At 39.8% G+C, this 230,686-nt stretch carries 221 protein-coding genes, 2 tRNA genes, 1 pseudogene and 1 riboswitch (2 of these 225 cut by a window edge); of the genes and pseudogenes, 188 read left to right on the forward strand and 36 right to left on the reverse strand.

What is annotated here, in order from left to right:
* The 8 genes from nifJ to PYW30_RS01795 all read left to right on the forward strand — a co-directional run.
* Window positions 1-2,603, forward strand: partial view of a pyruvate:ferredoxin (flavodoxin) oxidoreductase gene (gene nifJ, locus PYW30_RS01760; RefSeq protein ID WP_096822668.1) — the 3' portion only. 1,045 nt of this gene lie to the left of the window's left edge; 2,603 of the gene's 3,648 nt are visible here — the last part of the coding sequence; its start codon lies off the left edge, out of view; the stop codon is at window positions 2,601-2,603.
* 117 nt (window positions 2,604-2,720) lie between these two features.
* Window positions 2,721-3,548 carry a diadenylate cyclase CdaA gene (gene cdaA, locus PYW30_RS01765; RefSeq protein ID WP_003133945.1) on the forward strand — a complete coding sequence of 276 codons (828 nt, stop codon included), beginning with the start codon at window positions 2,721-2,723 and terminating at the stop codon, window positions 3,546-3,548.
* Window positions 3,548-4,501: a CdaR family protein gene (locus PYW30_RS01770; RefSeq protein WP_042217444.1), complete on the forward strand. Its 954-nt coding sequence runs from the start codon at window positions 3,548-3,550 to the stop codon at window positions 4,499-4,501. The genes cdaA and PYW30_RS01770 overlap by 1 nt, the downstream gene beginning before the upstream one ends.
* A gap of 35 nt (window positions 4,502-4,536) precedes the next feature.
* On the forward strand, window positions 4,537-5,898 hold the full coding sequence (gene glmM / locus PYW30_RS01775) for a phosphoglucosamine mutase (protein ID WP_042217442.1): 1,362 nt from the start codon (window positions 4,537-4,539) through the stop codon (window positions 5,896-5,898).
* Window positions 5,899-6,092: 194 nt separating this feature from the next.
* The gene (gene tsaE / locus PYW30_RS01780) at window positions 6,093-6,548 is read left to right on the forward strand and encodes a tRNA (adenosine(37)-N6)-threonylcarbamoyltransferase complex ATPase subunit type 1 TsaE (protein WP_042217439.1); all 456 of its coding nucleotides are present in this window, start codon (window positions 6,093-6,095) and stop codon (window positions 6,546-6,548) included.
* On the forward strand, window positions 6,545-7,060 hold the full coding sequence (locus PYW30_RS01785; protein WP_042217437.1) for a GNAT family N-acetyltransferase: 516 nt from the start codon (window positions 6,545-6,547) through the stop codon (window positions 7,058-7,060). Before tsaE ends, PYW30_RS01785 begins: the two co-directional genes overlap by 4 nt.
* A gap of 95 nt (window positions 7,061-7,155) precedes the next feature.
* Entirely contained in the window at window positions 7,156-8,532 is a 1,377-nt protein-coding gene (locus tag PYW30_RS01790; protein WP_042217434.1) for an LCP family protein, read from the forward strand.
* Between the two features lie 63 nt (window positions 8,533-8,595).
* A tRNA-Arg gene (locus PYW30_RS01795) sits at window positions 8,596-8,669 on the forward strand.
* 128 nt (window positions 8,670-8,797) lie between these two features.
* Here the strand turns inward: PYW30_RS01795 and PYW30_RS01800 are convergent.
* Both PYW30_RS01800 and PYW30_RS01805 read right to left on the reverse strand, forming a co-directional pair.
* The gene (locus PYW30_RS01800; protein WP_042217433.1) at window positions 8,798-9,388 is read right to left on the reverse strand and encodes a hypothetical protein; all 591 of its coding nucleotides are present in this window, start codon (window positions 9,386-9,388) and stop codon (window positions 8,798-8,800) included.
* Between the two features lie 11 nt (window positions 9,389-9,399).
* On the reverse strand, window positions 9,400-9,744 hold the full coding sequence (locus PYW30_RS01805) for a helix-turn-helix domain-containing protein (RefSeq protein WP_042217431.1): 345 nt from the start codon (window positions 9,742-9,744) through the stop codon (window positions 9,400-9,402).
* Between the two features lie 283 nt (window positions 9,745-10,027).
* Here PYW30_RS01805 and PYW30_RS01810 point away from each other — a divergent pair, with 283 nt between their 5' ends.
* From PYW30_RS01810 to PYW30_RS01845, 8 genes are all read left to right on the forward strand, one after another.
* On the forward strand, window positions 10,028-10,228 hold the full coding sequence (locus PYW30_RS01810; protein ID WP_042217429.1) for a hypothetical protein: 201 nt from the start codon (window positions 10,028-10,030) through the stop codon (window positions 10,226-10,228).
* Between the two features lie 11 nt (window positions 10,229-10,239).
* Window positions 10,240-10,455 (forward strand): hypothetical protein, encoded by a 216-nt coding sequence (locus PYW30_RS01815; RefSeq protein ID WP_042217428.1) that lies wholly within the window; start codon window positions 10,240-10,242, stop codon window positions 10,453-10,455.
* 213 nt (window positions 10,456-10,668) lie between these two features.
* Window positions 10,669-11,415 carry a tRNA pseudouridine(38-40) synthase TruA gene (truA, locus tag PYW30_RS01820; RefSeq protein WP_042217426.1) on the forward strand — a complete coding sequence of 249 codons (747 nt, stop codon included), beginning with the start codon at window positions 10,669-10,671 and terminating at the stop codon, window positions 11,413-11,415.
* Window positions 11,408-12,241, forward strand: a complete 834-nt coding sequence (locus PYW30_RS01825; RefSeq protein WP_003133959.1) for a pyridoxamine kinase — start codon at window positions 11,408-11,410, stop codon at window positions 12,239-12,241. Before truA ends, PYW30_RS01825 begins: the two co-directional genes overlap by 8 nt.
* A complete protein-coding gene (locus PYW30_RS01830; protein ID WP_023889482.1) occupies window positions 12,238-12,720 on the forward strand; it encodes an ECF transporter S component in 483 nt (160 codons plus the stop codon). The genes PYW30_RS01825 and PYW30_RS01830 overlap by 4 nt, the downstream gene beginning before the upstream one ends.
* Window positions 12,701-13,243, forward strand: coding sequence for a TIGR01440 family protein (locus PYW30_RS01835; RefSeq protein ID WP_042217423.1), 543 nt, complete (start codon window positions 12,701-12,703; stop codon window positions 13,241-13,243). Before PYW30_RS01830 ends, PYW30_RS01835 begins: the two co-directional genes overlap by 20 nt.
* A 480-nt stretch (window positions 13,244-13,723) precedes the next feature.
* Window positions 13,724-15,328, forward strand: coding sequence for a CTP synthase (locus PYW30_RS01840; protein ID WP_042217421.1), 1,605 nt, complete (start codon window positions 13,724-13,726; stop codon window positions 15,326-15,328).
* Between the two features lie 105 nt (window positions 15,329-15,433).
* Entirely contained in the window at window positions 15,434-16,051 is a 618-nt protein-coding gene (locus PYW30_RS01845) for a sugar O-acetyltransferase (RefSeq protein ID WP_042217420.1), read from the forward strand.
* A gap of 36 nt (window positions 16,052-16,087) precedes the next feature.
* On the opposite strand, the gene PYW30_RS01850 is transcribed toward PYW30_RS01845, so the two are convergent.
* On the reverse strand, window positions 16,088-16,264 hold the full coding sequence (locus PYW30_RS01850) for a DUF2929 family protein (protein WP_014024285.1): 177 nt from the start codon (window positions 16,262-16,264) through the stop codon (window positions 16,088-16,090).
* Window positions 16,265-16,370: 106 nt separating this feature from the next.
* Here PYW30_RS01850 and PYW30_RS01855 point away from each other — a divergent pair, with 106 nt between their 5' ends.
* Window positions 16,371-19,487, forward strand: a complete 3,117-nt coding sequence (locus PYW30_RS01855) for a DNA polymerase III subunit alpha (RefSeq protein WP_042217418.1) — start codon at window positions 16,371-16,373, stop codon at window positions 19,485-19,487.
* Between the two features lie 9 nt (window positions 19,488-19,496).
* On the opposite strand, the gene trhA is transcribed toward PYW30_RS01855, so the two are convergent.
* Window positions 19,497-20,150, reverse strand: coding sequence for a PAQR family membrane homeostasis protein TrhA (gene trhA, locus PYW30_RS01860; RefSeq protein ID WP_042217415.1), 654 nt, complete (start codon window positions 20,148-20,150; stop codon window positions 19,497-19,499).
* Between the two features lie 167 nt (window positions 20,151-20,317).
* Between trhA and PYW30_RS01865 the strand changes: the two genes are divergently transcribed.
* The 5 genes from PYW30_RS01865 to PYW30_RS01885 all read left to right on the forward strand — a co-directional run bounded on the left by PYW30_RS01865 (window position 20,318) and on the right by PYW30_RS01885 (window position 24,329).
* The gene (locus PYW30_RS01865; protein WP_003133969.1) at window positions 20,318-21,154 is read left to right on the forward strand and encodes a DegV family protein; all 837 of its coding nucleotides are present in this window, start codon (window positions 20,318-20,320) and stop codon (window positions 21,152-21,154) included.
* The gene (locus PYW30_RS01870) at window positions 21,141-21,971 is read left to right on the forward strand and encodes an SGNH/GDSL hydrolase family protein (RefSeq protein WP_052370165.1); all 831 of its coding nucleotides are present in this window, start codon (window positions 21,141-21,143) and stop codon (window positions 21,969-21,971) included. Before PYW30_RS01865 ends, PYW30_RS01870 begins: the two co-directional genes overlap by 14 nt.
* Window positions 21,961-22,545 carry a YpmS family protein gene (locus tag PYW30_RS01875; RefSeq protein WP_042217411.1) on the forward strand — a complete coding sequence of 195 codons (585 nt, stop codon included), beginning with the start codon at window positions 21,961-21,963 and terminating at the stop codon, window positions 22,543-22,545. Before PYW30_RS01870 ends, PYW30_RS01875 begins: the two co-directional genes overlap by 11 nt.
* Window positions 22,546-22,662: 117 nt before the next feature.
* Window positions 22,663-22,938 carry an HU family DNA-binding protein gene (locus PYW30_RS01880; protein ID WP_003133973.1) on the forward strand — a complete coding sequence of 92 codons (276 nt, stop codon included), beginning with the start codon at window positions 22,663-22,665 and terminating at the stop codon, window positions 22,936-22,938.
* Between the two features lie 245 nt (window positions 22,939-23,183).
* Window positions 23,184-24,329, forward strand: a complete 1,146-nt coding sequence (locus PYW30_RS01885; RefSeq protein WP_042217485.1) for a cysteine desulfurase family protein — start codon at window positions 23,184-23,186, stop codon at window positions 24,327-24,329.
* A gap of 69 nt (window positions 24,330-24,398) precedes the next feature.
* On the opposite strand, the gene cysK is transcribed toward PYW30_RS01885, so the two are convergent.
* Window positions 24,399-25,319, reverse strand: a complete 921-nt coding sequence (gene cysK / locus PYW30_RS01890) for a cysteine synthase A (protein ID WP_014024290.1) — start codon at window positions 25,317-25,319, stop codon at window positions 24,399-24,401.
* A 183-nt stretch (window positions 25,320-25,502) separates the two neighbouring features.
* Here cysK and PYW30_RS01895 point away from each other — a divergent pair, with 183 nt between their 5' ends.
* Window positions 25,503-26,435 (forward strand): glucosaminidase domain-containing protein, encoded by a 933-nt coding sequence (locus PYW30_RS01895; protein WP_042217409.1) that lies wholly within the window; start codon window positions 25,503-25,505, stop codon window positions 26,433-26,435.
* Between the two features lie 102 nt (window positions 26,436-26,537).
* On the opposite strand, the gene PYW30_RS01900 is transcribed toward PYW30_RS01895, so the two are convergent.
* Genes PYW30_RS01900 through recU form a run of 3 tightly spaced genes read right to left on the reverse strand, consistent with a single transcriptional unit; the run spans window position 26,538 to window position 29,934 of the window.
* Complete coding sequence (locus PYW30_RS01900; RefSeq protein WP_042217407.1) at window positions 26,538-27,164, reverse strand: MBL fold metallo-hydrolase; 627 nt, start codon at window positions 27,162-27,164, stop codon at window positions 26,538-26,540.
* 3 nt (window positions 27,165-27,167) lie between these two features.
* Window positions 27,168-29,252 carry a transglycosylase domain-containing protein gene (locus PYW30_RS01905; protein WP_026063909.1) on the reverse strand — a complete coding sequence of 695 codons (2,085 nt, stop codon included), beginning with the start codon at window positions 29,250-29,252 and terminating at the stop codon, window positions 27,168-27,170.
* Between the two features lie 31 nt (window positions 29,253-29,283).
* A complete protein-coding gene (recU, locus tag PYW30_RS01910; protein WP_003133979.1) occupies window positions 29,284-29,934 on the reverse strand; it encodes a Holliday junction resolvase RecU in 651 nt (216 codons plus the stop codon).
* A 244-nt stretch (window positions 29,935-30,178) separates the two neighbouring features.
* On the opposite strand from recU, the gene PYW30_RS01915 reads away from it, so the two are divergent.
* The 28 genes from PYW30_RS01915 to PYW30_RS02050 all read left to right on the forward strand — a co-directional run bounded on the left by PYW30_RS01915 (window position 30,179) and on the right by PYW30_RS02050 (window position 59,187).
* A complete protein-coding gene (locus PYW30_RS01915; protein ID WP_174412115.1) occupies window positions 30,179-30,706 on the forward strand; it encodes an SLOG family protein in 528 nt (175 codons plus the stop codon).
* Window positions 30,707-30,842: 136 nt separating this feature from the next.
* Window positions 30,843-31,235, forward strand: a complete 393-nt coding sequence (spx, locus tag PYW30_RS01920) for a transcriptional regulator Spx (protein WP_003133982.1) — start codon at window positions 30,843-30,845, stop codon at window positions 31,233-31,235.
* Between the two features lie 23 nt (window positions 31,236-31,258).
* Window positions 31,259-31,540: a UPF0223 family protein gene (locus PYW30_RS01925; RefSeq protein ID WP_003133984.1), complete on the forward strand. Its 282-nt coding sequence runs from the start codon at window positions 31,259-31,261 to the stop codon at window positions 31,538-31,540.
* The gene (locus tag PYW30_RS01930) at window positions 31,506-32,294 is read left to right on the forward strand and encodes an inositol monophosphatase family protein (RefSeq protein ID WP_042217400.1); all 789 of its coding nucleotides are present in this window, start codon (window positions 31,506-31,508) and stop codon (window positions 32,292-32,294) included. Before PYW30_RS01925 ends, PYW30_RS01930 begins: the two co-directional genes overlap by 35 nt.
* A 72-nt stretch (window positions 32,295-32,366) precedes the next feature.
* Entirely contained in the window at window positions 32,367-33,650 is a 1,284-nt protein-coding gene (gene murA / locus PYW30_RS01935) for a UDP-N-acetylglucosamine 1-carboxyvinyltransferase (RefSeq protein WP_003133989.1), read from the forward strand.
* Window positions 33,643-33,828 (forward strand): DNA-directed RNA polymerase subunit beta, encoded by a 186-nt coding sequence (locus PYW30_RS01940; protein ID WP_017370713.1) that lies wholly within the window; start codon window positions 33,643-33,645, stop codon window positions 33,826-33,828. Before murA ends, PYW30_RS01940 begins: the two co-directional genes overlap by 8 nt.
* 153 nt (window positions 33,829-33,981) lie before the next feature.
* Entirely contained in the window at window positions 33,982-35,265 is a 1,284-nt protein-coding gene (tig, locus tag PYW30_RS01945) for a trigger factor (protein WP_042217395.1), read from the forward strand.
* Window positions 35,266-35,410: 145 nt separating this feature from the next.
* Window positions 35,411-35,743 carry an ArsR/SmtB family transcription factor gene (locus tag PYW30_RS01950; protein ID WP_042217393.1) on the forward strand — a complete coding sequence of 111 codons (333 nt, stop codon included), beginning with the start codon at window positions 35,411-35,413 and terminating at the stop codon, window positions 35,741-35,743.
* Window positions 35,740-36,417 (forward strand): type 1 glutamine amidotransferase domain-containing protein, encoded by a 678-nt coding sequence (locus PYW30_RS01955; RefSeq protein ID WP_042217391.1) that lies wholly within the window; start codon window positions 35,740-35,742, stop codon window positions 36,415-36,417. The genes PYW30_RS01950 and PYW30_RS01955 overlap by 4 nt, the downstream gene beginning before the upstream one ends.
* Window positions 36,417-37,337 (forward strand): NAD-dependent epimerase/dehydratase family protein, encoded by a 921-nt coding sequence (locus PYW30_RS01960; protein WP_042217388.1) that lies wholly within the window; start codon window positions 36,417-36,419, stop codon window positions 37,335-37,337. The genes PYW30_RS01955 and PYW30_RS01960 overlap by 1 nt, the downstream gene beginning before the upstream one ends.
* A 96-nt stretch (window positions 37,338-37,433) precedes the next feature.
* Window positions 37,434-38,123 carry an HAD family hydrolase gene (locus PYW30_RS01965; protein ID WP_042217386.1) on the forward strand — a complete coding sequence of 230 codons (690 nt, stop codon included), beginning with the start codon at window positions 37,434-37,436 and terminating at the stop codon, window positions 38,121-38,123.
* 51 nt (window positions 38,124-38,174) lie between these two features.
* Window positions 38,175-38,246: transfer RNA gene (locus tag PYW30_RS01970), tRNA-Arg, on the forward strand.
* A 185-nt stretch (window positions 38,247-38,431) separates the two neighbouring features.
* Window positions 38,432-39,364, forward strand: a complete 933-nt coding sequence (gene rnz / locus PYW30_RS01975) for a ribonuclease Z (RefSeq protein WP_042217383.1) — start codon at window positions 38,432-38,434, stop codon at window positions 39,362-39,364.
* Complete coding sequence (locus PYW30_RS01980; protein ID WP_042217381.1) at window positions 39,345-39,992, forward strand: SDR family NAD(P)-dependent oxidoreductase; 648 nt, start codon at window positions 39,345-39,347, stop codon at window positions 39,990-39,992. The genes rnz and PYW30_RS01980 overlap by 20 nt, the downstream gene beginning before the upstream one ends.
* A 32-nt stretch (window positions 39,993-40,024) precedes the next feature.
* Window positions 40,025-42,259 carry a single-stranded-DNA-specific exonuclease RecJ gene (recJ, locus tag PYW30_RS01985; RefSeq protein WP_042217379.1) on the forward strand — a complete coding sequence of 745 codons (2,235 nt, stop codon included), beginning with the start codon at window positions 40,025-40,027 and terminating at the stop codon, window positions 42,257-42,259.
* Window positions 42,249-42,761 (forward strand): adenine phosphoribosyltransferase, encoded by a 513-nt coding sequence (locus tag PYW30_RS01990; RefSeq protein WP_003134000.1) that lies wholly within the window; start codon window positions 42,249-42,251, stop codon window positions 42,759-42,761. The genes recJ and PYW30_RS01990 overlap by 11 nt, the downstream gene beginning before the upstream one ends.
* A 137-nt stretch (window positions 42,762-42,898) precedes the next feature.
* On the forward strand, window positions 42,899-43,459 hold the full coding sequence (rpoE, locus tag PYW30_RS01995) for a DNA-directed RNA polymerase subunit delta (protein ID WP_003134001.1): 561 nt from the start codon (window positions 42,899-42,901) through the stop codon (window positions 43,457-43,459).
* Window positions 43,460-43,564: 105 nt separating this feature from the next.
* Window positions 43,565-45,280, forward strand: a complete 1,716-nt coding sequence (mltG, locus tag PYW30_RS02000; RefSeq protein ID WP_042217376.1) for an endolytic transglycosylase MltG — start codon at window positions 43,565-43,567, stop codon at window positions 45,278-45,280.
* A 24-nt stretch (window positions 45,281-45,304) separates the two neighbouring features.
* On the forward strand, window positions 45,305-45,778 hold the full coding sequence (greA, locus tag PYW30_RS02005) for a transcription elongation factor GreA (RefSeq protein ID WP_003134005.1): 474 nt from the start codon (window positions 45,305-45,307) through the stop codon (window positions 45,776-45,778).
* 121 nt (window positions 45,779-45,899) lie between these two features.
* On the forward strand, window positions 45,900-46,352 hold the full coding sequence (locus tag PYW30_RS02010; RefSeq protein ID WP_003134006.1) for a CtsR family transcriptional regulator: 453 nt from the start codon (window positions 45,900-45,902) through the stop codon (window positions 46,350-46,352).
* Window positions 46,342-48,792 carry an ATP-dependent Clp protease ATP-binding subunit gene (locus tag PYW30_RS02015; protein ID WP_052370166.1) on the forward strand — a complete coding sequence of 817 codons (2,451 nt, stop codon included), beginning with the start codon at window positions 46,342-46,344 and terminating at the stop codon, window positions 48,790-48,792. The genes PYW30_RS02010 and PYW30_RS02015 overlap by 11 nt, the downstream gene beginning before the upstream one ends.
* Window positions 48,793-48,915: 123 nt before the next feature.
* Window positions 48,916-49,473: a ribosome hibernation-promoting factor, HPF/YfiA family gene (gene hpf, locus PYW30_RS02020; protein ID WP_003134010.1), complete on the forward strand. Its 558-nt coding sequence runs from the start codon at window positions 48,916-48,918 to the stop codon at window positions 49,471-49,473.
* A 247-nt stretch (window positions 49,474-49,720) separates the two neighbouring features.
* Window positions 49,721-52,054: a formate C-acetyltransferase gene (pflB, locus tag PYW30_RS02025; protein WP_042217367.1), complete on the forward strand. Its 2,334-nt coding sequence runs from the start codon at window positions 49,721-49,723 to the stop codon at window positions 52,052-52,054.
* Window positions 52,055-52,284: 230 nt separating this feature from the next.
* Window positions 52,285-52,890, forward strand: coding sequence for a dephospho-CoA kinase (gene coaE, locus PYW30_RS02030; RefSeq protein WP_042217483.1), 606 nt, complete (start codon window positions 52,285-52,287; stop codon window positions 52,888-52,890).
* A gap of 46 nt (window positions 52,891-52,936) precedes the next feature.
* Window positions 52,937-54,127, forward strand: coding sequence for a multidrug efflux MFS transporter (locus PYW30_RS02035; protein WP_003134017.1), 1,191 nt, complete (start codon window positions 52,937-52,939; stop codon window positions 54,125-54,127).
* A complete protein-coding gene (rpmG, locus tag PYW30_RS02040; protein ID WP_014024306.1) occupies window positions 54,124-54,270 on the forward strand; it encodes a 50S ribosomal protein L33 in 147 nt (48 codons plus the stop codon). Before PYW30_RS02035 ends, rpmG begins: the two co-directional genes overlap by 4 nt.
* A gap of 131 nt (window positions 54,271-54,401) precedes the next feature.
* The gene (locus PYW30_RS02045; RefSeq protein ID WP_042217366.1) at window positions 54,402-55,625 is read left to right on the forward strand and encodes an FtsW/RodA/SpoVE family cell cycle protein; all 1,224 of its coding nucleotides are present in this window, start codon (window positions 54,402-54,404) and stop codon (window positions 55,623-55,625) included.
* A gap of 142 nt (window positions 55,626-55,767) precedes the next feature.
* Complete coding sequence (locus PYW30_RS02050; RefSeq protein ID WP_042217363.1) at window positions 55,768-59,187, forward strand: pyruvate carboxylase; 3,420 nt, start codon at window positions 55,768-55,770, stop codon at window positions 59,185-59,187.
* Window positions 59,188-59,281: 94 nt separating this feature from the next.
* Here PYW30_RS02050 and PYW30_RS02055 read toward each other — a convergent pair whose 3' ends face one another.
* A complete protein-coding gene (locus PYW30_RS02055; protein ID WP_003134020.1) occupies window positions 59,282-59,881 on the reverse strand; it encodes an ATP-dependent Clp protease proteolytic subunit in 600 nt (199 codons plus the stop codon).
* A gap of 176 nt (window positions 59,882-60,057) precedes the next feature.
* On the opposite strand from PYW30_RS02055, the gene PYW30_RS02060 reads away from it, so the two are divergent.
* The 9 genes from PYW30_RS02060 to PYW30_RS02100 all read left to right on the forward strand — a co-directional run bounded on the left by PYW30_RS02060 (window position 60,058) and on the right by PYW30_RS02100 (window position 67,398).
* Window positions 60,058-60,435, forward strand: a complete 378-nt coding sequence (locus PYW30_RS02060; protein ID WP_042217360.1) for a VOC family protein — start codon at window positions 60,058-60,060, stop codon at window positions 60,433-60,435.
* Between the two features lie 59 nt (window positions 60,436-60,494).
* Entirely contained in the window at window positions 60,495-61,025 is a 531-nt protein-coding gene (locus PYW30_RS02065; protein ID WP_003134023.1) for a hypothetical protein, read from the forward strand.
* 162 nt (window positions 61,026-61,187) lie between these two features.
* A complete protein-coding gene (gene spx, locus PYW30_RS02070; protein ID WP_003134024.1) occupies window positions 61,188-61,586 on the forward strand; it encodes a transcriptional regulator Spx in 399 nt (132 codons plus the stop codon).
* A gap of 136 nt (window positions 61,587-61,722) precedes the next feature.
* Complete coding sequence (locus tag PYW30_RS02075; RefSeq protein ID WP_042217358.1) at window positions 61,723-62,493, forward strand: TatD family hydrolase; 771 nt, start codon at window positions 61,723-61,725, stop codon at window positions 62,491-62,493.
* Window positions 62,493-63,038 (forward strand): ribonuclease M5, encoded by a 546-nt coding sequence (rnmV, locus tag PYW30_RS02080; protein ID WP_042217356.1) that lies wholly within the window; start codon window positions 62,493-62,495, stop codon window positions 63,036-63,038. The genes PYW30_RS02075 and rnmV overlap by 1 nt, the downstream gene beginning before the upstream one ends.
* Window positions 63,035-63,961, forward strand: coding sequence for an ABC transporter ATP-binding protein (locus PYW30_RS02085; protein ID WP_003134028.1), 927 nt, complete (start codon window positions 63,035-63,037; stop codon window positions 63,959-63,961). Before rnmV ends, PYW30_RS02085 begins: the two co-directional genes overlap by 4 nt.
* Complete coding sequence (locus tag PYW30_RS02090; RefSeq protein WP_003134031.1) at window positions 63,954-64,724, forward strand: ABC transporter permease; 771 nt, start codon at window positions 63,954-63,956, stop codon at window positions 64,722-64,724. The genes PYW30_RS02085 and PYW30_RS02090 overlap by 8 nt, the downstream gene beginning before the upstream one ends.
* Window positions 64,725-65,147: 423 nt before the next feature.
* Entirely contained in the window at window positions 65,148-66,761 is a 1,614-nt protein-coding gene (locus PYW30_RS02095; RefSeq protein ID WP_042217331.1) for a hypothetical protein, read from the forward strand.
* A gap of 199 nt (window positions 66,762-66,960) precedes the next feature.
* Complete coding sequence (locus tag PYW30_RS02100; protein WP_042217329.1) at window positions 66,961-67,398, forward strand: MerR family transcriptional regulator; 438 nt, start codon at window positions 66,961-66,963, stop codon at window positions 67,396-67,398.
* Window positions 67,399-67,440: 42 nt separating this feature from the next.
* Here PYW30_RS02100 and PYW30_RS02105 read toward each other — a convergent pair whose 3' ends face one another.
* The 4 genes from PYW30_RS02105 to PYW30_RS10685 form a co-directional block, all read right to left on the reverse strand.
* The gene (locus PYW30_RS02105) at window positions 67,441-68,004 is read right to left on the reverse strand and encodes a DapH/DapD/GlmU-related protein (RefSeq protein ID WP_042217327.1); all 564 of its coding nucleotides are present in this window, start codon (window positions 68,002-68,004) and stop codon (window positions 67,441-67,443) included.
* A gap of 19 nt (window positions 68,005-68,023) precedes the next feature.
* Window positions 68,024-68,767, reverse strand: a complete 744-nt coding sequence (locus tag PYW30_RS02110) for an SDR family oxidoreductase (protein ID WP_042217325.1) — start codon at window positions 68,765-68,767, stop codon at window positions 68,024-68,026.
* Between the two features lie 95 nt (window positions 68,768-68,862).
* Window positions 68,863-69,837, reverse strand: a complete 975-nt coding sequence (locus tag PYW30_RS02115; RefSeq protein WP_042217323.1) for an alpha/beta hydrolase — start codon at window positions 69,835-69,837, stop codon at window positions 68,863-68,865.
* A 102-nt stretch (window positions 69,838-69,939) separates the two neighbouring features.
* The gene (locus PYW30_RS10685; protein WP_162174781.1) at window positions 69,940-70,053 is read right to left on the reverse strand and encodes an IS3 family transposase; all 114 of its coding nucleotides are present in this window, start codon (window positions 70,051-70,053) and stop codon (window positions 69,940-69,942) included.
* A gap of 113 nt (window positions 70,054-70,166) precedes the next feature.
* Here PYW30_RS10685 and rsmA point away from each other — a divergent pair, with 113 nt between their 5' ends.
* Both rsmA and PYW30_RS02125 read left to right on the forward strand, forming a co-directional pair.
* Window positions 70,167-71,057 carry a 16S rRNA (adenine(1518)-N(6)/adenine(1519)-N(6))-dimethyltransferase RsmA gene (rsmA, locus tag PYW30_RS02120; protein ID WP_014024314.1) on the forward strand — a complete coding sequence of 297 codons (891 nt, stop codon included), beginning with the start codon at window positions 70,167-70,169 and terminating at the stop codon, window positions 71,055-71,057.
* Entirely contained in the window at window positions 71,058-71,639 is a 582-nt protein-coding gene (locus tag PYW30_RS02125; protein ID WP_042217320.1) for a uracil-DNA glycosylase family protein, read from the forward strand.
* Window positions 71,640-71,702: 63 nt separating this feature from the next.
* Here the strand turns inward: PYW30_RS02125 and PYW30_RS02130 are convergent.
* Together PYW30_RS02130 and PYW30_RS02135 are read right to left on the reverse strand one after the other, a co-directional pair.
* Window positions 71,703-73,099, reverse strand: a protein-coding gene (locus tag PYW30_RS02130; RefSeq protein WP_372750769.1) for an IS3 family transposase whose coding sequence is annotated in 2 segments (ribosomal slippage) — window positions 71,703-72,619 and window positions 72,619-73,099 — 1,398 coding nt in all. Because the reading frame shifts where the segments join, the coding sequence is not laid out codon by codon here.
* Between the two features lie 153 nt (window positions 73,100-73,252).
* The gene (locus PYW30_RS02135) at window positions 73,253-73,699 is read right to left on the reverse strand and encodes a GNAT family N-acetyltransferase (RefSeq protein WP_042217316.1); all 447 of its coding nucleotides are present in this window, start codon (window positions 73,697-73,699) and stop codon (window positions 73,253-73,255) included.
* A gap of 109 nt (window positions 73,700-73,808) precedes the next feature.
* Here PYW30_RS02135 and PYW30_RS02140 point away from each other — a divergent pair, with 109 nt between their 5' ends.
* The 9 genes from PYW30_RS02140 to PYW30_RS02180 all read left to right on the forward strand — a co-directional run bounded on the left by PYW30_RS02140 (window position 73,809) and on the right by PYW30_RS02180 (window position 85,726).
* On the forward strand, window positions 73,809-74,930 hold the full coding sequence (locus PYW30_RS02140; protein WP_042217313.1) for an AI-2E family transporter: 1,122 nt from the start codon (window positions 73,809-73,811) through the stop codon (window positions 74,928-74,930).
* A 45-nt stretch (window positions 74,931-74,975) separates the two neighbouring features.
* Window positions 74,976-76,304: a hemolysin family protein gene (locus tag PYW30_RS02145; protein ID WP_004259258.1), complete on the forward strand. Its 1,329-nt coding sequence runs from the start codon at window positions 74,976-74,978 to the stop codon at window positions 76,302-76,304.
* Between the two features lie 112 nt (window positions 76,305-76,416).
* Complete coding sequence (locus PYW30_RS02150; protein ID WP_042217311.1) at window positions 76,417-77,877, forward strand: DHA2 family efflux MFS transporter permease subunit; 1,461 nt, start codon at window positions 76,417-76,419, stop codon at window positions 77,875-77,877.
* Between the two features lie 66 nt (window positions 77,878-77,943).
* Complete coding sequence (gene pflA, locus PYW30_RS02155; protein ID WP_004259253.1) at window positions 77,944-78,738, forward strand: pyruvate formate-lyase-activating protein; 795 nt, start codon at window positions 77,944-77,946, stop codon at window positions 78,736-78,738.
* 145 nt (window positions 78,739-78,883) lie between these two features.
* Window positions 78,884-79,828 (forward strand): manganese-dependent inorganic pyrophosphatase, encoded by a 945-nt coding sequence (locus PYW30_RS02160; protein WP_014024319.1) that lies wholly within the window; start codon window positions 78,884-78,886, stop codon window positions 79,826-79,828.
* Window positions 79,828-80,592 (forward strand): DUF1803 domain-containing protein, encoded by a 765-nt coding sequence (locus PYW30_RS02165; RefSeq protein ID WP_042217308.1) that lies wholly within the window; start codon window positions 79,828-79,830, stop codon window positions 80,590-80,592. The genes PYW30_RS02160 and PYW30_RS02165 overlap by 1 nt, the downstream gene beginning before the upstream one ends.
* 2 nt (window positions 80,593-80,594) lie before the next feature.
* Window positions 80,595-81,836: a peptidase T gene (gene pepT / locus PYW30_RS02170; RefSeq protein ID WP_004259248.1), complete on the forward strand. Its 1,242-nt coding sequence runs from the start codon at window positions 80,595-80,597 to the stop codon at window positions 81,834-81,836.
* Between the two features lie 339 nt (window positions 81,837-82,175).
* On the forward strand, window positions 82,176-83,777 hold the full coding sequence (gene yjeM / locus PYW30_RS02175; RefSeq protein WP_004259246.1) for a glutamate/gamma-aminobutyrate family transporter YjeM: 1,602 nt from the start codon (window positions 82,176-82,178) through the stop codon (window positions 83,775-83,777).
* A 257-nt stretch (window positions 83,778-84,034) separates the two neighbouring features.
* The gene (locus tag PYW30_RS02180) at window positions 84,035-85,726 is read left to right on the forward strand and encodes a hypothetical protein (RefSeq protein ID WP_232254511.1); all 1,692 of its coding nucleotides are present in this window, start codon (window positions 84,035-84,037) and stop codon (window positions 85,724-85,726) included.
* A 163-nt stretch (window positions 85,727-85,889) separates the two neighbouring features.
* On the opposite strand, the gene PYW30_RS02185 is transcribed toward PYW30_RS02180, so the two are convergent.
* Both PYW30_RS02185 and PYW30_RS02190 read right to left on the reverse strand, forming a co-directional pair.
* The gene (locus tag PYW30_RS02185; RefSeq protein WP_004259245.1) at window positions 85,890-87,341 is read right to left on the reverse strand and encodes a UDP-N-acetylmuramoyl-L-alanyl-D-glutamate--L-lysine ligase; all 1,452 of its coding nucleotides are present in this window, start codon (window positions 87,339-87,341) and stop codon (window positions 85,890-85,892) included.
* A 181-nt stretch (window positions 87,342-87,522) separates the two neighbouring features.
* Window positions 87,523-88,422: a helix-turn-helix domain-containing protein gene (locus PYW30_RS02190; protein ID WP_042217304.1), complete on the reverse strand. Its 900-nt coding sequence runs from the start codon at window positions 88,420-88,422 to the stop codon at window positions 87,523-87,525.
* A gap of 280 nt (window positions 88,423-88,702) precedes the next feature.
* On the opposite strand from PYW30_RS02190, the gene PYW30_RS02195 reads away from it, so the two are divergent.
* From PYW30_RS02195 to rpoC, 7 genes are all read left to right on the forward strand, one after another.
* On the forward strand, window positions 88,703-89,200 hold the full coding sequence (locus PYW30_RS02195; protein WP_042217302.1) for a hypothetical protein: 498 nt from the start codon (window positions 88,703-88,705) through the stop codon (window positions 89,198-89,200).
* Window positions 89,201-89,208: 8 nt separating this feature from the next.
* The gene (locus PYW30_RS10630; RefSeq protein WP_042217300.1) at window positions 89,209-89,763 is read left to right on the forward strand and encodes a hypothetical protein; all 555 of its coding nucleotides are present in this window, start codon (window positions 89,209-89,211) and stop codon (window positions 89,761-89,763) included.
* A gap of 113 nt (window positions 89,764-89,876) precedes the next feature.
* Window positions 89,877-91,595, forward strand: a complete 1,719-nt coding sequence (locus tag PYW30_RS02200) for a putative polysaccharide biosynthesis protein (RefSeq protein WP_052370164.1) — start codon at window positions 89,877-89,879, stop codon at window positions 91,593-91,595.
* A 95-nt stretch (window positions 91,596-91,690) separates the two neighbouring features.
* Complete coding sequence (gene pepO, locus PYW30_RS02205; protein ID WP_023889416.1) at window positions 91,691-93,574, forward strand: endopeptidase PepO; 1,884 nt, start codon at window positions 91,691-91,693, stop codon at window positions 93,572-93,574.
* Window positions 93,568-93,879, forward strand: a complete 312-nt coding sequence (locus tag PYW30_RS02210; RefSeq protein ID WP_004259231.1) for an MGMT family protein — start codon at window positions 93,568-93,570, stop codon at window positions 93,877-93,879. The genes pepO and PYW30_RS02210 overlap by 7 nt, the downstream gene beginning before the upstream one ends.
* Before the next feature lie 283 nt (window positions 93,880-94,162).
* Window positions 94,163-97,753: a DNA-directed RNA polymerase subunit beta gene (gene rpoB / locus PYW30_RS02215; protein WP_042217297.1), complete on the forward strand. Its 3,591-nt coding sequence runs from the start codon at window positions 94,163-94,165 to the stop codon at window positions 97,751-97,753.
* A 320-nt stretch (window positions 97,754-98,073) separates the two neighbouring features.
* Window positions 98,074-101,721, forward strand: a complete 3,648-nt coding sequence (rpoC, locus tag PYW30_RS02220; protein ID WP_004259228.1) for a DNA-directed RNA polymerase subunit beta' — start codon at window positions 98,074-98,076, stop codon at window positions 101,719-101,721.
* A 92-nt stretch (window positions 101,722-101,813) separates the two neighbouring features.
* Here the strand turns inward: rpoC and PYW30_RS02225 are convergent, their stop codons facing one another.
* Entirely contained in the window at window positions 101,814-102,722 is a 909-nt protein-coding gene (locus PYW30_RS02225) for a diacylglycerol/lipid kinase family protein (RefSeq protein WP_042217295.1), read from the reverse strand.
* Between the two features lie 243 nt (window positions 102,723-102,965).
* Here PYW30_RS02225 and PYW30_RS02230 point away from each other — a divergent pair, with 243 nt between their 5' ends.
* From PYW30_RS02230 to PYW30_RS02440, 43 genes are all read left to right on the forward strand, one after another.
* On the forward strand, window positions 102,966-103,649 hold the full coding sequence (locus PYW30_RS02230) for an adaptor protein MecA (RefSeq protein ID WP_004259224.1): 684 nt from the start codon (window positions 102,966-102,968) through the stop codon (window positions 103,647-103,649).
* A 3-nt stretch (window positions 103,650-103,652) separates the two neighbouring features.
* Window positions 103,653-104,909, forward strand: a complete 1,257-nt coding sequence (locus PYW30_RS02235) for a glycosyltransferase family 4 protein (protein ID WP_042217292.1) — start codon at window positions 103,653-103,655, stop codon at window positions 104,907-104,909.
* Window positions 104,910-104,986: 77 nt separating this feature from the next.
* Window positions 104,987-105,757, forward strand: a complete 771-nt coding sequence (gene sufC / locus PYW30_RS02240; protein WP_042217290.1) for a Fe-S cluster assembly ATPase SufC — start codon at window positions 104,987-104,989, stop codon at window positions 105,755-105,757.
* Between the two features lie 71 nt (window positions 105,758-105,828).
* Window positions 105,829-107,085, forward strand: a complete 1,257-nt coding sequence (gene sufD / locus PYW30_RS02245) for a Fe-S cluster assembly protein SufD (RefSeq protein ID WP_019299087.1) — start codon at window positions 105,829-105,831, stop codon at window positions 107,083-107,085.
* The gene (locus PYW30_RS02250) at window positions 107,085-108,296 is read left to right on the forward strand and encodes a cysteine desulfurase (RefSeq protein WP_042217288.1); all 1,212 of its coding nucleotides are present in this window, start codon (window positions 107,085-107,087) and stop codon (window positions 108,294-108,296) included. Before sufD ends, PYW30_RS02250 begins: the two co-directional genes overlap by 1 nt.
* Window positions 108,297-108,320: 24 nt before the next feature.
* Entirely contained in the window at window positions 108,321-108,776 is a 456-nt protein-coding gene (sufU, locus tag PYW30_RS02255) for a Fe-S cluster assembly sulfur transfer protein SufU (RefSeq protein ID WP_004259198.1), read from the forward strand.
* 24 nt (window positions 108,777-108,800) lie between these two features.
* The gene (gene sufB, locus PYW30_RS02260; protein ID WP_042217286.1) at window positions 108,801-110,198 is read left to right on the forward strand and encodes a Fe-S cluster assembly protein SufB; all 1,398 of its coding nucleotides are present in this window, start codon (window positions 108,801-108,803) and stop codon (window positions 110,196-110,198) included.
* Window positions 110,199-110,630: 432 nt separating this feature from the next.
* Window positions 110,631-112,187, forward strand: coding sequence for an ABC-F family ATP-binding cassette domain-containing protein (locus tag PYW30_RS02265; protein ID WP_004259192.1), 1,557 nt, complete (start codon window positions 110,631-110,633; stop codon window positions 112,185-112,187).
* 164 nt (window positions 112,188-112,351) lie between these two features.
* Window positions 112,352-113,527, forward strand: coding sequence for an SLC13 family permease (locus PYW30_RS02270; RefSeq protein ID WP_004259189.1), 1,176 nt, complete (start codon window positions 112,352-112,354; stop codon window positions 113,525-113,527).
* A gap of 57 nt (window positions 113,528-113,584) precedes the next feature.
* Window positions 113,585-114,235, forward strand: a complete 651-nt coding sequence (locus tag PYW30_RS02275; protein ID WP_042217284.1) for a helix-hairpin-helix domain-containing protein — start codon at window positions 113,585-113,587, stop codon at window positions 114,233-114,235.
* Window positions 114,236-114,653: 418 nt separating this feature from the next.
* Window positions 114,654-115,415: a ComEC/Rec2 family competence protein gene (locus PYW30_RS02280; RefSeq protein ID WP_408611417.1), complete on the forward strand. Its 762-nt coding sequence runs from the start codon at window positions 114,654-114,656 to the stop codon at window positions 115,413-115,415.
* Complete coding sequence (locus tag PYW30_RS02285) at window positions 115,352-116,398, forward strand: ComEC/Rec2 family competence protein (RefSeq protein ID WP_232254558.1); 1,047 nt, start codon at window positions 115,352-115,354, stop codon at window positions 116,396-116,398. The genes PYW30_RS02280 and PYW30_RS02285 overlap by 64 nt, the downstream gene beginning before the upstream one ends.
* A gap of 154 nt (window positions 116,399-116,552) precedes the next feature.
* Window positions 116,553-117,329 carry an alpha/beta hydrolase gene (locus PYW30_RS02290; protein ID WP_042217333.1) on the forward strand — a complete coding sequence of 259 codons (777 nt, stop codon included), beginning with the start codon at window positions 116,553-116,555 and terminating at the stop codon, window positions 117,327-117,329.
* A gap of 195 nt (window positions 117,330-117,524) precedes the next feature.
* Window positions 117,525-117,740, forward strand: a complete 216-nt coding sequence (locus PYW30_RS02295) for a F0F1 ATP synthase subunit C (protein ID WP_003135074.1) — start codon at window positions 117,525-117,527, stop codon at window positions 117,738-117,740.
* A 54-nt stretch (window positions 117,741-117,794) separates the two neighbouring features.
* Window positions 117,795-118,508, forward strand: coding sequence for a F0F1 ATP synthase subunit A (gene atpB, locus PYW30_RS02300; protein WP_004259176.1), 714 nt, complete (start codon window positions 117,795-117,797; stop codon window positions 118,506-118,508).
* Between the two features lie 13 nt (window positions 118,509-118,521).
* Complete coding sequence (gene atpF / locus PYW30_RS02305; protein WP_004259173.1) at window positions 118,522-119,028, forward strand: F0F1 ATP synthase subunit B; 507 nt, start codon at window positions 118,522-118,524, stop codon at window positions 119,026-119,028.
* Window positions 119,029-119,042: 14 nt separating this feature from the next.
* A complete protein-coding gene (locus PYW30_RS02310; RefSeq protein WP_014024339.1) occupies window positions 119,043-119,570 on the forward strand; it encodes a F0F1 ATP synthase subunit delta in 528 nt (175 codons plus the stop codon).
* 65 nt (window positions 119,571-119,635) lie between these two features.
* Window positions 119,636-121,144, forward strand: coding sequence for a F0F1 ATP synthase subunit alpha (gene atpA, locus PYW30_RS02315; RefSeq protein WP_004259170.1), 1,509 nt, complete (start codon window positions 119,636-119,638; stop codon window positions 121,142-121,144).
* Window positions 121,145-121,155: 11 nt separating this feature from the next.
* Window positions 121,156-122,037, forward strand: coding sequence for a F0F1 ATP synthase subunit gamma (locus tag PYW30_RS02320; protein ID WP_004259168.1), 882 nt, complete (start codon window positions 121,156-121,158; stop codon window positions 122,035-122,037).
* A 59-nt stretch (window positions 122,038-122,096) separates the two neighbouring features.
* Entirely contained in the window at window positions 122,097-123,506 is a 1,410-nt protein-coding gene (gene atpD, locus PYW30_RS02325) for a F0F1 ATP synthase subunit beta (RefSeq protein ID WP_004259151.1), read from the forward strand.
* A 17-nt stretch (window positions 123,507-123,523) separates the two neighbouring features.
* The gene (locus PYW30_RS02330) at window positions 123,524-123,949 is read left to right on the forward strand and encodes a F0F1 ATP synthase subunit epsilon (protein WP_004259148.1); all 426 of its coding nucleotides are present in this window, start codon (window positions 123,524-123,526) and stop codon (window positions 123,947-123,949) included.
* 186 nt (window positions 123,950-124,135) lie between these two features.
* The gene (locus tag PYW30_RS02335) at window positions 124,136-124,810 is read left to right on the forward strand and encodes a hypothetical protein (RefSeq protein ID WP_042217281.1); all 675 of its coding nucleotides are present in this window, start codon (window positions 124,136-124,138) and stop codon (window positions 124,808-124,810) included.
* Window positions 124,811-124,838: 28 nt separating this feature from the next.
* The gene (locus PYW30_RS02340; protein WP_042217279.1) at window positions 124,839-125,663 is read left to right on the forward strand and encodes a hypothetical protein; all 825 of its coding nucleotides are present in this window, start codon (window positions 124,839-124,841) and stop codon (window positions 125,661-125,663) included.
* 87 nt (window positions 125,664-125,750) lie between these two features.
* Window positions 125,751-126,668: a lactate/malate family dehydrogenase gene (locus PYW30_RS02345; RefSeq protein ID WP_014024343.1), complete on the forward strand. Its 918-nt coding sequence runs from the start codon at window positions 125,751-125,753 to the stop codon at window positions 126,666-126,668.
* Between the two features lie 113 nt (window positions 126,669-126,781).
* Entirely contained in the window at window positions 126,782-127,486 is a 705-nt protein-coding gene (locus PYW30_RS02350) for a histidine phosphatase family protein (RefSeq protein ID WP_004259135.1), read from the forward strand.
* A complete protein-coding gene (locus PYW30_RS02355) occupies window positions 127,470-128,255 on the forward strand; it encodes a M15 family metallopeptidase (protein ID WP_042217277.1) in 786 nt (261 codons plus the stop codon). The genes PYW30_RS02350 and PYW30_RS02355 overlap by 17 nt, the downstream gene beginning before the upstream one ends.
* Before the next feature lie 32 nt (window positions 128,256-128,287).
* Window positions 128,288-128,692, forward strand: a complete 405-nt coding sequence (locus PYW30_RS02360; RefSeq protein WP_014024345.1) for a hypothetical protein — start codon at window positions 128,288-128,290, stop codon at window positions 128,690-128,692.
* A 139-nt stretch (window positions 128,693-128,831) separates the two neighbouring features.
* Window positions 128,832-129,869, forward strand: coding sequence for a heat-inducible transcriptional repressor HrcA (gene hrcA / locus PYW30_RS02365; protein ID WP_042217275.1), 1,038 nt, complete (start codon window positions 128,832-128,834; stop codon window positions 129,867-129,869).
* A 3-nt stretch (window positions 129,870-129,872) separates the two neighbouring features.
* The gene (grpE, locus tag PYW30_RS02370; protein ID WP_019299805.1) at window positions 129,873-130,445 is read left to right on the forward strand and encodes a nucleotide exchange factor GrpE; all 573 of its coding nucleotides are present in this window, start codon (window positions 129,873-129,875) and stop codon (window positions 130,443-130,445) included.
* A gap of 76 nt (window positions 130,446-130,521) precedes the next feature.
* Window positions 130,522-132,348: a molecular chaperone DnaK gene (dnaK, locus tag PYW30_RS02375; RefSeq protein ID WP_042217271.1), complete on the forward strand. Its 1,827-nt coding sequence runs from the start codon at window positions 130,522-130,524 to the stop codon at window positions 132,346-132,348.
* Between the two features lie 154 nt (window positions 132,349-132,502).
* Window positions 132,503-132,901, forward strand: a complete 399-nt coding sequence (locus PYW30_RS02380; protein ID WP_042217269.1) for a Spx/MgsR family RNA polymerase-binding regulatory protein — start codon at window positions 132,503-132,505, stop codon at window positions 132,899-132,901.
* Between the two features lie 176 nt (window positions 132,902-133,077).
* Window positions 133,078-133,779: a DeoR/GlpR family DNA-binding transcription regulator gene (locus PYW30_RS02385; protein WP_004259114.1), complete on the forward strand. Its 702-nt coding sequence runs from the start codon at window positions 133,078-133,080 to the stop codon at window positions 133,777-133,779.
* Complete coding sequence (gene pfkB, locus PYW30_RS02390) at window positions 133,776-134,702, forward strand: 1-phosphofructokinase (protein ID WP_042217267.1); 927 nt, start codon at window positions 133,776-133,778, stop codon at window positions 134,700-134,702. Before PYW30_RS02385 ends, pfkB begins: the two co-directional genes overlap by 4 nt.
* A gap of 14 nt (window positions 134,703-134,716) precedes the next feature.
* Entirely contained in the window at window positions 134,717-136,621 is a 1,905-nt protein-coding gene (locus tag PYW30_RS02395) for a PTS fructose transporter subunit IIABC (RefSeq protein WP_014024348.1), read from the forward strand.
* A 111-nt stretch (window positions 136,622-136,732) separates the two neighbouring features.
* Entirely contained in the window at window positions 136,733-136,975 is a 243-nt protein-coding gene (locus PYW30_RS02400) for a type B 50S ribosomal protein L31 (protein WP_003135050.1), read from the forward strand.
* A 216-nt stretch (window positions 136,976-137,191) separates the two neighbouring features.
* The gene (locus tag PYW30_RS02405; protein WP_023889673.1) at window positions 137,192-137,743 is read left to right on the forward strand and encodes a YceD family protein; all 552 of its coding nucleotides are present in this window, start codon (window positions 137,192-137,194) and stop codon (window positions 137,741-137,743) included.
* A 101-nt stretch (window positions 137,744-137,844) separates the two neighbouring features.
* The gene (locus PYW30_RS02410) at window positions 137,845-138,540 is read left to right on the forward strand and encodes a response regulator transcription factor (protein ID WP_004259096.1); all 696 of its coding nucleotides are present in this window, start codon (window positions 137,845-137,847) and stop codon (window positions 138,538-138,540) included.
* 88 nt (window positions 138,541-138,628) lie between these two features.
* Window positions 138,629-140,119 carry a HAMP domain-containing histidine kinase gene (locus PYW30_RS02415; protein WP_042217260.1) on the forward strand — a complete coding sequence of 497 codons (1,491 nt, stop codon included), beginning with the start codon at window positions 138,629-138,631 and terminating at the stop codon, window positions 140,117-140,119.
* Between the two features lie 140 nt (window positions 140,120-140,259).
* Window positions 140,260-140,427: riboswitch (Lysine riboswitch) on the forward strand.
* Window positions 140,428-140,515: 88 nt separating this feature from the next.
* Complete coding sequence (locus tag PYW30_RS02420; protein ID WP_042217258.1) at window positions 140,516-142,087, forward strand: ABC transporter permease subunit; 1,572 nt, start codon at window positions 140,516-140,518, stop codon at window positions 142,085-142,087.
* Window positions 142,088-142,825 carry an amino acid ABC transporter ATP-binding protein gene (locus tag PYW30_RS02425; protein WP_042217256.1) on the forward strand — a complete coding sequence of 246 codons (738 nt, stop codon included), beginning with the start codon at window positions 142,088-142,090 and terminating at the stop codon, window positions 142,823-142,825.
* A gap of 138 nt (window positions 142,826-142,963) precedes the next feature.
* Window positions 142,964-144,325, forward strand: coding sequence for a UDP-N-acetylmuramoyl-L-alanine--D-glutamate ligase (gene murD / locus PYW30_RS02430; protein WP_004259085.1), 1,362 nt, complete (start codon window positions 142,964-142,966; stop codon window positions 144,323-144,325).
* 1 nt (window position 144,326) lies between these two features.
* Window positions 144,327-145,421 (forward strand): undecaprenyldiphospho-muramoylpentapeptide beta-N-acetylglucosaminyltransferase, encoded by a 1,095-nt coding sequence (gene murG / locus PYW30_RS02435; RefSeq protein ID WP_042217255.1) that lies wholly within the window; start codon window positions 144,327-144,329, stop codon window positions 145,419-145,421.
* Window positions 145,421-146,458: a cell division protein FtsQ/DivIB gene (locus PYW30_RS02440; RefSeq protein ID WP_042217253.1), complete on the forward strand. Its 1,038-nt coding sequence runs from the start codon at window positions 145,421-145,423 to the stop codon at window positions 146,456-146,458. Before murG ends, PYW30_RS02440 begins: the two co-directional genes overlap by 1 nt.
* A 95-nt stretch (window positions 146,459-146,553) precedes the next feature.
* Here the strand turns inward: PYW30_RS02440 and PYW30_RS02445 are convergent, their stop codons facing one another.
* Together PYW30_RS02445 and PYW30_RS02450 are read right to left on the reverse strand one after the other, a co-directional pair.
* Window positions 146,554-147,291 carry an amino acid ABC transporter ATP-binding protein gene (locus PYW30_RS02445; RefSeq protein ID WP_014024357.1) on the reverse strand — a complete coding sequence of 246 codons (738 nt, stop codon included), beginning with the start codon at window positions 147,289-147,291 and terminating at the stop codon, window positions 146,554-146,556.
* A 13-nt stretch (window positions 147,292-147,304) separates the two neighbouring features.
* Window positions 147,305-149,449 carry an amino acid ABC transporter substrate-binding protein/permease gene (locus PYW30_RS02450; protein WP_004259070.1) on the reverse strand — a complete coding sequence of 715 codons (2,145 nt, stop codon included), beginning with the start codon at window positions 149,447-149,449 and terminating at the stop codon, window positions 147,305-147,307.
* A 238-nt stretch (window positions 149,450-149,687) separates the two neighbouring features.
* Between PYW30_RS02450 and PYW30_RS02455 the strand changes: the two genes are divergently transcribed.
* The 18 genes from PYW30_RS02455 to recD2 all read left to right on the forward strand — a co-directional run bounded on the left by PYW30_RS02455 (window position 149,688) and on the right by recD2 (window position 166,114).
* On the forward strand, window positions 149,688-150,344 hold the full coding sequence (locus PYW30_RS02455; protein ID WP_004259068.1) for a VTT domain-containing protein: 657 nt from the start codon (window positions 149,688-149,690) through the stop codon (window positions 150,342-150,344).
* A 72-nt stretch (window positions 150,345-150,416) separates the two neighbouring features.
* Window positions 150,417-151,283, forward strand: coding sequence for a shikimate dehydrogenase (locus tag PYW30_RS02460; protein WP_042217250.1), 867 nt, complete (start codon window positions 150,417-150,419; stop codon window positions 151,281-151,283).
* Window positions 151,267-152,328 (forward strand): 3-dehydroquinate synthase, encoded by a 1,062-nt coding sequence (aroB, locus tag PYW30_RS02465; RefSeq protein WP_004259062.1) that lies wholly within the window; start codon window positions 151,267-151,269, stop codon window positions 152,326-152,328. Before PYW30_RS02460 ends, aroB begins: the two co-directional genes overlap by 17 nt.
* Window positions 152,325-152,810 carry a DUF1697 domain-containing protein gene (locus PYW30_RS02470; protein WP_004259059.1) on the forward strand — a complete coding sequence of 162 codons (486 nt, stop codon included), beginning with the start codon at window positions 152,325-152,327 and terminating at the stop codon, window positions 152,808-152,810. The genes aroB and PYW30_RS02470 overlap by 4 nt, the downstream gene beginning before the upstream one ends.
* Entirely contained in the window at window positions 152,810-153,736 is a 927-nt protein-coding gene (locus tag PYW30_RS02475) for a DMT family transporter (protein ID WP_004259056.1), read from the forward strand. Before PYW30_RS02470 ends, PYW30_RS02475 begins: the two co-directional genes overlap by 1 nt.
* A 6-nt stretch (window positions 153,737-153,742) precedes the next feature.
* Window positions 153,743-154,333 (forward strand): DUF1054 domain-containing protein, encoded by a 591-nt coding sequence (locus tag PYW30_RS02480; protein ID WP_004259052.1) that lies wholly within the window; start codon window positions 153,743-153,745, stop codon window positions 154,331-154,333.
* A 1-nt stretch (window position 154,334) separates the two neighbouring features.
* A complete protein-coding gene (gene aroC, locus PYW30_RS02485; RefSeq protein WP_004259049.1) occupies window positions 154,335-155,504 on the forward strand; it encodes a chorismate synthase in 1,170 nt (389 codons plus the stop codon).
* A 133-nt stretch (window positions 155,505-155,637) separates the two neighbouring features.
* The gene (locus tag PYW30_RS02490; RefSeq protein WP_004259047.1) at window positions 155,638-155,988 is read left to right on the forward strand and encodes a YxeA family protein; all 351 of its coding nucleotides are present in this window, start codon (window positions 155,638-155,640) and stop codon (window positions 155,986-155,988) included.
* A 27-nt stretch (window positions 155,989-156,015) separates the two neighbouring features.
* Window positions 156,016-156,804: an ABC transporter ATP-binding protein gene (locus tag PYW30_RS02495; protein ID WP_004259045.1), complete on the forward strand. Its 789-nt coding sequence runs from the start codon at window positions 156,016-156,018 to the stop codon at window positions 156,802-156,804.
* The gene (locus tag PYW30_RS02500; protein WP_042217245.1) at window positions 156,797-158,770 is read left to right on the forward strand and encodes an FtsX-like permease family protein; all 1,974 of its coding nucleotides are present in this window, start codon (window positions 156,797-156,799) and stop codon (window positions 158,768-158,770) included. The genes PYW30_RS02495 and PYW30_RS02500 overlap by 8 nt, the downstream gene beginning before the upstream one ends.
* On the forward strand, window positions 158,771-158,989 hold the full coding sequence (locus PYW30_RS02505) for a hypothetical protein (RefSeq protein WP_004259039.1): 219 nt from the start codon (window positions 158,771-158,773) through the stop codon (window positions 158,987-158,989).
* A gap of 109 nt (window positions 158,990-159,098) precedes the next feature.
* A complete protein-coding gene (locus tag PYW30_RS02510; RefSeq protein WP_004259035.1) occupies window positions 159,099-159,755 on the forward strand; it encodes a response regulator transcription factor in 657 nt (218 codons plus the stop codon).
* A complete protein-coding gene (locus tag PYW30_RS02515) occupies window positions 159,742-160,632 on the forward strand; it encodes a sensor histidine kinase (RefSeq protein WP_004259032.1) in 891 nt (296 codons plus the stop codon). The genes PYW30_RS02510 and PYW30_RS02515 overlap by 14 nt, the downstream gene beginning before the upstream one ends.
* Complete coding sequence (locus tag PYW30_RS02520; protein WP_004259029.1) at window positions 160,622-161,179, forward strand: GNAT family N-acetyltransferase; 558 nt, start codon at window positions 160,622-160,624, stop codon at window positions 161,177-161,179. The genes PYW30_RS02515 and PYW30_RS02520 overlap by 11 nt, the downstream gene beginning before the upstream one ends.
* 120 nt (window positions 161,180-161,299) lie before the next feature.
* Entirely contained in the window at window positions 161,300-162,601 is a 1,302-nt protein-coding gene (gene aroA, locus PYW30_RS02525) for a 3-phosphoshikimate 1-carboxyvinyltransferase (RefSeq protein ID WP_004259025.1), read from the forward strand.
* Window positions 162,601-163,086 (forward strand): shikimate kinase, encoded by a 486-nt coding sequence (locus PYW30_RS02530; protein WP_004259021.1) that lies wholly within the window; start codon window positions 162,601-162,603, stop codon window positions 163,084-163,086. The genes aroA and PYW30_RS02530 overlap by 1 nt, the downstream gene beginning before the upstream one ends.
* Window positions 163,083-163,679, forward strand: a complete 597-nt coding sequence (locus PYW30_RS02535) for a histidine phosphatase family protein (RefSeq protein WP_004259018.1) — start codon at window positions 163,083-163,085, stop codon at window positions 163,677-163,679. The genes PYW30_RS02530 and PYW30_RS02535 overlap by 4 nt, the downstream gene beginning before the upstream one ends.
* A complete protein-coding gene (gene recD2, locus PYW30_RS02540) occupies window positions 163,676-166,114 on the forward strand; it encodes an SF1B family DNA helicase RecD2 (RefSeq protein ID WP_004259015.1) in 2,439 nt (812 codons plus the stop codon). The genes PYW30_RS02535 and recD2 overlap by 4 nt, the downstream gene beginning before the upstream one ends.
* Window positions 166,115-166,161: 47 nt before the next feature.
* Here the strand turns inward: recD2 and PYW30_RS02545 are convergent, their stop codons facing one another.
* The gene (locus PYW30_RS02545; RefSeq protein ID WP_042217241.1) at window positions 166,162-166,371 is read right to left on the reverse strand and encodes a hypothetical protein; all 210 of its coding nucleotides are present in this window, start codon (window positions 166,369-166,371) and stop codon (window positions 166,162-166,164) included.
* Window positions 166,372-166,768: 397 nt separating this feature from the next.
* Window positions 166,769-167,278 carry an HD domain-containing protein gene (locus PYW30_RS02550; RefSeq protein ID WP_016170989.1) on the reverse strand — a complete coding sequence of 170 codons (510 nt, stop codon included), beginning with the start codon at window positions 167,276-167,278 and terminating at the stop codon, window positions 166,769-166,771.
* A gap of 150 nt (window positions 167,279-167,428) precedes the next feature.
* On the opposite strand from PYW30_RS02550, the gene rpsT reads away from it, so the two are divergent.
* The 4 genes from rpsT to PYW30_RS02570 all read left to right on the forward strand — a co-directional run bounded on the left by rpsT (window position 167,429) and on the right by PYW30_RS02570 (window position 170,020).
* A complete protein-coding gene (rpsT, locus tag PYW30_RS02555; RefSeq protein WP_004259004.1) occupies window positions 167,429-167,662 on the forward strand; it encodes a 30S ribosomal protein S20 in 234 nt (77 codons plus the stop codon).
* A 234-nt stretch (window positions 167,663-167,896) separates the two neighbouring features.
* Window positions 167,897-168,556 carry a GyrI-like domain-containing protein gene (locus tag PYW30_RS02560; protein WP_004259001.1) on the forward strand — a complete coding sequence of 220 codons (660 nt, stop codon included), beginning with the start codon at window positions 167,897-167,899 and terminating at the stop codon, window positions 168,554-168,556.
* Window positions 168,553-169,212: a uracil-DNA glycosylase gene (locus tag PYW30_RS02565; RefSeq protein WP_004258997.1), complete on the forward strand. Its 660-nt coding sequence runs from the start codon at window positions 168,553-168,555 to the stop codon at window positions 169,210-169,212. Before PYW30_RS02560 ends, PYW30_RS02565 begins: the two co-directional genes overlap by 4 nt.
* A gap of 103 nt (window positions 169,213-169,315) precedes the next feature.
* Window positions 169,316-170,020, forward strand: a complete 705-nt coding sequence (locus tag PYW30_RS02570) for a Bax inhibitor-1/YccA family protein (protein WP_004258993.1) — start codon at window positions 169,316-169,318, stop codon at window positions 170,018-170,020.
* A gap of 53 nt (window positions 170,021-170,073) precedes the next feature.
* Here the strand turns inward: PYW30_RS02570 and PYW30_RS02575 are convergent, their stop codons facing one another.
* Window positions 170,074-170,898: a Cof-type HAD-IIB family hydrolase gene (locus tag PYW30_RS02575; protein ID WP_004258989.1), complete on the reverse strand. Its 825-nt coding sequence runs from the start codon at window positions 170,896-170,898 to the stop codon at window positions 170,074-170,076.
* A gap of 356 nt (window positions 170,899-171,254) precedes the next feature.
* On the opposite strand from PYW30_RS02575, the gene PYW30_RS02580 reads away from it, so the two are divergent.
* From PYW30_RS02580 to PYW30_RS02610, 6 genes and pseudogenes are all read left to right on the forward strand, one after another.
* Complete coding sequence (locus PYW30_RS02580) at window positions 171,255-172,676, forward strand: NCS2 family permease (RefSeq protein WP_042217238.1); 1,422 nt, start codon at window positions 171,255-171,257, stop codon at window positions 172,674-172,676.
* Between the two features lie 76 nt (window positions 172,677-172,752).
* Window positions 172,753-173,853: a YdcF family protein gene (locus PYW30_RS02585; protein ID WP_042217237.1), complete on the forward strand. Its 1,101-nt coding sequence runs from the start codon at window positions 172,753-172,755 to the stop codon at window positions 173,851-173,853.
* A gap of 75 nt (window positions 173,854-173,928) precedes the next feature.
* Window positions 173,929-174,935: pseudogene (locus tag PYW30_RS10635) on the forward strand (competence protein CoiA).
* A complete protein-coding gene (gene pepF, locus PYW30_RS02600; protein WP_042217234.1) occupies window positions 174,919-176,724 on the forward strand; it encodes an oligoendopeptidase F in 1,806 nt (601 codons plus the stop codon). Before PYW30_RS10635 ends, pepF begins: the two are co-directional and overlap by 17 nt.
* Complete coding sequence (locus PYW30_RS02605; protein WP_004258974.1) at window positions 176,724-177,407, forward strand: O-methyltransferase; 684 nt, start codon at window positions 176,724-176,726, stop codon at window positions 177,405-177,407. Before pepF ends, PYW30_RS02605 begins: the two co-directional genes overlap by 1 nt.
* Window positions 177,408-177,504: 97 nt before the next feature.
* A complete protein-coding gene (locus PYW30_RS02610) occupies window positions 177,505-178,413 on the forward strand; it encodes a peptidyl-prolyl cis-trans isomerase (RefSeq protein WP_017370843.1) in 909 nt (302 codons plus the stop codon).
* A gap of 369 nt (window positions 178,414-178,782) precedes the next feature.
* Here the strand turns inward: PYW30_RS02610 and PYW30_RS02615 are convergent, their stop codons facing one another.
* On the reverse strand, window positions 178,783-180,042 hold the full coding sequence (locus PYW30_RS02615) for an IS110 family RNA-guided transposase (RefSeq protein WP_042219922.1): 1,260 nt from the start codon (window positions 180,040-180,042) through the stop codon (window positions 178,783-178,785).
* Window positions 180,043-180,408: 366 nt separating this feature from the next.
* Between PYW30_RS02615 and alaS the strand changes: the two genes are divergently transcribed.
* Window positions 180,409-183,027, forward strand: a complete 2,619-nt coding sequence (alaS, locus tag PYW30_RS02620) for an alanine--tRNA ligase (protein ID WP_004258965.1) — start codon at window positions 180,409-180,411, stop codon at window positions 183,025-183,027.
* 141 nt (window positions 183,028-183,168) lie between these two features.
* On the opposite strand, the gene PYW30_RS02625 is transcribed toward alaS, so the two are convergent.
* A complete protein-coding gene (locus tag PYW30_RS02625; RefSeq protein WP_017370844.1) occupies window positions 183,169-183,366 on the reverse strand; it encodes a hypothetical protein in 198 nt (65 codons plus the stop codon).
* A 144-nt stretch (window positions 183,367-183,510) separates the two neighbouring features.
* Here PYW30_RS02625 and PYW30_RS02630 point away from each other — a divergent pair, with 144 nt between their 5' ends.
* Window positions 183,511-184,302 (forward strand): MurR/RpiR family transcriptional regulator, encoded by a 792-nt coding sequence (locus PYW30_RS02630; RefSeq protein WP_004258961.1) that lies wholly within the window; start codon window positions 183,511-183,513, stop codon window positions 184,300-184,302.
* Window positions 184,303-184,373: 71 nt separating this feature from the next.
* Here PYW30_RS02630 and PYW30_RS02635 read toward each other — a convergent pair whose 3' ends face one another.
* Window positions 184,374-184,931 (reverse strand): histidine phosphatase family protein, encoded by a 558-nt coding sequence (locus PYW30_RS02635; RefSeq protein WP_004258956.1) that lies wholly within the window; start codon window positions 184,929-184,931, stop codon window positions 184,374-184,376.
* Between the two features lie 304 nt (window positions 184,932-185,235).
* Here PYW30_RS02635 and PYW30_RS02640 point away from each other — a divergent pair, with 304 nt between their 5' ends.
* The 9 genes from PYW30_RS02640 to phoU all read left to right on the forward strand — a co-directional run bounded on the left by PYW30_RS02640 (window position 185,236) and on the right by phoU (window position 193,488).
* Entirely contained in the window at window positions 185,236-186,669 is a 1,434-nt protein-coding gene (locus PYW30_RS02640) for a 6-phospho-beta-glucosidase (protein ID WP_019299834.1), read from the forward strand.
* A 67-nt stretch (window positions 186,670-186,736) separates the two neighbouring features.
* Window positions 186,737-187,204, forward strand: coding sequence for an SsrA-binding protein SmpB (smpB, locus tag PYW30_RS02645; RefSeq protein WP_004258950.1), 468 nt, complete (start codon window positions 186,737-186,739; stop codon window positions 187,202-187,204).
* A 179-nt stretch (window positions 187,205-187,383) separates the two neighbouring features.
* A complete protein-coding gene (locus PYW30_RS02650) occupies window positions 187,384-188,277 on the forward strand; it encodes a PstS family phosphate ABC transporter substrate-binding protein (RefSeq protein ID WP_004258947.1) in 894 nt (297 codons plus the stop codon).
* A 228-nt stretch (window positions 188,278-188,505) separates the two neighbouring features.
* Window positions 188,506-189,357: a phosphate ABC transporter substrate-binding protein gene (locus PYW30_RS02655; RefSeq protein WP_004258942.1), complete on the forward strand. Its 852-nt coding sequence runs from the start codon at window positions 188,506-188,508 to the stop codon at window positions 189,355-189,357.
* Window positions 189,358-189,371: 14 nt separating this feature from the next.
* Window positions 189,372-190,295: a phosphate ABC transporter permease subunit PstC gene (gene pstC, locus PYW30_RS02660; RefSeq protein ID WP_004258934.1), complete on the forward strand. Its 924-nt coding sequence runs from the start codon at window positions 189,372-189,374 to the stop codon at window positions 190,293-190,295.
* Window positions 190,295-191,182, forward strand: a complete 888-nt coding sequence (gene pstA, locus PYW30_RS02665) for a phosphate ABC transporter permease PstA (RefSeq protein ID WP_004258930.1) — start codon at window positions 190,295-190,297, stop codon at window positions 191,180-191,182. Before pstC ends, pstA begins: the two co-directional genes overlap by 1 nt.
* Window positions 191,183-191,200: 18 nt before the next feature.
* Complete coding sequence (gene pstB / locus PYW30_RS02670) at window positions 191,201-192,004, forward strand: phosphate ABC transporter ATP-binding protein PstB (RefSeq protein WP_014024392.1); 804 nt, start codon at window positions 191,201-191,203, stop codon at window positions 192,002-192,004.
* Window positions 192,005-192,017: 13 nt separating this feature from the next.
* The gene (pstB, locus tag PYW30_RS02675) at window positions 192,018-192,779 is read left to right on the forward strand and encodes a phosphate ABC transporter ATP-binding protein PstB (RefSeq protein WP_004258923.1); all 762 of its coding nucleotides are present in this window, start codon (window positions 192,018-192,020) and stop codon (window positions 192,777-192,779) included.
* A gap of 55 nt (window positions 192,780-192,834) precedes the next feature.
* Window positions 192,835-193,488, forward strand: a complete 654-nt coding sequence (phoU, locus tag PYW30_RS02680) for a phosphate signaling complex protein PhoU (RefSeq protein ID WP_003134981.1) — start codon at window positions 192,835-192,837, stop codon at window positions 193,486-193,488.
* 33 nt (window positions 193,489-193,521) lie between these two features.
* Here the strand turns inward: phoU and serS are convergent, their stop codons facing one another.
* Window positions 193,522-194,793, reverse strand: a complete 1,272-nt coding sequence (gene serS, locus PYW30_RS02685) for a serine--tRNA ligase (RefSeq protein ID WP_004258917.1) — start codon at window positions 194,791-194,793, stop codon at window positions 193,522-193,524.
* Between the two features lie 344 nt (window positions 194,794-195,137).
* Between serS and PYW30_RS02690 the strand changes: the two genes are divergently transcribed.
* A complete protein-coding gene (locus PYW30_RS02690; protein ID WP_004258912.1) occupies window positions 195,138-195,815 on the forward strand; it encodes a YitT family protein in 678 nt (225 codons plus the stop codon).
* A gap of 71 nt (window positions 195,816-195,886) precedes the next feature.
* On the opposite strand, the gene PYW30_RS02695 is transcribed toward PYW30_RS02690, so the two are convergent.
* The 5 genes from PYW30_RS02695 to PYW30_RS02715 all read right to left on the reverse strand — a co-directional run bounded on the left by PYW30_RS02695 (window position 195,887) and on the right by PYW30_RS02715 (window position 199,772).
* A complete protein-coding gene (locus tag PYW30_RS02695) occupies window positions 195,887-196,267 on the reverse strand; it encodes a DUF956 family protein (protein ID WP_004258908.1) in 381 nt (126 codons plus the stop codon).
* 105 nt (window positions 196,268-196,372) lie between these two features.
* On the reverse strand, window positions 196,373-197,470 hold the full coding sequence (locus tag PYW30_RS02700) for a PTS system mannose/fructose/sorbose family transporter subunit IID (RefSeq protein WP_042218841.1): 1,098 nt from the start codon (window positions 197,468-197,470) through the stop codon (window positions 196,373-196,375).
* A gap of 22 nt (window positions 197,471-197,492) precedes the next feature.
* A complete protein-coding gene (locus PYW30_RS02705) occupies window positions 197,493-198,296 on the reverse strand; it encodes a mannose/fructose/sorbose family PTS transporter subunit IIC (protein WP_004258897.1) in 804 nt (267 codons plus the stop codon).
* Window positions 198,297-198,326: 30 nt separating this feature from the next.
* Entirely contained in the window at window positions 198,327-199,316 is a 990-nt protein-coding gene (locus PYW30_RS02710; protein WP_004258895.1) for a mannose/fructose/sorbose PTS transporter subunit IIB, read from the reverse strand.
* A 252-nt stretch (window positions 199,317-199,568) separates the two neighbouring features.
* Complete coding sequence (locus tag PYW30_RS02715; protein ID WP_004258891.1) at window positions 199,569-199,772, reverse strand: ferredoxin; 204 nt, start codon at window positions 199,770-199,772, stop codon at window positions 199,569-199,571.
* A gap of 45 nt (window positions 199,773-199,817) precedes the next feature.
* On the opposite strand from PYW30_RS02715, the gene PYW30_RS02720 reads away from it, so the two are divergent.
* From PYW30_RS02720 to PYW30_RS02735, 4 genes are all read left to right on the forward strand, one after another.
* Entirely contained in the window at window positions 199,818-200,327 is a 510-nt protein-coding gene (locus PYW30_RS02720) for an SAG1386/EF1546 family surface-associated protein (RefSeq protein WP_004258888.1), read from the forward strand.
* Between the two features lie 30 nt (window positions 200,328-200,357).
* Window positions 200,358-201,020 (forward strand): (d)CMP kinase, encoded by a 663-nt coding sequence (cmk, locus tag PYW30_RS02725; protein ID WP_004258883.1) that lies wholly within the window; start codon window positions 200,358-200,360, stop codon window positions 201,018-201,020.
* Between the two features lie 75 nt (window positions 201,021-201,095).
* Window positions 201,096-201,620, forward strand: coding sequence for a GNAT family N-acetyltransferase (locus tag PYW30_RS02730; protein WP_004258880.1), 525 nt, complete (start codon window positions 201,096-201,098; stop codon window positions 201,618-201,620).
* A gap of 112 nt (window positions 201,621-201,732) precedes the next feature.
* Window positions 201,733-202,779, forward strand: coding sequence for a VanZ family protein (locus PYW30_RS02735; RefSeq protein ID WP_004258876.1), 1,047 nt, complete (start codon window positions 201,733-201,735; stop codon window positions 202,777-202,779).
* Window positions 202,780-202,828: 49 nt separating this feature from the next.
* Here the strand turns inward: PYW30_RS02735 and PYW30_RS02740 are convergent, their stop codons facing one another.
* Window positions 202,829-203,098, reverse strand: a complete 270-nt coding sequence (locus PYW30_RS02740; RefSeq protein ID WP_004258873.1) for a bacteriocin immunity family protein — start codon at window positions 203,096-203,098, stop codon at window positions 202,829-202,831.
* Window positions 203,099-203,157: 59 nt separating this feature from the next.
* Between PYW30_RS02740 and msrA the strand changes: the two genes are divergently transcribed.
* The gene (gene msrA, locus PYW30_RS02745) at window positions 203,158-203,700 is read left to right on the forward strand and encodes a peptide-methionine (S)-S-oxide reductase MsrA (RefSeq protein ID WP_004258870.1); all 543 of its coding nucleotides are present in this window, start codon (window positions 203,158-203,160) and stop codon (window positions 203,698-203,700) included.
* 75 nt (window positions 203,701-203,775) lie between these two features.
* Window positions 203,776-205,146 carry an LCP family protein gene (locus PYW30_RS02750; RefSeq protein WP_004258866.1) on the forward strand — a complete coding sequence of 457 codons (1,371 nt, stop codon included), beginning with the start codon at window positions 203,776-203,778 and terminating at the stop codon, window positions 205,144-205,146.
* Between the two features lie 41 nt (window positions 205,147-205,187).
* Here PYW30_RS02750 and PYW30_RS02755 read toward each other — a convergent pair whose 3' ends face one another.
* The 3 genes from PYW30_RS02755 to PYW30_RS02765 form a co-directional block, all read right to left on the reverse strand.
* Window positions 205,188-206,042, reverse strand: a complete 855-nt coding sequence (locus tag PYW30_RS02755; protein ID WP_042218836.1) for a sugar ABC transporter permease — start codon at window positions 206,040-206,042, stop codon at window positions 205,188-205,190.
* Between the two features lies 1 nt (window position 206,043).
* A complete protein-coding gene (locus tag PYW30_RS02760) occupies window positions 206,044-207,393 on the reverse strand; it encodes a carbohydrate ABC transporter permease (protein WP_004258859.1) in 1,350 nt (449 codons plus the stop codon).
* Between the two features lie 72 nt (window positions 207,394-207,465).
* On the reverse strand, window positions 207,466-208,701 hold the full coding sequence (locus tag PYW30_RS02765; protein WP_004258856.1) for an extracellular solute-binding protein: 1,236 nt from the start codon (window positions 208,699-208,701) through the stop codon (window positions 207,466-207,468).
* A gap of 255 nt (window positions 208,702-208,956) precedes the next feature.
* On the opposite strand from PYW30_RS02765, the gene PYW30_RS02770 reads away from it, so the two are divergent.
* The 21 genes from PYW30_RS02770 to fabZ all read left to right on the forward strand — a co-directional run.
* On the forward strand, window positions 208,957-210,711 hold the full coding sequence (locus tag PYW30_RS02770) for a glycoside hydrolase family 13 protein (protein WP_004258850.1): 1,755 nt from the start codon (window positions 208,957-208,959) through the stop codon (window positions 210,709-210,711).
* A gap of 251 nt (window positions 210,712-210,962) precedes the next feature.
* Window positions 210,963-212,570, forward strand: coding sequence for an alpha-glucosidase (locus PYW30_RS02775; protein WP_004258846.1), 1,608 nt, complete (start codon window positions 210,963-210,965; stop codon window positions 212,568-212,570).
* A 24-nt stretch (window positions 212,571-212,594) separates the two neighbouring features.
* Window positions 212,595-214,859: a glycoside hydrolase family 65 protein gene (locus PYW30_RS02780; RefSeq protein WP_004258841.1), complete on the forward strand. Its 2,265-nt coding sequence runs from the start codon at window positions 212,595-212,597 to the stop codon at window positions 214,857-214,859.
* On the forward strand, window positions 214,852-215,517 hold the full coding sequence (gene pgmB, locus PYW30_RS02785) for a beta-phosphoglucomutase (protein ID WP_004258838.1): 666 nt from the start codon (window positions 214,852-214,854) through the stop codon (window positions 215,515-215,517). Before PYW30_RS02780 ends, pgmB begins: the two co-directional genes overlap by 8 nt.
* Window positions 215,518-215,543: 26 nt before the next feature.
* Window positions 215,544-216,524 carry a LacI family DNA-binding transcriptional regulator gene (locus PYW30_RS02790; protein WP_004258832.1) on the forward strand — a complete coding sequence of 327 codons (981 nt, stop codon included), beginning with the start codon at window positions 215,544-215,546 and terminating at the stop codon, window positions 216,522-216,524.
* A gap of 179 nt (window positions 216,525-216,703) precedes the next feature.
* Window positions 216,704-217,372, forward strand: coding sequence for a response regulator transcription factor (locus PYW30_RS02795; protein ID WP_211363280.1), 669 nt, complete (start codon window positions 216,704-216,706; stop codon window positions 217,370-217,372).
* 5 nt (window positions 217,373-217,377) lie between these two features.
* Window positions 217,378-218,790, forward strand: a complete 1,413-nt coding sequence (locus PYW30_RS02800; protein ID WP_004258828.1) for a sensor histidine kinase — start codon at window positions 217,378-217,380, stop codon at window positions 218,788-218,790.
* Between the two features lie 63 nt (window positions 218,791-218,853).
* Window positions 218,854-220,596, forward strand: a complete 1,743-nt coding sequence (locus PYW30_RS02805) for a 1-deoxy-D-xylulose-5-phosphate synthase (protein WP_042218831.1) — start codon at window positions 218,854-218,856, stop codon at window positions 220,594-220,596.
* Window positions 220,597-220,605: 9 nt separating this feature from the next.
* Entirely contained in the window at window positions 220,606-220,872 is a 267-nt protein-coding gene (yidD, locus tag PYW30_RS02810; RefSeq protein WP_004258824.1) for a membrane protein insertion efficiency factor YidD, read from the forward strand.
* Between the two features lie 291 nt (window positions 220,873-221,163).
* Window positions 221,164-221,946, forward strand: coding sequence for an ABC transporter ATP-binding protein (locus PYW30_RS02815; RefSeq protein ID WP_019292029.1), 783 nt, complete (start codon window positions 221,164-221,166; stop codon window positions 221,944-221,946).
* Window positions 221,936-222,886, forward strand: coding sequence for a FecCD family ABC transporter permease (locus PYW30_RS02820; RefSeq protein WP_004258818.1), 951 nt, complete (start codon window positions 221,936-221,938; stop codon window positions 222,884-222,886). The genes PYW30_RS02815 and PYW30_RS02820 overlap by 11 nt, the downstream gene beginning before the upstream one ends.
* On the forward strand, window positions 222,883-223,821 hold the full coding sequence (locus PYW30_RS02825; RefSeq protein WP_004258815.1) for a FecCD family ABC transporter permease: 939 nt from the start codon (window positions 222,883-222,885) through the stop codon (window positions 223,819-223,821). The genes PYW30_RS02820 and PYW30_RS02825 overlap by 4 nt, the downstream gene beginning before the upstream one ends.
* Before the next feature lie 11 nt (window positions 223,822-223,832).
* A complete protein-coding gene (locus tag PYW30_RS02830; protein WP_004258811.1) occupies window positions 223,833-224,774 on the forward strand; it encodes an iron-hydroxamate ABC transporter substrate-binding protein in 942 nt (313 codons plus the stop codon).
* Between the two features lie 437 nt (window positions 224,775-225,211).
* Window positions 225,212-225,652, forward strand: coding sequence for a MarR family winged helix-turn-helix transcriptional regulator (locus PYW30_RS02835; RefSeq protein WP_004258807.1), 441 nt, complete (start codon window positions 225,212-225,214; stop codon window positions 225,650-225,652).
* Window positions 225,652-226,629, forward strand: a complete 978-nt coding sequence (locus PYW30_RS02840) for a beta-ketoacyl-ACP synthase III (protein ID WP_014024413.1) — start codon at window positions 225,652-225,654, stop codon at window positions 226,627-226,629. The genes PYW30_RS02835 and PYW30_RS02840 overlap by 1 nt, the downstream gene beginning before the upstream one ends.
* A gap of 87 nt (window positions 226,630-226,716) precedes the next feature.
* Complete coding sequence (locus PYW30_RS02845) at window positions 226,717-226,938, forward strand: acyl carrier protein (RefSeq protein ID WP_003135454.1); 222 nt, start codon at window positions 226,717-226,719, stop codon at window positions 226,936-226,938.
* Window positions 226,939-227,036: 98 nt separating this feature from the next.
* Entirely contained in the window at window positions 227,037-227,960 is a 924-nt protein-coding gene (gene fabD, locus PYW30_RS02850; RefSeq protein ID WP_004258794.1) for an ACP S-malonyltransferase, read from the forward strand.
* 78 nt (window positions 227,961-228,038) lie between these two features.
* The gene (gene fabG / locus PYW30_RS02855; RefSeq protein ID WP_004258788.1) at window positions 228,039-228,770 is read left to right on the forward strand and encodes a 3-oxoacyl-[acyl-carrier-protein] reductase; all 732 of its coding nucleotides are present in this window, start codon (window positions 228,039-228,041) and stop codon (window positions 228,768-228,770) included.
* A gap of 57 nt (window positions 228,771-228,827) precedes the next feature.
* Window positions 228,828-230,045 carry a beta-ketoacyl-ACP synthase II gene (gene fabF, locus PYW30_RS02860; protein WP_004258785.1) on the forward strand — a complete coding sequence of 406 codons (1,218 nt, stop codon included), beginning with the start codon at window positions 228,828-228,830 and terminating at the stop codon, window positions 230,043-230,045.
* A gap of 92 nt (window positions 230,046-230,137) precedes the next feature.
* Window positions 230,138-230,611, forward strand: a complete 474-nt coding sequence (gene accB / locus PYW30_RS02865; RefSeq protein WP_042218825.1) for an acetyl-CoA carboxylase biotin carboxyl carrier protein — start codon at window positions 230,138-230,140, stop codon at window positions 230,609-230,611.
* A gap of 14 nt (window positions 230,612-230,625) precedes the next feature.
* Window positions 230,626-230,686 carry the beginning of a 3-hydroxyacyl-ACP dehydratase FabZ gene (fabZ, locus tag PYW30_RS02870; protein WP_004258779.1) on the forward strand. 374 nt of this gene lie beyond the right edge of the window, so the window shows 61 of its 435 coding nt (coding positions 1-61); its start codon is at window positions 230,626-230,628; its stop codon lies off the right edge, out of view.

Here is a 230,686-nt window from a genome sequence, read left to right on the forward strand (position 1 = left end):
ATATTTCTGTTATTGGTGGACGTTATGGTATTGGTGGTAAAGATACACGCCCAGAGCACATCGTGGCAGTTTTCGAACAGTTGAAAAATAAAACTGTGAATCAAAGCTTTACCATAGGTATAGAAGATGATCAGACTCATCTTTCCCTACCGCTTGCAGGGGACTTGGATCTCACTTCAGCGGATACTTATCAAGCAAAATTCTGGGGCTTTGGTTCAGATGGGACCGTGGGCGCGAATAAAGCTGCTATTAAAATTATCGGTGACCATACGGACAAATATGTTCAAGGTGCCTTTGAGTACGATTCGAAAAAATCAGGTGGATTGACTGTAAGTCATTTGCGTTTTGGCGACAGCCCTATTCAGTCGGAATATATGATTTCGCATCCAAATTTTGTAGCCTGCCATAATACAACTTATGTGCGCCAATATGATTTAACAAAAGGTTTGCGCCCCGGAGGGATTTTCCTCCTCAATACAAGCTGGACAGATGAACAACTTGATCGAAATTTGCCTGCTCAGCTTAAAAAGTATATTGCGGAAAATGCGATTCGTTTCTACACTATTGATGCTGCAAAAATTGCACACACTACTGGTTTGGGACGTCGTATTAATACCATCATGCAAGTTGCTTTCTTTAAATTGACCGACATCATGCCCTTTGATAAGGTTTATGAGATTCTTAAAGCGGACGCACAGAAGTATGCCCGCAAATCGCCAAAGATTGTAGAGCAAAACTTACAAGCGATGGAAGCAGCTCTAGATCATTTACATGAAGTAAAAGTACCTGGCTCATGGATTGAGACAAAAGAAAAAGTTATCACAGCTGCTCCGGCAGATACGGCACGTAAACGCTATGTCTTCAACTTTTTAGATAAGGTGAATGCCTTTGAGGGAGATCAATTAACTGTTCAGGATGTGGCTACCAATGTAGCAGCAGGAAGCAGTCCACTAGGAATATCTGCTTTCGAAAAACGCGGTATCGCTTTGGAAGTTCCCGAATGGAATGGCGCTGCATGTACACAATGCAACGAATGTTCTTTTGTCTGTCCACATGCTGCCATTCGTCCTTTCCTCGCGGATGAAGATGAATGGAATGTGGCACCAGAGGGCTTCAGTGTAATGGATTACCGTGGCAAAGACGGACTCAAGTACAGGATTCAAGTCTCTATCGAGGATTGTACAGGCTGTGGTCTCTGCGTGGAAGCTTGTCCGAAAAAAGGGCAAGCCCTAAAAATGGTACCTTATGAAAGTCAAAAAGCACAAGCCATCAACTGGGCGTTTGGGATGACACTTAAGCAAAAGGAAAATCCAGCACGCTCTGGTACAGTCGCTGCTACACAGTTTAACCAACCCCTCTTTGAGTTTTCTGGTGCGTGTTCTGGCTGTGGTGAGACACCTTATATCAAGCTGCTGACACAGATGTTTGGTGATCGTATGATGATTTCCAATGCTACAGGATGTTCTTCTATTTATGGTGGGTCACAGGCTGCGCCTTATGCCACAAACCATGCGGGGCAAGGACCAGCATGGTCAAACTCACTCTTTGAAGATAATGCTGAATACGGTTATGGTATGTGGTTTGCGAGTCAAACAAGACGTCAAAAACTTGCAGCACAAGTTAAAGTCGCCTTACCTGAAATGTCGGATACATTAGCGCAATTAGCTGAAGATTGGGTGGAGCATATGGAAGATTCTGAAGGTACACGAGCACGTGCAGAAAAGTTCAAAGCCCTGCTCAAAGAGGAAAAAGAAAATTCAGCTCTCCTACAAGAAATATACAAAGAAAAAGACCAATTTGTTAAACCCACACAGTGGATTTTTGGTGGCGATGGCTGGGCCTATGATATTGGATTTGGTGGTTTGGACCATGTTATTGCCAGCGGTGCAGATGTAAATATTCTCGTTATGGATAATGAAGTCTATGCCAATACAGGCGGACAGGTTTCCAAAGGGACACCGGCCAGTGCGATTGCGCAGTTTGCTTCCGGCGGGAAGATTGCTGCGAAGAAGGATCTTGGCTTTATGGCTATGACTTACGGCAATGTTTATGTAGCACAAATCGCAAGTGGTGCAAACATGATGCAAACAATTAAAGCCTTTGATGAAGCGGAAAAACATAATGGCCCTTCTCTCATTATTGCCTACACGCCATGTATTACCCATGGCAACTATGAGGGAATGAGCAAGGTGCTTGATGAAGCAAAAGCTGCAGTAAACAGTGGGTATTGGCAACTTTACCGCTATAATCCAGCACTTGAAGACTTAGGGAAAAATCCTCTCACTCTAGACTTTAAACGTCCAGATTTCGGACAAGTCAGAGAATTGTTGGTGAAGCAATCCCGTTTTGCCAACCTTATGAAAGTCAATGCGGAACAAGCAGAATTGCTTTATGCAAAAGCTGCAGCAGATGCGAAGAAAAAATTCCTACGCTATGCCCGCATGTCAGGAGATTACGAGAAATTTATTGCTCGTGAAGCAAAAAATTCGGATAAAAAAGCTGCGCAGCCGGTTCGTGAAAAAAGAGAACGAAAAGAACGTCCGGTCGATCCTGAGCGTGAAGCAAGACGAGCTGCACGAAAAGCTGCACGTCAAGCAAAATAATAAAGTTTAAAAGTGGCAATGCTAAAATTGTCACTTTTTCTTTGAATGTAGAAGATAACATAAAAAAGGGTATTTTTGTTATAATGGAAAAGAATAAGTCAGTGAGGAGGGCAGTATGTGAGTGATTTTAGTCAAATTTTTAATCTTGACTTCTGGCAAAAAATATTGGAGTTAAACCAATCGCCTTGGCGTGTGTTCATTTCAATCATTGATATCGCTATTGTGAGCTTTTTTCTTTATTTAGCTATGCGTTTTGTACAAGGTACAAAACTGGTTAGCTTAGTACGTGGTGTCATTATTTTTGTGCTCATAAGAATAGTTGCTGGTTTGATCGGTTTGACCACTTTAGAATGGCTACTCAATCAAGTGATTACCTATGGTGCAATAGCCGGTGTGATTATCTTTCAACCAGAAATACGTAGAGCTTTGGAAGGGTTAGGTCGGACGACCAATCGTTTATCCGGCGGGCGTAACCGGTCCATCAATAGCTATATTGAGGCATATGAAAAGTCTTTTGCTTATATGTCTGAGCGTAAAATTGGAGCACTCATTGCCATTGAGCGAACACAAACTCTGAGTGAGTATGCTTCAACAGGGATAAGGTTAGATGCAGATATTTCCAGTGAGTTGATCATCAACATCTTTATTCCGAACACACCTTTACATGATGGGGCAGTGATTATTCAAGATGATAAAATTGCTGTTACCAGTGCTTACCTTCCTTTAACTGAGAAAACTGGAATATCTAAAGAGTTTGGAACGCGACATCGTGCCGCTATTGGCTTATCAGAAGCTTCAGATGCTTTAGTTCTTGTTGTTTCGGAAGAAACAGGAGGAATATCTATCGCTTATAATGGTGAGTTGTATGCGGATATTTCAAAAGAAGTGTTCCATGAAAAACTTATCGCTATTTTGGGACCAGAAGAAACAGGAGGCAAAAAATAATGAGAAATAATTTTTTCGCTTCAAAACTTTTTACAATCTTAGCTTCCGTTTTCTTTGCAGTAATTTTATTTTTTAATGCAAGCTCTGCTGCATTGAGAAATCAAGGAAGCTCAACAACTGGAGAAGTTTACACGACGACTATTTCTAATGTACCAATTGAAATCAAGTATAATTCAGATGAGTATTTTGCCAGTGGTTATAACAATACTGCCAATGTTTACCTGACAAGTTACAACCGTGTTCAGATTAATACAGAAGAAAACCCGGATTCGCGTAACTTTTATCTTGTGGTCGATTTGTCCAATGCAAAAGAAGGAACTGTGACGATGCCTGTACGTATCCAACAGCTTCCGAATGGTATAAATGCACAAATTGAACCTACAACCTTGACTGTTCGCTTAGAAAAGAAAGCCAGTGCCGAGTTTAATGTTACACCTTTGATTGAACAAGCACAGCTCCCAGATGGTTTCAAAGTTAACGACATCAAGCTGAGTCAAGAAAAAGTTAAAGTAACAGCAGGAGAAACAAGTATTAAACAAATTCATGCCATCCAAGCGGCCTTGCCAAGTGATGCATATTTGAATGATGATTACTCTGGTACGGTGACCTTGCATGCAGTTGATGCTGACGGAAAATTACTCCCTGCACAAATCAGCCCGGCGACAGTACAAATGAAAGTAAGTGTGGAAAAGCCGTCAAAAACAGTCCCAGTTAATGTAAAGAAAACGGGGACACTTGACCAAAGTCTTTCAGACATGAAGACATCACTCTCTCAGAAGACCGTCACCATTTCAGGTGAACAGAGTGCTCTAGATAAGATTGAGAGTGTTGATGCGACTGTAAATATATCTAATATTACGGAAAAAGAGACCGTAAATGTCGATGTACAGGCAGATGGAGCAAGTGTGAAACCTAGTCAACTAGAAGTAACAATGACTCCGGTAAAAAAATAAATAAGTAAAAAAAGAAAAGAGAAGAGAAAAATAAAATGGGTAAATATTTTGGAACAGATGGTGTTCGTGGAGAAGCTAATGTAGAGTTAACGCCAGAGATGGCCTTTAAGCTTGGACGCTTCGGTGGCTATGTCCTTAGCCAACATGAAATCGGAACACCAAAAGTATATGTAGCGCGTGACCCACGTATTTCGGGCCAAATGCTTTCAACAAGCCTTATCTCAGGTCTGTTATCCGTAGGGATTGAAGTTTATGACTTGGGGGTTATTGCTACACCAGGTGTGGCTTATTTGGTCCGTAAAGAAGAAGCTTCGGCGGGAGTAATGATTTCTGCCAGCCACAATCCAGCCTTGGATAACGGAATTAAATTCTTTGGAGCAGATGGTTTTAAACTTGATGATGAGAAAGAGTTAGAAATCGAAGCTTTGATTGATGCCGAGGAAGATAAATTACCACGTCCTTCTGCTGAAGGTTTGGGAATTTTACACGATTATAATGAAGCTGTACGTAAATATCAAGCATTTTTGAAAACAACGGCTGAAGGCGATTTTGAAGGTTACAAAATTGTACTCGATACAGCTAATGGTGCTGCATATACATCTGCGCGTGCTGTATTTGCTGATTTAAACGCCGAACTCACAGTGATTGGTGAAAATCCAAATGGCCTTAATATTAATGATGGTGTTGGTTCAACACATCCAGAGAAAATGGCAGATACGGTTGTTGAAACTGGAAGTGACATTGGTTTGGCCTTTGATGGTGATGCGGATCGTCTTATCGCAGTAGATGAAAATGGTAATATCGTTGATGGTGATAGAATTATGTTCATCGTTGGGAAGTATCTCCTTGAGCAAGGGAAATTGGCAAAAGACACCGTAGTTACAACTGTTATGTCTAATCTTGGTTTCCATTTGGCATTGGAAGAAGCTGGTATGAACTCTGTTGTAACAGCCGTAGGTGACCGCTATGTTGTGGAAGAAATGCGTAAAAACAATTACAATTTTGGGGGAGAGCAGTCAGGTCATATGGTCTTCTTAGACTACAATACAACTGGTGACGGACAACTCTCAGCGATCCAACTTGTAAAAGTCATGCGTGAAACAGGTAAAAAATTATCAGAACTCGCAGCCGAAGTTACAATTTATCCTCAAAAACTTGTCAATGTTCGTGTAGCAAATAACGCTGCTAAAGAAGGTGCAATGGATATTCCAGCTATTCGTAAAGTCATTACGGACATGGAAGAAAAAATGAACGGTAAAGGCCGCATTCTTGTCCGCCCAAGTGGAACAGAGCCACTTCTCCGCGTTATGGCTGAAGCACCAACAGATGAAGAAGTAAATGAAGTTGTTGATACGATTGTTGACGTAGTCAAAGAAGAAATTGGTGTAAAACTATAAAAGAAAAAGATTCGTAAGGAATCTTTTTTTGTTCCAAGACGCACATCGTGAAACAGGCAAGTCGTGAACGGCTAAATGCAAGCTGCCTTTAGTTTTTTCTAGAATCACACATGGCCTTAGCAAAAAATAATCCTTTCCGCTTGTCGGGGCTTAATTACTGAATTTCATGTGGTGAGTTGTGCTATAATAAGGCTATGAAATTAAAAGTTAATGAAGAAAAGATGCTTACATTTGCAGAGCATTTAGGTGGCCTTCTTCAGGCACAAGATATTATTGTTTTGACAGGAGAGCTTGGTGCAGGTAAAACAACCTTTGTGAAGGGGTTAGCTGTGGGCTTAGGAATTTCGCAGATGATTAAGAGCCCTACTTACACCATTGTGCGAGAATATGAGGAAGGAAAGCTTCCTTTATATCATATGGATGTTTACCGTGCGGGAGATGATCCTGACAGCTTTGACCTTGACGATTATCTTTTTGGTGAAGGCGTTTCTGTTATTGAATGGGGCGAGCTCCTGGGAGAAAGTTTACCTGAGGCATACTTAGAAGTTAAATTTGATAAATACGCGGACGGCTTCGCAACAGATGCTGAACGTGTTCTTGAACTTCTTCCCCATGGGCAACGCTATGAAGCATTATTAGGAGAATTATGAGCACAGAGTTACTGATTCGTGAAGCACGGCCTGAAGACAGTATAAAGCTCATTACTTTTCTTAATCAGGTAGGAAAAGAGAGTCATTTTTTGACTTTAGACGAGGCGGGGATTCTTATGTCTCCCACGCAAATGCAAGATTACTTGGCACAGATTCTTACGAAAGACAATAACGCATATTTTCTAGCCTTCATTGGGCAAGAAATCGCTGGAGTCCTACATATTACGGCAGATTTTCACTATCGCATACGTCATATTGGGGATATTTTTATTGCTGTAAGTTCACAATTTCAAGGGTATGGTATTGCTTCTTTTTTATTTGAGGATGCCCTGGAATGGATTGAGGAAATGGATGTGATAAAGCGACTTGAATTAACTGTTCAAAAACGCAACAAAGCAGCTGTCCATTTATATGAAAAGTTTGGTTTTGAGCTGGAAACAATCCAAAAATATGGAGCACGCGATGAACACGGACAACTGATAGATGTGTATCAAATGGTCAAGTTTTTCTAAGTTAAACAAGAGCGATCAGAGAGGGAAAAAAAGTCTCTCTGATCGTTTTTTTCATTTCTTGTTGTTTATTTGCAGAAATTTGATATAATTTTACTATGAAACTTTGGAAAAAATCGCTGTTAATGATCGTTGGGATCATCGCCTTAACGGCTGGAGCAGCCACTGTCTATGTTTCGACAGTTTTAAATAGCACAACAAAAGCATTTTCGAAAACCTATGCGGAAGTTGGTAGCACAGATGCGGGAAAAATTATCAAAGCGACTGAGCCATTAACAATTTTACTCATGGGTGTCGATACTGGCGGAGCTGACCGCGGAGGGGCAACCAGCTGGGATGGGAACTCTGACTCACAGATCGTTATGACCCTTAATCCCAAAACGAATACAACAACGATGGTTTCTCTTGAGCGAGATGTCATGTCAAATATTTTGGATAATAAGGGGAATACAGTTTCCACACAGAAGATGAATGCAGCATATCCGATGGGGTATAATGCAGGAGGGCTGAAAACAGGTGTCCAATATGCCATGAAGACAATCGGAGAACAGGCTGGTATTAATGTTGATAACTTCCTCATGATTAACTTTGATGGCCTTGTCAACTTGGTCAATGATGTAGGTGGTATCGATATTGACAATACAACCGGACAAACTCTCTATATCTCTGATACAGAACCCGCATATAAAGCGAAAGTTCCACCAGGTAAGCAACATATTGACGGAGATCAGGCACTTGTTTATGCGCGTGATCGCCATCATTTACCCAATGGAGACTATGGGCGTGCAGCACACCAGCGTGAAGTTATTTCAGCAGTTGTGACGAAGCTCTTGGCATTGAACAATATCACTCAATATCAAAAATTCTTGGACGATATCAGTGAAGACATCAAAACAAATATTCCAATCAATGGCTCAACTTTAACTTCTTTATTAGGTTATAAAGATTGTTTTAATAAAGTCGTTTCGATTCAATATCAAGGGATTGATTATATGAATCCAGGAGATGGTGGATCTTATCAGCTATTGTCTACAAATACGACTTTAGCAGTTCAAAACGCTTTACGTAACTCTTTGAAAAAAGAGACAGGCAATAGTTTAAGTAATAATTTGATTACTTACGAAACATTAACAGGGAGTACACCTGATGCTTATTTCATGCCTTCAGCAACAGTGACAGAAAATGGCAAGTCAACCGTTTATGGTATTGATGTCGATGGTTCTTTTGTAAATCTCGACAGCAGCAACTCTGCTACCTATGTCGCGACAGATGGAAGTGCGGCGACAAGTGATAAGCCAACCTCATCGGATAAAACGAAAACCTCTGAGGCAAGTCAGACTGATACAACCACCCAAGATCCTTACGGGGCTTCTGTAGACGATAGTACAGCTTATGGAACGACTGACCCAGGAGTGGGAGGTGGTGCAAGTGCAGATGGTACAAGCCTCTATGTTGATCCTTATACAGGACAATAATTGCTTCAATTAGAAAAATATGATAGACTAGACAAGTAGTGTAAAAATCTACTTGTTTATTTTGGTCCGATAGCTCAGCTGGATAGAGCATTCGCCTTCTAAGCGAACGGTCGAGGGTTCGAATCCCCCTCGGATCATGGTGCCAAACCTCGCTCCGCCTTCGTGGCGGGGCATTTTTTGTTCAAAAAATAAAGCACTTCATGTGAAGTGCTTTATTTTATATTATATTATATATGGAAAATGCGCCTTCAGTAGGAGCTCGAAGTTAGCTTGCATAATCAAACTTTAAAATTTTTTTAAAAATTTCGACAGCAGCATCATAATCCTCATAAGGCAAATTATAGGCTTCAAGAAAGTGATATGTGTTGATTTGCTCTACAACATCAAAATGTGAAATATAGTCAATCACACATTCTTTGAGCGACATCGTGCTAAAATCTTTTGTTGGCCTGTCTGATTTATTTAATGCGTGTATCACTTCCTCGTTCGCTTTACAGAGCAGAGCAAAAGAAGTGTCACACGGACAACCAGAGATTTCGATAAATTTTTGGAAGAGTTCAAAATTCCCGCCTTCGGACACAAAGATATCCCAGAGGAAGAGTATGGCCTCTTTATTTGTCCGTTTCTCCTGTGGGCTGGTTGTATCACACTCTCCAAGACGGTAGCGATCATTATTCTTAATGTGCATTAACTCATGACATAATTTAAAAGCCTTAACCGTTTTGGGATTAAAAATAGTAATCTTTTTTCTGTTATGTGTGACAGCGTCCAATGGAAAATAGTTGTCCCCGATAACTTCAATTCCATATTTTTCTATCTCAAGAATGATACGCTCTATTAATTCCTGTTCGTTCATAGAGCCCCCACTTAGTCTTCAAGACGTTTACCTAAAATAAGTTTTAATGCCGTTTTTACTTCATCAGTAAGCGGTTTACCATCAAAAGACACCCATTCGTCCCAATCGACCTTACTCTCGTCTACTAAAGTCGCAAGATCGATAGGTTCTTGGTGGCTACTTTTTTCTTCATGACCCAGGAGGTAATCAATACTAACATTAAAGTATTTGGCGACTGCTCTTACTTTATCAACACCGGGTGTTTGTTTACTCCAGCGGCGTATTGTTCCATTACCATAGCCCAGATGTTCTTCAATTTGTCTGATGGACACATGCTTTTGGGCAGCCAGCTCTTTTATTTTTTCGTATAAATCCAAATTTATCACCCTTTCAGAATAGCTTTACACATTTGTAGCATATTGGTGCACATATCGCTTGACAATTTATACCAATATGCTATAATCGTTCTTGTAAAGAAGATTCACAACTTTCATAAAGAAATCCTATAAGGTAGGTGTGAGTGAAGACAGCCACACCAGTCAATAGGTTTTTCTTTCTTCATTCATTGTAGCTTATTAGTATACATAAGTCAAGCTGAGGTAGACAAAAATTCTATAAAAGATGTGAATTGAAAGAAAACTGTAGAGAAAGGAAGAAGATATGTCGATAGTTCAGAAGAAAGTTTCTCAAGCTGAAGAAAAAGCTAAAAGATTAAAAAGCAAGCAGGAAGAGTTAGACTTTGAGCAGGAACTGCTAAAGCGAGAAATAGAGCGAAGAAAGCATGAAAGTAAGGAGAAACGCAGAATGCGGCGCAAGATGCAAAGAGAAAAAATGCTTGCCAACTTGCATCAAAAGGATTAAGGAGGAAGACGATGAAAAAGTTATATGCGGTTTATAGAGGAGAATCATTTTTAGATTGTGGAACAGCCCGTGAACTTGCAGCACGTTTTGATACGAATCTAGAAAATATCTATTCAAAAGTGAGCAAAGAACGCAAAGCAAGAAGTAGAGGCCAGTCTTTTTCAGACAATACTTTACATTGGTATAGTTTTGATGAGGGCAATGATGAGAACATATGGCTTTCTTAGAAAAAGTTTCATTGGGAGGGACTCAAAACTTATGGGGCATTTTTGGCCTATATAGAGACAGAGGACCTTTTTGTGTGAAAGAGCTTCTGGCCTAAACAATTCAAGATGGAGCGCATGAAAGGATGTCCAAAAAAGAGCAGGAATTCTGCGGTATAAGGGGGAACTCTAAATTAGGTTAGACAAATATATACTTGATTTTGCTATAATATAAACATGACTAGATATATGGCAACGATTGCTTATGATGGCACAAATTTTGCAGGTTTTCAAACCCAAAATAATCAACGGACGGTGCAAGAAGAGATTGAAAAAGTTTTGACAAAATTAAATTCTTACCAGACCGTGATTTTGCATGGCTCAGGACGTACGGATTCGGGGGTTCATGCGCATGCTCAACGTATTCATTTCGACTTGCAAGGGCAGCGAGATGAGGAACATTTACGCTTTGCTTTGGACACGCAAACCCCATCAGATATTGCCTTCCACGAAGTCATACAAGTTGAAGAGGATTTTCATGTCCGCTTTAACAAGCATGAAAAAATTTATGAGTATTTTTTAGAAAACAGTAAAGTTCGGAGCCCTTTTTACCGCATGTATCGTGCACATTTTCGTTATAAACTTGATGAGGATCTGATGCGACAAGCTCTAGCGGATTTGGTTGGAACGCATGATTTTACTGGTTTTACAGCATCTGGTGCTACAGTTGAAGATAAGGTGCGAACGATTACTCAAGCTGAGCTCGTGAAACTTGATGATGAAAATTATAAATTTATTTTTCGGGGCAACGGTTTTCTTTATAAACAAGTTCGTAATATGATGGGGACTATGATCAAAATAGGAAATGGCCGGATGCCTGTTTCACAAATTAAAAAGATTTTAGAAAGTAAAAATCGTGACCTAGCAGGTCCGACTGCTGCCCCAGAAGGGCTCTATCTCAAGGAGGTAATTTATCTTGACTAAAAATATTGTTGCTGTACATGACATTTCTTGCGTTGGTCGTTGTTCCTCAACAGTGGCGCTTCCCATTATTAGTGCTTATGGCATTGAGTGTCGCCTATTGCCAACAGCGCTTTTATCCACACACACAGGTGGTTTTACCAACTTTACTTATCTTGATCTTACAGATGAAATGCGCAACATTATTCAAGCTTGGCAAGAATTAAAGCTCCATATGGATGGGATTTACAGTGGTTTTATGGCCTCTGCGGAACAAATTGACGTGCTCAAAGACTTGATTGACATCTATAAAGATACGGAGAATCTGGCCATCATTGATCCAGTGATGGCTGATCATGGGGAGCTCTATAGTGTTTTCGATATGCACTTTGTAGAAAAAATGGGTGAGCTTTTGCCTTATGCAGATGTTCTTTTGCCCAATATCACAGAAGCATGCCTCTTAACAGGAACTCCTTACCAAGAAGGTGTGCAGTCAGAAGCATTCATTGAGATGCTCATTGAAAAATTACAAGCACGTGGGGCTAAAAATGTTGTTTTGACGGGTGTTATGCTCGATGAAAAATATATTGGAGCCGCTGCTGCAAGAAGTACTGGACAGATTGATTATGTTTTGGCAGAAAAATTACCAGGCGCTTATCATGGTACAGGAGACATCTTCGGCTCTGTTTTATCTGCAGAGCTGATCAATGGCAAAACTTTAGCCGCAGCAACACGAGAAGCTGTTGACTTTGTGGTTAAATCAATAAAAAATACACCAAAGTCTGCTGACAAGCGCTATGGGGTAGAATTCGAGCAAACCTTGAAAAGTAAAAGAAAGCAGGGACAATGAAGTATTCAACAAAAAAATTAACTCTATTGGCTCTTCTAGCTGCCTTGACATTTGTCTTGGGCTATTTCACAAAAATACCTATTCCTGGCGGTTATTTTACCTTGCTTGATGCGGGGATTTTTACGACAGCGATGCTTCTTGGAAAACGCGAAGGCCTAATTGTTGGTGCCCTAGCAGGATTTCTTAATGATTTTATTGCGGGATATGCAGCATACATGTTCTTCACTTTAGTCATTCATGGACTCCAAGGGTATTTAGGTGTCGTAACAAAAAATAAAGCGCTCAATTACGTGTTGGCTACTTTGGTTATGGTCGGCGGTTATTTTGTAGCAGATATGTTTATTGTTGGAAGCTTAGCAGTGGCCTTACCGGACATGGCAATCAATGCCGTGCAAACCAGTGTCGGTTTTGTCGTTGCTTTACTTCTTACAGAAATTCTTAAGAAATCAGGTGCTCTTCATGGACTTAAAACAAATTAAAGAAGAAACAAAAACAATTATTGAAGATGTTATTGAAAAAACTGAAATAAAAGCTGGACAGATTTTTGTATTGGGTCTATCCAGTTCTGAAGTCAATGGCGGTACAATTGGCAAAAACTCCTCAGCAGAGATCGGCGAAGTCATTGTCGGAACGATTTACGAGGCACTCAAGGCGCGAGAGATTTATTTAGCTGTCCAAGCTTGTGAACACCTAAACCGTGCCTTACTTGTAGAGCAAGAATTGGCGGACAAAAAAGATTTGGAAATCGTTTCCGTTGTGCCACAACTCCATGCAGGAGGCAGTGGACAAGTGGCAGCTTATAAGCTTTTTAAGGCCCCGGTTGAGGTTGAACATCTTACGGCTTATGCTGGGTTGGATATTGGGGATACGTCTATTGGCATGCATATAAAGCATGTCCAAATTCCTGTACGGCCTGTCTTGAAAGAACTTGGCGGAGCTCATGTCACAGCGCTCAAATCACGTCCTAAGCTTATTGGTGGGGAACGTGCACGTTATGAGTAAGTAAAAGTCTGGATAAGTGCCTCACTGGAAATTTTGCATATCAGTTGGGAATAAGGCCAAAGTGTGAGAAAATGAATGTAACATTAAAGAGGGAGGTGCAGATGACATTTAAAGTCGAAGTAGATGACCTCAGAGAGAAACCAGTTGCTCGCGAGTCCTACTGATATTCACTAATTTCTAAAAGGAGGATAGATGTTCTTATCCTCTTTTTTACTCCAGATAAAATCTAGGACCTTGACAAAAAAATCAAAATCATATAGAATAATATTCGGGCACCGCTTTTTGCGGTAAAGTCAGAAGCTCCCTTACAAAAGGGAGCTTATTTTTTTGTTTCGCTACTGGCATTTGCGGCTAAAACCACTGATGCTAGACGGCAAGCTCTATGGAGCTTTGCCTAAGCGCCTCATTAGGAAAAATAAAAAAATTATTTTTCCATCATATTTTCCCAGGCTTAATATAGAAAACAGAGGAGATTTCACATTGGCAACTAAGTATATTTTCGTCACAGGTGGTGGTACATCATCAATGGGTAAGGGTATTGTTGCAGCGTCTTTGGGACGTTTGCTCAAAAACCGTGGCCTTAAAGTAACTGTACAAAAATTTGATCCATACCTTAATATTGACCCAGGGACAATGAGCCCTTATCAACACGGTGAAGTTTTTGTTACAGACGATGGTGCTGAAACAGACCTTGACCTTGGGCACTACGAGCGTTTTATTGATATCAATCTTAATAAATACTCAAATGTAACTTCAGGTAAAGTTTACTCTGAAATTTTACGTAAAGAGCGTAAAGGGGAGTACCTTGGAGCGACAGTTCAAATGGTACCTCACGTTACGGATACATTAAAAGAAAAAATTAAGCGTGCAGCAACAATGACTGATGCGGATGTTATCATCACTGAGGTTGGTGGTACAGTAGGTGATATGGAATCCCTTCCCTTCATCGAAGCTCTACGTCAAATGAAAGCAGAAGTTGGTTCAGATAATGTGATGTATATTCACACTGTGCCAATCCTCCACTTGCGTGCAGCGGGTGAGTTGAAAACAAAAATTGCACAAAATGCAACAAAAACATTGCGTGAATATGGTATCCAAGCGAATATGTTGGTGCTTCGTACAGAAGTTCCGATCACACGCGAAATGCGTGATAAAGTAGCCATGTACTGTGACGTTGATCCTGAAGCAGTTATCCAGTCTCTCGATGTGGAGCATCTTTACCAAATTCCGTTAAACTTGCAAGAGCAAAACATGGATCAAATCGTTTGTGATCACTTGAAACTTGATGCACCTGCCGCTGATATGACAGAATGGGCAGCAATGGTTGACCATGTGATGAACCTTAAGAAAAAAGTCAAAATTGCCTTGGTTGGGAAATACGTAGAATTACCTGATGCATATATCTCAGTGACAGAAGCATTGAAACATGCCGGATATCCAGCAGACAGCGATATCGAATTGGACTGGGTAAATGCGAATGACTTGGACGATAGCAATGCTGCTGCACGTTTGAAAGGCGCACATGGGATTATCGTTCCTGGTGGGTTCGGGGAACGTGGTTCAGAAGGTAAAATTTCGGCTATCCGTTATGCACGTGAAAATGATGTGCCAATGTTGGGCATCTGTCTTGGTATGCAAATGACGTGCGTGGAATTTGCACGCAATGTTTTAGGGATGGAAGGGGCACATTCTTACGAATTAAACCCAGAAACACCATATCCAATTATCGATATCATGCGTGACCAAGTTGATGTTGAAGACATGGGAGGAACCTTGCGTTTAGGACTCTACCCATCAAAACTAAAAGCAAACACTAAAGCACGTGCGGCTTATAACGATGCGGATGTCGTTCAACATCGTCACCGTCACCGCTACGAATTTAACAATAAATACCGCGAACAATTTGAAGCTGCAGGCTTTACATTCTCTGGTGTTTCCCCAGACAACCGTTTGGTTGAAATCGTTGAGTTGACAGATAAGAAATTCTTTGTTGCTTGCCAATATCACCCAGAATTACAATCACGTCCAAACCGTCCAGAAGAGCTTTATCAAGCCTTTGTTAAAGCTGCGGTGGAAAACATGTAAAAATAAAAATCCCTACTTAAGTTGGGGATTTTTTTAGCGTTTACTTTTTAATATTGTTTCCTCTTATAATTTGATATACTGGATGCAATATGGAGAGGAGAAACCATGTCAGAGTATCAACGTATGATTTCAGGCCAACTTTACAGCGCCTCTAAGATCGAAAAAGAGTATGATCCACAACCAGGAAGAGTACTTGCCCAAAAGATAAATCAAACCAACCTAATGGATAAAAAAGCAATTGTTGCTTTAGAAAAGCAATTGTTTGGAAGTACAGGAAAATCTATTTATGTGAATCCCCCACTTCAAGTTGATTATGGTTTTAACACACACATTGGTGAAAATTTTTATGCCAATGTTGATTGTATTTTTTTGGATGTTGCACCAATCACTATTGGAGACGATGTGATGTTTGGGCCTCGCGTAAGCCTGATTACACCATTGCATCCTATCGATGCAGCGGTACGTATTCGGGGACTTGAATACGCAAAACCGATCACTATTGGCAATCGTGTATGGCTCGGTGCAGGGGTTATTGTGAATCCTGGTGTGAGCATCGGTGAGGGAACGATTGTAGGTTCAGGAGCAGTGGTCACGAAAGATTTGCCCGCGAATGTCATTGCTGTGGGAAATCCGGCACGTGTTTTAAGAGAAATTAGCGAGGAAGATCAAGAGTATTGGGAACAGCAAGAAAAGGATTATCATGCTACAAAAAAAGCAGATTAAAAACCTGCTTTTTTTGATCTGTCTTTGAAAGAGAGATTAATGCTTTGGTTCCACAACTCCGACTTCACTAATGAGTAAAACAAAAAGTCCAAATACCAGTGAGACAACCAAAGTGCTAAACGGTTTGTCAGCAACCCCAGCGAGTGCGGTCATGATGTAACCTACAACTTCACCGATAACGGCTGACCAGAAAAGAGTTACAAGTACTTTCATAATGATTCTTCTTTCGATTTTTCTTCAAAATAAAGTATAATACTATTAGAGCTAAAATTCAAGAATTATGCTAAAAAAGTTTAAAAACAAGGGAGAAAGGGGTCAAATGTTTGCACAACTCAACACCAAAACAGAGTACAGTTTTTTAGACAGTGTTGTCCGAGTAGATGATTATCTGAATATGGCAGAAAAAATGGGCTATAAACAGCTCGGCATTTGTGATGTTGGGAATCTACACGGTGCTTATCACTTTGCGATTGAAGCGCAAAAGAGAAACATACAGCCCATTATTGGAATTGAGCTTGTTTTTGAGCTGGAAAGTTTACCTGTATCCTTTAGTTTTATTGCTAAAAATACTGAGGGTTATAAAAATCTTTTAAAAATCTCTTCCAGTCATAATTACGGGCGCCACCGTTTTTCTGATATTGGGAGTTTCTTAAATAACGTCGTTTTAGTGGTACCTGAGTCTTATGCGAATCTCTCTGCCCTTTCACAGATTCAGGCAGAAGTATATGTTGGCATCTCGCCTACTGGTGCTGAAGGCACTTCGCATCAGTTCCCCTACCTTCCCTTTCAGTCTGTGCGCTACTTGTCACAGGCCGATAATGAAAGCCTTGAAGTTCTACATGCGATTCGTGATTTAATGCCTTACAATCAAGAGTTGACTTTGTCAAATGACCAACTTTTGCAGCGACCAGAAATTTATGAAAAATTATATGCTAAGAATTATCCTCAAGCCTTGGATAATCTCGAACACTTAGTTGCAAATATTTCATATGACTTTAGTGGAAAGTTAGGCTTGCCTCAGTTTGATAAACAAAGAGATGCTGCAGAGCTCCTCCGCGAAAGAGCAGAAGTCAATCTGCCTGCAGGAGAAGACTATCGTGCACGCCTTGAACATGAACTTTCGGTCATTCATCAGATGGGCTTTGATGACTATTTCCTTATCGTTGCGGACTTATTACGCTATGCAAGTGAAAATGACATCTACTGTGGCATGGGGCGTGGTTCTGCCGCTGGTTCATTGGTGGCTTATACGCTAGGGATTACTCATGTTGATCCAGTAGCAAATAATCTCTTCTTTGAACGTTTCCTTAATCCTGAGCGTGTGGCAATGCCCGATATTGACATTGATATGCCCGATACCAAACGTTCTGAGTTGCTTGCCTATATGAAACGGCGCTATGGCAGCGACCATGTGGCGCAGATTGTGACTTTCTCGACCTTAGGTAAACGACAAGCTTTACGTGATGTAGGGAAGGCTTTTGGGATGAACGAAGCTGAACTTTCTTCTCTTACACGGATGCTGGGACAACGTTTTGGTTCCCTTCGTGATGAATACGAAGAAAACCCTAAGCTTAAGGCTGAAATTTTACGTGACAGTCGATTGCAGAAGGTGTATGAGATAGCTACTCGGATTGAAGGTTTGCCGCGTCAGACATCAACACATGCTTCTGGTGTGGTTTTGAGTCAAGAATCCTTGGTTAATTATGTGCCCCTTAAACCATCCGATGATTTGGCATTGACACAGTATGAGGCACCGGATGTCGAAGCAATTGGTCTTTTGAAAATCGACTTTTTGGGTTTACGAAATTTAACGATCATTGAGCGCTTACGGGAATTAGTACAAAAGAGAAAAAATGTTCATATAGATCCTTTGCACATAGATTTAGAAGATGAAAAAACCTTAGCACTTTTCCGTGCAGGAAATACTCTGGGCATTTTTCAATTTGAGAATCCACAGATGAGACGCTTCTTGCGTAATTTAGCTCCAACAAAGTTTGAGGATATTGTTGATGCGACTTCTATTTTTCGTCCAGGACCCTCACAGTTTATTCCACAATTTGTTGCCCGACGGCATGGACAGGAAAAAGTAGAAGTCATTGACGATACACTGACCGAAATATTAGCACCGACCTACGGCATTATGATTTATCAGGAACAAATCATGCAAGTGGCGCAACGCTTTGCCGGCTTTTCTTTGGGTAAGGCGGACTTGCTCCGCCGTGCAATCTCAAAGAAAAAAGGAAAAGAGTTTGAAGAACTCCAAGCTGAATTTTTAGCGGGGAGCTTAAAGTTGGGGCATACTGAAACACAAGCTATGGAGATATATCGCCTGATTGAACGTTTTGCTAATTATGGTTTTAATCGTTCTCATGCCTATGCTTATGCTGCTTTAGCTTTTCAAATTGCTTACTTCAAAGCGCATTATCCCGATGAATTTTATGAGGTACAACTGCGCGACCGTAAAAGAGAGCGTATGATTCAAGACGCTTTGGATAATGATTTTCAAATGGAGCATCCTTTCATCAATCGGATGCCCTATCATGACAGAGTAGAAAATGGGAAAATTGCTTTAGGTTTAGCAAATGTACGGACCATTCCAAGAGATATGGCATTCTGGATTGTTGAACATAGGCCCTTTAGTGATTTAGCAGATTTGGTAAAAAGGTTACCACAAAATTTCCAGAGAGAAGATTATTTGCTTCCTCTTGTGCAGATTGGAGCTTTTGATGATCAAGATATGAACAGAGGGAAGCTGGCTCAAAACTTATCAACCCTGATTGATTATAGTCAGAATATCCAACTGGATCTCTTTGGTGCATCGTCCTTAAAGTTCTCTTTTCAAGATGCAGAGGATTATCTGCAATCCGAAAAATACGAATTTGAAAAGCAGTTTTTAGGTGTGGGTATTACGCCACACCCCTTGCAAGCTTTAGCGCTTAAGCTGAAAACAAATTTTACAGCACTGACTGATTTGCAAAAAAATAAGCGAGCGACTGTTTTAGTTGAGTTGCTCGCTGTGCGTACCCATCGTACAAAGACTGGAGAGACGATGGCTTTCCTCTCGACAACCGACAGTAAGGAAAATTTTGACATTACACTTTTCCCAGAAAATTATCGGCGGTTTATGGCAAATCTCGAAAAAGGAAAATTTTATTTAGTCTCTGGCAAAGTTTCTGAAAGAAATGATGCTTTACAGATGCTGGCTGATCGTGTCATCGAAGTAGAAGAGACAGAACGGAAACTTTGGTTGAATCTTGAAGATGCAAGCCATAATACGCATATTTCCCGAATTTTACGGGAGTTCCCTGGAGGAATACAAGTTATTCTGCATTTTGCTGACACAAAAAAAACCACACAGACTCAAGTCTATGTGGAAGAAAATGATTTACTTTTGAATAAGTTGAAAACCTATGTCTTGAACGCTGTTTATAAATAGCGTTTTTTCTTATGATCCCACATAACCATAGATGGAGAACCACATCAACATTGCGGCACCAAGCACAAAAAGATGCCAGACCACGTGAGCGAAGGGAAATTTATAACGGTAAATAATTGCACCGACAGAGTAAATCACGCCTCCTCCGACTAGGAACCAAAAGCCGTAGGCAGGAAGCAGCTGCCAGAGGGGGTAAATGGCAAAGAGAATGACCCATCCCATGACGATATACAGGACAGTTGAACCTCTAGGCACGGTGTTCCATCGTGGCAGGTAGATAGCTGTAACGACGATACCCAAGATTGCACAAAGCCAAACAAGTGCTAACATGCCCCAGCCTAGCCAATTTCCTAGGGTTACGAGGCAATAAGGAGTATAAGTTCCTGCGATGAGTAAAAAGATACCGCTATGATCAAAGACTTGAAAAACTTTTTGAGCGCGTGTGAAGTGTAAGCTGTGTGCCAAAGTTGAAAAGAGAAAAAGTAGCACAAGAGAGGCGCCATAAATTGAGAAGGCAACAACCTGTATCGGTGAATGATTGGCTACCCCTTTAAGTATGAGTAAAACAAGTCCTGTAATCGCAAGACCGGTTCCGATGCCATGTGTGATGGCATTAAAAACCTGGTCGACAATTTGATAAGCACGAGAAGCTGGCTTTTCCATTGATCTCCTTCTTTCCACAATAATTTCGCTTTCTAAAATCAAAATATTTATAAATTTGAAAAAGAGGATTAGCGAAATTGCAGTTCATTTGGTATAATATTAATATATATTAACATAGATTGTTTAGAAAAGAAATCGAAGTCTTTTTATTTTGATTTGGAGAAAATATGACAATTAAAATTGTGACAGATTCATCAATAACGATTGAACCAGAATTAGTAGAAGAACTTGATATTACTGTAGTTCCATTGTCGGTAACTATTGACGGTACAACTTACCTCGATTCAGACTTACCCTTGGACTCATTTATGGAAAAAATGAAGGCTTCTAAGGCACTGCCTAAAACAAGCCAGCCTCCTGTAGGAGTCTTTGCAGAAAAATATGAAGAAATTGCCAGTGAAGAGGATGCGATTATTTCCATTCATATTACTGAAAGTTTAAGCGGTACAGTACAAGCAGCGCGTCAAGGGGCAATGCTTTCTGGCCGTGACGTAACCGTTCTTGACAGTGATTTTACGGACCAAGGTTTGAAATTCCAAGTAGTGGAAGCCGCACGATTGGCTAAAGAAGGCCTTGGCAAAGAAGAAATCCTGGAGAGAATTAATCACGTACGTGAAAATACAGAACTGTTTATTGGGATTTCGACACTCGAAAACCTGGTTAAAGGCGGACGTATCAGTCGTACAACCGGAATCGTGGGAAGCCTCTTGCATGTACGTATCGTCATGGAACTTAAAAACCGTGAGTTAGGTGTAATGACACGAGGACGTGGAAACAAGACATTTACCAAATGGTTAGATGAAACTGTAGAACACATCGCAAGCTCTGGACGTAAAATTCGTGAGATTGGTATTTCACATGTCGAAGGACTGGATTTTTCTAATAAAGCGAAGGAAGCTTTGCAAAAATTTGTTGAAAAACCAATTTCTATCCTAGATACTAACTCTACCATTGCTACTCATACAGGACCAGGTGCTTGGGCTGTAATGATTGATTATGAATAAAAAACTGAAAACTTTTCTTGAACTTGCTGGTTTTTTGCTAGCAAGTTTACTTGTATTCTGTTTGCTTTCTTTAATGAGCGCTCCAGCGGGCAACCGTTTAAAGGAACAAGCACAAGAGCAACATAAAATCTTGAATTACGTGGCATTGGGTGATTCATTAACAGAAGGCGTTGGTGATGCAACGGGCCAAGGTGGTTTTGTTCCTCTTTTAGCAAAAGAGATTGAAGACCAAACACTTAGTAAAGTTGAACCACAAAATTTTGGTCATGCAGGGGATACAAGTACACAAATTTATGATAAAATGCAGGGCAGAGAAATTCAAGCTGCTATAAAAGATGCGGATTTTATTTCCTTGACTGTTGGGGGTAATGATGTCATGAAAGTTATCCGAGATAATGCTGCTCATCTTTCAAAACTTAAAGAAAAAGACTTTGAACAACCTGCACGCAATTATCAAAAAGAGCTGAAAAAAATCTTTGAGACTATTCGACAAAATAATCCTGAGGCCCACGTCTATGTTTTAGGGATTTATAATCCTTTTTATATAAATTTTCCTAATATAACAGCCCTGCAAACGATCATTAATAATTGGAATATCGCAACAGAAGAAACTGTAAAAGAAGAAAAAAATATGAGTTTTATTGCCATTAACGATTTGCTTTACAAAGGAATCGGTGGGGAGAAAGGGATTTCTGAAAGTCAGTCTCAAGCCAACGATCTCCTTTATACAGCAGACAGTTTCCATCCTAACAATATTGGCTATCAAATCATGGCTGATGCAGTATTTAAAGAATATCAGGTGATCAATGAAAAATAAAAAAACAATTTGGAAATGGCTCTTTCTTGCTTTATTAGCAATTAATCTTGGAAGCCTCGCATTTATTTCAAGTCGTGTATTTAATGTTCGGGATCAGGGGCATTTGGACCAAGTAAGTAAGCCTAAAGAAGCCACTGAAGTCGCTAAAATAACGACGCGTCGGGACCAGTTAAACCAACTTATCAATACTTATCTGCAAGATTTTCAAACTTCAGACATGAGTTATAAGTTCTATTTATCGGACAGTCAAGCAGTTTTAGAAGCCTCTTATCAACTTTTTGGTCAAAAGATTCCACTCTATATTTACTTTGAACCTTTGGCTCTAACTGATGGTTCTGTTGCACTTCAGGTGAAGAATGTTTCGGCAGGGACCTTGAACTTACCAACAAGTGCTGTTCTTGCTTACGTGAAATCAAGTATCAAGCTTCCAAGCTTTGTAGAAGTCTTGCCGACGAAGGATCAAGTCATATTGCATTTGCCACAACTTACCTTAGCAGATAATTTATATTTAAAAGCGAATCAGCTTGATTTAGTCAGTGGAAACTTTACTTTTAATTTGATGATTCAACCTTAAAATCAGCTAAAAACCGCAGAAAAACGCTGTTTAGGCTTGCAAAGGTCCACAACATTTGATAAAATGAAAAGTGCCTAATAAGAACAGGTAAAACAAAATATGGAGGACATTTTTAAAATGGCTAACAAACAAGATCTTATTGCTGAAGTTGCAGCAAAAGCTGGATTGACTAAAAAAGATGCTGAAAAAGCAGTGAACGCTTTCGGTGAATCAGTAACTGAATTCCTCGCAAAAGGAGAAAAAGTTCAACTTATCGGTTTCGGTACTTTCGAAACTCGTGAACGTGCAGCTCGCGAAGGACGCAACCCACAAACTGGTGCAGCTATCCAAATCGCAGCAACTACAGTTCCTGCATTTAAAGCTGGTAAAGCTTTGAAAGACGCTGTTAAATAATCTAGCGTAGAAATACTGATACCGTGGTTAACCATGGTATTTTTTTATTGCCTTTGAGTGCAAAATTAGGAGTTCCTGCATGTTGGCTTACAGCAAAACGAAAGGAGGCTAAACAGTTGAGCCTCTCATGATTTTCAAGCTGTAAAAAGTGATAAAAAAGTGATAGAATGTAAGGATGAAAAAAATGCTTCCCTTGGTTAAGCTAAGGAAGCTACTAAATGTTATTCAGAAATGGGGAAACTAAAATCATTTACTTCGATAATTCAGCTACTACAGCTATAAATCCAGAAGTTTTACGTACATATACAGATGTAGCCACTAAAATTATGGGGAATCCTTCGAGCTTGCACAGTTTAGGAACAACTGCAACACGCCTTTTGGATGCTTCGCGTCGTCAAATCGCGGATTTACTTCATGTGAATGCAGAGGAAATTTACTTCACCAGTGGTGGAACAGAAGGCGATAACTGGGTCTTAAAAGGTGTGGCATATGAAAAAGAAAGATTTGGTAAGCACATCATTATCTCAGCTATAGAACATCCCGCAGTTAAAAATACTGCAGCGTGGCTGGCGACGCAAGGCTTTGAGATTGATGAAGCACCTGTTGATGAACGGGGCTTTGTTAAGGTTTCAGAACTTGAGGCATTAATACGTGAAGATACAATTTTGGTGTCTGTCATGGCCGTAAATAACGAGATAGGTTCTATTCAACCAATTAAAGAAATCGCTAAGCTTTTAGAAAATCGCCCGACTATTTCTTTCCACATCGATGCCGTCCAAGCCATTGGTAAAATAGCGGTTGAGGACTTTATGTTGGAACGGGTGGACTTTGCAACATTTTCAGCGCACAAATTCCACGGCCCACGTGGTGTTGGTTTTCTTTATATTAAATCAGGGAAACGCTTAGCCCCTCTTTTACATGGTGGTGGTCAGGAAAATAACAAGCGTTCGACGACTGAAAATGTGGCAGGAATCGCCGCAACAGCTAAGGCCCTTCGTCTTGCCTTGTCGGATTTTGATCATAAAGTAGAAAAAATCCGTCAAATGAAGGCCATCATCTTCGAAGTACTCTCTCATCAAGAAAAAGTTATCCTCTTTTCGGAAATGGATGACTTTGCGCCAAATATATTGACGTTTGGCATCCGTGGAGTGAGAGGAGAAGTTGTTGTCCATGCCTTTGAAAAACATGATATTTACATCTCGACAACATCTGCATGTTCTTCAAAGAAAAATGCTGCTGCCGGTACACTTATGGCCATGCATGTCAAACCTGATCTTGCAACCAGTGCTGTACGTGTCAGTCTGGATCATACAAATAATATGTTAGAAATTGAAGCCTTTCTTACCATCTTTCGGAATGTTTATCAAGAAATGCTTAAAGTGGCGAATTGATAAAAGAATAAAAGCTCCGATGAAGTGTCGGAGCTTTTTTATCTGTGGTTTAAGTGAAGAGTTTAAGGATTAGAAATCATAGAGTTCTGTAGAGAGATAGCGTTCTCCATTGTCTGCAGACAGGGTCAACACTTTTTTTCCTTTACCTAATTTTTTCGCAACTTCAAGAGCAGCCCAAATTGCTGCACCACTTGAAATTCCTACAAGGAAACCTTGGCTAAAACCAATTTCGCGAGCCGTAGTAAAAGCTTCTTCCACAGGGACATCAATGACTTCATCATAAGAGGAAGTGTCCAAGGCTTTGGGGATAAATGGAACACCAATCCCTTGAAGCTTATGTGGCTGTGGTTGACCACCTGTTAAGACAGGAGAACTTGCAGGTTCCACAGCATAACTTTTGAGCTTAGGGTTCGCTTTTTTCAGTACATGTGAAACGCCAGAAATAGTTCCACCAGTCCCTGCACCAGCCACAAAAGCATCTAAACCTGTTTCGCCAAAAACATCCAGTATTTCTACAGCTGTAGTGGCTTCGTGAGCAGCTGGATTAGCTGGGTTGTCAAATTGAAGGGGAAGGAACCAGCCCTTTTCTTCTGCAAGGCGTTCTGCTGTAGCAATGGCTTCATTCATTCCTCCAGCAGCTGGAGTTAAAATAAGTTCGGCACCATAAGCCTGAATCAATTTACGGCGTTCCAGTGAGAAGGTTTCAGGCATAACAATCACAACCTTGTAACCTAGAGCAGCGCCAACAAAAGCAAGTCCAATTCCTGTATTTCCAGAAGTGGGTTCTATGATGGTTCCGCCTGCTTTTAAACGACCATCCTGCTCTGCTTGCCGAATCATATTGAGAGCGATACGATCTTTTACCGATCCTCCAGGATTGAATGCCTCAAGTTTCACGTAAACCTCAGCACTGTCTTCAGGAAGATTGCGAAGCTTGATAATGGGTGTTTGCCCAATTAGTTCGGTAATGTTTTCATAAATTTTAGACATAGAGTTCTCCTTTTATCTTGATGATCCTGCTTCTTATTATAAAACCTACTTTATCAGTTTTACATAAAAAAAGCGAATGAGCGCTATAAAAATATGATATCAAGGTTTATATAGTTTTACATTAGATAATAAATAGTATATACTTAGAATTAATGAATATTTTATTTATGGAGTTTTTATAAGATGAATACAAAACACAAATTTTTATTTGGCGCAGCAGCTGTAGCCCTTACAAGTCTTGGAGCTGTGAAAGCACAAGCAATGTCAGTACAAGAGTTAGCTGAAGCAGCAACTCCAGTCGCAAATGAGTATGGCCTTTACCCGTCTGTTATGATTGCTCAAGGTATTTTGGAAAGCAGTGCTGGACAAAGTGCATTGGCTGTGAACTACAACAATATTTTTGGTGTGAAATATACTTCAGGAAACCCCGTTTATTTGCCTACACAAGAATTTCTTGATGGGCAAATGCATAATGTTGTGGAGCCATTCCAAGCTTATGCTTCAGTTGCAGAGGCTTGTGCTGCACAAGCACGTTTATTACGTGGTTCCTTCTTGTATTCAGGTGTTTGGCGTGAAAACACAAGCTCTTATCAAGACGCAACGGCTTGGTTACAAGGACGCTATGCCACAGATCCAAATTATGCTTCAAAATTAAATGCAGTTATCGCGCAATATGGTTTAACAGCTTATGATGGTGGAGGAGAAGTGGCAACAACTTCAACAACAAGCTATGTGACAACCACAACTTCTACAGACACAAGTTCATATGGTACACAAGCTTATACTGTTCAAGAAGGTGATACCGTCTATGATATTGCAGCACACTACGGTGTGTCAATGGATGCGCTTCTTTCACAAAATGGTCTCTCAGCCACAGATCACATCATGCAAGGTCAAGTTCTCCAGATTCCAACAGCTGGGACTAGTGCAACGACAACAACTTCAACTACAAGTGCTTCAACGATAGCCACAAGCGCCGTTTCTAGCTCTTACACTGTCCAATCAGGTGATACATTAACATCCATTGCCTCTGTTTACGGAAGAACAGCAGACGAGCTTGCCGCAATGAATGGTATTACAGGAAACATCTATCCTGGCCAAACATTGTCTGTATAATAAAAAACCATCTCTAAACTAATAGAGATGGTTTTTTTTTTTGAGGAAAATTGCTGGAAGTCTGCTAAGCCGAATATAAAAAGCCCACGGAGGCTTTTTATATTAGAAAAATGGATTATAAATCTTTTCTTTCCCAATCGTTGTTCTTGGTCCGTGCCCTGGATAAACCGTATAATCGTCGGGAAGGCTAAAAAGTTCTGCCTCAACGGACTGTAGTAATTGCGCATGATTTCCGGTAGGAAGGTCTGTTCTTCCAATCGCACCAGCAAAAAGTGCATCACCGGTAAAAACAAGACCTTCTTCTTCGAAAACTAGACTGATTCCTCCGGTAGAATGTCCGGGTGTGTAGCGCACGTGGAATTTTAGTCCAGAGAAATTATAAGGTGTATTACAGACATAATATTCATCTATATTAGTCTTACAAGTGACAGGAAAAGGCAACATTAAAGCTGAAGCATTAAGCTCGGGTTTTTTGAGCCACTCTTTTTCATTTTCATGTAGATAAACTTGAGCGTTAGGATAGGCTTGCTTGAGGGTATCAAGTCCCATAATATGGTCAAAATGGGCATGAGTCAGGAGGATAGCATTTAAAGGTTTTCCAATTTCTTGGAGTTTTGCAATAATTTTTTCTGGTTGGCTTCCAGGATCAATAAGTAAACTAAAAGCAGAATTGCTCAGGATATAAGCATTTTCCTGAGCAATTTCACTAACGATTTTCTCGATTTTCATAAATTAATTTCCTGTTACACTAAGGTCAGAACCTTGTTTTACGACATCACTTGGCATTTGCCAGTCTGCTACAGATGTGGGATCAGGATACAAATCGGTCATCATGGCTTTGAAAACCTTAGCCGCGATATACATATTTTCACCATAGACAGGCTGGAGCCTGTTTTTGTAACCGGTCCATACGGCCATAGAATATTGTGGAGTGTATCCGACAAAGTTTTCATCTGGTGCCATGGAGCCCCCTTGAAGCTGAGCTTGAGTGATTCCCGCTGTTTCAAGTGCTTTGGGATATTCAGCATCATCGTAGTTAGAAGTTCCTGTTTTCCCTGCTTCAGGAAGGCCAGGGGTTTGCGCATAAAGGCCGGTAGAAAGCGCAGGTATTGTGCCGTCATTCCCTTTGATAACATCTTTGAGGATATCCGTAATAAGATAAGCAGTTGAAGACTTCATCGCACGTGTACGCTCTGGTTCATAAGATTTGGTCGAACCGTCAGGCATTACAATTTTCGAAACATAGTAAGGCTTTGTGTAGATACCATCGTTCGAAAAAGCAGCATAGGCAGCAGCCATACGTTCAGAACTAGCACCATATTGAGGGTCCGTGCTGATTGAATTACTAGAAATACCATTTGAGAAGACCATATTTCCTGGCTCATAGATGGCTTTTCCTTCGCTATCGGTACCCGTTTCTACGGGGTACTTAAAGCCAAGTTTATTGGCGAAAGCAGTCGCATTATCTAGTCCTACAGCAGCTAAAGTTTTAATGGCTGGGATATTACGTGAAAGCGCTAAAGCTTGTCGTACAGAGATATTTCCAAGATACTGATTGTCCCAGTTGTTCAATTGGATATTTTGAGCATCTGGATAAAAGTAAGGGCCAGAGTCGGAAATGGTTTGAGCAGTGCTCGTATAAATGCCATTTTCAAAGGCTGGTGCGTAGTCGACGAGTGGTTTCATCGTTGAACCCCAGTCACGTGTGGATTCTGTAGCAGGATTGGAACCAAAAGGTACAAATTCTTGTTTACGTCCGCCTATTTGGGCAGCGACCCCACCTGTCTGTGTATCAATCAAAGTTGAAGCAACTTGAAGTTCATCATCAGTGAATGGTACAGAATCATTGGTGTTGACAATGTTGAAAAGATCTTGCTGTGCTTTGCTGTCAAGTGTGGTATAAATCTTTAAGCCGGCATTTTTTGAGTCTGTTCCTGTTTCTTGATCCGCCTGTTTGATGGCTTCAGTGAGGAAGTCACTGGCATACTCAGGAATATTTACACCACTCTTCAAGTCTTGAAGACCGTCATCGATTGGTGTATTGATGGCTTCATCTCTTTGTTTCTCAGTGATTTTACCATTGCGATACATCGCATTGATTACCAAGTCGCGACGATACTTGGCAGCTTCTGGATTTTTATAAGGGTTATAAGTATTTGGGGCTTGTGGCATACCAGCAAGTAAAGCCAACTGTGCAATAGACAAGTCGGTTAATGGTTTATTATAGTAAGCTTGAGAGGCTGTTCCCATACCGTAATAACCGTTCGCCATATTGACTTTGTTAACATAAGCGGTAAAGATTTGTTCTTTCGACCATTTTTGGTCCAGCTGTAAAGCAAGCCAAGCTTCTTGAATTTTGACTTTCATGTTTTGGTCAGCTGAATCTGTAGAGAAGAAGGACAGCTTAATCAACTGCATATCTAAGGTAGAACCACCTTGCATATGTCCGCCACGCAAGTTATTGACTAAAGAACCAGCAATACGTATCGGGTCAACACCACGTGTATTGAAAAAGCGACGGTCTTCAATCGAGGTTACAGCATTAACGAGCATGACAGGGATATTATCAGTCTGTACTAAATCACGCTGTTCTGCGCCAAGAGTAGCAATGACTTTCTCATCCTTGTCATAAACGACCGTTGATGGGGGAGATTGCAATTTACTCATGTCTAATTTCGGTGCATCTTTAGCGTAATAGATAAAGAGCGCACCAGCAGCAACAAAAGTCAGAATAATTGTTGAAAAAATCAGAATTAAAGCCCATTTCAATGTCGAAATGAGTGATCTTTTAACTGCAGTGTTTTTATTTCGATTTATTTTTGATTTTTTTCGTTTGTTAGTAGGAATTTTAATTCACCTCGCAAAGTTGATTAACGATATCCAAGTAAGGGATTCTAGGAATCTGATGTGATGAAAGTTGGTAAGCATGTTGCTTAATGTAATCAAGGGGAATAGACTTTAAGCCTTTTTTCTCTTGATAAAAACGAATCAAATTCTCAGATGGCAAGTAGTAAGTTTCGTCCAAAGAGGCAAAGTGCAAGAGCACAAAGGCAATGCCTTTTTGTTCAAGGACTTTGGACATATGAACGATTTGATGCTCATGAAAATTTTTCAGAGGAAAACTTGTCTTCTGATGGGTTTCCTTAGCTTCAAAATCAATATATCTTCCCCGATAGACGCCAGAATAATCTGTAGTTGAAGCCTGTCTAAAGTAGGCTTCGGTAATTTTAGCACGGCTACGTTGGGGATAGTCAACCTTTACAATTTGTATAGGAGTGGGTTTTTTATGAATCACAGCGATACCATGCGCGAGATAATAATCATTCGTCGCATTGATCTCCGCTTCAAAGTTCATACCACGTTTACCAAATTTTACTGCCGATTTAGATTTTACCATATTCGGACTACTTTTAGCAGTGTTATGCACCACTTTTTTCTCTGTTTGTTTTTCTGAAAAATTTTTTCTTTGTTTATTTAATCCTTGAGGATATTTTAGCATGTGTGTTTTTCCATATATTAAATTGTTGCTTCTATTGTATAATGTAATTATAGCAAAATATTTGTCTTTTGGATTATTACAGTTAAAATGGTATCTTATTGTAGAGATTACGGCGAGTTTCATTGCTTTCAAGTTTTAATTCCAGCCATAAAAAGAGCTTCTTTATTTCTGTTTTAGTCCTATAAAGAGTATAAACGGAGAAAAAACAGAATGCCATATAAATTGTGCAAAGAAAGGGCCCATGATGAAAACATTACTTATTACAGGTTACACAGCCTTTGATTTAGGGATTTTTGATGAGAAGGATATCAAAATAAAAATTATCAAAAAAGCCTTTCAAAAAAGATTGGAAGCCTACTTGGATAAAGGATTGAAGTGGGTGATTTTCACAGGGAATTTAGGCTTTGAATATTGGGCATTACAAGTTTCTAAAGAATTACAAAAAGAATACGATTTTCATATTGCAAGTATCTTTCCCTTTGAAACGCAGGGAAAGAACTGGAATGAGGCAAATCAAGCAAAATTACGCGAATTTAAAGATGTAGATTATGTTAAATATGCTTACGAAGATTACGAAAATCCCAGTCAATTTCGTCAGTATAACGATTTTTTACTGGAAAATTCGGATGGTTCTTTAGTTTTATATGACGAAGAAAACGAAACCAAGCTCCATTTTATTACGGACAGGATGCAAAAGACATCTAATTATAATATGGAATTGATTAGATTTGAAGATTTACAAGAAATTTGTGACGATATGAACAATATGTAACATAGACACAAATTCTTACACAATAGTAAAAAAACGCACTTTTTTTAATCTATAATTTTTGATATAATAAGTAACAAATAATAGCGCTGCTCAAGTTTGATAATTGGTTACAGCCTAGATAGAATGGGGAAAGAAAGTGGTTGATTTATACTTATCGCCTTCATGTACAAGTTGCCGTAAGGCACGTGCATGGTTGGACAAACACAGTGTCCCTTATACGGAGCACAACATTTTGACACAGCCGATGACAAATGATGACTTACGTAAAATTTTGTCAAAAACAGAAAACGGAACGGAAGATATTATTTCAATTCGGTCAAAAATATTTCAAAAACTTGCTTTGGATCTTGATGAGTTAACCATTAATGAGTTGATTAATCTTGTGACAGAGTATCCAAACCTTTTACGTCGTCCGATTATCACAGATGATCGTTTGTTACAAATTGGTTTTAATGAAGACGAGATTCGTGCTTTCTTACCTCGTCATTATCGTCGTGCGGAAATGAAACGTGCCGTAAACGACTTCTAACTGAATAAGGGAGAGTGGGAATAATGAAAGCTAATTATCAATATCCACTTGATTTAAGTTGGAGTACTGCTGAAATGACTGCAGTGCTCTCTTTTTTCAATCAAGTTGAAAATTTTTATGAGAGTAAAGTGAACAGGGAAGAGTTCTTGGAGGCTTATAAAACATTCAAAAAAATTGTACCTTCCAAGATGCAAGAAAAACAGCTGGGACGAGAATTCGAAGAAAACAGTGGTTATTCGCTTTATCGTGCCGTCAAGGAGGTACAAGCGAGTGAAAGACAATTTGTTCGCTCTGAAAAAGCTTAAACAAGCTAAAACTTGGGTTAGAGAAGCTGGTGCTTTTCTTCGTGATCATATTCATCAAACTTTGGAAGTTTCGCAAAAAAGTAATTTTAGTGATTTGGTGACCAATTTTGATCAACATGTTCAAGAAATTATCATTGAAGAAATTAGCAAGAATTATCCTGAGGATAAAATTTTAGCTGAAGAAGCTGGACGAAATACAGCAGCTTTTGACCGTAGTCAAGAAAATTTTTGGGTTTTGGATCCGATTGATGGTACGATAAATTTTGTGGTGCAGCAAGATAACTTTGCTGTGATGCTGGCTTATTATGAAAAAGGGCAGCCCCAATTTGGATTAATCCTTGATGTAATGGCAGACAAACTTTATTGGAATAACGCGCAAGAAGTTTATTGTAACGATAGAAGGCTTTCCTATAAACCTCAAGCATTTGAAAAAAGTCTGCTTTCCATCAATTCAATGATTTACCGCAAAAATTTATATAAACTCACGGACTTTAGTTTAACCACTTTAGGTGTAAGGATGTTAGGCAGTGCCGGCATGGCCTATGCGGATCTTCTTGAAGGAAAAACTGTCGCTTATTTTAGCCGTTTACAACCTTGGGATTATGCCGCGGGAGGTATTTTGACCGAAAAACTCGGTTTTGTGACCAAAACCTTTGAGGGGGAAAAGCCCAATCTTATAGACCGTCAGTACGTTTATAGCCTGCCTGGACATTTAGTTGAACAATTAATACAAAGGACAGACATAATCCTGTAAAGTTGACGAAAAGATTCATTGTGCTATAATTTAGGGTGTCTTTCAGAATAAAGAAATTATAGGAATGTATAAATGGATAAAATAATTGTCAAGGGTGGAAATACCCGCCTTAAAGGAACTGTAGAAATTGAAGGAGCAAAAAATGCTGTTCTGCCTTTGCTTGCAGCGACACTTTTGCCAAGCGAGGGAGAAATTATTCTTCGTAATGTTCCTATTTTGAGCGATGTTTACATGATGAACAATTTAGTGGATCATCTTGGGGTGGATTTAGAGTTTTCAGAAGAAAGCAAGACAGTTCATGCACAAGCAGCTGCTAAAGTAAAAACAAAAGCACCCTACGAATTTGTAAGCAAAATGCGTGCCTCTATCGTTGTAATGGGGCCAATTTTGGCTCGTAATGGGCATGCTCGTGTCTCCATGCCTGGAGGTTGCTCAATTGGGTCACGTCCTATTGATCTCCACTTACGTGGCTTTGAATTAATGGGGGCAGAAATTACTCAAGAAGCGGGTTACATTGAAGCCAAGGCTGAAAAGCTTCGTGGCGCACACATCTATTTGGACTTCCCATCTGTAGGGGCCACACAAAACTTGATGATGGCTGCAACTCTAGCCGAAGGAACAACAACTTTAGAAAATGCAGCACGCGAGCCTGAAATTGTTGACCTTGCCAACTGGCTCAATAAAATGGGAGCTAATGTTAAAGGTGCTGGTACAGATACAATTATTATCAAAGGTGTTGAAAAAATGCATGGTGCCAACCATGCAGTCGTACAAGACCGTATCGAAGCTGGAACTTTCATGGTAGCAGCGGCAATGACCCAAGGCGATGTCTTAATTAAAGATGCGGTGCGTGAACACAATCGTCCCTTAATTTCTAAATTAATCGAGATGGGTGTAGAGTTTGTACAAGAAGAAGAAGGTCTGCGCGTTCTCGGCCCTGAAACCTTAAAAGCAACAAATGTAAAAACATTACCACATCCTGGCTTCCCAACAGACATGCAATCGCAAATGACTGCGGCTCAAGCTATCGCTAAGGGCGAGTCCACAATGATTGAAACGGTTTTTGAAAATCGCTTCCAACATTTAGAAGAAATGCGTCGTATGGGCTTAACCGTCGATATTACACGTAACACAGCCATCATCCAAGGCACACGAAAATTACAAGGCGCACAAGTTAAATCAACAGATTTACGTGCAAGTGCAGCATTAATTTTGCTTGGTATGGTTGCGCAAGGTCAAACTACAGTACGTAAATTGAGTCACCTTGATCGTGGTTATTACCGATTCCATGAAAAATTAAAATCACTTGGAGCAGATATTGAACGTGTTCCAGAACTTGAGGAAATTGATGATTAAAAAAACGATTAAAGTATTAGGCGTTCGCCTTTCATTGGTCTTTTTAGTTCTTGTACTTGTCCTTATAGCAGGTGCAGCGGGCTTGATGTTAGGCTATGGTGTACTCGGTGGCGGACAAGCGTCCCGTGTTTTTAGTGGCGACCTATGGCAAGAAGTCATGCAACGTTTAAATCCATGAAAGTTTGCTTTTGCAAGCTTTTTTTATGACTTAAACTCTAAGAAAAGAGCGAAAAATAATTGTTCAAAAAGTTGAATTCACTTAGTTTTTATGCTATTCTAGAAAGGTATGAAATTTCTGAGCTCAAGGCTCATAAATAAGGAGAAATAATTAATGACTGCAAGTTTTGAAAAAACTGGTGTTAACACTGGTACACTCTCATTTTCAATCGACCAAGAAACAATCAAAAACGGTCTTGACAAAGCTTTCAATAAAGTAAAAGGTAATATCTCAGTGCCTGGTTTCCGTAAAGGTAAAATCAGCCGTCAAATGTTTAACCGCATGTATGGTGAAGAAGCTCTTTTCGAAGAAGCTTTGAACGCTGTATTGCCAACTGCTTATGATGCAGCTGTAAAAGAAGCAGGTATCGAACCTGTTGCTCAACCAAAAATTGATGTCACTAAAATGGAAAAAGGTTCTGACTGGGAATTGACAGCTGAAGTAACTGTTAAACCTGAAGTAGAACTTGGTGACTACAAAAACTTGGAAGTTTCAGTAGAAGCAACTAAAGATGTTGCTGATGAAGAAGTTGAAGCGCGTTTGACACAAGAACAAAACAACCTTGCTGAATTGACAGTTAAAGAAGGAAAAGCTGAAAACGGAGATACAGTAGTTATCGACTTTGTTGGTTCTATTGATGGTGTTGAATTTGAAGGCGGAAAAGGTGCAAACCACAGTTTAGAACTTGGTTCAGGTCAATTCATTCCTGGCTTTGAAGAACAACTTGTTGGCACTTCAGCTGGTGAAGAAATCGATGTGAAAGTGACTTTCCCAGAAGACTACCAAGCTACAGATCTTGCAGGTAAAGAAGCAGTATTCGCAACTAAAGTTAACGAAGTTAAAGCAAAAGAAGTTCCAGCACTTGACGATGAATTAGCAAAAGATATCGACGAAGAAGTTGAAACTTTGGATGAGCTTAAAGCTAAATTCCGTAAAGAACTTGAAGATGCTAAAGCTGAAGCTTACAACGATGCTGTTGAAACTGCAGCTATCGAAACAGCCGTAGCAAATGCTGAAATCGAAGAAATTCCTGAAGAAATGATTCACGAAGAAGTTCACCGCGCAATGAACGAATTCCTTGGTGGTATGCAACAACAAGGTATCTCTCCAGAAATGTACTTCCAAATTACAGGTACAACTGAAGAACAATTGCACGAACAATACCAAGAAGATGCGGGTAAACGTGTACGCACAAACCTTGTTATTGAAGCAATTGCTAAAGCAGAAAACTTTGAAACTACAGATGAAGAAGTTAAAGCTGAAATCGCTGACTTGGCTGCACAATACAACATGCCAGTTGAACAAGTTGAAAAACTTCTTCCAGTTGACATGCTCCAACACGATATCGCAATGAAGAAAGCTGTTGAAGCAATCACAGATTCAGTTAAAGTTAAATAATCGTTTTATACAAAAATAAAAACTCAGAGCATTTGGTGCTCTGAGTTTTTTTATTTTCTAAAAAAGATGAATAGGATGTCAGTCCAATTTTTTGACTTTAAGGTGAGATAATGGTTTAAAAATATAAACCAAAGAAAGAAGAATAATGAAATTTGAACATTTAAAAGATGAACTGAGTGAAGTTGGAGACTTTTTAATTGCCTTAGGGGATGACAAGAGACAAGCAATCATTATTAAGTTACTGGAGAAGAGTGATTGTAAAGGTATACAAGTCGGGGATTTAATCGAAGCAACAGGTCTATCTCGCCCTGCTGTCTCACATCATTTGAAAATCTTAAGACAAGCAAAGATAGTAAATTATCGTTCAGAAGGGACAAAAAACTTTTACTATCTTGAACACGATACATCAGAAATTATGAAATTGCAACATTTTCTGGATGAAGTAACACGGATAATGAAAGGAACACAAGAAAAATGAATAAAGTATTGATTGTCGAAACAAATATTAAGCGTTATGAAAATACCGATGAAGCGACAGGGCTTTGGCTGGGTGAAAGTGCAGAGTTTGTTGATGAACTACAAAAACATGGGATTGCTTATGATTTTGTTAGTCCAAAGGGTGGTTATGTTCCGCTTGACCCACGAAGTATGAAGTATATGGATGAAGCCATTTGGAACATTTATGAGGGGCAAGACTTTGTCGACAGGGCTTTAAAAAAGACTTTGAAACCTGAGGAAGTCATACCGCAAGACTATCGTGCCATCTATTTCACAGGTGGTCATGGTGTGATGTGGGATTTTCCAGATAATCCAGAAATACAAAAAATCGCCCAAGATATTCATACGAATGGTGGTTACCTCACTTCCGTTTGTCATGGTATTGCCGGTTTACTTCATCTTAAGAGTCAAGAAGGTCACTACATCATTTCAGGGAAAAAAATAACGGGATTTACGACAGCTGAAGAAGTCCTTGCAGGCAAGAAAAAAGTCGTTCCTTTTCTCAATGAAGAGGTGGCCAAGAGCCATGACGCAATATGGTGCAAAAAAAGGTTCTATAAAGATTTTGCTATCCAAGATGGGCAACTAATAACGGGACAAAATCCGTTTTCTGTAAGGTCCGTCGCTAAAATGCTTATAAAGGAGATCGCATAATGCAAACAATACTAGGAAGTAATGGACAGATTGGTCAAGAACTGGCCAAGGAACTTTTTAAAAAATATACAAAAGATATCAGGCTCGTGAGTAGAAAACCTCGCAAAGTAAACCCAACAGACAGCTTATTTTCGGCTGATTTGCTGAAGTTTGAGGAAGCGAGTGCAGCAATCGCTGGCAGTGAGATTGTTTATTTTACGGCCGGTTTGCCGATGAACTCTGAGCTTTGGGAAGAACAATTTCTTCTTATGATGAAAAATGTCATTGAAGCTTGTAAGCTACACCAAAGCAAGTTGGTTTTCTTTGATAATACTTACATGTATCCTAAAAATGCAGAAATACAATATGAAGACACTAAATTTGAACCGCAGGGAAGAAAATCAACCGTTCGTGCACAATTAGCAGAAATGGTAATTCATGAAATAGAGAACCATTCTCTTGAAGCTGTAATCTGTCGTGCGCCGGAGTTTTATGGTCCAGATCATACGCAGAGTATAACAAATACAATGGTCTTTAATGCAATTAAAGAGAATAGAAAAATAAAAATTCCCTTAAATGCTACACGTTTGAGAACCTTGATTTGGACACCGGATGCGAGCCGTGCAATGGCTCTAATAGGGAATCATGCAGAGGCTTATGGTCAAACCTGGCATTTGCCGTGTGCCCCAAGTGTGACATATCAAGAGATCATTACACTTTCGGAAAAAATCACAGGAAAAAAACTTCAATACACAACACTTAAGATGTGGCAATTCAATTTGGCTCGTCTTTTCAGCCAGAAAGCGAAAGAATTGCAAGAGCTTCTTCCGCGCTATGCAGAGGACAATGTGTTTAATTCGGACAAGTTTAAAAAGCATTTTCCAGAGTTTGAAGTAACAAGCTTCGAAACAGGAATAAAACAGGTGCTTTTAGAGAAATAAGATATGAAAAATTTCCTGATAGCTGATTTTAATTCATTTGATATCCAATGGGCAAAATGATAAACTTTTAAAGGAAGAGGGAAAGGATTGAGGAGTATGAAAGAGATAAAAAATATTATTTTTGACTGGGACAATACACTCTTTCCTTTTAAAAAATATTGGGAAACAGCACACCGAAAAGTTTTTTTGGACTTGATTGACTTTCAGGATGAATTTTCTATAGATGATTTTATGGCAAAATATCGTGAAGTGGATGAGCAACTCTGGCCTTTGGTTCATGAAGGAAAAATGACGATTGAGCAGCTGCGCGAAGAGCGTGTGCGCCAAGTCTTGGATTACTATGCGATTCACTATAAAGAAAACTTTGTGCGCCTGTTCTTTGATATCTTTCTGACGGCCTTGCTTGAAGAAATAGAAGTGGACCAGAATTTACTGTCTAAAATGCAAGAACTTTCTCAAAAGTATAACATTGCTATTTTAAGCAATGGGGAGAGTGGGGAGCAAAGAGAGAAGATTAAACGTTTTGGCTTTGAAAAAATGTTTCCTGTTTATATTTCGGCTGAAACGGGCTTAACCAAGCCTGATCAAGCAGCCTTTCATAATATTTTAGAAAAGGAAGCCTTTGATCCTGAAGCAACACTTATGGTTGGAGATTTGCTTGAACATGACATCCTTCCTGCACAAAAACTTGGTTTAGCCACTGCTTATATAGGACATGACGATAAGGGAACTGCAGATAAAACCTATGAAAGCATTGAAGATTTCCTTGAAGATTTTTTAAAATAAAGAAACTTGAAATTTCCTTTGTTTTCCTGTAAAATGATAGAGTTATCAGTGCCGTCTGTAGTGTAATGGATATCACGCAAGATTCCGGTTCTTGCGATGGGGGTTCGATTCCCTCCAGACGGATAAATTTTTTATTTTGAGCGCTGTAAGACATTGTGAGAAGCACAATGTTTTTTACATTTTGATATTTCTTTTCTGACTTGAGGATCAAGTGGAGACGATGAGAGACAGGCATCAAAGTAGGAAATGTTTTTTATTTGATTCCAACAATGGATAGGAAAGAACTTAATTAGAATATTGAGGAAGATATGGATATTCAATTTTTAGGAACGGGCGCAGGCCAGCCCTCGCGAACGCGAAAAACACAAGCTATTGCTTTGAAGTTACTCGATGAACGTAACGAAATATGGCTATTTGATTGTGGCGAAGCGACCCAGCATCAAATTTTGGAAACGTCAATTAAACCAAGAAAAATTACCAAGATTTTTATTACACATTTGCATGGCGATCATATTTTTGGTCTACCGGGTTTTCTATCGAGTCGTTCTTTCCAGGGTTCAAGTAAAGATGAGGAACATACAGACTTGGAATTATATGGGCCAAAAGGCCTGAAGGATTTTGTGATGACAGCTCTGCGCATGTCGGGCTCGCGCCTGGGCTACAAGATTCATTTTCATGAAATTGAAACACCGGGTAAGATTTTTGAAGATCAAACCTTTGAAGTATACGCGGATACCTTAGATCATACAATTTTTTGCCTAGGCTATCGCGTGGTTGAAAAAGATCGTCCCGGAGAATTAGATGCAGCAGCTTTGAAAGCAGCAGGACTCCCTTTCGGACCGCTCTTTGGCAAAATAAAGAATGGTGAACCAGTAGAATATGATGGGAAGGTCTTTCATCCAGAGGACTATATCGGCGCAGACAAGCAGGGGAAAGTGGTAACCATTCTTGGAGATACCCGTCGTACCCCAAACGCTGTTCGTTTAGCCGTTGGTGCAGATCTTTTAGTTCATGAAGCAACTTATGAAGCAAAAGAGTCAAGAATGGCCCGCCGACATGGACATTCGACCTCAAAACAAGCAGCAGATGTTGCTCAGGAAGCCGGCGTAAAACGCTTGGTGCTCACGCATATCAGTGCACGCTATGTTGGCCCACTCGTGGCTCAGCTTGCGCAAGAAGCACGCGCTGTTCATCCTAATTCCTATGTGGCGAAAGATTTTTATGAAGAAAAAGTTGAGTAAAAAGAATATAGTAATTACAGGTGCTAGCGGTGATATTGCACAAGCGCTCATTCAGCGTTTAGAGGGCCATAACCTTATCTTGCTCAGTCGCTCACTTCCTCAGCCCGTCATTCCTGAAAAAGTAGATATTCTTATTAATAATGCAGGATTTGGAGAGTTTGCAGAGTTAAGCAACTTATCGGATGAGCAAATTGATGAAATGTTCAAGGTGAATACGCTAGATCTGATTAAGCGGACGCGTGATTTGAGACCGGAGCTACAAGTAATTAATATTGCATCTATAGCAGGGAAATTACCCACAGCGAAATCAACAGTATATGCAGCTTCTAAAGCCGCTGTTCTCGCCTTTTCTGATGCTTTACGTTTAGAAAACCCAAATCTTATTGTGACAACAGTTAACACGGGGCCGGTCCGCACCAAATTCCACAAAGACAATGTGGACTATCTTGAAAAAGTGGGCGAAAATGCGGTCAGTGCAGAATATGTGGCAGATAAGATTGAGCAGGTTTTAGGGAAAAAGAAAAGAGAAGTGAACTTACCAATTCAGCTGGCTTTCGTTGCGAAAATTCGTGCCCTTTTCCCCAGTCTTGTAGATAATATAGGAAATAGATTTTTTAATTATAAATAAATCTTCAAAAAAGCAGTCGAAGTGGAGGAAACTTGATTAAATCAAAATATATATGGAAGTTAACTGAGTCAGACTTACCGGATGAGTTTCTTAAGTTAAGTAAAAAATATAAATTAGACACACTGGCAGCGCAAATTTTGTGGCAACGCGGCATAAGGGCAGAAGAAGAGATTCAAGCTTACTTAAATCCTGATCTTCAGCAATTACATGATCCGTTTTTGCTGCACGATATGGAAAAAGCCACTCAAAGAATTTTGACTGCCATTGAAAATGGACAAAATATCTTAATATATGGGGATTATGATGCAGATGGTATGACGGCGAGTTCCGTGATGAAATCAGCTTTGGATGAATTGGGAGCGGAAGTACAGGTCTATCTTCCTAACCGCTTTACCGATGGGTACGGACCAAATCTTGATGTCTATAAATATTTCATTCAAAATGAAGACATTGACTTGATTATTACAGTGGATAATGGTGTAGCTGGTCATGAAGCTATCGCCTATGCACAAAGTCAAAATGTTGATGTTATTGTAACTGACCACCACAGTATGCCAGAAGAGCTGCCCCAAGCTTTTGCAATTGTGCATCCTGAACACCCTGAATCAAACTATCCTTTCAAGTATTTGGCCGGAGTAGGGGTTGCTTTTAAAGTCGCAACTGCACTTTTAGACTATATTCCTTCGGATATGCTTGACTTGGTGGCAATCGGAACAATTGCGGATATGGTTAGTCTCACCGATGAAAATCGGATCTTGGTGAGTCACGGACTAAAAGTATTAGCGAATACAGAGCGTGCAGGCCTAATGGAACTCATGCGCCTCTCAGGAACCGATTTTGAAAAGGTGAATGAGGAAACGGTTGGTTTTCAAATTGCCCCCCGTTTGAATGCTCTAGGACGCTTAGATGATCCAAATCCTGCAATTGAACTATTAACGGGCTGGGATGAAGAAGTGGCTGCCGAAATTGCGCAGATGATTGATGAAAAAAATAGCGAGCGTAAAGTCATCGTAGAAAATATCTACAATCAAGCCCTCACCATGATGACGGATGAACCCGTAGAAGTTCTTTATCATCCGGATTGGCATAAAGGTGTTCTAGGTATTGTTGCAGGACGCTTACTTGAGCAATTTCACAAACCTATCATTATGTTGGCGGAAGAAGAGGGAATTCTTCGAGGTTCAGCACGTTCGATTGAAAACTTTAATATTTTTGAAGCACTCAATGGGCACCGTGAGCTTTTTATCGCTTTTGGGGGTCACAAACAGGCAGCTGGAATGACTTTTGCCTTGGAGAATGTGGAAGCAATCAAGCAAGTGATGCTCGAGTTTATCCAAGAAAACGACATTGATATGTCAGAGAAAAGTTCACTAGAAGTTCAGGGCAGTCTACAGTTTGACCAGATTAGCTTAGAGACGATTAGGAGTTTAGAGAAGCTATCTCCTTACGGTATGGACAATCCTAAACCTCATTTTCTCCTTACAGATTATCAGGTTGAGCAGGCGCGTAGCATGGGAAAAGACAACAGTCATCTCAAACTTAAATTAGTACAAAATGGGCAAGCTTTAGATGCGGTTTACTTTGGGCATGGGTCTGAAAGCCTGGAATTTGAACAAAGTGACACAGAACTTGTCGGTACCTTATCGAGCAACACTTGGAATGGTACAACAACCGTACAGCTTATGGTGGCTGATGCCAGAGTAAATGGTGTTGAACTTCTGGATATTCGAAGTCGACAAGTTGAATTGCCAAAAAATACAATACGTTTTGTCCATAATGAAGTGAAAAATGGTACAATAGAAGAAGTGCTTATTATTGAGGAAGCCCCAACAGATAAGGATGCCTTATCTGCTTTGACGGAACTAATACATGAGCAGGATTTTGAATTGATTTATTTCAAAAATACAATCAAGAAAAATTATTATTTGACGGGAGCGGGGACGCGTGAGCAGTTTGCACGCTTCTATAAAGCAATCTATCAGTATCCTGAGTTTGATATTCGTTTTAAATTGAAAGACCTAGCAAATTATTTGAAAATCCCCGATATTTTAATGGTAAAGATGATTCAAATATTTGAAGAACTGAATTTTGTCACCATTGATAATGGCATGATGAGTGTGAATAAAGCCGCTGAAAAGCGTGATATTTCTGAAAGTAACATTTACCAAGAACTTCAAGAAATCATTGCCTTTCAAGAACTTTTCGCCTTATCCCCTGTCAAAGAAATTTATAAAAAATTAAAAGAGGAAGATGCACATGCAACTTAAAGATTACATTGCAACGATTGAAAATTACCCAACAGAAGGTATCGTTTTCCGCGATATCTCACCACTTATGGCTGATGGAAATGCCTACAACTATGCTGTTACTGAAATTGTGCAATATGCACGTGATAAAGAGATTGATGTAATTGTTGGCCCAGAAGCGCGTGGATTCATCGTTGGATGTCCGGTTGCTTTTGCACTTGGTGTTGGTTTTGCGCCTGTGCGTAAACCCGGAAAATTACCACGTGAAGTTATTTCAGCGGACTATGAAAAAGAGTATGGTACAGACACATTGACCATGCATGCCGACTCTATTAAACCCGGACAACGTGTTTTGATTGTAGATGATCTCTTGGCAACAGGTGGAACAGTAAAAGCTACGATTGAGATGATTGAACGTTTGGGGGGTATCGTTGTTGGTTGTGCCTTCTTTATTGAACTTGATGACCTCAAAGGGCGTGAAAAGCTTGGTAACTATGATTACAAGGTCTTGATGCATTATTAATTTTAGAGTTTTAGCATCCTATTAAGCAAGACGGAAAACGACACATCATGAAACAGTTTAAATCCGTTTACATATTGACAATGAAGCGAATTTAATATAATATAGAAAAAGAAAATCTGAAAGAGAGCAAAAAAAGTTTGAAAATTGAAGCATTAGAAGGACAAAATATCGAAGAACTTTCAATGATTGAAGTTGCTCATGCAATTTTGGAACAAAATGGTAAGGAAATGGCTTTTGCAGAAATCTTGAACGCCGTTCAAGATTACTTGAAAAAGTCTGACAATGAAATCAAAGCCACAATTGCACGTTTTTACACAGAAATGAATACAGATGGAAGCTTTATTCCATTAGGAAATAACATTTGGGCACTCCGCTCATGGTACGCGATCGACGAAATCGATGAGGAAGTCATTGCTCTTGATGAAATTGATGACGAAGAAGAAAAAACAACTAAAAAACGTACAAAAGTTAATGCATTTGGTATCGAAGATGAAGTGGATCCTGAAGATGAACACATCGACAAAGGAAACGATGCAGATGATATGACTTATGATGATGAGAATCCAGATGATGAAAAAGATGAGGTTCAAGCTTATGATGCTGAACTTGCTGAAGTTGAACTGGATAACGTGGATGAAGACGTTGAACTCGATGAAGAGGACGACGATGACGACGACAGCGACTCAGAAGAGAATTAAAATCTAAAAGAGTGAGGTCCCTGACCTCGCTTTTGTGAATATTACCCAACAAACTTACGCTTCACTGTTTAAAAAGAAAGGGAGGCGTGATAAGGAGGATTAACTTTGGTAGAAAAAGATACGGAGAAGTTTTCGAGAGAAAGTTTCAAAGATAAAATCTTGCGTGAACTTGAAGAAGGAAATCGAGCCAACACGGATGGGACTTTTGAAAACTATGCCCGTGAATCCAACAAAGAACTTTCTTCAATCCCGAGCAGACATGCTCGACGAGAACGTGCTGATTTTTCAGAGATTCAACGTCCAACGCCATTTAAGTTGACGGAAGAACTAGAAAATCCAGAAGCAGAGGAACAAGCTAAAATTTCCGAAGATGTGGAACTTCCTGAAAAAGCTGTTTCTGATCAAGTGAAAACAGAAACATCAGCACAAGAAGAACGTCCAGACTTTGCAAGTGTTCGCGAGCAAATGCTCCAAGCGAGCCAAGGACAAAGTTATTCACGACTGAGACGCAAGACAAAAGCAGCTGATAAAGAAGTTGTTGACGAAGATGAGCAACTTGAAGCACAAGCAGCTGATGTCGCAGCGCCTACTGCCGAAGAGACGACACACAGACAAAGAAGTCGTCGTGCAGCAGTGAAACCGGATGAAGAAGCTGAAGAAATACAGCCCAAGTCTAAAGCGAAGAAACCGAAGAAGAAAGTTTCTTCTGGAAAGATTATTGCTGTTATCGTAGCAGTTTTAATTCTGGCCGCAGCAGGGACTGGTTTTTACGGCTATAATTTCATCAAAGAAGGTGTACAACCGCTCAATACTGCAAATACAACCAAACGCGCCATTAATATTCCAGCAGGAGCAAGCAGTAAGCAAATCGGAGATATCTTACAAAGAGAAGGTATTATCAAAAATGGTATGGTTTTCCAATACTATACCAAATTTAAAAATTTCAGTGGCTTTAAGAGTGGCTACTATAACCTCTCGCCTAGCATGAGCTTGTCAGATATTGCAAGCCTGTTGGAGCAAGGGGGGACAGAACATCCAGTGGAACCCACTCTGGGCAAAATTTTGATTCCTGAAGGTTATACATTAGAACAAATTGCTCAAGCTGTTACAGTGAATTCTGCGGGTAAAGATGAAAAAACACCTTTTACCAAAGAAGAGTTTATGAAGACTGTGCAGGATCAAGCCTTCATCGAAAAAATGAAACAGAAGTTTCCAAAACTTCTAGCTAGCTTACCAAGTAAAGACAGTGGTGTGAAGTATCAACTTGAAGGTTACCTCTTCCCAGCAACTTATGAGTATTCGAAAAAGACAACCGTTGAAAGCTTAATTGAGACAATGCTTTCAACAACAAATGCACAGCTGGAACCCTTGTATGAACAAATACAAGCGAGTGGACTTACGGTCAATGAAACCTTAAGTCTGGCTGCCATTGTCGAAAAAGAAGCCAACAGTGATGATGATCGCCGTAATGTTGCACAAGTCTTCTTTAACCGTAAGAATTTAGGTATGACGATGGATTCGAATACAGGAATCTTTTATGCTGAAGGCAAGCTAGGTAAGGATACGTCCCTTGATCAACAAGCTGCAATTAATACACAATTAGACTCACCTTTCAATACTTACTTGTATCCAGGTTTTGGTCCTGGCCCAATCGTGAGTCCAAGCTTGTCGTCAATCAAAGCAGTACTTAACCCAACTGCGAATGATTATCTTTATTTCGTAGCAGACGTTGAAGGTAAGATTTACTTTGCACAAACACTTGAAGAGCAAAACATCAATGTTCAAAAGTATGTCAATGATGCGATTGCGTCGGGTAATTAATTAGAAATTTAAAAAGGATAAAAAATGGTAGAAAAAACTTTCCCCATGACCAAAGAAGGTCTGGAAAAACTAGAACAAGAATTAGATAACCTTAAATTGGTTAAACGCCCTGAAGTTATTGAACGCATCAAGATTGCACGCAGCTACGGTGACCTTTCAGAAAACTCAGAATATGAAGCAGCAAAAGATGAACAAGCTTTCATCGAAGGTCGAATTTCAACTGTGGAAACAATGATTCGTTACGCTGAAATCGTAGACAATGCCAATATTGATAAAAATGAAGTTGCCCTTGGTAAAGCAGTTGTCTTCCAAGAAGTTGGAGATGACGAAGAAGAAGAGTACGAAATCGTTGGTACTGCTGAAGCTGATCCATTTTCAGGTAAAATTTCAAATGAATCTCCAATCGCTCAAGCTTTGATTGGCCGTAAAGTTGGTGATGTGGTAAAAATTCCATTGCCTATGGGTGAAATCGAAGTTAAGATCGTTGATGTAAAATAAAATAAAAAAAGTCTGCCTTTTAGCAGATTTTTTTATTTTAGAGGCATTTCAGCCACTATTTTTGGTAAAAAATTAAAATTTTCGATATAATAGTCAATAAAGGTCAAAGATTGGAGGTTCTATGTCTGCCCAAAATACTTCAGATATTATCGAAGCTTATTTGCGAAAACTGCTCGAAGAGGCACGTGAGATTGAGATTAAACGTGCAGATTTAGCCAGTCAATTTGACGTGGTTCCTTCGCAAATTAACTATGTGATTAAAACCCGTTTCACCCCATCTAAAGGCTTTGATGTTGAGTCAAAGCGTGGTGGTGGCGGCTATATCAAAATATTCAAATACCATTATTCGGCAAAGCATGAATTCTTGCTTGATTTAGCACAGAAGTTGCCTGCCAACTTGACCGAAGGTATGGCGCAAGATATCTTGCAACTTTTATTTGATGAAAACATTTTGACTGAACGAGAAGGTAATCTTCTCCTTTTGCTTTTAGCTGATAGTGATATTTCTAACAGTTGTCGAGCGCAAATGATGATAAAAATACTACAGAGATTGGATCGTGATGATGAAATTTAATGAAAAGGACTTTACACCACAAGTTGTTAGAGTGCTTGAGAAGTCTGTCGACTATGCGCATAAGTTTAACTACGCTTGGGTAGAAAGCTCGCACCTATTGGCTGCCTTGGCTGAGGTTCCGGCTTCATTGGCATTTACGCTACTTAATTCAGAAAAGATTGATTTGGAAGAGATGTTAATCGACATCGAAGATTTTTCAAGTCAAGTGAAGACAAAAAAATCAGACATAAAGCTTAGCCCAAGAGTTGAAACGATTATTGAGCAAGCCCGAGCATTGGCTCAAAATAACGATAAAAACCGTATTGGGACAGAGCATCTCTTGTATATGCTGTTGGCAAATGAAGCCAGCTTTGCAGGACAACTTTTACGTGAGCAAAACATTAATATCGTTAACCTCCGTAAAAAGTTAGAGCAAAAAGCATATTTACGAGTGCCAGAACGCCGTAAAGCGGTGACCCCTGCTTCGAAAAGAAACCTGTCGGGGAAGGTGTCCGAAACAACAACAACACCTACTTTAGATACAGTCTCGACAGATTTGACAAAAGCAGCGCGTGAAGGCAAGCTTGATCCAATGATTGGGAGAGAGCGTGAAGTCGAACGTCTTATCCATATCTTGAGTCGCCGAACAAAGAATAATCCCGTTCTTGTTGGTGAACCAGGCGTTGGTAAGTCAGCCATTATTGAGGGCTTTGCCACACGTGTGGCTGCAGGAAATGTTCCTGTAGGTTTACGCGGCAGTCGTATCATGGCCTTGAATATGGCGATGGTCGTAGCGGGGACGAAGTTCCGTGGTGAATTTGAAGATCGTTTGACAGCTATTGTGGATGAAGTGACACATGATAAAGATGTTATCGTCTTTATCGATGAACTCCATACTATTATTGGTGCTGGGGGAGGCATGGACTCTGTCAATGATGCCTCAAACATTTTAAAACCCGCATTAGCACGTGGCGAGTTTCAACTTATTGGTGCTACTACTTATCAAGAATATCAAAAATATATTGAAAAAGATGAAGCTCTGGAGCGCCGTTTTGCCCGTGTCAATGTCGAAGAACCCTCAGAAAAAGAAACGGTTGCGATTTTACAAGGCTTGAAAGAAAAATTTGAAGCTTACCATGCGGTTAAATTTGAAGAAGGGGCTTTGGAGCGTGCCGTTAGCTTGAGTAATCGCTACATGCCAAGTCGTCGTCTGCCAGACAAAGCCATTGATCTTCTTGATGAAGCAGCGGCCAAAGTTAAAATCACGAGTAAAACAAATTACACCAAGCTAGACGAGTTAAAAGCAGAATTAAAAGCGGAAGAGCTGAAATTACAACAAGCAGTTGTTGCTCTTGATATTGTTGAAGCACAAGGAATTGAAAAAGATATTGAAAGATTAACACACAAAATTGATAATTTTACAGTATCGGAAAATGATAATCCTTTGGTCGAAGAAAGCGATATTTATGCTGTTGTTTCTAACCTTACAGGAATTCCGCTCCAACAAATGACGAAAACAGAAAGTGAACGTCTGATTAACTTAGAAAAAGAGTTACATAAACGTGTGGTCGGACAGGAAGAAGCGATTTCGGCTGTTTCTCGTGCTATAAGACGTGCGCGTTCAGGTATTGCTGATACGAGACGTCCTCTGGGCTCATTTATGTTCCTTGGTCCGACAGGGGTGGGGAAAACAGAGCTTGCTAAAGCTTTAGCGGAAAGTGTCTTTGGGAGTGAAGAGAACATGATTCGCGTAGACATGAGTGAATTTATGGAAAAATTCTCGACATCGCGTCTTATCGGAGCGCCTCCAGGGTATGTAGGTTACGACGAAGGGGGACAATTGACAGAGCAAGTCCGTAATAAGCCTTATTCTGTTATTCTCCTTGATGAAGTTGAAAAAGCCCATCCTGACATTTTCAATATCATGTTGCAAATTTTGGATGACGGTTTCGTTACAGATACCAAAGGGCGGAAAGTTGATTTCCGAAATACAATCATCATTATGACATCCAACTTAGGCGCAACGGCTATTCGTGATGATAAAACGGTTGGTTTTGGGGCTAAATCAATTTCAACAGATTATGCAGCCATGAAAGCAAGAATCATGGAAGAACTGAAGAAACAGTACCGTCCAGAATTTCTTAACCGTATCGATGAAACCATCGTTTTCCATTCACTGACTGAAAAAGAGATTGAACAAGTCGTGAAAATCATGAGTAAATCTCTTGTATCACGTTTGAAAGATCAAAATATCACAGTTAAATTTACCCCTGCTGCCTTGAAAGTTATTGCTGATAAAGGATTTGATCCTGAGTATGGTGCACGTCCGTTGCGTAAAGCGCTACAACGGGAGGTTGAAGACACGCTCAGTGAGCAATTGCTTGCAGGCGAAATTCATCCGGGGGATACGATTTCGATTGGGTCTTCTAATAAAAAGATTAGAATAAGTGTTATTGATTGACTTGTAAGCGATTATATATTATAATTAAATTAGAAATAAAGAAAGGACGGTTCTTAAAACTTGACTGTCCAGCGTCTTGCAAAACAGTGAAGATTCAACACAAGAGCCGTTAAGGTAGACTCTATGATCAAATATAATATCCGTGGTGAAAATTTTGAGTTAACAGATTCAATCCGCTCATATGTTGAAGATAAGGTTGGAAAACTTGAAAAATACTTTAACGATGGTCATGAAGTAACAGCCTATGTAAATCTTAAAGTTTACTCCGACAAACGTTACAAAGCAGAAGTTACAGTGCCTGCTAAAAATGTAACCTTGCGTGCAGAAGATACAGCAGCTGACATGTATGCAGCTATTGACTTTGTTGAGGAAAAACTAGAACGTCAAATTCGCAAGTATAAAACACGTGTAAACCGTAAATCTAAGATTAACGTTCCTACTGGACAAGCTTTCGGAGACGAGTTTGCACCACTTGATGAAGCTGAAGAAGTAAATGAAGATCAAGTAAAGATTGTTCGTACAAAACATGTTTCCTTGAAACCAATGGATGCTGAAGAAGCAGTGCTTCAAATGGACATGTTGGGTCATGATTTCTATATCTTTACAGATGCAGATACAGACAGTACTAATGTCGTTTACCGTCGTGAAGATGGCAACATTGGTTTGATCGAAACCAAATAAGATTTAAGTACCTAAACTGTATCAAGAAAAAAGTCAAGCAAAAAAGCTTGGCTTTTTTTGTTATCTCTGTACTTCTGTGACATTTCTCTTCTGTAATCGTTTACTTAAATTATAACAGTTTGACCAAAAAACAAAACTGTACTAGTAAAGAAAGTGCAAACATTCCCGTATATCCCTTGAAATTAGCAAACTGTATGATATAATAAAAACGTAATCTGAAACAGAAAGACCAAAGGAGATTTTCTACATGAAAACAGAAACTAAAGAAATCTTTGAGCAAGCCTGGGAAGGTTTCAAAGGATCAGACTGGCAAGATAAAGCAAGCGTCACACGCTTTGTTCAAGCCAACTACAAACCTTATGATGGAGACGAAAGTTTCCTCGAAGGACCAACAGAACGTACGCTTAAAGTAAAAGATATCATCGAAACAACAAAAGCGCACTATGAAGAAGTAGGGTTCCCATTCGATACTGATCGTGTGACTTCTATTCACAAAATTCCTGCTGGTTACATCGATCCTGAAAACAAAGATCTCGAATTAATCTACGGTATGCAAAACAGCGAACTTTTCCGTTTGAACTTCATGCCAAAAGGTGGTCTTCGTGTAGCAGAAAAAATCTTGACAGAACACGGACTTAGCGTTGATCCTGAATTGCACGAAGTGTTGGATACAACTATGACTTCTGTAAATGATGGTATCTTCCGTGCCTATACATCAGCTATTCGTAAAGCACGTCATGCCCACACAGTAACTGGTTTGCCAGATGCTTACTCACGTGGACGTATCATCGGTGTTTACGCACGTCTTGCGCTTTACGGTGCAGACTACTTGATGAAAGAAAAAGCACGCGAATGGGATGCAATCACTGAGATTACTGAAGAGACTATCCGTCTTAAAGAAGAAATCAACATGCAATACCAAGCACTTGATCAAGTTGCTAAATTTGGTGATCTTTATGGACTTGACGTTCGTCGCCCAGCCTTGAACACTAAAGAAGCTATCCAATGGATCAATATTGCTTATATGGCTGTATGTCGTGTTATCAATGGTGCGGCAACTTCACTTGGACGTGTGCCAATCGTTCTTGATATCTTCGCTGAACGTGACCTCGAACGTGGTACTTTCACTGAACAAGAGATTCAAGAATTCGTTGATGATTTTGTATTGAAACTTCGTACAATGAAATTCGCACGTGCTGCAGCCTATGATGAACTTTACTCTGGTGACCCAACATTCATCACAACATCTATGGCTGGTATGGGTAATGACGGACGTCACCGTGTGACTAAAATGGACTACCGTTTCCTAAACACATTGGATACAATCGGTAACGCTCCAGAACCAAACTTGACAGTACTTTGGTCTGATAAATTGCCACATGCCTTCAAACGCTATGCAATGTCAATGTCTCATAAACACTCTTCTATTCAATATGAAGGTGTTGAAACAATGGCTAAAGAAGGCTATGGCGAAATGTCTTGTATCTCATGTTGTGTATCACCGCTTGATCCAGAAAATGAAAACGAACGTCACAACCTTCAATACTTTGGGGCACGTGTTAACGTTCTGAAAGCAATGCTTACTGGTTTGAATGGTGGATATGACGATGTTCATAAAGACTATAAAGTGTTCGACATCGAACCTGTAACTGACGAAGTTCTTGACTACGACACAGTTATGGAAAACTTTGACAAATCATTGACTTGGTTGACTGATACTTATGTAGATGCCATGAACATCATTCACTATATGACTGATAAATACAACTATGAAGCTGTTCAAATGGCCTTCTTGCCAACACGTGTTCGCGCAAACATGGGCTTCGGTATCTGTGGTTTCGCTAATACTGTGGATTCACTTTCAGCAATCAAATATGCGAAAGTTAAAACAATTCGTGATGAAAACGGCTATATCTACGATTACGAAGTTGAAGGCGACTTCCCACGTTATGGTGAAGATGATGACCGTGTAGACGATATCGCTAAACTTTTGATGAAGATGTACTACGAAAAATTAGCTTCACACAAACTTTACAAAAATGCTGAAGCTGCAGTTTCACTTTTGACAATCACTTCAAACGTTGCTTACTCTAAACAAACAGGTAACTCACCAGTTCATAAAGGTGTATTCCTCAATGAAGATGGTTCAGTCAACAAATCTAAAGTAGAATTCTTCTCACCAGGTGCTAACCCATCAAACAAAGCGCGCGGTGGTTGGCTCCAAACCTTGAACTCTTTGGCTAAACTTGAATTTGCTCATGCAAATGACGGTATCTCATTGACAACTCAAGTTTCTCCACGCGCACTTGGTAAAACACGTGACGAACAAGTAGATAACTTGGTTCAAATCCTCGACGGTTACTTCGGTCAAGGTGGTCAACACGTTAACCTTAACGTTATGGACCTTAAAGATGTTTACAGCAAAATTATGGCTGGTGAGGACGTTATCGTACGTATCTCTGGTTACTGTGTAAACACTAAATACCTCACACCAGAACAAAAACAAGAATTGACTGAACGTGTGTTCCACGAAGTTCTTTCACAAGATGATGATGAAGTAATGCACACATCTAACATCTAATCGAATGTAAAAACAAACTCTCCTTTGGGGAGGTTGTTTTTTTTGGCTTTTTTCTATCATTAAGCAGATCCTGTTATTTTTTACCATAATACTCACTTTATGTAAGGGAGAAGTAGTGAAGGGACAATTACAACGGTCTGGGGGCCTTTCCAGACCGGAAAAATATCATTTTTACTTCATGAGATCGTAATTACTGAATATCGTATCCCGAGTTGTGCTATAATAAAGCTATGAATAAAGTAATCGGTTTGACAGGTGGAATAGCTTCTGGGAAATCAACGGCGGTTGATTTTTTGCGTTCTCAGGGCTATCCGATCATTGATGCGGATCAAGTGGTTCGTGAATTACAAGCACCAAGTGGCGCCTTATATCAGGCGATTTTGAAAGAATTCGGTCCTACCTACTTTGATGAGGATGGACTTTTGAATCGGCGGAAGTTGGGCAACTTGATTTTCTCGAAGGATGAAGCACGAGAAAAACTCGCATCGCTCCAAAATCATATTATTCGCCAAGAGCTCTATAAGAGACGTGAGGCACTTTTGAAGGATGACAAGGTTCAAAAGCCCATAATTATGGATATTCCCTTACTCATCGAACAAGCTTATGATGGGTTTGACGAAATATGGTTAATCGCTGTGCCAGAAAGCATCCAAATGGAGCGTATTATGAGTCGAGATAATATGACCCAAGAAGAGGCGGAAGCGCGTATCAAAGCTCAAATGCCTTTGTCAGAAAAGAAGAAGTATGCCACACGTATTATTGACAGTTCAGGAACAATTCCTGAAACTTATGAAAAAATCACAGAATTGTTAAAAGTAGTAGAAAAGAGGGATTAAAACGAGTAAATCAACAAAAAAAAGAAAAGTTAATTGGAAACAAAACTTGTGGATCACATGGATTGGCTGTTTTATTGTGGGCTCATCTTTTTCACTGGTAATGCCATTTTTGCCTCTTTATATTCAGAGCTTAGGTGTGACTGGTTCTAATGTAGAGCTGTTTTCTGGTATTGCTTTTGCTTCGACAGCCTTAGTCTCAGGTTTAGTTGCACCTATGTGGGGGAAATTAGCAGACAAATACGGCCGAAAACCCATGATGGTCAGAGCTTCTTTTGCGATGACCTTTACTATGTCTGCAATTGCTTTTTCTCATCAAATGGGCGGCTATTGGTGGCTTTTGCTCATGCGTAGTCTCATGGGCTTCTTTTCAGGTTTCATTCCCAACTCAACTGCAATGATCGCTTCTCAAGCACCCAAAGAACGTTCGGGTTATGCTCTGGGCGTCTTATCCACTGCAATGATTACGGGGACTTTGATCGGTCCTTCTATCGGTGGTTTGCTGGCGCAGTGGTTTGGAATGGCAAACGTCTTCCTTATCGTTGGGAGTCTGCTTGCTCTAGCAACGATTTTGACTGTCTTTTTTGTCCATGAAAACTTTGAACCCGTAACGAAAGATAATATGTTATCGACAAAGGAAATTGTCAATCGTATAAGCAATAAGCAAATTCTTTTTGGCTTACTTGTTACCAGCTTTATTATCCAAGTTACCACACAATCGATAGAGCCATTTGTTACCCTTTATATCAAGACTTTGACTACAAATACAAATAACTTAATGTTTATCTCAGGGCTTATTGTGTCTGCAGTCGGCTTGTCTGCAATGCTGTCTTCAAGTACACTGGGTAAATTAGGAGACAAATATGGCGCACATCGACTGATTTTAATTGGCCTCGCCTTTAGCTTCGCGATGTATTTACCGATGGCCTTTGTAAAAACGCCTCTCCAATTAGGACTCTTAAGATTTATGCTGGGGTTCGGTACGGGTGCGCTGATGCCATCCGTCAACTCCCTTTTAGCAAAAATTACCCCTAAGGAAGGTGTGTCGCGGATTTTTGCGTATAACCAAATGTTTTCTAACTTTGGAGTAGTTGTAGGTCCGATAGTGGGCTCTGCAATTGCAGGTTGGATTTCATATCGTATGGCCTTTATTGTGACAAGTCTTTTCGTGGTTGTTAATTTCTTCTGGTCCCTGACCAACTTCCGGAAATACCTAAGAAAACGGAGCATCGTAGAATGAGAGTGAAAATAACTTTAGCTTGCACAAGTTGTAAGAGTAAAAACTATATTAGCAGTAAGAATAAAAGCAGTAATCCTGATAAAGTCGAAACAATGAAGTTTTGTCCAAAAGAGCGTATGGTTACATTACACCGAGAGGTTTAAACTGTAGAGAGTATTTTTCATTCTACAAAACCATTTATTTTCAAAATAATTGCACATCTCTAAAATTGAAACTGAAAAAATGGTATAATAAAAAATGTTAAAAAATAATAGAAATGAAATGATAACTTAAAATGAATGATGGATTGAAGAAAGCAAACTTCCTGAACTATTCTATTTTGATTCCCTACCTGATCATGTCAGCTGTAGGTATCGTGATGGTTTTTTCAGCAACAGTCCCATATCAGCTGGCGAAGGGACTTTCACCTTATAAAATGGCAATCAACCAAGGCGCATTCATGTTGCTGAGTTTTGTTGCTATTGCTGTGATTTATCGGATGAAACTCCGTGCGCTTAAGAGTAAAAAAATGATTGGTTGGGTTTTATTTCTTTTGATTTCAGCCATGATTTATTCCCGCGTTGGGCCAAACACCTCCGCAAATGGTGCACATGGTTGGATTCCTATCCCAGGTGTGGGTACGATTCAACCTGCTGAATATGCAAAATTTTTCGTTGTTTGGTATCTGGCTTCGGTTTTTTCCGAAAAGCAGGATGAAATATATGAAAAAGATATCGCAGCAATTTTCAAAGGAAAAACCATTTGGCAAAAACTATTTGGGGGATGGCGCACTGCGATTCTTATAATGTTAGGTATCTTGGTTATTATGCCAGACTTGGGTAATGCTTCGATTATGGCGATGATTACAGGAGTGATGATTGCTTCTAGTGGTATCTCTTGGCGCTGGTTTAGTGGCTATGGTAAGATCATTCTGGGAGCGATGGTTGCCTTTATTGCCTACCTTTATGCTGTAGGTGGTGACGTTATCCCGGGAAACTATGTCAATGCCCGTTTTAAGGCAATGGTGAATCCTTTCGAAGGCTTGTCAACATATGGTCACCAAATGGCCAACTCCTATTACGCCGTAAGTAATGGGGGCTGGTTTGGTCGAGGACTCGGAAATTCTATTGAGAAAAATGGCTTCCTGCCTGAAGCGCACACGGACTTTATCTTCTCGATTGTTATTGAGGAGCTGGGGCTAATCGGAGGAATTATCGTTCTCGGCGTATTGTTCTTTATGATTGTGCGTATCTTAATGGTCGGTATCCGTGCAAAAAGTGCATTTAATTCGATGATCTGTATCGGGATTGGTTCTACCCTATTGATTTCAGTATTTATCAATATTGGAGGAGCTTTTGGAATTATTCCGGAAACAGGGGTAACATTCCCATTCCTATCGCAAGGGGGATCATCATTCCTTGTGTTGTCTTTGGGGATTGCTTTCGTGCTTAACATTTCGGCAGATGAAAAACGCAGAGAAGTCAGAGAACTTTCAAGTACATATGCTAGAAATGTTTAATATTAAATGCTAAAGTTAAGAAAAAGCTAATCAAATCGTAATACTCCATGCCCCTCTTTCGCTAAAGCGAGAAGGAAAATGAATTATAAGGTATCGTCAACCATATTACACAACATATTAGGGAATAAAGATAGGGGATTGTATGAAAAAACTGCTCGTTGCCAACCGTGGTGAAATTGCCATTCGTGTTTTTCGTGCCTGTAATGAACTGGGTTTGTCCACTGTAGCCATCTATGCAAAAGAAGATGAGTACTCTGTACACCGTTTCAAAGCAGACGAAGCATACTTAGTCGGACATGGTAAAAAACCGATAGATGCTTACCTTGATGCGGATGATATTATTCGTATTGCTCTGGATGCAGGAGCAGATGCAATTCACCCGGGCTATGGTTTGCTTTCGGAAAACTTGGAATTTGCAACGAAGGTCCGTGAAGCGGGCTTGGTTTTTGTAGGGCCAGATTTAAAACATTTGGATATTTTTGGCGATAAAATTAAAGCGAAGAAAGCAGCGGATTTGGCAAAAATTCAAGGTATTCCAGGGACGGATGGTGCTGTCGATTTGGATGGTGCCCTTGCCTTTGCTGAAACCTACGGCTATCCTGTCATGATAAAAGCTGCTCTCGGTGGCGGCGGACGTGGAATGCGTGTTGCTCGTAATGATGAGGAGATGCGTGACGGTTATGCGCGTGCCAAGTCAGAAGCACAAACCGCTTTTGGATCAGCAGAAATTTATGTTGAAAAATATATTGAAAATCCAAAGCATATCGAAGTACAGATTTTGGGAGATACGCATGGAAATATTGTCCATCTTCATGAGCGTGATTGCTCTGTGCAACGCCGCAATCAAAAAGTCATCGAAATTGCACCAGCTGTAGGCTTAGATCCAGACTTTAGAAATGAAATCTGTCAAGCAGCTGTCCAACTTTGCCAGGCTGTGGGGTATGTTAATGCAGGAACAGTTGAGTTTCTAGTTAAAGAGAATCAATTTTATTTTATTGAAGTGAACCCAAGGGTTCAAGTAGAACATACGATTACGGAGATGGTGACAGGTGTAGACATTGTCACAGCACAAATTCTTATTGCTCAGGGCAAAGATTTGCACCAAGACATCAAAATTCCTGCACAGGATGAAATTCCATGCTTAGGCGCAGCCATCCAGTGCCGTATCACAACTGAAGATCCTGAAAATAATTTCCTTCCAGATACAGGAAAAATAAACACCTACCGTTCTCCAGGAGGCTTTGGTGTGCGTCTTGACGTAGGTAATGCTTATGCAGGATATGAAGTGACGCCTTATTTTGACAGCCTTTTAGTCAAGGTTTGTACTCATGCAACAGACTTTGAAGAAGCGGTGCATAAGATGCAACGTGTCTTGCGCGAATTCCGTATTCGTGGGGTAAAAACTAATATTCCATTTTTGGAAAATGTTATTGACGATGAGCAGTTCACTAGTGGTCAAGCAACAACAACCTTTATTGACAATACCCCACAACTCTTCAAGTTTTCTCGTAAACGTAATCGCGGTACAAAGATATTGAAATACATTTCGAATATTACCGTGAATGGTTTCCCAGGGATTGACAAAACAGAGAAGCGTTATTTTGAACCTGCGCGTCAACCAGAAATTGAGATTATCCAGAAAAAAACGACAAAGAACATCCTTGATCAAGAAGGTGCTGCAGCCGTAGTAGACTTTGTTAAAGGTTCACATGAAGTCTTGCTCACAGATACAACTTTTCGTGATGCACACCAAAGTCTTTTAGCCACACGTTTGCGTCTACAAGATATGAAGGGAATTGCAAGCTCTGTAGATCAAGGCCTTTCAGATTTGTTCTCTGTAGAGATGTGGGGTGGGGCGACTTTCGATGTTGCCTACCGTTTCTTAAATGAATCACCTTGGTATCGTTTAAGAAAATTGCGTGAACAGATGCCCAATACACTTTTCCAAATGCTATTCCGTGGCTCAAATGCAGTAGGGTATCAAAATTATCCTGACAATGTTATTCAAGAGTTTATTCAAAAAGCGGCAGCTGAGGGTATCGATGTTTTCCGTATTTTTGACAGCCTGAACTGGCTGCCGCAAATGGAAAAATCTATCCAAACTGTGCGTGACACAGGGAAAATCGCTGAAGCAACGATTTGTTATACTGGCGATATCTTAGATAAAACACGTCAAAAATATGACTTGAAGTATTATAAAGATCTTGCTAAAGAATTAGAAGCTAGCGGTGCGCATATTCTTGCGATTAAGGATATGGCTGGCCTTCTGAAACCACAAGCTGCTTATGTATTGATTACAGCACTGAAAGAAACAGTCGATTTACCGATTCATTTGCATACACATGATACGGCAGGTAATGGGATTATCACCTATTCGGGTGCGATTAAGGCCGGTGTAGATATTGTTGATGTGGCAACAGCATCACTTGCTGGTGGGACTTCTCAGCCTTCTATGCAGTCGCTCTATTATGCCTTGGAGCATGGTGGACGTCATGCGGCCTTAAATATTGCTAACGCGGAACAAATTGACCATTATTGGGAAGATACACGTCGTTATTATGCGCCTTTTGAAGCTGGGATTACGAGCCCGCAAACAGAAGTTTACAGACATGAAATGCCAGGGGGACAATACACCAACCTTAAAGCACAGTCTGCTGCGGTTGGATTGGATACTCGTTTTGATGAAGTCAAAGCGATGTACAGCAAAGTAAACATGATGTTTGGTGACATTATTAAAGTGACGCCAAGTTCAAAAGTTGTGGGCGACATGGCACTCTTTATGGTACAAAATGACCTCACAGAAGAAGATGTTTATGCAAAAGGTGCAGAATTAAACTTCCCAGAGTCAGTGGTTTCCTTCTTCCAAGGAGATTTGGGTCAACCTGTAGGTGGTTTCCCAGAGAAACTTCAAGCGCTGGTTCTCAAAGGGAAACAAGCTTTAACAGATCGTCCCGGTCTTCATGCGCCAGCCGTTGACTTTGCACAAGTGGAAAAGGAACTCTCAGATATATTAGGTTATCCAGCTGAAGAACATGAAGTTTTAAGTTACATTATGTACCCGCAAGTCTTCTTGGATTATCAAAAAATGCAAGATGCTTTTGGCTCAGTGACCTTACTCGATACGGAAACTTTTCTCCATGGTATGCGTATGGGTGAGCAAATCGAAGTGCAGATTGAAAAAGGTAAAACTCTGATTATTCGTCTTGATGAGATTGGAGAGCCAGATGTCTTAGGTAATCGTGTGCTCTTCTTTAACCTTAATGGTCAAAGACGTGAAATTAGTGTGAATGACCAATCCATCAAAACACAAGTTGTTGCGAAACGTAAGGCCGACAGCACAGACCCCCAACAAATCGGGGCAACGATGCCGGGATCTGTTTTAGATATTCTCGTGAAAAAAGGAGAGCAGGTCAAAAAAGGACAAGCACTGATGGTTACAGAAGCAATGAAGATGGAGACGACAATCGAGGCACCATTTGATGCGACGATTGAAGAGATTCATGCCGTAGCAGGAGAAGCGATTCAGACGAAAGATCTTCTTATCGAGCTACGTGAGCAATAAAATAAAAACGTTCAACTCTTGGGTTGAACGTTTTTATTTAAGAAGGAAAAAACACCCAGAGCGCAAGTTTGCTCAAAATCAGGTGTTTTTTATTTTATTTCAAGCTGTTGGCTTCCATGATTTCATCAATGAAACCATAATCTAATGTTTCTTGTGCTGTCATCCAGTTGTCACGTTCTGCATCGGCATGTACTTTTTCCATAGATTGTCCAGAGTTTTCGGCCAAGATCTTTTCTAAAGTACGACGTGTTTTGAGCAAATGTTCCGCAGCGATAGCCATGTCTGTTTGTTGTGTACCACCACCAGTACCGCCCATAGGTTGGTGAATCATGTATTCCGCATGTGGCAACATGAAACGTTTGCCTTTTGTACCACTAGAAGCAATAATTGTACCCATAGATGCAGCGATACCCATAACGATTGTTTGAACATCAGATTTGATGAAGTTCATAGTATCGACAATTGCAAGTCCAGCAGAAACAGAACCACCAGGTGTGTTAATGTAGAGGTAAATGTCCTTTGTGCTGTCTTGGGCATCCAAGAAGAGGAGTTGTGCGATGATTGAGTTGGCCATACCATCCTCAACTTGGCCTGTCAACATGATGATACGGTCTTTCAGTAGACGGCTATAAATGTCATATGCGCGTTCACCACGGCTTGATTGCTCGATGACAGTAGGTACTAAATATCCCATAGATAAGTCTCCTTTTTCAATGTTTTATTCTATTATAAATCAAAGGTCAAAAAAGGTCAAAAAATAAGTACGATTAAAAAGGAGGAAATGAAGATCTTTTTTAAGTAAAATGTTTCAAAGAAAGGAACACTTTTATTTGTCGGAGTATATTATAATAGATTCAAGGAGATGAACAGATGAAAGTTGAACATATCGGAATTTGGGTAAGAGACTTAGAAAAGATGAGACATTTTTATGAAAGCTTTTTTTCTGCACGGTCAGGTCAAAAATATCACAACTCGAAAACAGGCTTTACCTCTTATTTTATGAGTTTTGAAGAAGGTGCACGTATAGAGCTGATGCACCGTGCAGACATTGAAAAAGTACTGCCTGAAGGGCTGGGCTTTGCTCATCTTGCTTTACAAGTAGGAGATGAAGCTGAGGTAGACAAACGTGCGCAAGACTTCTTAGAGCAAGGCTTTCAAGTTCTATCTGGACCACGGAGGACTGGTGATGGTTATTATGAAGCAGTTATTCTTGATCCCGAGGGGAATAAGATTGAAATAACAGCTTAGAGTTAAAATTTTTAGAGAAATGAGTTTTAAAACAGTAGTCATTTTGTTATAATAATAGTATGAATTCAGAACTTATTATTGCTTTGATTATTGCTATGATTGCAGGTGCTTGGCTTTTTATTGCGGGCATGTATATCTACAAACGTTATGACGAAAATCGCTATAAGAAACGTTTGGCTGTTGAGAAACTTTTACGGGAAATTGAAGTCCGTAATACTTTAAATCAAAAAATTATTGAAATCTTGAACCGTCCGATTATTGGAGATGACGAAGAAATCGTTAACCCCCGTAGTGATGTAAAAGTACCCTTTTACGACTATAATTTTTTGAAAAATTACACTTCAATGTATAATTTGTATATTCCTGCTTATTTTTTGAGCACGTTCTTTAAAAATCTTTCTCACCATTTGGCTGTTTTCGAAGATGAGCAAGATTTGAAAAATGGCGGTTATATTTTCAAAGAAGCACGTCCTATTTTTGAAAATTTTTCGGTTGAAATTACGGAAGATATCGAGAACAAGAAAAAAGAGTTGGAAGAAGCAAAGAACATTTATCCGTCTATGCTAAAACGCCAGTATTACAACATTTAAATACTTTTTTTATTCTGTCCAAATCGGACAGAATTTTTTAGAATAAAAGGGGAAAGGGTCTTTTTTTTGTCTCTCAATTGTGCTATAATAGCAAATGCTAATACCGCTAGGTATTATAAATAAGATCATGGATTGTTCCATATTAATATAAAGGAGAGAGGGATGCTTACTATTTATACGGCCCCATCTTGTACGAGTTGTAAAAAAGCTAAGACTTGGCTTACTTATCACAATATTCCATTTCAAGAACGTAACCTCATTGGCGACCCACTTTCAGCAGAAGAAATTAGTCGCATTCTTGAAAAGTGCGATGATGGCGTGGAAGGGCTTATTTCTAGCCGTAATCGCTTTGTGAAAACCTTGGGCGTTGATTTTGAAGACTTATCGCTTTCAGCAGCCATCAAAATCATTTCAGAAAATCCACAAATCATGCGTCGTCCAATCATCATGGATGAGAAACGTCTACATGTGGGATACAACGAAGAAGAAATCCGAGCTTTCTTACCACGTACAGTACGTATTTTAGAAAATGGCGGTGCTCGCTTGCGCAATGCCATCTAAAAGCAAATGCAATTATTATAAACACCCCGAGTGGGTGTTTTTTGCTGCATCATTTTTGGAAAACGAAATTTTCATTTTTAAAATCGAGCGGTTTTTCTAAGAGAAGATTTACTTTATTTTGGGTTATAATAGAAGAATGGATATTTTTGACACGCATACACACCTCAATTCAGACGAATTTATGGGGAAAGAAAAAGAAATTATCACTCAGGCACATGAACTAGGGGTTCATCGTATGAACATTGTCGGAGTGGATCATAAAACAAACGATTGGGCGATGAAGATTGCTACAGAATATGAAGAGTGCTATGCCACGATTGGTTGGCATCCAGATGAGTGTGGCAGCTTTGACCAAACAGCAGAGCAGTATCTGCTGGAAAATTTACAAAAAGATAAGGTAGTGGCAGTGGGCGAGATTGGCTTAGACTATCACTGGATGGTCGAATCAAAAGACCTGCAAGAACAAAGTTTTCGACGTCAAATTCAAATTTCAAAAGAAGCAGACGTTCCTTTTGTTGTACACACGCGTGATGCTTTAGCTGATACTTATGAAATTATAAAGTCTGAAGGTGTTGGCCCTCGTGGAGGAATCATGCACAGCTTTTCCGGGACCTATGCAGAGGCTCAGCAGTTCATGGCGCTTGGTCTGATGCTGTCTTTCTCAGGTGTTGTGACCTTTAAAAAGGCTCTTGATGTTCAAGAAGCAGCTACAAAGCTTCCTTTAGACCGCATACTTGTGGAAACGGATGCCCCTTATCTTTCACCAATGCCCTATCGAGGAAAGGAAAATCAGCCCGGCTATACACGCTATACCGCAGAGAAAATTGCGGAACTGCGTGGGATAAGCTTGGAAGAAGTGGCTGAGCAAACCTATGCCAATGCACTGAAAGTTTTTAGGCTGTCCTAATGAAAGAAAAAATTGAAAAGGTTATCGTCGTTGAAGGGCGGGACGACACAAGGAACCTGAAACGTTTTTATGATCTGGATACCTATGAAACGGGGGGAAGCAGTATAGATGCTACCGATATTGAACGCCTAAAGGTTCTCCAAGAGAAACGAGGGCTAGTAGTTTTCACGGACCCAGATTTTCAAGGGGAGCGTATCCGGAAGATTATTATGCAAGCTATTCCTGAGGCTCAGCATGCATTTTTGAAGCGTGAAGAAGCACGTCCTAAAGGTAAGGGATCTCTCGGGGTAGAACATGCCAAGTATGAAGACTTGCAAAAAGCTTTGGGACATTTGACAGGAGGCAAGAATATCGAGCCGACGGTCGCTCAAACAGATCTGATTGCCTTTGGTCTTATTCTCCGCTCTGACAGTCGCCAACGTCGGGAATATCTCTGTGGAGAACTCCGTATAGGTTATGCTAATGGCAAACAAATCCTCAAGAGACTGAACATGTTTGGAATTGAAGTTCAACAAATAGAAGAAATAATGAAGGGCTATAAATGAAAAAAGCACTTGAAATAAAAAACTTAAGAAAAGTATACGCTTCTGGTACGGAAGCCTTAAAAGGCATTGATTTAGCGGTTGAAGAAGGGGATTTTTATGCCTTACTTGGCCCTAATGGCGCAGGAAAATCGACGACTATCGGTATCATTACCTCGCTCGTAAATAAAACGTCTGGAACAGTTAAAGTCTTTGACTACGATATTGATAAAAATCTGGTACAGGCTAAGCAACAACTCGGACTTGTACCGCAAGAATTTAACTTTAATCAGTTTGAAACAGTTCAACAAATCTTAGTGAATCAGGCAGGATACTATGGTGTTCCTCGTAAGGAAGCACTCAAGCGCTCAGAAAAATATCTCACACAATTGGAACTTTGGGAAAAGCGCAATGACCGTGCAGGCCGTCTTTCTGGTGGGATGAAACGTCGTTTGATGATTGCACGTGCCTTGATGCATGAGCCTAAACTCTTGATTTTGGATGAGCCAACAGCAGGTGTTGATATTGATGTTCGCCGCTCAATGTGGGAATTTCTTGCACAGCTCAATGCTTCAGGCACAACGATTATTCTGACAACACACTATTTGGAAGAAGCTGAAATGCTTTGCCGAAATATTGGAATTATCCAATCTGGACAAGTGATTGAAGATACAAGTATGAAAAACTTACTCTCGAAATTACAGTCGGAAACATTTATTCTCGATATTAAAGCTGAAGGGCAAACACCAGAGCTCGCTGGATATGAGATGAACGTGGTGGATCCACAGACCTTGGAACTTAAGATTGAACGCAATCAGGGTGTCAATGCTGCTTTTGAGCAACTGACAGCACAAGGCGTTCAGGTCCTCTCCATGCGTAATAAATCAAACCGTCTAGAAGAGCTTTTTGTTAAGCTTACCCATGAAGAGGAGGGAAAAAATGTTTAAACTCTACTGGACCGCAGGAAAATCTCTTGCTATCAAGGAAGTCACACGTTTTATGCGTATTTGGGTGCAAACTCTTGTTCCACCAGTGATTACGACAACACTTTATTTTATTATCTTTGGGAAAATGATTGGTTCCCGAATTGGTGATATGCATGGTTTTTCTTATATGCAATTTATCGTGCCCGGTCTTATCATGATGTCTGTTATTACCAGTTCTTATGCGAACGTTTCTTCGAGTTTCTTTTCACAAAAATTTCAAAAAAATATTGAAGAATTGCTCGTCGCTCCAGTACCTACACATGTGATTATCTTAGGCTTTGTGGCTGGTGGTAGTCTTCGCGGTATTTTCGTTGGAACATTAGTCACTATCATTTCGTTGCTTTTTGTTCCTTTAGTTGTGAAATCTTGGCTCGTGATTATTGTCACTCTATTATTGACCGCCTTTCTCTTTTCCTTGGCTGGTCTTCTTAACGGTGTCTTTGCGCGTTCTTTTGATGATGTTTCTATCGTGCCAACATTTGTCTTACAACCTTTGACTTATCTCGGTGGCGTCTTCTACGCTATCTCTATGTTGCCCCCAATTTGGCAAGATATCTCCAAAGTCAACCCCATCGTATATATGATTTCAGGCTTCCGCTATGGCTTTTTAGGCGTGCAAGACGTTGCGCTTTGGATTAGCTTACTTGTGCTACTTGGTTTTGTCATTGTTCTCTATGCCATTTGTTATTATTTTATTGAACGTGGCCGTGGTTTGAGATCTTGATAACTTTTCCTTACTTTTATAAGGCGATACGATAAAAATAGCTCTTTGGAGCTATTTTTTTGTTCCTGATATTATTTTGAAAAATATAAGAGAAATATTACAATAGTATTATATAAATGTTATTGAGATTAAGTTGAGATAACAAAATACTTGACGAGGGAAATGCTATGACTTATAATCAGACAGCACAGCACAGCACAGCACAGCACAGCACAGCACAGCACAGCACAGCACAGCACAGCACAGCACAGCACAGCACAGCACAGCACAGCACGCGGTAGATAATAGCCGCCTATTTTTGCTTGCCCCAAAACGCTCTGGACCACTGGAGCGTTTTTTCCGTGCTCCGCCCATCAGCACTGATGGGCGGGCATCTTAAGAGAATCAGAGATAAAATAAGAAACATAAAGAAAGGACATTATTATGACACCAGAAAAGAAACGTAAACTACGGAATATTGCTCTCCTCTCCTTGGTTGGCTTAATCGGCGGGACTTTTGCCTTCCAAGCCTTCAACCAACAAGCCATCAATGATCGTGAAAATGAAGTTCAAGTCCATGTCGGTGGCCGTGTGCACGACTACTACAATAGAGACACCGAAAACAAGGATGTCTTTGTGGAAAACTATGGCGAACGTCCCATCATGGCCCGTATCCGCCTGTCGGAGTATTTAGAAACCCAACAAACGAGTGCTACAAGCCCGACACCACTAGTAGAGGGGACAGAACGAGAGGCAGTCAACACATGGACCCCTTACATCCCAAGTGCGGCTGCGATTGGCACACGCACAGGAGCAGGCGCTGCCTTTAACCGCTATTCCAACCTGAGCTTTGGGTGGAGTCGAGCAGGACAATCTGCCCCTTGGTATCTCCCAACTTTCAACCATAACAACTTGGACTTAAGTACTGCCGCAGCAGGTGATGCACAAGACTTGGCGGCCGGATCACCTGAGGTTACCCATCCCGGTGACGGTACAGATGCTTACTGGACAGAAGGAGTGACTTATACCAATGGTGAGAATGGTACCACCTGGCATGGCGCAGCGGATGGTGCAACCCGTACCACAGCGCAAAATCTACAACAAGAACGTGCACCAATAACCATGGCGCAGTGGTTCGAATTGCCCAATAATCAAAAAATCGGCAATTTCTGGGTGATGGATCAAGAGACAGGCTGGGCTTACTGGGCCTCTGTGCTGGAGCCAGAAGCAGCTACATCTTACTTGCTGGATGCCGCTGAAATGACCAGTGCTATCGAAGATACCGTTTTTAGTGGAACATACTATTATGGTATCCATGTGGATAGCCAACTCCTCAGTCCAGACAATAGCGAGGATTTCATCAATGATGGGGAAACTCATGATTCTAACCTCGCTGCTCTCCTTGAAGGCATTAAAAATAACGCTGTAGATGAAACTGTAGGTAATCCAGCTCATGATGTGGATAGTCCACCCTCTGACTTTGCCTTTCATCGCATGAGCCCAGGGCGTATCTTTACTATGTCGGGTCAGCAATACCGTTATCTTGAAAATATGGGCAACGGCAACCATATGATTATTCGTAACGATCTTATTCGTGAGCGTTCTTGGGATGAACTTGATGAAACACTTGAATCTTGGTATGAAGCACTTGATCCTGCAGTCCAAGCCATGGTTCAGCCTGTAGCCAACAGCTTCACCACAGGCGAAGTTGCGGATGATGCTGTTACCTTTACAGGTGGCACAAGATGGATTCCCACTAACTTAGAAGGAGCCGTTGCGTCAGACATTACTCAAGTGGTTCCTAGCGGAACGGCTAGAGCCTTTGCTCTTTCTCTTGCGGATGTCACACGCTTATCTGGCCCAGGATTAGCTTTCCCTAACCATGCCCAACGTAGTTCAGCTGCCCTAGGCTGGTGGTTACTGCGTACTCCTGCGCCTGAAGAAGCTGCTTGGTCTGTGCGTCCTACGGGTAACTTGACTGGCCTTGTTGAGCGCACGGCTAGCACTACTGGTGGTGGAGTTCGTCCAGCCTTAATCCTTCATCAAGCAAGAAACTAAACGCATAAAACATAAGCCAAGAGGGCATAATGTCAAGCACCAGCTAAAATGGACACTAAAAAAAGAATATAGTATCTGGTAAAGAGTAGAACAGAAAATATATTTTGACTTCGCTTATAAATATTTATATACTTATATCTAAGGCAAATAGAATAGAGTATATTCTATTCTGCAATTAGTTTAAAGAGGAGCTATTCACATGTACACTATTGGTGAAGTGTCAAAAATGTTTAATATTCCAATATCTACATTGAGATATTATGATAAAGAGGGATTATTTCCAAAGATTGAAAGGAAATCTGGGATTCGTCAATTCTCTGAAGAAGAAATTGAAGCAATCAGAGTTTTTGATTGTTTGAAAAAATCAGGATTGAAAATCAAGGACATTAAGCATTTTATCGAGTGGACACAAGTCGGCAATGAAACACTACAGGTCAGAAAAGAACTTTTTGACAAGCAGAAAATTCAAATTCAAAGTGAAATTGAAAATCTCAAAAAAACACTAGATATGATTAACTATAAATGTTGGTATTATAACGAGGCCTTAAAGGCAGGCGATGAAAGCTCTGTAATTACTAAAATTCCTAATGATTTACCACAGGATATCAAGGAGAGTTATTTTAATTCTCACTCATAAAATGAAAACTCGAAAGAAAAATTTTTCTCTCGAGTTTTTTATTTAAATTTTCTTTATTAGTTTAGCAGGGACACCACCAACAATAGAATTAGCGGGTACATCTTTTGTTACTACTGCTCCTGCAGCAATAACGGAGTTTTCTCCCACGGTCACTCCTTGAAGGACAGTTGCGTTAGAACCAATCCAAACATTTTTCCCAATATGAATGGGAGCAGGTATCAAATTCTGACGTCTACTTGGCTCCAGGTCATGATTTAATGTCGCAAGAACAACATTATGACCAATGAGAGCTCCTTCATCTATCCATACTCCACCAGTATCCTGAATTCTTACACCAGCATTTATGAATACATTTTTACTTATGTGTAAGTTCATTCCAAAATCAGAAGAAAAAGGAGGGAAAATACTTACGGATTGATCTATTTCTTGCCCTGTAAGTTCTGAAAGCAAAGAAACAAGTTCATTTTGTTCGTGGTATTTACTATTAATTTCTGCACAAATACGTTGAGCTTTGGCAGAAATTTTAGACATATAAGTGAATATCTCGGTCCCAGATTCAAGCGTTTTTCCAGCCTGTATGTGTTCTAAGAAAGTTATATAATCCATATCTTGTCCTCACTCCCCTCTATACACTTTGTTTAGCTGGACGAATTAGTACTTCAGATACGGTTACATGCTTTGGTTGATTAATAGCATAAAGTACAGCATTCGCAACATCAATAGGCAAGAGGGTCATTCCACTGTCAGTAGAACCATTAAATAAATCAGTCAACCCTTTTTCAATCTCGCTGTTGCCCACAGTACTAATAAGCTCGGTTGACACGGCACCTGGACTGACAATAGTTGAACGAATTCCAGATTCTCTTTCCTCTTGTCTTAAGCCTTCCATGATTGCTCTCACCATAAATTTAGTTCCATTATAGACAGCTGATGCCGGATAAACAACGTGACCAGCTACTGAATCCGTTGAAATGATTAACCCATCTTTTTGACTACGCATTATTGGTAAGACAGCAGTTATTCCGTTAAGAACCCCCGTGACATTGATATCAATCATTTCTTGATAGCTTTTTAAATTTCCTTCACGAAGAAATCCTTGTGGCATAATCCCAGCATTATTATATAGTACATCTATATGTCCATGAATTTCTAATGCATAATCAATAAGGGATTTTACCTCATCAAATTTCGTTACGTCTGTTTTTTTGTAAGATACATTTTCACCTAATTTATAAGCAAGTTCTTTCAATCGTTCTTCTCGTCTTGCTCCCAAAACAACTTTTGCCCCTTGTTTAACGAGTAGTTTAGCCGTTGCTTCACCTATACCTGAAGAAGCACCTGTAATAATAACAACTTTATCTTTTATCATCTCTATTTTCCTCCCATTGTTTGTTTATCAAATATTATCTCTTCTCCAGTTTATTAGAAGCTATTTATTCCAATAAACATTGGCTTACGTCATAATTATACCTCTAAATATGTATTAAAGAAATTTTCCAATTCATCAAATGGAATAATGTCTTTTTGGTCATATAAATCTGTATGAGAAGCATCAGGGATAATCATAAGTTTTTTATTATCTCCTTTTAGAGTTTTAAAAGCATCTTCACCAAAGTAGCGTGAATGAGCATTTTCACCATGTATGACTAAAACAGCATTCCGTATTTCACTGCTATAAGCTAAAAGTTTACCATTCATATATGACAGAGAAGAGGTGATAGCCCAACCTTTATTAGAGTTAACTGAACGCTTATGATATCCTCTTTCTGTCTTATAGTAATCATGATAAGCTTTTACAAAATTAACCACATCTTCAGGCAATGGATCAACAACCCCACCAGCTCTTTCATAAGTATGTGATTGGAAATCTATATTTCTTTGAGCGTTTAAATTCTCTTTTAATTCATAACGCTGGTCTTCATCTACTGAATCAAAGTAACCTTTTGCGGCAATTCTTGTCATATCATACATAGTTGATACCACAGTAGCCTTAATTCTTGTATCGATAGCAGCAGCATTTAGCGCTAGTCCTCCCCAGCCACAAATACCTATGATTCCAATCTTATTTGAGTCAACTTTTTCATGATTCCATAAAAAGTCCACTGCTGCTTGAAAATCCTCAGTATTGATATCTGGTGAGGCAATATCCCTAACTTCTCCACCACTTTCACCAGTGAACGAGGGATCGAAGGCTAAAGTAAGAAATCCTCTTTCGGCCATCTCTTGAGCGTATAAACCAGAAGATTGTTCTTTAACTGCCCCAAATGGTCCACTTACTACAAGTGCTGGGAGCTTTTCTTTGATTATTTTTGGTTCATATAAATCTGCAGCAATAACAATCCCAAAACGATTTTTAAAGGTCACTTTATTATGATTTACTTTATTGCTTTTTGGGAATACTTTGTCCCAATTTGAAGTTAGTTTTATTTCATTACTCATCTTTTCTCCTCTAATATACCTAAAGAATTTATATTTACACCTTCATTGTAATACCTAAAGTTAACTTTAGGTCAAGCAAGAAGATTATAGAGGGACAATATTTTATGGAGACCTTATCACATGATATTTAAAATTTAGCTTTTCTTGTGGTCTATCTTCATTGTACCAAGCAATATAGTCGTCAACCTGGTCACTCAGCTCATTTTCGTTCTCCACCTTTATAAATTTTAGCAGAAGATATCCATAAAACCTTCTTGGTCTTTTAATGACCAAATATCTTGCCTCCTAATAGGAAAATATCGTGTGCTGAAATATGCTATAATAAAGCTATGACAACTTCAAATATAGATCGCATCTCAAACGTCATTCGCACGCAGGATATTCTTCGTCGGCATGACTTTAACTTTAAGAAAAAATTTGGTCAAAACTTTTTGACGGACCACAATATTTTGACAAAAATTACGGCGACTGCTGAACTTTCAGATCAAGTCAACGTGATTGAGATTGGACCAGGTATTGGTTCGCTCACGCAGTATTTACTTGAAGAGGCAGCAGAAGTAATGGCTTTTGAAATTGACAAAACCTTGATTCCTATTCTGGAAGAAACTTTAGCACCTTATGATAACTTTCAACTCGTAAATGCTGATGTTTTAAAAGTCGATATGCGTGAGCACATCAAGAATTTCAAAAATCCTGACTTGCCCATAAAAGTCGTAGCCAACCTTCCTTATTACATTACAACACCTATCCTCATGCACTTGATTGAATCTAAGATTCCTTTTACCGAGTTTGTAGTGATGATGCAAAAAGAAGTTGCTGATCGTATTGCGGCAAAACCAAGCACAAAGGCTTATGGCTCACTTTCGATAGCGGTGCAATATTACATGGAAGCCCAAGTTGCCTTCACTGTGCCACGCACAGTGTTTGTTCCAGCGCCCAATGTAGATTCTGCTATCTTGAAGATGACACGTCGTGAGCAACCCTTGGTTGCTGTGAAGGATGAAGATTTCTTCTTCAAGACAATGCACTCAACTTTTGTGCACCGCCGTAAAACCCTGATGAACAACTTACAATCTGCCTTTGGTAAGGACAAAAAACCACAAATAACTGAACTTTTGGCCCAGGCAGATATTTCGCCTACCATTCGTGCTGAAGCACTTTCAATACCCGAATTTGCACGATTAGCTGATGCGCTACTTCCTCTCAAAGAAGGAGAATAAATGGATAAGCTGTCAAAAATTTTTCAAGCCATAAAAGAAGATCCGCAAAATGCTTTCTATACTGCACAAGGTATTGATCCCCTCTACTCTGTACACCAAGAAGCAAAGATTCTTATCGTGGGCCAAGCTCCAGGAATACGGGCACAGGAGAGTCGTCTTTTTTGGAACGACCCTTCTGGGGATCGTCTTCGGGAATGGCTAGGGATTTCTTATGAAGAATTTTACAGCTCACCTCAGCTCGCCATCTTGCCTATGGACTTTTATTTTCCAGGAAAAGGGAAATCTGGCGATTTACCGCCACGTAAAGGTTTTGCGGAAAAATGGCATCCTTTATTGATTAAAGAAATGCCTCAGCTGGAGCTTATTGTGCTCATTGGTTCCTACGCTATTCCTTACTACCTTAAGGTGCCGAAGAAAACGCGAATTACTGATGTTGTGCGTGATTTTGAGGAGTATCTACCGAAATATTTTCCGCTTGTGCACCCTTCACCACGTAATAATATCTGGTTGCGCAAAAACCCATGGTTTGAAGCACAGGTCTTACCAGAGTTAAAAATAAGAGTAAAAAACCTCCTCGATTGAATCTGATGTGCACCCCAAAAGTTGGACTTTTGAATGAGATAGAAATATCTCATTTTTTGTTATTTAATTTTGATAAGTAAGCCGAAATTGAGCAGGAGACATCCAGTTCAATTTCTTTTTGATTCGCTTAGTGTTGTAATAAGCAATCCAGTCAGTAATTTCCTCTCTTAATTCCTGATAAGAGTTGAAGACTCGACCATAATAAATTTCTTGTTTTAAAAGACCAAAGAAATTCTCCATGCCCGAATTATCATGGCAATTGCCCTTGCGACTCATAGACTGGAAAACTTGATGCTCCTTGAGCGTATAGACATATTTTGGCATCTGATATGCCCAACCTTGATCAGAGTGAAAGGTACGACGATAAGTACAATCAGATGTCACTTCTAATGCTTGAGAAAGTGAAATTCCTATCGCTTGGTATGTGGGCTGTTTAGAGATTTCAAAGCTCACAATTTCGTTGTTAAACAAATCCAGAAAAGGATTGAGATAAGCCTTTTTCTGAATACCATTCTCGTAATACTTAAATTCGGTTGTGTCAGTCGTGATTTTTTGATGTGGAATAGGGGTAGAAAAATGTCTGTTTAGCCTATTCTCCGCAATCTTGCCCACTTTCCCCTTGTAAGAATTGTACTTGCTAGATTTACGCCAAAACGAAGTCACACGTAGTCCCAGCTTTTTCATTAAGCGTTGTACTTTCTTGTGGTTGACATCAAAACCTTTAGATTTAAGCAGCTGCACCATTGGACGGTAACCTGCATTCTTATGCTCTTTCCGAATCTCTAGCATGGCTTGTTCAACAGCTTCGTCTTTATTGGGACGTTCAAAGCGTTTGAGCCAATAGAAATAGGTACTCCGAGCTAATCCTGCAGATTTGAGGAGGAGTCGAAGGGGGAACTTGAATTCTCTTTGGAGGCTTTGAACAAGTCGAGTTTTTCCCGCATTTGTTGTTCCATTCGCAACCTCCTCAGCCCTTTTAAATATTCATTCTCAACACGTAGATAAAGTAATTCCTTTTGTGCTTCTGCGAGTTGTCGTTCAAGCTCTGACAACCCCTCTTTAGGTTTCTTTTCCTTTGATTGAGCCACTGTTCCCTCTTTTCTGGGTCTTCCGCGAGGACTAGATACAAAAGCAAATTCCCCCTTTTGTCGATAATCTCGTACCCAACGTGTAATCAAAGCAGGATTGTTCAGGCTTAGTTGGTTGGCAACTTCACGATAAGACGCTTCACTTGTTAAGTATAAGTTTACCGCATTGAGCTTAAAATTGGAATCATAAGTTTTATTTTGACGTTTCCTTCTTAATCCCTCTGTACCAAATTCTTTATAAGCATTGACCCAATGACGAATTTGTTTTCTATCTTTCACATGGTATTTATTAGTTAAGAACCGATAACCACCTACTCCTGAAAGATAATCATTCACAACTTTGAGCTTAAACTCAAAAGAGTATTTTGCCATAAGAAAAGACCTCCAAATGTTAGATGTTTAGTCTAACTTTTGGGGGTCATATCAATCCAGGGGGTTTAGTTTTGTTTAAGGAAGAGTTAATATAATGCATATAAATAAAAGAAAACGCTCTCCAACGGTGAATAGGTGAGCGTTTATTTTTTTTTATTTAATTCCCAAAGACATGGTGACATGCTCGATTCCAGCTTCTGTAAAGGTCTCGCCTTGAGCTTGAAAGCCGAATTTCTCATAGAGACCTTTGGCGCTGAGTTGTGCATGCAAGGTTAAAAGAGTGATCCCGGCTTGATTACAAAAATCAAGAAGACTTTGCAAGAGAACATTGGCATAGCCCTTGCCGCGCTCTTCTTTTAGAACGGCCATGCGTTGGACCACAGCGTGTTTCTTATCTTCGCTATCCACCAAAAGGCGAACAGTTGCTAAGGCTTTACCCTCTTCATAGCCTACAAAGTGAACGGAATGTGCTTCATCAATGGGACTACCGACTTCTAAATCAAAAGGGACACCTTGCTCCTTCACAAAAACAGTATTACGAATGCGTAGCGCGTCACAGTATATTTCCGACATAGTGTCACGGGTTTGCTTGATTTGCATAAATTTCCTCCCGAAATCTTGAATTTGCGTAAAAATCTTATTTCAATTATAATATAAATAGCTTTAAAAAAAAAGAAAGGGCTTCGTTTGCCCTTATTAGTAGGATATTATGTTTAAAAACAGTAAATTATTTTTTTGGACAGTAGAAATTTTAGCAGCGACCCTGCTTATTTTTATGCTCATGCAACTGGAATTTCTCTTCCAACCGGTTAAAACTCTTCTGGCCTTGCTCTTCATTCCCTTTATCATCGCGGGTTTCCTTTACTACATCTTCAAACCTGTGGTGACTTATATGGAAACGCGTTGGAAAGTTAAACGTTTCTTTGCAATTTTGATTGTCTTGATTACTTTGCTTGGGCTTGTGGTTTGGAGTATTGCTTCCATCATTCCTAATGTCGTTTCGCAGTTAAGTAGCTTGATTGATGCCAGTACGAAAGCTTTCCCTGAGTTTCGTCATTGGCTGGAATCTTTACAAAATGACCCACGTTTTTCTCACATTTACCACCAGCTAGATATTAATGGCATGATTAGCAATATCAATGTATCCTATACTGATATTCTCAACAATTTGCTTAAAAATTTGACGGACAGTGTTGGAAGTATCGTCAGTATCATTTCCTCTGTGGTTATGGTTGCTATCTTAGTTCCTATCCTACTTTACTATATGCTAAAAGATGGTGAAAAGTTGCTTCCTTCTTTGAAACGTACAATTTTTCGTGAGGACCCACTGGGGTTTGTTGAACTTCTTGAGAAGATGAACGCGACAATTTCTCGTTATATTTCGGGCGTTGCTTTGGACTCGCTTTTGGTCTTTATCTTTGTCTTTGTAGGCTACATGTTGTTCGGCATTCCTTATGCCTTCTTGTTTGCCAGCTTTTCGGCTATTACCAACTTGATTCTTTATGCAGGACCCTATATCGGTGTATTACCGGTAATTTTCACCTTGGCCTTTACACAACCATGGACAGCCGTACTCGCTGTGGCTTATGTCTTAATCCTGCAACAGATTGATGGGAATCTTGTTTATCCTAAAATCGTAGGAAATGCTGTGCGCGTTCACCCTGTGACAGTCATGGTTTTGATGTTGGTTTCAGGAAGTTTATATGGGATTCTAGGTATGATTATTGCCGTACCTGTTTACTCATTAGTTAAAGAAATTGTGAAGTTCCTTGCTGGCTTATGGCATAATCATCGTGAGCAAGAAAAGAAAAAAATATTTCAAAACGATTAAACTATGATATAATAGTTTTCATATTACTAAAAAATAGGAGTAAAAATGGCACACCCTGACCCCGAGAGCACCTCGATAATTTTACAGATTTTATTACTTGTTTTTCTTACTGCTTTGAATGCATTCTTCTCAGCAAGTGAGATGGCACTCGTTTCTCTATCACGATCACGTGTAGAGCAAAAAGCGAGTGAAGGCGATGAGCAGTATCAATACTTGCTTAGTGTAATCGATAATCCGACACACTTCCTGTCAACTGTTCAAGTGGGGATTACCTTCTTGAATATCGTTGCGGGTGCAAGTTTGGCTGATACATTAGCTGCACAGCTGGCACCGTTGTTTGGTGACACAAGCTTTGCCCAAACCTTAAGTAAAATCATTATCTTGGTTATTTTGACATTCTTTACGATTGTATTTGGTGAGCTTTTCCCTAAACGTATCGCTCAGGCTCTTAAAGAAAAAGCAGCTTTGAAAATGGTTCGTCCCTTGATGGCGATTGGTGTAGTGTTAAAACCTTTCATTTGGTTGTTGACCATTACGATTAATGGACTTGCAAGAATCTTCCCCATCAAGTTTGACAGCAGTGACGATGACATGACCCGTGATGAGATTGAGTATCTCGTGCATACCGATGAAACTGCCTTGGATGATTCTGAACGTGAAATGATTACAGGTGTTTTCAGTCTTGATGAACTTGTAGCACGTGAAATCATGGTTCCACGTACGGATGCTTTCATGATTGATATCAATGATGATCCACGTGAAAATATTGAGAAAATGCTCAGCGAGTCTTACTCTCGTGTTCCTGTTTATGATGATGATAAAGACAACATCTTAGGGATTATTCACACCAAACGTATCTTAGCTCGAGGCTTTGCTGATGGTTTTGATAATATTGATTTCCGTGAGATGTTGCAAGAACCTCTCTTTGTTCCTGAAACAGTCTTTGTGGATGACTTGATGCTCCAGATGCGTAATACCCAAAATCAAATGGCTATTCTGCTGAACGAATATGGGGGCGTTGAAGGTATTGTCACACTTGAAGACTTGATTGAAGAAATCGTCGGAGAGATCGAAGACGAAACGGATATCGCAGAAGCCGAAGTTCATAAGATTGGCGAGAACATGTATGTGGTTCAAGGTAAAATGACCATCAATGACTTTAATGACGAATTTGGCACACATTTGGTCAACAAAGATGTAGACACAATGGCTGGTTTCTTCCTTTCAGAAACAGGACAAATTCCAGAAAAAGGGCAGCAAGTGATGTGTAAGATTGATAACTTAGAAGATCATTTCTCACTCACAAGCCTAGAAGTAGATGGAAACCGTATATTAAAACTTCGTGTGGAGTTCGATGTGGAACTTCCTGAATAAAAGTAAAAGATAGATTAAAATTAATCTATCTTTTTATTTTGCTGTCCTGACTTTCTGAAAAAAACTATGATAAAATGTAAAAGAAATGAAGATACAGAACAGAGGAGGGAATATGAAAAGAAAAGAACATTTGGCTATTGTCATAGCTATTTTTATTGCCACATTCATGACATCTGTTGAGGTTACGATTGTGACCACAGCTATGCCAACCATTATTTCACAGTTGAAAGGCCTAGAACTCCAGAGTTGGGTTTTTGCCATTTATTTACTTATTTCAGCTATTGCAACGCCCATCTATGGAAAACTAGCGGATAATCTTGGACGGAAAAATATTTTTATCTTTGGACTTGTTTCTTTTGTGATAGGTTCGATACTTTGTGGTATTGCACCCAACATGCTCTTCCTTATTATTTTCCGAGCGATTCAAGGTATAGGTGCAGGAGCTGTGATGCCCTTAACATTTACAATTATTGCTGATTTATTTGATTTTGAAGAGCGTGCAAAAATCATGGCGCTGAACAATACAGCTTGGGCTATTTCGGCTTTAGTGGGCCCATTGCTTGGTGGGTGGATTGTTGATACGCTGGGGTGGCACTGGGTTTTCTTTATCAATGTGCCTTTGGGATTAATCACACTTTTACTTACAATTTTTGGGTATAAGGACGTGCACGAAAAAACAGCGAAACAACCAATGGACTGGGCAGGTATCGCCTCGCTATCTGTGCTTTTAGTTTCATTATTGCTGATGTTTCAAGAAATGTCAGCTTCCACAATCAATTGGCTCTTAGAGGTGGTGCTTCTCTTCTTGATTGTTGCTGCCAGCATCATTTTTATTCGTACAGAGAAAAAAGCGGTCGATCCTTTATTTAATTTAGAAATGTTTAAAACAAGGACTTTCAGTATCCAGATTATTATTTCGATGCTTTTAAGCGGCTGTTTGATTGCTTTCAATATTTACTTCCCTATTTGGCTACAAGCCATTTATCGTGTTCCAGCCTTTGTGGCAGGACTTGCTTTAACACCGACGTCATTGTTTTGGATGGTGACCAGTTTCTTTGTTGGTTTTCTTTTGCGCCGTTTTGCCCCGAAACGACTTTATGCCGTTTTAGTGGGAATTCTTATCCTTGTCTATATTCCGTTGGTTATTTCGAGCGTTGCTTTCCCGATCGAAGGTTTCTACATTATTTCAGCTTTCACAGGAAGTGTTATGGGGGTTATACTTTCAACAACGACACTTTTGGCACAAAAAATGGTTCCTGCTGAAATGGTGGGCCAAGCAAGTTCTCTCGTTGTGTTAGGGAGAACTTTGGGACAGGCAATGATGACCGGGATATTGGGGCTTGCTTTTTCCTTAGGCATTAATGCGGGGCTTAGTAAATTTCCTGAAGTCACCTTTAAGAATGTGAACGAATTTATTAGTACAGCTTCCAATGCAGTTGTGCCTGAGAAAATTCATGGCCAATTAGAGCAAATCGTTCTTGGCGCTTTGCACAATGTTTTCTTCTTGGCTTTGCTTCTTTGTGTGATTACTTTTATAGTGAACCTGTTTGATGATGGAAAATTAAGAGCCTAGAAAAGGATTTGATAATAAGTAAGATTTGAGGTATGATAAAAGCATACTGAAGAAGAGGAAAAGCTTATGACTGATACATATATTGAAGAAGCCAAAAAAGTAACCGGCCTGATTCACTCTACCGAATCCTTTGGGTCTGTGGATGGTCCAGGGGTACGTTTCATTATTTTTATGCAAGGTTGCCAAATGCGTTGCAAATATTGTCATAACCCAGATACATGGGCTCTGAAAAACGAAAAAGCAACGACACGTACGGTAGAAGATGTGATGGACGAAGCACTTCGTTTCCGTGGATTTTGGGGTGAAAAAGGGGGAATCACTGTATCAGGTGGTGAAGCCATGCTGCAAATTGACTTTGTCATCGCTCTTTTCCAATACGCTAAAAGCTTAGGTATCCATACTACATTAGATACTTCAGCACGTCCATTTAGAACAGACGAATATATTACCTCTCGTATTGATGAGCTTCTGGAAGTCACAGACCTTGTCTTGCTGGACTTGAAAGAAATTGATTCAAAACGTCATAAAGCTTTGACGGGACACCCTAATGAAAACATTTTAGAATTTGCCCGCTACCTTTCTGATAAGGGGCAAGCCATGTGGATTCGGCACGTGCTTGTACCAGGTGAAACGGATATTGACGAAGATTTAGAAAAGCTAGGGGAATTCGTTAAAACCTTGGATAATGTGCTGAAATTTGAAATTTTACCTTATCATACGATGGGGGAGTTCAAATGGCGCGAACTCGGGTGGAAATACCCACTTGCGGGTGTCAAACCTCCGACAAAAGAACGTGTGTCCAATGCGAAAGCAATCATGGGTACAGAAAGCTATCAAGAATATTTAGAGAGAATTAGATAGAACTTGAAGGCCAAATTTGGCTTTCAAGTTTTTTCATTGCCAAGATTAAGGCAAAAACACTTGCAGGAATAGATTGAAAGCGTGCGTAACTCCTCTTTTTTTGATATAATGAAGCGAATATAAATATATAAATGAGGTAAAAGAAATGTCAGATAAAATTTTTGTCTTTGGTCATCAAAAACCAGATACAGACGCAATCGCATCATCTTATGGTTTCTCATATTTGAGCAACCATCGTCCAGTTGGCGCTTTGAATACAGAGTGTGTTGCATTAGGTACACCTAATGAAGAAACACAATTTGCATTGGACTATTTTGGTGTAGAAGCACCACGTGTTGTAACATCAGCAGCAGCTGAAGGCGTGGATACAGTTATCTTGACGGATCACAATGAATTCCAACAATCAATCGCAGATATCGCTTCATTAAATATCTTTGGTGTTGTGGATCACCACCGTGTGGCCAACTTCAATACCGCTTCCCCTTTGTTTATGACAATTGAGCCTGTGGGTTCAGCTTCTTCAATTGTTTACCGCAAATTCCTTGAAGCAGGTGTTGAAATTCCACGTGAAGTAGCTGGTCTCTTACTTTCAGGTTTGATTTCAGACACATTGCTTTTGAAATCACCAACAACACACGCAACAGATCATAAAGTTGCAGAAGAATTGGCAAAAATTGCTGGTGTTGATCTCCAAGAATATGGTATGGCTATGCTTAAAGCTGGTACAAACTTGGACAACAAGTCAGCAGATGAACTCATTGATATTGATGCGAAAACATTTGAACTTAATGGCAGTCGTATCCGTATCGCTCAAGTAAATACAGTTGAAATTCAAGATGTACTTTCACGCTTACACGATGTCAAAGTTGCCATCAAGAAAGCAATGGAAGTTGAACATTATGATGACTTTGTCTTCATGATTACAGATATCGTAAATTCTAACTCAGAAATTGTCGAAATCGGTAGCCACAAAGACAAAGTTGAAGCAGCTTTCCACTTTACGTTGGAAGACGACCATGCTTTCTTAGCTGGTGCCGTTTCCCGTAAAAAGCAAGTTGTACCACAACTTACTGAAGAGTTTAACAAATAATGCCTATTCGCGTTTTTAATGAAAATAGGCTGACTTGTCAGCCTTTTTTCTTAAAACTGATTAATTATCTGCACGTGCACGAAGATGTAACCTTACGCCAAATTCATAAAGTATTTGAACAAGAGAAAAACTTAGATCGTCAACTTGATAGCTTCATTGCGGCTGGTTTTGTCTGGCGTGAGGATAAACGTTATGGGAATAATTTTAAAGTTTTTACTGATGCCGATGTTGATCTCGCTTCAAAAACAAGTCCTGTAGCTATTAATGTCTATGAGGAGCCCTTTTTTGTGGCAGCTGGAAGTCAAGTGGAACAGAGGATTGAGCAGTCTATTGTTCAGCAAAAACTCCAAAATAAAACCAATTCAATCACGTTACACTTTTCAAGTCGGTATGATTTGACCACAGATAGCTTATTTAACTATTTTTACAAGGTGGCGCATCATCTACCTCTCACAATACTTGAACAAGAAGTATATCAGCTTATGGGTGATGTTGACCCAGAGTATGCGTTGAAATACATGACCAGTTTTTTACTCAAATTTACACGTAAAGAGATGGTCAAAGCACGTCCAGATATTTTCATCAGAGCCTTAGAAAAATATGGCTATATTTCTGCAGTAGGTGAACGAGAGTTTACGTCAAATCTTGCCTTTGACGATACACTTCAACTTGAAGAAATTCACTTTGACTCCCCTCAAGAGTTCATCTCTGCGCAAATCCAACAAACAAAGGTATTAAAGAACTTCATTTCCATAGGAGGATAAAAATGAAATACGAAAAATTGTTACCCCGTTTCCTTGATTACGTTAAAGTAAACACACGTTCAGATGAAAATTCAACCACTGTGCCATCTGTTCCTGCCCTTGTTGATTTTGCTCATAAAATGGCAGATGAGATGCGCGAAATTGGTATTCAAGATGTCCACTATCTTGAATCAAACGGTTACGTTGTAGGGACTATCCCAGCAACAACGGACAAAAATGTTCGTAAAATCGGCTTGATTTCTCATATGGATACAGCAGATTTTAATGCCGAAGGTATCAATCCTCAAATCCTTGAAAACTATGATGGAGAGTCTGTGATTAAGCTTGGTGATTCTGGTTTCTCTCTTGATCCAGCAGAATTCCCAAATTTGAAAAACTATAAAGGTCAAACCTTGATCCATACAGATGGTACAACACTATTGGGTGCGGATGACAAGTCTGGTATCGCTGAAATTATGACTTTGGCTGATTATTTAATCAATATCAACCCTGACTTTGAACATGGTGAAATCCGTATTGGTTTTGGTCCCGACGAAGAAATCGGTACAGGGGCTGACCGCTTTGATGTTGAAGATTTCAATGTTGATTTTGCTTATACTGTTGATGGTGGACCGCTTGGCGAATTGGAATATGAAACATTCTCAGCCGCCGGTGCTGTTTTGGAGTTCCAAGGTAAAAATGTTCACCCAGGTACAGCCAAAAATACAATGGTTAACGCTTTGCAATTAGCAATGGATTATCATGCGCAATTGCCAGAATTTGATCGTCCAGAAAAAACAGAAGGACGTGAAGGTTTCTTCCACCTTTTGAAATTAGACGGTACTGTCGAAGAAGCACGCGCACAATATATTATCCGTGACCATGCAGAAGATAAATTTAATGAACGTAAAGCCTTGATGCAAGAAATTGCGGATAAAATGAATGCTGAACTTGGCTCTGAACGCGTAAAAGCTACCATCAAAGACCAATATTACAACATGGCTCAAGTTATTGAGAAAGACATGTCAATCATTGATCTCGCTGAAGAAGCAATGAAAAACTTGGGTATCGAACCAAAAATCGAACCTGTTCGCGGCGGTACAGATGGCTCTAAGATCTCATTCATGGGCTTGCCAACACCAAACATCTTTGCGGGGGGTGAAAACATGCACGGCCGTTTTGAGTTTGTAAGCTTACAAACTATGGAAAAAGCAGTGGATGTACTTCTCGAAATGCTTAAACTCAATAATAAAGTTGAAAAATAAAGCATAATAAGCTAAAATAGTTCTTAAGGATGGGGAGGATATCTTTCTACCCGTGAATTTTTCGAGAAAAGTTACTTTTCTTATAAATAAACCAATAAACAAGTCGCCTTCTGGCGGCCTGTTTTAGGTTTTTCTTAAAATTGTCGCACAATTATAATGAATTCTAGTTATGATTGTTCTATTCTATCTTTTATAAAAGACAATAGAATTCACTGTTGGGTGTTGGAGTAAAACTCCCCCCTCACCTTTACTTATGGTAATTATACAAGTGCGTTAAGTTACTTGATTTACAAATATTTTCAATCAGTCAATCTGATTATAAAAAAAGGAGGACATTTGATGTCTGATAAAGCAAAAGGGAAACTTTCTCTTGTCGGCTTATGCCTGATGATCTTCACGTCAGTATATGGATTTAACAACATCCCACGTGCATTCTACATGATGGGTTATGCTGCGATTCCATGGTATATCGTGGGTGGATTATTCTTCTTCCTGCCCTTTGCCTTCATGGTCACTGAACTTGGTTCAGCTTTCAAAGAAGAAAAAGGTGGGATCTATTCTTGGATGGAGAAAGCAGTTGGTCCAACTTTCGCCTTCGTCGGAACATTTATGTGGTACGCTTCATATTTGGTGTGGATGGTCAACGTTTCAAATGGTATCATGGTACCCATCACAAACATGATTTTTGGTAACTCGCTTCATGTACCAGATCCATGGATTCTCTCCATCATTGCTATGATTTGGGTAGCTGCAATCACTTTCTTTGCGCTTCGCGGTTTGGATGCCGTTAAAAAATTCGCCACACTTGGTGGTATTGCTGTTCTTTCATTGAATGCAATTCTCTTGATTTGTGCGCTCTTAGTACTCATTCTTAATGGACATCCAACAACACCAATTACTGCGGAAGCTTTTGTAACAAGCCTTAACCCTAACTTCAATAACAGTTCTGCGATTGGATTTATTGCCTTCATGGTATTTGCTATCTTTGCTTATGGTGGTGTTGAAGCTGTTGGTGGTTTGGTTGATGAAACAGACCAACCTGAGAAAAACTTCCCTCGTGGTGTTGTAACATCAGCGCTTATCATTGCTATCGGTTATTCTGTAATGATTCTCTGTGTTGGTTTCTTCATGAACTACCAAACAGGTGGCGCATTCTACGAAGGCGTAAAAGCTGGAACAATCAACCTTGGTAATGCCGGTTATGTCACAATGCAATATCTTGGGGAAGCGCTTGGAGCTGCCTTTGGTATGAGTCATTCAGGTGCGGTAGTTATCGGTTCAATCCTTGCCCGTTACATGGGTCTTGCAATGTTGCTTTCATTAATGGGTGCTTTCTTTACATTGATCTACAGCCCAGTTAAACAAATTATTTCTGGTACACCAGATAAACTTTGGCCAGGGCGTTATGGACAACTTGATAAAGAGTCAGGCATGCCTAAATTTGCGATGGTTATCCAATTTGTCATCGTCTTCGTGATCATCTTGTTGAACATGCTTATTAACCTTGGTGGTGGTGCAGAAGCAGCGGCGAAATTCTTTGCCATCTTGACAAATATGGCCAATGTTGCGATGACATTGCCTTACCTCTTTATCGTCATTGCCTATGCAAAATTCAAACTCAATGATAATATTGAAAAACCATTTACCCTTTATAAATCTAAAGGTGTAGCCATGGCAGCTGTAACAGTAACATTCCTTGTTGTTGCTTTTGCAAATGCCTTCACAGTAATCCAACCGATCACAGATTACTTTGCTTTGCCAGTTGCTGAGCGCTCTGCAGTCCTTGGTGATACAATCCAAACCGTTGTATCAATGATTGCTGGTCCAGTTATCTTTGGTTTGGTGGCCTTCTTCATGATGAACCGCTACAAAAAACGTTACCCTGCAGAATATGCTTCATTAACAGATCTTTCTGAAGATGAATTACATAATGCCAAATAAAAAAAGAGCAGCTTAGGCTGCTTTTTTTATTCGCTCCAAAAGAAACAGTGAAAAGTATGCGACTTCCTTGTTTTGGGACTTCAGCGTTTTCTCATCGACCTCTAATTTACTTAACTTTTTCTTATGAAATTGTTTTTTATCGCCTCTTTTTTGTTGTATAATTGTAATATGAATGTTACGCTCGTGATGAAAATGCAGAACAAGGAAAGGTGAAAGATATGGAAAAGAAAGAAAAAATTAAGGGGTTATTATTAGTAGTGGCTCTTCTCCTCTTGATTGCCGGGACCTACACCTGGTTTTCCTTCACACAGAGAGCCATCAATGACCGCCATGTTGATTTGGGCTTTGAAGAAGTGGGACGCCTGCACGACTATTTTGACGAGGTGTCAGGGAACAAAGATGTCTTTGTCGAAAACTTCGGCAATGCCCCCATCTTAGTCCGTGTCAAGCTCTTGGAGTACATGGAGATTGATGGTGTCTCTATGGTTCAAGCTGACCCGGCTGCCGAGACAGATGTGCAACCCCTCAAGGCAGACCCAACCACCTGGACCCCTTGGATCCCAGCGGCCGCGGGAAACACTGTCGGGGATCGTGTGGGACCAGGCGCTGTCTTTAATAGCAGAGCCAGATGGACGATGGGGTGGCAACCCCGCTTAGCGACAGATGGTTCAGGTCAATTATTGGATGCGCCTTACTACATGCCAACCTTCAACCATAACCGCACGGACCACAAGACAGCCGCAGCCGGAGACGGTCGTGACTGGAGCTGGTCAGGAGAAGAAGCCGATACCTCTGCCAGTCCCAATGGGACCAATGCTGGCGCAGATGCCACAGGGGTGACGCATCCTGGCGACGGCACCGATGGCTACTGGAATGCAGGGGATACCGCAACATCACTCCTAGGGACCCCACCAGATACCCAGAGTGGGACCCATACCGCGCGTCAAACTGTCGTGCAAGACCAACCGGTCATGCTGCTCAGTCAGTGGAATGCACTGCCTGTCCAAGACCGTGTCGGCAACTTCTGGGTGGTCGACCCGCAAACGGGCTGGGCCTACTGGGCCAATATGCTCTTTCCAGGTGAAGCCACCTCCTTCCTCTTGGACCAAGCGACCTTTATAACAAGTGGTCTCCGAGGCAATGTTTACTATGGGATTAAGGTTGTGCCTAATATGGTAGCCAATACAGATAATACTGTGAATAGTTTCTGGTCCGATGACGAGAACCACAGTGACCTGGCCAAGACCTTAATAGACGAAGTGCGGCATGGTTTGCCTATCTTAGAGATGATGCAACCAGGAGATACCTTTAATCTACGTAACATCCAATACCGCTACCTTGAGAACAAAGGCGATGGCAACCATTTAGTTATGACTACTACTCCGAGGTTTTTCGTTCCTACAAATACCATTGCAGGAGTCGACAGCTACAATGGTTCAACGATCGACCTTGCGACAAAGGATTGGTATAACAATTTGCCGAGTGTCGTCAAACGTCAAGTCCAGCCGGTACAGACGCTATTTACAGGTACGGGACCGGAGGCGGCCATGCCCATGGCGCCCTCTCTTGGGGGACTAGGTGCCGTCCCTGCAGGTCTCGCTTGGAATGGCACCGCAGGTTTCATTCTGGATTTGAATAACCCGATGTTTTCTCAAGCCATGCGTGAGGACTTTGCGGAAGTAGACCCTAACGGGGAAAAGAAAGCTTTTATTCTATCCGTTGCGGAAGTAAATAAGTTTTCAGGTCCGGGGCAAGCACTTCCTACGCTAGCCTCACGCATGAATGGACATGCTGTGCGCACGAGATTTAACGCGACCCATCCATGGACCCTAAATGGTGACACAGGGGTACTTGGAGCATGGAACGTCTTGCATAATGCTTGGCCCATGGGGACAAACCCAGCCTTTATCATCCGCGACCAAGACGGGGCCTGGACTTCCGGTCTATAAAGTGTTCACTTTCCAATAATGCTTGAAAAAGTGTAGGATGGGAGTGGAAAGAAAGACCTAAAGCAAAAAAAGTTCGCGCTTAGTGAGCAGAAAAAAACAGAAATTCGCAACGGGATTTCTGTTTTTTTTTTTTTTTCTTCTGAACTGTCTAGAGGATGTTTTATTAAAGGTATTGTTCAGCTACGGCCCTGTCCCCAGGATAAGGTTCACGTTTATCATTGACCAACTGGAACTTGTCCGCGCCCTTTCCAGCAATAATAACAGCATCATTTTGATCTGTGACACGTTGAATGGCTTGTTTTATAGCCTCTGCTCGATCTGCTTCAAAATCGCAGGCGCGTGAAACGTAACTTGCGATTTCATCCGCAATGGCTTTCGGGTCTTCATGGTTAGAATCATCCTGAGTGAGGATGACTTCTAAGCGTTCATGTGCTTCGATAACTTGACCAAAATCCTTACGACGACTTTCACCTTTATTGCCTGTAGCGCCTAAAACTAAGACGATTTTACCGCTGTGATGAGGTTCGACAACAGACACTAAGTTTTTCAAACTGATACCATTATGGGCATAATCGACATAAATTCGTGCACCATTTTTTGTCGTTAACATCTCCATGCGCCCCGGGACAACGGCTTTCGCTAAGCCCTTTTTAATGTGTTCAATTGTTGCTCCGAGATGTTGGGTTGCTAAAGCTGTGGCCAAGGCATTTTCTTGGTTGAATTTTCCGAGTAAACGAATGTCAAAATGGTCAGCGATTTTACCACTTGTTGTAAAATCGTGTGCATGAGAGGCGATGATTTTGTTGTCAGAGTTTTCACCGTAAAAATCATGGGGGATCTGAAGCTCTTCTAACTCTTGTTTAATCACATTGAAATGGGTCATTTCACTGTTGGCGACAAAGTAACCGGAATGATGTAAAAGTTGTCGTTTGCAGTAAAAATAATCTTCAAGTGTAGGGTGTTCCACGGGTCCGATATGGTCGGGAGAGATATTGAGGAAGACACCAACATCGAAGTTAATAGCATAGACACGCTCGGTCTTGTAAGCTTGTGAACTTACTTCCATCACAAGGTGGGTCATTCCGTTATCCACAGCTTGGCGCATCATTTTGAGTAAGTCAAGACTTTCAGGTGTGGTTAACTCAGATTTGAAGAAATTTTTTCCATCAAGCGTTGTTTCTGCCGTAGAAAACAAGGCTGTTTTTTGTCCGTTCATCTCATCTAAGATTGATTTGGCGAAGTAAGCAGAAGTTGTTTTCCCTTTTGTTCCAGTCAAAGCTAATATTTGGAGTTCGTTTTGTGGATAAGCATAAAAGGCTTGAGCCAAGAGGCTCATTGCACGCTTAACATTCGAAACAATGATTGCAGGGATGTCCACTTCATAATCTATTTCGGAAATGTAGAAAGGTGCCGATAAGTTTTCTAAATACTCTGCTTTAAAATTTAGCCCTTTCGCAAAAAAGAGGGTTGATGCAGAAGTGTTTCGGCTATCATAGCTTAATTGATCGAAGGTAAAATCTTCTTCCCAGTTATAGTAATATTCCTTTTTAAAGACAATCTCGTGAAAGTTCTCGTCTTTTTTCAGAATTTCTAAAACATCTTGTATTTTGAGCATGGATTTTTCTGCCTCCTTTATTTATACCATTTAACTCTGGAAGGGAGCTAAATTATAAGGCACGTCACTTAAATGTGGATAGGTGCTTTTTTCTTATACGTAGGCTTAATTATACCATTTTCACTCCTGTTTTTGTAACTTGATAACCGTTTCATGTTTTCGTTAACAAGAGAGGAGAGGCTTAGAGGAGTTGTTTGTCTTGCTTAGTTGGTTTGAAGAGAGCCTCTAAGCTTTTAATTTCCTCTGCAAGTTTCTGCGCCATTTGATAGGATGCACACTGTTCAAAGATAGATTGACATTTTTTCATTGTTTCTATAGAGTGCCTATCTCCAAAAACCACTTCAAAGTGCGCTTTTTGATACATGAAATTCACTCTTTCAAAAAGATCAATTTCTGGAATATTTGAAGAAGCAATAAAATGAAGCAGTTCTTCCGCTAAAAACTTCTGTCTATATTTAATAAAAATCGCAAGGAGGGTTATTACAGCCGTTATTTGAGCTTTTTGAGTAAGAGGATGAGTACTCCTGCATCGTGCTGTTTTGAGTATTTTATGGCTAAACTTTGATAAGCTGCCTAAGTCTAGAAGCATAGCTATGTCACTCAATAAGTTGAATTCGTAGTCGCCCCATATTTTGATGTTGTCTAAGTATTGTTTCATGGCAGTGAGACGTTTAGAGGAGAGGGGAAAATGGGCATCTATCTGGTGCAGGGTTGCCTCTAAGCGAAATTTGTCCAAGTTTAACCTTTGGGAGAAAGACGCGTTTTGTCCAAGTAATTTTTCATATCTTTGAATAATTTTTTGCAGATGGAGCGGATTACTGTTTAGATGCGCCCTGTCCCGTTCTTCAAACCAGTCCAAGTGATGAAGTTGGGCATTGAGGTGGTGGAAAAATTCGTGAGCTGACACGTTGATGTTATTCAGGAGATAGAGCAAAGCAAGACAAGAAACATGGCTCCGTCCGTTTTCAAAATTAGAAAGTTGGGAAGGAGAGAGGCAGTCCTTAGCAGCTTCCTTAAGTGCGAAATTTTTAGAAGTACGGAAATAACGATATACCTCTCCGATGGATAGTGTTTTTTTCATAAAAGACTCCTAGAATTTTAATATATTTATGCTTTGAAACTGTGGTAAATGAGCAAGAAAAAGGTGAGTTCTGGTAATTTCTCCATTCACTAAGTCCATAAAGAGCTGTCAATATATAGTAATTTAAGCATGAGTGATAACTGGCTTTGGTTGTAATTGTGTTATAGACTAACTGTAAGCGATATAAACGGATAGGGTTGATGAGGTGCTTCAAGTATTATTCGTATCTTTGCGGAAGAATTCACACATAAAAAATAATAGACGCAGAAAGGAAAAATTAATGGAAAAAATTAAAAAAAGGATGGTGGGTATGGCTGCATTTACGCTCTTGTTTTCGATAGTTGCACCATCTATGACAGGGCTAGTGCAAGCGAATGATATTCAAGTCAATTCACAACAAAGCGAAGCTTTAGATTTACTGGAACAGATTGATTTTGATGACGCTGATCTTGCTTTTTTGAGACAAAAGGAAGTGGAGTTGCTGGCAAGTCAAACTCTTCCACTATTGGCTCCTCGGGCTTTCGCGCTACGCACGGTGGGGCGAAACTTAGAAGGCTTGTGGCAGCGTTCAGTAGGCATGCGCAGAGCTTTAACTGCAGTAGGTTTTGGTTGGTCACAAATTAAGGCTATCGCGCGTGGTGTGTATGTTTATAGCTACAGAGTCATTGCGGCTAAAATAGCAACAGTCGCAGCTTGGAATTGGGCTATTGGCGCTGTGATTGGTGTTTCAGCAGGCGCAGCCATATATACAATGGGAAATTTCCGCCTCTTTTATTAGTTCACATCATGAATAAAAATAGTCAAACATATATTTTTAGCGGTCTGATGTTTCTTGCTGGCAGTTTTCTTATCTTTATTTCCGAGGACAGTATATTCACGGATTTTGATTCGCTTCTAGGGCTTCTTGTGGTCATTCAGAGCAGTTTCATTCTGAGTGACATAGGTAGTTTTATCTTCCAAAAAGTAGCGTTCATGGAAAGAGCAGAGGAGCTAGGTTATTACAAAAAACAATGGCCGAAAATCCAGGTCATTTCTTACTTCATGGCTCTCACTATCTTTACCTTAACCTCGTCCCTGGATGTAATCGTAGTGTTGATGACGGTCTTCTTAATCGTGACAAACACGGTAATCCGGGCATATTTTACCAGTATTCGTATGTTAAAGTTAATGTGTATACAGCAAAAGATAAAGGAGTATTTTTTTGGAGGGGTTCTGGGACTCGCCTTTATTCTGCTCCTAACTCATTTTAATTTTTATACTGTGACATTTTTTTCTGCATTACTTCTGAGTCGAACATTCTGGAATTTCAAGCTCATTCTCTCTCACGCTTCGAATAAATAAAGGAACGAGACTCATTTATCTGGGAGTTGGAGTTCGAAATAGAACTTGGCCTGTCTTGGTTGTGTCATAAACTTTTATTGTCAAAAAAGCCTACTTCATGGTAAAATAGAAAAATGAATAGTACAGAAATGACTGATAATCTCACCATGGAAGAAAAGCTCCAGCAAATGGATGCGGAAACCAAGCGTAAAGAGATTCGAGACAATAAAGCAGCACAGCAGGATACGATGATGCGCGGAACCTTATGGTTTACTCTCGCGGATATTTTATCACGTCTCTTGGGTGCGATTTACATCATTCCATGGTTTGCGTGGATGGGAGAACACAATAATGAAGCCAATGCCCTTTTCTCAATGGGGTATAATATTTATGCGCTCTTTCTCTTGATTTCAACGGCGGGTCTACCTGTAGCTATTGCGCGTGAGGTCGCCCATTATAATGCGATGGGCGATGAAAACCTAAGCAATCGTTTAGTGCGCCACATCTTTATTTTTATGGTTGGGCTTGGTATTGTAGCCGCTGGTGTGATGTATATCGGTGCGCCAGCATTGGCAGCGATGTCAGGTGGGGGAGAAAATCTAACAGAGGTCATGCGCTCGCTTTCGCTAGCCATTCTGATTTTCCCGGCCATGTCCGTCATTCGAGGGTATTTCCAAGGTCTTAATGACATGAAGCCGATAGCCTTGAGTCAAATTTATGAACAAGTTGTCCGTGTAATCTGGATGTTAGTATTTACGTTTATGATTATGAAGCTTGGCTTCTCAGGGGGAGACTGGACACAAGCAGTTGTTCAATCGACAACCGCAGCCTTTATCGGTATGTTGGGTTCTTGCGTTGTCTTGCTCTGGTATTTGATCAAAAACAATATGCTTGGCAAGATCATTAATCCAGGTCCAAGTATTACAAAAATTAGTGCTTGGCGCCTGCTTTCACAAACCATTTACCAAGCTATCCCGTTTGTCGTTATTGGCTCAGCTATTCAAATTTTTAAAATTGTTGACCAAGCGACCTTTGTTACGGTAATGCGGTGGGTATCTGACTATAGTGATACACAGCTTTTAGTTTTCTTCTCATACTTTTCTGCTAATACCGATAAGTTGACAATGATTCTTATTGGTGAAGCGATGACTTTAGGCGCTGTGGCTTTGCCACTTATTGCCTCTAATTTTGTGAAGAAAAACTACAAAGAAACAGCGCATTTGATTTCTTACGATTTCCAACTCTTTGTGGCCTTTATGTTGCCTGCCGTCTTAGGCATGACAATTTTAGCTGCACCCATCTATACACTTTTTTATGGTTCAGTAAATAGTTTGCAGCTTGCACTCTTTATTTGGGCGGTTCTCCAAAGCTTCTTGCTGGCTTTGTACACGATGGTCGCCCCCATCTTGCAAGCTTTGCACTATTCTAAAGTAGCCATGCGTTACTTCATTATCACTTTAGTGATCAAATTGATTTTGCAAATTCCGTCAATTATGATTTTCCACTCTTATGGTCCGCTTGTGGCAACAACTATTGCTTTTGGATATGGGACATGGATTATTATTCGCAAGATTCATGAAGTTACGGGTTTCCGAGTAAAGAGCACCTTGAAAGGAATTATGGGAATCTCAATTATTACGGCAATTATGGCCGTTGTTACTCTGGTTCTTTATGGATTGATTTCGCTGATTTTGATGCCTCTATCTCCAGGGCACTTCAAAGCTTTGCTCGTGGTAGTTGTGGCTGGAGGCGGCGGATTCTTCACCTACATTTATATTGCAGCCAAAGCTGGCTTACTTGAAAAATTAATGGGGAGCCGAGGCACAAGACTTCGTCAAAAACTACACATTTAAAAAGCTAAATAAAGCAAATTTCAGAATGCAGAGCTGTTCGGAAGTTTGCTTTTTCTTTTATGTTATAATATAAAAAACGTTTTCAGGAGGTTATAATGACACGAATACAAGATGATTTATTTGCAACAGTAAATGCCGAGTGGCTTGAACAGGCACAGATACCAACTGATAAACCTCGTATCTCTGCTTTTGACGAATTGGTATTGGAAAATGAAAAAAACTTAACAGCCGATTTGCAGCATATGTCCGTGGAACTTCCAGAGGATAATCCTGAACTCCTAGAAGCTATAAAGTTTTACAATAAGGCGGGAGATTGGAAAAGCCGTAACAAAAATGATTTCTCTGCCGTGATTAGAGAAATGGATAAAGTAAGAAGACTTGATTCATTCGAGGATTTTCGTACACATTTACTTGATTTGATTTTTCATTCTCAAGCCCCGCTGCCTTTCTCAATCAGCGTCGATGCAGATATGAAAGATGCGGTGCACCATTCTTTGGGCTTCACTGGTCCTGGACTTATTTTACCTGATACGACTTACTATGAGGAAAGCCATCCCCGTAAAGCTGAACTTTTGAGCTTTTGGCAGGAAAATTCCAAAGAAATATTAGAGCATTTTGGGCAAAAAGATGCCCAAGAAATCGCGGCTAAAGCTGTAGCTTTTGATGGCCTTTTGGTGGAATCAGCGAATACAGCAGAAGAGTGGGCCAAGTATGCGGAACTCTATCATCCAGTTCCTTTTAAAGAGTTTGTAGGACATTTTAAAAATATAGATTTTGACTCATTTATCAAGGGTTTGGTTAACATTGAACCAGAGAAAGTAGTTGTCTTTGAAAATCGTTTTTATGATTCTTTCGACCATATCATTAACGAAGAAAATTGGCCTTTAATCAAAGCTTGGATGTTAGTGAAAATCGCACGTAAGGCGACAGGTTTACTTTCGGATGAATTACGACTTTTAGGGTCTGCATATGGTCGGTTTTTATCTAATGTATCAGAGGCAAGAAGTCAAGAAAAACATCAACTTGATATAACGGAGAGTTACTTCAGTCAAGTGATTGGCCTTTATTACGGTCTAAAATATTTTGGAGAAGAAGCTAAATCAGACGTTAAGCACATGACTTCTGAGATGATTAAAGTTTATCAAGAACGCTTAGACAAAAATGAATGGCTCAGTCGTGCAACGATTGATAAGGCGATTGAAAAATTGAGTGCAATTACCGTTTTTATCGGCTATCCCGACAAGCTTCCAGAAATATATAGTCGTTTTAAAGTCGGCAACGGTAGTCTCTACGAAGATGCCTGTCATTTCGATGAATTACTCACTGCGCGTCACTATGAAAAATTTAGCGAAGAAGTTGACAAGAGTTTGTGGCATATGCCGGCTCATATGGTCAATGCTTACTATAGTCCTGACAGCAATACGATTGTTTTTCCGGCAGCTATCTTACAGGCTCCTTTCTACAGTCTTGAACAGTCAGCCAGCCAAAATTACGGGGGGATTGGTGCTGTCATTGCCCATGAAATTTCACATGCTTTTGACAATAATGGAGCACAGTTTGACAAGTATGGCAATCTCAACAAATGGTGGACAGACGAAGATTATGAGGCCTTTGAGAAGAAACAAGAGGAAATGATTGCAGCTTTTGATGGAGTAGCAACTGAAGCTGGTCCAGCAAACGGCAAGTTGATTGTGTCTGAAAATATTGCCGACCAGGGAGGGATTACGGCCGCGATGACCGCTGCGCAAAAAGAAGAGGATGTTAATCTTGCGGATTTCTTTAGCCAATGGGGTAAAATTTGGCGCATGAAAGCCAGCATGGAATTCCAACAAATGCTTCTTTCTATGGATGTTCACGCGCCAGCCAAATTACGCGCCAATATTCCACCCACAAACTTAGAAGAATTTTATCAAACCTTTGATGTGCAAGAAAGCGACGGAATGTACCGCGCGCCTGACCAACGTGTGAAAATATGGTAAAGGAATTTGAAGACCTTAAGCCGGAAACCCAGCGCATACTTGAGGAGATCAAAGCAGTGCCCTATGGGCAAGTGAGTTCCTACAGAGATATTGCGCTACGAGCAGGCCTAATAAATGGCGCACGACAAGTCGCCAGAGCGCTTCATGGCTTATCAGAAAGCCATCACTTACCTTGGTGGCGAATCATCAGAGCAGATGGCACTATAGGGATGCATGGTCAAGGGCGTCTAGAACAAATTCGTTTGTTAAAATTAGAAGGTGTTGAAGTGACGGACAGAGGTAAAGTTAAGCCGAAAGAAAAGTAATGCAGAGGCATTTAGACCTTGTAAATACAGTCGATAAATGATATAATATAGGGTAATGGTTTGTCGACAAATTCTGTGGGAAATATTGTCCCCACGGGTTTTGTAAGCAACGAAACGTCTAGTTTTCGTTGCTTTTTTGCCGTTTCTGAACTGTAAAAAATCTAAAAAGTAATGAAAAAGACAAACTACTGACTTTTCAGAATTTTTCATAAGAAACTTAAAATCGACAAATCTTGTATAACACATCCAGAAAAACTGGAAAAATAGAATGAGGAGAATCAACTTGGCAGGACATGACGTAAAATACGGTAAACACCGTACAAGACGCAGTTTTTCACGAATCAAAGAAGTAATTGGTTTGCCGAACTTGATCGAAGTTCAAACAGCAAGTTACCAAAACTTCCTTGACGAAGGTTTGGCTAACGTCTTCAAAGAAATGTTTCCAATTGACAACTTTGCGGGCACAATGGAGCTTGAATTTGTTGGATATGAAATGAAAGCCCCTAAATACACTGTGGATGAAGCCCGTGCTCACGATGCAAACTATTCTGCACCGATTCATGTGACTTTCCGCCTTGTAAATAAAGAAACAGGCGAATTGAAAACACAAGAAGTTTTCTTCGGTGATTTCCCACTTATGACTGAGATGGGTACCTTCATCAATAACGGTTCTGAACGTTTGATCGTTAGCCAGTTGGTACGTAGCCCAGGTTCATACTTCCACCTTAAAACAGATAAAAATGGTCTGGAATCTTATGGTCATACAACGATTCCTAACCGTGGTGCGTGGTTTGAATTAGATACAGACGCTAAAGGTGTTGGTTATGTACGTATCGACCGTACACGTAAGTTAACATTTACAACAATGTTGCGTGCACTTGGTTTTGGTAGTGACGATGAAATTCTTGAACTTATGGGACCAAGCGAACTCCTCAATACAACATTGGGCAAAGATGTTCACAAAAACCCATCAGACACTCGTGTTGAAGAAGCACTTAAAGACATCTATGACCGCCTCCGTCCTGGTGAGCCTAAAACAGCGGACAGCTCTCGTGGACTTTTAATTGCGCGTTTCTTCGACCCACGTCGCTACGACTTTGCACCTGTAGGTCGTTATAAATTTAATAAGAAGCTTGCGCTTAAAAACCGTATCCTCGGTTTGACTTTGGCAGAGCCAATCGTTGACCCTGAAACAGGCGAAATTCTCGTTGAATCTGATACGCTCGTAACACGTGACGTTTTAGATTCAATCGAAAACCTTTTGGATAATGGGCTCAATACAACAGTTTATCAACCATCTGACGATGCTGTTATTCCTGAACCAATTGAACTTCAAACCTTAAAAGTTTACTCTCCAAAAGATCCAGAACGTGTCGTAACATTGATTTCTAACGGTCAAATTCCTGCAGAAAATCGTGTATTGATGCCAGCAGATGTGATTGCTAACATCAACTACTGGTTAGGTCTTTCTGAAGGCATTGGTAAAGTTGACGATATCGACCACTTAGGAAACCGTCGTATCCGTTCAGTTGGTGAATTGCTTCAAAACCAAGTGCGTATCGGTCTTTCACGTATGGAACGTGTTATCCGTGAACGTATGTCATCTTCTGAAAATGAAAATATGACACCTCAAGGATTGATTAACATTCGTCCTGTAACAGCTGCAATCAAAGAATTCTTTGGTTCTTCACAGTTGTCACAATTCATGGACCAACACAATCCTTTGTCAGAGCTTTCACACAAACGCCGTTTCTCTGCCTTAGGTCCTGGTGGTATCTCACGTGACCGTGCTTCATATGAAGTACGTGACGTACACTACACTCACTATGGCCGTATGTGTCCGATTGAAACACCTGAGGGTCCAAATATCGGGTTGATCAACAACTTGTCATCTTATGCCAAAATCAATGAATATGGTTTCATCATGTCACCATACCGTCATATTGATCGTGCAACGGGAACAGTTACGGATGAAGTAGAGTATCTAACAGCTGACGAAGAGGACAATTATACAGTTGCCCAAGCTAACTCACCATTGACTGATGACAACAAATTTGTCAACGACACTGTAATGGCCCGTCACGTGGGTAACAATATTGAAGTGGATGCTTCAACTGCGGACTATATGGACGTTTCACCTAAACAGGTTATCGCCGTAGCAGCCGCTTGTATTCCTTTCTTGGAAAACGATGACTCCAACCGTGCCCTTATGGGTGCCAACATGCAACGTCAAGCCGTTCCATTGATTGATCCACATGCACCTTGGATTGGTACAGGTATGGAACATCAAACAGCACGTGACTCAGGTGCTGCTGTGATCGCTAAACATGACGGTACTGTTGAATATGTAGATGCTGACGAAATCCGTGTACGTCGTACATCAGGTGAGCTTGATATCTATAACATCATGAAATACCGCCGTTCAAACTCAGGAACTTCATATAACCAACGTCCACTTGCGGAACTTGGTGATAAAGTTGAAGCAGGCGACATCATTGGTGATGGCCCATCAATGGAAAATGGGGAAATGGCGCTTGGCCAAAACCCACTCGTTGCTTATATGACTTGGGAAGGTTATAACTTCGAGGATGCCATCATCATGTCTGAACGTTTGATTAAAGATGACGTTTATACATCTATTGCTATCGAAGAGTATGAATCAGAAACACGCGATACAAAGCTTGGCCCTGAAGAAATTACACGCGAAATTCCAAATATTGGTGATGAAGCCCTCAAAAACTTGGACGAAGACGGTATCATCCGTATTGGTGCTGAGGTTGAAGATGGAGACTTGCTCGTTGGTAAAGTCACACCAAAAGGTGAAACTGATCCAACACCTGAAGAACGTCTTCTTCGTGCCATCTTTGGTGAAAAAGCGCGTGAAGTTCGTGATACATCACTCCGTGTACCACACGGAGGTGGCGGTATCGTCCACGATGTGCGTGTCTTTACACGTGAAAATGGTGATGAGTTGCCATCAGGTGTGAACAAGTTGGTCCGTGTCTTCATCTCACAAAAACGTAAAATCCACGTTGGGGATAAGATGGCCGGACGTCACGGTAACAAGGGTGTCGTTTCAAATATCGTTCCTGTAGAGGATATGCCTTACTTACCAGACGGTACACCAATCGATATCATGTTGAATCCATTGGGTGTCCCTTCTCGTATGAATATCGGACAAGTTATGGAGCTTCACTTAGGTATGGCTGCACGTACATTGGGTATTCACATTGCATCACCGGTCTTCGATGGTGCAAGCGATGAAGATATCTGGAACACAGTGAAGGAAGCTGGGATGGCTGAAGATGCCAAAACAGTACTTTATGACGGACGTACAGGTGAAGCCTTTGATAACCGTATCTCTGTCGGTGTCATGTACATGATCAAACTTCACCACATGGTTGATGATAAACTTCACGCACGTAGTGTTGGTCCTTACTCACTCGTTACACAACAACCGCTCGGTGGTAAAGCACAGTTCGGTGGACAACGTTTCGGGGAAATGGAAGTTTGGGCCCTTGAAGCATATGGTGCTGCAAATGTTCTCCAAGAAATCTTGACTTACAAGTCAGATGATGTGATTGGACGTACCCGTGCCTATGAAGCGATCGTGAAAGGTGAACGTATTCCTAAACCAGGTCTTCCTGAATCATTCCGTGTCCTTGTAAAAGAATTGCAAGCACTTGGTATGGATCTTAAAGTTCTTGATGGTGAGAAAAACGTCCTTGATCTTCGTGAACTGGATGATGAAATCGAAGTTCGTCAAGAAAATATTGACATTACGCCAGAAATGCTTGAAGCTCAGGAACAAATTGTTACTGAAGCAGTGGAAACTGAACAAGCATTGATTAGCGAAGCAAAAGAAGAAAAATAATTGTTCTTTTCTGTGAACAAGAAATTTATGAGGAAGAAGAAATAGCTTTTCCTCATAAATTTAAGATAAAAGCCTTTTAAGGTAAACCGCTGTGCAAGTGTGCTAGGCGGTAATGTAGAACTGTATTTGATGGATAATTTCTATTTTTAAAAAATAGGTTCTACATTGCTGCCTATCGCACGAGTTTTTGTCCGTTGATTGAAGATTTTCGGGCAAGACTGTGTTTTAAAAGATACAGTTAGCGGTCTTCACAGGAATGTCTTGTCAACAGACAAACATTCAACAGAAAAGAAATAAATACAAAGAAAGTGGAGAAAACATTGGTCGATGTAAATAAATTTGAGAGCATGCGAATTGGTATCGCATCTCCACAAAAAATTCGTTACTGGTCATTTGGTGAAGTCAAAAAACCAGAAACCATCAACTATCGTACGCAAAAACCTGAACGCGAAGGTCTCTTCGATGAGCGTATCTTTGGTCCACAAAAGGACTGGGAATGTGCTTGTGGTAAGCTTAAAGGCGTTTTCTACAAAAACCAAGTCTGCGAACTCTGTGGTGTTCAAGTAACGACAGCTAAATCACGTCGTGAACGTATGGGACACATCGAGTTGGCAGCACCAACTTCACACATCTGGTATTTCAAAGGGATTCCATCACGTATGGGGCTTGCACTTGATATGAGCCCACGTGCTCTTGAAGAAGTTATTTACTTCGCAAGTTATGTCGTTATTGATCCTAAGGAAACAGATCTTGAAAAGAAACAACTTTTGACAGAACGTGAATATCGTGAACAACTTTTGAAAAATGGTTTTGGTTCATTTGTTGCGAAAATGGGTGCAGAAGCTATCCAAGATTTGCTTAACGATGTTGATATTGATGCAGAAGTTGCTGAACTTAAAGAAGAATTGAAAAATGTTAGCGGACAACGTCGTGTGAAAATCATTCGTCGTTTGGATGTATTAACAGCTTTCAAAAAATCTGGTAACAAATTGGCATGGATGGTACTTAATGTGCTTCCAGTTATTCCACCAGATCTTCGTCCAATGGTTCAATTGGATGGTGGACGTTTTGCCACATCTGATTTGAATGACCTTTATCGTCGTGTAATCAACCGTAACAACCGTTTGAAACGTTTGATGGAGCTTAACGCCCCAAATATTATCGTCCAAAATGAAAAACGTATGTTGCAAGAAGCTGTGGATACATTGATTGACAATGGTCGTCGTGGTCGTCCAATCACAGGTGCTGGTAATCGTCCGCTTAAATCTCTCAGCCACATGCTGAAAGGTAAACAAGGACGTTTCCGTCAAAACTTGTTGGGTAAACGTGTCGACTACTCAGGTCGTTCCGTTATCGCGGTTGGTCCAACACTTAAAATGTACCAATGTGGTGTCCCACGTGAGATGGCTATCGAACTCTTCAAACCATTCGTAATGTCCGAATTGGTTAAACGTGAAATGGCTGCCAACATCCGTGCGGCTAAACGTAAAGTAGAGCGCCAAGATGCTGAAGTTTGGGATGTCCTTGAAGATGTTGTTAAAGAACACCCAGTTCTTCTTAACCGCGCACCTACGCTTCACCGCTTGGGTATTCAAGCTTTCGAGCCCGTTCTTATTGATGGACGCGCAATGCGTTTGCACCCATTGGCTTGTGAAGCCTACAATGCCGACTTTGACGGTGACCAAATGGCGATTCACGTACCATTGTCAGAAGAAGCGCAAGCCGAAGCACGTTTGCTTATGCTTGCTGCGGAACACATCCTTAACCCTAAAGATGGTAAACCAGTCGTTACTCCTTCTCAAGATATGGTCTTGGGTAACTACTACTTGACAATGGAAGCAAAAGGACGTGAAGGAGAAGGCATGATCTTCTCTAATCCTGAAGAAGTTGAAATTGCAATGCGTAATGGATATGTTCACTTGCATACACGTATCGGTATTGCAACACAATCAATGAATAAACCTTGGACTGAATTCCAAAAAGGTAAAATCTTGATTACGACTGTCGGTAAAGTAATGTTCAACTCAATCATGCCTGAAGGAAATGAAATTTATCCAGAAGGTATGCCTTACTTGAATGAAAATACCGATGAGAATATCACAACTCAAACGGATGACCGTTTCTTTATGGAACCTGGTGAAGATATCCATAAACGTTTAGCTGAGATTGATACAGTATTGCCATTCAAGAAAAAACACTTGGGTAATATTATCGCTGAAGTCTTCAAACGTTACCGTACAACAACAACTTCTGAATTCCTTGACTTGCTCAAGAACTTAGGTTACCACCAATCAACATTGGCTGGTTTAACAGTTGGTATTGCGGATATCCCAGTAGTTCCTGAAAAAGCAGAAATCATTGGTGCTGCACACAAACGTGTGGAACAAATCACTAAACAATTCCGTCGTGGTTTGATTACTGATGATGAACGCTACAATGCGGTTACTGATGTTTGGCGTGGTGCAAAAGACACACTTGAAAAACGCTTGATTGAAGAACAAGACTTGACTAACCCAATCGTTATGATGATGGACTCTGGTGCCCGTGGTAACATTTCCAACTTCTCACAATTGGCCGGTATGCGTGGTTTGATGGCTGCGCCTAATGGACGTATCATGGAATTGCCTATCATTTCTAACTTCCGTGAAGGTCTTTCTGTCTTGGAAATGTTCTTCTCAACTCACGGTGCGCGTAAAGGTATGACCGATACAGCCCTTAAGACTGCCGACTCTGGTTACCTTACACGTCGTTTGGTTGACGTCGCTCAAGACGTTATCATCCGTGAAGTGGATTGTGGTACAGACCGTGGACTCTTGATCTCTGATATTGCAACAGGTAAAGAAATGGTTGAACCGTTGGTTGAACGTCTTGAAGGACGTTACACACGCAAAACTGTTGTACATCCAGAAACTGGTGAAGTGATCATTGGGGATGACCAATTGATCACAGAAGATATCGCGAAGCAAATCGTTGCTGCGGGTATCAAAGAAGTTACAATCCGTTCAGTCTTTACATGTAAAACACCACACGGTGTATGTAAACACTGTTATGGTAAAAACTTGGCAACAGGTGAAGCCGTTGAAGTTGGTGAAGCTGTTGGTACAATCGCCGCTCAATCCATCGGTGAACCTGGTACACAGTTGACAATGCGTACATTCCACACGGGTGGTGTTGCGTCAAGCTCAGATATCACTCAAGGTTTGCCTCGTGTACAAGAAATCTTTGAAGCACGTAATCCTAAAGGGGAAGCAATCATTACCGAAGTTACGGGTACGGTTGAATCTATTGTGGAAGATGCTGCGACACGTACACGTGAAATCACAGTTAAAGGTAAGACAGATACACGTTCATACACAGTATCAATGGCCGATGTACTTATGGTTGAAGAAGGTGAATTTATCCACCGTGGTCACCAATTGATCCAAGGTTCAATCGAACCTAAGCACTTGCTTCAAGTACGTGATGCTTTATCTGTTGAAACTTACTTGCTCGGTGAAGTCCAAAAAACTTACCGTTCACAAGGGGTTGAAATCGGGGATAAACACATCGAGGTTATGGTTCGCCAAATGCTTCGTAAAGTCCGCGTAATGGATACAGGTGATGTCGATATCTTACCTGGTGGACTTATGGATATTTCTGACTTTGAAAAAATCAATGAAGAAGCTCTCCTTTCAGGTAAAACACCAGCGACAGCACGTCCTGTACTTATGGGTATTACCAAAGCATCATTGGAAACAAATTCATTCTTGTCTGCTGCATCCTTCCAAGAAACAACACGTGTCTTGACTGATGCTGCGATCCACGGTAAAGAAGACCACTTACTCGGTCTTAAGGAAAATGTCATTATCGGTAAGATTATTCCTGCCGGTACAGGTATGTTCCGTTACCGTAATCTTGAGCCATTGTCAGATTTGTCAAATGCTCCTGAAGTAACTGTTTCAGAAACTGAAATTGAAGAAGTTAAATAAAATAAAAAATAGCGATGACGATATCGCTATTTTTTTGTAAAAGAAAAACGGAAGATGAACGCTTAGTGAAGAGAGCATTTTCCGTTTTATTATTAACAAATAATCTTTCGTTTTTCAGAAGTGAGAGTCAACGTGTCATTGGCTTGAATTGTGAAAGACTCGCCATCGATTTGAACGGGTTGAACAGACTGCGGCGTTACTGCAGCTGCTGTGGAAACACTATGGTGGAAAAGGTTATTGTCTAAATGCTTGGCCTTAAGCACACTAGGAATTAAAGAAAATATTTTTGGGATACTGTATCTGTCCAACTCAACCAAATGAATTTCTTTGCTGAGATTAGTTGCTTCTGGCGCAATCTGGATCCCCCCACCAAAATAAGGATGTTTCGTAAAGGTCAAAAGAAAGGCATTATCAAATTTAAAAGCATTTTTCATATTATAAACGCTAATCTCAAAAGGTTTTTTGCTGAATAAAACATGAAGGGCAGTCAGAAAGTAAGAAAGCCTGCCTAACTTGAGAGCATTAAGCATGTTTTTCATACGTCCACCATTGGTCGCTTTGACGATGGCCGCATCTAAACCGATGCCTACATTATTAAGCGCATAACCGGAAAAGGATTGCGACTTATAATGTATAACGTAAAAGTCTTTAGTTTTATTTTGACAAATGTTCTTGAAGGCTTGGATAGGATCAAAAGAAAGCCCTAAACTCCGGGCAAAATCATTACCTGAACCTGAAGGGATGTAACCGAAGGGCAGGTCGTCAGGCAAGGCATTTAGTGCCAAAGATATGGTGCCATCCCCACCTAAAATAATAAGCTGGTCTTCGGTTGATTTCTCTTCTAGAATTTTTTGGATAAAAGACGCTTCTTGCCCAGTATGTTCGGTCGCAAAGAGTTTATAAGAGAGGCCCTCTTTTTCAAGATAGGGCAATAAAAGTTTCAATGAACGTTCCCCTTTGCGTGAACCGGCATTGGGATTGGCAAGAATGTAATAAATCATAGAACTATTTTATCAAAAAAATATATTTTAGAGGCAAATAACATAATAATTTCCAATGATACAAAAATTTCGGAAGAGTAACAAAGAAAAAGGGGAAAGTTACCGCCTGAATGACAAAAAACGCGAACAGCCTTTTATATGTTATAATTAGAAGAAACAGTTAAATATAAAAAAATATTTCTGCAATGAAAACTAAAAGTTATGGTTCTCATTGAGGATAATGAAGAATAATAGGTTAAAAATATGCAATACGAAGAAATAAACGAAAAAACGATAAAGATTAGCCTAACCTTTCAAGATTTGGTTGATCATGATGTCAAACTCTCTGATTTTTTTACTAACCAGTCGATGGTTGAAAATCTTTTTTATGAATTAGTAGAAGAACTGGGACTTGAGGAAAGATTCTCATCAGGACTTTTAACTTTCCAAATTCAACCTTTCCCTAAAGGGGTGAATATCATTGTTACCGAGGAAAATATTGATATTGATCCCAATAATCTCCCGGATGATCCTGAAGAATTTGAGCAGCTGATGACGGATTTCTTTGGGCGTGTGGAAGATTTAAAACAAAATGGCGGAACAATGGCAGATACAAGTACAACTGAAACGAAAGAAACAAAAGTAGAAAATAAACCAGACCCAGATTTTGTCTTCTATTCTCTAGAATTTGAAAATATGTCTCAACTTTTGACAGCTGTAAAAAATGTTAAAATTGATGCAGAAGAGTCTGAACTTTACAGTTACCAAGATAAGTTTTATTTGATTATTTTGGACAATCAAAAATCAAAAGGAAAAACAGCCGTAAGTTCGATGCGTGCTCGAATGTTAGAATATGGCCAGGAAACGGTCAACAGTCGTGAAACCCTACAAGAATACGGCGAGATACTAATCAATACGCGTGCTTTGGAAGTTCTCTCAAAAATTTAAGATATGATAGATACTATAAAAGAAATCCCGATTAAGGGGATTCCCTTCACAGTAGAGTTCTTCATCGTGCTCTTCGTGACATTTGGAATGTCCTTGATTTTCACACCCTTAATGACCTTTGTTTCACGCCGAATTGGAGCTGTAGACAAGCCCAATAAGCGACGTGTCAATACGAAAATAATGCCCTCGGCAGGTGGTTTAGCTATTTTTGCATCCTTTGCAATTGCGACACTTTTTATCCTCCCGATGATTGTTTACCCACAACTTCCCCTAATGAGTCCCCAACAATTGGCGGCAGGAATGAAGCCTCATTTTGTGACTTATACTAGCTACATTGTACCTTTTATTGTAGCAGGGGGTATTGTTGTTCTGACGGGACTCATTGACGACATCAAAGAAATTTCCCCTAAGATGAAGATGACGGGGTTGCTTCTCGCTGCGTCAATTACATGGTTTTTTACCCATGCACGCTTTGACAATCTTAAAATCCCCTTTGGCGGTCCTTTTCTTGTGTTTCCTGCTTGGCTCTCCTTTATTTTTACCGTTTTTTGGATTGTTTCGATTACAAATGCGGTCAATTTGATTGATGGCCTAGATGGTTTAGCCAGTGGTGTCTCTGTGATTTCGCTGTTTACCATGGGTATTGTGTCCTACTTCTTTTTACCAGGATCAAGTATCTTCTTACCTATCACTATTTTTACCTTAGTTGCCGCCATTATGGGATTCTTCCCGTATAACTATCACCCAGCGATTATCTATCTGGGAGATACCGGCGCACTGTTCTTGGGCTTTATGATATCGGTTGTCTCCTTGCAAGGTTTAAAAAATGCAACGGCAGTAGCAGTCCTGACACCACTTTTGATTTTAGGAGTGCCACTAACAGATACTATCGTAGCAATGGTGCGGCGAAAACTGAACAATCAAAGAATTTCCAGTGCAGATAAAATGCACCTGCACCATCGCTTGATGTACATTGGCTTTACGCATCGAGGCGCCGTATTAGTTATTTATGGCATAGCTGGGATTTTTGCCTTCATTTCCTTGATCCTGCAAGTTTCTAGCCGGATTGGTGGAATATTCTTAATTATTGCTTTGCTGCTTGGACTGGGACTCTTTATTGACTTGGTCGGTATACTTGGCAAAGATCGCCAACCTTTTCTTAATGTTTTGAGGTTTATTGGCAGTTCTGAGTATCGAGAGCAAGTCATAAGTAAGAAACATAAAAGAAAATATAAACACGACAAAACAGAACGGAAATGAGCTTTTCGGCTGTTTTTTTTGTTATAATGGAGGGTGAAGTGTAAAAGATATTTTACTTATGAATTGAAGGAGTTAGAATGGCAACTTTAGAAATTAAAAATCTTCATGTGAGTATTGAAGACAAAGAAATCCTTAAAGGTGTAAACCTTACTATTAATACCAATGAAGTACATGCAATCATGGGTCCAAACGGTACAGGGAAATCAACCTTGTCAGCAGCAATTATGGGAAATCCAAGTTACACAGTCACTGAAGGAGAAGTTCTATTTGATGGCGAAAATGTCCTTGAATTAGAAGTGGATGAACGGGCACGTCTGGGCTTATTCCTTGCGATGCAATACCCTTCTGAAATTCCAGGAATTACAAATGCTGAATTTATGCGTGCAGCCATCAATGCTAAACGTGCAGAAGATGACAAAATTTCTGTTATGGATTTCATTAAAAAATTGGATCAAAATATGGAATTACTCAATATGAAAGAAGAGATGGCAGAGCGTTACCTCAATGAAGGCTTCTCTGGTGGGGAGAAAAAACGTAATGAAATTCTCCAACTTTTGATGTTAGAACCAACGTTTGCTATTTTGGATGAAATTGACTCTGGGCTTGATATCGATGCGCTTAAAGTAGTCTCAAAAGGCGTGAATGCTATGCGTGGCGACAGTTTTGGTGCCCTTATCATTACCCACTATCAACGTTTGCTCGACTATATTACTCCAGATGTCGTTCACATCATGATGGAAGGCCGCGTTGTTATGACGGGCGGAGCCGAACTTGCGAAACGTCTTGAAAAAGAAGGCTATGCTAAAATCTCTGAAGAACTAGGGATTGAATATAAGGAAGAAGCATAAGTTGAGGTCGTGTGAGGTGTTAAAGGACAGGAAGTCATAAATCACCACATACATCATGGAGATACAATTAAATGAATGAAAAAATAAAAAATTTCTCGCTCATGCATGCTGAACCAAGTTGGTTGTCAGAACTTCGTCAAACGGCCTTTGAGGCTATGACAGAGTTAGAAATGCCCAATATTGAGCGTGTGAAATTCAATCGTTGGGGCTTGGATAATACAGAAATAGGGGATTCTGAGCCTAGTGGAAACGTCCCAAGCTTTACAGAATTACCCAATCATCCACTTTTGGTACAAGTAGGCAGTCAAAATGTTATGGAGCAAATGCGTCCAGATTTGGCTGAAAAAGGTGTAATTTTTACTGATTTTGCTTCAGCGATGGAAGAAATTCCTGAGGTAGTTGAAGCTTATTTCGGTAAAGCTGTGAGTTATAAAGAAGATCGTTTAGCAGCAAGTAATGTTGCCAGTTTTAACTCCGGTGCGGTCCTGTATATTCCGGACAATGTTGAAATTGACGTCCCTGTAGAAGCAAAGTTCTATCAGGATTCTGAGTCAGATTTGCCTTTCAATAAACATATCTTAATTATTGCGGGTCGTAACAGTAAGCTTGATTATTTAGAACGTTTGGAAAGTATCGGTGACGGAAACGTTAAGGTCACAGGTAATCTTTCTATCGAAGTGATCGCCCTTGAAGGCGCGCAAGTGAAATTTGCGGCTATTGACCGTTTGGGAGAACATGTAACAGCTTATATCAGTCGCCGTGGTCATTTAGCAAATAATGCCACAATTGATTGGTCTATCGGTACAATGAATGACGGCAATGTTATTTGTGACTTTGACAGTGATCTTAAAGGTGATGGAAGTCATTCACAAATCAAAGTTGTTGGCTTATCTATGGGGAAACAAATCCAAGGGATCGATACTCGGGTGACCAACTTTGGCCGTAATTCAGTAGGACATATCTTGCAACATGGTGTTATTCTTGATCGAGGCACATTAACGTTTAATGGAATCGGTCAAATCATGCGCGGTGCTAAAGGGGCGGATGCGCAACAGGAAAGCCGCGTTTTAATGCTTTCAGACCGTGCCCGTAGTGATGCAAACCCTATTTTGCTCATTGAGGAAAATGATGTAACTGCAGGACACGCCGCGTCTATCGGTCAGGTTGATCCTGAGGATATGTACTATCTCATGAGTCGAGGCTTAGATGAAACAACAGCTAAACGTCTTGTTATTCGTGGTTTCCTCGGCGCAGTTGTGACTGAAATTCCAATTAAAGCCGTTCGTGATGAATTTATCTCAATTATCGAGAGAAAGTTGGCAATCTAATGATTGACTTAAAAAATGACTTTAAAATTCTTAACCAAAAAGTTAATGATGAACCGTTAGTCTACTTGGACAATGCAGCTACCACTCAAAAGCCACAGCAGGTATTGGATGTTTTGAGAAACTATTATGAGTACGATAATGCCAATGTTCATCGTGGGGTTCATACCTTGGCAGAGCGTGCAACTGCAGATTACGAGGCAGCGCGTGAAAAGGTTCGAAAGTTTATTCATGCTGCCTCTATGAAAGAAGTATTGTTTACTCGTGGCACAACAACGAGTTTAAACTGGGTCTCAAAATTTGCAGAGCAAGTCTTAACAGCAGAGGATGAGATTATTATTTCCGTTGCGGAGCACCACTCAAACTTTGTCCCTTGGCAACAAGTTGCCGAAAAAACAGGGGCAATTCTAAAAATTGTCTATCTGAAAGATGGTGCTTTAGACATTGATGACTTAAAAGAAAAACTGACAAGCAGAACAAAATTCGTCAGCTTAACACATGCTTCGAATGTCCTAGGTTCGATTACTCCGATTAAGGAAGTTGCTGAATTAGTTCATCATTATGGTGCCTATTTTGTTGTTGACGGTGCACAATCTGTTCCACATATGAAAATTGATGTTCAAGACTTGGATGTAGATTTCTTTGCTTTTTCGGGGCATAAAATGTGTGGTCCGACAGGCATTGGTGTGCTCTATGGGAAAGAGGCATTGCTTAATCAAATGAACCCTATCGAGTTTGGTGGGGAAATGATTGACTTCGTTTATGAAAGTCACTCCACATGGACGGAGCTACCATGGAAATTTGAAGCAGGCACGCCAAATATTGCAGGTGCTATTGCTCTTGGGGCAGCTATTGACTACCTTGAAGCAATAGGAATGGACAATATTCATCGTTATGAGCAAGAACTTGTAGCTTATGTGATGCCTAAACTAAAAGCGATTGAAGGTTTAGAAATCTATGGTCCAGAAGCTGTTGAAGCACGAAGTGGTGTGATTGCCTTTAATATCCGGGGGCTGCATCCTCACGATTTAGCGACAGCCTTGGATATGGAAGGTGTTGCTGTACGTGCTGGGCATCATTGTGCACAGCCTTTGCTCAATTATCTTGGTCAAGCGTCAACAGCACGCGCAAGTTTTTATATTTATAATACGAAAGCAGACTGCGATAAACTGGTGGATGCTCTTTTGAAGACAAAAGAGTTTTTCGGCTTATAGTATTGAAAAAAACGGAGAAAAAGAATGGCACTTTCAAAATTAGATAATTTATACCGTGCAGTAATTCTTGATCACTCTTCTGCGCCGCGCCATGCAGGTGAATTACAGCAGGCTTGTGTTGTTGATTTGAACAATCCGACCTGTGGTGATGTCATTCGCTTGACTGTTGCGTTCACAGAAGATAAGATTAGCGATATTGCCTTTAGTGGGCACGGTTGTACAATTTCAACGGCGTCTGCTTCCATGATGACGGAAGCTGTGATTGGCAAGACAAAAACAGAAGCCTTGGAATTGGCACAGATTTTTTCAGAAATGGTGACAGGACACGTAGAACCAGCGCAAGAGCGTTTAGGAGATGCACAATTCCTTGCAGGAGTTTCGAAATTTCCGCAACGGGTAAAATGTTCAACCCTAGCCTGGAATGCCCTGAAAAAAGCGATTGAGACAGAGGGTACTGCTACTGTATCTGAGTCTCATTAGAATGCAAATAAAGAGAGGAAAATAATGACAGAAGAAGTTCCAGTATTAGAAGAATATAAATTTGGTTTTCATGATAATGCTGAATTAGTCATGTCTACAGGAACAGGTTTGACAGAAGATGTGATTCGTACAATGTCGGCCGCAAAAGAAGAACCAGAATGGATGCTGGATTTCCGCCTCAAGTCCTTCGAAGCCTTCAAAAAATTAGATCTCCCAGAATGGGGCCCTGATTTATCAGACATTGATTTTGATGATGTGGTGTATTATCAAAAGCCCACCGATAAACCTGCACGTACTTGGGAAGAAGTTCCTGATGAAATTAAGGAAACCTTTGAAAAAATTGGTATCCCAGAAGCAGAGCGTGCTTATCTGGCAGGAGCTTCAGCACAGTATGAGTCAGAAGTTGTTTACCACAACATGAAGGAAGAATTTGAAAAGCTTGGTATCGTCTTCACCGATACGGATTCTGCTCTGAAGGAATATCCGGATCTTTTCAAAAAATACTTTGCAAAACTCGTTCCACCAACAGACAATAAATTAGCCGCCTTGAATTCAGCAGTTTGGTCTGGAGGAAGTTTCGTTTATGTGCCTAAAGGGGTAAAATGTGAAATTCCTATCCAAGCCTATTTCCGTATTAATAACGAAAAATCTGGTCAGTTTGAACGTACTTTAATCATTGTTGATGAAGGGGCTTCTATCCAATATGTGGAAGGCTGTACTGCACCCACCTATTCATCAGCCAGCTTGCACGCTGCTGTTGTGGAAATCTTCTGTGAAGAAGGTGGATACATGCGTTATTCAACCATTCAAAACTGGTCAGATAATGTTTATAATTTGGTAACAAAACGTGCCAAAGCAGAGGCAAATGCAACTGTAGAATGGATCGATGGTAACTTAGGCTCACGTGTCTCTATGAAGTATCCAGCTGTCTATTTAGATGGTCCGGGCGCACGTGGGACAATGCTTTCCATAGCTTTTGCTAACGCAAATCAAGAGCAAGATACAGGTGCAAAAATGATTCATAATGCGCCAAATACAAGCTCATCGATTATTTCTAAATCCATCTCTAAATCTGGCGGAGCCGTAAATTATCGTGGACAAGTAACTTTCAGCAAAAACTCTGCACATTCTAAATCACATATTGAATGTGACACGATTATTATGGATGACATTTCAAAATCAGATACAATTCCATTTAATGAGATTCATAACTCACAAGTGGCCTTGGAACATGAAGCCAAAGTATCTAAAATCTCAGAAGAACAGTTGTATTATTTGATGAGCCGCGGTCTAACAGAAAAAGAAGCAACAGATATGATCGTTATGGGCTTTATTGAACCCTTTACCAAAGAACTCCCAATGGAGTATGCAGTAGAACTCAACCGATTGATTTCTTACAGCATGGAGGGTTCAATCGGTTAAAGAAAAAGCAAAGCTTTTTCCCGATTGAATCGTCGAATAGGGATTTTCTTAAGAAAATCTACGCTCGTATCGGTTAAAGAAAAAGCAAAGCTTTTTCCCGATTGAATCGTCGAATAGGGATTTTCCTAAGAAAATCTACGCTCGTATCGGTTAAAGAAAAAGCAAAGCTTTTTCCCAATTGAACCAGCAGATAGGGAGGTTCGCAAGCCTTCCGCAGACATCTTATCTGAAACAAATTAAAAAACTAAAAACTCCTTAAATAAGGAGTTTTTTTGGATTGTTATATAATTTCAGTACAAAAATATTCTGGTTCAGTAAAAATCCAAGAAGTAATAACAGAGGAATAAACTTTACTTAAGGGGTGCCCAACTTCCTACTTTTCACTTTTTGTGTTAAACTATTAAACAGTATGTAAAAAGAAAGAGCTGTAATATGAGTATTATCAATGTAAAAAATTTATCCCACGGCTTTGGCGAGCGCGTGATTTTTGAAAATGTGTCTTTCCGTCTTCTTAAAGGCGAACACGTTGGGCTTGTCGGTGCGAATGGTGAAGGTAAATCCACCTTTATGAATATCGTCACAGGGGCTTTACAACCCGATGAAGGGAAGGTAGAGTGGTCAAAAAAAGTACGCGTCGGTTACTTAGATCAACATGCAGTGTTACAAAAAGGACAAACCATCCGTGATGTTCTTTCAAGTGCATTTCAGTATCTTTTTGATATTGAAGCGGAAATTAATGAGCTTTATTTGAAAATGGGAGATGTGACCCCAGAAGAAATGGACCAACTTTTGGAAGAAGTCGGTGAACTGCAAGATATCCTAGAGCAAAGTGACTTTTATCAAATTAATTCTAAAGTGGAAGAAATTGGGCGTGGACTTGGGCTGCATGAAATTGGCTTTGAACGAGATGTTGAAGATCTTTCTGGTGGCCAACGCACGAAGGTTCTTTTGGCAAAACTCTTGCTGACAAAACCCGAAATCCTGATGCTGGATGAGCCAACAAACTATTTGGATGAAGAACATATTGCATGGCTTAAGCAGTATCTCTTAGACTATGAAAATGCCTTTATCTTGATTTCCCATGACATTCCTTTCTTGAGCTCTGTTATCAATATCATTTATCATATGGAAAATGGCTCCTTAGACCGTTATGTGGGCGATTATGAAGCCTTCCAATCCGTCTATGAAATGAAGAAAAAACAAGAACTGGCAGCATATAAACGTCAGCAGTCAGAAATTGCAGATCTTAAAGACTTTGTTGCCCGAAATAAAGCACGTGTAGCTACACGAAATATGGCAATGTCCCGTCAGAAAAAACTGGATAAAATGGACATGATTGAGTTAAGTGCAGAACGACCAAAACCGCAATTTGACTTCAAAAAAGGTGCCACTTCAAGCAAACTTATTTTTGAGACTAAGGATTTAGTTATTGGTTATACGGAGCCTTTGTCACGGCCACTCAACTTACGGGCTGAACGCGGCCAGAAAATCGTTTTTACAGGGGCCAACGGGATTGGTAAAACAACACTCTTGCGCAGTATTTTGGGAGAAATACAAGCCATTGACGGCGAGGTTCAACGTGGTGAAAAATTAGAAATTGGTTATTTTGAACAAGAAGTGAAAAGTGATAATGGAAAAACATGTTTGGAAGAAATCTGGGATACTTTTCCGGCAATGAACCAAGCAGAAGTTCGGGCAGCGTTGGCACGTTGTGGCTTAACAAAAAAACATATCGAAAGTAAAGTTGCGGTTTTAAGTGGTGGTGAAAAGGCTAAAGTTCGTTTGTGTAAATTAATGAATGCTGAAAGTAACGTTCTTGTCCTGGATGAGCCAACCAATCATTTGGATGTGGATGCCAAGGATGAACTCAAACGCGCCCTACAAGAATATAAGGGAACAATTCTTTTGATTTCACATGAACCAGAATTTTACCAAGATGTTGCTACTGAAACTTGGAATTGTGAATCTTGGACTACAAAAGTACTGTAAACAGTACTTTTTATTTATTTGAAGCAACTTTTTTAAGACCGGTAATCTTTGCTCTATTTATTCTTCTAAAAAAATCCGCTTTTTTTATAATCTTTTTCGTAATTTCATGGAAAAAAGTTGTATAATTGTAGGAGTGCAATTAATCAGTTTTTTAAGGAGAAAACATGGAACAGCAAATCACAAGAAAGCCAGACAATGCTTTCAAAAAGTTGACCCAGTTTTTTATTGTTGATAAGGTCTTTCTTGTATCGTTTATTATCGCCATTATTTCAGTGAGTATGGGCGGAATACAGACAGAATTTTTTGATAACAAAGTCATTGTGACTGTTTTTGGTTTAATGTTAGTTATTGCTGGTTTTCGATCTACTGGTATTTTGTCTTATATGGGCCAAACATTGGTAAAAAGAAGTAAAACAACGCGTCAGCTTGTACGATTCACCACAATGCTGGCCTTCTTTTTTGCCGTATTTTTTACTAATGATCTCACCATATTGACAATTTTACCGCTCTACTTGACGATTACTCGAGAAATAAAAAATCGTAAGTCTGTCTATATTGGAGCCGCGATGATTGTCCCTGCCTGTCATACAGGTTCAAGTCTTTTACCTCAAGGCAACCCACACAATCTTTATTTATATTCTTTTTATCAAAACCCAGGGCATCACTTGGGGCAGGCATTGACAAATTTAGAATTTTTTAAAGGAACAGGATTACTCTGGCTGGCAGGCTTTCTGCTCTTGAACTTGGCTTGCCAATTTATTGACAACGAACCATTGGTCATTGAAACAAAGGTAAACAAGTTTAATCGATTAGAAACCTCAATCTTTATTGCTTTAATGATTTTAATGGCCGCGGCTGTATTTGGTTATGTTAACTTTTATCTCGCTGTAGCCATTGTTGCTGTCATTGTCCTTTTCTATCGTCCCGAACTTTTTAAGGGCGTCGATTATCATTTACTTCTTACTTTTGTTTTCTTTTTCTTGATTGTAGGAAATATCGCAAATATTCAAGTCCTTACTGATTTTATTAGCAATACCTTTGTTGGTCCACAAATGTCCTTCTTAGGTACGGTCTTCATGAGTCAGATTATCTCTAATATCGCAGCACCGATTCTTATATCGCCTTTTACGCCTCATGCTGTTTCTGTTGTTATCGGGGCAGATATTGGTGGCATAGGGACGATGGTAGCCTCAATGGCAACATTGATTGCTTATAAAATCATTCGCGTTCAAGCACGTGGTGAAACGGCAGGATTTGTGAAATACTTTGCCTTAGTAAACGCTGGTTTTCTTGCCGTCTTAGTAGTGGTCGGCTTGCTTATCGTCAGTTTTGGAATTTAAAAAAATTTTTATAAAAACATGCAGTGAAAAACTGCATGTTTTTTCGTATTTAGAACTATGAAAAAAATAACAGAATATATAAATGAAAATTTGAAAATCATTGTTGGAGTTGTTTTGGCATTGACTATTTTAGGTGTCTTTTATTGGAATAAAAAAGTCCTGGATAGCCCAAAGCAAGAAGAAAGTCGCTCCGAGTGGGCGGAGGTGAGCAAAAACAAGGAAGCTTCAGGAAAGAAAAAAGCCGAAAAAGATGAAGACGAAGATGAGAATGAAATCATCGTTGATGTCAAAGGCGCTGTCAAAAAGCCAGGCATCTACAAGCTATCCTCCAAAAACCGTGTATCTGATGCAGTAGCAAGTGCTGGTGGTTTTACGGAAGAAGCAGAGAGGAAGGGAATAAATCTGGCAAAAAAGTTACAAGACGAAGCTGAAGTTTATGTTCCAGTGCGAGGGGAAGCAGAGACAAATCACTTGTTAGAAACCAAAGACAATACCAGCAAAACAGTAGAAAAAACCAAAATTAATATTAATACAGCTGATTTAACTGAATTGCAGCAGCTGAGTGGTGTGGGAGCAAAAAAAGCCCAAGATATTCTGGATTACCGTTCTGAAAATGGTTCTTTTCAGTCCGTGGAAGAGTTGACCAAGGTGAGTGGATTTGGCCCTAAAACATTAGAAAAATTAAAAGAAGCAATCACTGTAGATTAAGAAAGGCGCTGTACGTTAGATGAAACAAAAATTTTCGCTAATCTATTTCGTTTATCTCTTAGTCTTTGTTTATTTTCTTATTTTTAGTTTTTCATGGCCTTTACTTATTCTTAGTCTCTTTAGTTTCTTCATCGCTTTTTATCGTCAATACTATAGTGTGTTAGTTCTTTTACTGTGCTTTAGTTTATTCTTACTCATGATAAAAAAAGAAACGGAAGTACAAGAAAGAAAGCAACCAGAAAAAATTTCGAAAATTACCCCTTATATGGATACTCTTCAAGTAAATGGAAGCAGGCTCAGTTTCAGAGGAGAAGTGAACGGCAACGACTTCCAAGCTTTTTACACCTTGACCTCGGAAAAAGAAAAAGAATACTTCAAAAAACTTGCGGTGAAGGGGACTTTTTACCTTGAAGGCACTTTGGAGATTCCAGAAGAGCAAAGAAATTTTTCAGGTTTTGATTACAGGAAGTATTTAAGGACTCAAGGGGTCTATCGTCTTCTTAAAATAGAAAAAATTCATGGATTTGAAGAAAAACAGGACTTTGATTTACGGCTGGTACGCCGAAAAGCCATTCTTTGGGCTCAGAAACATTTCCCTTCTCCTATGTCGTCCTATATGACAGGGCTTCTTTTTGGGTGGTTGGATAAAGACTTTGAAGAAATGGGGGAGCTTTACACCAGTCTTGGCATTATCCATTTATTTGCGCTGTCAGGTATGCAGGTGAATTTTTTTATTGAACTTCTCCGAAATATTTTACTGCGGCTTGGCTTATCACAGAAGTTAGTCTTTTTTATCCAAATTCCCTTTTCGATATTTTATGCATTTCTTACAGGCTTATCTCTTTCAATCTTACGCGCGCTTCTTCAAAAAAATATCCCCCTTAAAAATTCAAGCGATAGATTTTCTGTCACTTTTCTTCTTTTAATGGTGTTCAGTCCTTATTTCCTGCTGACAACAGGCGGACAACTCACGATGCTTTATTCTTTCTTAATCACATTTTTTTCAGGAAAGTTCAAAGAACTAAAAGGATTAAAAAAATCGTTACTTGATTCTACCGTCCTAGCTGTTGGGGTTCTTCCGCTTTTGATTTTTTACTTCTGCCAGGTTTACTTTTTATCTTTCTTCTTTCTTTATTTGGTACTGCTCTCACATTATTTAATCCTTTTTTTATTGTTTTAGAATCAATAGTAAGATGGGTGGGCGATTTATTTGACCAGCCGATTGTCTTTGGCAAACCCAACCTTATTTTTTTACTTTTACTTTTTATGCTGAGTGGACTTGCCCTTGATTTTTATAAAAAAAGAAACTGGAACTTGAGCATAATAATTGTTCTTTTCTTGCTTTTTTTCTTTGTTAAGAATCCTAAACACCCAAGCATTACAATGGTAGATGTGGGACAAGGGGACAGTATTCTTTTACAAGACAGTTGGAACAGCCAAAACATCCTCATCGATACGGGCGGGAGATTAAAAATAAGAGCTGATGAGCAGTGGAAGGAGGGAATCTATAAGAGCAATGCCGAAAATACACTTCTGCCTTATCTGAGAGCGCGTGGCGTGAGTAAGATAGATGTTCTGATTGTGACACATCCAGATGAGGATCATATTGGAGACCTGGAGAGTGTAGCTCAGAAAGTACCAATAAAAAATGTTTATGTGTCAGCTTCTGCATTGGAGAAGAAAAGCTTTGCTAAAAAACTCAGCCGTTTAAACAGTCAGATTCACATTGTGCAGGAGGGGGACAAGCTCCCGATCTTTAACAGTTATCTCTGGTTTTTAACGACAGGCGTTGAAGGGAAAAGCGACAATGATAATTCTTTAGTGACATTTGGTGAATTTTATGGGAAGAAATTTCTTTTTACAGGCGACTTAGAAGAAGAGGGAGAGGTGCGGCTCCAGGAAGAATATCCCCATTTAGAGGTGGATGTCCTAAAAGTTGGACATCATGGCAGTAAAACTTCTTCAAAGGAAGCTTTTTTAGAAGCAATCAACCCTAAGCTCGCTCTTATTTCGGCTGGAAAGAATAATCGATATAAACATCCCAATCAAGAAACGCTCCAACAATTCGCTGCACGAGGTATAAAAATTTATCGTACAGACCAGCAAGGGGCAATCCGTCTCCTTTATAAAAAAGGCAGTTGGCACATTCAAACAGTAAAGTAGCTTTGGGTACAAAAACTGTTATAGAGTATATGACAAAATAGCGCTGCTTTTTGATTGAATAGCAATGAGAATAAGGCGATATGTAATAATTCTTATGTTATAATAGTAGGAAACGTTTACTTGAATCATAAAAGTAAACGGGATGGGAGGAAAAATGGCTATTATAAATATTGAATATTACTCCGAAGTACTGGGGATGAATCGTAAGTTTAATGTGATTTATCCAGAAGCCAGTAAGACAGGTGTAAAAGATGGAAATGACATTCCAGTGCTTTATTTGTTGCATGGGATGTCTGGAAATGAAGATTCATGGCTTATAAGAACGGGGATTGATCGTTTGATTCGTCATTCTCAACTTGCCATTGTCATGCCTTCAACTGATTTGGGCTTCTATACGAATACCAATTATGGGATGAGATATTTTGATGCGATTGCAAAGGAATTGCCACAGGTGGTTCAGAATTTCTTTCCTAACTTGAGCAACAAGAGGGAAAAGAATTTTATCGCAGGTTTATCTATGGGAGGTTATGGCGCATTCAAGCTGGCTTTGGCAACTGAAAACTTCAGTTATGCAGCAAGTTTATCAGGAGCCTTGGATATGACGGACCTCAAAGAACAAAGCGCTGAGAACCAAGCCTATTGGACCGGAATTTTTGGCGATCTTGATCACTTTAACGAGAGTGAAAACAGTATTCTCTACCTTGCAGAACATCATACAGGTGAAAAGCCAAAGCTTTACAGTTGGTGTGGAGAACAAGATTACCTTATCTCTGGAAATAACCGGGCAGCTCAACTTCTGGAGGAAAAAGGCTTTGACCTTCGTTATGAAAAGGCGCCGGGGACACATGAATGGTACTATTGGACCAAACAAATCGAGACCGTTTTAAAATGGCTTCCTATTGATTATAAGGAAGAAGAACGACTAAGCTAAACAGCTTAAAATTAAAATATAAAACCTTGAAACTTAAATAAATCCTAAAGAAAACGGTTGCTCAAAAAAGGCCGAACGATTTATAGAAAAATGTGTGATAATCTTAGGTTAAGTTTTGACAAACGGATTGAATAGGACTATAATTTCATAGTAATAAAAATTTGCGAAAAATCGCACATAGAAAGAGGTCATTAAATGACAACAATCTCAATTGAAGCTCTTAAAGCAGTAGCTATTGGTATTAGTGCACTTGGTGCCGCTATCGGTGATGGACTTATTGTTTCAGCATTTATTAATGCTGTTGCACGCCAACCAGAAATGGAAGGCAAACTCCGCGGAAGTATGTTCCTTGGTGTTGCCTTTGCCGAAGGTACCTTCTTCATCGCCTTAGCTATGGCTTTCTTGTTCTAAAAATCGTTGATTTAACTTTTATACTCAACAATTATTTAGAAAGGAAGACTAGCTATGGAATCAACATGGACTTTTAATGTTGGACCAGTTACTTTTGACGGTGTCATTCTATATATGACAGCTTTGACCGTTTTAATTGTTTTTGGTTTGATTTATTGGGCAAGTCGCAATATGCAACTTAAGCCTACAGGTAAGCAAAACGTCCTTGAGTGGGTAGTTGACTTTATTAACGGCATCGGACGTGAAAATCTAGGTGCTAAAGAGTCACCAAAGTATGCCCTCATGAGTTTTACACTCTTTTCTTTCCTTTTGATTTCGAATATTATTGGGCTAGTTACTAAAATCACTGCACCGGGTGACATCAGCTTATGGCGTTCTCCAACAGCAAACTCAACCGTTGACTTGACTTTAGCAGTCTTGGTCATTGTACTCGCCAATACCCTTGGTGTGAAACAGTTTGGTTTTAAAGGCTATATTAAAAATGCCTTTTGGAAAGAACCTAAAGCAATGCTTCCGATGACTATCATGGAAGAATTTACAAATGCCCTTTCTATGGGACTTCGTCTTTACGGTAATATCTTTGCCGGTGAAGTTCTCCTAGGCATTATTGCTGGAATGATTGATTCTGGTTGGTTTATTCTTCCTGTGACATGGATTTTAGCAATGGCTTGGATAGCATTCTCAATCTTTATTTCATCTCTTCAGGCTTATGTTTTTGTTCTTTTGACAAATCTTTACATTAGCCACAAAATTTTAGCAGAACACTAGGAAAGGAGTAGAAATGCTTACTACATTATTAGAAACTGCTCCGAATACAGTTCTTGGTAATATTATCGTTGTCAGCGGTGCATTCATCATCTTGCTGATCTTGGTTCGTAAATTTGCGTGGGGTGCCATTACAGGTATCTTTGAAGAACGTGCAAATAAAATCAATAACGATATTACAACTGCGGAACTGTCAAAAAAAGAAGCAGAAACATTATTAGCGCAACGTGAAAATGAACTTGCAGGTTCTAAAGAAGAAGCTGCAAACATTATCCAAACTGCCAATGATACAGCTAAACAAAATCGTGCAAATATCTTGGCAACAGCCAATGAAGAAGCTGCGAATGTGAAAAAACGTGCCCAAGAAGATATTGAACAAGAACGCAAAGAAGCGCTCAGTTCAGTTAAAGGGGATGTTGCTGATATTTCAGTACAAATTGCTGAAAAACTCATCGGTCAATCTTTGGATTCACAAGCACAATCAGAACTTATTGACAGCTATATTGCTAAGCTTGGCGAATAGGGGGTTGGTTGAAAATGACAACAGTCAATTCTCAAAAATACAGTAAAGCCTTGCTTGAAGTTGCAGAAGAAAAGTCTCAGTTGGAAGTTATTCTTTCTGAGGTTAACGAACTGACACAACTTTTTAAAGAAGATGATCTTGCTTCTTTCTTCGGAACAGAAGTATATTCTACAGCAGCAAAATCAGAAGTTATCGACAGTATCAAAGAAAATTCATCACCCTTGATGAAAAATTTCCTTGATACTGTTCGTGCAAACGGACGATTAGCTGATTTAGCAGAAATTCTTGCTGAAATTAAAAATACAGCAGATGATATGTTTAGAATTGCTGATGTAGAGGTCATTTCAAGCGTGAAATTAACCGAAACACAAATCGAAAAATTTGTTGCTCTCGCTAAATCGAAATTTGATTTGAACGAAGTAACAATCGTGAACACAGTAGATGAAAAGATTGTCGGTGGATTTATTGTAAATTCACGTGGAAAAATCATTGATGCTTCTGTCAAATCACAATTGGCAAAAATTGCCAAAGAGATTCTCTAAGAATCTCCTTTGAGAAAAAATTCTCAGCCATTTAACATGAAAACTCAGAAAGGAGCAAAATACATTTGGCAATCAAAGCGAATGAAATCAGCTCACTGATTAAACAACAAATTGAAAATTTTACACCAGATTTTGAAGTTGCTGAAACTGGTGTCGTCACTTATGTTGGTGACGGTATCGCCCGTGCTTACGGCCTTGAAAATGCGATGAGCGGTGAGCTTGTCGAGTTTGATAACGGCGTATATGGTATGGCGCAAAACTTAGACAGTACAGACGTTGGTATTATCGTACTTGGTGATTTCCTTAGCATCCGCGAAGGAGATACAGTAAAACGTACAGGTAAAATCATGGAAATTCAAGTCGGTGAAGAACTCATCGGCCGTGTTGTAAATGCACTCGGACAACCCGTTGATGGCTTAGGCGACATCAATACAGGTAAAACACGTCCTGTAGAGGCTCCAGCTTCAGGTGTTATGCAACGTAAATCAGTTTCAGAACCACTTCAAACTGGACTTAAAGCCATTGATGCACTTGTACCAATCGGTCGTGGTCAACGTGAGTTGATCATCGGTGACCGTCAAACAGGTAAAACATCTGTAGCTATCGATGCAATTCTTAACCAAAAAGGTAAAGACATCATCTGTATCTACGTTGCAATTGGTCAAAAAGAATCAACAGTTCGTACACAAGTTGAAGCACTCCGTAAACTTGGAGCGATGGATTATACAATCGTTGTAACAGCTTCAGCATCACAACCTTCACCATTACTTTATATCGCACCATATGCTGGTGCAGCTATGGGTGAAGAATTCATGTACAACGGCAAACACGTTCTTGTTGTTTATGATGATTTATCTAAACAAGCCGTGGCTTACCGTGAACTTTCACTCTTGCTCCGTCGTCCACCAGGTCGTGAAGCTTACCCAGGGGATGTATTCTACCTCCACTCACGTCTTTTGGAACGTGCTGCACAATTGAGTGATGACTTAGGTGGTGGTTCAATGACAGCTTTGCCTTTCATTGAAACACAAGCCGGAGATATCTCTGCTTATATCGCCACAAACGTTATCTCAATCACAGATGGACAAATCTTCCTCGAAAACGACCTTTTCTATTCAGGTATTCGTCCAGCCATCGATGCCGGATCTTCTGTATCACGTGTTGGTGGTGCCGCTCAAATCAAGGCAATGAAAAAAGTTGCGGGTACACTCCGTTTGGACTTGGCATCATTCCGTGAACTTGAAGCATTTACACAGTTTGGTTCTGATCTTGATGAAGCAACACAAGCTAAATTGAACCGTGGTCGTCGTACAGTTGAGGTTTTGAAACAGCCGTTACATAAACCATTGGCTGTTGAAAAACAAGTTCTTATTCTTTATGCATTGACACATGGCCATCTTGATGATGTTCCCGTAGAAGACATTCTAGATTTTGAAGAAAAAATGTTTGATTTCTTCGATGTTAATTATGCTGAACTTTTACAAGTCATCACAGATACTAAAGATTTGCCAGATGAAGCAAAACTTGACGATGCAATCAAAGCCTTCAAGAAAACTACAAATTACGTTAAATAAGGAGGTTCATTATGGGCGCTTCACTTAGCGAAATTAAATCAAAAATTGCTTCAACAGAAAAAACAAGTCACATCACTGGTGCTATGCAAATGGTATCCGCAGCGAAATTGCAAAAATCAGAAAAGATTGCGAAAACTTATCAGGTTTATGCAGATAAGGTGCGTCAAGTGACAACCGACTTGGTTGCTGCAGATCGTGGCCCTTCTAAAAATCCGATGATGACGAAACGCCCCGTTAAGAAAACAGGATATTTAGTTATCACTTCGGATCGTGGCCTTGTAGGAGGTTACAACTCCAATATCTTGAAGTCAGTCATGAATAAATTACGTGAAAAACACCAAGGGCCAGAAGAATATTGTATTCTGGCTTTAGGTGGAACAGGAGCTGATTTTTTCCGCTCCCGTAATGTAGAATTATCTTATGAATTACGTGGTTTGACTGACCAACCAAGTTTTGAAGAAGTTCGTGAAATTGTACGTCAGGCTGTATCTCGTTATCAAAATGAAGAGTTTGATCAGCTTTATGTTTGCTACAATCACCATATCAATTCATTGACAAGTGAAGCACGCATGCAAAAAATGCTTCCGATTACATTTGATGAATCAGAGGATTCAGAAGAGGAAGCACCAGTATCATTGGTAAGTTTCGAACTGGAACCAAGCCGCGAAGCTATTTTAGATCAACTTTTACCTCAATATGCTGAAAGCATGATCTATGGTGCGATTGTTGATGCTAAAACAGCTGAACATGCTGCTGGTATGTCTGCAATGCGTACAGCTACAGATAATGCAAAAACAGTGATTAACGATCTGACAATACAATATAACCGCGCGCGTCAAGCAGCAATTACACAAGAAATTACAGAAATTGTTGCAGGAGCCTCAGCGCTTTAAGCACGTGGTAACCTTTCTTAAAGAATTAAAGACAGAAAAATAAACGAGGAGGAAAAATATTGAGTTCTGGTAAAATTACTCAGGTCATTGGTCCCGTTGTCGACGTTGAATTTGCGTCAGGCGCGACTCTTCCTGAGATTAATAACGCACTCATCGTTTACAAAGATGTAGACGGCGTTAAAACTAAAATCGTCCTTGAAGTGGCGTTGGAACTTGGTGATGGTGCCGTACGTACCATCGCTATGGAATCAACTGATGGCTTGACACGTGGACTTGAAGTTCTCGATACAGGTAAAGCAATCAGCGTACCTGTTGGTCAAGAAACACTTGGACGTGTCTTCAATGTACTTGGAGATGCTATTGATGGAGGGGAAGCATTTGCTGAAAATGCAGAACGCAGCCCTATCCATAAAAAAGCCCCATCTTTTGATGAACTTTCAACAGCAAATGAAATTCTGGTGACAGGGATTAAAGTTATTGACTTGCTTGCCCCATACCTTAAAGGTGGTAAGATTGGGTTGTTCGGTGGTGCCGGAGTTGGTAAAACCGTCCTTATCCAAGAGTTGATTCACAATATTGCCCAAGAACACGGTGGTATTTCCGTATTTACTGGTGTTGGGGAACGTACACGTGAAGGGAATGACCTTTACTGGGAAATGAAAGAATCAGGCGTTATCGAAAAAACAGCCATGGTCTTCGGTCAAATGAATGAACCACCTGGAGCACGTATGCGTGTTGCTCTTACTGGTTTGACAATTGCTGAATATTTCCGTGATGTAGAAAAACAAGACGTTTTGCTTTTCATTGATAATATCTTCCGTTTCACCCAAGCCGGTTCAGAAGTATCTGCCCTCTTAGGACGTATGCCATCAGCCGTTGGTTACCAACCTACGCTTGCAACTGAAATGGGTCAACTTCAAGAACGTATCACTTCAACAAAACAAGGTTCTGTAACTTCTATCCAAGCGATTTATGTCCCAGCCGATGACTATACTGACCCTGCGCCAGCAACAGCCTTCGCTCACTTGGATGCAACAACAAACTTGGAACGTCGTTTGACACAAATGGGTATCTACCCAGCCGTTGATCCATTGGCTTCTTCATCACGTGCACTTACACCTGAAATTGTTGGTGAAGAACACTATGCAGTAGCTATGGAAGTACAACGTGTGCTCCAACGTTATAAAGAATTGCAAGATATCATTGCCATCCTTGGTATGGATGAATTGTCGGATGATGAAAAAGTATTGGTTAACCGCGCACGCCGCATCCAATTCTTCCTCTCACAAAACTTTAACGTTGCTGAAACATTTACTGGTGTACCAGGATCATATGTACCAATTGAAAAAACTGTTGAAGATTTCAAAGCGATTCTTGACGGTAAATACGATTCAATCCCTGAAGATGCTTTCCGTGGTGTAGGTCCAATCGAAGACGTTCTCGAAAAAGCTAAAAAAATGGGTTATTAAGATAGGAGGTTGCTGAAATGAGTGAAAATGTCATGGCTATTCAAGTCATCACTCCTGCGGGTGTCATTTATGATCACCATGCAACCTACATTCTTGCGCATACGATTGGTGGAGATATGGGGATTTTACCCAACATGATTTCCACAATCGCTGGTTTACAAATCAGTGAACTTAAAGTGCGCCGTCCTGATGATGTGAAGCACGTCGATTATATTGCTGTTAATGGTGGTATTATTGAAGTGAAGGACAGTATGATTACTGTGATTGCAGATTCTGCTGAGCGTAATCGTGATATCGATGTTCCACGTGCGGAACGTGCAAAACTTCGTGCAGAAAAAGAGCTTGAAGAAGCTAAAGCGGCACATAAGACTGATGAAGCTAAACGTGCAGAAGTTGCACTTCATCGTGCGATTAACCGATTGAATGTATCGAAACACAATTAATTAAAGAATAAAAAACATCCCTAGGATGTTTTTTTTGTTATTTAATATAAATGTAATAAAAAACAGCAAACTAAAATGTTAAAATGTAAACAATAAGTCTTTTTTACTGTTTGATGAACAAGTAGTTACAAATGATGAAGTTTTGGAATGAATTAGAAATGTAGTGTAGAGAAGAGAAAGGGAATTATGGGAAAGGAGGAAAGCGTGGCGCTGGAACATTGCCAAGAATTGATGGAAACAGTTGAAACAATAGAAGACAAACTCCATCAACTTGAAGTTATAAAGATCGAATTTCGTCAAGAAATTCAGAACAAAATTAATTACCGCTCGGCTTTATTGTCTTTTAGCTTTCCTGTCCTTATCTTAGCTTTTTATATTATAAACGATTTTTCCTTTATACATGGTCAGGGTCAACTGGAACGTTCCGCTTTAGAAACCTTTTTAATCACGTTTATGTTGAGCTTTTCCTTATGGGCTCTGGGGATTTTTCTCAATGATATTTTCAAAAAAATATTTTGGAGTAAAACACTGCCTATGGGGAGAAAAGCTCTTGTTAAGCAACTTTTCCCTAAATACAATCAAAAAAGTCAATGGCTGATTGAAAGTCTGGAGGAGTTGTTGGCTTGTGAGACTTTAACAAATACTGAACTTCCTGAAAGATATATGAACATCAAGAGTTTGAGCTATATCATTGAAGTTTTAAAGGTAAAGGATGCTCAAACGTTGCGTGAAGCAGTGGAACTGTTAGAGCTCGAAATAAAAAATATTCGTGTTGAGCAGAGCTTGCTGGCGGAGCCGAGTATCCGTCGAGCCCAAGAAGCGATAGCAAGTCGGTATGCGTTCAAACAAGGTGCAGAATAGAAATAATGAGAAAGGAGGTAAAAAGCTAATGAGAAAGAAAAAATATGGTATAGTTTTAGCGGTCACACTCGTATTAGGGCAAACAATCATTCTTAATCCGAGTCAAGTTTATTCTGCGTCAGTTTCACGTGTCTCATCTGAAAAGGTGGAGGGCAATAGTACCAAGGATTCGATAACCAAGGAATCAAATGCAGGCGGTGTACCGATAACACCCGAGAACCCACAGCCCATTACACCGACAGTGCCTCCAATCGTGCCGGAAACACCAGATATTACACTTCCGCCAGTAACGATAGGTGAACCCGTTCCTATCACGCCAACAGTCCCGGTAATTCCGAGTCATCCTCTTCCTGTAGATCCCGTTCCTATCACGCCAACAGTTCCTACGAATCCGTTTCCTTCGGAACCCGTGACAATTACACCTACAACACGTCCGAACGCCCCACAGCAGCCGGATATTAGTTTGCCTTCAATTTCACCCACAGCACCAGAAACAGCAGAAGCGCAGAAACCAGAAGCAGATACACAAAAAAATCAACACCTTAAAAAGGGGACAACAGAAGCTATAGAGCAACAAATAACCCAAAATAAAGATACGACAACTCCAGTTGCTGCGAAAGAAGAACTTTCTCAACTTCCCTATACTTGGGGGGAAGCAACTCTCCCAGTGATGTCGCAACAAACGGCTGCCAATTCGCTTAATGATACGGGTAAGGATGCTGCAGCGCGTAAACATGCCATAGCTGTTCATGCAGCTGGGACAGGGGGAGTAGTAACAGGAATTGGGACGTCTGTACTCCTTCTGGGAATACTCAAGAAAGTAAGTTGGCTCAAACAGTTCTTTGTTAAATAAAAGAAAAAATCTCTGAAAAAAGAGATTTTTTTTGATACAATGAAACAAACAATGAGGAGAGACCTCTATAATTTAAAGGAGATTCAGATGCGTAAAGTAGGTATAATTGGGTTAGGTAATGTCGGAGCAATGATCGCTCAAATGATTGTTCAAGCAGGCTATGTTGATGAATTAGTCCTTATTGATAAAAATACTGCAAAATCTAAAGCTGAAGCTTTTGACATGCTTGATGCAGCTAGCCTACTCAACAGTCATACGCAGATTACTGTCGGTGACTATCCAGATCTTTCTGATGCAGAAGTCGTTATTTCTGCTCTGGGCCACATCAAAGCTCTTGATGCTCAAGATCGTTTCCAAGAGTTGAAAATTAATACACCTATGGTTAAAGCAGTTGCAGATGAAATCAATGCCTCAGGCTTTAACGGTGTTTTCTTGATTGTAACCAACCCTAATGACGTGATTGCACAACTTTATTCACAAGCTCTTAACCTTCCAAAAAACCAAGTTTTTGGAACAGGGACGTATTTAGATTCTGCGCGTTTGCACCGTTATATTGCTGAAGAAGCAGGTGTAGATGCGAGAAGTGTGAGTGGTTATATGCTTGGTGAACATGGTGATTCACAATTTGCAGCCTGGTCAACAGTAAATATTGGGGGTGTCCCATTTGAAAAAACAGCAGCAATAAACAATTTTGACCTTGAAAAAATTGAAAATTCAGCACGCCATGGTGGTTTCGTGGTTTATGAAGGAAAGGGTTATACGAACTTTGCTATTGCTGCAGCTTCAGTCAGTCTTATGAATCTCATTTTATCGGATGCCAAAGCAGCTGTAGTCTGCTCGCATTACGATGCTGAACTTGATGCATATTTGTCAACACCAGCACTTGTTGGACGTGATGGGGCAAAAGCTTATCCGGGATTCATCGAAAGTATCAGCAAGGAAGAAGCGGATAAATTGAAAGACTCAGCACGTGAGATTCAAGAAAAAATCAAAAAATTTAGCTAAAAATAGTCTATAGATAGAAAACCTCTTACAGAAGAAGAGGTTTTTTTCTCTGTTCAATTGCTTTGAAATAAAGTATAATTAAAGATATATATAATAGAAGATAAGGTGAGTTCATGGTTGAGATTTATTTGGTAAGACACGGAAAAACAATGTTTAATACAATCGGCAGAGCCCAAGGTTGGTCGGACACACCGCTCACTGCTGAAGGCGAACGTGGTGCTATGGAGTTGGGGCTAGGCTTCAAAGCCAAAGGTTTGAAGTTTGATCGTGCTTATTCTTCTGACTCTGGGAGAACAATACAAACGATGGGCTTTATCTTAGAATACTCAGAGAATAAAGATATCCCTTATAAGATGGACAAGCGTATTCGTGAATGGTGTTTTGGTTCTTTTGATGGAGGCTATGATGGCGAGCTGTTTGATGGGGTTCTTCCGATTATCTTTGCTGAAAAAGGGTTGCAAGAGTCAGGGAAATTCCCTTCAGATGAAGAACTGGCGCGTGCCATCTATGAAGTCGATACTGCAGGCTGGGCGGAAACCTGGGAAGAACTCTCTGGACGTATTATGAGTGGTTTTTCTGATATGGCAACTGAAGCAGAAGCTGCGGGAGCGAAAAATATTGTTATAGTCAGTCATGGGATGACGATCGCTAGCTATATTAAAATGCTTCGTCCAGATAAAGAACGTCCGCATAATTTAGATAATGGTTCTGTGACACATCTGACTTTTGAAAATGGAAAGTTTGAAGTAGGAGATATCGGATCAATGGAGTATCGTAAACTTGGAGCAGAAATCGTAAAAAATGCAAAGAAGAACTAAAAAAAGAAAACTCAAAAAAGGGAGAGTCATCGGAAGTTTTATTATTCTCTTGGCCTTCATTGGACTATGTGTATTTGCTGTGAGTAAGCTCAAGCCACAAGTGACGAAACAAAGGGCAGAGTCAAGCCAGACTTCATCTTCGAGTTCGACAGCTGAAAGTAAAACGACCGATTTGCCTGAAGCCCATCGCTCTGATTGGAATCTTGTTCTGGTAAACAGGGAAAACCCCAAAGAGGAACTTTCCCCAGAACTTACAACTGTTGGCAACGTACAGGTTGACCAACGTATTGCAGATGCGCTTGTTAAATTTTTGGCAGCAGCACAAGCCATTGATCCCGCAGAACACCTGATTTCGGCCTATCGCTCAGTGGCTTATCAAGAGCAACTGTTCAATACTTATGTGGAAAATGAAAGGATTGGCGCTGCAGGATCCGTTAATAATACAGGGCAACCCATATCTCGTGAGCAAGCGGAAACGAATGTTAAAACTTATTCACAACCTGCGGGTAGCTCAGAGCACCAAACAGGCTTAGCTGTCGATATGTCAACGGTAGATGCTTTGAACCAAAGTCCTGAAGAAGTCGTTGCACAAGTAAAGAAAATCGCACCTGACTACGGTTTTGTACTTCGTTTCCCGGAAGGTGGAAAAGCATCAACGGGTGTGGATTATGAGGACTGGCATTTTCGTTATGTAGGTGTGGACAATGCCAAGTATATGACAAAACACAACCTTACACTTGAAGAATATTTGAAGCTATTGCCCCAATAAAAATAAAGGGACTTAAAAGGAGTCACACAACAATGTTGAATAAAGCCTACTTGATTTTATATGCTAATATCGCCTTATTTCTCTATACTTTAATGATTATGGCACAGCGACTTTTAGCATCACCCAATACTTTTACGACTGTTTTTCAAAATACAAGCCGTACAATAACGGGTTTTATCAATAAAACATTGGCTCCAGTAGCCCAATGGCAAAATGTAATAGAAATACTCTTGGTTTTTCTCCTCATCTTACTCATACTGCGCTTTTTCAATGTAGGACTATGGATTTTAGAGATAGCGGCTGTACTCATTCTTGTGGATTGGGGCTATCAATATCTCATGCATCAGCAAAATCTAGCCCTATTATTTCCACTCGCTGTCATGCTTGTGAGTCTCTTTAGCATCCGTTTCATTGCTAAAGAGGTAGGATTTATCTAAAAGAATCAAAAATTAGCACTCTATAAAAAAGAGTGCTAATTTTTGGTTTTTTTGCTTGACAAGAGAGGAGATAAGGGTTATAATAATATTGTTAGCACTTGAGGGTGGTGAGTGCTAAAAGTAAAGAAAGGAGACAAAGATGATTACAGAACGGCAACAACAGATTTTGGATTTGATTGTCTCACTTTACGCGAAAGAGCACACACCCGTTGGTTCTAAAGCTTTATTGGAACAGATTAAAGCATCAAGTGCGACAATCAGAAATGATATGAAAGCCTTGGAAAATCTTGGACTCATTCAAAAAGAACATACGTCCAGTGGACGTGTTCCTAGTATTTCAGGTTACAAATATTTTGTAGAAAATGTATTGCGCTTGGAAGAATTTACACAAAATGATCTTTTTCAGATTATGAAGTCCTTTGACGGAGAGTTTTATCGCTTATCAGACTTATTTGAAAGAGCAAGTGAAGTTCTCTCAAGGTTGACCGGCTTAACTTCCTTCGTACTTAATGTTCCTCAGAAAGAACAAGTCTTGCAGTCCTTTGAACTTGTCACTTTAGATAATCACTCAATATTGACAGTGATGACCTTAGCGACAGGCGAGCTTAGGACAAATCAGTTTGTCCTACCAAAAAGTATGAGTGAACATGACCTGCAAGTCTTTACACGTTTGATTAAAGAACGTTTAGTGGGTAAGAAAGTTCTCGATGTGCATTATGCGCTGAGAACGGATATTCCACAGATCGTACAGCGTTACTTTAAAACAACTGGTGATGTCTTGGAACTCTTTGAATCCGTCTTTGCAGACTTATTCACAGAGCATTTGACAAGCAGTGGACGTGAATATGTCTTTGACTTTGCAACAGACAATCTTTCTGAGCTTTATAAAATTTTAAGCGATGATGCGCGTATGGCTCAAGAAATACGAGAATTAACAAGTACAGATGAGATGCGTTCGGTTGTTATTGACAATATGTCTTATTTTGCTAACCTCACGTTGATCAGTCAAAAGTTTGTTATCCCGTATCGTGGTTTAGGAACGCTGACAGTCATTGGTCCTGTAGAACAAGATTATCAAAAAACCTTGAGTACACTGGACTTACTTGCAAAAGTCTTAAGTATGAAACTCATGGACTATTATCGTTACCTTGATGGTAACCATTATGAGATAAGTTAATATATGAAATTATTTAAAAGAAAAGGAAACAATATGGCTGAAGAAAATAAAGAAGAATTAAAGAAAAACGATCAGGAAGAAGAAGTTGTCGAAGAGCTTACTGAAGAAGCACTTGAAGACATCGTCGAAGAAGAAGTTTCTGAGCTTGATGCAGCTGTAGCAAAGGCTGAAGAATGGGAAAACAAATTTCTCCGCATCAGTGCAGAAATCCAAAATATTCAACGCCGTGCCAACGAAGAACGTGCAAGCATTTTGAAATATCGTTCACAAGATTTGGCGAAAAAGATTTTGCCAAGCTTGGATAACTTGGAGCGTGCACTTGCTGTTGAAGGATTAACAGAAGACGTCAAAAAAGGTTTGGAAATGACACGTGAAAGCTTGATCAACGCACTTAAAGAAGAAGGCGTTACAGAAGTTCAAGCAGACGGTGCCTTTGATCCAAACTTCCATATGGCTGTACAAACAGTCCCAGCTGATGATGAGCATCCCGCAGATCATGTCGTTCAAGTCTTCCAAAAAGGCTATCAAATCCATGATCGCATTCTTCGTCCAGCAATGGTCGTTGTGGCACAATAAGAAACAAGAAGTGACCGAAATGTCCTTAAACTATAAGAATAGATAAAAACAATAAAATAAAAAAGAGGTAAAGCATATGTCTAAAATTATTGGTATTGACCTTGGTACAACAAACTCAGCAGTAGCAGTTCTCGAAGGAACTGAAGCAAAAATTATTCCAAATCCAGAAGGAAATCGTACAACACCATCTGTTGTCGCTTTTAAAAATGGTGAAATTCAAGTCGGTGATGCTGCAAAACGTCAAGCCGTAACAAACCCAGATACAATCATTTCTATCAAATCTAAAATGGGTACAAGCGAAAAAGTTTCTGCTGGTGGTAAAGAATATACACCACAAGAAATTTCAGCAATGATCCTTCAAAACTTGAAAGCAACAGCTGAAGCTTACTTGGGCGAAAAAGTTGAAAAAGCAGTTATCACTGTTCCAGCTTACTTCAACGATGCACAACGTCAAGCAACAAAAGATGCAGGTAAAATCGCTGGTCTTGAAGTAGAACGTATCGTTAACGAACCAACAGCGGCAGCTCTTGCTTACGGTATGGATAAACAAGACAAAGATGAAAAAATTCTTGTCTTTGACCTTGGTGGTGGTACATTTGACGTTTCAATCCTTGAATTAGGTGATGGTGTCTTTGATGTATTGTCAACAGCAGGTAATAACAAACTTGGTGGTGATGACTTTGACCAAGCAATCATTGATTACATGGTTGCAGAATTCAAGAAAGAAAACGGCATTGATCTTTCACAAGATAAAATGGCCCTTCAACGTTTGAAAGATGCAGCTGAAAAAGCGAAGAAAGACCTTTCAGGTGTAACTTCTACTCAAATCTCATTGCCGTTCATCACAGCAGGCGCTGCAGGTCCACTTCACTTGGAAATGACACTTACACGTGCTAAATTTGACGAATTGACTGCTTCATTGGTTGAAGCAACACGCGAACCTGTACGTCAAGCACTTTCTGACGCTGGTCTTTCAACTTCTGATATTGATGAAGTTCTTCTTGTTGGTGGTTCAACTCGTATTCCAGCAGTTGTTGACCTTGTTCAAAAAGAAACAGGTAAAACTCCAAATAAATCTGTTAACCCAGACGAAGTTGTGGCTATGGGTGCAGCAATCCAAGGTGGTGTCATCACTGGTGACGTTAAAGACGTTGTCCTTCTTGACGTAACTCCACTTTCACTTGGTATTGAAACAATGGGTTCAGTATTTACAAAACTTATCGAACGTAATACGACAATTCCAACATCTAAATCACAAGTCTTCTCAACTGCAGCAGATAATCAACCAGCAGTAGATATCCACGTTCTCCAAGGGGAACGTCCAATGGCAGCAGATAACAAATCTTTGGGTCGCTTCCAATTGACAGATATTCCTGCAGCACCACGTGGTGTGCCACAAATCGAAGTAACATTCGACATTGATAAAAACGGTATCGTTTCTGTTAAAGCAAAAGATTTAGGTACGCAAAAAGAACAAACAATCGTTATCAAATCTAACTCAGGTCTTTCTGACGAAGAAATCGACAAAATGATGAAAGATGCAGAAGCAAATGCTGACGCTGACGCAAAACGTAAAGAAGAAGTGGATACACGTAACGAAGCGGATGCTCTTGTTTTCCAAACTGAAAAAACAATCAAAGAACTTGAAGGTAAAGTTGACGAAGCAGAAGTGAAAAAAGCAGAAGATGCTAAAGAAGAGTTGAAGAAAGCTCTTGAAGGTGAAGATATTGCTGATATCAAAGCTAAATCAGAAGCACTCAGCGAAATCGCACAAAATCTCGCAGTAAAACTTTACGAACAAGCCAGCGCTGAACAAGCAGCAGCAGAAGGTCAAGAAGCTGGATCAGCAGAAGGTCCTAAAGATGACAATACTGTTGATGGCGACTTTGAAGAAGTTAAATAAAATCTTAGCTTATAAAATAAAAAAGTTCGAGACATCGGTGCTCGGCTTTTTTTGTTTTTTTTTTTTTGAAAACCGTTTCATTTGTTTTCACTCTCATAAAATAGGATAATAAAAATAAGAAAGAGAACCTGGATGTGATAGAAAGGAGGTTGGCATGCTTAAGATTTATACCATCTCCTCTAATCAGGAGACGAAAGAAGCGGAGCGCTGGCTCTATGCCCATAAAGTCAAGTTTATTGAAGTTGATCTTCTCAAAGAGCTGGTTTCGACTGAGGAAATTCTCCGAATTGTTTCCCTAACTGAACATGGAGTTGAAGAGATTGTCGAAACAGAAACTCGGGCTTACACACGTTTGAACCTTAACTTCAAGGACCTAAAGTTAGAAGATTTTATGGAGCTATTAGAAGAAAATGCGACCCTGTTGAAAGTTCCACTGATGTTGGATGAAAAACAGCTCCAAATTGGTTTTGATGAAGACAAGATGCAAAGGTTTTTAGAAAAGCCAAGTAAAAAAGTTACGGACTTAGAACAACAAGAAATGCGCACAGGCTAGGTTCTCTAAAGAGCAAAGGAAGCGGCATTCCTGGCTCTTTTTTATTTAAGAATAGTACATGAAAGAAATATATTGAGAATTTCTTTCTTTTTTTTGTAGTTTTTGGAAGTTTTTGATTGACTTTGAAAGAAAATGGTGTATAATATAAATGTAAACGAATTCAGGAGGAGGGTCACATGCTCGCGACAGAACGCAAGGAAAAAATAATGAGCTTGCTCAAAGAGCAAAGAACAGCGACTTTAGAAGAACTTTCAACAATAACTCAAGCTTCTGTCTCGACCTTAAGGAGAGATCTCAATGAGCTTGAAGAAGAAAATGTCTTGCGCCGCGTTCATGGAGGCGCAGAACTCCAACAAGACCTCTCAGAAGAGCTATCTATTTTTGAGAAATCTTCCAAAAACGTTCAAGAAAAAGAAAAAATCGCAGCTTTGGCTTTTGAAAAGATAAAAGAAGGCGACATTATCTACTTGGATGCTGGAACTACAGTTGCGCCGCTCTGCCATTTGCTTAATCAATCGGGCAAGCGTGTCACTATCGTGACCAACTCGATTAGCCATCTTCCAAAATTAACCAGTGAAAACCTCATCGTTTATTTGCTTGGTGGTCGAGTGAAACGTCAAACAGATGCCATCATTGGCAGTTCGGCCATCGCTCAACTTAGTACTTATCGTTTTAATCTTGCTTTTATCGGGGCCAATGCTTTTGACGAAGAGCTGGGAGCTATGACACCGGACAGTGAAGAAGCAGCGATTAAGACACAGGCGATCCGTCAAAGTCGGACAAGCTATCTCCTCCTGGACAGTAGTAAAATCGGTCAAACAAGCTTTATCAAGTTTGCTGAAAGTGACCAAATAAAACTTATAACGGAGAAATTATGATATACACAGTAACACTAAATCCAGCATTAGATTATTTTATGGATTTTGATCAGGCTGAACTTGGACAAGTCAACCGAGCAACAGAAACGCGTATGCTTCCTGGTGGTAAAGGGATTGTTGAGAGTCGCATGATGTCTCTTTTAAAGGTAGAGAATACAGCCCTTGGTTTTCTTGGAGGTTTCCCAGGAAAATTTATTCAGGATTATCTTGAAAACATCGGAAGCCAGTCCGATTTCACTCCGATTGCAGGAACGACACGCATTAACACAAAAATAAAAGTCAATGCGCAAGAAGAAACTTCTTTTGATGCCGCCGGCCCTGACTTATCTGATGCTGAAATTCAAGCCTTCTTAAGTAAATTTGACAAGCTGAAAAATGATGATATTGTCGTTTTTGCGGGTACCATTCCTAAAATTTTAGGGGAAGACTTCTATGAAGTCTTGATTGAGAAAGTGAAAGCCAGAGACGCACAGTTTGCTATTGATGTGGACGGACAAAAGTTGCTGAAAACATTGAAACATGAGCCACTTATCATCAAACCTAACCGTGAAGAATTAGAAGAAATTTATTCTGTTAAGTTTGACGTTAAAGAAGATATCATCCCTTATGGTCAAAAACTTTTGGCAGAGGGGGCACAAAATGTCATGATTTCTATGGCAGGGGATGGTGCATTACTCTTCACAGGTAAGGAAACTTATTTTGCCGCTCCAATCAAAGGAGAGCTGAAAAACTCTATCGGTGCAGGAGATTCGACAGTTGCAGGTTTCCTTGCGGAATGGAGCCGCAGCCAGGATGCTTTAGCTGCCTTTAAACAAGGGGTTGCCTGTGGTACAGCTAAGGTCTTCTCAGAAGACATGCCGAGTGAAAGCTTCTTAAAAGAATGCTTTGAAAAAGTAACAATCGAAAAAATAAACGAAGATTAGAAAAGAGGAAGATTATGGAAATCAAAGATTTACTCAAAACAGAAGTCATGATTTTGGACCTTCAAGCAACGACAAAAGAAGCTGCTGTTGATGAAATGGTCAACAAATTAGTCGCAGAAGGCTATGTCAGTGATTTTGATACCTTTAAAGCTGGAATTATGGCTCGTGAAGCGCAAACTTCAACAGGTCTGGGCGATGGTATTGCCATGCCACACAGCAAGAACAAAGCAGTTAATGAAGCTGTTGTCCTGTTTGCCAAATCAAATGCCGGTGTGGATTACGCTGCCTTAGATGGACAGCCTGTCAATCTTTTCTTCATGATTGCAGCACCAGAAGGAGCCAATGACACTCACTTGGAAGCTTTGGCACAACTTTCTAAGTTCCTCTTGCAAGCTGGATTTACAGACAAAGTAAAAGCAGCAAAATATCCGCGTCAAGTTTTAGAGCTTTTCTCTGAAGAAACTGAAGAAATTGAGCAAGTCACTGATAGCGAACATTATGTTTTAGCCGTAACAGCATGTACAACAGGTATTGCGCATACATATATGGCTGAAGAAGCACTTAAAAAACAAGCTGCTGAAATGGGCATCGCCATTAAAGTTGAAACAAATGGTGCCCGTGGTATTGACCACAAACTGACTTCCGAAGATATCCAAAAAGCTGATGGTATCATTGTTGCAGCGGATAAGAAAGTGGAAATGAACCGTTTTGCAGGAAAACCGATGGTGCAAGTTCCTGTGGCTGCTGCTATTCGTCAACCAGAAGAACTCATTAACAAGGCAGTTTCTGGTAATGCACCAAAATTTGAAGCCGATGCAGCCGATGAGGCAAAAGAAGAAAGCTCTGGCGGTATTGGTAAAGCCTTCTACAAACACCTTATGGGTGGTGTATCAGCAATGTTACCATTCGTTGTTGGGGGTGGTATCTTGATTGCTCTTGCCTTCTTGATAGACCAGTCGATGGGTGTTCCTAAAGATCAATTGGCTAATCTTGGTTCTTATCATCCAATTGCAGCTTACTTTAAAAATATCGGGGGCGCAGCCTTCGCCTTCATGCTTCCTGTCTTAGCTGGTTTTATCGCCAACTCCATTGCAGATAAACCTGGTTTAGTTGCTGGTTTCGTCGCTGGCTCAATGGCTTCATCTGGTCTTGCCTTTGGCAAACTTGATCCAGCAACAATGATTCCTTCTGGTTTCCTTGGCGCTTTAGTTGGTGGTTTCATTGCGGGTGGTGTCATCATCCTCTTGCGCAAACTTTTGACTGTTTTGCCTAAATCGTTGGATGGGATTAAAGCAATCTTGATTTTCCCACTTTTAGGTACATTCATCACTGGATTGCTCATGCTTTTCATCAATATCCCAATGGCAGCAATCAATACAGGTCTTTCAAACTTCTTGAATAGCTTGAGCGGCGCTTCAGCTTTAGTACTTGGTATTATTGTTGGGGGGATGATGGCAGTTGACCTTGGTGGTCCAATCAACAAAGCCGCTTATATCTTCGGTACAGGAACATTGGCCGCAAGTGTTGCTACTGGTGGCTCAGTTGTGATGGCAGCGGTTATGGCTGGTGGTATGGTTCCACCTCTTGCAACTACAGTTGCCGTCCTCTTCTTCAAAAATAAATTTACCAAAGAAGAACGTCAATCAGGTTTGACAAATATTGTTATGGGACTTTCATTTATTACAGAAGGTTCAATTCCATTTGGTGCTGCTGACCCAGCGCGTGCCATTCCTTCATTTGTTGTTGGTTCAGCCTTAGCAGGTGGACTCGTTGGTGCGGCAGGTCTTAAATTAATGGCGCCACACGGTGGTATCTTCGTCTTAGCCCTCACAAATGGCCCACTTTTATACCTTCTCTTTGTTTTGATTGGTGCTCTTGTTTCAGGTTTGATGTTCGGTTATTTGAAAAAAGAAAAATAAGGGTTTAAATAACAAAAAAGCTTGAATTTCAGGAACAAATCTGTTAGAATATTAAGGTCTAACAAACTTTGGTCTGGCAAACAGTCCAAGGCAGAAAGGAAATTTTGCAAAATGAAAAAAGACATCCATCCTAATTACCAACCTGTTGTGTTCTTGGATACAACTACTGGTTTTAAATTCTTGAGCGGTTCAACTAAAGGTTCGAAAGAAACTGTTGAATGGGAAGACGGAAACACTTATCCATTGATTCGTGTGGAAATCTCTTCTGACTCACACCCATTCTACACTGGCCGTCAAAAATTCCAAGCAGCGGACGGACGTATCGCTCGTTTCAACAAGAAATATGGAAAATAAGAAAGTGCTTCGGCGCTTTTTTATTATCGCTCAAATTTACTATAGTAAACCAAGACCAAAAGGCAACACATTCTGAACATCTTTTAGTTCATGGGGCTATAAAAATTAAAAAAAATATCATATAATAGAAGCAGATAGTATACACATATAAAAATAAAGGCATGCGTGAATGTGCCTTCTTTTAAACTCACTATAAAGATAAAGGAAAAATGAAATATGAAATGGTCTATTTTAGAAGTATCAAAAAAGAAAAGAATTAAATTTGAGGAAGAGCTTGATTTAACGCAGGAACTTAAGCAGCGTTCAGAAGAAATTCTTGATGCAAAACCTGTAAAAGTTCAAGGACAAATCGCCTATGATGACGGTATCTATTACTTGGATTATACACTTGAAGTGGATTTGACTTTGCCTTCATCACGCAGCTTAAAGCCAGTAGAGTATCTCATGTCTATTGCTGTGAATGAAGCCTTCACCACAGATGAGTTTCTTAAAAAGAATGAAGATTTACTGGACAGTGACATGATATTTACATTGGAAGCAGATTGGATTAGTCTATCAGAATCGGTAGCTGATAATATTCTTTTAGAAATTCCTTTGCAAATTTTAGCAGAAGATGAGAAAGCTGGAGCCGCAAGTCTACCTTCTGGTAAGAATTGGTCTGTCTTGTCTGAAGCAGACTATCAGAAGCAAAAAGAAGAAGAAGCAGATAAAGAAAATAAATCACCTTTTGCAGGATTGGCAGATCTCTTTTCCGAAGAAAAAAATTAAGAAAAATCTCATAAAACACTTGCAACAAAATTACAATTATATTATAATTTCATTATAGAGGAAATAAAATTAAAAAGAAAAGATATTAATGAGGCTAAACTATGAATTCATCTAAACGTATTTTGATTATCGAAGACGATAAAAACATTGCGAGATTTGTTTCACTTGAGCTTGAACACGAAGGATACCAAACTGCGGTTCAAGGCAATGGTCGTAAAGGTCTTGAAGAAGCAATGTCAAAAGATTATGATTTGATTTTGCTTGACTTAATGCTCCCAGAGCTTGATGGCTTTGAGGTTGCACGACGCTTACGCCGTGAGAAAGATACACATATTATTATGATGACTGCACGTGATTCGACAATGGACCGTGTAGCAGGTCTTGATATTGGCGCAGATGACTATATTACAAAACCATTTGCTATTGAAGAATTGTTAGCGCGTGTCCGCTCACTCTTCCGTCGTGAAGATCATATCCACACGATTGAAAAGTCCGACAATACTTCATTCCGTGATTTGGTAATTGATAAGACCAACCGTACTGTACACCGTGGAAAAAAAGTTATTGACCTTACACGCCGTGAGTACGATTTGCTTTTGACACTGATGCAAAATGTAGGTGATGTCGTAACACGTGAATACTTGGTTTCTGAAGTATGGGGTTACGAAGAAGGTACAGAAACAAACGTTGTGGACGTTTATATCCGTTATCTGCGTAACAAAATTGACGTGGAGGGCCGTGAAAGCTATATCCAAACGGTTCGTGGTATGGGATATGTCATGCGTGACCGCAAATAATATAGGGAAGATGTAAGAAGATTTCTAGTGGTTTTGCCACTAGATTTATTCCTTTTATGGCGATGAAAAGAAATAGAAAAAATGCGACATGGTAAAATTTTTTGATTCGAAGAAGAAAAAAACAGAAAGTCTTCCCGAGCGTAAGCGAAGCATCATGCTCCGTTGGGCATTTGCAAATACGATTTTTTGTTTTATTACCTTCACTATTTTTACAGTATTGGTTTATCAATTGACCATTACAACCTTCATCAATTCTGAAAAAGAGGATATGATGAAAGCTCTGGATAATGTTGAGCAAAGTTTGTCCCAATCGGAAAGCACACTGTCGGAAGAAAATCTGGCGAATTATTTGGCTTATGCCAAAGACTATACAGCCTCCAGTCAGGGTAAAGAAAATGAGCTAGAAACACTTGGAAGTATGATTGGCTCTAGGAAGTCCTTTTATGTTTTTGACGTCGGTGAAAATTTGATTTACTCGACCAATTCTCATGGCTTCCCTCTAAAAAAAGACGTGGGGGATGGCACTCATGCTGTACGTACATTTGGTGAATATTCTGGTTATTTGGTGGAACGACCGGTTTATTCTAATAAAACAGGTAAGCTGATTGGCTATGTACAGGCTTTCTATGATATGAGTTATTATTATAGCGTGCGAACAAAGTTACTGATTGCCCTGATTATCTTAGAGATTATTGCTCTCTTTATCGCTCAGTTTGTCGGTTATTTTATGGCGAGTCGTTACATCAAGCCTCTGGAACGGTTGCACGATGCGATTACTACACGTGCCAATAACTTGAAGGCGGATTTCAAACCTGTAGTGATTCAAACAGGTGATGAAATTGAAGAACTGGCGACTGTTTATAATGACATGATGATCAAGCTTAACGATTATGTTGATCAGCAGAAACGTTTTGTTTCTGATGTCAGTCACGAGTTACGTACGCCACTTGCGGTTTTGGATGGTCATTTGAATCTCTTGAACCGTTGGGGGAAAAACGATCCCGAAGTGCTTGAGGAGTCTTTACAGGCCAGTATAGAAGAAGTGAGTACGATGAGAACAATGTTGGAAGAGATGCTTGCATTGGCCCGTCTTGAAAACATCGATTTTCAAGATGAAGACCTTATCTGTGATCCGACAGAAGTTTCTAATTTCCTTAAGAAAAACTTCCTACTTATTCATGCTGATTTAAGCTTAACTGTGGAAAATAACTTGTCACCGGGAAGATTGGCTCATATCTACCCGAACCATTATGAACAAGGCTTAAAAATTTTGATTGATAATGCTATAAAATATTCGCCTAAAGATCGCCAAGAAGTGAAAATTCATCTAGAAGAAGATGATAAATACATTATCACTACGGTTGAGGATCATGGCTATGGCATTAGTCAGGAAGATTTAAAACATGTCTTTGAGCGTTTCTTCCGTGCTGATAAAGCGCGAAATCGGGATATAGGAGGCACTGGGCTTGGACTGTCTATTATCCAACGCATAGTGGAAAACTATGATGGGGAGGTCAGTGTGACTTCTGTTGTAGGTGAGGGATCGAAATTCACTTTAAAAATTCCTAAGATTAAATAGGTATAAAAAGCCTAGCAAGTATCTAAACGTACTTTCTAGGCTTTTAGTTTATGCCTCATTCTCTCGAGTTTTTTGATAATTTGAGAAAATTGTTGACATTCGTTTAAAAAAAGGTTAAGATTTAAAATACAATATACAAATAAAATGATAGAGGTCGCAATGAATAGGAAGTTTTACTGAGCTGGACAAGCGTTGAAGTAAAACGGAGGAGACATTGCCGAAATGAATTCACTCGTCCAAGTGAGTTTGTTGGGGCAGCAAGGGATACTTGCTGAACTGTCGCAGTTTTGCGGAGTGCTATTCGTTACTTACTGATAATATGAATCATGTACAACGTTTAGCAACCTCTCTGTGTAAAGGTTGCTTTTTATTTGGAAAAATGAAAGAGAGAGTATTATGAGAAGAAAAAACTTATTCTTACTTGTCGCGACGTTGTTTACGGTATTATTTATCGGTAGTTCAAAAGTTAGTGCAGACCAGTTCCGTGTCGGAATGGAGGCAGCATATGCCCCTTTTAACTGGACACAATATGATGATAGCAACGGTGCTGTCCCTATTGATGGTGTAGATGGCCAATGGGCAAATGGTTACGATGTACAAGTTGCAAAAAAACTGGCGGATAAGTTAAATAAAGAATTAGTAATCGTCAAATCAAGTTGGGATGGTTTGCTGCCCGCCCTGAAATCTGGGAAGATTGATGGCATTATTGCAGGAATGTCACCAACCGCCGAACGTAGAGAACAAATCGCCTTTTCGGAACCGTACTATACTTCTAACCTTGTAATGATGGTCAAAAGTGGCGGCCCCTTTGCTCAAGCATCGCGCTTAGCAGACTTCTCCGGTGCAAAAATTACCGCTCAGCTGGGAACTTTTCACTATAACATGATTGACCAGATTAAAAGTGTGAATAAGCAAACAGCGATGAAAGATTTTTCAAGCATGCGTGTGGCTTTACAAAGTGGTGCCATCGATGGTTATGTCGCTGAACGTCCAGAAGGGGTCACTGCAGAAAAAGCAAATCCAGACTTCAAAATGATTGAATTTGGCGAAGGAAAAGGTTTCGTCACAAATTCAGATGATACAACAGTCGCAGTAGGTTTACGTAAAAATGACCCTAACTTGCCTGAGATTAATAGCTTTTTGACAGGTTTTACACCTCAAGATCAAAAAGAACTGATGGACCAAATGATTGCCGCTCAACCAGAAGCCAAAACCCAAGGCGCTTGGTATGACCAAATTATCAGTATTGTAAGAGATAATGGCAAACAGTTTCTTAATGGTACAGGGATGACCTTATTCATCTCTTTGATTGGTACGATTATTGGTACGGTTTTAGGTCTTCTTATTGGTGTTTATCGTACTATTCCAGAAATCAGTAATAAATTTTTAGCCTTTTTACATAAAGTATTTGGCTGGCTTATTTCCGCTTATATTGAAATTTTCCGTGGTACACCAATGATTGTTCAGGCAATGGTGCTTTACTATGGAACGGCTCTAGCTTTTGGCTTGAGTTTGGATCGGACCTTAGCTGCGCTAATTATTGTGTCCATCAATACGGGGGCTTATATGTCTGAGATTGTACGTGGTGGTATTTTCTCTGTAGATCAAGGACAATTTGAAGCTGCACAAGCTATCGGAATGACGCATGGGCAAACTATGCGCAAAGTTGTTCTGCCACAAGTCTTACGAAATATTCTTCCAGCAACAGGAAATGAATTCGTCATTAACATCAAAGATACATCAGTCTTGTCTGTGATCTCAGTTACGGAGCTCTTTTTCCAAGGGACAACAGTGGCCCAACAAAACTTTATGTATTTCCAAACCTTTGCTGTAATCTGTGCAATTTACTTTGTCTTAACATTTACAGTGACACGTATTCTACGCTTTGTAGAAAGAAAAATGGATGGACCAGATGCTTACGTCCCAATCCAAAATCAAATGCAAGTACAAGAACCGGGGGACGCTTAAATGACAGCAATCTTAGAAATCAATCATTTAAAAAAATCATTTGGCAGCAATGATGTGCTGAAAGACATTCACTTGACGGTTAATCAAGGCGAAGTTATTTCGATTATTGGTTCATCTGGAAGTGGGAAATCAACACTCCTTCGTTCGATTAATTTATTGGAGAAGCCTTCTGGTGGAGAAATAATTTATAAAGGTGAAAATGCTTTAGCAAAAGGCTTCGATATTCCTAAATACCGCACCCATCTTGGCATGGTTTTTCAAAGCTTCAATTTATTTAACAATATGAATGTTATCGAAAATGTTATGGCTGGGCAAGTTACAGTATTGAAAAAAAGCCAAGAAGAAGCTCGGACTATTGCGCTCGAGAATCTGGAAAAAGTGGGGATGGCAAGCTTTGCTCATGCCAAACCTGCACAACTCTCAGGAGGACAAAAACAACGCGTGGCGATTGCTCGTGCGATTTCCATGAATCCAGACGTGATTTTATTTGACGAACCGACTTCAGCGCTTGATCCCGAAATGGTAGGCGAGGTCTTACAAACGATGAAGGGATTGGCTGAAACAGGCTTAACAATGGTTATCGTCACCCATGAAATGGAATTCGCGCGTGATGTAAGTGACCGTGTGATTTTCATGGATAAAGGGGTTATTGCTGAAGAAGGAAGACCAGAGGAAATCTTTGGGGCTCCGAAAGAAGAACGGACGCGCGCTTTCCTTTCGCGCTTCTTGAAAGCTTAAATAAAAAGAGCATCAGCTTGCTCTTTTTTCTTTGCAAAAGTCATCTTATTTTCACAGTAAAACTTTCGAATACAAACTCTATATTGAAAAAATAGGTAAATAGCGGTAAAATAGAGGGAAGTAGAAAGAATAGGAACAATGAAAAAAATCAAAACTTTTGAAGAAAAAAAAGTACTCATCCTCGGATTAGCAAAATCAGGAGAAGCTGCAGCCCGCTTGCTTCATACTCTAGGTGCACATGTAACTGTAAATGACGGAAAGGCTTTTGAAGAAAACCCTGCCGCGCAAGCCCTCTTGGAAGAAGGCATTGAAGTTATCTGTGGTAGCCATCCCCTTGAACTTTTAGACGAAGATTTTGATTTTATGGTAAAAAATCCAGGTATTCGTTATGATAACCCAATGGTAAAGAAAGCATTGGATAAAAAGATTCCAGTTGTTACGGAAGTTGAACTTGCTTACCTTGTTTCGGAAGCCCCAATTATTGGAATTACTGGAACCAATGGTAAAACAACAACAACAACGCTTATAGCCGATATTTTAAATGCAGATGGTCAGTCTGCAAAACTAGCAGGAAATATTGGTTTTCCTGCTTCTGAAGTAGCTGCCCATGCGAGTGCTCAAGATACTTTGGTGATGGAATTGTCAAGTTTTCAATTGATGGGTATTGTGGACTTCAAGCCCCAAATCGCTCTCATTACCAATATCTTCTCATCACATTTGGATTATCATGGCTCTCAGGAAGCTTATGAAGCTGCAAAATGGCGTATTCAAGAAAACTTAACTTCGGAGCAATACCTTATTCTCAACTTTAATCAGGAAAAATGCCGTGCTCTAGCAGCGCACACAGCAGCGCAAGTTGTGCCATTTGCCACTGAAAAGAAAGTTGATGGCGCTTATGCGCAAGAAGGAAAGCTTTATTTCCGTGATGAATTCATCATGGATGCAGCTGACCTAGCTTTGCCTGGAGAACATAATTTAGAGAATGCTCTAGCAGCAATAGCTGTTGCCAAGCTTTCAGGTGCTAAGAATCAGGCAATCATTGAAGTTTTGACAAGCTTTTCGGGTGTGAAACATCGTTTGCAGTATCTTGGAGAACTTGCAGGACGTAAGGTCTACAATGATAGCAAAGCCACCAATATATTGGCAACAGAAAAAGCCTTGTCAGGTTTTGAAAACAGTCGCTTATGGCTCTTAGCGGGCGGACTAGATCGTGGAAATGGCTTTGAAGAACTTGCGGATTCTGTGAGAGGTATTAAAGGTATGGCTCTCTTTGGGGAGACTGCACCAAAACTACAAGAGCTTGCTGATCACATGCAGATTCCAACAGTCCATAGTGAAAATGTCGCAACTGCCCTTAAAGAAATTTTTGATAAGACAGAAGAGGGGGACACTATTTTACTTAGTCCTGCTTGTGCCAGCTGGGATCAGTACAAGACCTTTGAAGAACGTGGAGATATGTTTATTAAAGCTTTCGAAGAATTGAAAGGTGAATGGAAATAGTATGAGAATTATTGTAACTGGAGGCGGAACGGGAGGACATATCTATCCTGCGCTGGCCTTTATAAATCATCTGAAGACTATTGAGCCGGATTCGGATATCCTCTATGTAGGTACAGAACGCGGCTTGGAGAGTAAGATTGTGCCTGCAGCAGGTGTGCCTTTTAAAACCGTAGATGTACAAGGTTTTCGTCGTAGCCTTTCTTTAAACAACTTTAAAACAATCTATAAGTTCCTGAAATCTACATCAGATGCGAAAAAAATTGTTAAGAATTTTAAACCTGATGTGGTCATTGGAACAGGGGGGTATGTAGCTGGGCCTGTACTTTACGCAGCAGCCAAGCTTAATGTGCCGACTATCGTTCATGAACAAAACTCAATTCCAGGGATTACAAATAAGTTCTTGAGTAAATATGTGGACAAAGTTGCGGTTGCTTTTGAAGCAGCCAAGCCTTTCTTCCCAGAAGCCAAAACAGTTTTTGCTGGTAACCCGCGCGCTCAGGAAGTTGCAACTTTAAAAGCTACCGATATTCTGGAAACAGAATATCAACTTCAAAAAGGGAAGAAAACAGTAGTTATTTTTGGTGGATCACGTGGAGCCCAAACAATTAACGAGGCGGTAAAAGCTGCTCTGCCAAAGTTTGCAGAAGCTGATTACCAAATCGTCTATGCTTCAGGACAAATCTACTTTGATGAAGACCATGAAGAGTTTGCAAAATATGCGGATACTGCAAATATAGCAATTCGTCCTTATATTTCCAATATGCTCGAAGTTCTTGCATCATCAGATTTAATATTGTGTCGTGCGGGTGCGACAACGATTGCTGAAATTACTGCACTTGGTTTGCCAACGATTTTTGTACCTAGTCCAAATGTCACAGCAGACCATCAAACAAAGAATGCCCAAGCTCTTGTAGACATCGGTGCCGCTAAGATGATTAAAGATATCGAACTTACAGCAGATACAATGCTTGCCAGTATTTCTGAAATCTTTTCTGATGAAGAGCTTTACCAAGCCATGTCTGTAGCCAGCAAAAAAGCAGGTGTACCTGATGCTAGCGATCGACTTTATCAACTTGTGAAAGAAATTAAAAAATAATGAGTGAAGAAAACCTTACGCCTTGGCAAAAGAAAAATCTTGAATATCAGCGCCGCAAAGCAGCTGAAAATCAAGAGAAGTCTGAAGAACCCAAAAAACGGAAGTTTTTAAAGAAAAAAGAAGAGACCGAAGCAGATTCTCCTGAAGTTCAGGAAGAAATTGAGCAACAGGAATCTTTTGTAGAAGCAGAAGCATTTGAGGAAGCATACTCAGATGATTTTGTTGAGGATTTTGAAGAGCAAGAACCGGAACCTTCTTTTTTTGAAGGAAGTTTCGAAGTGTTTAAAAAGATGTGGCCCGTCTTACTCTTGGCAATCTTATTGTTTTTAACTTCGATTTATGCGGTGTCCCCGATAAGTAAAATTGGGACATTTACAGTTTCAGGCAATAAAAACGAGTCTTTTGAATCTATCGTACAGGCTTCACGTTTGAAGCCAACAGATAGGATTTACGGTGTGCTCAGAAATAGACGAGCTATTGAAAATAGCATTGTTCAGGAATTTCCTCGTGTCAAATCCGTCAACTTACAGGTCAGCTTTCCTAATAATATCGAAGCTAAGGTCACAGAGTTCGAAAAAGTTGCTTATGTGGAACAAAAAGGCAAGAATTATCAAGTGTTAGAAAATGGTCATATCCTCAAGGACCAAGAAATAGCTAAGGATAAAGTTTCGAACTTTCCCTTACTAAAAAACTTTTCCGATGAAGAAGTGGAAAAATTTATTACAGCCTTTATGAAATTGAAGCCTGAGATACGTGGATTGGTTACGACTGTTACGAAGACACCAACTAAAGCTACTAATGACTTTATTGCCTTGGACATGTCGGATGGTAACCAAGTACGCGTTTCTCTGAGTCAAATTACAGAGAAGATGCCTTACTATCCAAGTATTGCGAAGCAACTTCAAGCGCCACAAGTGATTGATATGGAAGCAGGGATTTATGCAAAGCCAAAAGAAGATTACTTGGCTGATCTAAAAAATCCTGAGGGAAATAAGAAGAACTCAGAAAATACAACTGAAATTACAGCAACACAATAATAAAACTGAGAGGTTAGCCTTTCAGTTTTATTATATTTTCTTCTTGAAAAAGAAAAACGTTTGTTTCTTTCAAAGAAAACAAACGTTTTTTGAATTTATGCATTCAATACTTTAGATAAGAAGTCTTGTAGACGTGGATGCTGAGGGTTTTCAAAGAGGTCTTCTGGTTTACCATCTTCAAGGATAACACCTGCATCTGTAAACATGACACGGTTAGCAACTTTACGTGCAAAGCCCATCTCGTGTGTCACGATAAGCATTGTCATGCCATCATCTGCGATACGACGCATCAGGTCAAGAACATCGCCAACCATCTCAGGGTCAAGTGCTGAAGTTGGCTCATCAAAGAGCATAACATCAGGGTCCATAGCCAAGGCACGGGCAATGGCTACACGTTGTTTTTGTCCACCTGAAAGCATCTCAGGCATTGTATCTTTTTTCTCTTCTAGACCAACAGCTTCAAGCAAGCGTAGTGCTTTTTCTTTTGCTTCAGTTTTTGTAAGCTTTTTAAGCTCAACAGGAGCATACATGATGTTTTCTAAAACGGTCATGTTAGGGAAGAGATTGAAGTGTTGGAAAACCATTCCGACATGTTGGCGAACCAAGTTAATGTCAGTGTTTTTATCTGTAAGGTTGTACCCGTTGATAATGACATCACCACTTGTTGCGTCTTCTAAACCATTTAGTGTACGGAGGAATGTTGATTTACCAGAACCTGAAGGGCCGATAATACAAACAACATCTCCTTTGTTAAATTTTGCAGAGATTCCTTTGAGGACCTCATTTTTACCATATGTTTTGTGAAGATCAGTAACTTCGATTTGTACAGACATATCTTTAATCTCCTTATTTCATTTTTTGTTCGATGCGACGTCCTGCCCACATCAAGAGAAGCAGAACCACCATGTAAATCAGACCAATCAAACCGTAGACACGGAAGGCTTGGAAGTTACGGGCAACGATGATTTGACCTGCTTGCAAGAGTTCAACCAATCCGATAACAGATACCAAGGTTGTATCTTTAAGCGTAATGATAAATTGGTTAATCAAGCTAGGAATGGTAATCTTAACAGCTTGTGGCAAGATTACTTTACGCATTGTTTTCACATAAGGGATACCAAGTGAGCGGCTGGCCTCCATTTGACCTGTTGGAACAGCAGCGATACCCCCACGAACGATTTCAGCGATATAGGCTGATTCATTCAGCGTCAAGGCAATAACACCGGCTGTAAACTCATTCAGAGGACTTTGATGGCCTGTGATGAGTTGCAACATGTTTGGAATGCCGTAGAAAATGAAAATTGTTAATACCAAGAGTGGAATTGAACGGTTAAGGTCGACATAAATACGTGAAATTGTACGTAGAGCTGGTGATGGACTCGCTGAGAAAAGTCCGAAAATTACACCAACAATCATTGCTAAAACAAAGGAAACTAAAGCAAGTTGGATAGTGATCCAGAGACCTTTACCTAACTGTTTCCAGTTGTTTTTCAAGATACCAAGCATTGTGCTTTCTGTTTCTGACTCAGTTGCTGTTTCAGTTTTTGAAGCTAAATATTTATCAACAATTTCTTGATATTGACCGCTGGCACGCAGTGAAGAAAGACCATTGTTGAACATTTCGATAAGTTCAGGATTGGTTCCTTTTTTCACAGCGAAACCGTATTGACCTGTTGGAATACCTTCAAAAGGTGTTTTAAATTCTTGGCCTTGTTTAATGGCATATTTTACTACAGGCTCATCATCCATAAAGGCTTGAATTGAACCATTGTTCAATGAAGAATACATTGAAGTAGCATCAGTAAATGTTTTTAAAGTGTAGCCGTATTTGCTTTCGTTTTTTGTTAAGTAGTCATAAGAAGCTGTCCCGTTTTTGGCACCTACTTGTTTTCCTTTTAGATCTTCCCATTTCTTGATGTCTTCATTTGACTTAGAAACAGCAAGCGTCAAATTCGAATCGTAATAGGCATCACCAAAGTCAAAGACTTTTTTACGTGCATCAGTAATTGACATACCGGCCATCATAGCATCAGCATGTCCTGCTTGAACAGCATCTACCGCAGGTTGGAAACCAACGTGGTTCCATTTGATTTTGAAGCCTTGTTGCTTAGCGATAGCATTAAGCAAGTCGACATCAATACCTGTGAATTTTTTATCTGTGTTTTGGAATTCAAATGGGGCAAAGCTATTATCTGAGGCAATAGTGTAAACATCTTTTTTAGGAGTTGCTTTCTTACCACCAGTATATTTTTGAACGATTTTGTCATACTCGCCATTGGCTTTCATTTGAGTCAAAGCTTTGTTGAAGCCGTCGACGAGTTTAGAGTTCTCACCTTTCATTACAGCGAAACCGTAACCTCCAGGAAGTGAGAAGGAAGGAAGATTGATTGCCAAGTCTTGTCCTTGGTTGATGGCATAAGAGATAACAGGAGCTTCATCCATCGCACCTACGATGTTCCCTGCGGCCAATGAGGCAAACATGTGAACACCGTCAGAGTAAGTTTTGATTGTGTAGCCGTACTTGTCTTGGTTTTTTTGTAACCAGTCATAAGAAGCTGTTCCTTTTTTAGCACCAACAGCTTTGCCTTTAAGTTCATCATAGCTCTTAAGTGTAGAAGACTTTGTTGTAGCTAAAGTGATGGCTGAAGTATAATAAGGATCTGAAACATCAAAAACTTGTTTACGTTCGTCTGTAATCGTCATCCCAGCGATGACTGCATCAGCTTTTCCAGCTTTTAAGTTTTGAAGAGCGGCATCAAATCCAGGGAAAGACATTTCAAGCTTCCAGTCATTGATTTTAGCGACTTCCTTCATGATATCGACATCGATACCTACCCAATTTTTATCTGAATCTTGGAATTCAAAAGGGGCATAAGCATTATCACTCGCGATACGTACGGTTTCCTGAGCGCTGACATTATGAGCAGTCGCAAAGGACATTCCGGTAATCGTGGCGAATATTAAAGATAATGTAAGGAATAATTTCTTCATTTCATTATTTCTCCTAAGTTTCATTAATTATATAAACAATTATATACTTGTCAGTATACCATAAAATAAGGCTGAAAAAAATAAATTATGTCACAAAACATGACATGGAAAACAGTGTGAATAAATAAAAATAATAATTTTGTCTAAAAAAATTGGCGAAGGAGAATTTGATAAAGGCAAGCTTTTAGTGTAAAATAAAACATGCAGTAACAGCATAACAAAAGGAAAATAAAAAAATATGTTTACAACACTTTCGATGTTTGGCTTCTTCAATGACTGGATTTCTGGTTTTTTGAATGCGCCAGGCGCACACGTTTGGGTCTATGTTCTCTTAGGAGCGATCATCTTCATTGAAACAGGGCTGGTTATTTTTCCGTTCTTACCAGGGGATTCAATTCTCTTTTTCGTAGGATCAATGGCCGCTATGTATCCAGATAAATTATCAATGCCTCTTCTTATTTTGATTATGGGGAGTTTAGCTTTTCTGGCCAACCTTTTGAATTATGAAATCGGCCGTAAATTTGGAGATGTAATTCCAAAACATAAAACACTCTCTAAATTTTTAAAGCCAGAATACATTGAAGAAGCAGAGCAATTCTTTGCCAAATGGGGTTCATGGGCTATCTTCCTCGGGCGCTTTATGCCAATCATTCGTACGGTTGTTCCGTTTACAGCAGGAACAAGTCGTATGCCACATAAAAAATTCGTGCTTTATAATTTCTTAGGTGGTTTTGCTTGGGTTATCGTAGCTTTAGGTGCAGGCTTCCTCTTTGGACAAGTGCCTTTCATCAAGAAAAACTTTGAACTCGTCATGTTAGCAATCGTTGCTGTATCTTTACTTCCAGCAGTGATTGGCGTTGCTAAACGGTATTTCGCAGGACGCAAAGCCGTTTAAAATAAGTTATAATAGTATTAGGAAACTAATACTATTTTTTTATGTAAAAAATAAAGAGAACACAGGTGAACGATGGAAATAAATGGATACACTCGGATGGCTGCTGTGTTAGCCCATCCCATTAAGCACAGTCTTTCTCCTTTTATTCATAACCTCGCTTTTGAGCTGACTGATGAAAATGCGGTCTACCTGGCTTGGGAGTTGGAAGATGAAAAAATGCTCAAACAGACGATCAACAATGTCAGAACATTGGACATGTATGGACTGAATATTTCGATGCCTTACAAGCAAAAAGCAGTTGAATTTATTGATGAGCTATCCGAAGAAGCGGAATTGATTGGAGCAGTCAACACGATTGTCAATCAGAAGGGAAAATTGGTCGGTTACAATACGGATGGTCAGGGCTTTTTCAGTGCGTTAAACTTTAAACCGCGCCATAAAAAAATAACGCTTATTGGTGGTGGAGGCGCCGCGATTTCCATAATTGTTCAGGCTGCTTTGCTTGAAATGCAGGAAATCACGGTTTTTGCTAGACAGTCAGCTTCCTATGCACCTTTAGAGCAGCGTTTGAAGAAGTTGTCACAGCAAACAAAAATTACAATCCGACTTTACAACCTCGCTGATCGTTCACGATTGCAAAAAGAAATTACGACATCTGACTTACTGGTTAATGCAACACCTGTAGGGATGGCGGGTGAAGCAATGCCGCTCCCTTCTTCAATTCTTTTGCCTCCAGGGATTCTTGTGGTAGACACGATTTACAAAGTACGTGAAACCCCATTGATGAAATGGGCGAAAAGCCAAGAGAGAGCAACGATGAATGGAGTGGGTATGCTTATCCATCAAGCTGCCACTTCTTTTGAATTATGGACAGGTAAAAAAATGCCTGTTGAGCAGATAAGTCAGAAATTGGAGGAAAAAGATGAGGTTAAATGTTAATCTTCCAGAGCACCCATATGATATCATTATTAAGAAGGAAAGCTTGTTGGAAGTGGGGCGATGGGTTGCACAACTCTGGCAACAACAAAAAGTTGTACTGGTCACCGACGACAATGTTGAACCTCTCTATGGAAGAGAGGTAGCTTCCCAGTTACGAAGTGAGGGATTTGAAGTTTTTACTTTTACTTTTCCGGCAGGAGAAGCCAGTAAAAACTTGTCTACCGTAGAGAAATTATGGGAGTTTTGTGCTCAACAGGGTTTGACGCGTTCCGATGGAGTTATTGCTTTAGGGGGAGGTGTTGTTGGCGATTTAGCAGCCTTTGCTGCCAGTACATACATGAGAGGCATTCACTTTCTCCAAATACCAACAAGTTTAACGGCACAGGTCGATAGTTCCATCGGTGGAAAAACAGGAATCAATAGTAATTATGCGAAAAATATGATGGGGACTTTTGCCCAGCCGGATGGTGTTCTGATTGATCCTGAGGTATTGAAAACCTTAGAGAAACGTGATTTTCGTGAGGGGATTGGTGAAATCGTCAAGTGTGGCTTGATTGCCGATAAACAACTCTGGGCCCGCTTAAATGAAATCCAGAATGCCGATGAACTTTTGCAAGAAGCAGCGTATTTTATTCGGGCAGCTTGTGAGGTGAAACGGAAACTTGTTGTGGAAGATGAGTTTGATCAGGGAACTCGACTTTATTTGAATTTTGGTCACACAATTGGACATGCTGTCGAAGCTTATGCTGGTTATGGGCAGGTCATGCATGGTGAGGCTGTAGCCATTGGAATGGTCCAAATAAGTAAAGTGGCTGAACGTAAAGGGCTGATGCCTGAAGGACTAACGGCTCAAATTAAAGCGGTGCTCCAAAAGTTTCAACTTCCCCAAACTTATGAACCATGGGATGAGGCAGCTTTGTTTGAAATCCTCAGCCATGATAAAAAAGCGCGAGGCAAGATGATCAAGATCGTGCTTGTTCCCGAAATTGGACAGGCCCAAATTCATGAGATAAGCCTTCAAGAAATGAAGGAGTATTTGAAATGAGATACTGTGCATTTCTTCGGGGAATAAATGTGGGTGGTACTAAACTCAACATGGCAGACTTAAAAACGGAGTTTGAGGCAGCTGGTTTTACAGGTGTTATCACTGTTTTAGCCACAGGGAATGTCATTTTCAGTAGCGCAACCTTGTCTGATTTATCTTTTTTGCCTGTGCAAAGTTTTATAAAAACTGAGCAACAAGTAAGAGAGATTGTCCAAAATAATCCTTTTCAACCAGAAGAAGATTATCATTTTTATGTCTTTGTTGCAGAAAAAACTTTTGCACAAATTGCACAAAGCGAGTTTAATTTATTAAACACAAGTGCAGAAGAAGGTCTTGTCCGAGCAGGTACCTTTTATTGGAAAGTACCCAAGGGCATGACTTTAACCACAGCTTTTGGTAAAATTTTAGGTAAAAAAGTCTATAAAGATCTTTTTACAAGTCGTAATATCAATACATTGGAGAGAATAATTAAAAAATTATAATGTTTGTCTATCTTGGAATAGCACTTTTTGCGGGTTTTTTACTAGCAAACCAAAACCCGATTAATGCCGATCTTCGCAAAAATGTTCATTCCCCTTTTTGGGCCTCAACAATTTCTCAGGTTATTGGGGTTGTTTTCTTAGGGACGATCTCAATACTTTTAACTGGCGATTTGTTTCCCTCTGCGGAATTTGTCCAGTCTCATCCCGCTTGGATATGGATTGGTGGTTTACTCGGTCCGGTCTATGTCACATCGAATGTCTTTCTTTTTCCACGACTGGGTGCTGTGCAGACCGTGATCTTACCCATTTTGGGACAAATTTTGACTGGAGTGGTTATTGACAGCTTTGGCTGGTTTTATGCGGTCCAAATTCCGATGAGCCCTATTCGTATATTGGGTATTATTGTTACTGTACTTGGGCTTTTCATTGCTGTTGTCTTACCCAGCTTACGTGAAAAAACAGCACAAGTTGAAGCCGAGCCCAATTTAATGTTGTGGCGTCTTTGGGCGATAATATCAGGAGCCTTCACTGCGGTTCAACAGGCTATTAATGGACATCTGGGAACCTTATTGCAGCGTCCCTTTCAAGCCTCTTTTATGTCTTTCTTCATTGGACTGATTGCCATTGTCTGTGTGACGTTAGTGATCGAACGTCGCTTGATTACGAGAGTTGAGTTAGGCAAAATCAAAAAATGGAATATATTGGGTGGTATCTGGGGGGCCTTCTTTGTTCTTGGCGCCGTTTTAGCAGTGCCAAAAATAGGGGCTGGCCTAAATATAATGATGGCACTACTTGGACAAATCATTGGTTCAATGTTGGTGCAACAGTTTGGTTGGTGGCGTTCAGATCGCTATCCAATACGACTTATTCAAGTTGCAGGTGTTGCTGTAATGTTGGTAGGCATTGTTTGTATAAAATTTTTGTGAGGAAATATGTTTAGAAAAGAATCATTTGAAATCTTTGATATAGAAGGATTGGAAATGCGTATGCAGGGCGTGCGTGCTGAAATTCAACCGATTTTTATGGAAATAGGAGAACAGCTCAAAGAAAGAATAAGTCAGGCGTTCCCTGAACAGGAGTTTTACCTGCATATTGCACAGCACCGGCGTCGGACAAGCAATGCACCTGAAAATACTTGGTCCGCTATTGGCACACAAAAACGGGGTTATAAAATGGAGCCACATTTCCAGTTAGGAATTTGGCAAGATTACGTATTCCTCTACCTTTCAATTATTGATCAGCCTAAAGGACAAGTAGAGTACGCTCAGAAATTGAGTTCGGCGCTCTCCTTACCCAAGGATTTTGTTCTATCTAAAGATCATACCAGGTCTGAATTTTATGAAAGCAGCCAGCTTGAAGAATTTGTTACCCGCTTGAAAAATGTAAAAAAATCAGAATTAGAGATGGGTAGAGTCTGGAAAGCTGAGCGTTTTGATGGTCAACAAGATGATGTGATATTACAAGAAATGCTCGAGACTATTGATGATTTATTGCCAATCTATCAAAAACTAATGGAGGATTAAGATGCGCTTTTTTACAGCAGGGGAATCACACGGTCCACGTTTGACAGCAATCATTGAAGGTTTGCCCGCAGGACTTCCGCTTCAAGCTTCTGACATCAATGTTGAATTGAAACGTCGCCAAGGGGGATACGGACGAGGCGGGCGCATGAAGATAGAATCGGATCAGGTAGAAATCACCAGTGGTTTGCGTCATGGTAAAACTTTGGGAAGCCCGCTTACCCTTAATGTGACCAATCGTGACTTCTCACATTGGACGGAAATTATGGCTTCGGAAGAAGTTGATGATGCTGTCAAGAGACAACGTAAATTGACAAAACCTCGACCAGGACATGCTGACTTGGTGGGGGGGATGAAGTATGAATTTGAGGATTTGCGAAACACGCTCGAGCGTTCCTCGGCCCGTGAAACAACGATGAGAGTAGCTGTAGGCGCTGTGGCTAAGGCCTTGCTCAAACAGCTTGATATTGATATGGCTTATCATGTGGTAAATTTTGGAGGCAAAGATGTTGCTGCCCAACTTCCAGAACTCTCTGTGAGCGAAATCAAAGCAAAAGCGGGTACAAATGATTTGTCTATTGTGGATATTTCAAGAGCTGAGGAAATCCGTTCTTATATTGATAAAATAAAGAAAGCTGGCGATACGATAGGCGGAATTGTAGAGGTGCGTGTGACAAATGTTCCGGCTGGTTTGGGTTCTTACGTACATTTTGATCGCAAATTAGATGCAAAAATCGCAGCTGCTGTCGTTTCTATCAATGCCTTTAAAGGTGTGGAGTTTGGCCTTGGTTTTGAAGCTGGGCGCCGTCAGGGCAGTCAAGTCATGGATGAAATCCTTTGGGCAGCGCAAACCGGATATAGCCGAAAGAGCAATAATCTTGGTGGATTTGAAGGTGGAATGACTAATGGAGAGGACCTTGTTATTCGAGGAGTCATGAAACCCATCCCAACCCTGTATAAGCCTCTCATGTCCGTCAACACTGAAACGCATGAACCTTATAAAGCGAGCGTCGAACGTTCTGATCCAACCGCTCTTCCAGCGGCAGGAGTAGTAATGGAAAATGTTGTTGCTACAGTCATAGCACAAGAAATCTGTGATAAGTTTTCAAGCGATAGTTTTAGAGAGCTGCAAGAAGCTTTTCAAAACTATAAGGAACGCTTGAAAAACTTTTGAGGAAATAAAAACTAGTCTCAAAAAGAGGGCTAGTTTTTTTATTACAAAAGTGTAAGTTTGCAGAAAATATAATTTGTTAGAATAAAAGTATAGAGTTAAGAAAAACAAAACCTAGTAGGAAAGAGGTGGCAATATGAAAAAAGTATTATTTGGCTTGCTTGCTCTGGCAATAGTGATTGGTGGCCTAGGATACGGCTGGTACAAATCCAGCTACGGAGGCACAGAACGTTACGTAAAAATCACACAAGATGGGGTGAAAAAAGATGAGAAAAGCGATTCAGGTAAACGCACAGTGTCTTATGAATACAATTTACCTTCTTATGATAAAAATGGTGAAGCAAAAGATGTTTCCTTTACAGCAACACACAACTTACGTAAAGAGGCTTATCTTAAAGTGACAGATAATAAAACAAAAGGCGTAACAAACTGGGAAGAAGTTCAAAAAAATGACTTGCCAAGTAAAGCAAAAGATAAATTAAATTAATCATTTAAAGGTGATAAGGGAGAAAAAATGCTATTAGAAGTTAAACATATCAAAAAAGTTTTCAAAACACGCTTTTCAAAAGAAGAAACAACAGCTCTTGCGGACATCGATTTTTCTGTCGAAGAAGGTGAATACATTGCCATTATGGGTGAATCAGGTTCAGGTAAAACAACACTCTTGAATATTTTATCAACTTTGGAAAAACCCACAGCTGGTCAAGTTTTACTTTCAGGACGTGACATTACAGCTATTAAAGACAAGGACATCTCAGCATTTCGCCGTGAGCACCTTGGCTTTGTCTTCCAAGACTTCAACCTCTTGGATACGCTATCTGTAAGAGACAATATTTACCTGCCAATGGTTCTTTCGAAAGCGCCAGTAAAGAAGATGAAAGCACGTTTGGAAAACTTAGCGCCTAAGTTGAATATTGAAACCCTTTTAGAAAAACAACCTTTTGAGCTATCTGGGGGACAAAAACAGCGTGTTGCTGTTGCGCGTGCTCTGATTTCTCAACCCGATCTTGTTTTGGCAGATGAGCCAACAGCAGCTTTGGACTATAAAAACTCTGAAAGTTTGCTTGAGCTTTTCGAAAATATCAATGATGCTGGACAAACCATTATCATGGTTACTCACTCAAGCTTGGCTGCAAGTCACGCAAAACGTGTTCTCTTTATTAAAGACGGAATGCTTTATCATCAGCTTTATCGTGGCGATAAGTCATCCACAGAGTTTGCAAAAGAAATTACCTTGTCAATGACTTCATTCTTGGGGGCTTCGGCAGATCCAACCGAAACGGAGGTAGCCAATAATGCTTAGTTTTAAACTGGCGGTACAAAATCTGAAAAAAGGTTTGAAATCTTTTGCACCTTTCATCGTAGCGAGTGTAACGATGTTTGTCTTACTTTTTGTTACTGCTGCAATTGCACAATCTCCGTCACTTGAGAAAATGAAGGGTGGCGCAGCAGTGGGGCAGATGATGTCCTTTGCGATGTGGATTTTGGCTATTTTTGGTGGGATAATTCTCATATATAGTTATCGCTTTTTACAATTGCAACGCTCACGTGAATTTGGACTTTACGATATTCTTGGACTGGGAAAAAAGAAAATCGCACTGGTTTCCTTCTTTGAGCTTGTGATGAGTTATATTGCAACTGTCATCATTGGTACAATTGTTGGGATTGCTTTCTCTAAGTTCCTTTTCCTTATCTTTATTAATATGATTGGTGAAAATAACTTTAACTTAGCAATTACACCAGCTTCTATTCTAACAGTGGCAGCAATATTCTTGATCTTCTTTGCTTTGCTTCTTATCATTGGAACATTTATCATTTGGAAATCTTCAAGTCTTGATTTGTTAAGAGAAGCATCTAAAGGTGAAAAAGAACCTAAGTCAAACATTTTCATGGCCTTGATTGGGGTTGTTTTACTGGTAGTGGGCTATGGTTTAGCACTAAATGTTGATAATCCAGTGAAAGCACTCTCCACTTTCTTCCTTGCAGTCCTTGCAGTTATTTTGGGAACTTACTTTTTCTATATCAGTTTTACCGTTTGGTATTTGAAATGGCGTAAAAAACGTAATTCTTACTATAAGCCGCAAAACTTTATTACGATTAGCTCAATGCTTTATCGAATGAAAGCAAATGCGGTTGGTTTGGCAAATATCACTATTCTCTTGTCAATGACATTGGTGACTTTGGTAGTTACCATTGGTATTTTCTTAGGCTCAACTCAAACTGTTGAGCGCTCGTTTCCAAAAGAAGGACAATACACCGTTTATTCGCAAGAAAAAACGGGTGATCAACTGGCCCAAACCCTACAAGAAAAAGCAGACCAAGCTGGTGTAGAAGTATCAAACCTATCAACAGCTCTAAGTGTGGACTACTTGATGGGTAACGGTCAAAAAGAAGGAGAAAATACTTTAAACATTACTCCGACAGGCGATCAAAAAACAGCCATTCAATTTTCAATGACAACTTTACAAACGTTGAAAAATTTGAATGAAAATGTTGCGGACATTTCTGGTAATCAAATTAGTATCCTTGATTACTTTGGCGCTTATCCAAAAATTAAGGCGTTTAATTGGTTTGGTACAAAGTATGAAGTGAAAGACATCATGGCTACTCAGGATCTGACTAAGTACCCTATCATGATGAATATAACTACACCAATGCTTCTTATCTTCCCAAATGATGCAGCATTACATCAAGCGCTTGAGGTTTATAATAAAGCAAACAACGAGGGTGAACAAGCCTATCAAGTGAGTCCCGCTGTGACAGTTAACTTTGATATTGCAGAAAAAGACCAAGAAAAATTAACAAATGTACTAGGTAGTCGTGACGGCGAGCATATGCTCAGCTTCCGTTCCGCTGAGATGAAAGAAGTCAGAACAGGTATTGGTGCCTTTGTCTTTATTGGTATGGTTCTCGGCATTAGTTTTATTTTAGGGGCTGCCCTGATTATCTATTACAAACAGTTGTCAGAAGGTGTGCAAGACAAACGTTCCTTCAAGATTCTACAAGAAGTCGGTTTATCAAAAGAGCAAGTGTCTAAGACCATCAAGTCTCAAGTGAGCATGATTTTCTTATTGCCAATTGCAATGACGATTGTACATTTCAGCTTTGCTTACATTATGATTAGTAAGCTTATTGGGATATTTGGAATCTTAGATAGCCAGTTAATTCTTTGGACCAGCGTGGGAACAATTGCTGCTTTGGCCTTTATTTATTGGTTAATCTATAAAGGAACAAGCCTCGTGTATTACAATATTGTGGAGAAAAAATAAATGGAAAAAATACCCTATTACTTACTGGTCCTTGGTGGCTCACTTACTGTTCTTACTTTCTGTGCCTGGTATGTCTGGGGGAGTATTCAATTTATTCAAAGAAAGATTAAGAACTGCAAGGATATTAAACTTTTACAGACTTTAACGCTTGGTTTACATATCCTTTCCCTTCTCATTGTTGTTGGTTTAGGCTATTATGGCTTTACAACATTCTTCTAAAAATCAGATGGAATCATCTGGTTTTTTTATATGTTATAATAGGAGACAGAAAAAATTGATAGTGAAAAAAGAACAAGCGATAACAGAGCCGGAAGTTCGGGAGGAAAAAATGCCCAAAATTTTTATTGTGGAAGACGATAAAACGATTGTTAAAATGTTGACTAATGCTTTGAAAAATGACTTTCAGGTCTATTCTGTTTTAAATTTTCGGGCAGTCAAGCAGGAAATATTGGAAGCAGATCCGGATCTGATATTAATGGATATTGGCTTACCCTTTTATAACGGTTTTTACTGGACAACAGAATTACGCAAAGTCTCACAAATTCCGATTATTTTTATCTCATCGATGAGTGATGATATGAACCAAGTCACAGCCATGAACCAAGGAGCTGATGATTTTGTGACGAAACCTTTCTCCTTAGATATCTTACAGGCCAAAATAAAAGCATTGCTTCGCCGTTCTTACAACTTTTCTGGTCCTGAGAAATTAGAATTTGCCGGCTTTATTTTATCTGACAACATGGTGAAGTCAGGAGAAAGTCAGATTGATCTCACACCTTCCGAAAACAAGATTTTGAGTGTTCTTTTTAGAGCCAACGGAGCTGTTGTAAGCAAAGAAGCCCTTCTCCAAGAACTGTGGCAAACAGATGAATTTATCGATAGCAATACTTTAAATGTGAAAATGACACGTTTACGTAAAAAACTAGCAGAAATTGGATTTGCACATTTGGTAACGAAGCGAGGTGTGGGCTATGCCTTGGAGTAAAATAAAACGCTTTTTGCGGACAAAAATTGCACAAATCGGTGTGTTTTTGGTGATGCTCTTTATCTTTGTGAGCAACTTTCTGCTCTGGCATCTTCCGATTGAGTCCCTCATCAATGCAACTATTCTTGCTTTGATTGTATTTGTGATTTACTTGGTTTCCTCATATTTTCGTTGGGCGAATAGAGAAGCACTCTTATGTGACTTGAAACATGAGCTTTTGGATTTGGAAGAGAACCTGCGTGCAAAAGAAAAACACATTAAAGAAACAGAAGATATTATCAAAGTTTGGTCCCACCAAATGAAAATACCTTTGGCCGCAATCGATTTGATGGCACAAACAGAGATTAATCCAATCGAATTAAAAAATCAAGCTTTCGCTTTGGATAATTACTTAAAAATGTTATTGGAATACCAACGCATAGCCAATATTTCAACGGATTTTCATTTTGAAAGGTTTTCTGTCGCTCCTCTTTTACGAGAACTGCTCAAAAAATACAGTAGCTTTTTTATTCAGAAAAATTTATCCGTCACTATTTCAGGTGACTGGGAAATTACCACAGATCGTAAATGGTTCAGTTTGGCAATAGAGCAGCTGCTCAATAATGCTATAAAATATACAAATGAAGGAAGTTTAACCATTCGTATAGAAGAAAATAGAATTGTTTTAAGTGATACAGGAATAGGGATCTTACCCGAAGATTTACCACGAATATTTGAGCATGGTTTCACAGGCTATAACGGCCGCGGATATTATAAAGCATCAGGGTTGGGCTTGTACTTAACGAAACTTATTTTAGATCGCCTTGACTTCCGAATTAAGATCAGTTCAGAGCTAGGCGAAGGAACGACTGTTGAGGTGGAAAAAAATGAACAATAAACAGGTAATACTTGCACAACATCAAAAGTTTGAAACAGAACGTTTATTTTTTAGAAAAGTGGAACTTGCAGACAAAGAAGACCTTTTTGAATACGCAAGTGATCCAGAAGTTGCGCGCTATGTTTCATTTCCCGTACATAAAGATTTAGCTATGACAGAAGAAAGTATTGTGGAGTATTTTATACCACAGCGTTTATTTTGCTGGGCAATTGTGGAGAAGCAGAGTCACAAAATGATTGGTACCATTGATTTAAGGCTCGACGGAGATCAAGCTATATTTGGTTGGGTACTTAACCGTAACTTTTGGGGGAGAGGTCTAATGCCAGAGGCTGCAGCTTCACTCAGAGATTTGGCTTTTAATCAGCTTGATGTAAAGATTATTACAGCAGAACATGACGCAGAAAATCCAAAATCAGGACGTGTAATGGAAAAAATCGGTATGCGAAAAACAGGTCAAGTCTATACATACATGGCTAAAGAGGGGCGTTCAGTCCTGTGTGATTACTGGGCATTGACGAAAGAAGAATATTTAAAAGCTAAAAATTAAAAAAACCACTTGTGCGCAGTGGTTTTTTTGATAGGGGGTCAAGAAAAACAATACAAGAGTAGACCTCTTTACTTGTGCTATAATAGAAGATAAATCGTAGAGAAGAAAGTTTGAATCACAATGAAACTCGAAATAAAGGCAAAATCACTCACAGGAAAACTTACTGTTCCTGGGGATAAATCAATTTCTCACCGCTCCATAATGTTTGGGGCGATTTCACATGGTCAAACGAAGGTAAAACATATTTTGCGTGCTGAGGATGTTACAGCTACGATGCAAGCCTTCCAGGCCTTGGGTGTCAAAATTGAAGATAAGGATGGGATAATCTACATCCAAGGTCAAGGTTTTGAAGGTTTACAGCCTGCGGAAAAGCCCTTGGATATGGGAAACTCAGGCACATCCATGCGTTTAATGTCAGGGATTCTTGCTGGTTTAAACTTTGAAACAAAATTGATAGGTGATGCTTCGCTCTCGCGTCGCCCGATGGATCGTATCGCGCAACCATTAAAACTAATGGGCGCAAAAATCTCTGGTCAAGGAGAAGCTTGTCTGCCACCTTTAGAAATTCAAGGGAGACAACTGCAGTCTATTCACTATCAACTGCCTGTAGCCTCTGCACAAGTGAAATCAGCTTTGATTTTTGCGGCACTCCAAACAAAGAGCAATCAAGTATCAGAAATTGTGGAAAAAGCGGTGACGCGAAACCATACCGAAGAAATGCTTCAGCAGTTTGGTGGAGAACTTACAGTATCGGGGAAGCATATCCGAATAAGAGGCGGACAAAAGTTAGAAGGCCAAGAAATCACGGTACCTGGAGACATTTCCTCAGCCGCCTTTTGGATTGTTGCTGCTTTAATCATTCCAGGAAGCAATATTGAGCTGCAAAATGTTGGGATCAATGCCACACGAACAGGAATACTTGATGTTGTGACTGCGATGGGAGGAAAAGTTGAAATTACCAATCAAACTGCAATAGCAGCGACACTCAAAATTCGGTATAGCCCATTGACAGCAACCCAGATATCGGGCGATGTGATTCCGAGGCTGATTGATGAGTTGCCGATTATTGCTCTTTTGGCTACACAAGCTGAAGGCGAAACGGTTATTGCAGATGCGGAAGAGCTTCGGGTCAAAGAAACGGACCGGATCTCAGTAGTAGCGGATATCTTAACAGCGATGGGAGCTGATGTTACACCTACAGCAGATGGGATGAGGATTAGAGGGAAGACAAACCTTCATGCACCTCATAAGGCCATCGATACGCATGGTGACCATCGTATCGGTATGATGACAGCAATTGCGGCACTTCTTGTGCAAGAAGGAGAAGTTGTTTTAGAAGGAAGTCAAGCCATTAAAACAAGTTATCCAACTTTCTTTGAGGATCTGAAAGCTTTACTTGGAACAAGTAAGGAGGAAGGATAATGGGCGTAGTGTTGATTGGGTTTATGGGGGCAGGAAAATCAACGATTGCCAGGGCGCTCGATCAGGAAAATTTTATTGACCTTGATCAAGTCATTGAAAAAGAGATTGGAATGCCCATTCTGCAATTTTTTCAGGATTATGATGAAGCCAAATTTCGACAAATTGAAAGAGAAACACTTGAGGCCGCTGTGCGCTCAGGATTTAACGTTGCCACAGGTGGCGGCATTGTTCAACTTGCAGAAAATCGTGACTGTCTGAAAAAGCTGAAAAAGGTGGTCTATCTCAAGGCAGATTTTGAAACGCTCTATAAACGTATTCTTGCCGATCAAAAGAACCAACGGCCGTTGGCTTTACAACCCCTGCAAGAGGTAGAACAATTGTTTAATCAGCGTGAAAAATTCTATGAAGAAGTTGCGGATATTATTATTGAAACCAAAGACAAAAAACCAGAAGAAATAATTAAAGAAATTCAGGAATTAAAATGAAAATCTATTTTGTAAGGCATGGTAAAACACAATGGAATCTCGAAAAAAGGCTACAAGGACAAAAGGGGGATTCGCCACTTTTGCCAGAATCCTATGAGGCGATCGCTCGGGTAAATGAAAGACTGGGGCAAATTGTCCAATTTGATAAGGTGATTTCTAGTCCGCAGCCACGTGCGGTAACGACCGCAAAATTGTTAACTGCTTTGCCAGTAAAGACAGATAACCGCCTTTCCGAATGGAATTTTGGTCAGCTGGAAGGACAATTGGTCGCAAATGCACTCTTGAAGTATCCAGATGAAATGTTTGCCTCTCGAAATGAATTGCAAAATTTTGATGGCCGTCATTTTGGAGCGGAAACAGTAGCTCATGTTTTGGCACGTTTTGATAGTTTAGCAAGTGACCTTAAAAAGCAAGAGGCTGAAAATATATTATTGGTCGGTCATGGTGCTTCAGGCACAGCGGGAATGCGACATTTGGCTGGCTTTCCACTCCAAGAGTTACGCACAGCTGGCGGCTTAGCCAATAATAGTGTCACTGTTTTAGAAACAAAAGGTCAACGTTTTGAGATGTTGCACTGGAATAAAGTGTTATGACAGAAAAAATATATTTTACCGGAACAATTGAAGCGATTTTCTTTAGTAATCCTAGTAATTTTTATAAAGTACTTTTACTAGAAGTGGATGACACCAATAGCGCTTATGAAGATTACGAAATTGTTGTAACCGGAACAATTGGGGAGCTGATAGAAGGAGACAGTTATACTTTCTATGGTAAGCTTACGACACATCCCAAATATGGGGAGCAGCTTCAAGTTGAAACTTATGAAAAAGCTGTGCCGACCAGTGCTGCTGGGCTAATCAAATACTTTTCTTCTGATAAATTTCCGGGGATTGGTAAAAAGACGGCAGAAAGAATTGTGGCTCTTTTTCCCGACGATACCGTTGACAGTATCTTAAGTAAGCCGGAAGAACTGGACAGTATCCTTCCTTTAGCAAAGAAAAATTCCTTTATCAAAAGACTGCGTGACAATCATGGTGTGGAAAAGATTTTATCAAAGCTTGCGGAATATGGTATTCCCAGTAAGCTCCAATTTCAAATTCATGAGCTTTACAAAGATCAAACTTTGGATATTATCGCCAAGAATCCATACCAGTTGGTGGAAGATATCAAAGGCATCGGCTTTAAAACAGCCGACCAAATTGCTCAAGAGTTAGGAATTGCAGCCGATAGTAGTGACCGTTTTAGAGCGGGACTGATGCATGTGGTTAAAACACAGCCTTTAATTACGGGCGACACCTATATTGAAGCGCGTGATCTTTTGCAGCAAACCATCCAGCTCTTGGAAGAAGCGCGTCAGATAGAAGTTAGCCCAGAAACTGTGGCTGAAGAAATCAACCATCTGCTTGAAGATGGTAAAATGCAACAAGAAGAAACTAAAATATTTGAAAATTCCCTTTATTTTGCTGAGCAAGGCATTAGTGAATACCTCAAAAAACTTATTGGACGCAGTACTCAGACGTTCTCAGATGAGAAAATCTTGAAAAATATTGAACAAGTAGAAACCAAGCTAGGTATTCGCTACGATAAACTGCAAAAAGAAGCTATTTTTCAAGCTTTAAATAGTCAGTTCTTCATTTTAACGGGTGGACCAGGAACAGGTAAAACCACGATTATCAACGGTTTTATCGAAACTTATGCACAACTTCATGACATTGATTTAGATCCTGGGCACTACCATGACGATGTTTTCCCCATTCTGCTGGCAGCACCAACAGGAAGAGCGAGTCGCCGGATGAATGAACTTACCGGCTTACCAGCAGCAACGCTTCATCGCCATTTAGGTTTAAATACTGATGAAGCAATGGATATGGAAAGTAATGATCTTGCGGGTTCGCTTTTGATTGTAGATGAATTTTCAATGGTAGATACCTGGTTGGCCAATAAACTTTTACAAGCCATTCCTCCTTCCATGAAGGTGCTCTTTGTAGGCGATGCGGATCAGCTGCCATCAGTTGGTCCTGGGCAAGTCTTTGCAGACTTGCTGAAGCTTCCAGAGATTCCTTCAGTTCGCTTAGATAAAATTTTCCGTCAAGGCGCTGAATCAACGATTATTGATCTTGCCCATGAAATCAAGGAAGGACATTTGCCACAAGACTTTACCAGTCGTCATCCCGATCGTTCTTATTTTGAAGCTGGACCGGGACAAGTTGCTCCTCTTGTGACACAAGTGGCAACCGCGTGGAAAAAAAGAGGAAATAATCCTTTCGAATTGCAGATTTTAGCACCGATGTATAAAGGTGTAGCTGGTATAAATACCTTAAATGGCTTATTGCAAGAATTGTTCAATCCGCTTGATGAGCGACAAGAGTTTAACTATCAGGATATTCATTTTCGTGAGGAGGACAAAGTTCTCCATTTGGTCAATGATGCAGAAAACAATGTTTTCAATGGTGACTTAGGAAGAATTGTTGAACTCATTCCAGCAAAACATACAGAAAGCAAACAAGACGAAATTGTGATGGATTTTGATGGTCAAGAAGTGAGCTATCCTCGCGCAGAATGGTATAAAATCACTTTGGCTTACGCGATGTCTATTCACAAGTCACAGGGGAGTGAGTTTTCAACAGTTGTGGTTCCAATGGTTTCTTCCTATTCAAGGATGTTGGAACGTAATCTCTTGTATACAGCTATTACGCGAGCCAAACAAAGTCTAATTCTTATTGGAGAACAAAAAGCCTTTGCCCAAGCTGTGCAAAAGGAAAGTGCCAATCGAAAAACTTTCTTGAAAGAGCGATTTACAGGGAAATCAGAGCCTGGCGAAAAACTAAAGCATACTTTGGATGCGGACAACGAAACAACCGGGCAAGTGAGTCCCCCGCGAACAGAGGAAATTTCGCTTTTTCCTGAAGAAAATGTTACGTCGACATCCTATGCGACGGAGCCTTTTTTAACAGCGGATTTGGTTAATTCTGGTGATTTTGATCCATTGATTGGGCTTACGGCAGCTGATTTTGCGATTTTTAAATAAAAAAAGACGGTTTAAAACCAGCCTTTTTTTTATTTGTATTTTTAACCTCAGAAAGTTAAATCATCAAAATCAGTGAGTTCATTTTGGAGCTTTTGTGTTAATACTGTATAAGCTACAGCATATTTTTTAGGGTAAGCATCACTTACGGACAATTCGTTTGCTTTCTCTAAAGCAGAGAACAAACCTTCCGACATATTGACATTATTTAGTATGCACAAGGCCAGATCATGCACATGTTGCTCTTTTGAAAGACTCATAATATTAAGCCCCTTTCCATAAAGTTGAATAAATGATTACGAACGATAAGCTTACTACTATTATAACATGGTAGCGGTTAAGAAAAGTTAAAATTGTTTTGATTTTTAAGGATGTAGCAGCTTTTTCTTCGTTAATACTTGAAAGGAGACTATGCCATGCCAGTGTAGCCTTTTTTACCTTTGAGCAAAGAGAAAAACCATACACAGGCGGAGGATTCGTTGTCTCCTGTACTTCCAAAAATTGTTGGAAATCTGAACCTGAAGTAGAATTTATTTCTTCATTGAGCTAACTTATGGTTAAAAAGCTGTCAGAACGTTTGAAGATCTAAAAAGATAAAAAAAGAAGCATCTAACCAATGGTTAGACGCTTCTCATGAACTATTGTTATGTTAATAGTTCAAATTGGAAGGTGACGTTTAAAGTATTTGCGCGTTTTCCATTTGAAACGTGCAGTTTCTACGCCTTCAGTCATTGCGACATAATCGTCTGCTAAGGTAACCACCCAGCTTTCTTTATAACGTGGTGGTGCGATTGTAGCCCCCCACATATGTTTGACGATACAGTCGTACTCAAGATCGGAAAGTGTAGTAATTTTTGCCGCATTACGTGCAGCGATACGAGGATGAACATAGGCATGACTTTTGTTAAATTTAGTGTCGCGCCAATCGTAGTAGAAAAGGTCATGTAAGAGACCTGCGCGGGCTGCAGATTTTGCATTCCAGCCCATCTTTTTACAAACTAAATAGCTCACATAACTTACCTTGATTGAATGAATCAAGCGTGTTGAAGTATAGTGATGTGTGATTTCATCAAGCTGTTTCAGTTCCGGCATTTCAAGAAAGTGACCAACATAACTCATAAACTCGGCATCTGTCAACCATGGATTTTCATCTAATTTCATACTCATATTATAGCACCATTCTCTAAAATGTAAATAGCGATATGCAATTTGACACAAGAAAAAAGAAAAATATTTCAATTTTCTTTTGACAAACAGTTGCTAAAAAGCTAAAAATCCTGTATAATTTATAGGTATTACAAAAATTTGGAGGAAATAATGGCTAATATCAAATCTGCAATCAAACGCGCTGAATTGAACGTTGTTGCTAACGAACGCAACTCACAACAAAAATCTGCAATGCGTACTGCAATCAAAAAATTTGAAACTGCACCAAGCGAAGACACATTCAAAGCTGCAAGCTCTGCAATCGACAAAGCTGCATCAAAAGGTCTTATCCACGCTAACAAAGCTTCACGTGACAAATCACGTTTGGCAGCTAAATTGGGCTAATTCTTAATTGCAAAAAAATATTCCTGTCTGCTGATAGGATTTTTTTTTGCTCAAAAAAGGGAGAAGTTTGGATAAAGCTGATGATAGAACGGAAACAAGTAAGATAAATGTTATAATAATGTTATTAACAATGTTGAATTTATACCTCGCGTGACAGGGATTCAACAGCGACTCAGAAAGGGGAGGAAAGTAGAAAAAAAGAAATGATTTTCTGCTTATTTTCGATATCAACTAATGACAGATTCTATAAAAGTAGACTTTAAAAAGTCCGAAAAAAAGTTTTATTTTCCTAAAAAAATTGAAGTAATCACTGTACCTGAGATGTCTTATTTGACTGTTTCCGGTCAGGGTGCGCCAGCTGGTACAGCATTCCAAGAAGCGATTGCTGCACTTTATCCTGTAGCATATGCTATTTCGATGTCCTACAAAAGAGAAGACGTGCACATTCCACATTTTTACCGCTTTGTTGTGCCGCCCTTGGAAGGTTTGTGGACAAGCCAGACAGCTCCAAAGGCCAATGAACCTCTACGTAAAGAAGAACTGATTTGGAAAATTATGATTCGGATACCAGAATTTGTAACTGAGGAAATTGTTGAGTGGGCGAAAAAAGAGACAGCATTAAAGAAAAAACAAGATTTTTCTCAAGTGAAATATGAAAAGATTAAAGATGGACTTTGTATTCAAGCCATGCACAAGGGGAGTTTTGACTCTGAAGCTGAAACTTTTACTGTGATGGAGAAGTTTGCGGTTGAAGAGGGCTACGAACTTATCCACAAAGAATTTCATCATCGTGAGATTTATCTTAGCGATTTCCGCAAAACGGCCCCAGAAAAATTAAAAACTGTATTGCGCCAGTACGCACAAGTTAAAACTAAGGAGAAGGAAGAACAATGAAAAAAACAGATTGGAGTGGCCCTTTAAGAGAACGATTGCCTCAAGAATACTTTTCAGATCTCGTTGATTTTATTAATGAAGTTTATGCTAAAGGTAATGTTTATCCACCTGAGGATAAAATATTTCGGGCGATTGAATTGACCGCCTTGTCTGATGTTAAAGTTATACTGGTTGGGCAGGATCCTTATCCACAGCCAGGAAAAGCCCAAGGGCTTAGTTTTTCCTATCCTGCTTCCTTTGTGGTGAATCGGCCAGACTCTATTGTCAATATTCGGAAAGAACTCCAAAGCGAAGGCTTTGATAAAAAGGATTCAGATTTAACACATTGGGCTGAGCAAGGGGTTTTATTGCTCAATGCTGTACTTACCGTTCCCGAGATGAAGTCTAATGCGCATAAAGGAAAAATCTGGGAACCCTTGACAGATGAGATAATAAAAATTGCTTCGGATGACGCACGCCCAAAAGTCTTTCTCTTATGGGGAGGTGATGCGCGTAAGAAAGCAAAGCTGATTGATTCTTCTAAGCATTTAGTACTCGAGTCTGCACATCCTTCGCCTCTTTCTGCCTCTCGTGGCTTCTTTGGCTCACAGCCCTTTTCGAAAGCCAATGCCTTTTTAGAAAAAACAGGACAAAAAGGGATAGATTGGTCAAAATAAGAAAATTATGAAGAAAGAACACCAAACTAGGACTCAAGTCTGATGACAGCCTTGTAAATTTTTGGTAAAATAGTCTTAAAGGTATATTAGAAAAGGAGATACTATGGAAAATCCATTTATAAATAATAATAGAAGTCAAGTATCGCTGAATCAATTTTTTGCTCGCATTTATGGGATTGTCGGGATTGGGGTTGCTGTTTCAGCACTCACATCTTTTTTAACAATAAATATTTTCTGGGATGCCGCTCAGAACTTGGTGAACCGTGCCGGTTTTGCAATGCTTATCATTTGGTTCTTACCATTGATTCTCATTTTCCCGATGCAAAATGCAGCCATGAAAAATAAGCCCACGGCTTTGCCAATGTTTATTGGTTTCTCAGTCTTGATGGGCTTCATGATGAGTTTCACAATTGCAGCATATACAGCTTCTGATGTCACTTTGGCCTTTGTTTCAACTGCTGGAATGTTCTTTGGCCTTTCAGTTTACGGCCGTACAACTAAACGTGATTTGTCAGGTATGGGACGCGCCATGATGGGAATGCTGATTGGTTTAATCATCGCAGGTGTCATTAACATCTTCTTAAGAAGTCCAATGGTCGTCTTTGTTTCCTCAATTATCAGTGTCCTCGTTTTCAGTGGACTGATTGCTTGGGATAATCAAAAGATTGAACATGTTTACCGTCAAAATAACGGTAATGTAAGTAATGGCTGGGCGATTAGCATGGCGCTATCACTCTATCTTGACTTTATCAACCTTTTCCTTTCACTCTTGAGAATCTTCGGATTTATGGGAAACAGTCGTGATTAATAAAAAAACTTCATCAATTGATGAAGCTTTTTTGTTTTTGGTTAGGGAAGTAATTACTTCAAAAAGAGTTCTTCTAATTTGTGGGCAACCCCATCCTCATCATTTGTCCACGGGAGTATTTCTGTGGCATGTGGTGTGAGGCGAGTGGAGGCATTTTTCATCGCATAGGATTCTGCCGCAAATTTAAACATTTCGATATCGTTATGTTCATCACCAAATGCGATGAGGTTTTCTTTTGGAATTTCGAGAACACGGAGAAGATGCTTGAGCCCAGAAGCTTTACTCACACCTTTGGGGACAATTTCCAATACTCCATTAGGGCCACCCCAGCCACTCACGCTGACTTTTCCGTTATAATGATCTTGGATTTGCTTGGCCAGACGAAATTTATCTTTTACTCGAGTAGAAAGGAGTACTGCATGTGGATTATCATCGAGACGATCCGCACGCAAACGATTGTAGGGATGGAACTGCTCAACACCAAAAAGTTTTGGGGGGACGTTCCGGAAGTTATTAAGGAAAAATTTACGGCGATATTCAACCGCAAAAAATTCCAAATCAAAGTTTTGTTGATGACGTAAAAAATCGAAGACAAAGGAACGATCAATATAATGACCTTTTGTGTGCTCCCAGTTACGATTGTCTGGCTTGGAAATCAAAGCACCATTGAAGTTGATCATCGGACTTTTAAGTTCTAGCTCGCGATAAATATCAACAGCCATACGGAAAGGACGACCTGTGGAAATACAGATGATATGACCTTGCTCTTCAATACGTTTAAAAATATATTTTGTATAGCGACTGATTGTACGCCCGTCGCTATGAAGCGTTGTGCCGTCAAGATCGATGGCAATTAATTTTCTCTCTTTGTTTTCCATACTTCATCCTTTAAAATATTTCTTATTTTTTATTATACCAGAAAAGCAATAAAGCTGCTTTTGGTCTATTTTTTAGAAATAGGGTACGGATTTTTCACGATTAAACAATACAAGACACGATGAAAAATAAAAGTTCCACTTTACGACAATAAGCATTAAAATGGACGAACTTTTATAAATATTTATAACACCTTAGTTCGGTATTTACGAACATAGAGGGACTTGTTTTTTTAAATGACTCGAAATTCCTTGTTTCAAACTTAAAATTTATTTATACTGAACATATATCATTTTATGACGTGTGTCACGAAAAACGAATGTGGCATACAACTTTTTATTAAAAGGAGAATTTATTCGTGAACAAGTTCTTTAAACTTGAAGAAAACGGTACTACTGTAGGCCGTGAAATTATGGCAGGTATTACTACCTTCTTTGCTATGAGCTACATCTTGTTTGTCAATCCTGATGTTTTAGGATCGACAGGGATGCCCGTTCAGGCAGTTTTCTTAGCTACTATCTTAGCTTCAATTGTGGGTTCGGTAGCTATTGGTTTAATCGCCAATGTTCCTTATGCCCTTGCACCAGGTATGGGAATTAACGCCTTCTTTGCTTATACTGTTGTTCTTTCCTTAGGCTACACTTGGCAAGAAGCTTTAGCAATGGTCTTCATTTGTGGTATTGTCAATATCATTATTACATTTACCTCCATTCGTAAAGCAATTGTCTTAGGAATTCCTGAGAGCTTACAACACGCTATTGGTGGTGGTATCGGTATTTTTATCGCTTATATTGGTATTAAAAACGCTGGTATTCTTGAATTTATTGCATCACCGGGTACTTATACCGATAACCACGGCACAATCACTGCAGACTCAACAATTGTGCCAGGTTTAGTTAAATTTGATGATCCTGGTGTCTTGATTGCTTTAGTTGGTATTTTAGTAACAATATTTTTTGTTCTCCGTAAATGGAAAGCGGGGATTCTCTTGTCAATCGCAGTAACAACTGTACTTGCACTTTTAACAGGCGTTACAAAAGTTGATATGTCTACACTTTTTGCAGACAACAATCTCGGGACAGCAATTAACGAGATGGGAACAACTTTCGGTGCTGCTTTTGGGCCTAAAGGTTTTGGTAGCTTATTTTCTGATTCATCTCGAATCATTGAAGTTTTGATGACAATTTTGGCTTTCTCATTAACCTCAATCTTTGATCCGATTGGTACATTCATTGGTACAGGTCGCAGCACAGGAATCTTTACAGATCAAGATTTTGTGGATATGGCAAACAGCAAGGGCTTCTCATCTAAAATGGATAAAGCACTCTTTGCTGACATGATTGCTACACCAATCGGTGCGATTTTCGGAACTTCAAATACAACTGTTTATGTAGAATCAGCAGCTGGGATTGGAGCCGGTGGACGTACAGGCTTGACTTCGATTGTTGTTGCTGTGATGTTTGCGATTTCAAGTCTTTTCTTACCATTACTTGCCATTGTTCCAACGCAAGCAACGGCCCCAATTTTGATTATTGTAGGTATGATGATGTTGTCATCATTCAAAGAAATCAACTGGTCTGAATTGAGTGAAGCTATTCCAGCTTTCTTTGCTTCAGTATTTATGGGTCTTGGTTACTCTATCTCATATGGTATCGCTGCTGGCTTTATCACTTATATCTTCTCTAAACTCTTTACAGGTAAGATTAAAGAAGTAAAACCAATTATTTGGGTGGTAGCCATTGCATTTGCATTAAACTTCGCAGTGCTTGCTATTCTCTAAAAACAACGCTGTAATTTATACACTATCATGAGAGAAATCCGCTTTTATAAGCGGATTTTTATGTTAAAATAAAGATATGGAGACACCACTTATTATTGCATTTTCGGTGATTAGTTTTTTAGCTTTAATCCCGACCGTCATTTTTTACACGAAGTCGCATCGTTTGAAGGATATGAGAACTTTACGTTTGGGACGACTTACTATTGGTTTTTTAGTCAGCCTTTTTGTACTGTTTAACGGTATTATGGGGATTCTTTTTTCGGCTAATTATAATTTACATTCAAACGTCATTTTAGCCATAATTATTATTGAGCTTGCCCTTTTTTTGATTCCTACTTTTATGATCAGTTTTGTCGTGCCTATCGGGATTGTAGTTTTAACGATTAAAATGTGGCGCCGTGAATCACATAGTTTGGCAAATTTAATTTTGCCGGCCATTATGTTTGTCTTTTTTCTAGTCGATTGGCTTTATATTCGAGTTTCTACTTTATCTGATGGCTGGCTTTGGCTACAGCTCTTAAGCTACGTTTATCCTGTGTTGGCCTTTTATCTTGTCTGGCAATTTATCGTTTTCTTTTTTGCCAGCTGGACATACGGACGTCGATTCCGGAAAAAATCATCAAAATATCATGTGGTACTGGGCTCTGGACTGATTAATGGCCAGTTTGTGAGTCCCCTTTTAGCTAACCGCATCCGTGCAGGAATAAAGGCTTCAAATGATGAAACGATAATGGTTTTCTCTGGTGGACAAGGAAGTGATGAACAACTTGCGGAAGCACTTGCGATGCAAAAATATGCTGTCGAAGAACTGGGCTTTCCTAAAGAACGGACCTTGGTTGAAGATCAGTCAAAAACAACGTTTGAAAACTTAAAATTTTCATCTCAATTGATTGAAAAAATGGAACAGAAAGCCGATGAAGAATTTCTCTTTTTCTCTTCGGACTATCACGTTTTCCGTGCGGCTCTCTTTACTGCTCAACAAGGATTAAATGCGCAAGGGGGAATTGGAGGAAAAACACCTTTGTACTTCCGTCTTCCAGCATTTATCCGTGAGTTTATCGCTGTGATGAACAGTCAACGACGTAAACATATCTTTTGGGTGGGCTTAATCACAGGTATCTTCATAGCATTTGCTCTCTTTATCCTTTTTATGGAGCACTTTGTACTTAACCGTTAAGATATAAAGACTCGGATTTTCCGAGTTTTTTTATTTGCTTTGTGATTTTTAGAGCTACTCCTCGTACTATTTGATATGTTAATAGCTTTGGATAAAGACGGAAAAACAATTAATCTTCTTGACAGCACTTCAATTAATGGCCCTTTTTATTGCCCCGCCTGTAAGACGGCCCTTCGTTTAAAAAAAGGGAAGATAAAAATTCCTCACTTTGCCCATGTATCCTTACAAAATTGTGACTCTTGGAGTGAAAATGAATCTGCACAACACTTAGGCTTAAAACTCAGCTTATATCAGTGGTTTAAGGAAAAAGAGAAAGTAGAGCTGGAAAAGTACGTGCCAGAGATTAAGCAAACGGCTGATTTGTTAGTGAATGATAAACTTGCTATTGAAATACAGTGCTCGCCCCTCTCTTTGCAACGCTTAGAAGAGAGAACGGTCAGTTACAAAGAAATGGGATATATTATGTACTTTGGCTTCAAGGGAAGGACTTGTGGCTTAAAAATACTCTATCTCCTTTGCAGAAAAATTTGCTTTATTATTCAGCAGAGAGAGGTTTTTATTTTTGGGAATTGGACTGGAACAGAAAGAAACTACGTTTGAAATCATTGATTTATCAAGATTTGAAAGGACGACCGATTTATCTAACGGAAGAGTTTGACTTCTTTCAAGAAAGTCTCTTAGACCTCTTACGCCAGCCCTTTCGAAAAGGAAAAAATCTGAGTTTAGATGTGCCAAAGCAAGAAGAGTTACAGTTGTTTGTTCAGAAACAATTGTATTATCAAGTGCCAAAATGGCTTAAAGTGCAAGAAAAATATTATGAACAAGGAAGAAATTTGCTGGACCTTAACTGGAAGAAGAGTTACTGGAGTCCTCCGGGCTTGAACTTGTTGACCTTTGACTTTGCCGATGATACGCGAGAAAGCTTTTTTCAAGTAGACATTTCCTTGGAAAAATATTACCACAGTTTCTACGAAAGTTTTCAGTTACAAGAACATGAAACACTGCATACACCAAGCTTCTATGCTATAATTAAAGATAAAAATAAAGTGGAAAACGGAGAATGGAATGGCAAAAAAACGTGATGAAATAGCTGAAAACTTAACTTGGGATTTGTCAACTGTATTTGAAAATGATGCCGCCTGGGAACTTGAACTTAAAAGAGTTTCGGAAAAATTAGAGACGGTAAACGCCTACGAAGGACATCTTCTAGATAGCGCTCAAAGCTTATTAGAAATCACGGAAATGGAGCTAGAAATCTCGCGTGCTGTGGAAAAGGTTTATGTCTATGCCTCAATGAAGCATGACCAAGATACGCAAGTGAGCCTTTACCAAGAATACGAAGCCAAAGCCACAAATTTATATGCCAAGTTTGGTGAAAGCTTTGCTTTTTACGAGCCGGAATTTTTAGCTTTAACGCCAGAACGTTATGAAAGTTTTAGAAGAGAAGAACCTAAACTGGAACACTATTCCCATATGTTTGAACGCCTTTTTGCTAAAAAGGAGCATATTTTAAGTCCAAAAGAGGAAAAACTTTTAGCCAGTGCGAGTGAGATTTTTGGTGCTGCGGCCGAAACCTTTGAAATTTTTGACAATGCTGATATTGAACTTCCGATGATTAAAGATGAAAAAGGACAGGAAGTACAGCTGACACATGGCAATTATATCTCGCTCATGGAAAGTAAGGAGCGTAAGGTACGAAAGGCAGCTTATCAAGCCCTTTATAGCAACTATGAACAGTATCAACACACTTATGCTAAAACGCTACAAACAAATGTAAAAGTCCATAATTTTAAGGCAAAGATGCGGGGCTACCATTCAGCTCGTCAGGCAGCTTTATCAAGTAATTTTATTCCGGAAGAAGTCTACGATAAGCTCTTAGAGTCTGTCAATAAATATTTGCCTCTTTTACATCGCTATATTAAATTGCGTGAACAGATTTTAGGCTTAGAAGACGATTTAAAGATGTATGATGTTTATACACCCTTATCGGACTTGGATTATAAGTTTAACTACCCAGAGGCAGTAGAGAAAGCCCAAGAAGTTCTTCAAATTTTGGGGCCTGAATATGCGCACCATGTAAAAAAAGCTTTTGAGGAGCGTTGGATTGATGTGGCAGAAAATAGCGGTAAACGTTCGGGTGCTTACTCAGGTGGATGCTATGATACAAATGCTTTTATGCTGTTAAACTGGCAAGAAACTTTGGATGATTTGTTCACCTTAGTACATGAAATGGGGCACAGTATGCATTCCACATTTACACGGGAAAATCAACCTTATGTTTATGGGGACTATCCAATCTTTCTTGCAGAAATTGCTTCAACAACCAATGAGAATATCTTGACTGAAAGTTTACTTGCGGCCTCGACAGATGAAAAAGTGCGTTTTGCTATTTTAAACCACTGGCTTGATGGTTTCCGTGGCACTGTTTTTCGTCAAAGTCAATTTGCTGAATTTGAACATGAAATACATAAAGCTGATCAAGAAGGAAAAGTTTTGACCAGTGAATTCATGAACCAGCTTTATGCAGAACTTAATGAAAAATACTATGGTTTACCCGCCCGGGAAAATCCTGAAATTCAGTATGAGTGGGCCCGCATTCCGCACTTCTATTACAACTATTATGTCTTCCAATATGCTACTGGCTTTGCTGCAGCAACTTATCTTGCTGAGGCTATCGTTAATGGTGGGACAGATGCGCGTGAAAAATACCTCACTTATCTCAAAGCCGGATCAAGTGATTATCCCCTGGCTGTGATTGCTCAAGCAGGTGTGGATATGGAAGAAACAACATATTTAGAATCAGCTTTTGCTGTTTTTGAAAAACGTTTAATTGAGCTAGAAAAATTAGTCGAAAAAGGAGCCCATTTATAATGGTTTTAACATACAAGAGAACAAGTAATCCGATGATGAATCGTCCCGTAGTCAAAGAGGAAATTGTTGACTTTATGCGCGAACGTCAAACGCAAATTACTGGTCCGCTAAAGGATGTTGAGACATTTGCTCATGAGAACAATATCCCAATTATACCTCATGAAACAGTAGTGTATTTCCAAATGCTTTTGGATTTGATGAAACCTCAAAGAATTTTGGAAATAGGGACGGCCATTGGTTTTTCTGCACTCATGATGGCAGAAGCAGCACCAGATGCTGAGATTATTACTATCGATCGTAACCCAGAAATGATTGCCTTGGCCAAGGAAAATCTGGCTACCTATGATGCAAGAAAACAAATCACTCTCTTAGAAGGTGATGCTGCTGATCTTTTGGCAGATTTAAAAGGAGAATTTGATTTTATCTTCATGGATTCGGCGAAATCAAAATATGTAGAGTTTCTGCCGCGTGCAATGGAGTTGCTTTCGGAAAATGGTGTCATTATTATGGATGATATTTTCCAGGGCGGGGAAATTCTCATTCCTATTATGGAAATTAAACGGACGCAGCGTGCACTTGAACGTGGACTTCGTCGTCTTTTTGATGAAGTTTTAGACAATCCTAAATACCGCGCGAGCATGGTTCCTTTAGGAGATGGAATATTAATGATTAAGAAAGTTTGACATTATAAATCAGTTTAGGTTTATTTAATGTTTTGTGTTATAATATTGTTACAAGAAACAAATGTATCAAGGGAATATACCCAACAAGGAGAAAACTTTGAAATTTAAAAAATTGAACATCTTACTCGCAACAGCTGTTGCGGCTTTAGGGCTTGTCACACTTTCAGCTTGTGGAAATAATAACTCAACTGGAGAGAATATTATCACAATGAAGGGTGACACAATCAATGTAGGGGATTTCTACAGTGAAGCTAAAACTTTTCCAAGTATGCCTGCCACATCTCTTTTACAAAATTTGACATTTTCAAAAATGTTTGAAAAAGACTTTGGTGATAAGGTTTCAGATAAAGATGTTCAAGCGAAGTTTGACGATACCAAAAAACAAATGGGTGAACAGTTTGCTGCAGCTTTGCAACAACAAGGTTTTACTGAAAAGAGTTACAAATCTTATGTCCGTCTTCAACTCTTGCAAGAATACGCCATTGAGAAAAAAATCACAGATACACAATTTACAGATGCTAACTTGAAGGCAGCTTGGGCAGATTTCCATCCAGAAGTTGAAGCGATTGTTGTTCCAGAAACAACCAAAGATGCAGCAACCAAGGCAGCAAAAGCTGCGAAATCAGATGCAGCCAAGTTTGAGAAAGACAATGCAAGCAACAAGCAAAAATTTGATTCAACAAGTACTACTATTCCAAAGGAAGTTCAAACTGCAGCCTTCAAATTGAAAAATGGTGAAGTTTCTGACGTTATTGAATCAACAAATGCTTCAACTGGAGCAACAAGCTACTATGTTGTGAAAATGATTAAAACTTCAGACAAAGGTTCAGACATGAACAAGTATAAAGATAAACTTAAAGATGTAATCAAAGCTGAAAAATTGGCAGATACAACTTATGTTGCTGGTGTAATTGGTGAATACCTTAAAGCACATAATGTCACTGTGAAAGAGGAAGCCTTCTCAACAATCTTCTCACAATTTACATCAAGTTCATCATCTAAATAAATGAATGAAATGGCTTTACAGAGAGTCGACATGTGGTGAAAGTCGATAAGTCAATGTGCTGAAAACCTCAAGGTTTTCAAATAGCAGGGAAACTGCTTTATCAAGCAAAAAAGAGACGATGGATTCATCGTGAATGAGGGTGGTACCGCGTAAGTGACGCCCCTCGTTTACGATGAATTTTTTGTTTTTATATTGTGTGATTATTCACATGAAAAAAGTAAATGAAAATTATTTTATTAGTCTAGTGGTATTAAGTCAAATGATAAGTTGCTAGATTCTGAGTAAAAATCTTGAAAAAAGACAGCACGAAAGAATCTAGTAAAATTTGGCAAATTTTACTAGGCTAGACAAGGAATTGTGCAGATAAAACTAATTATCTTCCATAAACCTCCTTGGTGGCGTATAGAGTTGGTGGTTGCGTAGTAGCACATCCACCAGACGCACAAGTTTTCTTGCGGTTAAAACGACGGCTCTTTTGTGTTTATGTTTGGGGACTTCATCTTTCTTTTTCTTGTAAAACTCTGCGTATTCCACGTTATGTCTTCGTACAGAGTTGGCGGCTTCAACTAAGTAATAGCGAAGATAACGATTGCCTCGTTTTGCAAGAGAAGTATTTTGAGATGAGGTATTGCCAGATTGTGTTTCTTTCCAATTCAAGCCAGCATATTTAGCGACTTGAGGATGGTCTTTAAAGCGTTCAATCTGTCCTATTTCAGCGATAATTCCTGCAGCGAATACCTTTCCAATACCAGGTACACTGGTCAAACATTGGTATTCAGGGATAATTTCTACCATGTCTTCAATGGCTCGATCAATTTCTTTAATCATCTTCTCTAAACTCCGTATTTCGCGAGCAAGGAGACTGAGTACAATATTGACAGAATCTTGTTGGACGAGTGATAAGCGGTAACTTCCTTTTATGGCAGCTTTTATTGCTTTTGCAAGTTTCTCAGGAGCTTTGAAGCGACCTCGCCCGAGTTTCTGGATGAGTTCCGTGAAATCTTCAAGAGGAGTATTTGCGAGTTCATCTAGCGTGTAATCTTCGGTCATGAGTGTCATAATTGTGGCAGACCAAACAGAGGTACTCAATTCTTCATTCTTTAATTCCGCAGAGAGCGTATTGCACTTGTAGTAGATGTTTTCAATGAAGTGTTGTTTTGTACGTACTAATTGTTCCACGAGCTGAAGTCGAGTTCTTGTGAGATGTTGTAGTGCCAGATACTTTTCTTCTTTAAGATAAGATCTTGTAAAGCGTTCAATGCGGAAGTAATCCGCGATGTAGAAAGCATCAAGGGTATCATTCTTGTTTTCTTCGAATGCCTCACGATATTTCTTTATTTTGGCTGGTTGTTCCACCATGACCTCGACTCCGAGCTGCTTTAACTCCGAGTCTTCGTGGAAGAACATTGCAGGATGAAAACTGTAGAGGGATGTGGCTTCCATGCCAATGACGACTCTATTAAATTCATACTTTTCGTTAAGTGAGAGTACTTGTTCTTTGATTTCAGAAGCACCAATCATATCATTGGTAAGTGAAGCAGCGTACAAGACTCCAAGTTCCGTGTCATTTGACATGATGCACACATCGAGTTTGGTAGAGCTGACGTCTAAACCGACAAAACATTTCATTTGGAAGGACCTCCTTTCATTTGATTAGGAAACTATACTTGACTACTGAGAGATTCCCCAGAACTCTGTATCCCTTCATCCTCGCTTATTAGAATACCCATCACAGCGATTACTTACCGCCTGCTCGCTACTAAGAGCAGAGTAATCACGGTGGAAACAGCTAGTGAGTTGGAAGATTTGATACAGCTCGGGTCGCAGACTTATGAAGAAGACGAAGCAACAAGGAGAGTTAGCATATTCCTTTTGAGTCCATTCCTAAGAATAATTATTCTGGGAAACGTCACAATAGTCAAGTAAAACGATAACAATTGTTAGAAAATTGGGGTGAAAAATACCCATAAAATATATTATACGAGGAGAATAGCTATGAAAAAAATGACTTCAACAGAAGTACGCCAAATGTTCCTTGATTTCTTTAAATCAAAAGGGCATTCTATCGAACCTTCACAATCTTTAGTACCGGTGAACGACCCCACTCTACTTTGGATCAACTCTGGTGTTGCGACTTTGAAACAATATTTTGACGGTTCAGTTGTGCCAGAAAATCCACGTATTACAAATGCGCAAAAATCGATTCGTACCAACGATATCGAGAATGTAGGTAAAACAGCACGTCACCATACAATGTTTGAAATGCTTGGGAATTTCTCAATCGGTGATTATTTCCGTGAAGAAGCTTTGGCTTACGCTTGGGAGATGCTCACAAGCAGTGAATATTTTGATTTTCCAGCGGAAAAACTTTATATTACTTACTACCCTGATGATAAAGATACATTCAACCGTTGGGTGGAGCTCGGTGTTGATGCAAGTCATTTAGTACCAATCGAAGACAACTTCTGGGAAATTGGCGCAGGACCTTCAGGACCAGATACCGAAATTTTCTTCGACCGTGGTGAAGCTTACGATCCTGAAAACATTGGTTTGAGACTCTTGGCTGAAGATATCGAGAACGATCGTTACATTGAAATCTACAATATTGTTTTGTCACAATTTAATGCTGATCCAGCACTTCCACGTAGCGAATACAAAGAGTTGCCACAGAAAAATATTGATACGGGAATGGGACTCGAACGCATGGTTTGTATTATCCAAGGTGGAAAAACGAACTTTGATACCGACCTTTTCCTCCCTATCATCCGTGAAATTGAACGTATTTCTGGAAAAACTTACGATCCAGATGGCGACAACATGAGCTTTAAAGTTATTGCAGACCATATCCGTGCGCTTAGCTTTGCTATCGGTGACGGTGCTTTGCCAGGAAATGAAGGACGTGGCTATGTCCTCCGTCGTCTTCTTCGTCGCGCAGTTATGCACGGTAAAAAATTAGGCATTGAAGGTAAATTCTTGGCTCAATTTGTTCCAGTTGTTGGTAAAATTATGGAGTCATACTACCCAGAAGTCCTTGAAAAACAAGACTTTATCATGCAAATTATTGATCGTGAAGAAGAAGCTTTTGGCCGTACAATTGATGGCGGAAGCAAACTCTTAGATGAATTGCTTGCCAAACTTAAAGAAGAAGGCAAGACAATGCTTGAAGGGCAAGATATCTTCCGTCTTTACGATACTTATGGTTTCCCAGTAGAGTTAACTGAAGAATTGGCTGAAGATGCTGGCTTTAAGATTGACCATGAAGGTTTCAAAGCAGCCATGAAAGAACAACAAGATCGTGCACGTGCTGCTGTCGTTAAAGGCGGTTCAATGGGCGCACAAAACGAAACGCTTCAATCCATCAAAGAAGAATCTGAATTCCTCTACGATGTTGAAAAATATGATGGCAAGCTTCTTGTGGCAGTTAAAGATGATGAAAAAGTGGATACTGTAAGCGGTGAAGCACAACTTATCTTTGATAAAACACCATTCTACGCGGAAATGGGTGGACAAGTGTCTGACCACGGTGTGATTAAAAATACTGCAGGTAAAGTCGTTGCAGAAGTTAAGGATGTTCAACATGCACCAAATGGCCAAAACCTTCATATGGTTGACATTCTCTCTACGCTTGTAGTTGGTGAAACATACACACTTGAAATTGATGCAGAACGCCGCCATGGGATCATTAAAAATCACACGGCCACTCACTTGCTCCATGCCGCATTGCACAATATTGTAGGTGAACATGCACTTCAAGCAGGTTCACTTAACGAAGTGGAGTTCCTTCGCTTTGACTTTACACACTTTGCTCCTGTAAGCAAGGAAGAATTGGCTGATATCGAACGTCAAGTGAACGAAGTGATTTGGCAATCCTTAGCAGTTGAAACAGTAGAAACTGATATTGAAACAGCTAAAGAAATGGGCGCAATGGCTCTCTTTGGCGAAAAATATGGTAAAAATGTGCGTGTCGTTAAAATTGGTGATTACTCTGTTGAACTTTGTGGTGGAACACACACAGCGACAACAAGTGAAATTGGTCTCTTCAAGATTATCAAAGAAGAAGGTATTGGATCAGGCGTACGCCGTATTGTTGCCGTAACAGGTCAAAAAGCTTATGAAGCATTTAAAGATGCTGAAAACACGCTCAATGAAGTTGCCGCAGTTGTGAAAGCACCACAAGCAGCTCAAGTTGTGCCGAAAGTAACAGCTATGCAAGAAGAACTTAAAGCGGCTCAAAAAGAAAATGACGCATTAGCAGGTAAATTAGCTGCAAGTCAATCTGATGAAGTCTTTAAAAATGTTCTCCAAGCAGCAGGCAAAAGCTATATTGCCAGTGAAGTTACAGTACCAGATGTAAATGGACTACGTAATCTTGCAGATATCTGGAAACAAAAAGAGTTGTCCGATGTCCTTGTCCTTGTGGCGAAGATTGGTGAAAAAGTGAGCCTGTTAGTGGCAAGCAAAACAGCTGAAGTTAAAGCTGGAAACTTGATCAAAGACCTTGCCCCTTACATTGATGGCCGCGGTGGTGGTAAACCTGATATGGCCATGGCAGGTGGATCTAAAGCTGCTGGAATTCCAGAACTTATCGAAAATGTAGGTTCAAAACTTTCTTAAGAATAAAATATAAAATAAAAACTTTTAGTGGCGGATTTATGCTTAACTAAAAGTTTTTTATGTTCTGCGGAATATTAATATTAGCGTCAAGAAAAATATCGTGACATAAAAAAAGCTCCTAAGTGGGAGCTTTTGATAAATTTAGTTTTCATTCTTCATTTCCACTGCGTGTTCCAGCAAGATATTATCGTATTTTTTGGAAAAGGGCCAGTAGATCACGATAAATAGAAGGCGCAGGGCAGTTTGCCAACCTTCAACTAATAAACTGGAGAGGGTTGGTGAAGGAGTCCAAGGAGCGACAATACCTGTAGTAAATGGGGGAATAATTTCTCTACTCATTGCAACCTCAGTCAGCTGTCCTAAAATTGTTGGTCTAGAGATAGAAGGAATTGCCTTGACATTTGCTATTTGTTCCTAAATTTTGTAACAAAAATGTGATATACTGGAAGCTAAGTCAGGGAGGAAAGTGAGGAGAGGGAAAAGATGTTTGAAGACAATAAACTGCACGCGCTCAATGATTTGGAAAGTAAAATTTTTGAGGAAGTTGTCAAATCACCAGAAATTATTATGAACATGACCATTCGTGAATTTGCCTCGACCGTCCATGCTTCTCCTACGACAATTGTACGTATGACTCATAAGTTAGGTTTTTCAGGCTGGAATGAACTCAAAAATTATTTGCAAGAACAAAAACATCAAATTTTGATGAAAGCAGAAGATCCAAAGTATGATAATCTTCTTGCCTTTGAGCTCTTTACTAAACGTTTATTGAGCCCTGAATACACTGCCCTCATAGATGAAGCTGCAAAGCTCTTAGAAGAAACCGAGTATACGGTTTTTATGGGAGTGGGAACTTCAGGTGCTTTAGCCGATTATGGCACAAAATACTTTAATAATGCAGGGTTACCTGCATTTGAGGTCATTGATCCTTATCAACCACTCATGACAAACAATGCCAAAACAATGACAGTTGTTGCGCTCTCTATTTCTGGGAAGACCAACTTTATTATTGCTCAAATTATTGCCTATAAGAGAGATGGGGTTAAGGTTATTGCCATCACTAATGAAGCAAATAATACAATGGCTAATATGGCCGATGTTTCTATCCCCTATAATGTGGCACATGAGGGTTCAAAGGTCCACGCTTTAGGAAATTTAACGACACAACTTCCTGTAATGGCTATTTTAGAACAATTGGCGCATAAGACCCAAGAAAGACGTCAAAATAAGAAAGATAAACGGACAGAGGAAACATTTAAAAGCAACTTTATTTAAAGTTGCTTTTTATTTATTGAATAAATCAGTGGCTTGAGTAATAAAGTAGCCAGAGTGTAGGCATGGCTTTTTTATAAGAGTGAGAGTGATTCGATAAAAGTAAATATTCCTTCATCATAAGTAAAATGAAGACAAGCCAAGTTACCGAGCGGCATAGGGGGTTGACTTTCAAAGTTAAAAACTTTCTCCTGAGTAAAAAAATGCATGGCTGCACCATGTGAGAGGGCAAAAACCTTATCGTGCTTGTTTAAACACTCTGACAAACTTTGGTACATCCGCTCAGAAACCTGGTGACTGCTTTCGCCACCAAAATTTTTAAAATATGTCGTCTTATCCATGGGCTCCAAGTAATTGCTATGTCCCTCATAGACTCCAAAATTCATTTCTTTAAGACCTTTCAGGCGGCCGTATTCTTGATTGGGAAATAACAATTCCAGAGTGTCAGAAGCACGTTCTTGTGTGGAAGAGTAGAAGGCATCAAAGCAAAGTTGTTTTGCTCGAAGTCGCTCTCCAGCCTTAAGCGCATCCTCGATTCCTTTTTGTGTCAGTGGCGAATCACTCCAACCTTGCGTGCGCCCTTGCACATTAAATAGAGTTTGCGCATGGCGCATTAAATACAATTCTTTCATTAAGAACTCTCCAATTGTTTATTTGTGCATTTATTATACCGTTTTCAAAAGATGTAAGCAAACGCTCTCAGGAATTCTTTCACTTTATTAAGGCATTGAATGGAACAGTGTGTTGTCTGTATTTAAGAGGAGTTCCCCAAATAATAGGGGGTGTTTTTTAGCTTTTTGTTTCAAGAAATAGGAACAGAAATTCCTTATTTTCAACAGATTGTCCTCATAATATTTGCTATAATAAAAATATTGTCAGCGCCTACATTTTGACAATGTATCTGTAAAAAATATTAATTATACAAAGGAGTATAAAATGCCATTATCTAAAGATTTTCTCTGGGGCGGCGCAACAGCTGCTAACCAATATGAAGGCGGCTGGGATCAAGGTGGTCGAGGACTTGCTAATGTAGATTTAGCCCCACACGGCTCACATCGTGAAGCCATTATTTTAGGACTTGAAAAGCATTTACAACCGGAAGAAGGACTTTTCTATCCCGGGCACGAGGCTATTGATTTTTACAACCACTGGCAAGAAGATATTGCTTTGTTTGCTGAAATGGGGTTCAAAACTTTCCGTATGTCTATTGCTTGGTCACGGATTTTTCCAAAAGGTGACGAAACTCAACCTAACGAAGAAGGAATAATGTTTTATGAAAAAGTCTTTAAAGAGCTGCGTAAGTATGATATTGAACCTTTAGTAACCATCACGCACTTTGACATTCCGATGCACTTAGTAACAGAATATGGGGGGTGGCGTAATCGTCGACTGGTTGATTTTTACGAAAACTTAGTCACAGTTCTCTTTACACGTTACAAAGGCTTGGTCAAATATTGGCTTACCTTTAATGAAATCAATATGCTCTTGCATGCTCCGTTTATGGGCGCAGGTGTTTATATTGAAGAAGGGGAAAATCGGGATCAAGTCCTTTTTACAGCGGCACATCATGAACTTGTCGCCTCAGCCTTAGCGACAAAAATTGGCCACCAAATAGACCCAGAAAATAAGATTGGCTGTATGGTGGCTGCGGGAGATTACTATCCTTGGGATTCTAAACCAGAAAATGTCCGTGAAGCACTCGATAAAAACCGTGAGAACCTTTTCTTGATTGATGTACAAGCACGTGGCAAATATCCAAATTATTTCTTGAAACAACTTGAACGTGAGGGGCTTACTTTACCTCTTCTTGAAGGTGATGAGGAACTGCTTGCTCAGAATACTGTTGATTTCGTATCCTTCTCTTACTACTCAAGCCGTGTTGCAAAAGTTCAGGAAGAAGGGGATGAAGAAACTTCAGGTAATATCTTTGCCTCGGTTAAAAATCCTTACCTTAAAGCATCTGAATGGGGCTGGCAGATTGATCCTGTGGGTCTACGCACAACAATGAACACGCTCTATGATCGCTATCAAAAACCACTTTTCATTGTTGAAAATGGCTTAGGGGCTATAGATAAACCAGATGAAACAGGTTATGTAGCAGATGATTATCGTATCGCTTATATGGCTGAACATATCGCAGAAATGATCAAAGCAGTCGAGTTAGACGGTGTTGAACTTTTGGGCTATACTTCATGGGGGTGTATTGACTTAGTATCGGCTGGAACTGGCGAGATGTCTAAACGTTATGGATTTATCTATGTTGATCGTGATGACCAAGGGAATGGGACTCTAAAGCGTACGCCGAAAAAATCCTTTGACTGGTATAAAAAAGTGATTGCTTCAAATGGGCAAGATTTAAGCAATAGCTAATCGAAAAATTTGGAGCTAAACTTTTGAAAGAAAAGCAACATCCCTACTTTTTTGCTATAATGAAATTATGGTAAAAAATACAGTAGATAAGCCCCTGGCCCAAAATAAAAAGGCCCGGCATGATTATGAAATTTTTGAAACGTTTGAGGCAGGCATTGTTCTAACTGGAACAGAAATCAAATCGGTGCGTCAAGCAAAAATTCAACTTAAAGATGGGTTTGCTCGGGTACGAGATGGTGAAGTGTGGCTGTCCAATGTTCATATTGCACCTTTCGAGCAAGGTAATATCTTCAATGTGGATGAATTACGCACACGTAAACTTTTACTTAATAAAAAAGAAATTACGAAGATTGAGAAGGAGTTGACAGGAACAGGGATTACTTTTATTCCTTTAAAAGTTTATCTGAAGAATGGTTTTGCCAAGGTTTTAATGGGTCTCGCACGAGGAAAAAAACAGTACGACAAACGTGAAACACTCAAACGTAAAGAACAAAACCGAGATATTGCCCGTCAAATAAAGGCCTACAATCGCTAAAAAGCAAGAGACAGTCGTTTCTTGCTTTTTTTGTAGCAATAATAAAAAGTAAAACCATTTACTTAGCGTTTACCTAGTATTTACTAAGCATTTACAATTGGAGGTGGCCAACAGTGTTAAGATAGTATTGTAAGCAAAAGAGCTTACGCAGAATATAGAAAATTATTGGAGAAAATCTCATGAATAAAAAGTTACTTTCTGGAATTATCGCTGGTGCAGCTTTGTTGACGCTTGCAGCTTGTGGAAATGGCAATTCATCATCTAATAGCAGCTCAGAGGGCTCAACGCCAGCTTCAGGTAAAATCATAGCTGGAGGTTCAACAGCTTTGCAACCTATGGCTCAACAAGCTTCAACTGAGTATACAGCTAAAAAACCAGAAGTTCAAATCACTGTACAAGGTGGTGGATCCGGTGTAGGTTTGACTCAGGTCTCAACAGGAACCTTCCAAATCGGTAACTCTGACATCTTTGCAGAAGAAAAATCAGGAATTGATGCTTCTAAATTGAACGATCATAAAGTAGCTGTCGTTGGATTTGCTCCAATTGTAAATAAAGATATTAATATTGACAATCTCTCAACACAACAACTTAAAGATGTCTTCACGGGTAAAGTGAAGAACTGGAAGGAAGTTGGAGGTCCGGATGAAAAAATCACAGTTATCGGACGTGCAGCAGGTTCAGGTACACGTGTGAACTTTGATAATTTGGCTCTTGGTGGTGAAAAAGAAGTAGAGGGTCCAACGCAAGATGCCTCAGGTACAGCGGTAACGATGGTCTCTCAAACACCAGGTGCGATTTCTTACGTTGCTTTTTCTTACCTTGATAAGAGTAAAGATATCAAAGCAGTCAGCATTGATAATGTAAAACCAACAGATGAAAATGTTGCGGACAACAGCTACAAAGTTTGGTCATACGAACACATGTATACCAATAAAGATAAAGAAACAGCAGCTGAAACAGATTTTATCAAATACGTTACTGAAGATACAAAAACAATCAAGGAACTTGGCTATATCCCAGTTTCTGATATGAAAGTTGAACGTGACGCTCAAGGAAAAATCACAAACAAATAAGAAGCAAGATTGAGCAGAGTAAAGCATTAAATTTTCTTTTCATACCCCTGACTTTACTGCACAAAAACTTATGCTTTTAAAGAATCCTTGTTCTTAATGATAATGTAAAGAGCAAGAGTACTTGAGCCGTGTCTCAGGTGCTCTCTTTGCCGTTCCGTTTACAAACTATTTACATTGTAAACGGTAAGCTTTTCCTTATTTATGGTTGATTTATGCTAAAATAAGGATATGAAAAAGAAAATTTTAATGGCTTTATTTGCAGCAATGAGTCTTGTGACTTTAGCGGCATGTGCGCCCAACTCAAATCAAGTTACAGTAGGTGGCTCAACGGCAATGAAACCACTGGTTGAACAAGTTTCCCTGGACTATATGAAGAAATATCCAGAAGATATTATTATGGTTCAAGGTGGGGGCTCTGGTGTCGGACTTGCACAAGTTGTCGCAGGTTCTTTCCAAATTGGTAACTCAGATATCTTTGCTGAGGAAAAGTCCGGAATTGATGCCTCTAAAATTACAGGGAATAAGGTTGCAGTTGTCGGTTTTGCACCAATCGTGAACCGAAATCTGGACCTCTCCAACGTCACTCAAGACCAACTTATTGATATTTTCACGGGGAAAGTAAAAAACTGGAAAGAAGTGGGTGGTCCAGATCAAGAAATTACGGTTATCGGACGGACAGCAGGTTCAGGAACACGTGTTAATTTTGATAATCTTGCCTTGAATGGTGCGCGTGAAATTGATGGCCCTACACAAGATGCTTCCGGTTCGGTTGTTCAATTAGTTGGTCAAACACCAGGTGCAATCTCATACGTTTCGTTCCCCTATATCCACAAACCAGGAATTAAACCATTGAACTTGGACGGGGTTGAACCTACAGATAAAAATGTACTGACCAACAAGTGGAAAATTTGGTCTTACGAACATATGTACACCAACAATAAAAATGAGAACTTTGTAGAAAATCGCTTCATCAACTATGTTAAAAATGACAAAGTAACGCTGAGAAAACTCGGCTACATCCCTGTAACAGAGATGAAAGTTGATCGTGATTATAAAGGTAAAGTTACACCAATTAAATAATTAGTAAGGTAGTTATGGAAAACTCAAAAATTAAAGAAAAATTACTTTCAAGCTCAAAAGATTCGCGCTTGGAAAAATTTGGTAGGACATTGACATTCTTGTGTATCGCAATTATCGTTTTTGTCGTTGGACTTATTCTGGTCTTTGTCGCTCAAAAAGGTCTTTCAACTTTCTTTGTGGATGGTGTGAATCCGTTCCGTTTCCTCTTTGGAACACACTGGGAGCCTGGAGCAATTGGCCCTGACGGGAAACCTGCGGTTGGAGCTTTACCGATGTTTGCGGGATCTTTAATCGTTACGGTGCTTTCAGCTTTAGTGGCGACACCTTTTGCCATCGGTGCAGGAATCTATATGACAGAAATTTCGCCAAAATATGGTGCGAAAATTTTACAACCGGTTATTGAACTTTTGGTAGGTATTCCTTCAGTTGTTTATGGATTTATTGGTTTGACGGTTGTTGTACCTATTATACGTAATACATTTGGTGGAACGGGACTTGGTTTGCTTGCGGGTGTGTTTGTACTCTTTGTTATGATTTTACCAACGGTTACTTCAATGACTGTCGATGCGCTTAAAGCCATCCCACCTCATTATCGTGAAGCTTCACTTGGTTTAGGTGCAACACGTTGGCAAACCATTTGGCGTGTTTTACTTCGTGCTGCAGCACCTGGGATTTTAACTGCGGTAATCTTTGGTATGGCGCGTGCCTTTGGTGAAGCCTTGGCTATCCAAATGGTTGTCGGTAATGCTGTAACAATGCCACAGGATCTGGTTTCTCCGGCTTCAACTTTAACTTCAATTTTGACATCAGGTATTCCAAATGCGACACCAGGTATTCAATTGAATGCCCTTTGGTCACTTGGACTCCTCCTTCTCCTCATGTCATTGGTATTTAACATTGCGATGCGTGCTATCGCTAAGAAAGGGAGCCTTAAATAATGAATGCAAAACGCACAGATAAAATTGCCACTGGCGTGCTCTATGCACTTTCAGGCATCATTGTTGCAATACTCGCTTTTCTCTTGATTTATATTTTGGTTAAAGGTTTACCTTTTGTATCTTGGGAATTCTTAACAACGCCTTCAAATCCATTGACTGGCGGCGGTATTGCTGTTCAACTTTTTAACTCAGTTTACTTATTAGTTGTGACTCTAATTATCTCAATTCCACTTTCATTGGGTGCGGGAATTTACCTTTCAGAATACGCCAATCAAAAACATTGGTTGACTGGTGCAGTTCGCTCAGCGATTGAGGTCTTATCATCACTCCCTTCAATCGTTGTGGGTCTCTTCGGTATGTTACTCTTCGTGATTCAGTTTGGGCTTGGTTTCTCTGTCTTATCCGGTGCCCTCGCACTTACAGTTTTCAACCTCCCTTTGATGACACGTAATGTTGAGGAATCACTCCGTGCTATTCCAACAATGCAACGTGAAGGTGGCTTGGCTCTTGGTTTATCAAAATGGGAAACAGCGACTAAAGTCATCTTGCCAGCAGCTGTACCGGGGATTTTAACAGGGGTTATCTTATCTTCAGGCCGTGTATTCGGTGAAGCGGCGGCCTTGATCTATACTGCGGGTCAAACCAACTTGCCCATCAACTGGGCCAACTGGAATCCTATGTCATTGACAAGCCCCTTGTCACTCTTCCGTCCTGCTGAAACATTGGCCGTACATATTTGGGCTTTGAATACTGAAGGAACAATCGCAACAGCAACTCAGATTTCTGCAGGAGCTTCTGCAGTACTGATTATCTTTGTTTTGCTGTTCAACCTTGGGGCACGTTTCCTCGGAAATCGTCTCCACAAGAAACTCACATCTGGAAATTAGTAAGGAATATAGAAAAATATGGCAACTTATGATTGGAACGAACGTCACATTTTGACTTTCGACAAAAATATCGCTCTTTCAACAAACGATTTGCGGGTTTTCTATAATGGCACAAAAGAAGCAATTCACGGTGTCTCTATGCAATTTCCTAAAAATCAAGTGACGGCTTTAATTGGCCCTTCAGGTTCTGGTAAATCAACTTATCTCCGCGCACTCAACCGTATGAATGATACGATTGATGGTGCACGAGTAACAGGTGAAATCATGTATGAAGGGGTCAATATTAGTGACCCTAAAGTCAATGTTTACGAAGTCCGTAAACAAATCGGTATGGTTTTCCAAAGACCAAATCCTTTCCCAAAATCAATCTATGAAAATATCGCTTTTATCCACCGTCGTGAAGGGATAAAAGACAAGAAAAAATTAGATGAAATCGTGGAAACTTCCCTTAAGCAAGCCGCTTTATGGGAGCAAGTTAAGGACAATCTAAACAAGTCCGCTTTGGCACTTTCTGGTGGACAGGCACAGCGTTTATGTATTGCGCGTGCCCTTTCAGTTAAACCAGAAATCATCTTGATGGATGAGCCGGCCTCAGCTTTGGACCCTATTTCTACAATGCAAATTGAAGAAACCATGACCGAATTGAAGAAAGACTATACGATCATTATCGTGACGCACAATATGCAACAAGCCAGTCGTGTTTCTGACTATACGGCATTCTTCTATTCAGGCGACTTGATTGAATACGATGAGACAAGCAAAATCTTCACACAGCCAAATCTTAAAGCGACAGAAGATTATGTTTCAGGACACTTTGGATAATCGAGAGGACAATATGACAAAAGAAGCAATTTTAACAGTCAGCGACCTTTCGCTGTATTATAGTAAGAAAAAAGCGCTCAATCAAATCAATATGGAATTCTATCCTAATGAGATTACAGCACTTATTGGCCCCTCTGGATGTGGGAAATCAACACTTTTGCGCTCGATTAACCGCATGAACGATTTAATTCCAACCGTAACAATTACGGGCGCAATCATGTACAAAGGCCATAACATCTACAGCCCCAAAGTGGATACCGTAGATCTTCGTAAAGAAATCGGCATGGTCTTCCAGCAACCTAATCCTTTCCCGTTTTCAATTTATGAAAATGTTGTCTATGGTTTGCGTCTCAAAGGTGTAAAAGACAAGGCTTTGCTCGATGAAGTTGTTGAGAATTCGCTTAAGGCCGCAAATATTTGGGATGAAGTAAAAGATATTCTTCATACTTCAGCACTTGGTTTATCTGGTGGACAACAACAACGTGTGTGTATCGCACGTGTGCTTGCTGTCAATCCTAAAATTATCTTGCTTGATGAGCCAACGTCAGCCTTAGACCCGATTTCGGCAGGACATGTAGAAGAGACACTTTTAGAACTTAAAGAAGATTATACTTTAGCTATTGTTACGCACAGCATGCAACAAGCTTCACGTATCTCTGATCGTACTGCTTTCATGCTCAATGGTGACTTAGTTGAAATGGACAACACGAAAAAAATCTTCCTTAACCCTGAAAAACAGGAAACAGAAGATTATATTGCGGGTAAGTTTGGATAATATGGTATGATGTAAGGAGCACCTATTGCTCTGAGCTTAGTTAAGAGGAGAAAAAATGTTACGTACACAATTCGAAGAAGAACTCAATAAACTTCACAACCAATTTTATTCAATGGGAACACAAGTATCTGCACAATTGAATAAAGCAGTTCGTGCCTTTGTGAGTCATGATCGTGAGTTGGCAGAAGATGTCATCACAAGCGATGAAATGATTAACCAATTGGAAACTAAATTAGAAACAAAATCACTGGAAATGATTGCGTTGCAACAACCGGTTTCAGGGGACTTACGTACGATTATCACAGTACTTAAAGCTTCAAGTGACTTGGAGCGTATGGGCGATCACGTGACTTCAATTGCCAAAGCGGCAATCAACCTTAAAGGTGAAGAACGTATCCATGAAGTCGAAGAAGATATTTCCCTGTTAGGTGAAAAAGTAAAATCAGTCGTTGACGCTTCATTGAATGCTTATATTCAAGGCAATGACAAACGCGCTCGTGAAATCGCGGATCAATACCAAACAGTTAAAAACATGAGCGGTGAAATCCAAGAAAAAATCTTGGAAGCGATGAAAGAAAATACAGAAACAATCACTACAGGTAAAGATTACTTGATGACTCTTGTTTTCTTAGAACGTATCACTGGCTATGCTGTCAATCTTTGTGAATGGATTGTTTACTTGAAATCCGGGAATATCGTTGAGTTGTAAAATAAAAAACTTGCTTTTGCAAGTTTTTTTCTTTTATTTAATAACTTCTAAACCACCCATATATGGACGAAGGACTTCAGGGACAGTTACTGAACCGTCTTCGTTTTGATAGTTTTCAAGGATGGCAGCAACTGTACGACCGACCGCAAGACCAGAACCATTTAAAGTGTGAAGTAGGTTCACTTTGCCGTCTTCATCACGATAGCGGATTTGGGCACGGCGTGCTTGGAAGTCTTCACAGTTTGAACAACTTGAAATTTCACGGTAAGTGTTTTGAGCTGGAATCCAAACTTCCAAGTCATAAGTTTTAGCAGCAGAGAAGCCCATATCACCTGTAGAAAGTGCGATGACACGATAAGCTAAACCGAGTTTTTGGAGAATGTTTTCGGCATTGACAACCATTTTTTCTAGTTCATCGTAAGATTCCTCAGGGCGAGCAAATTTGACCATTTCAACTTTATGGAACTGGTGCAAACGAATCAAGCCACGTGTATCACGTCCAGCTGAACCAGCTTCAGAACGGAATGAAGGAGACATTGCTGTGAAGTAAACCGGAAGTTCAGCATTATCCAAGATTTCACCACGGTAGTAGTTGGTCAAAGGTACTTCAGCCGTAGGAATGAGCACAAAACCGCGGTCATCATTTACTTCAAAAGTATCTTCTTTGAATTTTGGATATTGACCTGTACCGAACATAGACTCTTGATTGACCATATAAGGTGTAATCATTTCAGTATAGCCTTCTTTAGCATGTTCGTCTAACATAAAGTTATACAAGGCACGCTCTAAACGCGCCCCAGCGCCTTTATAGAAGAGGAAACGAGAACCTGTAACTTTACCGCCACGTTCCCAATCAAGGATGCCAAGAGACTCTCCTAAGTCCCAATGAGGCTTAGGCTCAAAGCTGAACTCAGGCGCTTGGCCATGACGACGAATTTCGACATTATCATCCTCATCAGCACCTACAGGCACATCGTCATGTGGCAAGTTAGGGAGCGTTGTTGTATATGTAGTCAACTTTTCTTCGATATCTGCAAGCTCAGCATCAATGACTTTAATATCGGCAGAAACTTGTTTCATGGCAGTGATTTTTTCAGATGCATCACCTTTTTCACGTTTAATCAACGCGATTTCATCAGATACGGCATTACGTTCTTTTTTCAAGTTCTCAGATTGTACGATCAGTTCACGACGACGTACATCGAGTTCATGGAGTTCTTGCAGTGTTTCCTTTTTAACACCACGTGTTTCCAATTTTGCGGCTACTCCGTCAAAGTCTGCACGGATTTTTTTGATATCAAGCATAAAATCTCCTTTTTAATATAAAATAAAAAGCCCTAATTCTCCATAAAGAAGAATTAGGGCGCTATTAGCACGGTTCCACCTAAATTTCCTGTCATAGGGACAGGACTTTAGTTCCCTTATCGCGAGAAACACGTTCCTACTTTCATAGGATAAAATCAAGCAAGAAGCAGAATGTTTAAAGAATCTTTACTTGTTTTCACCAACCACAAGCTCTCTCGGAAAAGATAGTCTCAAAACTGACTTCTATTGTCATTCTATCAGAAAATTTAAAACTTTGCAAGCGCCTCATAAATCATTAGTGCTTTGAAATTCTAAATGGTATTATAGAATAAAGGGGGGGAACGATGTCAATCATTGGAGTAAAGATAGATAAGCAGTTTATAAAAGATTTAATTGTTCTTATTATAGGAGTGGGTTTCTATATTTTATCGGTAAGACTTTTTGTTATTCCTAATTATTTGGCAAGTAATGGGATTGCAGGTTTTTCAGTATTTGTTGATTTTGTTTTTGGAATCAATCCAGCACTGACTTTCTTTGTCGTCAACATTCCCTTGTTCCTTTTTGGTTGGAAGCTGTTGAGCCGAAGAGAACTTTTGTTGAGTGTTCCTGGTGCTGCTGCGATGAGTTTATGGATGCTGGCCTATGAGGCGATGGGAATTAACGGTTTTCAATTTAACCAAATTATTTTCGCTGGCATTTCTGACGGTATTTTATCAGGAATAGGAGCAGGACTTGTTGTAGTATCCAACGGAACTTTCGGTGGTTCAATCCTCCTGAGTCGAATTATGGAAGATCGCTGGCAATTTACGATTGATCGTGTCTTATTTGGTATTGATATCGTCGTTATGGGACTATCTTTAGTGACTTATCTGGCCTTTCCAAACTTTGCTGTCACTCTCTTGTCATGCTATATTTTTAGCAAAGTCACACGCTTTATTGGGCGGAAAGATTACCGTGATAAGATTTTAGATGTTCTATATTTTAATTTATTTAGACGTGAAAGAAACAGAACAGATACTTAACCTAGAAAATCATGGTGCATGTGCAGTATGTTTTTTTTTGTCAAAAAATAGCCTCAAAGGGAGGCTATCTATTATTTCTTTTTACGACGGAAGAGGCTAAAGAATTTATCAAAGAATCCTTTTTGACGGACGACTTTTTCATTTCCAATATATTGTCGGATGTATTTTAAGACAGTTCCAGACTCTTTGGCAGCAAAACGAACTTTCTGCTCATTACGAAAGACAATAATAAACTGACGTCCAATTTTTACTTTTCCATTTTTGGAAACAGAAACATCACCTTCCACACGTTTAATAGAGGCCCAAGGGAATTGCATGTTTTTTTCAACATTTGTATCATTGAAAAACTCGAAAGCTCGGTCTCCAATCATAATTTTACCATATTCAGCAAAGCCAAGATAAGCAATACCAGCAGTGGTAAAGTCGACTTTAGTATTCAGTGATTGTGCCAATTTAGTGCTCCTAACGATATTATAATATATTTATTATATCAAAAATAATCTTAATAAAAAATCGCCGCGAGTACACGACGATTTTGTTCTTGTTTTAAAATCTTATTAAGCAAGACCTGCAACGTGAAGTACGATACCAAGAACGAACATACCAATGATGATGAACAATGGTGCGTTTTTGTTTTTCCATTTGCGCAAGATCCAAAGAACAAGGAAAGTCAAGAGCAATGCGATAAATCCAGGAATTAATGAATTGAACACGTCTTGAAGTGATTGTGTTTGTTCTGGGCTCAAGCCAAGACCAGATGATACTTGACCTAAGATGTTGTGCAATGTAGAACCATCAACTGTGTTAAGTTGATCAACAGTTACGTAATGTGCGAAACCGCCTTGACCAGCAACACCGTTACCAACACCGTTACCTGCTTGGTCTAACCAATCAAACTTAGCAACACCGTCGCCTGTAGTACCTGTTTGGGCACCTTGAACAACGACTTTACCAGCTTTATCGATCCATTCACCAACGTAAGCACCATCTGCCAAAGGTTTAGATGGGAGCATAGCGTTAGGACCAGTGAAGCTGATGTTAACCCAACGTTGGATCAATACACCAAGGATGAACATACCAAGGATAGATGCACCTTTAGTAATTTGTTGAAGCATTCCTCCACCGAGGTCGCTTGTAATTGCAGTACCTTGTTTGTAACCAAACTCTTGTGTATACCACAAGAAAGCGATACGGATTGCATTCCAAACAACGAAGAAGAAGATTGGAGCGATGATAGAACCACCAGTTGCAAGTGAGGCAGCGATGGCACCAACGATAGGACGTACTGTGAACCAGAAGACAGGGTCACCGATACCAGCGAGAGGTCCCATCATACCGACTTTCACACCTTGGATAGCTGCTTCATCGATTTCGACACCGTTAGCGATTTCTTCTTCAAGGGCCAATGTAACACCGACGATAGGTGCGGCTACATATGGGTGAGTATTGAAGAACTCCATGTGGCGTTTCAAAGCTTCTTTAGCTTCTTCAGAACCTGGTTTGTAGAACTGTTTCAATGCAGGGATGATTGAATAGAGGAAACCAAGGTTTTGCATACGTTCGTAGTTCCAAGAACCTTGAAGGAACATTGAACGGAACATAACGCTCAAGCGTGTGTTTTTAGAAAGGCTAAACTTTTTATTTGTATTTTCCATTTTTATAAAATCTCCTTCCTAATTAATAATCGTTGAGAATATCGCCGATTGGGTCACCACTTGAAGAAGCAGTTCCACCGTTACCAGCAGTATTAGAAAGATTGAGGTAGATAAGAGCGATAACAACACCAAGGATACCCATACCAATCAAAGTGATTGAAGAAAGTGGTGCGAGTACAAATCCGAGGAAGAAGAATGGCCATAGCTCTTTAGTTGCCATGAGGTTGATAACCATTGCGTAACCAACAACAACAACCATACCACCACCAACAGCAAGACCTTTAGAAACCCAATCAGGAATTGCGTTCAAAGCAGCAGTTACTGTTTCAGCAGGGATAGCAAGGATGATTGCAGCAGGGATAGCAATACGCAAACCTTGAAGAAGGAGTGCGAACATGTGCCAACCAGCGACACCTGAGTAAGAACCTTTTTCAGCAGCAGCATCAGCTAAGTGAACGATACCAACTGAGAGGAAACGAACCAAAGTAGTAAGTACGAGACCAGCAGTTGCCAACAAGATAGCGGCAGGTACGATAACACCAGTGATGTGTGTCAAGTCAAAGTTACCACCTTGAACCATCAAGATAGCAGAAGCGACAGAAGCAAGTGCAGCGTCAGGTGCGACAGCGGCACCAACGTTAGCCCAACCGAGGGCGATCATTTGCAATGAACCACCCAAGATGATCCCTGCAGCCATGTGACCAGTAGCGATACCGATCAATGAGCAGGCGATAATTGGTTGGTGAAATTGCCATTGGTCCAAGATACCTTCAAGTCCAGCTAAGAACGCGAAGATAAGAACTAAAATGATTGAAATAATACTCATTTTATAAATTTCTCCTAATAATATTTAATTTTACTTAACGTCTGCTTTGTTAATCAAAGCAAACAAGTCAGATTTAGAATCGTTAGGGACTTTACGAACGTCAAATTTAACGCCGAGATCACGTAACTTTTCAAAAGCGGCAACATCATCTTTATTTACAGACAATACTGAGTTAAGCATTGTTTTACCTGTGCTGTGTGCCATAGAACCCACGTTAAGTGTTTCTACAGGTACACCACCTTCAATAGCAGCAAGTGCATCTTGAGGAGTTTCAAACAAGAGAAGGGCTTTAGTTTCACCAAAACGTGGATCTTTAGCAACTTCAATCATTTTCTTGATAGGGACAACGTTGGCTTTAACACCTGGAGGTGCAGCTTGTGTGATAAGTGTTTTACGCATCTCATCTTTGGCAACAGCGTCAGAAACAACGATAATACGGTTTGCTTTTGAATCTGGAGTCCAAGCAGTGGCAACTTGACCGTGGAGAAGACGTGAGTCGATACGTGCAAGATTAATTTTAATCTTACCGTCACCAACAACAGTACCCTCTGGGATAGCAGTAGCGTTTACGCCAGCTTCAGCTGGTGCAGCGCTTTCTTCAGCAGGATTAAGCTCTTCTGGCAATGCTTTGATACCAGCTTTAGCTTCCTTAATAATGTTTGCAGCAACTTGTTCAACACCAGCAGAAGCATCCATCATACGTTCTGTGTAGGCTTGAATAAGCATTGGCAAGTTGAGGCCTGTGATGATAGCTACCTTACGTTCTGGGTTGGCACCCATAACAGCACTTGCTTGGTTAAATGGAGAACCGCTCCACAAGTCAGCAAGGACAAGGACTTCATCTTCAGCATCAAATGTTGCGATAGCGGCTTCGATTTTGGCACGTAAGTCGTCTGGTCCTTCGTTAGGCATGAAAGTGACAGCTTGTACTTTCTCTTGCTCACCGAAGATCATTGAACCAGATTGCTTGATGCCTGCAGCGAATTCGCCGTGGCTCGCAATAACAATTCCGATACTCAATTGAGTAACCTCCTTATAAAATTTTTATATAATATAATTATTACTGTCCTAGTATACTACAAATTGAAAACATTTGCAAAAATTTGTGAAACTGGTTTCATAAATCTGATTTTTTAATTTAAAGAGCGAAAATAAAAACAACTTGTCGGTGAAAAACAAGCTGTATATATAATGAAAATACTTAATTAAAATCACGAAATAGTTAGATAAAGAAGTAATTTTATGTTAAAATAAATAACAGAGTTTAAGGTTTTAAGATTTGGTAATCTTTATCGCAGCTGTTGGGCAATCCTTGGCTGCACTTATTATTTTATCATCAGAAATATATTCTTTTTCCAGTTTATCGGAATTATTAAATTTAACGATACCGTTATCATGGTAATCGAAGACTTCTGGAGCATGTAAATAACAAAGGCCGCATGCAATACAATTTTCTGGTATTATGTTTACTTTCATACAATGATGATAATATAAAAAAATAAAAAAGGAAAGGAAAAAGAAGTGGCAGAAAAAGAACCGTGGGATAAAGAAATCTATAAGGCCATGAAAGCAGATTCCGAAAAAAGTCGTTCGGGCAGCAAGCCAAGAAAAAAACACAATAACAAGTCATTAACTTCACGTGCTTTAACCTTTACTGTCGTGACAATGTTTTTGTTGGTTGGTTTCATGATTGCCTTTATTCTTTGGAATAATCAAACGCAACATAGCGGTGGATTTGCTCAGGAAAATCCAGAAAAAACCGTAGAGCAAACCACGGAGCAACAAACAGAACAGACGACTGAAGAAGTGAAACCAGAAGAAAGTACTGTAGCTCCGCCACCAACTACTGAAGAATCTTCCACTGAAGAGGGAGGAACTTATGTTATTGTAGCTGGAGATGATCCAAGCAAGATATCAGCGAAGACAGGTGTTGCGTGGTCTGTAATTGCAAGTCTTAATAATATCTCAGCAACAGGATACAATGCCGATGGTTCACCAATATCACCTGGGCAAGTATTAAAATTAAAATAAAAAAAAGTATTTACTATATAGGAAAGAAACATGATAAAGTTACAAATTGCTGTTGATGGGCCCGCTTCAAGCGGAAAATCAACTGTCGCTAAAATCGTTGCACAAAATCTTGGGATTATCTATTTAGATACAGGTGCGATGTACCGTGCTGCAACATTAGTTGCCCTCCAAAACAAAACGGAGGATCCTCAAAAAATTATCGATGTGATTAAGAAAAAACCAATTTTCTTTAAAAATACTGCCGACGGACAGCTGGTGTTTTTAGGAACAGAGGATATTACTAAGATTATTCGTACAAACGAAGTAACACAGAATGTTTCCAAAATATCTGCTCTCGCTCCAGTACGGGAATTTTTAGTTGCTGAGCAACAACGTATTGCTGATGAAGGTGGCATTATCATGGATGGGCGTGATATTGGTACGGTTGTCCTACCGCATGCGGATTTGAAGATTTTCCTTGTGGCTTCTGTGGATGAACGAGCAGAGCGACGTTATAAAGAAAATATACAAAAAAATATTCCTACTGATTTGGAAGAACTCAAAGTGGAAATCGCTGAACGTGACCGTAAAGACAGTACCCGAGCGGTTTCACCTCTAAAACAAGCAGAGGATGCTATTTTACTAGACAGTACAGGAAAAACGATTGATCAAGTGGCAGGTTTCATCGAAGAAAAAGCACGAGAACTCTTGTAATCAGTCAAATTTTAAAGCAACAAACGGAGTAAAAGTATTCCGTTTTTTTCTATTCTATAATGAAGGAGATAAAAGTTGGAAATAAGAAGTATTAGGCGAAAAGACTATAAAGAAGTTGAGCAGGTAATTCGTCAATCCTTTAGCTCGTCCGAACACGGTTATGGTAACGAGGCAGAGCTCGTGGAAAAGATTCGGACAGAGCATAGCTATGTTGAGGGTTTAGAAGTTGTCGCCACGGAGGGAGCAAGAATTATTGGTTATGGTTTACTCAGTGAAGTCGAAATTATCAACGCTAAAGAAAGTTTTACAGGACTGGTTCTTGCGCCATTAGCTGTTTTACCGTCTTGGCAAGGTAAAAAAGTAGGAGAAAAATTACTGAAAGAGTTAGAAAAGCGTGCCGTTCAACAAGAATTCCCTTATATAAGTATTCTGGGGCATCCGCAATATTATTCTCGTTTTGGCTATGTCCCTGCTGAAAAATATAAGGTCACAGCGCCATTTGAAGTTCCAGCAGAAGCCTTTATGATTCGTCCTTTACAAGCAGATGCACTAAAAAATGTTTCGGGCTGTATCAAATACGCGCAGGCCTTTGGTGTGTAAACAGAGCATGAGCAGTATTACCGGTATCAATTTCGCCTTAGTTTAAGCTGTCTCACAGTCTCCGTTTATAAATTTTGTTATAATAAAATAAAAAATTTTTAAAAGGATTTCTATGCTTACTTATCTCCATGCTATTCAAATAGGTGTACTGCTCTTCTTTGTTTTTTTCTTGCTGAGCCTTATTCCTTATATGATTGTTCAATACCGTAAATATGGACGTGTAAACCCCTGGCGTTTTATCGTCAATTTTTCTTTTGTCCTCTATATAGTTTGTGCTTATGCGATGACTATTTTTCCTTTGCCGGATGTAGCACAGGTTGCACAGATGGCAGGTCCCAAGCAAAATCTTGTTCCCTTTGAATTTGTACGTCAGTTCATCGCTTACAACCCACTGGTACTTAACGATTCTTCTACATGGATAATGGCCTTGAAAGCACCAAGTTTTATCCAACCCTTTTTTAATCTTCTTTTGACGTTGCCTTTTGGGATATATTTACGTTATCTCTTTAAGCGCAACTTTTCTCAAACCTTAGTGTGGAGTTTCATGCTCACCTTATCATTTGAACTTTTACAGCGTTCGGCCCTTTTTGGTCTTTATCCTCGTCCTTATCGTCTTTTTGATGTAGATGATTTAATGATTAATACGCTAGGAAGTTTGCTTGGCTTTGGGATTGCTTGCCTACTTGTTAAGGTTTTACCAGATTTGGATGCCAAACAAGCTATTCCGGCTCAGATTGGGATGATACGGCGGAGTATTGCCTTTGGCGTAGATTTTGTTTTAGCAAATTTCCTTTCAAACTTTGTGCCTCATTTCTATATAGCAATGCTTATTACTTTTGTGGGGATTCCAGTCCTTTTTGGTGTCACTTTTGGTCAAAAACTTCTTAAGATAAGGATAGGGGGGAGCCGTTGGAAGATTTTAAGTCGGCAACTCTTATCTTTTGTTAATTTTGGGATAGTTGCTCTTTTGTTTTATTTCTTGCAACGCTCAAGCTACATTCCACAAAATGAATTGGGGCAAAATTTCTTAATGATCGTCCTCTCGTTAATTCTTCTTCTGTTGCCTCTATTAGACATTCTCTTTGCCACACTTTCACGTACACGAAAGTTGTGGTATGAACGCTTGAGTCAAACAGAGTTAAGTGCAAAAGAAATTTAAAATAAAAAACGTTAGTCGGACTAACGTTTTTTATTTTAAAGAGGCGTATTTATAAACGATGACCGACACCAGGGCCAAACAAGCGCGAATTGGAGATTTTGTTATAAAACTCGGTTGTCATAGGCGTTAAATTGTAGCGAAGAGCGAGTGGGCGTAATTGAGCCTCTAATTGGGCTAGAGCTTCTTCAAGATTTCCCTGATTTTCAATGCGATTTTTAGCTTCCAATATTAAAGTGCGTTCCCACTCTCGGATATGTTTACTCAAGATTAAATTGTACATTTCATTCAATATTTCAGTTTGATTTAATGGTTTTTTCATAGTTAAATTATAGCATGCAAGCCTTTTCATTGTGCTATAATGTGCTTGGAGGAAGAGCTATGAGTAAAGAAATTGCAATTTTTGCTGGGGGATGTTTCTGGTGTATGGTTGAGCCTTTTGAAACACGTCCAGGTATACTGTCTGTCACCAGCGGTTATACTGGCGGTCATGTTGATGATCCGACATATGATGAAGTATCCGGCAAATATACGGGGCACACTGAAGCTGTGGAGATAATTTTTGAAAATACGGTTATTTCTTACGATGCCTTACTGGAAATTTACTGGAGTCTTATTGATCCCACAGATGGAGAAGGACAATTTTACGATCGTGGCAATAATTATAGACCAGCTATTTATGTTGAAAATGAGGAGCAACGTCAAGCTGCAGAGAAAAGTAAGCTGGAATTGTCGGAGTCGGGACTTTGGGATAAACCTATCATTGTTCCTATAGAAAATGCGCAAACATTTTGGCCAGCTGAAGATTATCACCAAGATTTTTATAAAAAGAATCCTAAAAGATATAAACAGATGCACAAAGCGCGTGAACAGTTTCTGAAAGTGAAGCGCTTCAGAAATAAATTTTTTGGCAAAAAAGGTTAAGAAAAACCCTCTTTTTTGCTGACAATTATAAAAGACTTTTATCAAAAATAAAAATCATGATATAATAGACAGATAATGAAAGATAATAAACAAAAACGTTTTGAATACTTAAGGGCAAATAAAGCTTATTTAAGTGAACGCGAAAAGCAAGAATATTATGAATTAGTAGAAGAAATAGAAGGATGGCAGGCGCTTGAAGAAGAATATGCGGCTGACTTGGAAGAAGAGCGCGCACAGTCTGAAAGTTCTTCTCCTGAGAGACGAAGCAGATCCAGCCGTTCTTTAGATTCAGCACCCGCAGCATTTTTATCCCAACGTGGGAAAAAGAAAGAAAGCCGGCGTGCAGAAGAGAATATTAATGATGAAACATCTGAGGAAACAGCAAGTAAAAAACCAAAGAAAAAGAAAAGATGGATCAAGCGTATTTTCTTTCTCTTAATTGCACTGATCTTGATTATGATTGGTTTCTTCATTTATGGTTATCAGCGAGGGATTAGTCGAGAAGGCGGCGCAATCAAAGCCGAACAATTCAATGGTGCTGCCAATGCTGATGGCTCAGTCAATATCCTTCTATTAGGTGCGGATCAGCGCCCAGGACAAAGCTCAGGCGTGGCGCATTCAGACAGTATTATGGTCTTGAATATTGGCAGGAGCGGCAAAATGCAATTGGTGAGCTTTATGCGTGATACTTTGGTTAACATTCCAGGGGTCGGTGATGCAAGCCAAGGTCCTAATATGAAGCTTAATGCAGCCTTTACGATTGGTGAGCAAAATGAGAATCAAGGTGTTGAACTCGTGCGTCAAACCTTGCAGCAAAATTTTGGTATAAATGCTAAATATTACGCTGTGGTTGATTTCTCAAGTTTTGCAACAGTGATTGACTCGATGTTCCCTGGTGGAGTACAGATTGATGCCAAATTCGCCACAATTAATGGTCAAAAGTTTGACGAAGTCCCGGTACCGGATGATTTAGCGGAAACAGAAGGAATGGCTAAAAACGATAAGCAACTGAGTGCAGAAGAAGCCGCAGCTTTGGGCTATCCTGATGGTGGAGGGATCTTTATGATGATTAAGCAAGGTCCACAACGAATGGATGGACGCACACTTTTGAACTATGCACGTTTCCGCCACGATGATCAAGGAGACTTTGGACGTGTACAACGTCAACAACAAGTGATGCAAACTCTCACATCGAAAGTTAAAAATCCGTTGACACTCTTTACGGGTGCAAGTGCCATGGGTACAGCTCGAGCTGTTACAATGACTAATCTTCCCAACACATTCCTGCTAACAAAAGCTTTACCGGCAATGTTTGGTGGTATAGAAAACACAACCATCCCATCGGACAATGATTGGCAATCTGCCTATGATATGTATGGAGGTTCAGGTATCCTCATTGATATGAATAAGTATAGTGCCAAAGCACAAGAACTTTTAGGACAATAGAAAAAAGCATTCAACTCTAGGTTGAGTGCTTTTTTAGTATGCTATCCTTTATCTGCACCAGCAGTGATTCCTTTAACATAGAATTTTTGCATCACGATGAAGAGAATAGTGATAGGAATGGCGATGATCACACAGCCTGCAACAAATTGGGTAAAGTTTGTTGCGGAGGAACCTCTGGAGTTGGTCATCATATTTTGCAAACCATAGGCAATGGTCCGCGATTTAGGATCGCCTCCCCCTAAGATAACACTCGCAAAAAGGAAATCAAGCCAAGGTGCAATAAAAGCAGTGAGTGAGGTGTAAACAATCATTGGTTTTGACAAAGGCAAGGTAATTTTGGTGAAAATTTGCCATTTGGTTGCACCATCAATTACAGCTGCTTCATCAATTGAAGCAGGTATTGTATCAAGGAAACCTTTAAAGATATAGAAGCCTAAACCAGAGCCGCCTATATAAATTAAAGTCAGTCCAACTAAGTTGGTCATATTGAATGATTTGAGAATGTAATAGAGAGCAATCATTGCCATGATACCTGGGAACATGCCAATGATGAGCGCTAACTGTAGGAAAGGTTTGCGAAATTTGAACCGTAAACGTGACAATACATAAGACATAACAGTAGTAATCAGTGTGTTAACAACTGCACAGATAACAGCAATGACAAACGTGTTGAGGAGCCAATGGCCGTAAGGATAAACCGGGTTATTGAAAATACCAGTAAAATTATCCAGAGTCCACTGTTGGGGAATGAATGTTGAGACAAAACCGGTGTTATTTTTAGAAAAGCTGGTAAGGATAATCCAGACAATTGGAAAAATCCAGATGATTGCAAGTAAGGTCAAGAGTAAGTATCTGAGTACTAGTGAAGCTTGACGTTGGCGTTTATATGATTTCATTTTAGCCCTCCTTAAAAGCGTTTGTACGGCGGTAAGCGAACAATGAAGCTGTAGCTGAGATGATAAAGATAACGATACCAATAGCTGAGGCGATGTTATAACTTGGGATTGACTTCATGGTTAAGCTGTAAAGCCAGGTAATCAATAAGTCAGTGGAACCCGCTTGGAAGTATTCTGCGTTCAGTGGGCCACCACCAGTCAAGAGGAAAATAACGTTGAAGTTATTAATGTTCCCGATAAATTGTTGAATTAAGGCAGGGGTCATAACGAACAAAATTTGAGGGAAAGTAATAGAACGGAAAATATCAAAACTGTTGGCACCATCAATTTTAGCGGCTTCAATCTGATCTGTAGGCAAGTTTTGGATAATGGCTGTTGAAATTAGCATGGAAACAGGAATACCAATCCACATATTAACGCCGATAACAGAAAACTTCGCTAGCAAAGGATCCATTAAAAATGGAATAGGGTGGTCGATAAGGCCAATACTTTGAAGCCAGCTGTTGAGTGGCCCATTGTTGTCCAAGAACATATTCATCATTAAGAGTGAAACAAAAGAAGGAACAGCCATAACAATAACAAAGAGTGTCCGCCAGAAAGCTTTAAATTTAATTCCGGATGATTCAATCAAAAGAGCAAGCAAGACGCCAAAGAAGAAGGTTGTCGCTGTCGCAGCCACAGCCCAAACGAGGGTCCAGCCTAAGACAGGGAAGAAAGTTCCAGCGATGTTCCCTGTCAGAATCTCACCAAATGAAGCAAAACCCGTCCAAGAAAATCCGATGGGATGATCTTGATTAAAATTGGTAAAAGCAATGGTGATCATGAAAAGTAAAGGCGCAATTGTGAAAACTAAAATCCCGAGTAAGGGAATCGCCATCAGTGTGTAATGGAGACGACTGTCTAAAAGTGTTGCCAAATCCTCCATAGTCGTAGGGATATGTTCTCCGTCACGATTCAAGACATAGAGATGACGTGTGGAACGGAGGCTTGTGATATAGATAACTGCAACCATTGCAATGAGCACTAAGGACATGACCCCAAAAAGGAGGATGAGCATGGAGTTATCAGGTTGTTGGGTGACATAAATTTGTCGTGCTTCATCAAAAACGACTTGTTTAGTTTTGACATGTCCAAGACTGCTCAGAAGACTGATGGAGCTAATGCCATTGAAGATAAGCCAGAAAAGGAAGACAATTTCGATGATAAGGAAGCTAAGCCCCTTGAGCCATTGTTTATTTTTTAATTGCGCTAAACCCATGATGAAGAAGCTGAGTTTTGTGAAAATATCACCCTCACGCCATACCTCTTTGTATGTTGCTTCAGGAGATGGTTTAATTTTCTTTTTAAACATATATTTTACCCTTTTGTATATAAAAAAATAAGAGGATTAGGATGAGCCCAATCCCCTTAAGTTAATCAAAAATTATTCAGTAGCTGATGAGATTGATTTTACGAAATTATCAAGTTGTGCTTGGTATTGTGTAGCTGGAGTTTTACCTGTGTAGGCATTTTCGATAAGTGGGGCAGCCAAGTTCCAGAATGTTGCCATTTGTGGCATCTTAGGCATTAATGTATCGTTTTCTACTTGTTTGATTACTGCAAGAGCTACAGGATCTTTTGCAACTTCAGAATCTTTTTGGGCTTCTTTTGAAACTGGGATTGCATTGTTGGCTTTATAAAGTGCCAATTGTGATTCAGTGTTTGATAAATACTGAGCTAAAGCAGAGGCAGCGACAGGATCTTCAGATTGTGAATTCACAGCCAGTGTGCCGACACCGGAGAAGGCTTGCATTTGTTTAGAGCCAGATCCAAAATCAGCAGTTGGTAAGGTTGTTGCACCAAAGTTGTCGCCAAGGATTTCTTTCACTGTGCTACCATCCCATGGGCCATCAAGAATCGCTTGTGTTTTACCAGATTTAAGGTCGGCCAGAAGGGCTGTACCAGATTGTTTAACGCCAGGATTTGCTTTTTGTTGCGCAAACCAAGTCATCGCTTGAACACCCGCTTTAGTATTTGCATCTGTACCGTCAACTGTTTCGCCATCTTTACCGAAGAGCTGTGTTCCATTCGCTAGGAATACAGGATACCAGTTGTATGAGTTTGTAAAATCTGTTCCAATTGGTGTTTCTGCTGTAAAATCTGCCCAATCTTTTGGAGCTTCGCTAAATTTTGCTTTATTATAGTAAACAATATTTGATTGTTCATCTTGTGGATAAGCGTAGAGTTTACCTTTCCAAGAGACAGCATCAACAGCGATAGAGATATCATTTGATTTTACCCAGTCTGTTGCTGATGGCGAAAGAGGATTGATGTAGCCTGCTTCAGCCATGGCCCCCAACTGGTCGTTTGGTACTTTAAAGACATCTGCGGCTTGGCTAGGGTCTTTACTCACATCTTGCTTTGCATTTGCAGAACCATTTGGAGACTGTGTGACAGTAACTTTAATGTTTGGATATTCTTTGTTGAAGTTTTTAATTAAATCTTTATAAGAAGCAACATTTGCTGGATCAACCCAGAGTTTAACTGCACCTTTATGGTCTTTAGCATCTGAAGATGCAGAAGTTGTGCTTCCACTGTCCTTACTATTCCCACAAGCAGCGAGGCTAGCAAGAGCAATCAGAGAAACGCTACTCAGAGCGATTTTTTTCCATGTGTTCATAAAATATTTCCTCCTAATGAAAATAATTATTCTAATTTGTAATTCTATTTTATGCAAACGCTTCCGTTTTGTCAAGTGCAAACTTATTACAATTTGATTACTGTATGTGTTGGTATATACATGTTATAGCTGTATACTATAGAAAGATTTACATTGGTTTTTTATTTTCTAGAAAAAAACATACTGCAAACGGTTGCGCAAAAAGATGAGCTTGTGCTAAAATGAAAAAAACAAGAAAAAAAGAGGTATTTATTCATGAATAAAGCAGCCATTTATCACCGTCCAGAATCAGAATTTGCTTATCTCTATACTGAGGAAACCATTCATATCCGTTTACGTGTGGCACATGACGATATTCAAAGTGTTGCATTGATCTATGGTGACCCTTATATGTTTGTAAAACGGGATGAGGAACCAGAAATGGTTTGGGATTATCAAGAAGTAGAAATGAAGCATGGTTTATCCACAGCAGAAAGTGACTTCTACGTGACAGAGGTTAGTGTTCCGCATAAGCGTATGGACTACTTGTTCGTGATCACGAGCCGTGATGGAGAAAAGGTTGTCTATAGTGACTCTGGTATTCTTCCTTACGAAGTAGAATTACTCACAAAAAAATATGCAGCATTTCGTATGCCTTTCTTCCATGAAGTGGATCGGTTTAAGGCTCCTGATTGGGTTAAAAATACAGTTTGGTATCAAATATTCCCTGAACGATTTGCTAATGGAAACCCAGCGATTAATCCCGTAGGAGTGAAAGAATGGGATCCGACTGAATCTCCTGACCGCCAAGACTTATATGGTGGTGATCTCCAAGGTGTAATCGATCATTTGGACCATCTGACTGACTTAGGCGTGAACGGTATTTACTTTACCCCTGTTTTTCAAGCCTATTCTAATCACAAGTATGATACGGAAGATTATTTAAAAATTGACCAGTATTTTGGTGATTTGGATATTTTTAAGACCTTAGTTAAAGAAGCGCATCAACGTGGAATTAAAGTAATGCTTGACGCGGTCTTTAATCATATTGGTGATACCAGCCCGCAGTGGCAAGACGTTCTTAAGCATCAAGAAAATTCAAAATATGCAGATTGGTTCCATGTTAACGAATGGCCAGCAAGCTATACACCAACCGAGGATTTTGAAGTTTCTGAAACTGCAACTTACGATACATTTGCTTTTACACCACATATGCCGAAATTAAATACTGCCAATCCAGAAGTGCAAGAGTATTTGCTCAATATTGCAGAATACTGGATCAAGGAGTGTGATATTGATGCGTGGCGTTTAGACGTAGCAGACGAAGTCGATCATGCCTTTTGGAAGAAGTTCCGTACGACATGTGATGCAGCGAAGGAAGACTTCTACATTTTAGGAGAAGTTTGGCATTCAGCACAACCTTGGCTTGTTGGTGATGAGTTTTCAGCAGTGATGAACTATGCTTATACCAATGCGATTATTGATACTTTTGTGAAAGAAGATTTAAGTTTAGAACAAATGGTTTCGGCAATTAATGCTCAGCTTATGCTTTACCGTCAACAAACGAATCAAGTTATGTTTAACATCTTAGATTCTCATGACACACCACGTCTTTTAACACAAGCCAAAGGAAGTAAAGATTTAGTAAAACAAGTTCAAGCCTTCATGTATCTCCAGCCCGGTGTGCCATGTATCTATTACGGGGACGAATATGGGCTAGATGGTGGTGCGGATCCAGACTGCCGTAAATGCATGCCTTGGACTGAAGAACATCAAGACTTAGAAATGTTTGCTTTCTTCAAAGCCTTGGTAGCTTTCCGTAAAGAATATGCAGAAACACTTAGTCAATCTGATTTAGAATGGCAGTGTGTTGATGACAGTAAAGGAGTAGTGAAACTGGTACGTGGCGAGCTTAAGGCAGTCTTTAATAAGGGGGCACAGCCGGTCAGTGTTGAAGAGGGAGAAATAGTATTGGCCCACTTAGCTGAAGACAGTCACGTTCAGAAAAACGGCTTTATAATTTATAAATAGTAGAAATTAAACAAGAGTTAGCGATGAAGCAATCGCGCATTCTTCCAAAAGATAGTTCTGCCCAGATATTGCTTTTTATATGGAAAAATTTTGACATAATAGAGAAAAGGCCCCGCAGGTTCGAGTGAGTGGGCACATGGCAACCTCTAGAGTAAATACTTAAGCAGAATAATAGGCAAATGTCTTTCTGACTCTATGAATTGTTTTCGAAGGACTGGCTTTAATTTCAAGAGAGAATCAAAAGGAAAAAAATGAAAAAAGACGATTTTGCGAATTGGACAGGTTACCAGATTTATCCCAAGTCTTTTAAAGACAGTAATGGCGATGGTATGGGGGATTTACAGGGAATTATCGAAAAGTTACCTTACTTGAAAGATTTGGGGATAGATTTTATTTGGCTTAACCCCATTTATACAAGTCCACAAGTGGATGGGGGCTACGATATTGCCGATTTTTATAGTATTGATGCGCGCTTTGGTAGCTTAGAAGACTTAAAAGAACTTCTGCAAAAAGCGCATGAGAATGGCTTGAAAGTGATTATGGACTTGGTTGTTAATCATACTTCCGATCAGCATCCTTGGTTTATTGAAAGTCAAAAATCAAAGGACAATCCCTATCGAGATTATTATCACTGGGCAGATGCAAGGCCCGAAAAAATGCCGAACGAGTGGCAATCTTTCTTTGGGGGCTCAACTTGGACTTATGATGAACAGACTCACCAAGCATATTTTCATGTCTTTGCGAAAGAACAACCGGACTTAAACTGGAAGAATCCCCAAGTGCGTCAAGAAATCTATGCGATGATTAAATGGTGGTTGGAATTAGGTATAGATGGTTTTCGTTTGGATGCCATTTCTCATATTCAAAAAGAAGATTGGTCCTTCACTATCAAGTCGTCAAGAGGAAACGACCCTTGGCAGCCTTTTATGAACGTGTCGGGTATTGAAGATTATATGGCTGATTTAAAAGAAATATTTGACCAATATGGTGCTTTAACGGTCGGGGAAGCTTCAGGTGTGACTTCAACTGAGGCGCCTGATTGGACGGATGCAAGTTCTGGCTATCTTAAGATGATTTTTGAATTGGAACACAACGTACGTCAGAAGGGACACGCAGGGCGTGGCTGGATGTATGGTTACAAAAAGACAATTATACGTTGGCAGAAGGATATGCTTACACGAGGGTGGAATGCACTTTATTTGGAAAATCATGACCAACCGCGAGTGATCAGTTGCTTCGGCGATGGCAGCATCGCATCGGCTAAAGCTTTAGCCGTCTCTTATATGCTGCTCAGAGGGACACCCTTTATCTATCAGGGACAGGAAATTGGAATGCGTAATTTTCCTTTTACAACTATCACCCAGACAGATGCTACTGAAATCAAGCAGGCCTATGAAGTCTTGATCTCTGAGGGAATGACTGAAAGTGAAGCCTTGGATAAAGTGATGGCAAACAGTAGAGACCACTCTCGCACACCAATGCAATGGGATGCGACCCAAAACGCAGGATTTACCAGTGGCGAGCCTTGGATGCCGATTCATCCAAATTATAAGGAAGTAAACACAGAAAAGTCGCAGGAACTTATCGATTTGTACAAAGTCTTAATCCGCCTTCGCCATGAGGAAGATGACATTGCGCGTGGGTCAATAAAATTTTGGTTTGAGCGACATTTGACAGCCTTTGTTTACGAACGTGATTCATTTTTGATTATTACAAATTTAGGTACTAAAAAAGCACATCTGGACTTTAACAAACTAGAAATAGAAGGTTATCAGCATATTTTAGGAAGCCATCCAAGAAAACTGGAAAAAAAGATGACTTTCCTTCCTTGGGAATATCAAGTGTTTAAGAAAAAATAAGAAAAGAAAAAGATAGGAAAAAAGATGAAAAAAATCAGCAGAATTATGGAAATTGAGCCTTGGCATATTCAATCTAATACATTAGAAAAGGAAGAACGCCGTCTTCAAGAATCCTTAACCTCAATCGGGAATGGTTACATGGGAATGCGTGGAAATTTTTCAGAAAAGTACTCAGGCGACCACCATCAAGGTACATATATAGCAGGCGTTTGGTTTCCAGACAAAACGCGTGTGGGCTGGTGGAAAAATGGTTACCCAGAATATTTTGGTAAGGCAATTAATGCGTTGAACTTCTCGGGGGTCTCACTTTTTATTGATGACGAAGAAGTTGATCTTTATACTGATAGCATCACTCATTTCCACCTTTCCTTAGATATGCAAAAAGCTGTTCTCACTTATTCTTATGAAAAAGCTGGCGTTGCTGTTTCTGTTGACCGTTTTATGTCTATTGTTCATCCTGAATTAGCTGTCTTCTCTTTCACATTCTCTAGTGTGGATGGTCAACCGCACAAAGTGCGTACGGCTTCATTTATTGATGCTGATGTGCACAATGAAGATTCAAATTACGAAGAAAAATTCTGGACTGTTTTGGATAAAGGTGGCGATAAAGAAGGGACTTATATTGCCAATCAAACGATTGCTAATCCCTTTGGTGTAGAACAATTTACCGTACTGGCAGGGCAAAGTTTCAAGGGGGATTTTCAAGCACAAGGACAAGAAATCCAAGAAGAAAAAGTTATGAATTACCATGAAGCAATTGTCGAACAGGAAACACTACATTTTGAAAAACGTGTGCTTGTTCTGACGAGCCGTGATTATAGTGATTTAGCTGTAATGCATGAAGCTTTAACAAGTCTAGAAGAAGCCATTCAGGCGAAATCTTATGCACAACTTTTACAAGAGCATGCAGAAGCTTGGGGCGAACGTTGGGAACTTGCGGATGTTGAAATTAAAGGTTCTGATCAAGCACAACAAGGCATTCGTTTTAATCTCTTCCAACTTTTTGCAACTTACTATGGTGAAGACGAACGTCTGAATATTGGCCCTAAAGGCTTTACAGGGGAGAAATATGGAGGAGCAACTTACTGGGATACAGAAGCCTATGCAGTTCCGCTTTATCTCTCCTTAGCGGATCAGCAAGTGACGCAAAACTTATTACACTATCGTCACAAACAGTTGCCCCAAGCTCAACACAATGCAAGACAACAAGGTTTGGCTGGAGCGCTTTATCCAATGGTAACTTTCACAGGTATTGAGTGTCATAATGAATGGGAAATCACTTTTGAGGAAATTCACCGTAATGGCGCTATAGCTTATGCCATTTATAATTACAGCAATTATACGGGTGATGAAACTTATTTGGCCCAGGAGGGCCTTGAAGTGCTTGTAGAAATTTCACGCTTCTGGGCAGACCGTGTTCACTATTCAGAGCGACAAAAAGCTTACATGATTCATGGTGTTACAGGACCAAATGAATATGAAAATAATATCAATAACAACTGGTATACCAACACTTTGGCAACTTGGGTTTTGAATTATACAATGGAAAGTTTGAAGAAATACCCTCGCCCCGATTTACAGGTTTCGACAGAAGAGTTATCGCAGTGGAGGGACATCACTGCTCATATGTATTATCCGACAGATGAAGAGTTAGGAATTTTTGTCCAGCATGATGGCTTTTTGGACAAGGATTTGACACCAGTAGCGGACTTGAATCCTAAGCACCTGCCTTTGAACCAAAACTGGTCATGGGATCGTATCTTGCGCTCGCCATATATTAAGCAAGCAGACGTTTTACAGGGGATTTATTTCTTTGGCAACCGCTATAGCTTAGAGGAAAAACGTCGTAACTTTAACTTTTATGAACCTTTAACGGTCCACGAAAGCTCACTTTCTCCATCTATTCACGCAATTTTAGCTGCCGAACTTGGAATGGAAGATAAAGCAGTTGAAATGTATGAACGGACCGCACGTTTGGATCTTGACAACTACAACAATGATACCGAAGACGGTTTACATATCACCTCAATGACGGGGTCTTGGTTGGCGATTGTACAAGGCTTTGCTCAAATGAAAACGTGGAACGGTCAGTTAAGTTTTGCGCCTTTCATCCCCAAAGCTTGGGAAGCTTATAGTTTCCGTATTAATTATCGTGGGCGTCTGCTGAAAGTCAGTGTGGGAGACGCGCTTCAGATAGAATTGCTTAAAGGTGCACCGATTGATTTAGAAGTTTATGGTGAACCGGTCCAATTGGAAAGCGCCTATGAAGTAGAGGTGAAGCATGTTTAAAGCAGTATTATTTGATCTCGATGGTGTAATTACGGATACCGCAGAGTACCATTTTCAAGCTTGGAAAGCTTTGGCTGAAGAGTTAGGGATAGCTGGAGTGGATAGAACTTTTAATGAACAGTTAAAAGGTGTGTCACGCGAAGATTCTTTGAAAAAAATATTGGAGCTTGGTGGAAAAGCAGCAACATATGATGCTGAAAGTTTTGCTCAGCTTGCGAAGCAAAAAAATGAAAACTATGTTCAAATGATTCAAAAGGTAGGGCCAGATGATATTTATCCTGGGATATTAGATTTGCTGAAAGATTTACGTGCTAAAAATATCAAAATTGCTTTGGCTTCTGCCTCAAAAAATGGTCCGTTTCTTCTTGAGGCAATGGGATTGAGCACTTATTTTGATGCTATCGCTGACCCTGCAAAAGTTGCAGCCTCAAAACCTGCACCAGATATCTTTTTGGCGGCTGCCGCCGGTGTTGGTGTTCCCATTACTTTATGCATAGGAATTGAAGATGCACAGGCGGGTATTGCAGCGATAAAAGCAGCAGGTGCACTCCCTATAGGTGTGGGTTCTGCTGAAGACTTAGGAACGGATATTGCTTTAGTTTCAAACACAAACAGTCTGTCTCTTGAATTATTAACAAAAGTTTGGGAAAATAAGTAGAAGAGAGTAGAATCAGGAGATAGTATATGGCCGTTACGATAAAAGATGTAGCAAAAAAAGCGGGTGTGAATGCTTCAACAGTTAGCCGTGTTCTCAAAGACAGTTCGGAAATCAGTGAGAAGACAAAAGTTAAAGTAAGAAAAGCAATGCAAGAACTCGGCTACACACGCAATGTGGCGGCTCAGATTCTAGCGTCAGGGAAATCCAATACGATTGGAGTTGTCTTCCCGCCTGTTGAAGACAAATCAAACCAACCTTTCTATATGAAGGTTTTGACATCGATTAATGAAACAGCACGCAAATACGATGTTTCCATTGCTGTTGTGACTGGCTACCAAGAGAGCGAGCTGAAACAGCAGGTTGAACTAATGTATTCTGAGAAGCGTGTGGACGGTTTTATTGTCCTTTATGCTGGGAAAGCAGACAGTGTACGTAATTACCTTTTTGACAACAAAATTCCTTTCGTCCTCTTAGGCACCCCAACAGAAAAGCAAAATGAAATTACACATGTGGATAACGACAATGTTTTGATGGGGCATGAGGCGACCAGGTACTTGATGGAGTTGGGGCATTCAGAGATTTCTTTTGTGACCGATACGAAAGACGGAGAAGTGTTTGAGGAACGCTATCAGGGCTATCAAGATGAGATGCTGAAAAAACAAAGTAAGCCGAATTTGCTTGTTTTTGAAGAAAACATGACCTTGAAAAATGAAACAGGACTTGTTGTTATGGATGAAGTCTTGGCTTTGAAAGTAATTTCTCGCTTGTCAGAGCAAGGTGTGAAAGTACCGGAAGATGTCAGTGTTATTACTTACAACAACTCTGCCTTTTCAACGCTTGTTCACCCTTATCTGACAACTTTTGACATCAATATCGTACGTCTTGGCGCTGCAACCGTCGAGAAATTTCTCGGGCTGACACAAAATGATGAAGCCTTCCATGATAAAACGATTATTCCTTTCGAGTTGATTTTAAGAGAAACGACAGCACCTAAAGAAAAAGAGTAAAGAAAAACAGTGAAGAACCTCTTCACTGTTTTATAATGAGTAAATTTCAAAAAAAGGGCTGGCTTTCCTCTTCTTTTAGCTTTAAATAAGAAAAAAAGGTCATAATAGTGTAAAATAAAGGGAAGGATGGGTAAATTTCTCGTTTGAATTTTCCCGTTAGTGTAAGAAAGATGGATGCGATGATTAAAATATTATTAGTGGAAGACGACCTCTCTTTGTCAAAATCAGTTTACGATTTCTTGAAATCTTTTGCTGAGGTAAAGCAAGTCTTTGATGGCGAAGAAGGACTTTATGAAGCAGAAATGGGGATTTATGATTTAATCCTCTTAGACTTAATGTTGCCGGAGAAAAATGGGTTCGAAGTACTCAAAGAACTACGTGATCAGAATATCGATACACCAGTCTTAATCATGACTGCCAAAGAGTCTTTAGACGATAAAATGCACGGCTTTGATGTTGGCGCAGATGATTATTTGACAAAACCTTTCTATCTTGATGAGTTGAAAGCGCGTATTCAGGCGCTCTTAAAACGTACAGGAAAACTTGAAGATGCAAATGGTCTTTCTTATGGCAATGTGCGTTTGAATTTGACCAATAAGTCAGCCTTTGTGAATGACACACCAGTGGAATTAATCGGTAAAGAGTTTGATCTTGTCGGTTATCTGATGCAAAATCAAAATGTCATCTTGCCTAAAGAACAAATCTTTGACCGCATTTGGGGGTTTGACAGTGACACGACAGTAACCGTAGTTGAAGTTTATATGAGTAAAATCCGTAAAAAACTTAAAGATACAGACTTTGCCCAAAATCTAGCTACATTGCGTAATGTCGGCTATATTTTACGGTAAACTTTATGAAAAAGATAATTGAAAAAATAAAATCGATGCCAATTGTGAAAAATGATGGGAAGAATTTCCTTCATTTTTTTCTAGATTTCACAATCATTTTCTTTGCGCTCACAGTGATTATTTTGCAAGTCCTCACAAGTGGGGTTTATAAATCCACCGACCAAAACCTAAGGGACTTAGCAGCTAATCCAGATATTTTAAGAGCTTTGGCCCTTGACCAGGTGGGAGTCAATCAAGGGACATTTGAAATTAATCAAGGCAATTACAGTCCCACAAACAGTATCGTCATGTACGATGAAAAGGGCAATGTCTTAGGACCAACAGGAAGTGTTGATGCAACAACGAAACCAGGAAGCAGCAGTCAGCAACAATTCATACGTGTCGATCTCGTACGTTATCAACTTGAGAAGACAGCCAAGTTAGACAAGGATGCCCTAGGACAAATCAAGTCGATTTCTATTCGGAATCCTTATGGACCCGACTGGCATTATCGTTATGTTACCTTGGCGATGCCCCAATCAAATCTCGACACAACCTATGGTGCAAGTAACATTGCTTATATTCAAGTTTTTAGTAACGTGGATCAGCTTCAAGATAGCTTGAGCCGGAGTAATTTTATCATCATTACAACAATGGTTATGTTCTGGTTCATTTCTGTGATTATTAGCTTGTATCTTGCCAACTGGACATTGCGTCCGGTTATGGTTGCTTATGAAAAACAGAAAGCTTTCGTCGAAAATGCAAGCCATGAGCTAAGAACACCTCTCGCTATTTTACAAAATCGCTTAGAATTACTTTTCCAAAATCCTAATGCAACAATAATTGAAGAATCTGAAAATATCTCAGAGAGTCTTTCGGAAGTACGTAATATGCGACTTTTGACGACTAATCTGTTGAATATGGCACGGCAGGACAATAATATTAAAACAAATCCTGAGCCAACAGATAAGGAGTTCTTTGAAGCCATCTTTAGCAATTACCAGCTCTTGGCAGAAAGTTCTGATAAAACCTTAAAAACTTCCTTAAAGTTTGAAGGAGCTCTAAGTTTAGATCAGAGCTTAGTGAAGCAACTTTTAACGATTTTGTTTGATAATGCCATGAAATATACAGGCGATAATGGTGAAATTCAAGTTGATGTTCAAAAAAATGGAGCAACCCTTCTACTAAGTGTGTCTGATAATGGAGAAGGAATTACAGCAGCCGATAAGAAAAAAATATTTGACCGATTCTACCGTGTGGATAAAGCAAGAACACGACAAAAAGGTGGTTTAGGTCTTGGCTTATCTCTTGCCCAGCAAATAGCAGAGGCACATAATGGCAGAATTACGGTTGAGGATAATCAACCGCGCGGTACAAAATTTACGGTCCGTTTACGGACAAGCCCATCTCCCAAATCAGCAAAAGTGAACAAAAAGTAATAGAATAGATTGTAAACTTATGCACTATGAATAAAAGTGAACGATGAGTAGAAAGAGGCAAAGATGACTATTTTAGATAAAGTAAATGCGCCGGCAGATTTAAAAAAGCTAAGTGCTGCTGAATTAACCGAACTTGCTCAAGATGTTCGAGCAGCGGTGCTTAATAAAGTCAGTCAGATTGGGGGACATACAGGACCAAATCTGGGTGTCGTAGAATTAACCATCGCTTTGCATAAAGTCTTTCAGTCGCCTGTGGATAAATTTATTTGGGATGTAAGCCACCAAACTTATCCACATAAAATTCTCACAGGGCGTAAACACGGTTTTCAAGAGGGGCATTTTCATGACATCACGGGTTATACAAGCCAATATGAATCAGAACATGATTTCTTCACTGTGGGACACACCTCAACTTCTGTCGCAAATGCGATGGGGCTGGCTAAAGCACGTGATTTAACAGCACAAAAAGGTAATATTATTGCTATTTTAGGCGATGGGTCGCTTTCTGGTGGCTTAGCACTGGAGGCCATCAGTAATGCCGGTGCTTACGATAAAAATTTCATCCTCATTCTCAATGATAACCAAATGTCAATCGCTGAAAATCAAGGAGGAATTTATAAAGGATTAGCTGAATTGCGTGCAACAGATGGGCAATCACCAAAAAATCTATTTAAAGCATTTGGATTAGATTATAAGTATTTAGCAGATGGAAATAATCTCGAAGCCCTCATTTCTCTTTTTGAAGAAGTCAAGGATATTAATCATCCGATTGTTTTACATATCAATACCGAAAAAGGACATGGTTATCAGCCTGCTGTTGACATGAAAGAAGCCTTTCACTGGCGTTCTCCTTTCAACTTAGCAGACGGTTCTTTGAAAAATATAAGTTCGGCTAAAAATTATACCCGTATTATTCTCGATTATATGGAAGAAAAAGTTGCTGAGGGCATGCCTTTGGTCGCAGTCAATGGTGGGATCCCAATGGTGAATAACCTAAAGGAATTTGCTGAAAAGCACCCAGAAAACTATGTTGATGCCGGGATTGCTGAACAATATGTGACAACTTTTGGCGGAGCGGTTGCAGCAGGAGGGGCACGTGCAATGATTTTTCACAACTCCACTTTCATGCAACGTGCTTACGATCAATTTTTACATGACTTGGCAATTAATAAGGAACCTGCGGTAGTTATTGTGAAATCAGCTTCAATCTCTGGTTCGGATAAAACGCACCAAGGCAGCTTCGCAATAGGTATGCTCTCTAACATTCCTGATCTGGTCTACTTGGCACCAACGAGTGAAGAAGAGCTTGTAGCAATGTTGGATTGGGCACTGACACAAAAAGATCATCCAGTGGTGCTCCAAATTCCTGAGCACGGTGTAGAAAATCGTTCAACCGTGCGGACTGATTTCAGCAAAGCCCAGTATGAAATTGTACGTAAAGGTGAAGAAGTTGCCATTCTGGCTTTGGGCGGTCTCTTTAGTCACGGTCAAAAAGTAGTAGAAGAACTGGAAAGATTAAAAATCAAAGCTACGCTCGTTAATCCAATGTTTGTGGCAGAACTTGATAAGAAAACCTTGAAAGAATTAACAGGGGATCATAAAGTCTTTGTGACCATCGAAGATGGCGTTCTTGATGGCGGTTTTGGTCAAAAAGTTTCCGGTTATCTTGGACAATTTGGTGTGAAAACATTGAATTTTGGCGCAAAGAAAGAGTTTAATGACTCTGTTGCGATGGATGAGCTTTATGATCGTTATCATTTGACGCCAGAACTGATGATTTCAGATATTCTAGAAGCTCTAAAATAAAAGGAAAAAATGAAAAAAGTTTTAGTCAAAACTGTGCATGGTTATCAGAGATTTATTTCCCCTCTTTTACCGCCGGCTTGTCGTTATTATCCAACCTGTTCGAATTATATGATTCAAGCGATTGAGAAGCATGGAGCGACAAAGGGAATTGCAATGGGAACTTCACGGCTTTTACGATGCCACCCATTCTGTAAACCAGGTTATGACCTGGTCCCTGATAAATTTTCGCTGCGGAGAAATTACGAAACGCCTGAGGATAAAAAGAAGGAAACTTGAAAATTTTGTTATAATCAGAGATGAGGATGAATTTCCAAAACAGGTTTTAACAAATATAGAATTAAAATAAGTAAACAGGACAACCTTCAAGCCATTGGGCTTGGGGGTTTTACTCTTGTAAATCTTACATTATAAGTAAAATGATAAAAGGCCAAGATAGGGTAAATATCTGACTTAAAATAATTTAGAAATTACTTGTTAACTTTTATAAAGTATGCTTTAATTAAATATGTAAAAAGTATTTGACATTATTGGCATCTTTGAGTGACTAGAGCTGAAAAGGAAGAACTCATGTATTTTGGGGCAAAAAATTTAAATGTATATTACGGTAAAAAACAAGTTCTAAGAGATGTATCTTTGGAAATTGAGCAAGGAAAAACGACGGCGATTATCGGAATAAATGGCTCAGGAAAGTCGACATTACTCAAAGCCTTGGGACGTTTAATAAAGTATGAAGGGGAAGTTATCTATAAGGAAGAACGCCTTTCTAATCGTAAAAATCTAGAAATAGCTAAAATTTTGACCTTGCTTCCGCAAGCCATGCAAGCCCCGAGTGACATAACTGTGTATGAGCTGGTTAGTCTCGGCCGCTTTCCACATCAAAAACTTACACAACAGAACTTATCGGAAGCAGACAAGCGCTTTGTGGAGCAAGTCATGAAGGAGACCGAGATTTGGGAGTTACGTCACCAAAAAGTTGCCCAACTTTCTGGCGGCCAGCGCCAGCGGGCTTTTATCACGATGGTTTTAGCGCAAGACAGTGAAATTATCCTTTTGGATGAGCCGACAACGTATCTGGATCTTTTGCACCAACTTGATATTTTAAAACTGTTAAAAACTTTTGCGAAAAAGATGAACAAAACAGTGGTTTATGTCATCCACGACCTCAACCATGCGGCACGTTTTGCGGATAATTTAGTTATTGTAAAAGAGGGTGAAATCTTCGCCTCTGGGCCGGTGGAAGAATTATTCACAGAGGAAATTATTCATGAAAGCTTTGGATTACATGTTCGATTAGGGCGTGATCTTTTCTGCCAAACTCTTATGATTACAGGGGTTAAAAATGAAGATTAGCAAGTTTTCTTGTCAAGTTGCACTCGCTTTGTTGGTGATTGTGGTCTTGTCTTTCCTTTATCTCATGCTCGGTGATCAAAACTATAGTTTCAGCCAGATTTGGCATGAGAGTGTGGTCTTGCACTTACGTTTACCGCGCTTATTGGCTTTAGTGTTTGTAGGGGTTCTCCTCTCCAGTAGTGGACTTTTGGTTCAAAGTATGACAGGTAATCCTATTGCCGAGATATCCACATTGGGAATTTCAGGTGGAGCAAGTTTTGCACTTGCTCTGCTCTTGGTATTCAATCTTTCCACAGGTGGATGGTTGGGCACTGTTGTTGCAAGCTTAGGAGCATTTATTGCACTCATTACGGTAGCTGTCCTTACTGTTAAAAGTAAATTTCAACCGATGAAAGTTGTTCTTGTGGGCACATCTGTCGGCCTTTTTGCGACAAGCCTTGCAAGTATTTTGACCTTCTATAGTAAAAATATGCAGTCCTATTTTTTATGGATTGTGGGTTCATTTTCAGGGATCACTCCACTAAAACTAGAAATTTTAATGGTTGTGTCTGTACTGTTTGTATCTATGGTTCTCTTATTTGCAAATCAGATAAAAGTCTTATCCTTTGGTGAAGAGATGGCAACCAGCCTGGGTATTTCTGTAAATCGTCTCAGATTGTTGATTATGGTCATGGTGGCTCTGGCAAGTGGTGTAACTGTTTCGAGTGTGGGTGTGATTAGTTTTGTTGGACTCATGGCGCCACATTTAGCGAGACGGCTTGTTGGAGGACATTTTTTAAAAAGATTCTGTATGAGCAATTTATTGGGCGTGTTGTTATTACTTGTAGCAGATTTATTGGCCCGTAATTTGTTCAAGCCCTATGAATTTCCGGCAGGCAGCTTAACTCTTTTATTTGGCGCAATTTTCTTCATTTATGTGATGAGTCAGGAGGAAAAATGAAAAAGAAATTTTTGTTTTTAATATTCCTCCTGCTTGCCTTTATTATTATCGATTTGACGCACTTTTCGACAGATTGGGATTTGCTCTCCATATTGATTCCTCAGTTTAGAATGCCAAGAACACTGGTGGTGCTTATTGCGGGAACAGCTTTGGCTATGGCCGGCTTTATTATTCAGACCGTAGTGGACAATCCCTTGGCAGATGCGGGTACACTCGGAATTACGAGTGGTGCCAGTGCAGGGGCGGTACTGTTCCTTTTTCTTAGTCAGTGGTTGAAACTTTCAGGAACTTGGATCTTTATGTATCCTTTATTTGCCTTGCTGGGAGGACTCTTTTCCTTTGCCTTGCTCTATCATCTTGCGCTAAAGAAAAATGTAAGTAATATCCAGGTTCTTCTGATTGGGTTAGGCATTACCGCTCTTTTTCAGGCCCTGATTACCTTAGCTCAACTTTCAATCAATCGTTTTGATTTTCAACAAGTAGCGGTTTGGTTATCTGGAGACATTTGGCAAACAGATAAAACGTTTATTGGTGTGGCTTTTGTTCTGCTAATCATTGGTCTACTTATTTTCAGTTTTTTCCGAAAAGAACTAGACTTACTAAGTTTGGGTCAAGAAATGGCAACGAGCCTTGGATTAAATGTGAAAAAGAGTAAAATGCAATTTTATATATTGGCACTACTTTTTGCATCGATTGGCGTTTTATTAGTTGGCGGTCTTGCCTTTATAGGCTTGATTGCACCACACATAGCTCGCGAACTGGTGGGATTTGAAAGTAAAAAGCGCGCCTGGGCGACTGCTTTGGTCTCAATGATTATTTTACTTTTAGCAGACAGTTTATCCCAAATCATTATTGCACCGTCAAGTTTACCGCTTGGTTTTGTGGTTGCTCTCATAGGGGCGCCTTACTATATATACTTAATACAAAAAATTTGAAAGAGGATTTCATGAAACACCTTAAATTATATTCTATAGCTTTAGCAGCAGTTGGACTTTTAGGCCTTTCTGCATGTTCAAACTCAGATGTATCACAATCCCAAAAAGAGGAAAAAGTAACCTTCACTGCCTTGAATGGTGAAGTAGAAGTGCCTTCACATCCGGAACGTATTGCAGTACAAAATTACCCGGATGATGTTGCAACTTTAGGCGGAAATGTAATTGGAACGGATTCTTGGGCTTTCCCTAACCCTTATTTGTCAGATAAACAAAAGGAAAATATGGTTGATCTTGGTTCGCCAAGCTTTAATATTGAAAAACTCATTGGTCAAAAGCCTGATTTGATTGTGACAGTGGATAAAACACAAGTTTCTGATTATGAAAAAGTAGCGCCTACTGTACTTGTTAACTATCAAGATTTGAATAACATGGATAAATCTTTGGATTTCTTTGCCAAATTGTTAAACCGTGAAGATGAAAAGAAAGAGTTTCTCAAAACTTTTGACAAAAAAGCTGAAGAACAAAAAACAAAACTTAAAGCGGAAGGCATAGATACAGCACAATCAAGTATTTCCTTGTTAGAGCTCCAAGGCGATAAGATTTACGCTTATGGTGATAACTTTGCGCGTGGTGGTCAAGCACTTACGCGTGGTCTTGGATTCCAAGAATCTCCAAAAATGTCGGAATTATCCAAGGGAACAGGATATGCAGAAGTCAACGCTGAAAGCCTCAAGGATTTTGATGCAGACTATATTTTTATTGACTTCAAAAATGCAGATAAAGCACAATATGAGGCGCTTCAAAAAAATCCCGTGTGGAAAAACCTTAAGGCAGTGAAAGAAGGGCATGTCATCACCATGGATTATGACAAGGTTTATTTCTTTGGAGGCCCCACAGCTTCAATGGCGCAACTGACGGACTATACAGATGCACTATTAAAGCAAACGAAATAAGAATTTGGACACCTAAACTCTTGGAAAATTTTCCAAGAGTTTTTTAGACAAAAAAGAGGATAGTGTTATCTAAAGCGCCTTTTTTGACCAAAATTCACAAGAAAACACGCAAAACAGAAAATTTTAGACTTTTATTTTGCTATAATGAAATTAAGCATATAGTAGATGAGTTAAAGGCTCAAATGTAAAAAAATAAAAAAGGATTTCACGATCCTTTTTAAAAAGGAAATTTTTCATAAAAAAAAGATGAAATGCCATGATTTCATCTTTTTGCTGTCGACTACATTTGGAACTTTTTCTTTATAAAGCAGGATAAAGAGTTCATCCAAGCCATTAGAGGCATTTTTCAAATCTACTTAGCACTTGCAAATTATTTTTATTATGGTACAATTTTGTATTGTAAATGGTTTGTATCATCAAAATATCAGGAAGTACAAATGAAAACAGATTTTGACAAAATTAATGAATGGTTGATTCAACTTTTCCACGACTGCATGAACTTAGAAGAACAGTTCTTGAAGGATTCTGATTACCCAGATGTAACTGTGAAAGAACTTCAACAAATGACACTTATCCATACTTTGGGAACTTGCCGCGCTACAGACATTGCAAGGAATCAAAAATTAGCCCTTTCAACAATCACCATTACACTCAATCGCTTGGAAACTAAGGGATATATCAAGCGCGAACGCTCAGATCGTGACCGTCGCGTGGCTTATATCGTATTGACTGAAAAAGGTATGGCCCTCTGTGCATCGCACAGCGAATTTTTCCGTAGCATTTCAGAAAAACTTATGTTAAGTGTTTACGGGACTACCGAAAACAAACTTGCAGGCGAACTTGAAGAATTACATAAGTCATTGGAGAATATGAAATAATGCCTTTCGCTAAAATTACCCAGGTGGCACACTATGTGCCCGAAAATATTGTGTCAAACGATGATTTGGCAAAAATCATGGACACGAGTGACGAGTGGATTTATTCACGGACGGGTATTAAGCAGCGACATATTACAGTTGACGAAAATACCAGTGATCTGGCTGCTAAGGTTGGTGAACAACTCTTAGCGCAAGCTGATTTGTCAGCGGACCAGATTGATTTTATTATCGTGGCGACTATCTCACCCGATAGCAGTATGCCAAGTACGGCAGCTTTAGTGCAAGCAAAAATTGGCGCACATCGTGCCTTTGCCTATGATTTGACGGCTGCTTGTTCTGGCTTTGTTTTCGCCTTATCAACGGCTGAGAAGCTGATTGCTGGCGGTTACAAACGTGGCATGGTTATCGGTGCGGAAGTTTTGTCTAAATCTTTGGATTGGTCGGATCGTTCTACTGCTGTTCTTTTTGGAGATGGCGCTGGTGGTGTCCTTTTGGAAGACACAGGGACACAACCTTTGGTTATCGCTGAAAATTTAAGAACAGACGGTTCTCGAGGCGATTCTCTCACCTCAAATTATTTGGCACTTAATCCTGAACTTAGTGGTCAAGTTAACCATGTTACAGAGTTCATAAAAATGGACGGGCGGGCGGTCTTTGACTTTGCGACACGTGACGTTCCAAAAAATATCCAAGAAACCTTGGAAAAAGCAAATCTGAAACCTGAAGATATTGACTATTTTTTATTGCATCAAGCAAATTCTCGAATCCTTGATAAAATGGCCAAGAAATTAGGTGCTGAACGCAGTAAATTCCTGCAAAATATGCAAGAATATGGCAATACAAGTGCAGCTTCGATACCTATTCTCTTGTCAGAATCGATAAAAAATGGTAAACTTTCTTTGGACGAAAATTATAAAATTGTCCAGACAGGTTTCGGTGGCGGCCTCACATGGGGGACGCTCATTATTAATCTTTGATAAGATTGATAACATTTAAATTTGGTTATATGAGTGATTTATCACGCTATAATATATATACTTTCTACACATTAAAGGAGAAATAACATGGCAGTATTTGAAAAAGTACAAGACATCATCGCTGACGAACTCGGCAAAGAAAAAGAAGAAGTAACACTCGAAACTTCATTTGAAGAACTCGACGCTGACTCACTTGACCTTTTCCAAATCATTAACGATATCGAAGATGAATTCGATGTTGAAGTAGATACAGAAGCGGACATGAAAACTGTTTCTGATCTCGTTAAATATGTTGAAGCTCAACAATAAGAGAATTAATGGGGTGAAAGCCCCGTTTTTCACTTATGATAAATTTTGAAAATTAGGAAAGTGTCACAAAAATCTAAATTTTGTGAAATCTTAAAAATATGAAAACAGCATTTCTTTTTTCTGGTCAAGGCGCTCAAAAATTGGGTATGGCTAAAGACCTTTATGATGAATTTGACATTGTCAGAGAAACTTTTTATCAGGCAAGTCAAGTCTTGGGTTATGACCTTCGTGAGTTAATCGATAATGATGAAGCAAAACTCAACGAGACACAATACACACAACCAGCCATCTTAACAACTTCTGTAGCCATCCTTCGTTTGCTTTCAGAACAAGGCATCAAGCCAGATCTTGTGGCAGGACTTTCCTTAGGCGAGTACTCTGCTTTGGTAGCCAGTGGTGCGCTTGATTTTCCAGAAGCTGTTGCTTTGGTAGCAAAACGTGGTCAATATATGGCAGAAGCTGCGCCAACAGGATCAGGCAAAATGGTTGCTGTGATGAATACAGAAGCTGCTTTAATCGAAGAAATTTGTGAACGAGCAGCTGAACGTGGGATTGTGAGCCCAGCAAACTATAACACTCCGGCACAGATCGTTATTGGTGGTCAAGCTGAAGCCGTTGATTACGCCGTTGAACTTCTAAAAGAAGCTGGCGTAAAACGTCTGATTGAGCTAAAGGTATCTGGCCCTTTCCATACAGCCATCTTAAAACCCGCGAGCGAAAAGTTAGCCGAAGAACTTGAACAGGTTAATTTTAATAGTTTTAAGTTGGAACTGATTTCAAATACGACAGCGAAGGTGATGAAGGACTCAGAAATAAAAGAACTTCTCACTCGTCAAGTTATGGAGCCAGTACGTTTCTACGAATCCATTGAAACAATGAAAGCACTTGGTGTAAACCGCTTTATTGAAGTTGGTCCTGGTAAAGTTCTTTCTGGGTTTATTAAAAAAATCGACAAAGAAGCAAACTTTACGAATGTTGAAGATCTTAATTCCTTCAAGACTTTGGTGGCAGAAGAAGCTTAAACTTATTTAATGAGTAAGAGTGGTCACTGTAGAACTTGGGTTGAGAGCAAGAAAAAATCATAAGAACAGGAAAAAATAATGGAAATTAAAAATAAAAATGTCTTTGTGACGGGCTCAACACGTGGTATTGGTAAGGCGATTGCTTTACAGTTTGCTCAAGCTGGAGCAAACGTAGTCATCAATGGACGTTCTGCCATTTCTGAAGAACTCTTGTCAGAGTTCACTTCTTTTGGTGTTAAGGCTGTTGGTATATCAGGTGATATTTCCCAGTCAGAAGATGCGAAACGCATGGTTGCTGAGGCAGTAGAAGCTTTAGGCTCCGTTGATGTTTTGGTTAATAATGCCGGAATAACACGTGATGGCTTATCCTTGAAAATGAGCGAAGAAGATTTCGAAGCCGTTTTGAAAATAAACCTCACTGGTGCCTTTAATATGACACAAGCAGTTCTAAAACCAATGACGCGTGCGAGAGAAGGAGCAATTATTAATATTACTTCTGTTGTAGGTTTAATTGGGAATGCGGGTCAAGCTAATTATGCAGCTTCCAAAGCTGGCTTGATCGGTTTGACTAAATCAATTGCACGTGAAGTTGCTGGGCGCAATGTCCGTGTAAATGCGGTAGCGCCAGGCTTTATTGATTCCGACATGACCGAAGTCCTTTCGGATAAAGTCAAGGATGCAATGAAGGGCCAAATCCCAATGAAACGATTTGGTCAACCAGAAGAAGTTGCCACAGTGGTGAAATTCCTTGCAGAGCAAGAATACATGACAGGGCAAGTATTGTCTATTGACGGTGGTATGGCGATGTAGCCTTACATCAGATTAGACTAAAAAGAAGTTTGTAACAAACTCCAAAGGAGAAAAAATATGAATCGTGTAGTCATTACAGGTTACGGTGTAACCAGTGCTATCGGTAACACACCAGAAGAATTTTGGAATGGCCTAAAATCTGGTAAAACAGGTATCGGTCCAATTACGCGCTTTGATGCTGAAGCGACAGGAATCAGTGTAGCAGCTGAAGTTAAAGATTTTCCATTTGAGAAGCATTTTGAGAAAAAAGATGCCCGTCGTATGGATACTTTTTCACTTTATGCAGTTTATGCGGCTCTTGAAGCTATGGAAATGTCAGGCATCACTCCAGAGAACACAAATTACGATCGCTTAGGCTGTATCATGGCCTCAGGTATCGGTGGCTTGGAGCAAACACAAAAGAACTCACAAGCCCTTCTTAAAGGTCCACGTAAAGTAACACCACTTTATGTACCATTGGCTATTGCCAACATGGCGACAGGTAATGTTGCTTTGCGCACAGGTGCTCGTGGTGTATCGCGTGCTGAAGTTACAGCATGTGCGGCAGGGGCCAACTCTATTGGTTCAGCTTTCCGTGAAATCAAACATGGTTATGCGGATGCTATTATCGCTGGTGGTGCTGAAGCTGCAATTTGTGAGCTTGGTATTGCTGGCTTTGCCAACTTGACTGCCTTGACAAAAGAGGCGGATCCTTCAATTGCTTGCCGTCCATTCGATAAAGACCGTTCAGGTTTCGTTATGGGTGAAGGTGCAGGTGTCTTGATTTTGGAAAGCCTTGAACATGCTCAAGCACGTGGTGCAAATATCTTAGCTGAAATTGTCGGATATGGTAACACAAACGATGCCTATCATATGACAACTCCATCAGGTGTTGGTGCTGAAAATGCGATGAAGCTTGCTTTAGAAGAAGCTGGAATTACTGGAGCAGATGTTGATTATATCAATGCACACGGTACTTCAACACATGCTAATGAAGAGACAGAAGCAAAAGCTATCCACAATGTTATTGGAGATAAAGCTTTGGTTTCTTCAACAAAAGCTTTGCACGGGCATGCTCTCGGAGCGACAGGAGCTATTGAAGCAGTAGCCACTGTACAAGCCATTTTAAATCAGTTTGCACCAGTAAATGCTGGAACAAAAGAATTGGACGAAGGCATGACAATCAATGTCGTTCTTGGTCAAGGCCAAGATGCTGAAATCAATTACGCATTGTCACAAGACTTTGGTTTTGGTGGACATAATGCTGTATTGGCCTTTAAAAAATTCACAGATTAGTTTAAAAGAAAGATAAGCACTCTGCTTTCTTTCTCAGAGTCTAAGTGCACTTTAACTTAGATTGTGGAAAAGAAAGCGAGCGAGATATAAAAATGAATATTAATGAAGTAAAAGATTTGATGACACAGTTTGATGGTTCGAGCTTGCGTGAATTTTCTTGGCGCACAGCAGAAGGAGAACTGTCTTTCTCAAAAAACAAAAATAAAGTTCTGGCAACACCAGCTGGATCAGTCCTTTCAGAAGCGAAAACAAGTGCTCCAGCGCCTATAAGCGAAAGAAGCACAGAACGTGCGGTAGAAACAGAGCTTGTGGAAGAAGTTGCTACAGCAGAAGGCGAAGCAGTAACAAGTCCTTTGGTTGGTGTAGCTTACTTGCAGCCAGCACCAGATAAACCTGAGTTCGTGAGTGTAGGAGATACAGTCAAAAAAGGTCAAACCTTACTCATCATTGAAGCAATGAAAGTAATGAACGAAATTCCAGCACCTAAAGACGGTGTTATCACTGAAATCATGGTTAATGCTGAAGATGTCGTTGAATTCGGTCAAGAATTAGTACGCATTAAATAAAGGAGCGGTAAAAAATGGCAGAAGTAAATATTGACGTCACAAAAATTATGGAGGCATTGCCTCACCGTTACCCTT

This window comes from Lactococcus garvieae subsp. garvieae, assembly GCF_029024465.1.
Classification (GTDB): Bacteria; Bacillota; Bacilli; order Lactobacillales; family Streptococcaceae; genus Lactococcus; species Lactococcus garvieae.

Bases quoted from the DNA above. Each gene is read 5' to 3' on its own strand.
- sufD (WP_019299087.1), top strand. From the start codon at position 105,829: ATGAATGAAAAAATAAAAAATTTCTCGCTCATGCATGCTGAACCAAGT.
- pfkB (WP_042217267.1), top strand. From the start codon at position 133,776: ATGATATACACAGTAACACTAAATCCAGCATTAGATTATTTTATGGAT.
- PYW30_RS02125 (WP_042217320.1), top strand. From the start codon at position 71,058: ATGGATAAGCTGTCAAAAATTTTTCAAGCCATAAAAGAAGATCCGCAA.
- PYW30_RS01830 (WP_023889482.1), top strand. From the start codon at position 12,238: ATGAAGTATTCAACAAAAAAATTAACTCTATTGGCTCTTCTAGCTGCC.
- PYW30_RS02585 (WP_042217237.1), top strand. From the start codon at position 172,753: ATGGAGACACCACTTATTATTGCATTTTCGGTGATTAGTTTTTTAGCT.
- PYW30_RS02290 (WP_042217333.1), top strand. From the start codon at position 116,553: ATGGCTATTATAAATATTGAATATTACTCCGAAGTACTGGGGATGAAT.
- murG (WP_042217255.1), top strand. From the start codon at position 144,327: ATGAGAATTATTGTAACTGGAGGCGGAACGGGAGGACATATCTATCCT.
- PYW30_RS02815 (WP_019292029.1), top strand. From the start codon at position 221,164: ATGTATTTTGGGGCAAAAAATTTAAATGTATATTACGGTAAAAAACAA.
- PYW30_RS02095 (WP_042217331.1), top strand. From the start codon at position 65,148: ATGACACCAGAAAAGAAACGTAAACTACGGAATATTGCTCTCCTCTCC.
- PYW30_RS02425 (WP_042217256.1), top strand. From the start codon at position 142,088: ATGACAGCAATCTTAGAAATCAATCATTTAAAAAAATCATTTGGCAGC.
- PYW30_RS02115 (WP_042217323.1), bottom strand. From the start codon at position 69,837: ATGAGTAATGAAATAAAACTAACTTCAAATTGGGACAAAGTATTCCCA.
- glmM (WP_042217442.1), top strand. From the start codon at position 4,537: ATGGGTAAATATTTTGGAACAGATGGTGTTCGTGGAGAAGCTAATGTA.
- PYW30_RS01915 (WP_174412115.1), top strand. From the start codon at position 30,179: ATGAAAACATTACTTATTACAGGTTACACAGCCTTTGATTTAGGGATT.
- PYW30_RS02535 (WP_004259018.1), top strand. From the start codon at position 163,083: ATGAAAATCTATTTTGTAAGGCATGGTAAAACACAATGGAATCTCGAA.
- sufC (WP_042217290.1), top strand. From the start codon at position 104,987: ATGGCAACTTTAGAAATTAAAAATCTTCATGTGAGTATTGAAGACAAA.
- PYW30_RS02295 (WP_003135074.1), top strand. From the start codon at position 117,525: ATGACAACAATCTCAATTGAAGCTCTTAAAGCAGTAGCTATTGGTATT.
- coaE (WP_042217483.1), top strand. From the start codon at position 52,285: ATGAATAAAGTAATCGGTTTGACAGGTGGAATAGCTTCTGGGAAATCA.
- murD (WP_004259085.1), top strand. From the start codon at position 142,964: ATGAAAAAAATCAAAACTTTTGAAGAAAAAAAAGTACTCATCCTCGGA.
- hrcA (WP_042217275.1), top strand. From the start codon at position 128,832: ATGATTACAGAACGGCAACAACAGATTTTGGATTTGATTGTCTCACTT.
- rnz (WP_042217383.1), top strand. From the start codon at position 38,432: ATGGATATTCAATTTTTAGGAACGGGCGCAGGCCAGCCCTCGCGAACG.
- PYW30_RS02045 (WP_042217366.1), top strand. From the start codon at position 54,402: ATGAATGATGGATTGAAGAAAGCAAACTTCCTGAACTATTCTATTTTG.
- PYW30_RS02250 (WP_042217288.1), top strand. From the start codon at position 107,085: ATGATTGACTTAAAAAATGACTTTAAAATTCTTAACCAAAAAGTTAAT.
- PYW30_RS02065 (WP_003134023.1), top strand. From the start codon at position 60,495: ATGAATTCAGAACTTATTATTGCTTTGATTATTGCTATGATTGCAGGT.
- pstA (WP_004258930.1), top strand. From the start codon at position 190,295: ATGAATGCAAAACGCACAGATAAAATTGCCACTGGCGTGCTCTATGCA.
- PYW30_RS02500 (WP_042217245.1), top strand. From the start codon at position 156,797: ATGCTTAGTTTTAAACTGGCGGTACAAAATCTGAAAAAAGGTTTGAAA.
- PYW30_RS02835 (WP_004258807.1), top strand. From the start codon at position 225,212: ATGAAAACAGATTTTGACAAAATTAATGAATGGTTGATTCAACTTTTC.
- PYW30_RS01950 (WP_042217393.1), top strand. From the start codon at position 35,411: ATGAAATTTGAACATTTAAAAGATGAACTGAGTGAAGTTGGAGACTTT.
- PYW30_RS02470 (WP_004259059.1), top strand. From the start codon at position 152,325: ATGAGATACTGTGCATTTCTTCGGGGAATAAATGTGGGTGGTACTAAA.
- PYW30_RS02780 (WP_004258841.1), top strand. From the start codon at position 212,595: ATGAAAAAAATCAGCAGAATTATGGAAATTGAGCCTTGGCATATTCAA.
- PYW30_RS02545 (WP_042217241.1), bottom strand. From the start codon at position 166,371: ATGAGTCTTTCAAAAGAGCAACATGTGCATGATCTGGCCTTGTGCATA.
- PYW30_RS02450 (WP_004259070.1), bottom strand. From the start codon at position 149,449: ATGAAGAAATTATTCCTTACATTATCTTTAATATTCGCCACGATTACC.
- tig (WP_042217395.1), top strand. From the start codon at position 33,982: ATGACTGCAAGTTTTGAAAAAACTGGTGTTAACACTGGTACACTCTCA.
- PYW30_RS02840 (WP_014024413.1), top strand. From the start codon at position 225,652: ATGCCTTTCGCTAAAATTACCCAGGTGGCACACTATGTGCCCGAAAAT.
- pgmB (WP_004258838.1), top strand. From the start codon at position 214,852: ATGTTTAAAGCAGTATTATTTGATCTCGATGGTGTAATTACGGATACC.
- PYW30_RS02210 (WP_004259231.1), top strand. From the start codon at position 93,568: ATGGTAAAGGAATTTGAAGACCTTAAGCCGGAAACCCAGCGCATACTT.
- serS (WP_004258917.1), bottom strand. From the start codon at position 194,793: ATGCTTGATATCAAAAAAATCCGTGCAGACTTTGACGGAGTAGCCGCA.
- PYW30_RS02820 (WP_004258818.1), top strand. From the start codon at position 221,936: ATGAAGATTAGCAAGTTTTCTTGTCAAGTTGCACTCGCTTTGTTGGTG.
- PYW30_RS01880 (WP_003133973.1), top strand. From the start codon at position 22,663: ATGGCTAACAAACAAGATCTTATTGCTGAAGTTGCAGCAAAAGCTGGA.
- fabG (WP_004258788.1), top strand. From the start codon at position 228,039: ATGGAAATTAAAAATAAAAATGTCTTTGTGACGGGCTCAACACGTGGT.
- atpF (WP_004259173.1), top strand. From the start codon at position 118,522: ATGCTTACTACATTATTAGAAACTGCTCCGAATACAGTTCTTGGTAAT.
- aroC (WP_004259049.1), top strand. From the start codon at position 154,335: ATGCGCTTTTTTACAGCAGGGGAATCACACGGTCCACGTTTGACAGCA.
- atpB (WP_004259176.1), top strand. From the start codon at position 117,795: ATGGAATCAACATGGACTTTTAATGTTGGACCAGTTACTTTTGACGGT.
- PYW30_RS02085 (WP_003134028.1), top strand. From the start codon at position 63,035: ATGAAAAAAGCACTTGAAATAAAAAACTTAAGAAAAGTATACGCTTCT.
- PYW30_RS02705 (WP_004258897.1), bottom strand. From the start codon at position 198,296: ATGAGTATTATTTCAATCATTTTAGTTCTTATCTTCGCGTTCTTAGCT.
- PYW30_RS02140 (WP_042217313.1), top strand. From the start codon at position 73,809: ATGTTTAAAAACAGTAAATTATTTTTTTGGACAGTAGAAATTTTAGCA.
- PYW30_RS02560 (WP_004259001.1), top strand. From the start codon at position 167,897: ATGACAGATTCTATAAAAGTAGACTTTAAAAAGTCCGAAAAAAAGTTT.
- PYW30_RS02355 (WP_042217277.1), top strand. From the start codon at position 127,470: ATGCAAAGAAGAACTAAAAAAAGAAAACTCAAAAAAGGGAGAGTCATC.
- PYW30_RS02700 (WP_042218841.1), bottom strand. From the start codon at position 197,470: ATGGAAAATACAAATAAAAAGTTTAGCCTTTCTAAAAACACACGCTTG.
- dnaK (WP_042217271.1), top strand. From the start codon at position 130,522: ATGTCTAAAATTATTGGTATTGACCTTGGTACAACAAACTCAGCAGTA.
- yidD (WP_004258824.1), top strand. From the start codon at position 220,606: ATGAAAAAAGTTTTAGTCAAAACTGTGCATGGTTATCAGAGATTTATT.
- fabD (WP_004258794.1), top strand. From the start codon at position 227,037: ATGAAAACAGCATTTCTTTTTTCTGGTCAAGGCGCTCAAAAATTGGGT.
- rsmA (WP_014024314.1), top strand. From the start codon at position 70,167: ATGACAACTTCAAATATAGATCGCATCTCAAACGTCATTCGCACGCAG.
- alaS (WP_004258965.1), top strand. From the start codon at position 180,409: ATGAAAAAAATGACTTCAACAGAAGTACGCCAAATGTTCCTTGATTTC.
- PYW30_RS01980 (WP_042217381.1), top strand. From the start codon at position 39,345: ATGAAGAAAAAGTTGAGTAAAAAGAATATAGTAATTACAGGTGCTAGC.
- PYW30_RS02625 (WP_017370844.1), bottom strand. From the start codon at position 183,366: ATGAGTAGAGAAATTATTCCCCCATTTACTACAGGTATTGTCGCTCCT.
- PYW30_RS02055 (WP_003134020.1), bottom strand. From the start codon at position 59,881: ATGGGATATTTAGTACCTACTGTCATCGAGCAATCAAGCCGTGGTGAA.
- PYW30_RS02790 (WP_004258832.1), top strand. From the start codon at position 215,544: ATGGCCGTTACGATAAAAGATGTAGCAAAAAAAGCGGGTGTGAATGCT.
- sufU (WP_004259198.1), top strand. From the start codon at position 108,321: ATGGCACTTTCAAAATTAGATAATTTATACCGTGCAGTAATTCTTGAT.
- PYW30_RS02310 (WP_014024339.1), top strand. From the start codon at position 119,043: ATGACAACAGTCAATTCTCAAAAATACAGTAAAGCCTTGCTTGAAGTT.
- murA (WP_003133989.1), top strand. From the start codon at position 32,367: ATGGATAAAATAATTGTCAAGGGTGGAAATACCCGCCTTAAAGGAACT.
- PYW30_RS02800 (WP_004258828.1), top strand. From the start codon at position 217,378: ATGAAAAAGATAATTGAAAAAATAAAATCGATGCCAATTGTGAAAAAT.
- PYW30_RS02265 (WP_004259192.1), top strand. From the start codon at position 110,631: ATGAGTATTATCAATGTAAAAAATTTATCCCACGGCTTTGGCGAGCGC.
- PYW30_RS02515 (WP_004259032.1), top strand. From the start codon at position 159,742: ATGCCTTGGAGTAAAATAAAACGCTTTTTGCGGACAAAAATTGCACAA.
- recU (WP_003133979.1), bottom strand. From the start codon at position 29,934: ATGCTAAAATATCCTCAAGGATTAAATAAACAAAGAAAAAATTTTTCA.
- pflA (WP_004259253.1), top strand. From the start codon at position 77,944: ATGACTGATACATATATTGAAGAAGCCAAAAAAGTAACCGGCCTGATT.
- PYW30_RS02510 (WP_004259035.1), top strand. From the start codon at position 159,099: ATGCCCAAAATTTTTATTGTGGAAGACGATAAAACGATTGTTAAAATG.
- PYW30_RS02775 (WP_004258846.1), top strand. From the start codon at position 210,963: ATGAAAAAAGACGATTTTGCGAATTGGACAGGTTACCAGATTTATCCC.
- PYW30_RS01895 (WP_042217409.1), top strand. From the start codon at position 25,503: ATGAATACAAAACACAAATTTTTATTTGGCGCAGCAGCTGTAGCCCTT.
- PYW30_RS02630 (WP_004258961.1), top strand. From the start codon at position 183,511: ATGTTTGAAGACAATAAACTGCACGCGCTCAATGATTTGGAAAGTAAA.
- PYW30_RS02420 (WP_042217258.1), top strand. From the start codon at position 140,516: ATGAGAAGAAAAAACTTATTCTTACTTGTCGCGACGTTGTTTACGGTA.
- pepF (WP_042217234.1), top strand. From the start codon at position 174,919: ATGGCAAAAAAACGTGATGAAATAGCTGAAAACTTAACTTGGGATTTG.
- PYW30_RS01835 (WP_042217423.1), top strand. From the start codon at position 12,701: ATGGACTTAAAACAAATTAAAGAAGAAACAAAAACAATTATTGAAGAT.
- PYW30_RS02190 (WP_042217304.1), bottom strand. From the start codon at position 88,422: ATGAAAAAAACACTATCCATCGGAGAGGTATATCGTTATTTCCGTACT.
- PYW30_RS01815 (WP_042217428.1), top strand. From the start codon at position 10,240: ATGAAAAAGTTATATGCGGTTTATAGAGGAGAATCATTTTTAGATTGT.
- PYW30_RS02060 (WP_042217360.1), top strand. From the start codon at position 60,058: ATGAAAGTTGAACATATCGGAATTTGGGTAAGAGACTTAGAAAAGATG.
- PYW30_RS02605 (WP_004258974.1), top strand. From the start codon at position 176,724: ATGGTTTTAACATACAAGAGAACAAGTAATCCGATGATGAATCGTCCC.
- PYW30_RS01990 (WP_003134000.1), top strand. From the start codon at position 42,249: ATGCAACTTAAAGATTACATTGCAACGATTGAAAATTACCCAACAGAA.
- PYW30_RS01955 (WP_042217391.1), top strand. From the start codon at position 35,740: ATGAATAAAGTATTGATTGTCGAAACAAATATTAAGCGTTATGAAAAT.
- PYW30_RS01855 (WP_042217418.1), top strand. From the start codon at position 16,371: ATGTTTGCACAACTCAACACCAAAACAGAGTACAGTTTTTTAGACAGT.
- PYW30_RS02135 (WP_042217316.1), bottom strand. From the start codon at position 73,699: ATGCAAATCAAGCAAACCCGTGACACTATGTCGGAAATATACTGTGAC.
- PYW30_RS02830 (WP_004258811.1), top strand. From the start codon at position 223,833: ATGAAACACCTTAAATTATATTCTATAGCTTTAGCAGCAGTTGGACTT.
- PYW30_RS02150 (WP_042217311.1), top strand. From the start codon at position 76,417: ATGAAAAGAAAAGAACATTTGGCTATTGTCATAGCTATTTTTATTGCC.
- PYW30_RS02405 (WP_023889673.1), top strand. From the start codon at position 137,192: ATGAAATGGTCTATTTTAGAAGTATCAAAAAAGAAAAGAATTAAATTT.
- PYW30_RS02090 (WP_003134031.1), top strand. From the start codon at position 63,954: ATGTTTAAACTCTACTGGACCGCAGGAAAATCTCTTGCTATCAAGGAA.
- cysK (WP_014024290.1), bottom strand. From the start codon at position 25,319: ATGTCTAAAATTTATGAAAACATTACCGAACTAATTGGGCAAACACCC.
- PYW30_RS02460 (WP_042217250.1), top strand. From the start codon at position 150,417: ATGGAAATAAATGGATACACTCGGATGGCTGCTGTGTTAGCCCATCCC.
- PYW30_RS01785 (WP_042217437.1), top strand. From the start codon at position 6,545: ATGAGCACAGAGTTACTGATTCGTGAAGCACGGCCTGAAGACAGTATA.
- PYW30_RS02075 (WP_042217358.1), top strand. From the start codon at position 61,723: ATGGATATTTTTGACACGCATACACACCTCAATTCAGACGAATTTATG.
- PYW30_RS02575 (WP_004258989.1), bottom strand. From the start codon at position 170,898: ATGGAAAACAAAGAGAGAAAATTAATTGCCATCGATCTTGACGGCACA.
- PYW30_RS02165 (WP_042217308.1), top strand. From the start codon at position 79,828: ATGCCTATTCGCGTTTTTAATGAAAATAGGCTGACTTGTCAGCCTTTT.
- PYW30_RS02385 (WP_004259114.1), top strand. From the start codon at position 133,078: ATGCTCGCGACAGAACGCAAGGAAAAAATAATGAGCTTGCTCAAAGAG.
- truA (WP_042217426.1), top strand. From the start codon at position 10,669: ATGACTAGATATATGGCAACGATTGCTTATGATGGCACAAATTTTGCA.
- PYW30_RS02105 (WP_042217327.1), bottom strand. From the start codon at position 68,004: ATGGATTATATAACTTTCTTAGAACACATACAGGCTGGAAAAACGCTT.
- PYW30_RS02505 (WP_004259039.1), top strand. From the start codon at position 158,771: ATGGAAAAAATACCCTATTACTTACTGGTCCTTGGTGGCTCACTTACT.
- PYW30_RS02565 (WP_004258997.1), top strand. From the start codon at position 168,553: ATGAAAAAAACAGATTGGAGTGGCCCTTTAAGAGAACGATTGCCTCAA.
- PYW30_RS01810 (WP_042217429.1), top strand. From the start codon at position 10,028: ATGTCGATAGTTCAGAAGAAAGTTTCTCAAGCTGAAGAAAAAGCTAAA.
- PYW30_RS01800 (WP_042217433.1), bottom strand. From the start codon at position 9,388: ATGAACGAACAGGAATTAATAGAGCGTATCATTCTTGAGATAGAAAAA.
- PYW30_RS02160 (WP_014024319.1), top strand. From the start codon at position 78,884: ATGTCAGATAAAATTTTTGTCTTTGGTCATCAAAAACCAGATACAGAC.
- aroA (WP_004259025.1), top strand. From the start codon at position 161,300: ATGAAACTCGAAATAAAGGCAAAATCACTCACAGGAAAACTTACTGTT.
- smpB (WP_004258950.1), top strand. From the start codon at position 186,737: ATGGTAAAAAATACAGTAGATAAGCCCCTGGCCCAAAATAAAAAGGCC.
- PYW30_RS02410 (WP_004259096.1), top strand. From the start codon at position 137,845: ATGAATTCATCTAAACGTATTTTGATTATCGAAGACGATAAAAACATT.
- PYW30_RS02050 (WP_042217363.1), top strand. From the start codon at position 55,768: ATGAAAAAACTGCTCGTTGCCAACCGTGGTGAAATTGCCATTCGTGTT.
- PYW30_RS01790 (WP_042217434.1), top strand. From the start codon at position 7,156: ATGAAACTTTGGAAAAAATCGCTGTTAATGATCGTTGGGATCATCGCC.
- PYW30_RS01845 (WP_042217420.1), top strand. From the start codon at position 15,434: ATGTCAGAGTATCAACGTATGATTTCAGGCCAACTTTACAGCGCCTCT.
- PYW30_RS02320 (WP_004259168.1), top strand. From the start codon at position 121,156: ATGGGCGCTTCACTTAGCGAAATTAAATCAAAAATTGCTTCAACAGAA.
- greA (WP_003134005.1), top strand. From the start codon at position 45,305: ATGGTAGAAAAAACTTTCCCCATGACCAAAGAAGGTCTGGAAAAACTA.
- PYW30_RS01865 (WP_003133969.1), top strand. From the start codon at position 20,318: ATGACAATTAAAATTGTGACAGATTCATCAATAACGATTGAACCAGAA.
- PYW30_RS02520 (WP_004259029.1), top strand. From the start codon at position 160,622: ATGAACAATAAACAGGTAATACTTGCACAACATCAAAAGTTTGAAACA.
- PYW30_RS02440 (WP_042217253.1), top strand. From the start codon at position 145,421: ATGAGTGAAGAAAACCTTACGCCTTGGCAAAAGAAAAATCTTGAATAT.
- PYW30_RS02235 (WP_042217292.1), top strand. From the start codon at position 103,653: ATGATAGATACTATAAAAGAAATCCCGATTAAGGGGATTCCCTTCACA.
- PYW30_RS01940 (WP_017370713.1), top strand. From the start codon at position 33,643: ATGATTAAAAAAACGATTAAAGTATTAGGCGTTCGCCTTTCATTGGTC.
- PYW30_RS02230 (WP_004259224.1), top strand. From the start codon at position 102,966: ATGCAATACGAAGAAATAAACGAAAAAACGATAAAGATTAGCCTAACC.
- PYW30_RS02145 (WP_004259258.1), top strand. From the start codon at position 74,976: ATGGCACACCCTGACCCCGAGAGCACCTCGATAATTTTACAGATTTTA.
- PYW30_RS02350 (WP_004259135.1), top strand. From the start codon at position 126,782: ATGGTTGAGATTTATTTGGTAAGACACGGAAAAACAATGTTTAATACA.
- PYW30_RS02195 (WP_042217302.1), top strand. From the start codon at position 88,703: ATGGAAAAAATTAAAAAAAGGATGGTGGGTATGGCTGCATTTACGCTC.
- cmk (WP_004258883.1), top strand. From the start codon at position 200,358: ATGATAAAGTTACAAATTGCTGTTGATGGGCCCGCTTCAAGCGGAAAA.
- PYW30_RS02650 (WP_004258947.1), top strand. From the start codon at position 187,384: ATGAATAAAAAGTTACTTTCTGGAATTATCGCTGGTGCAGCTTTGTTG.
- rnmV (WP_042217356.1), top strand. From the start codon at position 62,493: ATGAAAGAAAAAATTGAAAAGGTTATCGTCGTTGAAGGGCGGGACGAC.
- PYW30_RS02490 (WP_004259047.1), top strand. From the start codon at position 155,638: ATGAAAAAAGTATTATTTGGCTTGCTTGCTCTGGCAATAGTGATTGGT.
- pepO (WP_023889416.1), top strand. From the start codon at position 91,691: ATGACACGAATACAAGATGATTTATTTGCAACAGTAAATGCCGAGTGG.
- accB (WP_042218825.1), top strand. From the start codon at position 230,138: ATGAATATTAATGAAGTAAAAGATTTGATGACACAGTTTGATGGTTCG.
- PYW30_RS02400 (WP_003135050.1), top strand. From the start codon at position 136,733: ATGAAAAAAGACATCCATCCTAATTACCAACCTGTTGTGTTCTTGGAT.
- PYW30_RS02275 (WP_042217284.1), top strand. From the start codon at position 113,585: ATGAAAAAAATAACAGAATATATAAATGAAAATTTGAAAATCATTGTT.
- PYW30_RS02655 (WP_004258942.1), top strand. From the start codon at position 188,506: ATGAAAAAGAAAATTTTAATGGCTTTATTTGCAGCAATGAGTCTTGTG.
- PYW30_RS02795 (WP_211363280.1), top strand. From the start codon at position 216,704: ATGATTAAAATATTATTAGTGGAAGACGACCTCTCTTTGTCAAAATCA.
- PYW30_RS02770 (WP_004258850.1), top strand. From the start codon at position 208,957: ATGAATAAAGCAGCCATTTATCACCGTCCAGAATCAGAATTTGCTTAT.
- PYW30_RS02845 (WP_003135454.1), top strand. From the start codon at position 226,717: ATGGCAGTATTTGAAAAAGTACAAGACATCATCGCTGACGAACTCGGC.
- PYW30_RS02100 (WP_042217329.1), top strand. From the start codon at position 66,961: ATGTACACTATTGGTGAAGTGTCAAAAATGTTTAATATTCCAATATCT.
- PYW30_RS01770 (WP_042217444.1), top strand. From the start codon at position 3,548: ATGAGAAATAATTTTTTCGCTTCAAAACTTTTTACAATCTTAGCTTCC.
- tsaE (WP_042217439.1), top strand. From the start codon at position 6,093: ATGAAATTAAAAGTTAATGAAGAAAAGATGCTTACATTTGCAGAGCAT.
- PYW30_RS02570 (WP_004258993.1), top strand. From the start codon at position 169,316: ATGGAAAATCCATTTATAAATAATAATAGAAGTCAAGTATCGCTGAAT.
- PYW30_RS01960 (WP_042217388.1), top strand. From the start codon at position 36,417: ATGCAAACAATACTAGGAAGTAATGGACAGATTGGTCAAGAACTGGCC.
- pstB (WP_014024392.1), top strand. From the start codon at position 191,201: ATGGCAACTTATGATTGGAACGAACGTCACATTTTGACTTTCGACAAA.
- spx (WP_003134024.1), top strand. From the start codon at position 61,188: ATGCTTACTATTTATACGGCCCCATCTTGTACGAGTTGTAAAAAAGCT.
- pepT (WP_004259248.1), top strand. From the start codon at position 80,595: ATGAAATACGAAAAATTGTTACCCCGTTTCCTTGATTACGTTAAAGTA.
- PYW30_RS02380 (WP_042217269.1), top strand. From the start codon at position 132,503: ATGCTTAAGATTTATACCATCTCCTCTAATCAGGAGACGAAAGAAGCG.
- yjeM (WP_004259246.1), top strand. From the start codon at position 82,176: ATGTCTGATAAAGCAAAAGGGAAACTTTCTCTTGTCGGCTTATGCCTG.
- PYW30_RS02110 (WP_042217325.1), bottom strand. From the start codon at position 68,767: ATGATAAAAGATAAAGTTGTTATTATTACAGGTGCTTCTTCAGGTATA.
- grpE (WP_019299805.1), top strand. From the start codon at position 129,873: ATGAAATTATTTAAAAGAAAAGGAAACAATATGGCTGAAGAAAATAAA.
- hpf (WP_003134010.1), top strand. From the start codon at position 48,916: ATGATCAAATATAATATCCGTGGTGAAAATTTTGAGTTAACAGATTCA.
- PYW30_RS02715 (WP_004258891.1), bottom strand. From the start codon at position 199,772: ATGAAAGTAAACATAATACCAGAAAATTGTATTGCATGCGGCCTTTGT.
- trhA (WP_042217415.1), bottom strand. From the start codon at position 20,150: ATGGAAAAGCCAGCTTCTCGTGCTTATCAAATTGTCGACCAGGTTTTT.
- PYW30_RS02825 (WP_004258815.1), top strand. From the start codon at position 222,883: ATGAAAAAGAAATTTTTGTTTTTAATATTCCTCCTGCTTGCCTTTATT.
- PYW30_RS02395 (WP_014024348.1), top strand. From the start codon at position 134,717: ATGGAAATCAAAGATTTACTCAAAACAGAAGTCATGATTTTGGACCTT.
- pstB (WP_004258923.1), top strand. From the start codon at position 192,018: ATGACAAAAGAAGCAATTTTAACAGTCAGCGACCTTTCGCTGTATTAT.
- PYW30_RS02200 (WP_052370164.1), top strand. From the start codon at position 89,877: ATGAATAGTACAGAAATGACTGATAATCTCACCATGGAAGAAAAGCTC.
- PYW30_RS02225 (WP_042217295.1), bottom strand. From the start codon at position 102,722: ATGATTTATTACATTCTTGCCAATCCCAATGCCGGTTCACGCAAAGGG.
- pstC (WP_004258934.1), top strand. From the start codon at position 189,372: ATGGAAAACTCAAAAATTAAAGAAAAATTACTTTCAAGCTCAAAAGAT.
- PYW30_RS02755 (WP_042218836.1), bottom strand. From the start codon at position 206,042: ATGAAATCATATAAACGCCAACGTCAAGCTTCACTAGTACTCAGATAC.
- PYW30_RS02765 (WP_004258856.1), bottom strand. From the start codon at position 208,701: ATGAACACATGGAAAAAAATCGCTCTGAGTAGCGTTTCTCTGATTGCT.
- pflB (WP_042217367.1), top strand. From the start codon at position 49,721: ATGAAAACAGAAACTAAAGAAATCTTTGAGCAAGCCTGGGAAGGTTTC.
- PYW30_RS02455 (WP_004259068.1), top strand. From the start codon at position 149,688: ATGTTTACAACACTTTCGATGTTTGGCTTCTTCAATGACTGGATTTCT.
- PYW30_RS02330 (WP_004259148.1), top strand. From the start codon at position 123,524: ATGAGTGAAAATGTCATGGCTATTCAAGTCATCACTCCTGCGGGTGTC.
- PYW30_RS02270 (WP_004259189.1), top strand. From the start codon at position 112,352: ATGGAACAGCAAATCACAAGAAAGCCAGACAATGCTTTCAAAAAGTTG.
- PYW30_RS02735 (WP_004258876.1), top strand. From the start codon at position 201,733: ATGCTTACTTATCTCCATGCTATTCAAATAGGTGTACTGCTCTTCTTT.
- PYW30_RS02640 (WP_019299834.1), top strand. From the start codon at position 185,236: ATGCCATTATCTAAAGATTTTCTCTGGGGCGGCGCAACAGCTGCTAAC.
- PYW30_RS01875 (WP_042217411.1), top strand. From the start codon at position 21,961: ATGAAAAATAAAAAAACAATTTGGAAATGGCTCTTTCTTGCTTTATTA.
- PYW30_RS01965 (WP_042217386.1), top strand. From the start codon at position 37,434: ATGAAAGAGATAAAAAATATTATTTTTGACTGGGACAATACACTCTTT.
- PYW30_RS02750 (WP_004258866.1), top strand. From the start codon at position 203,776: ATGAAAGATAATAAACAAAAACGTTTTGAATACTTAAGGGCAAATAAA.
- msrA (WP_004258870.1), top strand. From the start codon at position 203,158: ATGAGTAAAGAAATTGCAATTTTTGCTGGGGGATGTTTCTGGTGTATG.
- fabF (WP_004258785.1), top strand. From the start codon at position 228,828: ATGAATCGTGTAGTCATTACAGGTTACGGTGTAACCAGTGCTATCGGT.
- PYW30_RS01900 (WP_042217407.1), bottom strand. From the start codon at position 27,164: ATGAAAATCGAGAAAATCGTTAGTGAAATTGCTCAGGAAAATGCTTAT.
- phoU (WP_003134981.1), top strand. From the start codon at position 192,835: ATGTTACGTACACAATTCGAAGAAGAACTCAATAAACTTCACAACCAA.
- PYW30_RS02495 (WP_004259045.1), top strand. From the start codon at position 156,016: ATGCTATTAGAAGTTAAACATATCAAAAAAGTTTTCAAAACACGCTTT.
- PYW30_RS01925 (WP_003133984.1), top strand. From the start codon at position 31,259: ATGAAAGCTAATTATCAATATCCACTTGATTTAAGTTGGAGTACTGCT.
- PYW30_RS02550 (WP_016170989.1), bottom strand. From the start codon at position 167,278: ATGAGTATGAAATTAGATGAAAATCCATGGTTGACAGATGCCGAGTTT.
- PYW30_RS02530 (WP_004259021.1), top strand. From the start codon at position 162,601: ATGGGCGTAGTGTTGATTGGGTTTATGGGGGCAGGAAAATCAACGATT.
- PYW30_RS02340 (WP_042217279.1), top strand. From the start codon at position 124,839: ATGAGAAAGAAAAAATATGGTATAGTTTTAGCGGTCACACTCGTATTA.
- PYW30_RS02010 (WP_003134006.1), top strand. From the start codon at position 45,900: ATGTCTGCCCAAAATACTTCAGATATTATCGAAGCTTATTTGCGAAAA.
- PYW30_RS02760 (WP_004258859.1), bottom strand. From the start codon at position 207,393: ATGTTTAAAAAGAAAATTAAACCATCTCCTGAAGCAACATACAAAGAG.
- aroB (WP_004259062.1), top strand. From the start codon at position 151,267: ATGAGGTTAAATGTTAATCTTCCAGAGCACCCATATGATATCATTATT.
- PYW30_RS02475 (WP_004259056.1), top strand. From the start codon at position 152,810: ATGTTTGTCTATCTTGGAATAGCACTTTTTGCGGGTTTTTTACTAGCA.
- PYW30_RS02615 (WP_042219922.1), bottom strand. From the start codon at position 180,042: ATGAAATGTTTTGTCGGTTTAGACGTCAGCTCTACCAAACTCGATGTG.
- PYW30_RS10630 (WP_042217300.1), top strand. From the start codon at position 89,209: ATGAATAAAAATAGTCAAACATATATTTTTAGCGGTCTGATGTTTCTT.
- PYW30_RS02740 (WP_004258873.1), bottom strand. From the start codon at position 203,098: ATGAAAAAACCATTAAATCAAACTGAAATATTGAATGAAATGTACAAT.
- PYW30_RS01850 (WP_014024285.1), bottom strand. From the start codon at position 16,264: ATGAAAGTACTTGTAACTCTTTTCTGGTCAGCCGTTATCGGTGAAGTT.
- PYW30_RS02345 (WP_014024343.1), top strand. From the start codon at position 125,751: ATGCGTAAAGTAGGTATAATTGGGTTAGGTAATGTCGGAGCAATGATC.
- PYW30_RS02805 (WP_042218831.1), top strand. From the start codon at position 218,854: ATGACTATTTTAGATAAAGTAAATGCGCCGGCAGATTTAAAAAAGCTA.
- rpsT (WP_004259004.1), top strand. From the start codon at position 167,429: ATGGCTAATATCAAATCTGCAATCAAACGCGCTGAATTGAACGTTGTT.
- PYW30_RS02015 (WP_052370166.1), top strand. From the start codon at position 46,342: ATGAAATTTAATGAAAAGGACTTTACACCACAAGTTGTTAGAGTGCTT.
- PYW30_RS02360 (WP_014024345.1), top strand. From the start codon at position 128,288: ATGTTGAATAAAGCCTACTTGATTTTATATGCTAATATCGCCTTATTT.
- PYW30_RS02635 (WP_004258956.1), bottom strand. From the start codon at position 184,931: ATGAAAGAATTGTATTTAATGCGCCATGCGCAAACTCTATTTAATGTG.
- PYW30_RS02185 (WP_004259245.1), bottom strand. From the start codon at position 87,341: ATGCTCAAAATACAAGATGTTTTAGAAATTCTGAAAAAAGACGAGAAC.
- PYW30_RS02480 (WP_004259052.1), top strand. From the start codon at position 153,743: ATGTTTAGAAAAGAATCATTTGAAATCTTTGATATAGAAGGATTGGAA.
- sufB (WP_042217286.1), top strand. From the start codon at position 108,801: ATGACAGAAGAAGTTCCAGTATTAGAAGAATATAAATTTGGTTTTCAT.
- PYW30_RS02445 (WP_014024357.1), bottom strand. From the start codon at position 147,291: ATGTCTGTACAAATCGAAGTTACTGATCTTCACAAAACATATGGTAAA.
- PYW30_RS02335 (WP_042217281.1), top strand. From the start codon at position 124,136: ATGGGAAAGGAGGAAAGCGTGGCGCTGGAACATTGCCAAGAATTGATG.
- PYW30_RS02415 (WP_042217260.1), top strand. From the start codon at position 138,629: ATGGTAAAATTTTTTGATTCGAAGAAGAAAAAAACAGAAAGTCTTCCC.
- PYW30_RS02690 (WP_004258912.1), top strand. From the start codon at position 195,138: ATGTCAATCATTGGAGTAAAGATAGATAAGCAGTTTATAAAAGATTTA.
- recD2 (WP_004259015.1), top strand. From the start codon at position 163,676: ATGACAGAAAAAATATATTTTACCGGAACAATTGAAGCGATTTTCTTT.
- rpmG (WP_014024306.1), top strand. From the start codon at position 54,124: ATGAGAGTGAAAATAACTTTAGCTTGCACAAGTTGTAAGAGTAAAAAC.